The organism is Crenobacter caeni (assembly GCF_010435965.1).
Taxonomy (GTDB): Bacteria; Pseudomonadota; Gammaproteobacteria; order Burkholderiales; family Chromobacteriaceae; genus Craterilacuibacter; species Craterilacuibacter caeni.
Window position 1 is genome coordinate 1 of sequence record NZ_JAAGAA010000006.1, and the last position, 224,690, is coordinate 224,690.

Genomic DNA, 224,690 nt, shown 5'->3' on the forward strand with positions numbered 1-224,690 from the left:
CAGCGGATCACCCAGCTTGGACAGCTTGCTTTCACGTTCTTCGGCGGCAAACAGGCTCTTCATGTCGGTGCGTCTCGGTCAGTGCATGCTCAGATCATGCCAGAACGGGAGGTTTCTGGAAGTTCCCTTGTCTCGCCCTCGCTCGCGAGATCATGAGCACGTTCTAAACGCCGGCGGCGCGTGCCCGGCGCCGGCTCCTGCGGCGCCACGCCCAAGCGGAACTCGCCCGCCACAGCGCGTTGACGCCGAAATAGACCATCGGCGAGACGGTGAATGCGAAGAGCACGAGGCCGACCAGCAGTGGCTTGCCCACGCCGGTCAGGTCGGCGAGCAGGCTCGTGTGGTCCGGCGGGAGTTCCGCAGCACCGCCGAGCAGCCACTGCCCGACCCGGTAGGCGAGCCAGTACACCGGCGCGAAGGTCACCGGATTGGTCACCAGCGTGGAGAGCGCGGCGGCCGCGACGTTGGCGCGCAACAGGATGGACACCGCGACAGCGAACAGGATCTGCGCGAACGGCGTGAGCAGGCCGAAGAACACGCCGACGGCCATGCCCAGCGCGACACCGCGCCGGCTCAGGTACCACAGTTCGTCACGCCCGAGAAAGGGTGCGAGCCACTTCAGCGACCTGTTCTCGCGCACGGTCTTCGCGTCCGGCAACCAGCGGCGCAGCGTCTTTTTCACGTTCGGCCTCGTTAAAGAGAAGTAAGTGCAATCTTAGCTTGCCCGCCGGGGGCAGGCCATCAAAAGCCGGTCAGTGACTAACTTTTGCCGGCCGGCACGGCGAACGCGGCGCAAGGGTCTTCGCGCGGCGCAGCCGGCACGGTCACCGTCACGTCATACAGCGCGTCGTCCCCGGCCGCTTCGACAAAGCCGACCACGCGCGGTTCCGCCCTGCCCCGCCACCAGCGCGGCACGCCCAGGTCTTGCCGAACATGGCCGTTACCGGCGATCAGTACCGCACCGTTCTGCCCGTGCGCCAACAGCGCGTCGGCCATTGCGATGTCGCGGGAAAACTGCATCGGCAACATCGCGTCGACCGCACGCGCGGGCAGCTTGTTACAGTGGCCCTGCTCGATCGCGCGGCGCTGGCCGGCCACCAGGTCCGCCGGCGCGGCATCCGGCCGGTAGCGCGCCAGTGTCGCCGCGTCGAACAGCGCCGGGTAGCCGCCTTGACGCAGCGCACCCATCCCGCTGCGGCCGATGCCTGCGCCAACCATCGGCAGGTCGTTGTCGAGCGCCAGTTGCACCAGCGGCCGGTACAGCGGCCAGTCCCAGCCCCCGCCGCCCGCACGTTCGATCAGGCAGCCGGCGTCACGGCCGCACGCGGAGCGCGCCGCGGCAAGTTCGCCCTGCCGCGCGGCCTCGAACTGCTCGAACACCAGCGCCGGACGCCAACCGGCCGCCACCGCATCGCCAAGCCAGCGCGCGCGCAGCGCGTGGCCGGTGGCGTTGTCGTGCACCTCGCCCAACAGCACCACGGCGTCCCCCTGCATGGCGGCGGCGACGCGCGCCGGCGCGCCGGAACCCTCGGCCGCGGACAGATTTGCCACAAGCGCCAGCGCCAGCGCACCTCTCCTCCACCTTCCTTGTTGCATGCCTGCCATCGCGTCCGCTACGCTCCTTAACGTGTATTGGGCGGCCAGGCCGCCGGAAAGGGTGAACCATGAGTCAGGAATTCAATCCGGCCGATCCCTTCGCGCTGTTCCGCCAGTTCTGGCAGGGCGCGGCGCCGACAACCCCGCAAGCCTTCCTGCCACCCCTGTCGGCCGAGGAGATCGAACGCAAGCTCGCCGAGCTTCGCGTGATCGAGAACTGGATGGCGATGAACATGGGCATGCTCGCCATGCAGATCAAGACCCTCGAGATGCAGAAGGCCGCTCTTGACGCGCTGGCCAAACCCGACAAGTAAGCTCCCCCGAGAACGCCGTCATCGTTCGATTGTAGCCCCCCGCGCGCGCCATTGGTGCGCCACGCGGCAAGCCGCTAGAATGCGCGGATGACTACACCCCGCTTCGTCCACCTCAGGCTGCACTCCGAATTTTCCGTGACCGACGGCATCGTCCGCCTCGACGACGCGATCCGTCGCGCCAAGGCCGACGGCATGCCGGCGCTCGGCATGACCGACCTGATGAACATGTTCGGCCTGGTCAAGTTCTACAAGGGCTGCCGCGACGCGGGGGTCAAACCGCTGATCGGCTGCGACGTGTGGCTGGAGAACCCGGCCGACGCAGACAAGCCGACCCGCCTGCTGTTGCTTGCCAAGAACCGCGACGGCTACGGCCGTCTGTGCGAACTATTGGCCGACGCGTTCACCCACAACCAGGTGCGCGGCCGCGCCGAGCTGCGCCGCGAGTGGCTGGACTCCGGCGACAACAGCGGGCTGATCTGCCTCTCTGGCGCGCACCTGGGCGACGTCGGCGTCTCGCTGGCCAACGGCAACCCGGACGAGGCGATCGCACGCGCGCGGCACTGGGCCGAGCGCTTCCCCGGCGCGTTCTATCTCGAACTGCAACGGCTGGACAACCCGCAAATCGAACAGATCGTCCAGCAAACACTGTGGGTCGCCGGCGAGACCGATCTTCCGGTGGTCGCCACCCACCCGATCCAGTTCATGGACCCGGACGACTTCCAGGCGCACGAAGCGCGAGTGTGCATCGCCGAGGGCTACACCCTCTCCGACAAACGCCGCCAGAAGAAATTTGCCGACTGCCAGTACTTCCTTAACACCGACGCGATGCTCGAGCGCTTCGCCGACGTCCCCGAGGCGCTGGAGAACAGCGTCGAGATCGCGCGGCGCTGCAACCTGACCATTGGCCTCGGCAAGAACTACCTGCCAGACTTCCCGACGCCGGACGGCATGAGCCTCGACGACTTCCTGGTGCTGCGCGCCAAGGAGGGGCTGGAGGAGCGCCTCGTCGACCTCTACCCGGACGCGGCCGAACGCGAGGAGCAGCGGCAGCGCTATGAAGACCGGCTCAAGTTCGAGACCGACACCATCATCCAGATGGGCTTCCCGGGCTACTTCCTGATCGTGGCCGACTTCATCAACTGGGCCAAGCTCAACGGCTGCCCGGTCGGCCCCGGCCGCGGTTCGGGCGCGGGCTCGCTGGTCGCGTACAGCCTGAAGATCACCGACATCGACCCGCTCGAATACGCGCTGCTGTTCGAGCGTTTCCTCAACCCCGAGCGGGTGTCGATGCCTGACTTCGACGTCGACTTCTGCCAGGACAACCGCTACCGGGTGATCGAATACGTGCGCGAGGCGTACGGCCACGAGGCGGTCAGCCAGATCGCGACCTTCGGCACCATGGCCGCCAAGGCGGTAATCCGTGACGTCGGCCGTGTGCTCGACTTGCCGTACACCTTCTGCGACCAGCTCTCCAAGCTGATCCCCGCCGCACCGGGCAAGCAGTACTCGCTCGACGACGCGCTCGAGATGGAGCCGGTGCTCAAGCAGCGCCTGGAGAACGAGGAGGAAGTCGCACAGCTGTGGCAACTCGCCAAGAAACTCGAAGGCCTGACCCGCGGCATCGGCATGCACGCAGGTGGCGTGTTGATCGCGCCGGGCAAGCTCACCGACTTCTGCCCGCTGTACCAGGCCTCCGGCGACGACGCGGTGCCGGTGTCCATGCTCGACAAGGACGACGTCGAGAAGATCGGCCTGGTGAAGTTCGACTTCCTGGGCCTCAGAAACCTCACCATCATCGACTTGGCCGAGCGCTACATCAAGGCGCTCGACCCGAGCTTTAACACCGACCTCAACCTGCTGGAGTTCACCGACCCAGCCGCCTACCGCATCCTGCAGACGGCGAACACCACCGCGGTGTTCCAGCTTGAATCGGACGGCATGAAGCGGCTGCTGGAGAAGCTCAAGCCCGACCGTTTCGAAGACATCATCGCCGTGCTGGCGCTGTACCGTCCGGGCCCGCTGGGTTCGGGCATGGTCGACGACTTCATCCTGCGCAAGGCCGGCAAGCAGGAGGTCGACTACTTCCACCCCGACCTGACCGCGTGTCTTGACCCGACCTACGGCGTGATCGTGTATCAGGAACAGGTGATGCAGATCTCGCAGATCATCGGCGGCTATACGCTCGGCGGTGCCGACATGCTGCGCCGCGCGATGGGCAAGAAAAAAGCCGAGGAGATGGACAAGCACCGCGGCATCTTCACCGAAGGCGCCGAGAAGAAGGGCTACCCGAAGGAGCTAGCTACCCACCTCTTCGACCTGATGGCGAAGTTCGCCGAGTACGGCTTCAACAAGTCGCACACCGCGGCATATGCAGTAGTGTCGTACCAGACGGCCTGGCTGAAGGCACACCACTGCTCGGCGTTCATGGCAGCGACCATGTCGAGCGAACTGGATAACACCGACCAGCTCAAGGTGTTCTACGACGACTCGCTTGCCAATGGCCTCACCTTCCTGCCGCCGGACGTGAACGAGAGTTTCTACCGCTTCGTGCCGACCGACCGCAGCCATATCCGCTACGCGATGGGCGCGATCAAGGGCACCGGCGAGTCGGCGGTCGACCATATCGTCGCGGTGCGCGAGGCCGGCGGCCCGTTCACCGACCTGTTCGACTTCTGCCGGCGCACTGACAAGAAGCTCGTCAACAAGCGCACCATCGAGGCGCTGATCCGCGCCGGTGCCTTCGACGCGATCGAGCGCAACCGCGCGCGACTGCTGGCCAACGTCGGCCTCGCGATGGAGGCGGCAGACCAGGAAGCAGCCAACGAGGGCCAAGGCGGCCTGTTCGACATGTTCGGCGACGAGCTGGCCCCCGCGATCGAGATGACGCAACACAAGCCGTGGACGCCGGCGGTCGAACTGGCCGAAGAGAAGACGGCGATCGGCTACTACCTGTCCGGCCACCCGTTCAAGCCGTACGAACAGGAGGTACGCGGCTTCATCAAGACTTCGCTCGCGCGGCTGACACCGAAGAAGGAGGCGCAGCTGATGGCAGGCTTTGTCACCGGCATCCGCGTCAAGGTCGGCAACCGCGGCAAGATGGCCTTCGTCCAGCTCGACGACGGCAGCGCGAAGCTCGAGGTCTCGCTGTTCGCCGAGGCATTCGAGGCCAACCGCGACAAGCTCAAGGAAGACACGGTGCTGGTGGTCGAGGGCAAGGTCGGCGAAGACCGCTTCAACGGCGGCATCCGCATCCTCGCCGACCACCTGTACGAGCTGGGCGAAGCCCGCAGCCGCTACGCGCGCAGCCTCGCGCTGGCTATCGACGACAACATCGACGTCGGCCGCCTGCGCGCGGCGCTGTTGGGCTACCGGAGCGAAGACGCCGGCTGCCCGGTGCGCATCAGCTACCGCAACGCGAGCGCCGCGGGCGAGATGATGCTGCCGCCGGCGTGGGGCGTCAGGCTGGACGACAGCCTGCTGGAAAGCCTCGCCGAAGTGGTCGGCGAGGGCAAGGTCAGGATCATCTGGTAAGAGCGTGTTCACGATCTCGCGAGCGAGGGCGAGACAAGGCGAAAACGGCTGAGAAAGCGGAATGTACAGGTGGTACATGAGCATTTCGAAGCGGTTTTAAACGCCGTATCGGCGGTGCGCAGTAGATCGTGAACAGGTTCTAAGTCAGATCGGCAAATGGGGCGTCAGCGCGTTGATCGCGCCAATCGCCCGCCTGAAGCGAGCGTGCGCACGGGAGACGGTCGACACCGACAGGTCCATCTGGCGGGCGGCACCGCTGCAAGTCATGCCGTCGATCTCGATCAGCCACACCGCCTCGCGCGAGCGCTTCTTGAGGCCGATCAGGTCGGCGACCTGGTTGAAGATATCAAGACGCATCGGGATGCCCTCCTTGACGGTCGGCGTGCGCCGGCTTTTTTCAGCATAGAGGCTTGCAGTATTTGTGCAAAGGTCGACGCTACCGACCTCAAACCCAAGGGATACGCCCATGATCATCGTCCACCACCCGAGCGAAGGCGAACGTTATATCGCCGCGCTACGCCAGGCACTGCCCGGCCAACCGGTGATCGCCGCCGACAAAGCCCCCGACGGCAGCGACGCTTATTTCGTCTGCTGGCAGCCACCGGCCGGCTTCTTTGCCCGTTTCGCCGCGCCGCGCGCGGTGTTCGTGTTGGGCGCCGGCGTCAACCACCTGCTGGAACGCGACGACCTGCCCGACGATGTCCCGCTGGTCCGCCTGACCGACGCCGGCATGGCCGCCCAGATGCTCGAGTACGCGCGCTACGGCGTGCTCACCTGGCAGCGCGACTTCGACCGCTACCGCGCGCAGCAGGCCGAACGGCGCTGGCAAGTACTGCCGGCGGTGGCGCGCAGCGAGGTACGCGTCGGCGTGCTGGGTTTGGGCGAGATGGGCGGCCATGTCGCCGCACATCTCGCCGCCGACGGCTACCGCGTCAGCGGTTTCTCGCGCACCGCGCGCGACATCCGCGGCGTGCGCTGCCTGTCGGGCCCGGGCGCGCTGCAGGCGCTACTGGAGGGCAGCGACGTCGTCGTCAACCTGCTACCGGCCACCACCGACACCCGCCAACTGCTTAACGCACGCACGCTCGCCCACCTGCCGCAAGGTGCGGCGCTGGTACACGCCGGGCGCGGCAGCCAGCTTGACGAAGACGCGCTACTCGCCGCGCTAGAGAGCGGGCAACTGCGCTTCGCGCTGCTGGACGTGTTCGCCGACGAGCCGCTGCCGGCAGGCCACCCGCTGTGGACGCACCCCGGGGTGACCATCACCCCGCATGTCGCCGCGCAGACCTTGCCCGCCGACGCTGCGGCACAGATCGCCGGCAAGCTGCTGCAACTGGAACAGGGCGAGCCGGTGGCGGGTCTGGTCGAGCGCGCGCGCGGCTACTGAGCGGACAACAAAAAGGCGACGGCACCCGAAGGTGCCGTCGCCTAGATAGATCACCCGCGCTTAGCGGCGGTGCTGCGGCGGCGGGCCGCTGCGCTCTTCCTTGTGACGGAAGCTGATGCGCGCCTTGGTCAGGTCGTACGGCGACATCTCGACGGTCACCTTGTCGCCTTCCAGGATGCGGATGCGGAATTTGCGCATCTTGCCCGACGCGTAAGCGACGACCTCAACGCCGTTCTCCAGACGCACCTTGAAGCGCGTATCCGGCATGACGTCGACGACGACGCCCTGCAGTTCCAACAGTTCTTCTTTAGCCATAAAACCTTCTCCGATTGCCCGCGTCGCGTGGCGGCGGGCGTCTTCTATCGATTGATGCGTGGTCTGCCCCCTCATTGACCGTCCCCCGCAGCCGCAAGGCTGACGGAAGCTGCCGAACGGCAGGGTCGTGGCGGGAAACGAGGCAAAACGAGGCGGGCGGGACCCGGCAAAACCGGTTGCAGACGCGCTCAGCCAACGGGCAGCACAGCTTTTCCTGCGCGGAGTATACCGCAAGTGACGTGAAATGGTTTGCACCATCTCGCCACCGGCCGCGACGAAACGGCAGATTATGCCACAGTTTAGCGCAGCCGTGCGGCGGCCCGGCGCGCATCGGCAAACGCGGCGGTAGCCAGCCCGCCGAGCTCTACGCGTGCGCCGGCCAACACGCCGCCCTCCTCCGCGAGGAATGCCTCCAGGGCAGCCAAGTCCCGCCACTGGCCGAGCAGCCCCTGCAGGCGTCGGCAACGGCGTACCCTGTCCGCGCCCTTGGCCGGCAGGGCGGCAGCGAACAGCTCGCCGTAAAAGCGGTAGCGTTTAAGCGCGATGCGCAGCGCGTGCCAGTGCGCCTCGCCGCCCTTGCGCCGTGCACGGCGCCGCATCGCGAGCACGGCACGCCAGAGCTTTTGGGCATGACGGCGCACGCGTCGCCGGCGCAGGCGCACGGAGGACAGCAGCGCGAACGCCTCAACGGCCGCGGCAAGCGCTGCAAAACGTGCGGCGAGCAAGGCCCGCAAGGCCGCCAGCCTTGGTGCGTGGCGCAGCACAAGCGCTGCACCCTGCCCGCCCAAGTGCCGGCTTGCAAGCGCAAGCATCACTTCGAGTTCGCGCGCGGTGGTACTGTCGTGGTAGGCGCGGCCCAGTTCAACACGCAAGGCACGGGCGCGCTGTGACGGCACGCCCGCGAGCAACACGCGCACGATGCGCAGTACCTCGCGCGCCTCGTGCACCGCGTCCTGGTGCGCCGCGTGCGCCGGGTCCGCGAGCGCGGACAGCGCCGCCGCCCAGCGTGTGCGCAGCGGTTCAACCTTCAGGTACACGAACGCTCCCATGAAAAAAGGGCGGCACGCCCGGCGTGCTGCCCCTGATCCCGATACGCGGGTCGCCTTACTTCCAGGCTTGCGGGTACTTGTAGCCGGCGTACTTCTGCTTCGCCCAGTTCTTGAACTGGTCGGAATTGTAGGCGGCGATCACGTCCTTGGCCCACGGCTTGTTCACGTCGGCGCGCTTCATGGCGCCCCAGTTGACGTAGGCGTAACTCTTCTCCTGGAACAGCGCCTCGGTCAGCTTGATGCCCGAGCTCGTCGCGTAGTTGCCGTTGATCACCGCGAAGTCGACGTCGCCGCGGGCGCGCGGCAGCTGCGCCGCCTCAAGCTGGACGATCTTCACCTGCTTCAGGTTCTGCGCGATGTCGCGCTCGGACGCGGTCAGCGGGTTCACGCCAGGCTTGAGCTTGATCCAGCCCAGGTCAGCCATCATCACCAGCGCGCGGGCAAAGTTGGACGGGTCGTTCGGCGCGGCCAGCGTGCTGCCCGCCTTCACGTCCTTCAACGCCTTGAGCTTGCCCGGATAAACGCCCAAGGGCGCGGTCGGCACCTGGAACGCCGGCGCGAGGTCCAGCTTGTGCTCCTTGGCGAAGGTGTCGAGGTAGGGCTTGTGCTGGAACACGTTCACGTCGAGCGAGCCTTCGGCCAGCGCGAGGTTCGGGCGCACGTAGTCGGTGAATTCGACCAGCTTCACCTGGTAGCCCTGTTTTTCCAGGATGGGCTTGATCGAGAGCTTCACCATGTCGCCGAAGTCGCCGACGGTAGTGCCGATCACGATGGACTTCTTGGCCGGGTCAGCGGCGAACGCGGTGGCGGACAGGGCGACGCCGACCGCGGCAGCAGCGATGGACTTGAGCAGGGTTCTACGCATGGTTTTCTCCTTGTGGGTCTTGCTTCTGGATGAACTGGGTTAACGCTTGTCGAGTTTCTGGGCGATGCGGTTGCCGGCGAACTGGATCAGCTGCACGACGACGACCAGGAGCACCACCATCGCGACCATCACCTCGGTCTGGAAGCGGTAGTAGCCGTAGCGGATCGCCAGGTCCCCGATGCCACCGCCGCCGACCACGCCGGCGACCGCCGAGTAGCTGAGGAAGCTGATGGTGAGGATGGTCAGGCTGGCCACCAGCCCCGAGCGCGCCTCGCGCAGCAGCACCTTGAACACGATCTCGAACGGGCTCGCCCCCATCGCCTCGGCCGCCTCGACCACGCCGCGCGGCACTTCGCGCAGCGTCTGCTCAACCAGACGCGCGAAGTAAGGGATGGCCGCGAACGACAAGGGCACCGCGGCGGCGACCGGGCCGATCGTGCTGCCGACCAGGATGCGGGTGAGCGGCACCAGCGACACCATCAGGATGATGAAGGGGAAGGAGCGCACCAGGTTGACGAGCCAGCCGAGCACCCCGGCGACGAAGCGGTTGGCAAGGATCTGGCCGGGCTGGGCCAGGTACAGCCACACGCCCAGGGGGCCGCCGATCAGGATGGCCGAAGCGAGGCCGATGCCGAGCATCAGCGCGGTCTCCAGCGACGCCTGCCAGATTTCCGGGCCGAGCAGCACCAGGTTTTCCCAGGCTTGGGCAAGGGTGAGTTCTTCCATTTACGCGGCCTCCAATAGTTCGCGCGCGGCGGCGCTGTTCGCCTCGACTTCGCCACCGGCGACGTCCATCACCTCGATCAGGCGCCCGGATTCGAGCAAGGCGGCGCGATGGCAGATCGCGCGCACCACGCCCATCTCGTGGGTGACGATGACGATGGTGACGCCGAAGCGGCGGTTGATGTCGGCCAGGCACTCGAGCACGCTCTGCGTGGTCTTCGGGTCGAGCGCCGAGGTCGGCTCGTCGGCGAGGATCACTTTCGGGCGCGGCGCCAGCGCACGGGCGATGCCGACGCGCTGCTTCTGGCCGCCGGAGAGCTGCGCCGGGTAGTGCTCGGCGCGGTCGGCCAGGCCGACCACCTCCAGGCACTCGGCGACCCGCGCGCGGATCGCGGCCTTGTCCCAGCCGGCGATCTCCAGCGGGAAGGCGACGTTCTCGGCGACCGTGCGGTTGGCGAGCAGGTTGAACTGCTGGAACACCATGCCGATATTCTGGCGGGCGCGGCGCAGCTCGGCGGCGGACAGTGCGGTCAGCTCGCGGCCGTCGACCAGCACGCAGCCCGCGTCGGGGCGCTCGAGCAGGTTGATCAGGCGCAGCAGGGTCGACTTGCCGGCGCCGGAGAAGCCGATCAGGCCGAACACTTCGCCGGCCTTGACCGACAGGGATACATCGTTGATCGCGTCGAACCAGCCACCGTCCGGGTGGCGGAAACGCTTGCTGACGCTGCCTAGTGAAATCATCGGGTTCGCTCCAAAACAAAAAGCCCGCCGGTATTGCTGCGGCGGGCCAGATGCGATGGGAGTTCCCCTGTGACGGAGACGGCACAGACCTTGCGGTCTGCCCCACGCTTTAGCTGTTTTACGCCCGCAAGCTGTGTCAAATCGGCGTTTACTGATGGCAAAATCTACAAGAAGCGCCCGGCTTCGTCAATAGACTGTATACAGAATATTTTCACCCTACGCCGGCAGCAGCTGCGCGGACAGCGGCAGGTGGTCGGACAGGCGCGCCCAAGGCTGGCCGCGGTGCACCTCGCAGGAGACCGGGCGCAGGCCGCGCACGTAGATGCGGTCCAGCGGCAGCATCGGCATGCGCGCCGGGAAACTCTTCGCGCACTCGCCCTGCATCGTGCGGAACACCTCGGACAGCCCGGCCCGCTCGGCGAGGATGCGGCTCGCCTCGTCGCGCCAGTCGTTGAAGTCGCCGGCCAGGATCAGCGGCAGGCCGGGCGGTACATTGTGCTCGAGGTAGCGGGTCACCGCCTCGAACTGCTTGCGCCGGTCGCGCGAGAGCAGGTTCAGGTGCGCGCACAAGGCGAGCACCGGCGTCTTCCAGCCCGCGGGTTGCAGCAGACAGTGCAGGATGCCCCGGCTCTCGAAGCGGTTGACGCTGATGTCGAGGTTGCACCACTCGACCACCGGAAAACGCGACAGCACCGCATTGCCGTGGTGGCCGTGGTCGTACGAGGCATTGAGCCCGTAGGTCGCGCGGCTGCCCAGCTCGCGCGCGAGGAACTGGTGCTGCGGCTGGCGCGGCCAGTTGTCGTGCTTGAGCGCACGCAGCGCGTTGCGCCCCTGCACTTCCTGCAGGAACACCACGTCGGCCGACAAGGCGTCCAGCGCGCGCGCGATCTCTCCCAGCTGCACGCGCCGGTTCAGCGGGGACATCCCCTTGTGGATGTTGTACGTCGCCATGCTCAGCGGTTTCATCGCTCACCTCTGGCTACAGCTTGGCACTTGGGGCGCAGCCTTTCCCTGTCCTGCGTCAAACGCGCTCAATCGCCAAGCTTGCCCGGATCGCCCTGCAGCAGCAAGGTGGTGATGGTGTCCTTGTCCATCGACTCGCCGTTGAGCAGGCGCGCGAGCAGCTGGCTGCCCAGAAGCTGCGGCGCGAGCAGCACGTCGGGCTGGCAGCGGCGCACCTTTTCCAGGTGCCGGCTGTCGTTGAGCAGCGCGACGGTGCGCACGTCGGCGGCGAGGTCCTTCATCGCGAGGATCACGAAGGCGTTCTCGGCGTCGTCGTCGCCCAGCGCGAGCACCGAGTGCGCCATGTCGGCACCGACCCCCTTGAGCACGGTGGTGTCGGAGGTCTCGCCGACCACCACGTCGGCGTCGTCCGGCAGGCTGTGCTGCGCGCGCTCGGGCGGCAACAGCACGGTCACTTTCAGCCCGCGCGCGGAGAGGTCGGCGTACAGGTTTTGCGCGAGCGGCGAAAAACCGGCGATCAGAAAATGCCCGGAGCGTTTCATCCGGCGTCCCTTTCCCTTGATGATGCGTTGCATGCTCGAATTGATCATCGGCCCGGCCAGCGTGCTGAGTGCCGCGGCGAACACGGTGATGCCGAGGATAATGATGGACAGGGTGAACAGCCGCGCGCCGTCGCTCTTGGGAACGATGTCGCCATAGCCGACCGTCGTCATGGTGACCAGGCTGAAATACAGCGCGGTCATCGGGTTGAGGATGGGCGGTGCGAAGTCGCTGCCCAGCGACAGCGAGCCGAACATCGCATAACAGAGCAAGGCGCTGACAACCAGCAGCGTCACCAGCGCGCCGGCGGCGACGCTGGAGCGCTGGAAACTGTCGCGAAAGACCACCAGCAGGATGATGAGTCCCCAGGACAGCGCGAGCGGCGCGCGCTGCCCAAGGCCGGTGTGCCACAGCAGCGGCGTGACCAGCGCGAGCAGCAGCACGGCGAAGAACCAGGCGGCGCGGGCGCGCAATAACAACCCCGCTCCCATCAGCACGAGCCCTGCGACCAGCAACAGCCTGGGCAGCATCACCCAGCTGAATTCGGCGAGGATCACCGCCTCGGCGTGCCAGAAGTTGTGCGGCAACACCCTCGGCAACTCTGTCGCCAGCGGGTAGCCCAGCCACGACGCCTCGACGAGCATCAAGAACGCCAATGGCCACTGCGGCACGAAACGGTGCCACTGCTGCAGTCGTTCGCCGAGCAAGGCGCCCCCTTTGCGGTATGGTCAGGTGGACGCCAGGCGACGCCCCAGTTCGCGGATCGCGGCCGCGTTTGATGGCGAGAACACCCGGCAGGCGGCCTCCTGCCAGTCTAGCCATTCAAACGCGGTATGCTCGCGCGGGTTCAGCAGGGGCGACAGCTCCCCAGGCAGGCAGAAACCGAACACATGTTCGGTGTTGTGGGTGACCCCCGGCGCGTAGCGGTGCCGCCAGTGCGGGTAGATCTCGTAGACGTTGTGTTGCTGCCAGTTGTCCAGCACGCCGGCGCTGGCCGCAAAGCCGGTCTCTTCCATCAGCTCGCGCCGCGCGGTGTCCGGGAGCGCTTCGTCCGCTTCGTGGCTGCCGGTGACCGACTGCCAGAAGCCCTGCCTGTCGGCGCGCTCGATCAGGAGCACGCGCCCCGCCGCGGTATGGATCAGCACCAGCACCGACACCGGCTGCTTGTATCCGGCCATCATGCCCCCTTCAGTGTCTGCAGACGGCCGGCGAGCTCGACCGCCGACTTGACGCCCATCTTGTCGAACACGCGCGCGCGGTGCACCTCGACCGTCTTCATGCTGATGGCCAGCTCGTCGGCGATCTGCTTGTTGAGCTTGCCGCCGAGCACCAGCGCCATCACTTCGCGCTCGCGCTCGGTCAGCGAGCCGAGCGCCTCGCGCACATGGCTGAGCCTCTGGTGTTCGGCACGCGCGCTCGCGTCGCGCGCCATGCAGTCGGCGATCAGCGCGAGCAGGCGCTCGTCGTCGAACGGTTTTTCCAGGAAGTCGGCCGCGCCCAACTTGAGCGCAGCGACCGCGTGCGGCACGTCGCCGTGCGCGGTGAGCATGATCACCGGCGGGCAATACGCCCTCGCCTTCAGCTCTTCAAGCAGCACCAGCCCGCTGACGCCGCCCAGACGCAGGTCGACGATCAGGCAGTTGAAGCGGCCGGCGTCGCCGCTTTCGAGCAGCGCCTCGGCGCTGTCAAAACCGGTGACCGCGTACGGCTGCCCTTCGAGCAGCCAGACCAGCGCGTCGCGGACCGCCGCGTCGTCGTCGATGATGGCCAGCGCCTGCATACTGCCCCCCTAAGCTTATTGGTCGCCGAGCAGGCGCACTTCGCGCTGCGGGAACGGGATCTGGATGCCGTGTTCCTGGAACTTGCGCCAGATCGCCATGTTGATGTCGGACTTCAGACCCAGAAAGCCGTTCTCCGGGTCGCTGACCCACACCCCGAGGGTCAGGTTGACGCTGGAGTCGGCAAACTCGACCACGAAGGCGTTCGGTCCCGGATCCTTCAACACGCGCGGATGGTCGGCCGCTTCCTTGAGCAGACGCAGCGCGAGCTCAAGGTCGGTGCCGTAGGCGACGCCGACCGGCAGGCTGGTCCACACCGCCTTGTCCGAATACGAGGTATTGACCACCGTGCTCGAGATCAGCGCCTCGTTCGGCACCAGCGCCTCCGAACCGTCGGCGCTCTTGAGCACCACGAAACGGCTGGTGATCTTGGTCACCACACCGAGCCGCCCTTCCACTTCCAGCCGGTCGCCGATGCGGATCGAGCGGTCGAGCAGGATGATGAAGCCCGACACGTAGTTGGACGCGATCTTCTGCAAGCCGAAACCGAGACCGACACCGAGCGCACCGCCGAACACCGACAATACGGTCAGGTCGATGCCGACCACCGGCAACGCGATCAGCACTGCGGCGACCAAGAGCACCGTGCGCGCGATCTTGGAGAACACGATGCGCAGCGACAGGTCGAGGTCCTTGACGCGCATCAGGCGCGACTCGATCACGCGGCTGACCCACAGCGCGCCGATCACGATCACCGTCACCCACAGGATCGCGTTGACGATCATCAAAAGGTCGAGGCGGGTCTTGCCGATGGTGAACGAGATCGACGTCATCCACTCGATCACCACGGCGTCGATGCCGACCGCCCACGCCGCGTAAAACAGCCACAGCACGGACGCCATCAGGTGTTCGCTGCCGCGCTCGAAGCGGCCGCGCGGCAGCGCCTGGCGCAGCACCGCCGAGACCACGCGGATCAGCGACAGCCAGAACATCAGTGTCGCACAGGTGCGCAGCACGCTGCCGCCGGTCGCGGTCACCATGTGCCAGCCGATCGCCGCGGCGATCAACAGCACGGTGGCCATCGCCGGCATCGCCAGGCGCAGGCCGAGGTAGGAGAAGAAGCGCTCGGAGCGCTCGGGGTGACTGCGGTAATAATGCCGGTAGACGTAACTGCCGAACAGCCAGCCCAGTGCGACGCATGCAAGCGCGACCGCCAGCTGGGTCAGGCCGGGCACCGTCTGCAGGACGGCGCTCAGCGAGTCAAAAATCAGTTCATTCCGGTTCAGCAAAACAAATACTCCGTACTTCTTAAGATAGGGTTTGAAAATCAGCGCTCGAGCGCACGCAGCCCCTGCGCGTCCAGCAGCAGCGTCCTTTGCGCGCGCGCGGCCAGTTCGTGGTCGTGGGTGACGATCACCAGCGCCGTGCCAAGCTCTTCATTGAGCTCCATCATCTGGCCGAACACCGCGTCGGCGTTCTTGCGGTCGAGGTTGCCGGTCGGCTCGTCGGCGAGCACGCAGGCCGGCCGCGTGACCAGCGCGCGCGCGATCGCGGCCCTCTGCCGCTCGCCGCCGGAGAGCTCGCCCGGCTTGTGCGCGAGCCGTTTGGCCAGCCCCACCTTCTCCAGCATCGCCGCAGCGGCCTCGGCCGCCGCCTCGCGCGGCTGGCGCCGGATCAGAAGCGGCATCATCACGTTTTCCAGCGCGGTGAATTCCGGCAGCAGGTGGTGGAACTGGTAGATGAAACCGAGCTTTTCGTTGCGCAGGCGTCCGCGTTCGGCTTCGCCAAGCGCGGCCAGGTCCTGCCCGGCAACGCTGACGCGCCCGGCGCTTGGCACGTCGAGCCCGCCCAGCAGGTGCATGAGCGTGCTCTTGCCCGAGCCCGACGCGCCAACGATGGCGATGCGCTCGCCCTGCCCGACCGCCAGGTCGATGCCGGACAATACCTCGACGTCCAGATTGCCCTCGTCGTACACCTTGGAGAGGCCGACCGCCTCGATCACCTTACTCATAGCGCAGTGCCTCCGCAGGTTGGGTGCGCGCCGCGCGCCAGCTCGGGTAGAGCGTCGCCAGCAGGGCAAGCACCAGCGACACCAGCGCGATGGTCGACACGTCGGACAACTGCACGTCGGACGGCAGGTAGTCGATCAGGTAGACCTCGCTGGAGAGGATCTTGGTGCCGATCAGCCGCTCGATCGCCGGCACGATCACGTCGAGGTTGAGCGCGACGGCGACGCCGCCCGCGACCCCGCCGAGAGTGCCCAGCACGCCGGCAACCGCCCCCTGGATCATGAAGATCTTCATGATGCTCGCAGGCGACGCGCCCAGCGTGCGCAGGATGGCGATGTCCGACTGCTTGTCGGTGACCACCATCACCAGCGTCGACACCAGGTTGAACGCGGCGACCGCGACGATCAGCGTCAGGATGATGAACATCATCCGCTTCTCGATCTGCACCGCGCGGAAATAGTTGGCGTTCAGGTCGCTCCAGTCGGTCACCCACGCCTCGGGCAGCTTCTGCTGCAGCGCGGCCTTGGTCACTGGCGCGGCAAACAGGTCGGCAAGCTTCAGGCGCACGCCGGAGACGCCGTCACCCATACGGAACAGCGTCTGCGCGTCCTTGAGGTCGACCATCGCGAAGCTCGCGTCGTACTCGTACATGTCGACCTTGAAGAGCCCCTTGACCGTGAACTGCTTGAGCCTGGGCATCATGCCGGCCGGCGTCACGTTGCCCTGCGGGGTGATCAGCGTAACCTTGTCGCCGACGCCGACCCCCAGCTGGCGGGCAAGCTCCGCGCCCAGCAGCACGCCGAACTCGCCGGGCTTCAGGTCGGCGAGCCGCCCCTTGACCATGTGGCGACCGACGTCGACCACGCGGTCTTCCTGCACTGGATCGATGCCGCGCACCATCACGCCGCGCACCGCACCGCCTGCGCTGAGCAGGCCCTGCGCCGACACGAAAGGCGCGGTGGCGACCACGCCCGGCTCCTGCTTGGCGAGCCTGGCCACCGCCGGCCAGTCGTACAGCGGCCCCTGCAGGCCGGACACCTCGACGTGCGAGGCGACGCCAAGCAGGCGGCCGCGGATCTCCTTCTGGAAGCCGTTCATCACCGAGAGCACGATGATCAACGCGGCGACGCCCAGCGCGATGCCGATCACCGACGCCAGCGAGATGAAGGAGATGAAGCCGTTACGGCGCTTGGCGCGCAGGTAGCGCAGGCCGATCATGACCTCGAAGGGCACGCTCATGCGTCCGGCCCCTGGCGGTAGGGGTTGTCGAGCCCGCGCATCAGCTCGACCAGGTAGTCGCGGATCTGCGCCTCGGCGCAGCCCATCAACAGCGCGTCCTCGAACGCGTCCTGCGCGAGCTGGGCGAGCTCTTCGATGTTCTCGCGCATGACCTTGATCTTCTCGACGCAGGCGAGGACGTTGCCGTCCGCGTCGCGCCACACCGGCATTTCTGGCGTCATTGCTAGCTTCCGTTCAAAAAGCCGATGCCCGCCAAGGCGGGCACCGACCGGGTGTATGCTGGCCCTGGGCTTCAAGCCGCCCGGGCCTTCGTCATGTCAATTCGCGCCGCGCTGGACGCGACGGGCTCCATTATAGCGGCCCGCCCAGTAAGACTGCCCCATATTGGCGACCTCGACCGTCTTGCCGGTGCGCGGCGAGTGGATGAACTTGTTGCCGCCCAGATAAATCCCGACGTGCGAATTGCGAAATCCCCGCGTATCGAAGAAGACCAGGTCGCCGGGCACAAGTTCGCCCCGGTCGACCGCGCGGCCGACCTTGGCCATCTCGGCCGAGGTGCGCGGCAGGTTCACCTTCAGCGATTTCTCGAACACATACTTGATGAAGCCGCTGCAATCGAGCCCGGACGTCGGCGAATTGCCGCCAAAACGGTAGGCCACACCCAGCAGGCTCATCGCCTGCAACAGCAAGTCGCCCACGGCCTCCTCGCCCGAACTCTGGGCAAAACGGGCGATCGGGTCGGCCTGCTCGGCCGCCAGCGCGGCCTCGTCGGCGGACACCGGCGCCGCGTACACACTACCCATAAAGAGTGCGAAAATCAGCGCTAGCAAGGACAGGGGCAATTTCATACACTGCACTCTATCGAACGAGGGCTTGAGTGTAAAGCCAAGCCCCGGAACACGGGAGTTTCATGCTCAGAGAGACGCTGGTCGCGATGCGCGACCTTCCCCGCCTGAAGGAAATCACCGGCATCCTGATCCGCCACGGGCTCGGCCGCTTCGCCGAGCGGTTGGGCCTGCCACGCACGGTGGCCCGCGTGGCCGGCTTTTTCGAGGCGCCGCCCCCGGAAGGCGAGAGCGAAATCCCGACCCCGGTACGCCTGCGCCGCGCGCTCGAGGCGCTGGGGCCGACCTTCATCAAGCTCGGCCAGATCCTGTCGACCCGGGTCGACGTGTTCCCGCCCGAGTGGATCGCCGAATTCGAGAAACTGCAAAACAGTGTTCCCGCCCTGCCCGGCGCCGACATCGAGGCGCTGATCGCGCAAAGCCTGGGCCGGCCGCTCACCGAAGTGTTCGCCAGCTTCGAGCGCGCGCCGATCGGCTCGGCGTCGATCGCGCAGGTGCACCGCGCCACCCTGCCCGACGGCACCGCGGTCGCGGTCAAGGTGCGCCGGCCGGGCATCGTCGCCAAGGTCGACGCCGACTTGCGCATCCTCGCGCATCTGGCCTACCTGATCGAGCTGGAATTCCCCGACGCCCGCCATTTCCAGCCGCGCGAGATCGTCAACCAGTTCAGCCGCTCGCTCAAGCGCGAACTCGACCTCGCCGCCGAGGGACGGGCGATGGAACGCTTCGGCCGCGACTTCGCCGACGACGACCACGTGCGCGTGCCGCGCGTCTACTGGGCGTGCAGCAACAGCGAAGTGAACGTACAGGACTTCGTCGACGGCGTGCCAGCCGGCCGCCTCGACCTGCTCGCGGACGCCGGGCTCGACCCCAGGCTACTGGCACGGCGCGGCGCTGATGCAGTGCTCAGGATGATCCTGATCAACGGCTTCTTCCACGCCGACCCGCACCCGGGCAACGTGTTTTACCTCGCGGGCAACCGTATCGCCTTCATCGACTTCGGCATGGTCGGCCGCCTCTCGCATGTGCGCCGCGACGAGATCGTCAACCTCCTGTTCGCACTGGCGCGCCACGACGAGCGCGCGATGACCGACACCCTGCTCGAATGGGTCGGCAGGAACCCGGTCGACGAGCAGCGCTTCGCGCACGACGTTTCCGAACTGATGTTCCAGTACGACCACGTGCCGCTGGGCCAGCTCAACCTGAGCCAGCTGATCGACGACATCATGTCGCTGATCCGCGACCACGGCATCGTGCTGCCGCCGGACCTCGCGATGCTGTTCAAGGCGCTGATCACCCTCGAAGGGTTGGGCCGCCAGCTCGACCCCGACTTCTACCTGCTCGAGCAGGTGACTCCCTTCGTGCGCACGCTGATCCGCGCGCGCTACAAGCCCGCCGCGCTGGCCGCGCGTACCCGCCGCTCGCTGGCCGACTCCGTCGCCATGCTCGCCGGCGTGCCGCACGACGTGGTGCGCATGCTGCGCGACGTGCGCCAGGGCCGTTTCCGGGTCAACCTCGACCTCGCCCGCCTCGACCACTTCGGCCGACAGATCGACAAGAGCAGCAACCGGCTGACCATGGGCATCGTCACCGGCTGCCTGATCATCGGCTCGTCCATCGTGCTGACCGTCGACGCCGGCCCCAAATTGCTCGGCCTGCCGCTGTTGGGGCTGTTCGGCTTTTTGATCGCGCTCGTCAACAGCTGCTGGCTGATCCTGTCGATCTGGCGTGCGTCCAAGGACTACGAATGATGAAACGACGATTCCTGCTCGCCGCGCTCTGCGCGGCCACCCTCTCCCCGCTTGCCGCCGCCCTGCCCGCGCAACTGGTAGTCGAAGTGAATGCCACCCGCAACCAGGGCGGCGCCAGCATCCAGTGGGGTACCCCCAAGGCCGGCGGCTGGTCGCTGTCCAGCGGCAACAGCAGCAGCGGCAGCACGCAGTCGGTGATGGTGCAGGACGGCATGAGCGCGTCGATCTCGTTCGGCGAAGAACGCGCGGTGCCGTGGTGGATAGGCGGGGATGGCGGTGCCGTGCAGCAGGCGGTGCGCGGCTTCTGGGTGACGCCCACGCTCACCGGCGCGAATTCCGTCCGGCTGTCGGTCGCCGTCGACGACAGCCGTTTTGCCGGCGACGGGCAGGTTCAGGGACGGCGCCTCGTCACCGAAATCAGCGCGCCGCTGGGCCAGTGGGTGACCGTCGGCCGCTTTAGCGACCAGGCAGGCGGCGCGCGCGTCTTCGTGTTCGGCGCCGAAGTCGCCTCAAGCGGTGGCGGCAGCGAGATTCGCCTCAGGGTGCTGCGCGCGCTGACTTAACGCTCGCAGATGAAGTCGACCGCCTCGGACAGCCGCTCGACGCCAATCACCTCCAACCCTTCGATCGCCTGGCGCGGCCGGTTCGCCTGCGGCACCAGCGCGCGGGTGAAACCGAGCTTGGCCGCCTCGCGCAGCCGCTCCTGGCCGCGGGTGACCGGGCGCACCTCGCCGGCCAGGCCCAGCTCGCCGAACACCACCAGCTTCTCCGGCAAGGGCTTGTTGCGCAGCGACGAGACCATCGCCAGCACCAGCGCCAAGTCCGCCGCCGGCTCGCCGATCTTCACCCCGCCCACCGCGTTGAGGAACACGTCCTGGTCGAAACAGGCGACCTCGGCGTGACGGTGCATCACCGCCAGCAACAGCGCGAGGCGGTTCTGGTCGAGGCCGACCGCCAGGCGCCTGGGCTGGTAGCCGTGCGCGTCGTCGACCAATGCCTGCACTTCGACCAGCAAGGGGCGCGTGCCCTCCTGGCTGACCGTCACGCACGAGCCGGCGACGTCGTCGCGGTACGAGGACAGGAAGATCGCGGAGGGGTTGGAGACGCCGCGGATGCCGCGCTCGGTCATCGCGAACACGCCCAGCTCGTTGGCGGCGCCGAAGCGGTTCTTGATCGCGCGGATCATGCGGTAGCTCGAGTGGCTGTCACCCTCGAAATAGAGCACGGTGTCGACGATATGCTCGAGCACGCGCGGGCCGGCGATGGCGCCTTCCTTGGTGACGTGGCCGACCAGGATGATGGTGATGCCCGACTGCTTGGCGATGCGGGTGAGCTGCGCTGCGCACTCGCGCACCTGCGACACCGAGCCGGGCGCCGAGCTGACCTGGTCCGAATACAGGGTCTGGATCGAGTCGATCACCGCCACCTTGGGCTGCTCGTGCTTGAGCGCGGCGAGGATGGCCTCGAGGCGGATCTCGGCGAGCAGGCGCACCTGGTTTGCGTCCAGCTGCAAGCGCACCGCGCGCAAGGCGATCTGCTGCGGCGACTCCTCGCCCGACACGTAGAGCACCTTTTCGCGCGCGCCGAGGGTCGCGAGCGCCTGCAGGAGCAGCGTCGACTTGCCGATGCCCGGGTCGCCGCCGAGCAAAATCACACCACCGGCGACCAGCCCCCCGCCGAGCACCCGGTCGAGCTCTTCCATGCCCGAGCTGGTGCGCGGCACCTCCTCGGCCTGCACCGAGGCGAGCGACTCGACCCGGCTGGCGTGACTGGTCCAGCTCTCGAAACGCTGGGTCTGCGGCGTGTCGGCCGCCTCGACGAGGGTGTTCCACGCATTGCAATGCGGACACTGCCCCTGCCACTTGGGGGACGTGCCGCCGCATTCGGTACAACTGTAGATGGTCTTGCTTTTGGCCATAGGCTGGACTCCGGCCCCGCCGGGGCCGCGCGCGTTCAGCGCAACGCCAGCAGGGACAAGACGCGGTGGCGGCTGACGCCGGCCAACGCGGGGATGACTTCGAATAGGACTTGTTCGCCGTCGGGGCGGTTGAGCCTGGCGTTGAAATCGCCGGCAAACGAACGCGCCCAGACTTCCTCGTTCATGCGCGAGAGCGCCTCGATCGAACGGCGCGCCTCGGCAATCGCCGCCTTCACCGACGCGCGCGCCTGCGCGACCTGCTCCATCGCCTGCACCAGGAACTGCAGGCGCTGGCGCACCGACGCGTGGTCGCTGCCCGGCGCCGGCTGCCCGTCGAGCAGGCCGGGCTGCGCGTCAAGGCGCAGCCGCTGCGGCACGCCGGCCGGCAGGCGCACGCCGCCGCCGCTGGCGGCGAAACGTTCGCGCAGCTGCGGCCACGCTGCCTCGCCAACCGAAAACGCGAGCTCGCCCGCGTCGTCGAGTGCCGCCTGCACGCCGGAGGGCATCAGCGCACGATTGAGGTCGCGCAGCAGGGTGTCGAGCGGCCGATTGTCGCCGACCGCGACCTGCGCAGGCGGCTTGCCGGCGCCGTCCGCGTAGAATAACAGGGTTTCCGCCTTGCCCTCACGCAGACTCGCCAGCTCGAAGCCGCGCACGGTGAACGGCTGCCTCGCGTCGCCATTCAGGCGCAGGTGCAGCTGGTTGTCCAGGCTGCCGCCGCTTTTCGCACCGCGTTCGCGCCACGCCTCGCGCACCCTTTCTGCCATCGCCTCCATGTCCGAAGGGTCGATCTCGCGCTCGGAGAGCTGGCGGCCAAGCTCGCCCTTCATCGCCTGCATGCGCAGGTAGAGGTCGTCCAGGTAGTCGAGCGAGCGCTGCGCCGAGGTCAGCTGGTCGTTCAGCTGCGCGCTGTAGCGCCAGGTCGCAGGCTCGCGGTTGCGCGGCGCGGCCAGCGGCGCCTTGGCCGCCTCGGTGTCAAGCGGGCCGATGCCGGCGGCCGGACGCGGCGAGACGGCCTGGTCGGCACGGTAGCGCGCGCTGCCACGGCCCTTGTCGAGGGAAGAAATCGGCAGGCTCATCGCATCACACCACGTCGAACAGCGTCAGGCTGCTGATCTTGCCGTAGGCCTTCTGGCTCGCCTGCAGCGCCATCGTCCAGGTATTGAGCTCGAGGTAGGCGCTCGCGTAGTCGAGGCTGCCCAGTTCGCCGACCACGCCCTGGTTGGCGAGGCTGACGTTCTCGTGATTCTGGTCCATCACCGACAACGTGTTCTGCGCGCCGCCGATGCGCGCCATCTTGCCGGTGATCGCCTCGAGCCCCGCGTCGACCTGCCCCAGCGCGTCGCGCAGCCCCGCGCTCACATCCGCGCCGGGCACCGGGTTCTTGATCGAGTCCACGGCCTTGTCCAGCGCGTTCAGGAGGTCGGCCATTTCGGAGAGCGTAGTATTGGCCGGCTGCTTGACGCCGTCGCCGACCAGCACCTCCTGCAGGTTCTCGTTGCCGCCGAAGCTGTAACGCGTGCCGGGCGCCGCTGTCTCGTCGAACAGCATCGCGGCCGTGCCGGTGGCGGTCCCCGAGAAACGGTAGCGTCCGTCGCCGTCCTTGCTGTTCGCGCTGTAAAGGAGGCTGTCGCGCAGCGACTCGAGGCTGGTCGCCATCGCCGCGAGGTCGTCCAGGCTGTTGTTGCCGTCCGCCGCCCACACCAAAAGGTCGCGCGCGGCCTGCGTATCCGACTTCATGCCGTCCAGCAGCGCCTCGTCGGTCGACAGCCGGGAATTGAGGGTCGAGATGTTCTCGCGGTACTGCGCGAGCGCCGCCTCGTCGCGCTCGAGGCGCAACAGGCGCAGGCTGGCGATCGGGTCGTCCGACGGACGCAGCAGCTTCTTGCCGCTGCCCATCTTGATGATCAAATCGGACATCGTGCCCTGGCTTTGCTGCAGGGTCAGGGCCATCGTGGTCTTGAACTGTGTGCTCGAAATGCGCATATCCGCCTCAGAAGATCGCCAGCGTGCTGTCAAACAGGCTGTTGGCCACGGCGACCACCTTCATGTTCGCCTGGTACATTTTCTGGAATTCCATCAGGTTGATCGCCTCTTCGTCCTGGTTGACGCCGCTGGTGGCCGACCAGTTGTTCTCGGCCTCGGCACGCACCACCTTGGCGGTCTCCAGCCCGGCGTCGTTCTGCTGGCTCTGCGTCGCCAGCCGCGACAACAGCTGCGCGTAACCGTCACCCAGCGTCACCTTGCCCAGCCCGGGCAGGTCGATCTTCTTGTCCTTGAGCGCGATGATCACCTGCAGGTTGCCACTGTCACCGGGTGCGCCAGTCGCCGAAAACGCCAGCTCGTCCGCCTTGATCTTGGCGATCTCGAGCCGCCCCTTGCCCGCGTCGAACACGAACAGCGGCGCGCCCGCTTTGCCGTTGAGGTCGAAGCCCTTGCCCAGCTGCGCGTTGACGTCGTCGGCGAGCGTCTGCATCAGCGTGCGCACGCCGTCCTGCATCGGGCGCAGCACCTGGGTCTCGTATTCGTTGAGGCCGCCCAGGCGGCCGCCGACACGGTCGCTGGCCAGCGGGAACTTCAGCTTGCCGAAGGTGAAGGTCAGCGTCTGGCTGCCGTCGGCGTTGTCCTTGGCCTCGAGCACCGACGCGGTGTTGCCGACCACCAGCGGCTGGCCGTCGGGCAGGGTCACCGTCTTGCTGCCGTCCGGCTGGTTGACCACCCGCACGTCGAGCATGCCGGCGAGCGCGTCGATCTGGCGGTCACGCTCGTCCATCAGGCCCGCGGTATTGAGCCCGGCGGCCTCGCCCGCGGCGATCTCGTCGTTGAGCCTGGCGAGGGTGCCGGTCAGCGTGTTGATCTGACCGACGATCGCGCCGCGCTGCTCGCGCAGCGCCGACATCTGCGCGTCGGTGACGCCCATCAGGTTGTTGGCGCGGTGCGCGAGCGCCTGCGCCGACTCGATCACCTGCTGGCGCAGCGGGATGGAACCCGGCTCGGCGCTGGCCACGTTGAGCGACGCGTAGAACTGGTCGAGGCCGACCGACAGGCTGGTGCCCTCGCTGCCGGCCACCTGCTCGAGCTGGCGGAAGAAGGGCTGGCGCCCCTCGTGGTAGCCCAGCCGGGTGTTGGCCTGCCACATCTGCAGGCTCTTGTATTCGTCGTTGTAGCGGCGCATCGACACCACGGTCACCCCGTTGCCGGCGTCGCCCGCCTGAGCGCTGCGCGGCACGCTGGCCGCGAGCAGCACGCCCTGGCGCGAATAGCCGGGCGTCAGCAGGTTGGAGAGGTTCTGGCTGGTCGCGTGCAAGCCCGCCTGCGCGGCGAGCGCGCCGGAGAGGGCGTTATTGATCATGCGCATCGGTATGGCTTTCCTGCGTGCGGTGGAACGGGGCGCGCAGCGGCGGCGCGAACGCGGCCAGCGCAGCCCCGTCTGCATGGGCTTGCTGATTCAAGGCGACCGCGCCGCCGGCATTCTTAAGCGGCTCGCCGAGCAGGTCGCGCACGATCATGTCGGCAAGGCCGAACTGGCGGGTGCGCGCGAGCGCGTCGGCAACCGCCGTGTCGGCAATATCGAGCATGTCGCGGTTGACCGGGTTGGCGAACAGCCCGTCCGGGCCGGACAGCGTGCGGGTCGCCTGGCGCATCTGGGCGAGCATCTGCCGGATGAACTGCGCTTCGAAGGCCTCGGCGGCCTTGTCGACCTTCGCGCGGTACTCAGCGTCGGCCGCGGGCGCGACCGGTGCGCTGCCTTCCTTATCGGCTGCCGGGACAGTGTTCAGTCGGGTTTCAAGGCGCATCTCAGATCACCACCAGTTCGCCGTAGATCGCGCCGGCCTCGTCGAGCGCCTGCAGGATGGACATCACGTCGTCCGGCGTCGCGCCGGTACGGTTGATGGTGTCGACGATGGTCTGTAACGACACGCTGGCCGGCCAGCGGAACATCCGCCCCCCGCCCTGGTCGACCGACACGTCCGAATTGGGCGTCACCACCGTCTGCCCCTGGCTGAACGCGCCGGGCTGGCTCACGTCGCTGCGTTCGGAAATCACCACGCGCAGCGCGCCGTGCGAGACGGCCGCCGGGCGCACCTTGACGCCCTCGCTGACCACCACGGTGCCGGTACGCGAATTGAACACCACCTTGGGCAGGTTGCCGCCGACCTCGACGTTCAGTTTCTCCAGGCGGGCGACGAAGGCGACGCGCGCGGTCGGGTTGGTCGGCGCCAGCACCTCGATGGTCGTCGCGTTGCGGGTCGACGCGATCGACCCGTGCTGGCGGTTGATCGCGTTCACCACATTGGTCGCCGTCTCGAAGCTCGGCCGGCGCAGGCTCAGGCGCACCGTCGGCCCGTCCTCGAAATCGGACGGGATTTCGCGCTCGACGCTCGCGCCGTTCGGGATGCGCCCGGCGGTCGGCGTATTGACGGTGACCGAGCTGCCGCTCGCCCCCTGCGCCGACAGCCCGCCGATCACCACGCTGCCTTGCGCGAGCGCGTACACCTCGCCGTTGGCCGCCTTGAGCGGCGTCAACAGCAAGGTGCCGCCGCGCAGGCTCTTGGCGTCGCCCAGCGAAGACACCGTCACGTCTATGGTCTGGCCGCGCCCGTAGCCGGGCGGCAGGGCCGCGCTGACCATCACCGCGGCGACGTTCTTGACCTTGGTCTCGCGCCCGTCCTGGTTCAGGCCGAACTGCTTGAGCAGGTTGGCGACCGACTGGCCGGCGAACTTCACCTGCGACTTGTCGCCGGTGCCGTCCAAGCCCACCACGATGCCGTAGCCGATCAGCTGGTTCTCGCGGATGCCCTCGACGTTGACGAGGGTGCGCAAGGGCTGCGCGAAAAGGTGCGCGCCGGGCAGCACGCACAGGAGAAGGGAGAGGACGAGGCGTCGCATGGCAAGGCTATCCGGTGGGTACGCGCCGTCAGAACGGCATCAGCGGGCTGGTGAAGAAACGGGTCAGCCAACCCGCGGAATTGGCGTCGTGCAGCACACCGCGTCCCGAGTACGCGATGCGCGCGTTGGCGATGCGCAGGCTGGAGACGCGGTTGCCGGCGTCGATGTCGTCGGTGCGCACGAGGCCGGCCAGTTTCAGGTACTCCTCGCCCTGGTTGAGCGCGAGCTGCTTCTCGCCCTTGATCAGCAACAGGCCGTTGGGCAGCACCTTGTGCACGACGACGGTCAGCGCGCCGGACAGGCGGTTTTGCTGGGTCGAGCTGGACGAGCCATCGAAACCGCGGTCGGCCTCGATGCCGACGGTGGTGTCGTAGGTCTTGTTGCCGATGACCAGCGGCTTGATCTGGGCCGTCGACTCCTTGCCGAAGCTGGTGCCGGCCTTCTTGCTCGCCTGCGTCGCCTCCTCGAGCAGCACGGTCAGGATGTCGCCCGGACGGAACGCGACGCGGTCGCTGACCAGCGCCGGGCTGCCGTACTCGGAGAACACGCCGCCGCCCTTCGGCTTTTGCACGCGCAGCATCTCGGCGGGCAGGTCGGCGTCGACCTCCGGCAGCGGCGCCGGCACGAACTGCGCGCAGGCGGCCAGCTGCAGGACGGCCAGGGCGGCAAGAAGACGCCTCATCGGACCGAAGCCGCCAGTTGCTGCATCATGTTGTCGGCGGCCGACAGCACCTTGGTGTTCATCTCGTAGGTGCGCTGCGCGGCGATCATGTCGACCATCTCCTCGACCACCTGCACGTTCGAGCCCTCGAGCGCGCCCTGCTTCAGGCGGCCGAGCGCATCCGAACCGGGCGCGCCGGTGGTCGGCGTGCCGCTGGCGGCGGTTTCCTGGAACAGGTTGTCGCCCAGCGCCAACAGGCCGGCCGGGTTGACGAACTGCGCAAGTTCGAGCTGGCCGACTTCGGTCATCGTGACGGAATCGGCCTCGCTGACCGACACCACACCCGTTTCGCTGATCGACACCTTGGTCGCGTTGGCAGGCAGGGTGATCTCGGGCTGGATGGCGAGCCCCTGCGCGTTGACGATCTGGCCGTCGGCGTTGACCTGCAGCTGCCCGGCGCGGGTGTAGCCGGTCTCGCCGTTGCCCATGCGCACCTGCAGGAAGCCCTGGCCGACGATGGCGACGTCGAGCGCCTGCGAGGTGGTCTGGATGCCGCCGGTGGTGAACACCTTCTGGGTGCCGACCACGCGGGTGCCGTTGCCGACCTGCACGCCGAACGGCGCGCTGTTCTCGTCGTCGACCTGCGCGCCGGGCTGGCGCTCGACCTGGTAGAAGAGGTCCTCGAACACCACGCGGTCGCGCTTGAAACCAACCGTGTTGGCGTTGGCGAGGTTGTTGGCGATCGACGACAGGCGCGCGTCCTGCGCGGCCAGACCGGTCTTGCTGATCCACAAAGCGGGGTTCATCTCTTTCTCTCCTGCTCGTTCAGCCGCGGATCAGGCGGTTACCCGCGTCGACCATCTCGCCGGCTGAAGAAAAGACTTTCATCTGCATTTCGAAACTGCGGTTGAGCGCCATGGTGGCGATCATTTCCTCGACCGCCGAGACATTGCTCTGCTCGAGGTAGCCCCCCTTCACGCGTACCGTGTCGTCGGCGGCAAACGGCGCACCGTCGCGCGCGACGAGCAGGCCCTCCTCGCTCTTGACGAGGCTGCCCTCGGGCGGACGCACCAGCTTTAGGCGGTCCACCGGCACGAGTTCGGTCTCGCCGGCGGCGAGCACCGAGATCTCGCCGCTGGCCGACACCGACACCTGCGTCACCGACGGCGGCAGGGTGATCGGGCCGCCGTCGCCGAGTACCGCGCGTCGGCCGACGCGCAGCACGCCGTCCGCGTCGACCTCGAAGTGCCCGGCGCGGGTATAGCCCTCGCCGCCTGCCGCCTCGACCGCCAACAGGCCATCGCCGTCGATCGCGACGTCGAGGTCGCGGCCGGTCTGGCTGAGCGTGCCGGTGGCAAGGTTGACCCGGGAAGGCGCGTGCGTCGCCTGGTGGCGCGCATCAAAGCCGTAGCCGGGCACCGCCTGGCTCGCCGCCGCCTCGATGTCGGCGCGAAAGCCGGTGGTGCCGGCGTTGGCGAGGTTGTTCGCGCGCACTTCCAGCGCCTTGAGCGCCCGGTTCGCCCCGCTCATCGCGGTGTAGATCAGCGCGCTCATCAGATCGCCTGCATCAAGGCCTGCACCACCTGGCTCTGCGTCGAGATCACCTTGGTGTTGGCCTGGTAGTTGCGCTGCGCGGTCATCAGGTTGACCATTTCTGCGGTCAAGTCGACGTTGGAACCCTCGAGCACGCCGGCAGCCAGCTGGCCGACGGTGCCGCTGCCCGGCGTCGAGATCAGCGCGGCGCCGGACGCGGGGGTGTCGGTCCAGCTGGTATCCGACGCGGCAGCCAGGCCCTGCTCGTTCGGGAAGGACGCCAGCGCGACGACGCCGACTGCCATCTTCTGGCCGTTGCTGTACTGCGCGGTGATCTCGCCGTTGCTCTCGATGCGCACGCCGGTCATCGCGCCGGACGCGTAACCGTTGGCCGCGTTGGCCGTCGTGCTGTGCTCGCCGGCGAACATGGTGGTGCCGGTGTAGTCGAGGTTCAGCGTGATGTCCGCCGCGCCGGTCAGGCCGGTCAGCGTCAGCGTCTGGCTGGTGCCGCCGGTGAGCTGGCCTTTCGCGTCGAACGTCAGCGCCGAGGGGGCACCGGCCAGCGGCTTGCCGTTGAGGGCATAGTGCACGCTGACGGTGTTGTCGTCCTTCTTCACGAAGTACTGGGTGACCGTGTGCTTCTCGCCGCGCGAATCGTAGACGGTGGACACCGACGACGCGTTGAAGGTCGACGGGTCGGCCGCGTCAAACGCCTTGGCCGGCACTTCCCAGCCGGCAGACATATTGCCCGCGTACTTCAGCGCGTCGCTGGGCATGGCCGGGATCTGGCCGGTCGGCACCTGGATGTCGCCCAGCGCGCCTTGCGCGCCGGTCGCCGACATATTGAAGCCCTGCACCTTGCGGCCGTAGCTGTCGACCAGGAAGCCGTCCTTGTCGGTGTTGAAGATGCCGACGCGGGTGTACTGGTTGGCACCGTCCGCGCCGCGGGTGATGAAGAAGCCCTTGCCGTCGATCGCCGCGTCGAGCATGCGCCCGGTCGAGGTCAGCGAGCCGCCGCGGCCGATGTCCTGCTGGGTCGAGCCGACCCCGACACCCATCGCCTGCGCGCCGACGTAGACGGCGGAGAAGTTGGTGCGGCCCATCTTGTAGCCGTAGGTGCTGGCGTTGGCGATGTTGTTGCTGATGCCGGAGAGCTGGCTGCTGACGGCGTTGATCCCGGACAGGGCGATTTCGAAACTCATGGTGGACCTCAGGCGGCGCGGGCAGCGGCGGGCTTGCCCAGCAGTTGGGTGACATAGGAAGCAGGGAACTCGCCGATGCCGGCCAGGCGGACCAGCGGTTCGCCGCCGCCGATAGGCAGGCGCACGCTTTCGATCTTCGCCTCGACCTCGAGCATCGCCTTCTTGCCCGAAGCGGTCTTCACTTCGACGCTGTAGCGCCCCTCGGGCAGGCCGAGCGCCTTCGGGTCGACGCTGAAGGCAGACTCGCCCTCGGCACGCTCGCCCAGCGCCACCTCGTGGCGCTGGCCATCCTCGCCGGTGAGCACCAGCGTGACGTCCTTCTCGGCGCCGGTCAGCGTCAGCCGCCCCGAAACCGCGTCCCCGGAGAGGTCCATCGCGTCGACGGTGACCATCGCCTGCGAGCCGACCAACCCGCTGAGCGACAGGCCTTGCAGCTCGCGCAGCAAAAGGCTGTGCGCGCCCAGCTCGGAGAGCATGTTCTGCGTGCTCTGCAGCTGGTTCATCTGCACCAGCTGGTTGACGAACTGAGCCGGGTCGGCCGGCTCGAGCGGGTTCTGGTTCTGGATCTGCGCCAACAGCAGCGTCATGAACATCTTCGACGTCTCATCCTGGCCCGGCTGCGGGGTGACGGGCGCGCCTGCACCCTGCGGCGACTTGGATTGCGCGCCGGCAAAGCGCGCGTCGTTGAGCATCATCAGTTTTCTCCGAGCTTGAGCAGGTCCTGCTGCATCAGCTTCACGCGCGCCATCACCTCGACGTTGGTCTGGAAGGCACGCGAAGCGGACAGCATGTCGGTCATTTCCTCGACCGCATTGACATTCGAGTAAAAGACGTCGCCGTTGGCGTCGGCCAGCGGGTGGTCCGGTTCGTGCGCCTTGCGCATGGCTGCCTGGCTTGGCACCACGTCGAGCACCTGCACACCGGCCCCCTGCCACTGGCCGAACGCCTGCTCGCCCCGGTACACGGTAGCGAACACCGGCTTGCGCGCGCGGTAAGCGGCCGGTTCGCTGCCGGCGGCTGTCTCGGCGTTGGCAAGGTTGCTCGCCACCGCGTTCAGCCTTACCGTCTGCGCGGTCATCGCCGACGCGGCGATGCGGGAAATATCCTTGAAACCCATCGTTATTGCCCCGCGATGGCCTTGGCCAGGCCGCGCATCTTCATGTTGAGGAAGGTCAGGCTGGTCTGGAAATCGCTGACGTTCTGCGCAAACTCCGCCTGCTCGACCGACAACTCGACCGTGTTGCCGTCGCGCGAAGGGTGGAACGGCACGCGGTACATCAATTCGTCCGCGCCGTCGCCGCCGGCCGCACCGAGCGCGCTGGCGAAGTCGATGTCGCGCGCCTGGTAGCCGGGCGTGTCAGCGTTGGCGATGTTGGACGCCAGCACCTCGGTTCTTTGCGCGCGCACGCGCAGCGCGTCGGGATGCACCCCGAGCGCCTTGTCAAAAGCGATGCCCATGATTGCCTGATCTCTCCGTGTCCCCTACCATTTGCCGAAAAGCTATTCAATTCCGGCCACATTTAAAGGCGGATACTAATAATCGACACCCAATGCGTATATGTAAAAATTACCAACTCGCGGGACTGGCGTTCACACTCGCCCTCTGCGGCCTACCTGCGCACGCTGCCTCGCCCGACGCCGCCGAGGCGGTGCGCGCCGAGCTTGTCAGGCTCGCCCAGGCGCGCGGCGCACGGGACGTGCAGGCCGAAGTGACGCTGACCCCGCCGGCCACCCCCTGTGCGGCCGGCTACCGGGTGACGTTGCCCGCGTCGTTCGCGCTGACCCGTTTCGAGGTGGAACTGCACTGCGGCAGCGATACGCGCGGCCACGTCGCCCGCGCCAAAGCCAGCGCGCCGCAGGTCGTGACCCGCACCCCACTTGCCGCCGGTTCGCCTCTGAACCCCGACGCACTGACCCTCGCAAGGCAGGCGCTGATCCGGATCGACGACGCACTGTTCCGCACCGAGGATGCGGCAGGCATGAGCAGCCGCAGCCCGCTGAAGGCGGGAGCGGCCTTGCGGGCTAGGCGCCTGCAGGCAAGCACGCTGGTGAAAAGGGGTGAGGACGTGGAAATCGTCGCCCGCCAGGCTGGCGTCGAGGTCAGGGTCGCGGCTCAGGCGCTGGCCGCCGGCAGCCGCGACGAAGTGATCCGCGTGCGCAACCTGGCCAGCGGCCAGGTCATCGACGCACGGGTAAGCAGCAAGGGAGAAGTGGAGCCGGTCGTACGCTGACGCGCAGCAGGCCGGATCAGTCGCGCCGGGCGAGCAGCGTGTCGACGCGGCTGGCGACCTGCGCGAGCTTGTCGGCGTAGCGCGGGTCGGTCGCGTAACCGCCGCGTGCGAGCGCGTCGGCAAAGCGGCGTGCGTCGCCCCCCGAGCCGAGCGCCTCGCGGTAGCGGGCGCTGCCGGAGAGCAAGGCGGTGTAGTCGTCCATCGCGTCGGCCACGCTGCCGTAGCTGCGGAACTGCTCGACACGCTTCACGTCGCGGCCGTTTTCGTGCTCGGTGGTCATCGCATCGGCCGCGCCGCCCTGCCAGCGGCCGCCGGCCTTGATGCCGAAAAGGTTGAAGCCCGGCTGCCCGTTGGCGCCGGGCAAGGGCGAACGCCCCCAACCGGTTTCCAGCGCGGCGTGCGCGATCACCAGGCCTGGCGACACGCCGAGTACGCGGGCCGCCTTCTGCGCGTGCGGCAGCAAGCCATCGACAAAAGCTTCGGCCGACTCGCCAAGGCCTACGTCCGGTAGCGGCCCCTCGGCGGCCGCGCCTACCTGCCCGGCCAGCGCACGGCTGCGCAACCACGCGCCTTCCGCGCTCAGGCAGGCAGCGGCCGGCGTACCCGCAGCAAGCGGCTGCGCCACCGAGCCGCGCTCGATGAAGTCGATCGCCTCGGCACGGATGCGCGCACCCTCGGCGCTGAAATCGCCCGCTTCGGCCGAACGGGCCACGCCCGCCGGCGCAGACAGCGGCGCAAGCCAGCCGTCAACCTGCCTGGTAAACATCACTCTCCCCGTACAGCACGCGACCGACCGCCTCCTGCTGGCGCATGAAAAACTCTCCGTTGCGCAGGTTGCGCGCCCGGCACGCCTCGACCGCGTCCGCCAGCGCATGCCACGCCTGCCGGCAGCGCGGACCGGCCGGTGCCGGCAGGCCCGAAAGCACCTTGTCGACCGACAGGGACTCGCCCTGCGGCATGAGCGCACGCACCAAGGCCTCGCGCCGGCAGCGCGAGGCCTCCAGATGCTCGCCCTGCGCCAACACCCGGTCAGCTGCCGCCTGCAACTGCGCGGGCGCGCCCGAGAGCGCCGCCTGGAACTGCGCGTCAAGCAAATCGCCCAGCTGCCGGTAAGCAGCCAGGTCGTCGACGATATTGCGGGCCAGCGCGCGCAGCTGCTCGCCTTGCGTCATGTGCGCACGCCGTGGAATTGCTCGATCAGGCCGGCGAGACGCTCGGCGTCAAAACGCACCTCGCCGCGCGCGATCGCCGCGCGCACTGCCTCGACCCGCTCCAGGTCGACTTCGGGCGCCTCGCGCAAGGCCTCGCGCGCTCGCGCCAAGCGGGCACCCTCAGGCGTCTGCGCCGAAGCGGCAGAGACTGCAGCCGGCGTCCCCTGCGCGCTCTTGGCCTGCGCGGGGCGTGTCGCGGTAGTCTGGGCGTGCGTGGCACGCAGTTGCGGGTTGATCTGCATGGTCAATCAGGCCTCGGGGTCGCTCACCTACTGACAAGGCGACCACAAACAGCGGAATCTTAAAAGTTTTCGGGCAAGGGGCGCTCGATGATGATGCGGCGGTTCTCCTGACGGATATAGCCGCCGAACACCAGTTCCTTCAGGATGCGGGCGACCATTTCGCGGGATGCGCCTATCATGTCGGCGATGTCCTGCTGGGTCAGCGGCTTGCGCAGCATGCAAACGCCGCCTTCCTCCACGCTCATCCGCTCGAACAGCAAGCGCACGCGGGTGTAGACGTCCATCAGCGCAAGCTGGCGTGTCTGTTTGGTCAACTGGCGGATGATGCCGACCAGGCGGAACATCAGCTCGCCGCGCACGCGCGGACAACTGGGCAGGCCGTCGACCGATCCGAAGAAGCGGCACAGCATGTCACGCCCGAACTCAAGCAGTAAGGCCGCCTCGTCCGACACGCAGCCGCACTCCTGCGCCATGCAGTCAATATACGAGACCAGCCCTGGCATCGCGCCGGCGCGCGCCACCGCGTTCACCAGCCTGCGACCCTGACCGTCCGTCACGAAAAACTGCACGCTGCCGTCGAGCAGCAAGTAGACCCGATCCGCGTCGTCGCCCTCGACAAACAGCAACTCGCCGCGCGCGAGGGTGCGCCGCGTCGCCTGCGTCGCCAGTTGCGCGAGCAGATCGTCAGCCAGATGGCTGAACAGCGGCGCCTGGCGCAGCAAACCGGCCACCCCGTTGTCAAAGGTGAAGTCAAGCGCGCCGGGCAGGCAGCATGGGTCGGTCAGGGCATTCATCGGCACGGCAGTCGGCAATTAGGGACAACGCCGATTCTAATGCGAGAATAATAATCTATCAAATAGACATTATTTGCACGCATGAATAATTTAAAAAGAAACCACTAGCGCAGATCACCCCGCAACGCCTCGACCTCGCCTGCTGCCGGCAACACCAGCGACTTATCCTGCGCCGGCGTCGGCGACTGCGGGCCGAACATCGCCGAGATGGCACCGGCCTGCTTGCCGGTCAGCACCAGCAATTCGATGCGCCGGTTCAGGGGCGCGGTTGGCCGGGCCGGGTCCAGCGGGGCACGCTCGGCCATGCCGACCACCTGCAGCACCGCCTGCTCAGGCATGCCGCCGGCAAGCAGGTCGGCACGCGCGGCCAGCGCCCGGTTGCCGGACAAGGCCCAGTTACTGAAAGTGGCGCCTTCGCGCGCGCGGTACTGCAGGGCGTCGGTATGGCCGACGATCATCAGCTGGTTGTCGATGCGGGCGAACATGGCCCCCATCTCGCCAAGCAAGGCCTTGAAGCGCGGCGTCGTCTTCGCGCTGCCCAGCTCGAACATCCCCTCGCGCTCGGTGTCGTGCAGCATCACGCGCAGCCCCCAGGGGGTGACCACCGTCTGCAGATGGCCGGCAAGCCCGGCCTCGACACTCATGTCGGACAACTTCTTGGCGAGCGCCTTCATCTGCTCGGGCGTCTCGTACGACACGCGAGCGCCGCTTTGCTGCGGCGTCACCGAAGGATGGCTGTTGTCGCGCACCGCGCTGTTGGCGGTGTTCTCGCTGCCGCGCGGCCCCGGCACCGGATCACGCGGGATCAGGCTGCCTTTCGGGTAGTAGGCGTCGTGCCCCACCGCGCGCGCCGACCCCTCGTTGACCGGAGAGCCGCCGCCGGAGAGCAGCACCTTCTCGATCTCTTCCTTGTCGCGGGCGGCGAGCACCCACAGCAGCATGAAGAGGCACATCAGCGCCAGCACGAAGTCGGCGAACGCCACCTTCCACGCGCCGCCATGGCCGCCTTCTTCTCCGCGCTTGCTGACCTTCTTGATGATGGTCTCGTCGTGACCCTGTTTGCCAATCGCCACGGCAGCTCCTTACGCGGACTCGAGGGCGTTGATCCAGCCCTCCAGCTGCGAGAAGCTGGGCTTGGTGTTGAGCTGCACCAGGCGCCGCCCGGCGTCGATCGCCAGCAAGGGCGGCTTGCCCGCGGCGTGGGTGGCCAGCACCACCTTCACCGACTCGAAATTCGACAGCTCCTGCTTGACCATCTGGTGCAGCATGTTGCTGATCGGGTCGAGCACCGCGTAACACAGGAAGATGCCGATGAAGGTACCGACCATCGCCGCGGCGACCTTGGCGGCGATCTCGGCGGCACCCGCGCCTTCACCCACGCTGTTCATCGCCATCACGATGCCAAGCACCGCTGCCAGGATGCCGAAGCCCGGCATCGCCTCGCCGATCTTGTGCAGCGACTTGGACGGCTGGTTAAGCTCTTCGTGGATCGCGTCGATTTCCTGCTCGAGCACGCTCTCGAGCTCGTGCGAACTGATCTTGCCCATCGCCATCAGGCGGAAATTGTCGACGATGAACGCCATCAGCTTGGGCTCGGCGAGTACCAGCGGGTAGCGCTGGAACAGCGCGCTTTGCTGCGGCGCTTCGACATGCTCGTCCAGCGCCTTCAGGCCCTGGCTCGCGGTGATCAGGAGCTCGTACATCAGGAGCAACATCTGGCGCTGGAACTCGGCGTCGTAGCGCTTGCGCCCGGCTAAGCCTGCCAACTGGCGCCTGAGCTCGGTCAAGACGTGCGCCGGGTTGCCCAGCACCAGCGCCCCCAGGCCCGCCCCGCCGATGATCAGGAGCTCGACCGGCTGCCAGATCACCGAAAAATCGCCGCCGTGCATGGCGAAACCGCCAAACACGCACACGACCACGATCAGGACCCCCATTAACTGCTGCATACTTCCCTTCCCGGCCCGCTTACGCCGCGGCCAAGTGCTGGCGCATCCTGGAGAGCGCCTGCTTGTTGATCTGGCACACCCGCGCCTCGGTCAGCCCGAGCACCAGCGCGATTTCCTTCAGGTTCAGCTCAAACTCGTAATAAAGCTGGACCACCTGCTGCTCCCGCCCGGACAGAACCGACAGCGCATGCACAAGCTCGCTGCGCAATTCGATTTGCCGCTCTGGCGACGCGTCGCCCGCCTGGTCGAACCCGGCGGCGAGCAAGGCGTCGAAACTCGCCATCTCCTCGGCGTTGTCGGCCAACAGCAGCGCCTCGTACTCGTCTTCGTCCATATCAAGCGCCGCGAGCACCTCGGCACGCAGCGGCACGCGCCCCATCTCGCGGGTCAACGCGCGAACCGCGTCGCGTACCCGGTGCGCGTCCTGGCGGACCGAACGCGGCCGCCAGTCAATGCGGCGCATTTCGTCGAGGATGGCGCCACGCACGCGCAGCGTCGCGAAGCCGGCAAAGGCCTCGTCCGGCTCGCCGTAGCGGCGCAAGGCGTCGAGCAGCGCCATCAGGCCGATCTGCTCCATGTCGTCGCGCCCCATCAGCCCCCCGGCCTGCGCACCCAGTTGGCGCACCACCCGCCTGACCAGCGGCGCGTGCTGCTCAAGCAGGATGCCCTCGTCAGCCAGCGTGATCTGCGGGGTGTCGTAGCCGAGTTCCATGCTTACTCGATGATCAGCTTGCCGAACATCACGGCGGAGAAAGGCGCCGGACGCCCCTCCCTCTGGTAGGCGGTAGCGAAGGCCTTACCCAGCCGCACCTGGAAGTCTTCGATACGCATCGCGCGGGCCTCCGTGGCGTCCAGCGCGGACAGGCTCTGCACGGCAATGCTGCGCAACAGCGGCATCTCCGCCTTCAGGCGGGCAAGGTCCGGCTCGCCGGTACGGAACACCAGGTCGGCCGCAAGGTAAGTCGGCGCGACACTGTCCCCGGGACGCAGCATCACGATCAGCTTGTCCAGACCGACGAACTTGTCCTGCGCGACCACCTCGGGTGCTGCTGCGGACGACGCGCCCTGCCGCAGGAACCACCACGCGCCGCCGCCCCCGACCAGCACCGCCAGCAAGACCACGACCACCATCAATTTCTTGTTCATGCCAAACCCTGCTTGCTGCTTGCGTAACCGCGGTCGCCACGCTCGGCCCCCGCCCATGCATCCTCGTCGAGCGCACGGCCCGGCGAGCGCGGGTTGCCCTCCTGGCCCTGCCCCTGCCCCTGGCCCTGCCGCTGCTGGCCGGAGCCTGCCGCGCCCTCGCGCACCTCGACCGTCACCTGCGCGTACTGCCGGTTGCCCAGGTCCTGCCGAAGCAGGTCGCTGAGCACCGAGAGCTGGCGCGCGACCTCGGCGTTGGACGCGGTCAACTGCACGCTGAGCACGCCGGCCTCGTGCCTGAGCGCGATCTCGACGCCACCGAGATTGGGCGGATCGAGCCGGATCAGCGCGCGGTCTATGCCGTGCGCGCTCTGCACGGTCAGGCGCTCGCCCAGCGCGGCGCGTAGCGGGTCCTGCCACGCGGCACTGCGTGCGGGCAGGCTCAGCGGTGCCCATTCGGGCAGGGGCTGCCCCCCCTGCGCGGCGTGCGGCGCCATCACCGCGCCTGCTGCGCCAGCCACCGGCACGGCCGGCAGCAAGAGCGCGCGGCCATCAGCCAGGAGCTCCGGCGCGGCCGCACTCTGCGGAGCAAGCGCCGTGGCAAGGTGTCTTTCCGGGCGCGGGCTGCCGCCCGCCTGCTCTGGCTGCCCCGCCGCTACCGGCGGCAGGCCGGTTGCCGCGGCGTTTGCGGCAAGCTCAGCCAGCGAAGTTGCGGGCAGCGCTGCGGACGCATGGCGCCCCTGCGCCGCCGGCAAAGTCACCGGCGTGGTCACAGGCGCGGCCATTGGCGGCATGTTCGGCATCGCCGCGACAGCTGGCGGCGTCGGGACCAGCATGGCCAGCGGCACACCGGCCAACGCCCCTGTCGCCAGCGACGCATCCGCCTCCGCTCCTTCCGCGTCAACCTGAGCCATCGACTCGCCGGGCGCGACCACCGGCAGCGGTGCAAGCGCCGCGAACAGCACATCGAAGGCGCCTGCCGGTGCCTCTCCCTCGCCGGGGGCGACCTGCGGTACCGTCGGCTGTACATCAGCCGCCTGGCGGCCAGGGACCTGCATCGGGGAGATCATTGTTCTTCCTCCTGAAACGCCGCGTAGGCGCGCTGCACCGTTTGTGCCTGGGCCATGCCGTCCATTTGCGCGCGCAGCACCGAAGCCCGTTCGCGGCAGGCGACAATCGCGTCGCGGTACGCTTCGCACGCCTGCTCCAGCGCTACCTTGTCCGAAATGCCCGGCCCCGCCGACAGGCGGCGCGCAAGCTCGACATCCAGCCGGCCAAGCGCGTCCCAGTCGCAGCGATGGACCGCCTCGCGGACATTCTGGGCAACCCGTTTCAGGTCAAGCGGCGCCTGCATGCTTGTCCCGTACGCCGACCCAGCCGCCGCGGATGGTCTCGAGCAGCGAGACCACCTCGTCGAGGCCCGCCGCGTCCATGTCGACCGACGCCTGGTACAGGCGGTACGCGCAGTAGTCGTAGAGGCGCGCCAGGTTGGTCACCACCTCGCCGCCGTTATCAAAATCGAGTGCGCTGGAGAGGCCGTTCAGGATGTTGATGCACTTCTCGATGCTCTCGCCCTTCTCGGCAAAACGCTTGCTCGTCATGTGGCCGCGCGCGCGCGCCAGCTCCTCGAGCAGGCCGTCGATCAGCACCAGCACCAGCTCGAGCGGGGACGCTGCGTGGGTACGCGCCTCCAGGTCGACGGCGTGGTAACTGCGGTAACCTTCTTCGTAACTCATTGCGTGGTGTCCTTGCGGTCGGCTCAGGCAAAGTAGCCGTTCATCATTTCCAGCGTGCGCGACATCTGCACCTGCATCGCCTGCAACTGGGTGTACTGCTTGAGGTAACGCTGGAAGGCCTGGTCGTACTGGCGGTCGATCGCGTCCTGACGCTTGTCCAGCGTCTTCTGCTGGGCGTCTTCACTGTCCTTGCGCCGTTTGATCAGCCCGTCGGTACTCTTGAGCCAGGTGTCCATGTAGTCGGTCAGTTTGGAGAGCGAGCCGCTCTTGCCGTCGGTGCCGCCGAAGTAGCGGTCGAGCACGGACGGATCCTTGGCCAGCGCCTTCTCCAGCTTGTCCGCGTCCAGCTGCAGGCTGCCGTCCCGGCTGGCGGACAGTCCCAGGTCGGCCAGTTTCACCCCGTCGTACACGCCCCGCGTCAACTCGTTCAGCTTGCTGCGCAGCGCGCGGATCGCCGAGTCGTTGGCGAGCGGCCCGGCCTTCTTGCCGGACTCCGCGTTGCCCGACGCGGTGATCTCGTCGAGTTTCTTCACCAGCGTGTTGAACGCGTCGACGAAGGCCTGCACGTTGCCCTTGGTGTCGTCCTGGTTGCGGGTGACGTCCAGCTGCAGCGTCTCGCCCGGCTTCATCGCCTGGGTGAACGTCATGGTGACGCCCTGGATCGCGGTGAACTTGTTCGAGTCCTGCCTGATCTCGACGCCGGTCGTCTCGCCACCGAGCATCACGATCGCGTCCTGCGCGCGGTTGAGTTCCTTGAAGTTGGCCGCGTCCGCCAGCTTGCCGGCGAGTACCGGGTTGTCGCTGGCCGACAGCGTGACCGCGTGCTTCTCGCCGGTCTTGCCCGACGAGAGCACCAGCTGGTCTTCGCCGCCCACGCTGACGACCATCGCGCTGACCTTGCCCGCGTTGCCCTCCGCGCGGTTGATCGCCAGCGCCATTTCCTGCACCGACAGCACGCCGTCCTTGTCGTTGTCGGCGGCAGAGAGGTCGACGTCGAACGTCTCGCTGCCCTGCCCGACCGTCAGCTTGCCCGCGGCATCGCTGCCGGCGAGCTGGCCGTACGAGACCTGGTGCGCGGTCGCCACCTGCTTGACGAACAGCGAATAGCTGCCCGGCTGCGCCTGGCCGGTCGCGGTCACGCTGCCGACGCCCTCCTTGCTGAACGAGGCGCCCATCGCAACCATGCTCTTCTTGCGGGTCAGATCGCCGAGGCTCGTCTTGAACGCCTGCATCGACTTTTGCAGGTCATTCAGCGCGTCACGCCGCGCCTTCAGTTGGGCACTCTTCATGTCGACCGCCTGCTGCGGCTTCTGCACGAAGATCTGCGCCATCTGGGTCGCCATCATATTGGGGTCGAACATGGTCAGCTCCTTCAAATTCCGAGCGCGCGCACGCGCACCAATACCCGACTCTCAGCGACAAAAAACCGGTTTTTCTTAAACAAAAGGTGAATCTTCACACTCAAGCGCCGCCGCGCAACCAGGCCTGCGTCGCCATCTCGTCGGTACGTTTCTGCTCCTGCCGCTTGAGGTGGGTCGCCAGCAGGTCGGCACTTTGGGCACGCACCTGCGCGAGCGCCTCCTGGCGCAGGCTGGCCGCACGCAGCGCCTCGGCCCCCTGCCTGGCCTCGGCCTCGGCCAGCGCCAGGTCCTGCGCCTGCGAGGCGCGCAGCACCTGCAGGTGGTCCTTGTAACCGGCGACATTGAGGGCGAGCGCCGGATGCGCCTGCGCGCCGCTGGCACCGACCGCGTCGCGCAGCGCGTCCATCCGCGTCAGCGTGTTGCGGTAACGCGCCTTCAACCGCTCCTTGGCCGCCAGTTCCGTCTGCAAGCGGTCGACCTCCTGCTGCCTGAGCCTGAGCATCAGCCCCAGACGGTTCACGTGTTCTGCCGTACTCATGCGCCCACCAACTGGGCCATCGCCTGCCAGCTCGCATCGAGGCTTCCCGCCTCGCCGGCGTCCTGGCACAGCAGGGCGTCGATCGCCGGCATCGCCGAGACCGCGCGGTCGGTCTGCGCGTCGGCGCCGGCCACATAGCCGCCCAGCGGGATCAGCGCGCGCACCTCGTGGTAGCGCGCCCACAAGCCGCGCAGCGCACGCGCGTGTTCGCGCACCGGCCGCGGCGCGACCTGCCCCATGCAGCGGCTGACCGAGCGGCCGATGTCGATCGCCGGGTAGTGGCCGCGCTCGGCCAGTTCCCGGCTGAGCACGATGTGGCCGTCGAGGATGGCGCGCGCGGTGTCGACCACCGGGTCCTGCTGGTCGTCCCCCTCGGCGAGCACCGTGTAGATCGCGCTCATGCTGCCCTCCCCCTCGCCGTTGCCGGCGCTCTCGGCCAGCGCGGGCAACAGGCCGAACACCGACGGCGGGTAGCCGCGCGTCGCGGGCGGCTCGCCCAGCGCCAGCGCGACCTCGCGTCTGGCCATTGCGTAACGGGTCAGCGAGTCGACCAACAGCAGCACGTTCTGCCCCTCGTCGCGGTAATGCGCGGCGATGGCGTGGCACAGTTCGGTTGCCTTCAGGCGCATCAGCGGCGACTCGTCGGCCGGCGCGACCACCAGCACCGCCTTGGCCAGGCCCGCTTCACCCAGCGCATGCTCGACAAACTCGCGCACCTCGCGGCCGCGCTCGCCGATCAGGCCGACCACCACCACGTCGGCCTCGGTGTGGCGGGTGATCATGCCGAGCAGCACGCTCTTGCCGACGCCGGAGCCGGCAAACAGGCCGACCCGCTGGCCACGGCCTATGGTCAGCGTCGCGTTGATCGCGCGCACGCCGACGTCCAGCGGGGTGTCCACCGGGTGCTTGCGCAAGGGGTTGATGCGCGGCGGGTGCTCGGCAAGCGGGTGGCTGCCGCCCAGCCTGCCCTTGCCGTCCAGAGGCTCGCCCAGGCCGTTGACGATGCGCCCGAGCCACGACGGGCCGATCATCAGCTGCCCCTGTTCGGGTGCGGGCTTGACGCGGGCGCCGGTAGCGAGGCCGACCGGCTGCTTGAACGGCATCAGGTACGACACTTCGCGCTTGAAGCCGACCACCTGCGCCTGCAGCCAGCTGCCGCCGGCCGTCTCGATCAGGCAACGCTGTCCGGTCTGCAAGGGGCAGCCCACACTCTCGAGCAGAAGCCCGGACGCGCCAACCAGCCGGCCGGTGACGCTGGCCAGCGGCACGTCGGAGAGTTCAAGACTGCCCAGCGCCTCACGCAGCATCGCCCGCCTCGTCGCTCTTGCGCTTGCGGGTGCGTTTCTTCGGCGCCGCGGGCGGTGCCTCGTCGCCCGCGTCCGCCGCCGTCGTGGATGCCGTATCCGGCGCCGGCGCGTCAGCCGCGGACGCGCCGCACAACTGTTCGCGCAGCCGCGCCAGGCACGCATCCAGCCGCTGGCGGCAACCGGCGTCCGCTTCGCTTTGCGCGGTGCGCACCCGGCACTCGCCGTGTGCGAGCGTCGGGTCGGCCACCAGGCGCCAGCGGGCAGCGCGCTCGGGCGCAAGCTCGAGGATGCGCGCGTACTCCTCGGCGTTGAGCAGCACTTCGACCTTGCCGTCGACCGGCGGCAAGGCCGCCAGCGTCTCCTCGACCAGGTCGAGCACCTGCACCGGCTTGAGCGCGAGCTCGCAGCGGATCACCTGGCGGGCGACCTTGCCGACCAGCTCGACCACGTCCTCGCGCAGCGCGAGCTGGTATTCGTCGAACAGCTTCTCGAAACGGGTCACCGCCTCGTCCAGCGGCGCGGCCGAGAGCGCAAAGCGCTCGAGCAATTCGGCGCGCGCGGCGTCGAAACCGGCCTGCCGGCCCGTCTCCACGCCCGCCTGGTAACCGTCGGCCCGGCCGGCCGCCTCGCCGCCGGCGTAGCCTTCGCTGTAGCCCGCGTCCATGCCCTGGCGGAACGCTTCTGCCGCCTGCGCCTGCAAGTCGGCGCCGAGCGCCGAGGGGTCGGCGATGGCGGAGAGCACCAGCGGCGGGAAACGGTAGGGGCGCCAGGCGGTCACTCGAGTACTTCCTCGGGGAAGAGCTGCAGGTCGATCTCGCCGGCGTCGGCCAGCGCCTTGACCTGCGCCATGATCTCGCCGCGCACCTCCTCGACCCGGCTCTTGGGCACCGGCCCCGAGCGGCGCATCATCTGCTCGAAGTTCTGCGCCTGGCGGCGCGGCATGGTCGCGAGCACCGCGTCGCGCACCGCGGGTTCGGCACCCTTGAGCGCGATCGCCCACTGCTCGAGCGCGACGGTCTCGCAGATACGCATCAGCACCGCCTCGGTCTGCCGCGACAGCACGAAGAAGTCGTACATGCGCGCCTCGATCTCGTCGACGATGGCCGGGTCGTGCGCGCGCAATAGTTCGATCATGCGCGCGCGGTCGCCCGGCAGGCGGTTGATGATGTCGGCGGTGAGCTGGCGGCCCTCGACCTGCGTGCTTTGCGTGTGCAGGTTCTCCAGGCAGCGGTTGACCAGCTCCTCGAGTTCGACCAAGAGTTCGCGGTCGACGTCGGACAGCCGCGCGATATTGACGAGTACGCTGTCGCGCGTCTCTTCCGGCAAGGCCTGCACCACGCGGCCGGCCAGCGCCGGCGGCAGGAAGGCGAGGAACACCGCCTGCATGCGCACATGTTCGGCGCCGATACGCACGGCCAGCCACTGCGGCGACACCCACTGCAATCGGGCCATCTTCGGACGGATCGCGTCGCCGTAGATGGTGTCGAGCACGCTGCTGGCGATGTCGCCGCCCAGCGCCTTGTCCAGCGTGCGCTTGAGGAAGCTGCGGCTCGCCCCGTGCACGCCGCTTTGCTCGCGGTACTCGTCGAAGAAGCGCTGGATCGTCGTCTTCACCTCGTCGACCTTGATGCCGGAGAGGCCCGACATGGTCTGCGTGACCTTCAACAGGTCCTCGCGGTCGAGGCAGCGCAGCACGTTGGCGGCAGGCTCCTCGCCCATGCACAGGAGCAGGATGGCCGCCTGTTCGATGCGGTCAAGCGCGACCGGCGCGCCGCCGACTGCGCCGTTAGGCAGGTTTTCTTCCATCTTTCTGTATCCATTGCTTGACCACTTCGGCGACACGCTCGGGTTCTTTCGCCGCGAGCTCCTTCAGGTGTTCGACCAGCACGTCAACGCTGGAGCCGGCAGGCGGCAGGTCGTAGTCCTCGAGCAGCGGCGAGACGACGTCTTCGCTGGCGTGAACCTGCGAGCGCTCGGCCACGGGCGGCAGTTTTGCCACGGCACCGGCCGGCAACGCCGCCGCCGGCACGCCGTCCTCGCTGACGGTGCGCTCGGGCGAGCGTTCGAAGCGGCGGCTGAACAGGCGGATGAAGGGCCGCACTAGCATGAGGTAGGCCAGCAGCAGGCCGAACAGCCAGGCGAGCGCGCGCGCGCCGTCCAGCCACAAGGCCTGCTCTTCCCACCACGGCGCCGCCGCGGGCACGCCGGCGAACGGCAGCACGCTGACCACCAGCGCGTCGCCGCGCTCGGCGTTTACGCCCAGCCCCTTCTTCAGGGTGTCCTCGATGCGGGCGATCTCGGCCGCCTGCCAGCCGCCCTTGGTCGGCGCGGCCGCCTGGTTGAGCATCACCGCGACGCTCAGCTGCTTGAGCTCGCCGCGAGCCTTCTTCACGTGCACGATATTGCGGTCGTACGCGTACTGGCGGGTCACCGCGTTGCGGCTGTTACCGGCCACCTCGCCTGCGGGTGCGGACGCGTCGGCGGGCATCGGCCGGTTGCTCAGCGAACCGGGCACGCCCAGCGCGGAGCGCTCGCTGCTGTTCTCCTCGCGCCTCGCCTCGTTGGTCACCTTGGGCGCCTCGCCGTATTGCTCGCGGGTTTCCTCGACGCGGTCGTTGTCGAGCGCGACGGTCACGCTCGCCTTGTAGTTGCCGGCCCCCACCACCGGTGCGAGCAGCGCGTCGATATTGGCGAGCGCCTCGTCACGCAGCCGCGCGCCGGACTCGCCGGCGGTGGCGGGCAGCCCGTCCTCGCCCAGGTCGACCCGCGCCGACAAGAGATTGCCGGCCTGGTCGACCAGCGTCACCTGCGAGGGCGAGAGCACCGACACCGAACCTGCGACCAGCTTGACCACCGAGGCGATCTGCTCGCGGCTGAGTGTCTGCCCGGCCTTGAGCGTCACCACCACCGACGCGGACGCCTTATCGGACGGCGCGGTGACGAAAGACGTCGCGCGCGGCAGCGACAGGTGCACCCGCGCGGCCGCCACCGGCTCGAGCGCCATCACGCTTTGCGCAAGCTCCCCTTCCAGGCCGCGCCGGAAGCGCACGTCCTGCACGAACTGGCTGACGCCCAGCGGGTCGTTCTGATCGAGCAGCTCGAGGCCGGCCGGCAGACGGGCGACCACGCCCTTGGCGGCCAGCTCCATGCGCACGCGCCCGAGCGCGTCGGCCGGCACCAGCACCTGGCCGCTTTGCGGGTGGATGCGGTAGGGCACCTTGGACGCGTCGAGCACCGCCATCATGTCGGCGGCGGACACCTGCTCGCTCTGGCCGAACACCGGACGGTAGCTCGCGTCGCTTCGCCACAGCCACAGAGACGAGAGCGCCGTGAGCAAGACCGTCGCGCCGAGTACCAGCATGAGCAGACGGCGCGACGCGTCGGACATCGGCGCGCGGCCCTTGAGCGCGCCGCGGGCCTGCCCCGCCAGCGCCTTGACCTGGGTGAGTGCGTTCATGGCCACCGGCTCAGACCTGCATCTTGATCAGGTCGTCGACCGCGCCGACTACCTTGTTGCGCACCTGCATCAGCATGGAGAACGACAGGCTCGCCTCCTGGCTCATCAGCATGGCGCCGACCAGGTCGTCGCTGCGGCCGCTGTCGACGTCGGCCATCTTCTCGCCGGCGACGCGGCTGTCGGCGTCGACCGAGCGCACCGCGTCCATCATCGCCGCCGAGAAGCTCGCCGCCCCTTCCTGCCCGTCCGAGCCTTCACCCGCGGCGACACGGGCGAGCGCGCCCATGTCGCCGGCCATGCGCGACTGCTCGGCCAGCAAGCCGATCAAATTCATTTCTGCCATTCCCAACCCGCAAACGATGCGCGTCACGCTGGGCGTGCCGCCGCAATTTAAAATTCGATCTATTCAAAAGAAGTGCGAGTTTAAATAAATGCCTTTAGCTTGGCTTTGTGAATTTTCACGCGCTCCGATGGCGCAATCCGGCCGGCGTGCAAGGTAAGATGCGCGTCTTTAAACGTTAAACAGTGAAAAGCGGGGCAAAAACCCGGCGCCTAATTAAAGAATGAGCAAAGCCAAGATCGTCCCGCCCGCGCGCGCGCACGGCATGCAGACGCTGGACCCGACCACGCTGGGCCGCCCCCTGCATCTGCTGCCGCTGTTCCACACCCAGCTGGAACGGGCGCTCAGTGGCGCCGTCAACACCCTGCTCAACCGGCGCTACCGCGCCGGCTTCCACTTTTGCGATGCCCGCGCCGGCACCGCCGCGCGCGACGAGCGCTGGCAGTGGTTCGACGACGGCGCGGGCGGCATGCTCGCGCTCAAGCTCGAACGCCCGCTGTTGCTGGCCATCCTCGACTACCGCTTCGGCGTGCGCAGCGCGCCGAAGCCCGAGGCGCCCCCTGCGCCGGCTGCCGACACCGCCGCCGCAGGCGAGGCGCCGGGCACGCACTCAGACGACGCAGCGCCTGCCAAAGCGCCCTCGCCGGCCGTCGAGACCGCGCAGGCGGTCGAGCGCATGGCGGATCGCGCCGCACAAGCGGTGCCGACCGAGACCGAGCGCCGGCTCGAGCGCCTGCTCGCCCAGCACCTGCTGCCCTCGGCGCACGAGGCGCTCGCCGTCCTCGGCGAGGTCCGCACCGACGCTACCCTCGCGGCCCTGCCGCTGCCGCCGCCGCGACCGGCCGCATATGTCGTCGCGCTGTCGATGCGCGACGAGGTCGGCGGCAGCCGCGGACTGATGCGCATCGCGCTGGATGCCGTCGCCTTCGAGCGCCTGCTCGCGGTACTGGGCGAGCAGCGCGAAAAGCGCCTACCGGCTACCACCGACGCGGCGTTCGCCAGCCGGCTGCGCGTCGAGCTCAACGCGCGGCTGGTCGACAAGCGCCTGCCGCTTAGCGATGTGCTCGCGCTCACCGTCGGCAGCGTGCTGCCGGTGAAACTTGCCGCGCGCGCCGACGTGCAGGTGCGCGAGCGCCGCGTGTTCACCGCCACGGTCGCCGAACACCACGGCCGGCTGTGCCTGACCGCGTTTACCGAAGCCGACGCCCCCGCGTCCACCACAGGATCCTGACATGTCCCAAGCTGACGATTTCGACCTCGAACACCTGTTCGACGAACCCGCCGCCGACGCGGCTGCCCCCGTGCGCGCGCCCGAACGCGACCTGCGCGGCCTGTTGCGCAAGATCCCGGTACGCCTGACGCTGGAAGTCGGCGGCGCCGACGTGTCGCTGGCCGACCTCTTCGCGATCGAGCACGGCTCGGTGATCGAACTGGACAAGCTCGCCGGCGAGCCGCTGGACATCCGCGTCAACGGCACCCTGATCGGCCGCGCCGAAGTGGTGGTCAGCGGCGAGAACTACGGCCTGCGCGTCGTCGAACTCTCCGAAATCGACGTGGACAGCTTCACGCCATGAAACGCGGGATGGTCCTGGGCGGCGTGCTCGCCGGCACCCTGCTGCTCGCCGCCAGCGGCGCCGCCCACGCGGAGAACACGCTGAGCCTGCTCACCGCGACCAACGAAGGCCGGCAGATCGACTTCACGGTGAAGACGCAGATCCTCATCCTGATGACCCTGCTCGGGCTGCTGCCGGTGCTGGTGCTGATGATGACGAGCTTCACCCGCTTCGTGATCGTGCTCGCGCTGCTGCGCCAGGCGCTGGGCCTGCAACAGGGTCTGCCCACCCGCCTGATCACCGGCGTCGCGCTGATCCTCACCTTGCTGGTGATGCGCCCGGTCGGCCTGGAAGTGTGGCAAAAGGCGATGGTGCCGTTCGACCGCGACGAGATCACCATGACCGAGGCGCTCGCGCGCGGCGAGGACCCGGTCAGCCGCTTCATGCTCGCGCAGACGAGCAAGACCGCGCTCGCCCAGGTCGCCCGCCTGTCCGGCGAGGCGCATGTCACCGACCCACAAAAACACGCGTTCCCGGTCAAGCTCGCTGCCTTCGTGCTGTCCGAACTGAAGACCGCGTTCCAGATCGGCTGCATGCTGTTCATCCCCTTCCTGGTCGTCGACATCGTCGTCGCCAGCGTGCTGATGGCGATGGGCATGATGATGCTCTCGCCCCTGGTGATCTCGCTGCCGCTCAAGCTGTTGCTGTTCGTGCTGGTCGACGGCTGGTCGCTGACGGTGAACACGCTGGTCGGCTCGGTCCGCGCGGGCGGAGGCTGACATGCTGACCCCCGATATCGCCGTCGACCTCCTGAACGACACGCTCGACCTCACCGTCGTGCTGGTGGTGCTGTTGATCCTGCCCGGCCTGATCGTCGGCGTAGTGGTCAGCCTGATCCAGGCGGCCACGCAGATCAACGAGCAGACGCTGTCCTTCCTGCCGCGCCTGCTGGTGACCTTTGCGGTGCTGGCGCTCGCCGGCCACTGGATCACCGGTGCACTGATGGACTTTTGCATCGCCATGTTCGAGCGCGCCGCCGCGCTGGTCGGATAAGGCATGACCGGCCCCTACGCGCTGCTCATCGAGACGCTGCCTGCCTTCTGGTGGCCGTTCTGCCGCATCCTCGCCGCGCTGTCGATTGCCCCCTTCCTCGGCGACGCGCTGCTGCCGATGCGCATGCGCATTGCCGCCGCGTTCGCGCTTGCCGTCGCGCTGTTGCCGATGTTCATCGGCAAGCTGCCCGCGATCGACCCCTTCTCGCTCGCCGGTATCGCCGCCACCGCCGAGCAGGCGGTGATCGGCCTGTTGATCGGCCTTGCCTTCTATCTGGTGCTCGCCGTGCTGTCGGTACTGGGCTACCTGATCTCGTCGCAGATGGCGCTGTCGATGGCGGTGATGAACGACCCGGGCAACGGCCAGAGCTCGGACGTGCTCTCCAACCTGCTCTACCTGTTCGCCGCGCTGCTGTTTTTCGCGATGGACGCGCACCTGGTGCTCGCGCAGGTGGTCGTCGACAGCTTCCGCCACTGGCCGGTCGGCGGCGGCCTCCCCGTGGGCGCGCTGCACTCGCTTGCGCTGGGGGGCGGCTGGGTGCTGTCGGCGGCGATCCTGCTCGCGTTGCCGGCGGTGTTCGCGACCTTCGTCGTGCAGGTGGGCTTCGGCCTGATCAACCGGGTCGCCCCCGCGCTCAACCTCTTCTCGCTGGGTTTCCCGCTGGTCACGCTGTTCGGCCTGGTCTCGCTCGGGCTGACCATCCGCTTCATCCCCGACAACTATGTGCGCCTGAGCAGCCAGATCCTCGACTTGCTCGGCCAGCTGATGGGAGGCGCGCGTGGCTGAGCAAACCGGCGACAAGTCTGAAAAGGCCACACCACACAAACTCAGGCGCGCCCGCGAAGAGGGCCAGATCCCGCGCGCGCGCGACTTCGCGTCCGCCGTCGGCCTCTTGCTCGCGTTGAAACTCGCGTTCTGGCTGATGCCCGTCTGGCTTGAGGACTTCCGCCGCCTGTTCACGCTCGCCTACGCGCCGCTGACCGGCACCCACTCGGTCGACAACGCGCTGTCGCTCTTGAGCGCGGCGACCTTTGCGCTGACCGTAAAGATGGTCGCGCCGCTCGCGCTGGTGCCGCTCACCATCATCGCGTTCTCGATGGTGCCCGGCGGCTGGGTGTTCGTCGTCAAGAAGCTGCTGCCCAACTTCAAGGCCTTGAGTCCGCTCAAGCACTTCGGCAAGCTCGCCTCGGCCAGCCACTGGAGCGAGATCGGCAAGGCGATCGCCAAGGCGTTGGTGCTCGGCCTCGTGCTCTACCACACCGCGTTCTCGACCCGAGACGCGATCTTCGCGCAGGCGGGCAGCCCGCTGCCCGAAATGCTCGCGCACGCGGGAAACCTGCTGCTCTCGGCGCTGATGTCGCTCGCCGCGGTGTTCTTCGTGTTCGCGGTGATCGACGTGCCGCTGCAGGTCTACCTGTTCATGCGCCAGCAGAAGATGAGCAAGCAGGAAGTGAAGGACGAGTACAAGAGCACCGAGGGCCGCCCCGAGATCAAGCAGCGCATGCGGCAGATCCAGCGCCAGATGGCGCAGGGCGCGCTGCGCAAGCAGGTGCCCGGCGCCGACGTCGTCGTCGTCAACCCCGAGCACTACGCGGTCGCGCTCAAGTACGACGAGAAGCGCGCCGAGGCGCCGTTCGCCATCGCCAAGGGCGTCGACGAGATGGCCGTCTATATCCGCACGCTGGCGCGCGAACACGGCATCGAGGTGGTCAGCGCGCCGCCTTTGGCGCGCGCGATCTACCACACCACCCAGGTCAACCAGCAGATCCCCGCGCCGCTTTATCGCGCGGTCGCGCAGGTGCTGACCTACGTCCTGCAACTGAAGGCCTTCCGTGACGGGCGCCGCGAACGCGCACCCAGTCTGGGCACGCTGAGTGTCCCGGCACGGATGGCCGACCCGGAAGTCAAAGCATGAAAGCCCTCTCCCGCCTGATCGCAGAACTTGGCCGGCACAAGGTCGCGGCGCCGATCTTCCTGCTCGCCATCCTGGCGATGGTGATCCTGCCCTTGCCGCCCCTGGCGCTCGACCTGCTGTTCACCTTCAACATCGTGCTCGCGATCGTGGTGATCCTGGTCAGCGTCGGCGCGCGCCGGCCGCTGGACTTCTCGGTGTTCCCGACCATCATCCTCGCCACCACGCTGATGCGCCTGACGCTGAACGTCGCGTCGACCCGCGTGGTACTGCTCAACGGCCACGAGGGCACCGGCGCCGCCGGCCGGGTGATCGAGGCGTTCGGCCATGTGGTGATCGGCGGCAACTTCGTGGTCGGCCTGGTGGTGTTCGTGATCCTGATGATCATCAACTTCATCGTGGTCACCAAGGGCGCCGAACGGATCTCGGAAGTGTCGGCCCGCTTCACGCTGGACGCCCTGCCGGGCAAGCAGATGGCCATCGACGCTGATCTCAACGCCGGCGTGATCAACCAGGAAACCGCGCAGAAGCGCCGCCGCGAGATCTCGACCGAGGCAGATTTTTACGGCGCGATGGACGGCGCGTCCAAGTTCGTGCGCGGCGACGCGATCGCCGGCATCCTGATCCTGATCATCAACCTGGTCGGCGGTGTCGCCATCGGCGCACTGATGCACGACATGGCCGCCGGCGACGCCTTCCGCCAGTACGCGCTGATGACCATCGGCGACGGCCTGGTCGCGCAGATCCCGGCGCTGCTCTTGTCCACCGCCGCCGCCATCATCGTCACCCGTATCAGCGACGGCGACGGCGACATGCAGGAAGAAGTCGGCCGCCAGCTATTGGCGCAGCCGGGCGTGCTCTACTCGGCCGCCGCCATGATGGCCATCCTGGCGGCGATCCCCGGCATGCCGTGGCCGCCCTTTTTGGTGTTCGCGCTGGTGCTGGCCTTTGTCGGCTGGCGGCTGTCGCTGCGCGAGGTGAAGCCGGCCACGCCGACACTCGACCCGGCCGTCGTCGACGCCGCGCTCAAGAGCGAAGAGGCGGAGCCCGACTGGAGCGCGCTGCCGGTGGTCTCGCCGCTCTCGCTGACCATGGGCTTCAAGCTGGTTGCGCTGATCGACCCTACCCAAGGCGCGCCCTTGACCCGCCGAGTCAAGGGCGTGCGCCAGAGCCTGAGCGAGAGCATGGGCGTGCTGCTGCCGCCCGTCGCACTGAAGGACGACCTGAAACTCGGCGCCACCCAGTACGCGGTGTTGCTCGGCGGCGCGCGCATCGCCGAGGGCGAGGTCTACCCGGACCGGATGATGGCGATCGAGTCGCCGCAGGTGTACGGCAAGCTCGACGGCGTGCCAGGCATCGACCCGGCGTTCGGCATGACCGTGATGTGGATAGAGCGCGAACAGAAGGCGCACGCGCTGGGGCTGGGCTACCAGGTGGTCGACTGCGCGAGCGTGATCGCCACCCACCTGAACAAGGTGCTGCGCGAGCACCTGTCCGAACTGTTCCGCCACGACGACGTCACCGCGCTGAACGAGCGCCTCGCGCTGATGGCGCCCAAGCTCGCCGCCGCGCTGGCGCAGGCGGTACCGGTGACGCTGCAACTGAAGGTGTTCCGCGCGCTGCTCGCCGAGCAGGTGTCGCTCAAAGACATCGTGCCCATCGCCGGCGCCCTGCTCGAGGGCAGCGAGGTGAGCAAGGACGCGGTGATGCTCGCCGCCGAGGTGCGCGTCGCGCTACGCCGGCAGATCGTCGAGACGCTCGCCGGCGCGCGCGCGCCGCTCAAAGCCTACAACCTGGGCGCCGAGTTGGAGAACCTGCTGTTGGGCGCGCTGGGCCAGGCGCAGCAGACAGGCAAGGCACCGCTGGACGCCTTCCCGGTCGACCCCAATGTGCTCAGCCAACTGCAGACGCATATGCCACTGGTGCGCGAGCGCATGAAACAGGACGGCGGCGCGCCGCTGCTGTTGGTGATGCCGCAGATCCGCCCGCTGCTCGCCCGCTACGCGCGCCTGTTCGCGCCGGGGCTTGCCGTGCTCTCGTACAACGAGGTGCCGGACAACCGCGAAGTCACGCTGACCGGGACGCTGGGCTGAGCCAGAACTTTCAGGAAATAAAGGACACCCATGCCACAACTGCTCACCCCGCACTACTACTCCGCTTTCCGCTGCGTCGGCGCCGACTGCCCCGAGCATTGCTGCCGCGGCTGGACCATTGCGCTGGACAAGACCACCTACAACCGTTACCTCGACCACCCGGCGCCCGAAATCGGCGGTATCACCCGCGCGCACGTGAAGAAGGTCAAGAAAAGCACGCAGCACTGGGCCGAGGCGGCGCTCGACGACACCGGCAACTGCCGCTTCCTCGACGGGCAAGGCCTTTGCAATGTGCACAAGCTGGCCGGCCCTGAAATGCTCAGCACCACCTGCACTACCTACCCCAGAAGCGAAGTGCAGTTCGCCGACCAGATCAAGCGCAGCCTCAAGCTGTCCTGCCCCGAGGCGTGCCGGTTGATCCTGTTCGACCCAAACGCGATGCAGCTCTCGGCCGAGGCGTACACCGGCCGCGCGGCGAGCCAGGTGGTAACCGACAAGCTGCTGACCCTGCAGGGCGCCTTTGTCGAGCTGTTGACCCGGGGCGGCGCAAGCGCCGAGCAGGTGCTGTTTTTCGCTGGGATGATGGTCCACAAGGCGGGTGCCCTCGACGAGGCGGCGCTGTTGCAGTTCTGTGGTCAGACGCTGGCGCTGGCAGCAGAACCCGGCCCCGTCTTCGGGCAGCTACCCTATCTGCCCCGCGTGCACTGGCTGGCACTCGCCCAGCTCATCAAGCCGTTCAACACGATGCGCACGGAACGCTCGCAACGCGGCAGCGCGGTGATCGGCGAATGTGTCGAGTGGCTGCACCAGCTGTTCGACGGCGACTTCGACGAGGCGCGTGTCGACACGCTTTACAACAGCTACTTCACGCATGTGAAACCCTTCTTCGACGCGCATCCGCAGTTGCTTGCGCACTACCTGTTCTACCAGGTATTGGACGACAACTTCCCGGCCGCACAAAAAGCCGACCATATCGGGCGCTACCAACTCTTGGTCGCCGACTTTTTCATGCTGCGCACGCTGCTGACCGCGCGCGCGGCGCTAAAGGGTGGGCTCAGCGAAGCGGACGTGGTCGCCGTGTTCTACAGCTACCACGCGCGGCGCCAGCACAACGCCCGTTTTCGGCAAGCGGTCGCAGGCTTGCTCGGTAACGCAAAGCTCGCACAGGATATCGCGATGTACGCGCTGCTGGTCACCCCGGACTCGCCCGCCGCAGGCCAAGCCGGCGCGCCACAGCCGGCATAAGCCTCGCCAACGACGCATCGACGCGCCCGCGCCGCCCGTGTCCTGGGACGGGTGGCGCGTCCAGGGTTTGCCAGACCATGCGCAACGGCAAGCACGCAAGCGCGGCGGCAAGTAGGGCCAGCCGCCCGCGCAAGGCTTGCAAGACGTCGGCCTCGCCGCTCAAAGTCAACACGCCCGCCCCGCCAGCAGCGGCAAGGGACAGCTGCACCCGCCGTCCGTCCTGGCCGACAAACACGCACCACAACTCCCCCCGCTCTGCATCCGCGCCAGCCTGCCCGGCGATGCCACACACAGGCACCTTCACCCGTCCGGGCACCGGTGCGGGCACAAACGGCCACAAGGGGCCGCCTGCCAGAAGTGTGGGCGCCACTTCACCAGCCTGTCGCAACCACGGCGCCAGCGCCGGCGCGCGCCACGCGGCGGTTTCACCGCTCGCAGCTAGCGTGGCCGGAACAGCCTCCACGGTGGACGTGCTTATCCCTGCTGGCTGGGCGGCGACCAATTGCAGCGGCGCGCGCGCTAGCACCCGCACCGGCAGCGGTGCGCCGTTTTCCGGCCTCGGCACGCCCGGCGGCCATTCGGGCAAGGGCTGGCGACGCCCCGCCGCGTCTACCAGCCACACTTGCGCGTCCAGTTGCAACAGCGTCGCCCACGCGCCGGCGGGAATGGAGGCGGGCGGCAAAGGCGGTAGGCCGGTCAGTAGCATCGCTTATCCATGCAAAAAGGGCCCCGCACGCGGAGCCCCTGTTCGGCTGGAAAAAGCTTAGCCCAGCAGCGACATCGCCATGCTGGACATCGAGCCCGACTGCTTGAGCATGGCGGTACCCGACTGCATCAGCATCTGCTTGGTGGTCATATTGGCCGATTCGGTCGCGAAGTCTGCATCCATGATGCGGCCCTTGGCGGCGGTGGTGTTGGTCACCATGTTCGACAGGTTGTTGTAGATGCTGTCCAGTCGGTTGGCACCAGCACCAAGCACCGAACGAGCGGCCGTAATCGCCTTGAGCATGTCGTCTGCCTTGGTGATTTCACCATTAGCTTTGGCATTATCATCAATGGCAGCTGCACCCACTTTAGCGAGTTCCGTCGTCAGTGCTTTCACTTCCGTCGAAGCATTGAAGGAGTACTTGTCTGCGGCAGTAGCACCAATCTGGAAGTCAATGGCTTTCGCTTCCAGTTTTCCGCCGGTCTTAAACAGTGCAGTGCCACCGAATTGGGTATCGTCAATGATCTTGCCCAGTTGCGTTTTCAGCTCGGTGAATTCACCGTTAATTGCCTTCAAATCTTCGGTCGACATCGTCGCATCGGCCCCCTGAATCGCCAGGTCCTTCATGCGCATGGTGATGTTGGTTGCCTCGTCCAGCGCGCCTTCAGCGGTCTGCAGCATCGAGATCGCGTTCTGCGTGTTGCGCATCGCGACGTTCATGCCGCGGCTCTGGCTGTCCAGACGCGAAGCGATCTGCAGGCCGGCCGCGTCGTCCATGGCCGAGTTGATGCGCAGGCCGGTGCCCAGACGGGTCAGCGAGGTGGTCAGGTCCTTCTGGTTACCGAACAGGTTGGCCTTGGTTTGCAGGGCGGCCAGGTTGGTGTGCAGGCTCAGCATTTGAGTAACTCCTTTGGGGTGAACATGCGGCCTTGTGCCGCCGACACACTCACAAGGCGACCCATCCAGACAAAACTTAAAGCTTAATGGTGGTATTTTTTACATTTTAATTGGCAAAAAAAAACCCGGCGCCTGGCCGGGTCTGCGGGTAACGGGCCATTCAGCTTGGCGGCTGCCCCTGGATTTCCTTGATGACCTCCAGCAGGCGCTGCTGGTCGGCCTCGGTCGCGCTCCCCTTCTGCTCGTTACCGCTGCGTGCGCGCATCGCCGAGAGCACCGCCTTGACCTGCGGGTCGTTGGCGGCCTGTTTTTCGGCCTCTTCATTGGTCAGCGCGCGCGGACCGGCCGGCTGAGTGGGCGGCGCCATCTGCACGGTGGCCGGCGGCTTGGCCACGGCCGGTTTGACGCCACTGGCAGCCTTGGCGTCCTTCTCGGGCGGCGGCGCCATGGTGTCGAGCTTGTTCTTCACCATGTACTCGTTCATCTCGCGCCAGCCGGCGTAGATCGACGCCTGCCCGGCGTCCGGGTTGCGCAGGAAGCACTCCTCCAGCGAACGGCCTGTCTGCCGGCAAGCGGCGCCAATCGCCTTGTTGGCGTTGTCGTTAAGCCCCGTCACGTTGCCGATCCAGTTGCAGCCGGCAAAGAGCGGCAGCGCCAGAATAAGCACGCGCATCCCCGTCCCCTTTATACGGTCTGAACTTGCGGACGCAAGTCCAGCTCGATGATGCGCCCGCTCGCAGGCGCGCTGTCGTCGCCCATCCAGTAGACGAAGTGTTGGGCCAGGTCTTCCAGGCTACCGCGCTCGCTTTTGGCCTCGCCCGGGTGGGTACGCAGGCGCTGCGGCGAGTTGACCGGGCCCGGCGCGATCAGGTTGACGCGGAGATTCGGGTAGATGTCCCACTCGTTGGCGGCGACCTGGGTGAGGTAAGCCACACCGGCCTTGGACGCGCCGAACGCGCCCCAGTAGGGCGCGGGGTGCTGGCCGTGCGTCTCGCCGACGAACAGCACCGACGCGGCGGGAGATGCCTTGAGCAGCGGCAGACAGGCGCGGGTCAGCGCGAACGGCACCACTGTGTTGATGCGGTACTGGTTCAGCCACTCGTCCATGCGCTGGTCGGTCAGGGGCGAGAGCGCGTAGAAGTACGCGGCGCAGTGCACGATGCCGTCGAGGCGGCCGACCGCCTGGTGGATCTGGTAGGCGAGGTTGTTGAAGGTGTCGTCGTTCGCTTCGTTGAGATCCAGCGGGATCGCCAGCGGCTCCGGGCCACCCTCGGCGACGATGCGGTCGTACAGCGCCTCGAGCTTCTTCACGCCGCGCGCGAGCAACACCACCGTCGCGCCTTCCTGCGCGTAACGCAGCGAGACCGCCTCGCCGATGCCCTGGGTCGCGCCGGTGACGAGGATCACGCGGCCGGCAAGCTTTTTGTCGTTCATTTCGGTTTCTGTTTTCGTGGTTTGTGTGTCCAGTCGGCCATCAGCGCGGTGGCGGCGGCGCGGCCGCTTTGTACCGCGCCTTCCAGCGTCGCCGGGTACACCGGATGCACCCAGTCACCGGCGAGGTAGCCGTATTCTACCTGCAAGCGAGTATCCGGTCGCGCAAGAGCGACCGCCGCCTCGAAGGTCGCGCGCCGCTCACGGATCACCCGCATCGCATGCACCGCCACCGGCCGGCCGCACGCACGGGCAAGGTCGCGCGCCAGCCCCTCGCGCAAGGCTTCATCACTCAGTCCTTCGTCGCAACTGAGCACCGCGGCGATCTCGCCGGGCTCGCCGCCCAGGCGCGCGCGGTCGAACAGCCAGTGCACGGCGCCGTGCGCAAGACCCGTCATCACCTGCGGTAGTACCGCGTCGGTTTGCGCGTATAGGGTTGTTATCGGCCGCGTCCGCCATTGCTGAAGGGCGCAGCGCGCGTCTTCGGGCAATAGTGGCGCGGCGTGCCACGGCGCGACCGCCAGCACCACCGCGTCGAAGCGTTCGCCGTCGACCCACACGCCGTCGTCCTGCCAGTGAACCGCCTTCACGCGGTGGCTGGCGACGCAGCGCGCGCCCTGCCCTTGCAGATAGCGCCACGCGGGCTCGGGCAGCACGCTTGAGAGGTCGGTGCGCGGCAGCAACAGCTCGCCGTCTTCGCGCGCGCCGCCGCAACTGTCGCCCAGCACCCGCACGAAGGTCGCCATCGACGCGATCTCGGGCGGGGTGTTGAGTGCCGACAGCAGCAAGGGGCGCCAGAAGCCGTCGATGAGCGCCGGCGTCTGCGCTGATTGCTCCAGCCATTGCCCCACGCTCATGTCGGGCACCACCCGGTAGCCGGCGCGCGCAAGCGAGGCCAGCGCGCGCAAGAAAAGCGCCTTGTCGCGCCAGCTAAGGCGTTTGGCCGCCAAAAGCCCTGCGAGCACGTGCAGCGGGGATGGCAGCGCGGGGGTGGTGAAATTTAGCGCATCCAGCATCGGCCACGACAGCGGCAGGCGCAGCAAGGCCTGCTCCGGGTCGACGCCGACGGTACGCATCAGGTCCAGCGTCGCGCGGTAGGCGCCGACCAGGATGTGCTGGCCGTTGTCGAAGTTGCCTGCCGCGCCCTGCGCGCGCCGCGCCCGCCCGCCCGGCTGGCGGCCTGCCTCGAACACGGTGAGGCTTGCAAAGCCGGACAGAGAGACGGCGGCGGATAGCCCCGCCCAGCCGGCGCCGACCACCGCGACCCGCGGCTTGACGGACATGCTCACGGCCGGTAGCCGAACGCCCAGGTCGACAGCGCGATCAGGCCCTTGCGCGCGGTGCCGAGGCGCAGGTGCTGGTTGAGCACCTTGCCCGCGCCGTCGCGGGCGACTTCCTCGAGCAGGGTGCGGTAGATCGCCGCCATCATTAGCCCGGGCGCCTGCGCCTTGCGGTCGCACACGGGCAGCAGCGCCCACGCGCGGCGGTAGTGTTCGCGCGCGCGTTCGACCTGGAAGTCCATCAGCGCGGTAAAGGCGTCGCTCTCGCGATAGGCGAAAATGTCGGCGGCCGGCATGCCAAAGCGCTCGAGGTCTTCGACGGGCAAATAAAGCCGGCCGCGGCGCGCGTCCTCGCCGACGTCGCGGATGATGTTGGTCAGCTGCAGCGCGAGCCCCAGTTCGTGCGCGTACTTGAGTGTCGCGCGATCCTGGTAGCCGAACACCTGCGCCGAGAGCTGGCCGACCACACCGGCGACGCGGTGGCAATACAGCGACAAATCGGCAAAGCGCGGGTAGCGCGGCACGTCCAAGTCCATCTGCATGCCGTCGATGATTTCTTCGAAGAGACCCTGCGGCAGGTCGAACGCGGCCACATGCGGCTGTAGTGCGCGGGTCACCGGGTGCTGTGGGTCGCCGGCGAACAGGCGGCCGATCTCCTCGCGCCACCACGCGAGCTTGGCGCGGGCGACCGCGTCGTCGTGTACCTCGTCGACCACGTCGTCGACCTCGCGGCAGAACGCGTAAAGCGCGGTCATCGCGTCGCGCTTGGCCGCCGGCAGGAAGCGGAAGGCGACGGTAAAGCTCGACCCGCTGCGGGCGGCCTTGTCCTGGCAATATTGTTGCGGCGTCAAAAGGCGCTCCTGTCAGCGGGCACGCAAGGCGCGCCACAGCATGTATGCCCAGTCGCGGGCGGTCAGTTGCGGGCGGTGCGCGAACACGTCGCCACCGGCGTCGGAGAGTTTCTTCAGGATGCGCTCGCCGCCCAGGATGATCAGGCGCAATTCGAAGCCGAAGCGGCCACCCAGGCGCCGGCCCAGCGGCGCGCCCGCGTCGAGCATATTTCGTGCGCGCCCGATCTGTTTTTTCATCAGCGCGCCCCACAGACCGCCGGCGTCGCCCGCCGCGATCTGCGCCTCGCTCACCCTGAAGTGCGCGAGGTCCGCCTGCGGCAGGTAGACCCGCCCCTTCTGCCAGTCGATCGCGACGTCCTGCAGGAAGTTGATCAGCTGCAAGGCGGTGCAGATGCCGTCCGACATCGCCTGCGCGCGCGCGTCGCGCTCGCCGAACAGCGCGAGCATCAGGCGGCCGACCGGGTTGGCCGAGCGCCGGCAATAGTCGACCAGCTCGCCAAAGTCCGCGTAGCGGGTCTTCACCACGTCCTGGCTGAACGCGGACAAGAGGTCGTAAAACGGCGGCAGCGGCAGCGCGTGCCGCCGAATCTCGACAGCCAGCGCCTGCATCATCGGGCTTGGCGGCGTCTCGCCGCGCGCGATCGCGTCCAGCTCGGCGCGCAGCGCAGCGAGCGCGGCGAGCCTTTCTTCGGCGGACGCGTCACCCTCGTCGGCGATGTCGTCGGCGCTGCGCGCAAAATGGTAGATCGCGTGCACCGCGCGGCGCACGCGTCGCGGCAGGAAGATCGATCCGACCGGGAAATTTTCGTAATGGTCGACGGACATGCAAGGGCGGTCTGGTCGCGGAAGCCGCCATTATACCGGCGCCACGCGTACCGCGCATGACAGGCGGCAGCGTGGTGCGGCGCGAAAACTTGCCGCCCACGCAAAAAACCGTAATTTTTTCCGGAAACACGCTTGACCTAAAAAATACGATTGCGTATAGTGCCGTTCTCGTCAGGACGCAACAGCGGCCCGACGAATCCCGAGTGGGGGTATAGCTCAGTTGGTAGAGCGCTTGCATGGCATGCAAGAGGTCAGCGGTTCGATCCCGCTTACCTCCACCAGAAACAGGACGAGAAGCACGATTTTCCGTCACTGTCCCCATCGTCTAGAGGCCTAGGACACCGCCCTTTCACGGCGACGACCGGGGTTCGACTCCCCGTGGGGACGCCATTGCCGGGGGTATAGCTCAGTTGGTAGAGCGCTTGCATGGCATGCAAGAGGTCAGCGGTTCGATCCCGCTTACCTCCACCAGCAAACAGGACAGGGTACCGCATCGCGGTACCCTGTTTTGCTTTGTGCCGCAGGCATGCCCACGTTCCCGCGTCTAGAATGTCTGCATCCCTTGCCCGCCCCTGCCATGCTCAGCCAACTGATCGCCCACTACGGCTACTTCGCCCTGTTCGTCGGCACCCTTGTCGAAGGTGAGACCGTGCTGATCCTCGCCGGCTTTTCCGCGCACCGCGGCTGGCTGGACTTCCCGCTGGTGGTGGCGGTGGCCGCCGCCGGCGGCAGCCTGGGCGACATTCTCGCCTACACGCTCGGCCGCTGGCAGGGCGAACGCCTGCTCGCCCGCTTCCCTTCGCTGGCCGCACGGCGAGGCCAGGTCGACACCCTGCTCGCACGCTTTTCCGCGCCCATCATCGTCGGCATCCGCTTCATGTACGGCCTGCGCGTCGCCGGACCCGTCCTGCTTGGCGTCGCCCGGCTACCCGCGGCGACCTTCGTCGGCTGGAACCTCGCCGGCGCGCTCGTGTGGGCGTGCGTATTCGGGACGCTGGGCTATCTGTTCGGCGAGGCCGCGCTATTGCTGCTGGGCAGGATCGCGCACCTGGAAGGGCTGCTCTTCGCGCTGCTCGCCGTGCTCGCGCTGCCGCTGCTTGTCTGGCTGCGGCGGCGCGCGCACCGTGCGGCCGCTCAGGGCACGCGCTGAAGGCAGGTACGGTAGCGCCCGTCGACCCTGCCCGCGAACCACTCGGTGGTCAGCTTGCGGGTGATCTTCGGGCTTTTCAGCGCGATCTGCGGCATCGCCTCGCGCGGCGCGCGCAAGCCCTGCGCGTCGGCGAGCGCGTAGACGCGGCGGTAGAGCTCGGTCTGCGCGAAGGCGGCAAACTTCTCCTGGCGCAAATCGCGCGCGATCGCGTCACGCGACAACCCAAGCTTCGAACCCATCGCCTCCAGCGCGAACTGCGTCTCGCTGGGCAGCACCTGCGCACCGCGATAGCTGAGCAAATCGCCGTCGCTACTGAGCGCGCGGCCGCTCAGGCGCGACACCACTTGCTGGAACGCCGCGTTGCGGCTCGAATAGCGGCCGGCGTTGAAATCGGCGAAGCGGTACTTCATCTCGCTGTAGTTCACCGGGTACTGCAGCAGGTTGGCGATACCGAAATAGAGCCCGCCGCGGCGGGTGAACACCTCGGCGCGTACCGACCCGGCGCGCGGGTAAGGGTAATGCGGCCACGCCGAGAGCTGCGCCTCGGCAAACGCCACGCTCACCTGCATCGGCCCGCCGGTGCGCACCGGGTTGCTCATGCCGACGGGCAGACTCAGCCTGCGCGCCTCGCCCGAGAGCTCGTCGAACAACTCGGACACCTCGCGCTCGGTGCGCAGACTGTCGATGCGCGCCTTGTAGCTGCGACCGTCGCGCGAAGGCTTCAGAAGCGCCGCCTTCACCAGCGCCATCGGCACCGGTGATGCCTTCTTCTCGATGCCCGCCCACACCATGCCCGGCAGGCCGGGCACCACCGGGTCGGCCTGCCAGCTCGACTCCTGCTCGATCACCGCAATCGCCGCGCAGAAGTGCTCCTTGCTGTACGGGATCTTCAGCGCGGTAAACGCGGTCACCATCTCGTCGCGCCAGCCCGCCCGGTCCCGGATACCGGCCGGCAGCAGGCGTCCGGCCAGCGAGCGCGCTTCCATCTCGCTGATGCGGGCAGGCACGGCCGGAGATGGCGGTGGCGACACGACCGGCACGCTCGCCGCCGGCGGTGGCGGCAGCATCGGCACTGGGATCTCGACGGCGGGAGACGGTGGCGGCGCGACCACCACCGACGCGGGAGGCTGTACCGACGAGCACGCGGCGAGCAGCACACAGGGGGCGAGCAGGGAAAACTTGGCGCGCACGTTCATTCCATCCAGATACAGGAAAGCGCGAAGCTTAGGCCAAGCCCGACACGCCCACAATCCCGCGCCGGAGCGCAAGCCGCCCTCTCACCGACAAAACCCTGCAAAAACAAGGGCTATGCGCTTGATACAAAACAAAAAACGCTGAAAATGCAGGCGCTTTCTGGCACAATGCGCCCCTTGCGAAAAAACACCAGCGACCATGTCCGAAGTCACCGCCATCCAGACCCTGCGCCCCACCCGTAAGATCCGCCCCGCCCCCTTCCTGCCGATGAGCCGCGCGGAAATGAAACAGCTGGGCTGGCAGGCCTGCGACATCATCCTTGTCACCGGCGACGCGTATATCGACCACCCGAGCTTCGGCATGGCGCTGATCGGCCGCCTACTGGAAGACCAGGGCTTCAAGGTCGGCATCATCAGCCAGCCTGACTGGCAGTCGGCCGACGACTTCAAGCAGCTGGGCAAGCCGCGCCTCTTTTTCGCGGTGACCGCCGGCAATATGGACTCGATGGTCAACCACTACACCGCCGACCGCAAACCGCGCTCGGACGACGCGTACACCGCGGGCGGCACAGCCGGCAAGCGGCCGGACCGCGCGGTGGCGGTGTACGCGCAGCGCTGCCGCGAGGCGTACCCGGGCTGCGACGTGATGGTCGGCGGCATCGAGGCGTCCTTGCGCCGCATCGCGCAGTACGACTACTGGAGCGAGAAGGTGCGCCAGTCGGCGCTGGTCTACTCGAAGGCCGACATGCTGCTGTTCGGCAACGCCGAGCGCGCGCTGATCGAGGTCGCGCACCGCGCGGCCGCCGGCGAGCGCCTCGCCGACATCCGCGACGTGCGCGGCACTGCCTTCCTCGCGCCCTTAGGCTGGCTGCCCGAGGGCTGGACCGAAATGGACTCGAGCACCGTCGACACTCCGGGCCGTATCGACGCACACACCGACCCCTACCTCGACACCACGCAGTCGCAGGCGCCAGCAGGCAGCACGGGCACCGACGGCGCGCAGCCTATCCGCATCGTCAGCCGCGAGGAGCGCCTCGCCGCACGGCGTGAGGCGCGCGCCAAGACGGTGATCCGCATCCCCGCCTTCGAGGCGGTCGCCTACGACCCGGTGCTCTACGCGCACGCCAGCCGCACCCTGCACCTGGAATCGAACCCGGGTAACGCGCGCGCGCTGGTGCAGACGCACGGCGAGCGCGACGTGTGGATCAACCCGCCGCCGGTGCCGCTGAGCACGCCGGAAATGGACTATGTGTACGACCTGCCCTACGCGCGCAACCCGCATCCGGGCTACGGCGAAGAACGCATTCCGGCGTGGGAGATGATCCGCTTTTCGGTCAACATCATGCGCGGCTGCTTCGGCGGCTGCACCTTCTGCTCGATCACCGAGCACGAGGGGCGCATCATCCAGAGCCGGTCCGAATCGAGCATTCTCAAGGAAATCGAGGAGATCCGCGACAAGACCGAGGGCTTCACCGGCCACATCACCGACCTGGGCGGGCCGACCGCCAACATGTACCGGCTCGCCTGCAAGGACCCGAAGATCGAGTCCTCGTGCCGCCGCCTCTCCTGCGTGTACCCGGACGTGTGCGAGAACATGGACACCGACCACGGCCCGCTGATCCAGCTCTACCGCAAGGCGCGCGCGCTGCCCGGCGTCAAGCGGCTGACCATCGGCTCGGGCGTGCGCTACGACCTCGCCGTGCGCTCACCCGAGTACGTGAAGGAGCTGGTGACCCACCATGTCAGCGGCTACCTGAAGATCGCGCCCGAGCACACCGAGGAGAACACCCTCTCCAAGATGATGAAGCCGGGCATCGGCAGCTACTACCGCTTCAAGGAGCTTTTCGAGCGCTACAGCCGGCAGGCGGGCAAGAAGCAGTACCTGATCCCCTACTTCATCGCCGCGCACCCGGGCACCACCGACGAGGACATGCTGAACCTGGCGATCTGGATCAAGAAGAACGGCTTCCGCCCGGACCAGGTGCAGACCTTCACGCCGACGCCGATGGCGCTGGCCACCACCATGTGGCACACCGGCCGCAACCCGCTGAAGAAGCTCGCGCGCAGCTCGGAAAAGGTCGACACCGTGCGCGACCCGGCACGGCGCCGCCTGCACAAGGCCTTCCTGCGCTTTCACGATCCGAAGAACTGGCCGGCGATCCGCCAGGCACTCGAGGCGATGGGCCGCACCGACCTGATCGGCTACGGCGACGAGCACCTGGTGCCGCCGTGGGGCGCCGAGGACAAGCCGCAACGCGGCGCGCCGCCGCGCGGCACCGGCAAGGGCCAGCAGGCGCCCCGCCACCGTGCGCCGCAAGCGCCAGGGCGCGGCGGCCCAGCAACGGGCCCGCGAGGCAAGGGCAAGCGCTGAACGCGTGCGCATAGGCTACCTTGGTGGCATACCCATGCCACCCCAAGGAACCTGCCATGTCCGAACTGACCGAGCGCCTCACTCAGCGTCTGCAAGACATCTTCGTTGCACCCGCCGCGCAGGGCGAGGCGCTGGGCGCCGACGCGCTCGGCGCGCTGATCGCCGGCTTCACCCCGGTGCTGGTCGGCCAGCTCGCCCAGGCAAGCCACAGCCCCGAGGGCATGACCCGGCTGCTCACCCTCTTCAACGACCACGGCCTACCCCACCCCGACGAAGCGTCGACCCTGCTCGACGGCGGGCACCGCGAGCGCCTCGCAGTCCTTGGCGGGCAACTGCTGGACAAGGCGCTGGGCGGACAGGCTGGGCCGCTGGAAACCGGCCTTGCCGCCGCGTCGGCGCTTAACCGCACCGAGATCACCCGCCTGCTGTCGCTGGCCACCCCGTTCGCGCTCGCCCTGCTGCGCAAGGACGCCGGCGGCGGCGAGGTGAGCGCGGCGGCCATCGCCCGGCTATTCGGCCACGAGGCGCCTCCGAGCGCAGCGGCCGCGGCGCTGGCCGGCGCCGAAGGTGTGGACCTGAGAAAGCCTGCTGCGCCGCCACCCGCCCCGGCCGCCGACGCCCCCAAAAGCGGCTGGTCGCGCCTGTTGCCGTGGCTTGCGCTTGCCGCAATCGCGGTGATCGCCCTGCTGCAACTGAAAAGCTGCGACAAGGACGGCGCGTCCACCTCCGAAATGCAGATGCCGGCGGCGACCCCGGCACCCGAACAGCCCGCCCCCCTGCCCGCGTCCGCGCCAGCGGCGTCCGTAACCGCTGCGCCCACCGATGCGTCCGCCCCCGCCGCCGCACGCGAGGCGCCTGCGCCGGTCAGCCTGTACTACGACCGCAGCGTCACCCGCGTGCCCGACGACGCCCCCAGGCTGCTCGCACCCATCGTCGCCTTCCTGAAGGCCCACCCCGACGCGCGCGTCGAGATCCGCGGCTATCACGACCGGGATGGCGCGCAGGCGCTCAACACGGCACTGGCCGCCGGCCGCGCCGAGGCCGCACGCGTGTATCTGGAGAAGGCCGGCGTACCCGCCGCGCAGATCGAGGAAGTCACCCCCGCGTCGACGCTGGGCGACGATGCGGACAACCGCCGCGCCCGCCGCGCCGACCTGACCATAACATTGCCGTAGGCGCAGACCCCAAGGCCGGGCCGCTGACGCCCCCCCACGCGGACACATCCATGCCCAAGCCGTCCTCCCGCCTGACCCTGTCCGAGTTGCGCGGCCTGATCCTGCTGGCCGACGCCGCCATCGCCGGCAGCAGCGACATCGCCGAAGGCGTGCACCGCAAGGTATGGGATACGCTGGGCGCACCGCCGGGCAAGGAAGCCGGGCGAACCCGAGGCGTGACCGGGCTCGCCTACCAAAGCGTGCGCGGCATCAGCCGCTTGCTCGCACAGGGCGCCAACCATGTGCTGCGGGCCCTGGAGGGGCAGCAAGCCGCCAGCGCCGCGCCCCCCCGGCGCACCCGCCTGCTCGCCGCGCTCAACGGTGTCGTCGGTGACCGGCTGGCGGCAGAAGCCAATCCGCTGGCCACCCGGATGGCGCTGTACCGCGCGCCGGACGAGGCGGCCGAAGCGCCGCTGGCCGCGGCCGGCAAGGTCCTGCTGCTGATCCATGGTTTGTGCATGAGCGAATACGCGTGGCAAGGTGCCGGCGAAGAAAGCGTCGACTATGCGGCGCTGCTCGCCGGCATCGGCTATGCCCCGCTCTATCTGCGTTACAACAGCGGCCGCCATATTTCCCACAACGGCCGCGAACTGGCGGCCCTGCTGGAGAAGGCGCTGGCCGACAGGCCCGGCCTTGCGCTAAGCGTCGTCGCGCACAGCATGGGCGGGCTGGTGCTGCGCAGTGCCTGCCACTACGCCCGCCAAGCCGGCATGCGCTGGCCGGAGCGCCTGCAACATATGGTCTTCCTGGGCACGCCCCACCACGGCGCGCCGCTGGAGCAGGCCGGCAATTATCTGGAAGCCGTGCTGGGCAAGGTGCCCCATGCCGCGCCGTGGGCACGGTTGGCCAGGCTGCGCAGCGCCGGCATCACCGACTTGCACGAGGGCCGGCTACTGGACGAAGACTGGCAGGGTTGGGCGCGTTTTCACCACCACCGCGACACGCACGCCGTGTTGCCGCTGCCGGAAGGCGTCGCCTGCTTTGCCGTGGCCGCCGTCGTCACCGCCAAGCCCGGCACCCTCGCCGACCGGCTGCTCGGCGACGGGCTGGTGCCGCTGCAAAGCGCGCTGGGCCAGCACCGCGACCCGCAGCGCTGCTTGCAGTTCGCACCTCAGCGGCAAGCCGTGTACTACGGCATGCACCACATGCAGTTGCTGTTCTCCCCGGAGGTGTGCCGGCAACTGCTCGCCTGGCTGGCGCCGCCCTAGCCTGCTACCCCCAGCCGCCACAGGCTGGTGACTTCGGCTGCGCGCGCCGCGGCCAGCGTGTCGCCGGAAGCCAGCGCCTTCTTGTGCGTGGGTTTGACGTCCAGCCGGCCCAGCACCCTGAGATTGGCCGCCGCGATCCATTCGAGCAGCGTCTCGCGCGAGCGCAGGCCCAGATGCTCGGCCAGGTCGGAGATGATCAGCCAGCCCTCGCCACCGGGCGCCAGGTGCTCGGCGAGGCCGTCCAGAAAACCCCGAAGCATGCGGCTGTCCGGGTCGTACACCGCGTATTCGATCGCCGAGGCCGGCTTGGCCGGCAGCCACGGCGGGTTGCACACGATAAGCGGCGCCTGCCCTGCAGGAAACAGGTCGCCCTCCAGCAGCGTCACCTGCTGCGCCAGGCCCAGCCGCGCCAGGTTTTCCCCGGCGCACGCCAAAGCCCGCGGGTCCTGGTCGGTCGCGACCACCCGCGCCACCCCGCGCCTTGCCAGCACGGCGGCGAGCACGCCGCTGCCGGTGCCGATGTCGAACGCCAGCGTCGTCGCCGGCAGCGGCGCCTCGGCGACCAGGTCCACATACTCGCCGCGAATCGGGGCAAACACCCCGTAGTGCGGATGGATGGCCGCAGAAAGCGCCTTGACCATCACCCCCTTGCTGCGCCACTGATGCGCGCCGATCAGCCCCTGCAACTCCCTGAGCGACACCAGCGACGCGCCGCCGGACGCGCCGTATGCCTCGAAGCAGGCGGCGCTCACGTCGGGCGCGCGACGCAGCGGCACGCGGTAGTCGGCGTCCAGCGGCAACACCAGCTTGGAGAGGATATTCGCACGCCGCCCCTGCGCCTGGCGGTGCAGATGGAACGATTCCAAGGGGGTCGCGCCAGCCCGGGCTCTCTTGCGGTCGACGCGCCGCGCCAGCGCCTGCAACAGCTGGCGGGCATTGTGGTAATCGCCGCGCCACAGCAAGGTGGTGCCCTCGCACGCCAGCTTGTACGCCGCGTCGGCGCTCAGGCTGTCGTCAACGGGCAGCATGCGCGCAGGCGGCATCAAACCGGCCTCGGAGCGCCAGCGTGCACTGCATGGGACGCCGGCTTCTTGCCAATGGGCCATCATCGCGGCGCCGGATGCGCTCGCGTCTACAGCAGAAGTCATCGAAAACAGACCTGGCCGGCTGACAGCGACTGGCGCAGGCGGCAAACGGGGGAATAAAAAGGCTTTGCCTGGCTGGGCGGGAAAAGCGGCGCGTATCGCGCCTGCCAGCATCAAGGCTGCAGGAATGGGTAACCGGGATGGCGGTTACCGCGCGAGGTGGGTGATTCTAAGCGCTAAGCGCGAGGGGGTCATCCCGCGTAACACATCTGCGCGCAAAACGCACCTATTTAAGTACCCGGCACGACAAACAGGCCGAGTTTGAGCAAATGTCATCCCTTGTCGGGCGCGCCGGACCGACGCCGGCACGGCCCACGGCCGCAGGCGCCCGGCCTGGCATGGGCGGATGCGCGGACGGTGACAGCCTGCCCGTGTGAAAGCTGAAACGAAGAAGGGAGTTGAAGGCCGCGGCAGCGCACTCAGCCGCGCAGCTGCAACAGGCGCAGCCAACGCGCCTCCAGTTCGGCGAGGGGAATGAAGCGCGCCTCGCGCAGCACCTCGCAGCCGTCCAGCCACAACGACAGCGCCGGCACGGTCAGCACCTGGCTATGGCCGGCCGCGGCCGGCAAGACGGAGAGGTCCACATAAAGGGCGGCCAGGCCATGCCGCCCGGCCAGCGCGAGCACGGCGGGCGCGAGCGCCGTGCACACCGCACAACCGGGCGCGCCGAACCACAGCAGCGACCGCGCATGGTCCTTCGGCCAGCGCCCGACTTGCTCGAGCGAGGACGCCTGCACCCACTCAGCCATGGTGTAGCGGGCTTACGCCTGCTGGGTCGGCGTCGCGCCGTACTTCACTTCGGTGATGCGGTTGCCCGCGTCGACGAACACCTGCGCCGGCTTGTGCGCGGCGATTTCGGCCGCGCCCATCTGCGCGAAGGTCGCGATGATCAGCAGGTCGCCCGGCGCTGCGCGGCGCGCGGCGGAACCGTTGACCGAGATGATGCCCGAGCCGCGCTCGGCGCGGATCGCGTAGGTCGCGAAACGCTCGCCGTTGGTCACGTTCCAGATCTCGACTTCCTCGTACTCGAGGATGTCGGCAGCCTCGAGCAGGTCTTCGTCGATCGCGCACGAGCCGATGTAGTGCAACTCCGAATGCGTGGTGGTCACCCGGTGCAGCTTGGACTTGAGCATGCTTCTGAGCATGGCGGTACTTCCCCTCTTTTTATCCTGTAAAAAAACCACGCCGCGGCGTGCGGCGTGGCCTTGACCCCGCGTGGTCTCAGCGGTCGACTTCGATATTGTCGATCAGGCGGGTGCGCCCCAGGCGCGCGGCGGCGAGCACGACCAGGTGCTTTTCCCCGGCGTGCGCGACTTCCAGCGTATGCGCGTGGCGCACCTCGACGTAGTCGACTCGCCAGCCGTGCGCGGTGAGGTCTTCCACTGCGCGCGCCTCAAGCGCGGCGTAGTCGCTGTCGCCTGCGATCAGCGCCTCGCGGATCAGCGACAGGTTGCGATAGAGGCGCGGCGCTTCGGCGCGCTCGGCGTCCGACAGGTAGCCGTTACGCGAAGACAGCGCGAGCCCGTCGTCGGCGCGGCCGGTGTCGACGGGCACCACCACCACCGGGCTGTTCAGGTCTTCGACCATGCCGCGGATCACCGCCAGCTGCTGGTAGTCCTTCTTGCCGAAGCACGCGAAGTCGGGCTCGACGATGTTGAAGAGCTTGCTCACCACGGTGGCGACGCCACGGAAGTGCCCCGGGCGGAACGCGCCGCACAGCTCGTTCTGCAGGTTGGGCGGCTCGACGTTGTACGCCTGGCGTACGCGCGGGTAGAGCTCGGCCTCGTCCGGGAAGAACAGCACGTCGACACCGGCGGCCTCAAGCTTCGCGCAGTCTTCGTCGAAGGTACGCGGGTAGGCGTCGAAGTCCTCGCCCTGGCCGAACTGCAGGCGGTTGACGAAGATGCTGACCACCACCTTCTCGGCGTGGCGGTGCGCCTCGGCGACCAGCGCGAGGTGGCCGGCGTGCAGATTGCCCATGGTCGGCACGAAAGCCACCGTACCTGCGTCCTTGCGCCAGCTGCGCAGCGCGGAGATCGAACGGATCACTTGCATGGGAGCGCCCTTCTCAGAAGCAGTGCTCGGCGGCCGGGAAGCTGCCGTCGCGCACCGCGTTGACGTAAGCCTCGACGGCACCCTGGATGCTGCCCGCCTCGGCCATGAAATTCTTGACGAAACGCGCCTTCTTGCCCGGGTAGACCCCCAGCGCGTCGTACAGCACCAGCACCTGGCCGGACACGTCCGGGCCCGCGCCGATGCCGATGGTCGGCACCGTGAGCACCTCGGTGATCTCGCACGCGAGCGGCGCCGGCACGCACTCCATCAGCACCATGCTCGCGCCGGCGTCGGCGAGCGCGCGCGCATCCTCGACGATGCGGCGGGCGTCGTCCTCGCTGCGCCCCTGTACCTTGTAGCCGCCGAAGGCGTTGACGAACTGCGGAGTCAGGCCGATATGCGCGCACACCGGCACACCGCGCTCGACCAGGAAGCGCACGGTATCGGCCATGTACGCGCCGCCCTCGAGCTTGACCATGTGCGCGCCGGCCTGGATCAAGCGGCTGGCGTTGTCGAACGCCTGCTGCGGGCTTTGCTGGTACGCGCCGAAGGTCATGTCGCCCAGCACCAGCGCGTTCTTCGTGCCGCGCGCGACGCAGCGCACGTGGTATTCCATTTCCTGCTGGGTGACCGGCAGCGTCGAGTCGCCCCCCTGGATCACCATGCCCAGCGAATCGCCGACCAGCAGGATGTCGACGCCGGCCGTATCGAGCAGGGTCGCGAAACTGGCGTCGTAGCAGGTCATCATGGTGATCTTGCGGCCTTCGGCCGCCATCTTGTGCAGCGTGCTGACGGTTGTTTTCATCTTTACGGAAGTCTCCATGGATGGACGGGACTGCGCGGCGACGGCTTGTGGCCGCCGCCTCAAGCGCTCTTGTTGAAGTAGCTGCGCTGCCCGCGCATCTCGCTGATGCAGCGCAACAGTAATTCAAAATCTTCCCGGCCCTCAACCAGGTTGAGGTGGTCGGTGTTGACGATCAGAAGCGGTGCGCCTTCGTAGCGGTGGAAGAAGTGCTGGTAGGCCGTGTGGATCCGCTTGAGGTAGCCCTCGGGGAACGGCGTCTCGTACTCGGCACCGCGCTGCGCGACACGCGTGAGCAGCACGTCTTCGGACGCTTCGAGGTAGATCACCAGGTCAGGCGACGGGTACGCCGGCAGCAGGGCCGGTGCCATGCGCTGATAGAGCGCAAGCTCGTCCGCGTCGAGGTTGGCGTGCGCATACAGCGCGTCCTTCTCGAACAGGAAGTCCGACACCACCGGCACCCCGCACAGCTCGCCGCTGATCATCAGCCGCGCGGCAGCCTGGCGCTCGAGCAGGAAGGAGAGCTGGGTCGATAGCGCGTGGTGCGCCATGCTGCGGTAAAAGCGCGGCAGGAAGGGATTACGCTCGGGAACCTCGGCCAGCAGGTCGACCTGCCAGTGTTCGGCCAGCCGTCTGGCCAGCGTCGACTTGCCGGCGCCGATCGGCCCTTCCACCACGACGTAGCGCAAAGGATGCATGCGGGACTCCCTAAAATGACAAGCGGCTTACGATAGCGCCGACAGCCGCTCGATGCCATCCTTATCCAGCGCCGGCGCCAGATCCGCGACACGACCGTGGCCGGGAATGACACAGTCCGGCGCGATCTCGGATAGCGGCACCATCACGAACGCCCGCTCGTGCATGCGCGGGTGCGGCAGCGTCAGCGCCTCGTCCGTGCACTCGGCGCCCTCGTACAGCAAGAGGTCGAGATCGAGCACGCGCGGCGCGTTGCGGAAGCTGCGTACCCGGCCGAATTCGGCCTCCAGCGCCAACAGCGCCGCGAGCAAGGCCTGCGGCGTGAGCGTGGTGTCGACGCAAGCGACCGCGTTGACGAAGTCGGGCTGGTCCGCGTAGCCGACCGGCGCGGTGCGGTACAGGCTGGAGGCGGACATCAGGCGGGTGGACGGCAGCGCAGCGATCCCTTCGAGCGCGCGGCGCACCTGCACGGCGGGCGACTCGAGGTTGCTGCCCAGCGCGATATAGGCGAGGGTCAAGCCGCCTCTCCGTCCGCCTGCGGCTTCTTGCGGCGCGGCCGGCGACGGCGCTTCCTGGCCGGCGCGTCGTCGTCGTGCACGTTGTCGACCAGCGCCTGGCGCGCGTCGGCGTCGGCGCGCTGGAACGCGGTCCACCAGTCGACCAGCGATTGCGGCACTTCGCCGGCGGCGGCCCGAAGCGCCAGGAAGTCGTACCCGGCGCGAAAACGCGGCTGCTCGAGGAAGCGGAACGGGCGCGCGCCGGCGCGCGAAGTGAAGCGCGGCTGCTGCACCCAGATCTCGCGCATCGTCGTGCTGAAGCGGCGCGGAATCGCAAAATCGTTGTCCTGCGTCGACTCGACGTCGGCCATCGCCTGTGCGAGCGCCGGCACCGGCTTCTCGCCCTCGGCCTGCAGTTCGCGCCAGCGCTTCTCGACCTGCGGCCACAACAGGGACGCCAGCAGGAAGCCGACCGACACCGGACGGTCTTCGCGGATGCGCGCGTCGGTGCTATCGAGCGCGCGGCGCACGAAGCTGCCCTCGCCCATTTCGGTCAACACCGCGTCGAGCAGCGGGAAGGCACCCTGCGCCAGCCCCTCGTCGCGCAGCTTGGCGAGGCAGGCGTAGGCGTGGCCGCTGAGCAGCAGCTTGAGCAGCTCGTCGAACAGGCGCGCCGCCGGCTCGTTGCGCAGCAAGGCCGCGTGCTGCGCGATCGGGCGGCGGGTGCCCTCGTCGATCTCGAAGCCGAGCTTGGCCGCCAGGCGCACCGCGCGCAGCATGCGCACCGGGTCTTCCTGGTAGCGGCGCGCCGGCTGGCCGATCATCACCAGCTTTTTGGCCTTGATGTCGCGCATGCCGTTGTGGAAGTCGACGACGCTCTCGTCGGCCGGGTTGTAGAACAGCGCGTTGACGGTGAAGTCGCGGCGGTGCGCGTCCTCTTCCTGCGAGCCGTAGCTGTTGTCGGCCATGATGCGGCCTTCCTCGTTGCGGCGGCCGACTTCGCCGCCGCGGAAGGTGGTCACCTCCAGCGTTTCGGGGCCGACCATCACGTGCACGATCTTGAAGCGGCGGCCGATGATGCGCGAGCGGCGGAACAGATGGTGGACCTGCTCGGGGGTCGCGTTGGTCGCGACGTCGAAGTCCTTGGGCGAGACGCCGAGCATCAGGTCGCGCACCGCGCCGCCGACGACGAAGGCGGAGAAACCCGCCTCCTGCAGCGTGGAAGTCACGCGCAAGGCGCCGCGGCTCAACTGGTCGCGGCGGATGCCGTGCATGGCAAAGGGAATGACTTTGGGCCTGCTGCGGCCACCACCCAGCGCACTGGGCAGGGCGAGCACTCGCCGGATGAACTTGCGGATCATGTGGAAGCGGATAGCGGATTTCGATTTTGGCCGCGGGACGCCGCGGCAGACATTCGGCGGATTATAGCGTGAAACACCGCCTCGCATAGAGCTTGACACGTCCACGCGCCGCAACATACGCTGCCCTTGCTGCCCGGATTTCACCGTCCGGACGGTCCAACGGGGCGCAAGCCCCGGCGCCGATTTAATCGACAACTTGCAGGGCGCCAGAAAAATCCTGCTAAAGCGACGCCTGCGCGTATGCCGGGCGAGCACATTAAGGCGACCCCGCGCGACGACAAGGAATAACCATGTACGACTGCCAGACCGACACTTATACCGAATTCCAGTACGGTCAGACCGACCGCCCAGCCATCAAGCCGGGCGGCCTTCGCGGCCCGCTTGAGGCGATCAGCCCGGAGCCTGCCCAGCAAAGCGCCCTCGTTCGCCTGCTCGCGCACGCCAGCGCCCTGGGGTACGAATGCCGCCACCACGGCGACCGCGTGCGGGTGCTGGACGTCTGTTTGGAGCACGCGCTGCAGCTTGACGCAGCCTTCGGTGCCGAGCTTGCCATCCGCTGCGAGCTGCGCATCGACGGCTTCGTGCCGCTGCCAAGCTAGGACGCGGCGCGGACAAAAGGGAAAGGGCCCGCTACAATAGCGGGCTTTCCCCGTCCCGATTTTCCTCATGCTGTTCGAACTGAACCGCGCACCGCGTGGCGCCATCGCCAGCGAAGCGCGCGCGCTGATCCACCTCGCGCTGCCGATGATGATCGCGCAGGTCGCCCAGGTCGGCACCGGCTTTGTCGACACCGTAATGGCCGGCAACGTCAGCACCGACGACCTGGCCGCCGTCTCGCTGGGCTCCAGCGTGTTCATCACCGTCTACGTCACGCTGATGGGCGTGGTCGCCGCGCTCAACCCTATCCTGTCGCACCTGCTGGGCGCGAAAGAACACGCCCGCGTCGGCGAGACCGGCCGCCAGGGACTGTGGTTCGGCCTCTTCATCGGCGTGATCGGCACCTTGCTGATGTTCGCCAGCATGCCGCTACTTCGCGCCTGGCTCGACCTGCCCGCGCACGTGGAAGACATGACGGTGCTTTACGTCGCCGGTGCAGCCCTGGGCATGCCCGCAGCGATGATGCACAGAAGCCTGCACGCGTACGCGTCCAGCCTCGGCCACCCGCGGCCGATCATGCTGGTCAGCCTCGCCGCGCTCGCGCTGAACGTCCCGCTTAACTACATCCTGATCCATGGCCTGTTCGGCCTGCCCAAACTCGGCGGCGCAGGCTGCGGCTGGGCGACCGCCCTGGTGTTCTGGTTCAACGCGCTGGCGCTGTTCGCGTATATCGCGAAGACGCCTGCGCTACGCAAGTACGCGCTGACCGCGCGCTTCTCGCGCCCCGACTTCGCGCGCTTCGGCGAATTTCTCAAGCTGGGCGTGCCGATCGGCCTGTCGTTCTTCGTCGAGGTGAGCCTGTTCTCGTTCATCGCGCTCTTGGTCGCCCAGCTCGGCACACTGGTGGTCGCCGGCCACCAGGCGGTACTCAACTTCACGACCATCATCTACATGCTGCCGCAGAGCCTGTCGGTCGCGCTGACCGTGCGCGTCGGCCACGCGGTCGGCGCCGGCGACTACCTGAAGGCGCGCTTCGCGTCCGGGGTGGGCCTCGTCACCGGCCTGATCGCTTCCGCCGTCACCATGGTCGCCGTGCTGTTGCTGCGCGAGCCCATCATCCGCATGTACACCAACGACCCGCAGGTCGTCGCGCTGGGGCTGACGCTGCTATGGTTCGCCGCCGCCTACCAGCTGACCGACGCGGTGCAGACGGTCGCCTCCGGCGCGCTGCGCGGCTACAAGCTCACCCGCGTGCCGCTCTTGATCCACCTGTTCTCGTTCTGGGTGCTGGGGCTGGGGCTGGGCTACGTGCTCGCCCTGACCGACTATCTGGTGCCAGCGATGGGCGTGACCGGCTTCTGGGCCGCGCTCGTCATCAGCCTGAGCGCCGCCGCGCTGTTCCTCGTCTACTACCTCGCACGCGAGAGCCGGAAAAGGCTCGCTCGCCAAGCCCCCATGAAGGCCGCCGCATGACCCTGACCGTCCGCCAAGACGTTTCGCTCCGCCCGTTCAACACCTTCGGCCTTGACGCGCATGCCGCGCACTACGCAGAACTGACCGATCTCGCCGACCTGCCCGCGCTCCTGACACACGACACTTATCGTGCAGGGCCGGTGCTGTGGCTGGGCGGCGGCAGCAACATGCTGTTCACCCGAGACTGGCCAGGCCTTGTCGTGCGCGTCGCCACCCGCGGCGTACGCGTAGTCGAAGACGACGGCGACCGTGTCATTATCGAGGCGGCCGCGGGCGAGACCTGGCACGACTTTGTCAGCCACACCCTCGCGATGGGCCTGTCCGGGCTGGAGAACCTCAGCCTGATCCCGGGTACGGTCGGCGCAAGCCCGGTACAGAACATCGGCGCCTACGGGGTCGAAGTGAAGGACTGCATCACCGAAGTTGTCTGCGCGGACCTTGCCGCCGGCGGCGCGCCGCGCGTGCTCTCCAACGCCGAGTGCCGCTTCGGCTACCGCGACAGCGTGTTCAAGCACGAGCTGGCCGGCCGCCTGCTGGTGACCGCGGTGCGCTTCGCGTTTACGCGCGGCGGCGTGGCCAACACCGCCTACGGCGATATCGGCGCCGAGCTCGCCGCTCGCGGCATCAAGGCGCCGACGCCGGCCGAAGTTGGAGAAGCCGTATGCACGATCCGCCGGCGCAAGCTGCCCGACCCGGCCGTGCTCGGCAACGCCGGCAGCTTCTTCAAGAATCCGGTGCTCGACGCGGACGCCGCCGCGCGCCTGATCGAACACCACCCGACGCTGCCGCACTACCCGGCACCTAACGGCCGCGTGAAGCTGGCCGCCGGCTGGCTGATCGACCAGGCAGGACTCAAGGGCTACCGCGCGGGCGACGCCGGCGTGCACGAGAAGCAGGCGCTGGTGCTGGTCAACCACGGCGAGGCGAGCGGCGGCGAACTGCTTGCCCTCGCCCGCCTGGTACAACAGACGGTGCGCGAGCGCTACGGCGTCGAACTCGAGCCCGAGCCGCTGGTGATCTGATCAGGCGCGCAAGAGCGCCGCGCCGTAGAGCAGCATCGCCGACGCGAACGCGGCAAGCCACGCGAGTGAGCGCAGCGTCGGCCGGTCGGCGATGTAAAACACGCCGTGCAGCACGCGGCCGGCGACAAACACTAGCGCTGCCGCGTTCATCAGCGCTGGCGGCACCTGCGTCACCCACGCGGCGAACAGCGCACCCAGCCACACCGGCAGTGCTTCCCAGCTGTTCTGCTGTGCCCAGTTCGCCCGCTGCCGGTAACCAACGGCGCGCGCGAGCACCTCGCGCGGGCGGGCGTTGTCGTACGGCGCCCCCGCCTTCGCGCACACCGTCCACACCAGCGGCAACAAGGCCGCGACCAACAAGCTTGCCAGCGGTAACAGCATCGGCATCCTCCCTTTTCAAGATCCGTTTCAGTCTTCGCGCCCGAGGTAATGCGCGTCGTCGAACGTCGACACCCACTGCGGGCGGTAGACCACCAGCACCGCCGCCAGCAGCCCGGTCATGAACGCCTCGGACCACGACAGCAGGAAATAGAACGGCAGCGCCTCCTCGAGCAACAGCTCGGCCGGGTACGCGCCAGAGAGATAGAGCTGCGCCAGAGCGGCGAGCGACGCGAGAAGCAGGCTGCTGCCACCGCCGACAAAGGCGACCACGAACAGGTAGACGAAGTAGTTAGCCGGCAGACGGCGCCGCGCGAACCGGTACACAGCCCACACCCACGCCACCGGCACGCACGCCATCGCGAGAAAGTTCGGCCCGAAGGCCAAAAGACCGGCCTGCCCGGCCAGGCTCACCGCCGCGATCACCACCGCGAGCGAGACGAGCGCCGCCGCAGGCCCGCCCATCAGCGTGAGCAGCGCCGCACCCAGCAGGTGGAACGACAGCCCCTCGCGCACCCCGCCCGCCAGCAGCCACGCGGCGAGCACGCAGACGGTCGCGCCCGCGAGCGCGCCGGCCAACGGCGGTGCGGGCGGCCGCGTTCTCAGCCACGCCAAGGCGAGTGACAGCACGCAGCACGAGAGCACGACGCTCGCGATCAGCCAGCCCTCGGGAAATGGTGCGGCGAACAGGTTCATGGCAATCGGGTTTTATTTGTCATCGCCGGATGATAGCAGAGCGGCACGACACCCGGCCCCGCCGCACGGTAGAATCCTCCTTTTGCCGTCACGGAGCCGTCCATGCCCACGCTTCCCGCCGCCCACCTGATCGCCGCCGACGTCAGCCGCGCCCTCGCCGAGGATATCGGCGCGCGCGACTGGACCGCCGAACTCGTCGCCGACAACGCCGACGGCCGCGCCCGCGTCGTCGCGCGCGAAGCCGGCGTGATCGCCGGGCAAGCCTGGTTCGACGAGGCGTTCCGCCAGGTCGACACGCGCTGCCGCGTGCTGTGGCTGATCAAGGAAGGCGAAACCGTCGAGGCCGGGCGCACGCTGTGCGAGATCGAAGGGCCGGCGCGCGCGCTGTTGACCGCCGAGCGCACCGCGCTGAACTTCCTGCAACTGCTTTCCGCCGTCGCCAGCGAGGCGCGCCGCTACGTCGACGCCGTCGCCGGCACCCGCGCGCGCGTGCTCGACACCCGCAAGACGCTGCCCGGCTTGCGCTTCGCGCAGAAGTACGCGGTGACCGCCGGCGGCGGCTGCAACCAGCGCGTCGGCCTGTTCGACGGCATCCTGATCAAGGAAAACCATATCGCGGCGGCCGGGTCGATCCGCCAGGCGCTCGCGGCCGCGTTTGCGCTGGCGCCAGAGGGCGTCAGCGTGCAGGTGGAAGTGGAGACGCTTGATGAGCTTGACGAGGCGCTGGACGCCGGCGCGAAGCTGGTGCTACTCGACAATATGTCGCTTGATCAGATGCGCGAGGCGGTCGCGCGCAGCGCGGGCCGCGCCGAACTGGAAGCATCGGGCGGGGTGGACCTTGAGAGCATCCGCGAGATCGCCAAGACCGGCGTCGACCGCATCTCGGTCGGCAAGCTGACCAAGGACGTGCGCGCGCTCGACCTGTCGATGCGCTTCGCCTGAGACCCCGCTCTAAGCTGGATCGGCCAGACAGGCGGCCAACTGGTAGAGCATGCCGGCGGTCGCCCCCCAGATGAAGCGCCCCTGGTAATCGAGCGCGCGGAACTGGCCGCGCAGGCCGCCGCGCTCGAACGGGTGGGTCTGGTAAAGCCCCGTGTCCAGCGCAAGCTCTAGCGGCAGCTCGAACACCTCGGCGACTTCGCCCGGGTCGGCCGCGAGCACCAGCGGCGGCTCGGCCACCGCTACCACCGGGTGGATGCGGAAACCCGACAGCGTCGGGTAGGCTTCCATCACGCCGGCCACCCTCACCCGCGCGGTATCCAGCCCGACCTCCTCGTTCGCCTCGCGCAGCGCGGCCGCCACTACGCCCTCATCGCTCGCCTCGACCTTGCCGCCGGGAAAGCTGATCTGCCCGGCGTGGCTGTTGAGTTGCTCGGAGCGCCGGGTCAGCAGCACCGCGGGCGCGCCCTGGTGCCAGACCAGCACGATCAGCACCGCCGCCTCGCGCAGCGCCACATGCGCAGGAAAGGCCTGAGACAGCTCGGGCGACGGCGGCCGCGGCGCATGACGCAGGCGCGCGCACAGCACCTCGTGCGCAGCACGCGGATCATCCAGCCGCCACAGCGGCGTCTCGGGGGGCAGACTGTTCATGCCCCTATCTTGATCGTCAACCAAAAAAAACGCCAGCCGGATTGGCTGGCGTTGCTGTTCACGTTCTGTCAGCGCCCCATCGGCAGCGCGTCGCCCTGCAACAAGGCACGCAACCACGGCGGCAGATCGGGGACGCGCGCCGCGCACAACACGATGCCGCCCATGATCGCGGCAAAACCGGCCAGATGGAAGAGAGCCAGCGTCTCGCCGAGAAAGGCGAACGACAGCAGGCTGGACGCTGCCGGCAGCAGGTTCATGAAGTTGCCGGTACGCTCCGACCCCAGCTGGACGACGGCGCGGTTGTAGAACACGTAGGCGAGCACCGACGGAAAAACCGCCAGGTAGACGACGGCGGCAGCGGTCTCGCCGCTCCACAGCGCGGGCGTCAGCGTGGCCGGCTCGAACACCAGCGCGAGCGGCAGCAACATGGCGGTGCCCAGCGCCGTCTGCACCAGCAGCAAGACGCTGCCGTCCAGTCCGCGCGGCAAGGTGGAAACGATCAGCGTGTAGATCGCCCAGCACAGGCTCGCGCCCAACAGCCACATTTCGCCCGCCCCCATCCCCTGCTCGATGAGCGCCTGCGGCCGCCCGCCGGTCGCGATCAGTAAGGCCCCGGCCACCGCGCAGGCGACGCCGGCCCACGCGCGGGCCGGCAGGCGCCGCCCGAGCAGGGTCGCGCCCAACAGCAGGATCCACACCGGTGTGAAGGTCTGCAGTGCGGCCGCGCTGGTCGCGCTGGCGCTGGCGACGCCCAGGTAGATCAGCGCGTTGTTGCCGACGATACCGAACAGCGCGAGCCACACCAGGCGGTGGCGTACCGCCCACAGGGCGGCGCGCTCGCGCACCAGCGTGCGGCAGACAAAGGGGAACAGCACGACGGTCGCCCCGCCCCAGCGCCAGAAGGCGAGCCACAGCGGGGTCAGTTCGGCGCGGAACGCGCGGGCGATCACGACATTGCTCGCCCAGAACAAGATGGCAAAAACGACAAGCAGCACCGGACGGGCGGTGCTGCTGGGAGCGGGGGACGACATGGCAGCGCAGGGCAATGAAAACGGAAGAAGCGCGGATACTAAGCCCGGCCCCTTCCTGTCACCTTGATCTCGCGCAATATTGTATACAATCTACAAACAAAGCAACAAAACGCCCTGCGCAAAGCGATCAGTCGCGGAAATTATTGAACTGCAACGGAAAATCGGTCACTTCCTTGCGCATCAGCGCGATCACTTCCTGCAGGATGTCGCGCTTGGCGCCGGTGACGCGCACCGACTCGCCCTGGATGCTCGCCTGCACCTTGAGCTTGGAGTCCTTGATCATGCGGGTCAGCTTCTTGGCAAGTTCGGTCTCGATGCCTTCCTTGACCGTGATCACCTGCTTGGCCTTGTTGCCGCCGATCGTTTCGAGCTTGCCGTGGTCGAGGCAACGCACGTCGATGCCGCGCTTGGAGAGCTTGCCCAGCAGGATGTCCTTAACCTGGTCGATCTGGAATTCGGAGTCGGCGTAGATGGTCAGCACCTTGTCGGCCTGCTCGATCTTGGCGGACGAGCCCTTGAAGTCGTAACGGGTACCGACTTCCTTGACCGACTGCTCGACGGCGTTGCGCACTTCGACGAGATTTACTTCGGAGACGATGTCAAAAGACGGCATGTTGAGGTTCCTTGGGAAGTTGAGCCGCACATTCTAGCGCCACGCAAGCCCCGCAGCAAAAAGGGCCGCAGCAAGCGGCCCTTCCCTCCCGTCAACAAAAAGGACCGCCTAGGCGGTCCTCCATGTCCATTTCCCTGTCCCAACGGCGGGACTCGATCTCGCGCAGCGCGTCGTTACGCGCCCTGTCCTGCTGTGAACACTTCTGCGGTCCGCCGACGGCACGGTTGCGGATCGCCTTCATGGTCAGCGCACGGTCGCGCTCCATCAGAAACACGCTTCGATTCATACAGCCTCCGATCGCAAGAAGACAGGGAAAGGCAGCGTCAAACCTCCTGATTGCGGCGCTTGTGGCACCGCAACACAGCCACCTTATGCGCAAAGGCCGGCAAAATCAATCCTACTTACAGGCTGCGCCGCTCGTATACCGCCTGCGCGAGCGTGCCCGGGTCGACGTGTTCGAGCTCGCCGCCCAAGGGCATGCCGCGCGCGATGCGGGAAAGACTGAGCCCCCGCCCCTTCAGAAGCTCGGCGATCAGGTGCGCGGTCACCTCGCCCTCGGCGGTAAAGTTGGTCGCAACGACCACCTCGCGGGTCACTCCGTCCAGCGCGCGCGCGGCGAGCTTGTCGAGGTTCGCCTCGCGCGGGCCGAGCCCGTCCATCGGCGACACCCGCCCCATCAGCACGAAGTAGAGACCGTCGAAACAGCGCGCCTGCTCGAGCATCACGAGGTCGGCCGGCATCTCGACCACGCACAGCAGATCCTGCCGGCGGGTCGAGTCCGCGCACAGCGCGCACACCGGCGTCTCGCTGAAGGTGTTGCAGCGCTCGCAGTGGGTCAGGCGTGTCAGCGCATTGTCGAGCGCGCGCGCCAGACGCTCGGCGCCGGCCTGGTCGCGTTGCAGCAGATGGTAGGCCATGCGCTGCGCGGACTTGGGGCCGACCCCGGGCAACACCTTGAGCGCGGACACCAGCGAGTCGAGTGAGGGGGGATTCTTCATGCGGCAGGACAGCGAGAGAATGCCGGCGCGGCCAGAGCCGCGCCGGGGATACGGGTCAGAACGGCAGCTTCATGCCCGCCGGCAGATTGAGCCCGGCGGTAAAGCCGGCCATCTTTTCCTGCGAGGTCGCCTCGGCCTTGCGCACGGCGTCGTTGAATGCGGCGGCGATCAGGTCCTCGAGCATTTCCTTGTCCTCGGCGTCAGCGAGCAGGGAGTCGTCGATCGACACCCGCTTGACGTCGTGCGAGCAGGTCATCACGACCTTGACGAGGCCGGCGCCGGACTGGCCCTCGACCTCGACGCGGGCGAGCTCTTCCTGCGCCTTCTTCATATTGTCCTGCATTTGCTGGGCCTGCTTCATCAGGCCCGCGATCCCGGCTTTGCCGAACATGGGAACTCCTCAAACAACGGGTTGAATGGTATCGGCCAGCAGCGTCGCACCGAATTCGCGCATCAGCTGCTGGACCTTGGGATCTTCCTCGAGGCAGCGCCTGGCCGCCTCGCGCGCTTCGCCGCGCTCGCGCGCGCCGCGCATCGCCGGCGTCTCGGCGCCGGTCTCCTCGACGACGACTTCGACGGCGAACGGCCGCCCGAAATGCTCGGACAGCACCGCCTTCAGTTTTTCCTGGTAGTCGCGCCCGGAGAGATGCCTGAACGCCTCCGGCACCGCAAGCCTGAGCGCGCCGTCCTGCCAGGCCTTGAGCACCGCGTTCTGCGCGAGCATGCGCGCGCTGCCCATGCGCGGGCCGACGCCGGCAACCAGTTGCGGCCAGTCGCCGTCGAACACCGGCTTTTCGCGCTCTTCTGCCAGCAATTCGGCCGGCACGTAGCTGTCGGCGTCCTCGTCTACCGGCGGCGCCTCGTCGGGCAGCACGTCGCCCTCCCGCTCGTCGTCGGTCTCAGGTGCGCCGTCCCGCACCGAGGCCAACCCTTCCGGCTCGGCCTCGGCGTAAGCGGGCAGCGACGGCTCGGCCACCGGAGCCGGCACAGCCGCTACGGGCACCGGCGCGGGTTCGGGCTCGCTGTCCGCCTCGGCCGGCGACTCGGCGGCTGACGCCGCCTCAGGTTCGGCCGGGCGGGGTGCGGGGCGTGCGGGCTTGGCGTCGTGTCTCGCCAGCAGCGCGCGCGCCTCGTCCATGCCGCTGCGCGCGACATGCGCGGCGGCAGCCGACGGCTGCGGTGCGGGCGACGCTTGCGCGCGCGGCGCGCGCTCGGCCAGCTCCGCCTGGTGCACCGGGTGGAAGGCGAGCATGCGGATCAGCGCCATCGTGAAGCCGGCGTGCTCGTCCGGCGCGAGCGCAAGGTCGCGCCGGCCGTGCACCGCGATCTGGTAGTACAGCTGCACGTCGGCCGGCGCCATCGCGTCGGCAAGCGCAAACAAGGTGTCGCGCTCCGGGTCGTCGTCCGCAATCGCCGCAGGGACGGCCTGCGCGAGCGCGACCTGCTGCAACAGCACGGTCAGCTCGGTCAGCGCGGCGTCGAAACCGACACCGCGGTCGGCCAAGCATTCTGCTTCGCGCATCAGGCGCACGCCGTCGCCGGCGGCAAGCGCCAAGAGCAGGGAGAACAGGTAGCTGCGGTCGACCGCGCCCAGCATCGCGCGTACGCCGTCCTCGCGCACCTCGCCGATGCCGTAGGCGATCGCCTGGTCCAGCAGCGACAGTGCGTCACGCATCGACCCCTGCGCCGCGCGGCCCAGCAGCGCGAGCGCCGGCGCCTCGAAGGCGACGCCCTCGACGTCCAGCACATGCGCGAGGTGGCCCGACACCTGCTGCGGCGTCATGTTGCGCAGGGAAAATTGCAGGCAGCGCGAGAGCACCGTCACCGGCACCTTCTGCGGGTCGGTGGTCGCCAGGATGAACTTCACGTGCGAGGGCGGCTCCTCCAGCGTCTTCAGCATCGCGTTGAACGCGCTCTTCGAGAGCATGTGCACTTCGTCGATGATGTAGACCTTGAAGCGGCCGAAGGTCGGCGCGTACTGGGCGTTCTCCAGCACCTCGCGGATATTGTCGATGCCGGTATTCGACGCGGCGTCGATTTCCAGGAGGTCGACGAAGCGCCCGGCGTCGATCTGCCGGCAGGCGTCGCATACGCCGCACGGCTCGGCGCCTATCCCCGTCTCGCAGTTGAGGCTCTTGGCGAGGATGCGCGCGATGGTGGTCTTGCCCACCCCGCGCGTGCCGGTCAGGAGGTAGGCGTGGTGCAGGCGCTCGCCGGTCAGCGCGTTGCTCAGCGCACGCACAACGTGCTCCTGGCCGACCAGGTCGGCGAAGCGCTTGGGACGCCACTTGCGGGCGAGGACTTGATAGCTCATAGGAGGCGATTCTAGCAGGAAGACAGCGGCACGAGGATGGCCGCGTGCCGCCGCAGCGTCAGTCGGTGACCGTGCCGGCCATCGTCCGGGCGAGGTAGCGCTCGCGGATCTGCTCGGCGAGTTCCTCGGCCGCCTTCGCGTACAGCGTGCTGCGGTTGTAGCGGATGATCGCGTAGAAATTGTTCAGCCCGAGCCAGTACTCGGTGACGCCGGGCGCGACCTCGAGCGGGAACAGCACCGCCGGCACGTTGTCGGCGACCTCGCCCTGCGGGACGACACCCATTTTCTTGAGTTCGCCCACCGTGTAGTGCAGGTTGAACTTGTCCGAGACCAGCGCGTCGATCTTCGGCCCCGGCGTCACCACCGCCGGGATCACCACGTCGTCGCCCTTTTGCCAGCCGTGCACCTTGAAGTAGTTGGCGACGCTGCCGATCGCGTCGGCCGGGTTGTCCCAGATGTCGCGGTGGCCGTCGCCGTCGAAGTCGACCGCCCACTTGCGGTAGCTCGACGGCATGAATTGCGGCCAGCCCATCGCGCCGGCGTAGCTGCCCTTGAGCAAGAGCGGGTTCTTGCCCTCCTCGCGCGCCAGGCGCAGGAACTCGGTCAGCTCGCTGCGGAAGAACTGCGCGCGGCGCGGGTAATCGAAGGCGACGGTCGACAGCGCGTCGGCGACGCGGAAGCTGCCGGTATTGCCGCCGTAGCGTGTCTCGATGCCGATGATGGCGACGATCATCTCGGGCGGCACGCCGTAGCGCCGCTCGGCCGCGGCGAGCACCGGCGCGTGCTGTTGCCAGAACGCGACGCCGCCGTCGACGGTCTTTTCGTTGAGAAAGCCCGGGCGGAACTGGTACCACGGACGCGAGGTCGACGGCTTGTCGAGCGCGCGTATGATCGCGGGCTTGGTTTCCACATTGGCGAACACCGACTCGAGGTAGGGCCGGTCGAAGCTGCCGGTAGCCACCTGCTCGTCGATATAGCGCTGCACGTCGGCGCGGTTAAGGAAGTTGGCGTCGGCGACGGCGCTCAGGGGCAGCAGGGCGAGCAGCGCGGCAAGGGTGCGGCGGGTAGTCAGTCTGGTCATTCCGGTCGGGACATCCGTATCAATGGCTGTAGGAAAGCGCGCTGGAAACCAGGCGCGAAGTGATGTCTACGATCGGAATCACATGCTCGTAGTTCATTCTGGTCGGCCCGATCACGCCGAGCGAGCCGACGACCTGCCCGTTGATGCGGTAGGGCGCGCTGACCACCGAGCATTCGCCAAGCGGCGTCACGCCGGACTCCTCGCCGATATACAGGCTCACCCCCTGCGCGTGGCGGCTCTGTTCGAGCAGGTTCAGAAGCTCGGTCTTGCGCTCGAAAGCGGCGAACAGCTCGCGCAGTCGGGTCAGGTCTTCCGACAGGTCGCGCACGTTCAAGAGGTTGTTGCCGCCGGAGATCACCATGGCGCCGGTCTGCTCGGCCAGCGCCTGCCGGCCGAGATTGATCGCCAGCGCCATCAGCGAACTGATGTCCGACTGCAAGGTACGCAGTTCGGTCTCGACCCGCTCGGACGCGCTGGAGAGCCCCTGCCCCGCGTAATGTTGGTTGATGAAGTTGGCCGCCTCGGTCAGCTCGGCGGGGCCGTAGTCGCGCTCGGTGGTCAGGATGTGGTTCTGTACGTCGCCGTCCATCGTCACCAGGATCAGCAGCACCCGTTTTTCCGAGAGGCGCAGGAACTCCATCTGGCGAAAGGCGATGTCGGCACGCTGCGGGGTGACCACCACGCCGGCAAAGTGGGTGAGCTCGGAGAGCACCTGCGAGGCGGCCTGCGCCAGCCTTTGCGGGCTGTCCGGGTGCAGGTTGTCCTCGAGTTCGCGCACCAGCGCACCCTCGAGCGGGCCCAGCGTCAGCAGGCGGTCGACGAACACGCGGTAGCCGCGCGCGGTCGGCACCCGCCCGGCCGAGGTGTGCGGCGAGGCGACCAGCCCCATCGCTTCCATGTCGGCCAGCGCGTTGCGGATCGACGCCGGCGAGAGTTCGAGCCCCGCCAGCTGCCCGAGCGTGCGTGAAGGCACGGGGGTACCGTCGACGATATAGCGTTCGACCAGGGTCTTGAGCAGGCGTTGGGCGCGTTCGTTCAGCATGGTTTCATTTTGCCGCATGGGCGTGTCCGAATCAAAGTGGGCGCAAACGCTCGTAAAACAAGGCGTCGCGGCCGAAGTCGAAACGGCGGCGCCAGTTATGCGATAATCGTCCGGTTAATGACCCCAGCCGTATTTGGAGACTTGCATGGCCGACGACAACAAACGCGCCGATGAGAAAAGCAAAGCCCTGAGCGCCGCGCTCGCACAGATCGAAAAGCAGTTCGGCAAGGGCTCGATCATGCGCATGAGCGACAACCAGATCCAGGAGAACCTGCAGGTCATCTCCACCGGTTCGCTCGGCCTCGACCTCGCGCTCGGCGTCGGCGGCCTGCCGCGCGGCCGCGTCGTCGAAATCTACGGCCCGGAATCGTCGGGCAAGACCACGCTGTGTCTGCAGGTGGTCGCCGAGGCGCAGAAACTGGGCGGCACCTGCGCGTACATCGACGCGGAAAACGCGCTCGACCCGGTCTACGCGCAAAAGCTCGGCGTCAACGTCGAAGACCTGCTGATCTCGCAGCCGGACACCGGCGAGCAGGCACTCGAGATCTGCGACATGCTGGTGCGCTCCGGCGGTCTTGACGTGATCGTGATCGACTCGGTCGCGGCGCTGGTGCCCAAGGCCGAAATCGAAGGCGAGATGGGCGACAGCCACGTCGGCCTGCAGGCGCGACTGATGAGCCAGGCGCTCAGGAAGCTGACCGGCAACATCAAGCGCACCAACACGCTGGTGATCTTCATCAACCAGATCCGCATGAAGATCGGCGTGATGTTCGGCAACCCGGAAACCACCACCGGCGGCAACGCGCTGAAGTTCTACGCGTCGGTGCGTCTCGACATCCGCCGCGTCGGCGCCATCAAGAAGGGCGACGAGGTGCTGGGCAACGAGACCCGCGTCAAGGTCGTCAAGAACAAGGTCGCCCCGCCGTTCAAGCAGGCAAGCTTCGACATCCTGTACGGCGAAGGCATCAGCCGCGAGGGCGAGATCGTCGAGATGGGCGTCGAGCAGGGCTTCATCGAGAAGTCGGGCGCCTGGTACAGCTACAACGGCCAGAAGATCGGCCAGGGCAAGGACAACACCCGCGTGTGGCTGAAGGATAACCCGGCCATCGCCAGCGAAGTCGAAGCCAAGATCCGCGACAAGGTCGGCGTGAGCACCGCCGTGGTGGCCAGCGAAGGCGACGACGAAGCACTCGCCGACGACATGTTCTGAGCGTGGCCGAGAAAAGCCTGATGGCGCGGGCGGTCGAACTGCTCTCGCGGCGCGAGTACTCGCGCCGCGAACTGTTCACCCGCCTCAAGCCGCACGCGGCAGACCCGGACGAAATCGAGGCGGTGCTCGCCGAACTTGCCGAACGCCACTGGCAGTCGGACGAGCGCTACGCGCAGGCGCTCGCGCAAAGCAAGCAGGGGCGCTGGGGCAGCACCCGCCTCGCGCAGGCCCTGCGCAGCAAGGGGGTGGACCGTGACACCATCGCCCAGGCACTGGACGGGGTCGACGACCTGGACGCCTGCCGCGGACTATGGCAGAAAAAGTTCGGCGAGCCGCCTGCCGACGCGCAAGAGAAGGCCAAGCAGATGCGTTTTCTCGCCGCACGCGGCTTCCCGGCCGACGTGGTGCGCAAGGTGCTCGCCGAAGCCGGCCACAGTCGCGACGACTAAACCGGCTGCAAACACGGCAAACGCTTGCGTCCGCCCCCCTGCCCTTGCCACAATCCGGACAAGGCTGCCCGCCCCGCGCACCTCAGGGGCCAACCACACAATTTGTATCGCGATAGCACACAATGAAAACCTCCGAAATCCGCCAGAAATACCTGGACTTCTTCGCGTCCAAGGGGCACGAAGTGGTCGCTTCGAGCTCGCTGGTCCCGTGGGAAGACCCGACGCTCCTGTTCACCAACGCCGGCATGAACCAGTTCAAGGACGTGTTCCTCGGCTTTGACAAGCGTCCGTACAGCCGCGCGACCACCTCGCAAAAGTGCGTGCGCGCAGGCGGCAAGCACAACGACCTGGAAAACGTCGGCTACACCGCGCGCCACCACACCTTCTTCGAGATGCTGGGCAACTTCAGCTTCGGCGACTACTTCAAGCACGACGCGATCCGTTACGCGTGGGAATTCCTGACCAGCCCAGAATGGCTCGGCCTGCCCAAGGAAAAGCTGATGGTCACCGTCTACGCGTCGGACGACGAGGCGTACGAGATCTGGAACAAGGAAATCGGCGTGCCGGCCGACAAGATCGTCCGCATCGGCGACAACAAGGGCGCGCCGTACGCGTCCGACAACTTCTGGCAGATGGGCGACACCGGCCCGTGCGGCCCGTGCACCGAGATCTTCTACGACCACGGCGACCACATCTGGGGCGGCCCGCCGGGAAGCCCGGAAGAGGACGGCGACCGCTTCATCGAGATCTGGAACAACGTCTTCATGCAGTTCAACCGCACCGAAGACGGCACCATGAACCCGCTGCCCAAGCCTTCGGTCGACACCGGCATGGGGCTTGAGCGTATCTCGGCCGTGCTGCAGGGCGTGCACGCGAACTACGAGATCGACCTGTTCCAGTCGCTGATCCGCGCCGCCGCGCGCGAGACCGGCGTACCGTTCAGCCTCGAAGTGCCGAGCCTGAAGGTGATCGCCGACCATATCCGCGCGTGCGCCTTCCTGATCGCCGACGGCGTGGTGCCGTCGAACGACGGCCGCGGCTACGTGCTGCGCCGCATCATCCGCCGCGCGATCCGCCACGGCTACAAGCTCGGCCAGAAGGGCCTGTTCTTCCACAAGCTGGTCGCCGACCTCGCATCCGAGATGGGCGACGCCTACCCAGAGCTGCGCATCCGTCAGGCGCAGATCGAAGACGCGCTCAAGGCCGAAGAAATCAAGTTCGCCGAGACGCTGGACAAGGGCATGGGCCTGTTGGAGTCCGCGCTGAAGGACAGCCCGAAGGTGCTGGGCGGCGAGACCGTGTTCAAGCTCTACGACACCTACGGCTTCCCGGTCGACTTGACCGCCGACATCTGCCGCGAACGCGAGATCGGCGTCGACATGGAAGGCTTCGAGCGCGAGATGAACGCGCAGCGCGAGCGCGCGCGCGCCGCGTCGACCTTCAAGATGGCCGGCAACGTCGAGTACAGCGGCGCGGACACCTGCTTCGAAGGCTACGCCGAACACAGCACCGAAGCGCGCGTGCTGGCGCTCTACAAGGACGGCCAGTCGGTCGAGGCGCTGGCCGCCGGCGACGAAGGCATCGTCGTGCTCGACAACACCCCGTTCTACGCGGAAGGCGGCGGCCAGGTCGGCGACGTCGGCGAGATTTCGGTCACCGGCGGTGTGGGTGCGCTGTTCGACGTCACCGACACCCAGAAGATCCAGGCCGCGGTATTCGGCCACAAGGGCGTGCTCGCCCGCGGCGCGCTGAAAGTCGGCGACGAAGTGGTCGCCACCATCGACCTGCACAACCGTCTGGCCACCGCGCGCAACCACTCGGCGACCCACCTGTTGCACACCGCGCTGCGCCACGTGCTGGGCGAGCATGTCGCGCAGAAGGGTTCGCTGGTGACCCGCGAGCGCACCCGCTTCGACTTCTCGCACGGTGCGGCGGTGACCGCAGACGAACTCGCCGAGATCGAGCGTGTGGTCAACCGCATCGTCGCGCATAACGTTGACGTCAGCGCGACCGTGATGCCGTACGACGACGCGATGAAAGCCGGCGCCACCGGCCTGTTCGGCGAGAAGTACGGTGACGAAGTGCGCGTGCTGAAGATGGGCGAACACTCGATGGAACTGTGCGGCGGCACCCACGTGAACCGCACCGGCGACATCGGCTTCTTCAAGATCGTCTCCGAAGGCGGCATCGCCGCCGGCGTGCGCCGCATCGAGGCGGTGACCGGCGAAGGCGCGGTGCTGTGGGCACAGGCGCAGGACGCGATGCTGAAAGACGCGGCTGCCGCGCTGAAGGCGCAAGGGGTCGGCGAAGTCGTCACCAAGATCGGCGCGCTGCAGTCCGACCTCAAGGCGCTCGAGAAGGAAATGGCCAAGCTGAAGGTCAAGCTCGCCGCCGCCGCCAGCGCTGAGCTGGCCGAGAACGCGACGCGCATCGGCGACGCAAAGCTGATCGTCAGCGAGCTGGAAGGCCTCGACAACGCGGGCCTGAAAGAAACCGCCGAGAAGCTGAAGGACCGTATCGGCAGCGGCGCGCTGGTGCTCGCCACCCAGCTTGACGGCAAGGTCGCGCTGGTCGCCGCAGTGACCGCCGACCTCACCGGCAAGCTCAAGGCTGGCGAACTCGTCAACTTTGTCGCCCAGCAACTGGGTGGCAAGGGCGGCGGCCGCCCGGACTTCGCACAGGCTGGCGCCACCGACGCGAGCGGCCTTGCCGAGGCGCTGGCCAGCGTCGAGGCGTTTGTCGGCGGCAAGCTGTAAGCGGCTTCCGGCAAAACGACAGGCCACCCTGCGGGGTGGCCTTTTTCATGCGTGTAAAAAAACAGCCCGGCGCGCACGCGGCCGGGCTGCTTGACGGAAGCGGCGGGCTCAGCCCTCGGCCGGCGGCGTGTCCGCGCCGGCGTGCGATTGCGGCACGCACGCGCGGATCGCGTGGATCAGCTTGCGGTAGACGCCGTGCGGGCCGAGCTTCTCGGCGATGCCCGAGTGCACCAGTTCGAGGCGCACCTCGGCGCTCGCGTCGCACAGCACCACGCGCACGCCGCGCTCGGCGAGCTTGTCGCACACCTCTTCCAGCGTGGACAGCCCGGTGCCGTCGATGAAGGGCACGCGCTTGAGGCGCAGGATCAGCACCCTCGGCTCGGTATGGGTCTCGCCCAGCGCACGCGCGAAGGTCTCGACCGCACCGTAGAAGAACGGCCCCTCCACCGAGTAGACCAGTACGTCGTCGGGCAAGGCGTCGACGCCGTGGTGGCGCAGTTCCATCGCCAGGTCGTCGCCCTCGACGCGCTGCACGTCGACCGACAGCGCCATCTTGCGCAAGAAGTGCAGCGTCGCCAGGATCACGCCGATATTCACCGCCACCACGAGGTCGGTGAAAACGGTCAGGAAGAAGGTGATCAGCAGGATGGCGACGTCGGCACGCGGCGCGTGGGTGAGCATGTGCTTGAAGTGGCGCAGTTCGCTCATGTTGTACGCGACAACGAACAGGATCGCCGAGAGCGCGGCCAGCGGAATGTTCGCCGCCGCTGGCGCCAGCACCAGCACGATCAAGAGCAGCAGCACGCAATGGGTGATGCCGGCCAGGGGCGACGAGCCACCGTTACGGATATTGGTCGCCGTGCGCGCGATCGCGCCGGTCGCGGCGAAGCCGCCGAACAGCGGGGTCACGATATTGGCGACGCCCTGCCCGATCAGCTCCTGGTTCGAGTTGTGGCGGGTGCCGGCCATGCCGTCGGCGACCACCGCCGAGAGCAGCGACTCGATCGCACCCAACATGGCGATGGTGAACGCGGGGCCGATCAGCTCGACCAGCAACGCCGGCGTCACCTGCGGCATCTCGAAACTGGGCAGGCCCTGCGGGATGCCGCCGAACGCGCTGCCGATGGTCGCGACGCCGTCAAACACGAACACCGACTGCAAAAGGGTAGCGACCACCATCGCGACCAAGGGCCCGGGCAAGCGCTTGAGGTAAGGGATTTTCGGCGTGAAGACCACCAGCGCGAGGCTGAGTAGCGCAAGCGCGGTGGTTGCCGGGTGCAGGTCGGGCAAGGCCTGCACCAGGTGCCAGAACTTCTCGTGGAAGTGCTCGCCGGTGACGGCGGGCAGGCCGAAGAAGTCCTTCCACTGGCCGACCCAGATGATCACGCCGATACCGGCGGTGAAGCCCACAATCACCGGTGCCGGTATGAACTTGATCACCGCGCCCATGCGGGCCAGCCCCATCCCCAGCAGGATCACCCCCGCCATCATCGTCGCGATCTGCAGGCCGGCGATGCCGTACTTGGCGGTGATCGCGGCGAGGATCACGATAAAGGCACCGGTCGGCCCGGCGATCTGCACGCGGCTGCCGCCGAATACCGAGATCAGCAGGCCAGCGACGATCGAGGTGTACAGGCCCTGCTCGGGCTTGGCGCCGGACGCGATGGCGAACGCCATCCCCAGCGGCAGGGCTACGACGCCGACGATCAGGCCGGCGACGATATTGTTCAGCCACTGCGCGCGCGTATTGAAAAGGCCGGCGCGCTTGGCTTCCAGCAAGGCAATCATCGGTTTACCTTCAAAGATTCAAAATGAAAGCGGATGATTATAGTCTTATCAATAAACCCGTAAGCCACCACAAGACAGACAGCCATTGGAATGGCACTTTATCGACATTGGGCGACGCAAAAGACCAAGCCATCCTTTGCATTCAGCATATACAAGTTGACGCACCTCGCCCACCTTTGCCGATGACGCCCAGGCCTTTGAACCCGCACCAATAAAAACGGAGCCCCATCAGGGGCTCCGGTACAAGGCGCCGCCATCGCGGCGACGCAGGGAGGATCAAACCGCCGGCGGGTCGTTGCGCGTCTTGTACAGCGAGTAGACGACGCCGGCGAACAGCAGGCCGAAGGTCACCCCCAGCGACAGCGGCGTCGGCACCTTCAGCGCGACCATGCCGATATCGTTCAGATAGACCAGCGCGACCTTCACGCCAATGAACACCAGCACCAGCGACAGCGCGTACTTCAGGTAGTGGAAGCGGTGCACCATCGCAGCCAGCGCGAAGTAGAGCGCGCGCAGGCCGAGGATCGCGAAGATGTTCGACGTGTACACGATGAACGGGTCCTGCGTGATCGCGAAGATCGCCGGGATGCTGTCGACCGCGAAGATCAGGTCCGCGCTCTCGACCAGCACCAGCGCGAGCAACAGCGGGGTTGCCCACCAGCCACGGCTAAGGCCGTGCGCCTCGCCGCGCACCCAGAACTTCTCGCCGTGCAGCGTCGGCGTGAAGCGCAGGTGTGTGCGCAGCCAGCGGTACAGCTTGTTGTGCTCGATGTCCGGGTGCTCGTCGTCGGCGACCAGCATCTTGACGCCGGTGAACACCAGGAAGGCACCGAACACCAGCAGCACCCACTGGTACTGCGCGACCAGCACCGCACCCAGGCCGATCATCACCGCACGCATCAGGATCACGCCCAGGATGCCCCAGAACAGCACGCGGTGCTGGTAGATGCGCGGCACGGCGAGACTCGAAAAGATCAGCGCGATCACGAACACGTTGTCCATCGACAGCGACTTCTCGACCACGTAGCCGGTCAGGTAGGCCATGCCGGCGTCCGCCCCCTTGTACCACCAGATCCAGCCGCCGAAGGCCAGACCCAGCGCAATGTAGAACGCCGACAGCTTCAGGCTTTCGCTGACGGTGATCTCTCGCTGCTCCTTGTGCAGCACACCCAGGTCGAACGCGAGCAGCGCGACCACGATCAGGAAGAACATCAGCCACACCCACAGCGGGTAGCCGACAAACGGGACAGTCATCAATTCCATGGCTCACTCTTTCAATTGGCTGCACCGCGCAGACGCGTCGGTACAAGGCAAGTGTATATCCATTTTAACTAACGATTAATGCGGATTAATACTATAAATCATCCGTATTTTTCGAATGATCAGGCAAAAAAACGGGGCGCCAAGGCGCCCCGGGAGCAAATACCACCAAGGGTGGAGAGAGGGAATCCGTTTAGCGGGCAGCCAGGCGCGCGAGGCGCTCCTCGATGCTCGGGTGCGAAGCGAACAGCGCCATCAGGCCGCCACCGCCGGCGATGCCCGAGGCAGCCATGTTCTGCGGCAAGGCGCCCGGAGTCAGCCCGCCCAGGCGCTGCAGCGCGTGCGCCATCGGCACCGGCGAGCCCATCAGGGTCGCGGCACCCGCGTCGGCGCGGAATTCGCGCTGGCGCGAGAAGTACATCACGATCATCGACGCGAGGATGCCGAACAGGATTTCGCAGATGATCACCGTCACGAAGTAGCCGATGCCGGTACCGGACGACTCCTCGTCGTTGCGGCGCAGGAAGCTGTCGACCAGGTAGCCAACCACGCGGGCCAGGAAGAACACGAAGGTGTTGACCACGCCCTGGATCAGCGTCAGCGTCACCATGTCGCCGTTGGCGATGTGCGCGACCTCGTGCGCGAGCACCGCTTCGACTTCCTCGTGCGTCATACTTGTAAGCAACCCGGTCGACACCGCGACCAGCGAGCTGGACTTACTCGCGCCGGTCGCGAAAGCGTTGGGCGCGCCCTCGTAGATCGCCACCTCGGGCATCGGCAAGTTGGCGCGGGTGGCGAGCTTGTGCACGGTCTGCATCAGCCACGCCTCGGTCTCGTTGCGCGGGGTTTCGATCACCTGCGCGCCGGTCGACCATTTGGCGATGGTCTTGGACATCGCCAGCGAGATGAAGGCACCGCCGAAGCCGAGCACGGCGGAGAACACCAGCAGCATGCCGAGGTTGAGGCCGTTGGCGGTCAGGAAGCGGTTGACGCCCAGCACCTGCACCACCACGCTGAGCACCAGCATCACCGCGATATTGGTCGCGATCAGCAGAATCACGCGTTTCACTTTGTCTTTCCTTTCAGGTTCATGGGCCGGTAGACCGAGCCCACTGACATAAGTTCATGTTAGCGAAGATGATTGAATGATAAAATCGGATAATTTCTGAGAATAATTCCGAGTTTTTCAGATGATAGAGACCCTGAACTACCACCACCTGCGTTACTTCTGGGCAGTCGCGCGCGAAGGCAGCGTCACCCGGGCCGCCGAACGGCTGGGCATGAGCGCGCAGACGGTCAGCGGCCAGGTGTCGCGGCTGGAAGCCGCGCTCGGGCAGGCACTGTTCACGCAGGTCGGCCGCACGCTGGAGCTGACCGAGGCCGGCCGCGCCGCGCTCAGCTACGCCGACCAGATCTTCCTCTTGGGCGAGCAGCTGACCGACGCGCTGCGCGACGCGTCGCTCGAGCGCACGCTGCGCCTGAGCGCCGGCGTCGCCGACGTCGTCCCCAAGACGGTCAGCTACCACCTGCTCGAACCGGCGCTCAGCGCAACCGACGCGCTCAGGCTGACCTGCCGCGAGGGGAGCTTCGACGAGCTGCTGAACGAGCTGGCGCTGCACCGGCTGGACATCGTGCTCTCCGACCGCCCGGCGCTGGCCGGCCAGGCGCAGTTCGAGTCGCGCCTGCTCGCGCGCTGCCCGGTCGGCGTCTACGGCACGCCGGAATTGGCCGGCCGCTACCGGCAAGGTTTTCCCGCTTCGCTATCCGGCGCGCCGCTGTTGATGCCGACCCGCGACAACGTGCTGCGCGGGCAGGTCGAGGCGTGGCTCTCCGAGATCGGCGTGCGCGTGCGGGTGGTCGGCGAATTCGAGGACGGCGCGCTGATGAAGACCTTCGGCGGCCGGGGCTTCGGGCTGTTCCCTGCCCCGTCGTTTGCCAGCGCCGACATCACCGGCCACTTCGGCGTCGAGAAGGTCGGCGATATCGGCAGCGTGTTCGAGCAGTACTGGGCGATCGCCAACCGCAAGAAGATCCGCCACAAGGCGGTCGCCGCGATCTGGGCAGCCGGCAGCGACGAGGCGCGCTGATTTCGCGCACGCGCGCGATCGGCTACAGTGCGCGCATGCTGAACATTCTCCATCTGGATTCGCGGCTGGCCGTCATCGACAAACCCTCCGGCCTGATCGTCCACCGTTCCGTGCTCGACTGGCACGAGACGCGCTTCGCGCTGCAACTGTTGCGCGACCAGTTAGGGCAAAGGGTGTACGCGGTGCACCGTCTCGACAAGGGCACCTCCGGCGTGCTCGCCTTCGCGCTCGACAAGGACGCGGCGCGCGCGCTCGGCCAAGCCTTCGAGGCGCAGCAGGTCGACAAGACCTACCTCGCCGTGGTGCGCGGCTGGCCTGACGACGAGGGCGTGATCGATTACGCGCTCAGCCGCCGCTACGACGACGTCGAACAGGTGCCGCCCGACAAGCGCGGCGAGGCGCAGGACGCGCGCACCCGCTACCGCACGCTCGCGCGCGCCGAGCTGCCGGTGCTGATCGAACGCTACCCGCAAAGCCGCTACGCGCTGGTCGAACTCTCGCCCGAGACCGGCCGCCGCCACCAGTTGCGCCGCCACCTCAAGCATATCGCCCACCCCATCATCGGCGACTCGACCTTCGGCCGCGGTGCGCACAACCGCTACTTCGCGTCCGCCTTCGGCGCCGACCGCATGCTGCTGCATTGCGCAAGGCTCACCTTCCCGCACCCGGACGGCGGCATGCTGACCGTCAACGCGCCAATCGGCGGCCGTTTCGCGCGCGTGGTCAGCGAACTTGGCTGGCAGGACGCGCTGGCGGCGGCCTTGCTACAATCCGCCCCCTGAATTCAAGGGATACGCCATGCTCAGCTACCGACACGGCTTTCACGCCGGCAACCACGCCGACGTGCTCAAGCACCTGACCGAACTTGCGCTGATCGACTACCTGTCGCTCAAGGGCAAACCGTTCTGGTATATCGACACCCACGCCGGCGCCGGCGTCTACGCGCTGACCGAGGGCTTCGCCGCCAAGAACGCCGAGTACGCGGGCGGCATCGCGCGCCTGTGGGACGAGACCGACGCGCCCGAGGCGGTGACGCGCTACGTCGAGCTGGTGCGCCGGCTGAACACGGACGGCGTGCTGCGCCACTACCCGGGCTCGCCCTGGGTCGCCGCCGAGGCGATGGCCGGCACCGACAAGCTGCGCCTCTTCGAGCTGCACCCGAGCGACGCGCCGCTGCTTGCCGGCAACTTCGACGAGCAGAAGCGGCGGGTACAGGTGCAGCAGGCCGACGGCTTCGAGGCGATCAAGAGCCTGTTGCCGCCGCCGCCGCGCCGTGCGCTGACGCTGATCGACCCGCCGTACGAGGACAAGCGCGACTACCAGCGCGTCGTCACGGCACTGAAAGACGCGCTGCGCCGTTTCGCCACCGGCGTCTACGCGGTGTGGTACCCCTGCCTCGCCCGCCGCGAAGTCGGGGACATGGTCGACGCGCTGAAGAAGCTGCCGGCGAAGAACTGGCTGAACGTGCGCCTGGATGTTGCAACGCCCGCCGCCGACGGCTTCGGCATGTACGGCAGCGGAATGTTCATCCTCAACGCGCCGTGGACGCTGCCTGCGACCATGCGCGAGGTGCTGCCCTACCTCGCCGAACGGCTCGCGCTCGACAAGGGCGCGCGTTACGTCATCGAACAGGGCGGCGACCTCTAAGAACCTGTTCACGATCTGCTGCGCATCGCCGATACGGCGTTGAAAACAGCTTCGAAATGCTCATGTGCCACCTGTACATTCCGCTTTCTCAGCCGTTTTGACCTTGACTCTCCCTCGCTCGCGAGAGCGTGAATACGCTCTAGGGCCGGCTGGGTTCGACCGGCGCGAAGAGCTCGCCCTGAAAGCGCCGGCAGCCCGCCTCGCTGAGCAGCGCGTGCTGCGCGGTAGTCTCGACGCCGCGCGCGACCATCTCGACGCGCATCGACTCGGCAAGCGTGAGGAAGGCGCGGCACAGCGTCGGCGCGCTTTCGCCGTCCATCGCCTCGAACAGCACCCGGCAGTCGACCTTGAACGCGACAAAGGGCTGGTGGCGCAGCGCGAAGAGCGCGGTCAGCCCGCTGCCGAAGTCGTCGAGCACCAGACCTACGCCGATCTTGGAAAGCGCGCACAGTCGCTCGCCGACCGCCTCGGGCCGCCGGGCCAATAGCGGCTCACCGATTTCCAGCTGCAAGCGCGCGGGCGGCACCCCGTGGCGGGAGAGCACGGCGGCAAGCTCGCCAGGGTAATCGGGGTGGTAGAGCTGAGCCTCGCTCAGGTTGACCGCCAGCGTCCACTGCCGGCGGGCGGCGTCCTGCTGCCAGCGGGAGAGCTCGGCGCACGCCGCCTCGAGCACCCAGCGCCCGAGTTGCGCGGCGAGCGCGCTCTCCTGCACCAGCGCCATGATCTCGCGTCCGCGCAGCCAGCCATGTTCAGGGTGCTGCCAGCGCAGCAGCGCCTCGGCGCCGGTCACCTCGCCTGCCGCGCCGAACTGCCTTTGCACATGCAGTTGCAGCGCGCCGTCTTCCATCGCGTCGGCCAGCGCGGCGGCCAGGCGGGCGCGGGCCTCGACCTCGGCCTGCATCTGAGGGTCGAAGAAGCGGATCGCGTGCCGTCCGGCGCGCTTGGCGTGATACATCGCCAGGTCCGCCCGCTGCAACAGGCTCTCCGGCGCCGTCTCGTCGCCGCCAAACAGCGCGACGCCTAGGCTGCCGCCCAGCAGGTGCGTGTGGCCGGACACCTCGAACGGCCGGCACAGCCCGGCGAGGATCTTGCGCGCGACCGCTTCGGCCTGCAGCCCCGCCCCGTGTACGTCGGTGGCGAGCGCCTCGACCATCACCACGAATTCGTCTCCGCCGATGCGCGCGACGGTGTCGGCGGTACGCACGCAGTCGATCAGCCGCCGCCCCGTCTCGCACAGCACCTTATCGCCCGCGTCGTGCCCCAGCGTGTCGTTCAGCTGCTTGAAGTAGTCGAGGTCGATATAGATCAGCGCGCCCAGGCGCCGGTTGCGCTGGAAACTGGCCTGCGCAAGCGCCAGCCGGTCGAGCAGCAAGCGCCGGTTCGGCAGTCCGGTCAGCGCGTCGTAGTACGCGAGGCGGGACGCGCGCTGCTCGGAGCGCTTGCGCTCGGTGATGTCGGCCAGCGCGCCGACCAGCAGCAGCGGTGCGCCGTCCGGTGTGCGCGCACCGACGCTGCCGCGCGCCACCAGCCATAGCCACTGCCCGTCGCGGTGGCGGATGCGGAATTCGGCCTCGAATCGGCCGCTCAGGCACAACTGTTCGGCCACCTCGGCGCCGAGCAGGCCGACGTCCTCCGGGTGTACCCGCGCCAGCATGTCGTCGACCCCCAACTCGAACGCGTACGCCGCGTAGCCGAACATCCGCCAGCACTGCGCGTCCGCGCGCACCCGCCGGTGCACGAGGTCGACCTCCCAGCCGCCAACCCCCGCGGCTTGCTGCACCCTGAGGCAAGTGGAAAGCCGCGCGCGCAGCCGATTAAGCGGCGCCCCCGTTCCCGGTAGAGCCCCCACGCCGCTCACGCGCGCTCCGGGTAGAGTCCGGCGCACACAGCCGTGCGCGTGGCCGCGTCGGCGTCCAGCGCGCCAAACAGCGCGCCACCTTCCCCGAAGCGGCTCGCGACGAACAGGTCGGCGCGCGCGTCCGGCGCGCCGCGCCGCATCAAGACGCCCTGCACCAGCAGAGCGAGCGTGGTGGCGACGGCGCGCGCGCGCGCCTGAAGCAGCTCGGCGTCCAGCGCGAACAGCCGCTGCAACTCGCCCAGCGCGTGGCGCATCGGCTTGTCGGCGGCGACGCCGGCGGCTAGGTCGGCAAGCAGCACTTCGGCCAATTCCGGCGACTGGCGCACGGCACGCAGCACGTCCAGGCACATCACGTTGCCCGAGCCCTCCCAGATCGAATTGACCGGCGCCTCGCGAAAATACCGCGCGAGTGGCCCCGTCTCGACGTAACCGTTGCCGCCGCACACCTCCATCGCTTCGGCGCAGACGGCCTCGGCGCGCTTGCACACCCAGAACTTGGCGGCCGGCGTCACGATGCGCCGCCACGCGAGCGACAAGGCATCCGCCCGCCCGAACGCGGCGGCAAGCGCGAGCGCCAGCCGGGTCGCCGCCTCGGTTTCCAGCGCGAGGTCGGCGAGCACCGCCTGCATCAGCGGCTGCGCCGCGAGCGTACGGCCGAACGCGTGCCGGCAGCGCGCGTGGTGGACGGCCTGCGCGGTCGCGCCGCGCATCAGCGCCGCGCTGCCCAGCACGCAATCGAGCCGGGTGTAGGTCGCCATCTCGATCAGGGTGCGGATGCCCCGCCCGGCCTCGCCGCACGGCCAGGCTTCGGCGTCGTCGAACACCACCTCGGCGCTGGCATTCGAGCGGTTGCCGACCTTGTCCTTCAGGCGGGTGATCGCCACGCCGTTGCGCGTGCTGTCGCGCCGCCAGCGCGGCAGCAAGAAGCACGACAGCGCGTCGTGGGCGTCCGCCTGGCGGGAGAGCACCAGATGGCCGTCCGCCATCGGTGCCGAATAGAACCACTTGTGGCCAGACAAGCGGTAGCTGCCGTCGTCCGAGGCCACCGCGCGCGCTTCGTTGCCGCGCAGATCCGAGCCACCCTGCCGCTCGGTCAGCCCCATGCCCAGCACCAGCGCGTGCTTGTCGCGCCATGGGACGTCGCGCGAGTCGTAGCCGTCTGCCGCGGCTCCCGGCAACCAGGCGATGCCGTAGGCGGACGACGCGAGCAAGGGCTGCGCGGCGAAGGTCATGGTGGTCGGGCACAAGGCGCCGGACTCGAGCTGGCCGGCCATGAAGAAGGCTGCACCGCGCGCAAGGAAGCCGTCGGCGTTGCCGCGCTCGGGCATCCGGTGCAGCCCCTCCCTCCGCCACAGCGCCATCAGTGCGTGCCAAGCCGGATGAAAGCGCACCGTGTCGATGCGTTCGCCTCGCGCGTCGTGGCTGACCAGCTGCGGCGCGCAGGCGTTCGCGTCGCGCGCCCAGCCCGCCGCCTCCTCGCCGGCGAGCAACTGACCGAACGCGGCAAGGCGGCTTCGCTGTGTATGGTCGCAGCCGGCGAGCGTCTGCTGCAGCAAAGGGTCGTCGGCCCAAGGGTCGGGCAGGCAGTCCGGGACCTGGTTGTTCGGCAAGGAAACGGGCATGGCGGCATCCACAGACAGAAGCGTCCGCCGGCATTCGGCGGTATTGCTCTAAAAATAGCCCTGCCAACAATAATGACAAGGCGCTAAAGGGAGCGCTCAGCCACCACGCGCCGTGTCGCCGGGCGCGCCGCGGAACAGGCGGTCTTCCAGCTCGCCGACGCTGGCGGCGAGCCCGTTGGCGCTCTCGTCGATCTTCTCTGCGAGCCGTGCGAAGCCCTGCTGTTGCGCGTCGGCCTGCTCGGCGAGCGACGCGCTCAGCTGGTGCTTGAGCTCGGAAAAGCGCGAAGCCTCGGCCTGCTCGGCCAGCGCGCGCGCGTCGGCGAGCGCGCGCGAATTGCGGCGGGCCTCGAGCAGCACGCCGCCTTGCAGCCAGACGATATAGACGAGGAACAGTGCCGCCTCGATCACGGCGACCCCGAGCAGGATCAGCCCCAGCGGCGCCTGGAAGTGGAAGAAGCCGAACGAGAGGTCGCTGACGGTGACGATCGCCGGCCAGTTCAGCGCGACGAAAGCGACCGCCAGCACGGCGAACAACAACAGGGCAAACAACGGCATCGGGCGCTCCGGTCGGACAGTGGGATGATGACATTCACTTTAGCCGCCCTCCGCGCAGGATGCCCGAGCACACATGGAACTAATCCCGTGGAAAATATACAATCATTGTATTCCAAAAGACTTATGGATAGACTCTATCTATCAAGGCAATCCAATCAATTAATTGGATTGAAGTATCTGCACTGCGTAAGATGCACGCATCGAAAGCCAACCGAACCACCCAAAAGGAGAAAACAGCATGATCTCGATCAATTCCGAAGTGAAGCCGTTCACCGCCCAGGCCTTCCACGGCGGCAAGTTCATCACCGTGTCCGACGCTGACCTGAAGGGCAAGTGGTCGGTGGTGTTCTTCTACCCGGCCGACTTCACCTTCGTCTGCCCGACCGAACTGGGCGACCTGGCCGACAACTACGCCGAATTCCAGAAGCTCGGCGTCGAAATCTACGCCGTGTCGACCGACACCCACTTCACCCACAAGGCGTGGCACGACACCTCCGACACCATCGGCAAGATCCAGTACCCGATGATCGGCGACCCGACCGGCACCATCACCCGCAACTTCGGCGTGATGATCGAAGAGGCCGGCCTGGCAGACCGCGGTACCTTCGTGATCGACCCGGAAGGCAAGGTACAGATCATCGAAGTGAACGCAGGCGGCATCGGCCGTGACGCGCTGGAACTGCTGCGCAAGGTCAAGGCGGCCCAGTACGTCGCCAGCCACCCGGGCGAAGTGTGCCCGGCTAAGTGGAAGGAAGGCGACGCCACCCTGGCACCGTCGCTCGACCTGGTCGGCAAGATCTAAGGCTGCCCGAAATAAATCCCGCCGCCCGCACTGGGCGGCCGGGGTTTTCACCGCAAAGCGGCCTCGCCGAGGCCGCTTTTCAATGAATGCCCACAGAGGAAAACCGTGATGCTCGACGCACAGATCAAAACCCAGCTTGCCGCCTACCTCGAAAAACTGCAGCGCCCGATCGAACTTGTCGCCAGCCTTGACGACAGCGCGAAGGCGCAGGAAATGCGCACGCTTTTGGGCGAAATCGCCGCGCTGTCGGACAAGGTCAGCCTCCGCGACGACGGCCAGCACGCGCTGCGCCCGTCGTTCGGCGTCGCTAGCGAAGGCGAAGCGCCGCGCATCCACTTTGCCGGCATACCGATGGGGCACGAGTTCACCTCGCTGGTGCTCGCGCTGTTGCAGACCGGCGGCCACCCGCCCAAGGTCTCGGCCGATACCATCGCCGCGATCCGCGCGCTGCCAGGCCCGCTCAATTTCGAGACCTTCGTCTCGCTGTCCTGCCATAACTGCCCGGACGTGGTGCAGGCGCTCAACCTGATCGCCGTGCTCAACCCGGGGGCGACCAGCACCATGATCGACGGCGCGCTGTTCCAGGGCGAAGTCGACCGTCGCCAGGTGATGGCGGTGCCGACCGTGTTCGTCAACGGCGAACACTTCGGCCAGGGCCGGATGGGCATCGAGGAAATCGTCGCCCGCCTCGACACCGGCGCCGCCGGCCGCGACGCGGAAAAACTTAATGCGAAAGACGCGTTCGACGTGCTGGTGGTCGGCGGCGGCCCGGCCGGCGCTTCCGCCGCGATCTACGCCGCACGCAAGGGCATCCGCACCGGCGTCGCCGCCGAGCGTTTCGGCGGTCAGGTGATGGACACGCTCGCCATCGAGAACTTCATCTCGGTGAAGGAAACCGAAGGTCCGAAGCTCGCGATGGCGCTCGAAGAACACGTGAAGCAGTACGACGTCGACGTGATGAACCTGCAAAAGGCGACCAAGCTCACGGCGGGTGACCTGATCGAGGTGACGCTGGAAAACGGCGCGGTGCTGAAGAGCAAGTCGGTGATCATCGCCACCGGCGCGCGCTGGCGCGAGATGAACGTGCCGGGCGAGAAGGAATACCGCGGCCGCGGCGTCGCCTACTGCCCGCACTGCGACGGCCCGCTGTTCAAGGGCAAGCGCGTCGCGGTGATCGGCGGCGGCAACTCCGGCGTCGAGGCGGCGATCGATCTGGCCGGCGTCGTCAGCCATGTCACGCTGCTCGAATTCGACAGCGCGCTCAGAGCCGACGCGGTGCTGCAGCAGAAGCTCGCGAGCCTGCCCAACGTGACCGTCGTCAAGAGCGCGCAGACCACCGAAGTGACCGGCGACGGCAACAAGGTGAACGGCCTCGCCTACCTCGACCGTGTCAGCGGCGAAGCGCGCCATGTCGAACTGGAGGGCGTGTTCGTGCAGATCGGCCTGTTGCCGAACACCGACTGGCTCAAGGGCACGCTGGAATTGAGCAACCGCGGCGAGATCGTGATCGACGCCCGTGGCCAGACCTCGCTGCCGGGCGTATTCGCCGCCGGCGACTGCACGACGGTGCCGTACAAACAGATCATCGTCGCCATGGGCGAAGGCGCGAAGGCTTCGCTTGGCGCGTTCGACCACCTGATCCGCAGTTCGGCCGGCAAGTAAGCCCCGGCCTTCCCCGCCAGACCGCCCGCCTTAAGCGGGCGGTTTGCATTTCCCCCGCCCCCCCGCCCGGATCCACCCTCACCCCCGCGCAGCGCACGTTCATGGCCGCCGGCTGTGAAATAGTTCACAGCGCCTGTCGACCGTGCCGGCCGCGTGCCAACATGCCGCCCTCCTCATCAGGAACATTCGCGAGGGTCGCCACCGCGACGGCACGCCAGGCTGATGGCGCGCGTAAGGCATGGCAGCGCATCCATGCGCGTACCCACCGCATGAACTCAAGCACTCCCCAAAAGGGCTGAACATGAAAAAACTGATCATTCCGCTGTTTGTGGCGGCCGTCTCGACTTTTCCGGCTACGAGCCACGCGGGCTCCGTCGACGGAAAGCTGACCAAGATCCGCGCTTACGAACAAGGCGGCAAGATCGAATTCAAGTCCCGCATCCCCAACGTCAGCTTCTCGCTGCGCAAGGGCGACATACTCAAGGCCATGACCCGCCGCGGCAAGACCCGCGCGGTGGCGGACCTGGAGAAGAACGGCCTGATCATCGACACCGAACGCAAGGCCATGGTGACGCTCGACCGAGTCGGCGACGGCCTGTACATCCGCGGCAGGACGATGACCATGTTTGTCACCGAACGCGAACTGGAAAACGTCCGCGGCTAAGGCACGCAAAGCAGACAAAGGCGCAGCAAGTTTTCACTTGCTGCGCCTTTGTGTTTGCCGGGGCCCGGCTCAGTAATTGCTCGCCGCCGCGCTGGCCAGTTGCCAGCCGGCCTCGCCGCAGCCGACGGCCAAGGGCCAGCCGTAAACGCGCGAGAGCCTTGGCGCGTCAAGCACGCTCACGGCGCTGCCGCAGGCGACCAACTGGCCGCCGTCCATCAGCGCAAGGCAGCTCGCGTGGTTGGCGGCCAACGTCAGGTCGTGCAGCACCTCGACGATGGTGTGCCCCGCGGCGGCCAGCCTTTGCAGCAGCCGCTGCAGCCGGTACTGCTGGCGCAGGTCGAGGTGGTTGGTCGGCTCGTCGAGCAGCAGCACGGGCGCCTGTTGCGCGAGTGCGCGCGCGATGGCCGCGCGCTGGCGCTCGCCGCCGGAGAGCGCGTCGAGCCGCTTGTCCGCCATCGCCTGCAGCTCGCACTGTTCGAGCACTTCACCGACCGCGGCACGGTCGGCCGGCTTGGGCCGGGAAAACGGGCCCAGGTGCGGAATGCGCCCCAGCATCACGAATTCGGCGACGGTCAGTGGCAGGCCGGCGGGCACATGCTGCGGCACGTAGGCGATGCGCCGCGCGCGCTCGGCGCCGGTCATCCCGTGCACAGGCTCGCCAAACAGCCTGACGTCCCCCGCCGCAGGCGAAAGCAGCCCCGCGAGCAGGCGCAGCAGCGTGGTCTTGCCGGCTCCGTTCGGCCCCAACAGCGCGCACAGCTGCCCGGCGGGCAGCGCCAGGCTGACGCTTGAGAGCACCTCACGCGCGCCCAGGCGCACGCTCGCCGCGTGTACTTCGAAAGCGGTGTCAGCCATCGATCAGGCTCCTTTGCTGGCGGGCGAACAGCCAGACGAAGAACGGCGGGCCGGCAAACGCGGCGACCAGCCCGACCGGCAGGTCGACCGGCCACACCAGCGTGCGCGCCAGCGTATCGGCCGCGAGCAGGAACAGCGCGCCCGCCCACGCCGAGAGCAGGATCAGCCGGCGGCGGCAGCCGCCGACCAGCACCGCGACCAGGTTGGGCACCATCATGCCGACAAAGCCGATCACGCCGGAGAGCGCGACCGCACCGCCGGTCGCCAGCGCCGCGCCGACGGCGGCCAGGCGCCGCGTTCGGCGCACGTCGACGCCGAGCGAGCGCGCGGCGTCCTCGCCCAGCAGCAGGCAGTCGAGGTCGCGCGCGATCCAAAGCAACAGCAGCAGCCCCGCCAGCGCGGCCGCCGCGCACGCGACAAGGCGCTCGCCGGTCGCCGACGCCAGGTTGCCGGCGAGCCACGCGCTGGCCGAGCGCAGCGTCAGATCGTCGGACATGAAGAGGATCAGGCTGATCAGCGCGCCGCAGAAGGCGCCGACCACCAGCCCCATCAGCAGCAAGCCGGCAAGCCCGCCGCGCACCAGGCGCGACAGCGCGAGGATCAGCCAGGTCGCCGCGAGGCCGCCGCCGAAGGCGGCCAAGGGCAAGGACAGGCTGCCCGCGCCCAGCGCGAGCACGCACACTACCGCGAGCGCGGCGCCGCTGGACGTGCCGACCAGCCCGGGGTCGGCCAGCGGGTTGCGGAACAGCGCCTGCAAGGCGGCGCCGCTGGCCGCGAGCGCCGCGCCGACCGTCAGCGCGGTCAGGATGCGCGGCACGCGCAGCGCCTGTGTCAGCGGGTCGGCCAGGTCCGGCCAGGCAAGGCTGCCGCCCTGGCTTGAGAGCGCGAGTAGCGGCAGCAGCAACGTCGCGGCAGCCAGGGCCGCGCACAGCATGGCCATCGGCGTAGGCCGGGCACGCGTAGCCGGGCGCACAAGCGTCAGCGCCATGTCACAGCCTCCGCAGGCGGTCGACGACGGCCGGGCTATCCAGCGTGACCATCATCGCGTCGCGCGCGCTCATCTCGACGACCTTGCCGCTGCGCCCCGCCGCCGTCGCGGCGATTTCCGGGCGCCTGGCGAACGCTGCGGCGCCGCCGTGCACCGGCGCGTTGTGCGCGGCCAGCACGATCACGTCCGGCGCGAGCGTGCGCCACGCCTCGCGCGACAATACCTTGTAGCCCTGGATGCCGGCGGCCGCGTTGACGCCGCCGGCGGCTGCGATCAGCGTGTCGGCCGGCGTGCCGCGCCCGGCGACCATCGCGCCGTCGTAGCTGACGAGATAGCGGCGGGCGGTCGGTTTGCGGGGCGCCATCTTCGCCTGCCAGTCGCGCGCGAGCGCGTCGGCCGCGGCGCGTTTGTCGATCAGCGTGCCGACCCGGCGGATTGCCTGCGCGAAATCGCTGCCGTCCTCGGCGAGCGCCACCTGCTCGGCACGCACGCCGACCGCGCGCAGTTGCGGCCACAGCGTCGGCGGCTGCGCCGCGCTGCTGCCGATCGCCAGCGTCGGCCGGCTGCCCGCGATGGTCTCGGCCGACAGCGAGCGCATGAAGCCGATCTCGCTGGCGTGCGCCAACTCTCGCATGCGGCTGGCACGGTCGCGGGCGACCACCTCGTTCGCGGCGCCGAGCGCGACGACGATCTCGGCAACATCGCTGGTGAGCACCGCGATGCGCTCGGCCGCGTGCGCGCCGGAGCCGAGCACGCCCATCGAGAGCGCGAGGGCAAGCAGGGGCTTACGCATCTTCGCCCTCCAGCACCGAAAGTTCGCACAGGAGCTTGCGCCACTCGGGCCGCTCGCTGTGGCCGCCCTTGCGCTCGCCGAACAGTGTGAGCAGGGACACGCCGGCGGCGTCGAACAGCTCGAGCGAGGTGACCACACCGTTATCGCCCGGCTTGTGGGCGACCCATGCCTCGGTCACCTTGGGCATGTCAAGGTGCAGGCTGAAGGCGGGGTCGAGAATGTTCAGCCAGTTGCCGCGCACCTCGACCCGGTCGATGGTGCCGGTGTGGATCTGGATCACCCCGCTGTTGCCGGCGAACGCCATCATCGGCACCCGGGTCGCCGCCACGCGGCGCAGCAGCGTCTCGACCGCGTCGGTGCGCACCCGCCACGCCTGGCCGGGCGGCGCCAGACGGAAGGCCTGGCGTCGCGTGAGCCGGTGGCGCCGCAGCAGCGGATGGAAGCCGTGCACGTCGCGCAGTGCCAGCCATTCGGACTGGAATGCCGCCGCGTCGATTTCGCTGTCGGCAAGTTCGGCCGGCGCCGGCGCCACCGGTTCGGGAGAGGGCTCGTCGCGCTGGGTGGCAAAGCGCCTGACCAGCGCGTCGAACGCGGCGACGTCACTGTCCGGGCGCAGGAACACCTTCTGGATCGCGGTGCCGTGCTTGTCGAAGAACTGCAGCGAACGGCGCTCGCCGCGGGCGTCGTTTGTCACCAGCGCGTACGCGTACGCCCAGCCGTAGAGGAAGAAACGCAGGTCGATCACCTCGTTGATCGCGAGACCGACCTTGCCCTCGAACTGGACGTTGCCGTAGTACCCGACCAGTTCGTGCACGCAGGCGTCGTTGCGCGCGAGCGCCATCACTTCACCCAAGGGCTCGATTGCCGAGAGCAGCGCCGGCAGATCCGCCGTATCCAGCGCACTCGCCCCAGGGTCGGCGTGCACGAGTTCGCACTCGGTAACGCCCAAGTGACGCGCGGCGTCGCGCGGGTAGACGCCGGGCACCTCTTCGCGCAGGCGGGCGAGTTGTTCGATCAGGCTCAGGTTCGCCATGTCCATGGTGGTTCTCCTTGTTGCAGGGGAGCCGCTGTGCGGCTTCAGAAGTTGTACGAGTAGCTCGCGCTGAAGTTCCTGCCGGGCTGGGTGTAGCGCTCCAGCACCGCGTCGCCTGCGGCAAGGCCGCGCACGTCGGCGCTGTTCCAGTACTTGCGGTCGGTCAGGTTGAATACGCCGACGCGCAGCGTGCTGTGGCGGTCGGGTTGCCAGTACGCGGTCAGGTCGAGCGTCGCGTAGCCGGGCGCCTTGAATTGCCCTTCTTCCGCCACGCGGCGCTTTTGCGCGACGGCTTTGACGAAGGCTTCGGCGCCCCAGCTTTCGCTGTCGTAGCGCAGGCCGGCCACCGCGGTCAGCGGCGCGACCGAATCAAGCGGACGGTCGTCACTCTGGTTGCTGCCTTGCGCCCAGGCGACGCTGCCGGCGAGGCGCCAGCCCGGGGCGAAGCGCCAGCCGGCCTTGGCTTCGGCACCGTGGATGCTGACGCGGCCGATGTTCTGGTACTGCGATTCGAACGAGCCGGGGCGCGCCGCGCCGCCGATGCCGTTGCCGTTGCTGTCGCCCGACAGCGTCACCAGTTCGATGAAGTCGCGGTAGCGGTTGGCGTAGGCGGTCAGCCCGAAGTCGACGCTTTCCCACTGTCCCTTGAGGCCGAGCTCGACGCCGCGGCTGGTTTCCGACTTGAGGTTCGGGTTGGCGACCACCTCGTAGCCGTGCGTCTGGTTCGCGTACACCATGTTCGCGTCGTCGAACGGCGGTGCCCTGAACCCGGTCGAGAGCTGCACGAAACCTGTGTAGTGGTCCGCGAACGGCACGGACAGGCCGAACTTGGGCGAGAGCGCCTGGTCGCTGAACGCAGGCACCGCGCCCGCCGGGTTGGCGTTGAGGTAAGCCTTATCGGTGTGGGCACGCATGCGGTAGTAGTCCCAGCGCAGGCTGGGCGAGGCGAGCATGCCGCCGGGCAACGCGATCTCGTCCTGCACGAAGACGCCGACCCGGTCGGACGTGCTGTCCGGGAAGGTCTTGCTCGGGAAGGTCTCGCCGGCGACGACATTGCTGGTGCTGCCGTTGGCCTTGACTTCGACCTTGTCGCGCGGGCGGCTGGTCTCGGTGCGGCTCGCGTCCAGCCCCCACACCAAGCTGTGTTCGAGGCCCGCCCAATTGAAACGCTGACGGGCGTCGAGGCTCAGGCCGCGGCTGGTTTGCTCGAAGCCGTAATCGGAGACGCGCCGCGCGCCGTCGCTGCGCCACTCGACGCTGTCGTCGCTGTTGTCGAGTTTCTGCGCGTACAGTTTGACGTCCAGCTGTTCGAGCGTGCCCAGTTCCCTGCCCTGCCACGTAAGCGAGACGCGGTCACGGCGGACGGTGTCGGTGGCGTCCAGCCGGTCGACGCCGGCAACGCTGACAGCCCCCATCTTGCGCGGCGCGGTACGCGCGCTGACGACGTCGGTGTCGGTGCGGCGGCGGTAGTGTTCGAGCGCAAGCTCCAGCCGCTGGCCGGCCAGCGGCTGCCAACCGAACTTGGCGAGCACGCTGTCGCTCGTCCAGTCCTGCGGGTTGGGGGCGGTGCGCGTCTTGGCGCTTGCGGGCGTGCTCGCGTCGTTATCGCCCTGGTTGCGGGTTTCGTGGCCGCGCCGGTGCGTCGCGAGCAGCATCGCCTCGGTGCGCTCGCCCTTGAGCGCGAGCCTAGCCGACAGGCCGCTTGACGCGTCGGCCGAGGCGCCGAGAACCTTCACGCCGCCACCGACAGCCTCGCCCGGCGCCAGCAGGTCTTCCGCCTGCAAGGTCCGGTAACCGACCACCCCGCCGATCGCGTCCGAGCCGTACAGGCTGGAGAACGGCCCCTTGACGATGTCGATCGCACGCAGCGTTTCCAGGTCGATGTACTCGCGGCCGGAGACGAAGCCGTTGGCGTTGCCGCCGCCGGCGTAGGCGTCGGGCAGGCGGATGCCGTCGACCAGCATCAGGATGCGGTTGCCGTCGATGCCGCGGATGGTATAGCCGGCGTTGCCGCGCCTGGCCGGGTCGCTGGCGACCTCGACCCCCGGCTCGTACTTGACGGCTTCGGCCATGTCTTGGGCGAGCGTCGCGTCGAGCTTGTGGCGCGATACCACCACGGTGTTGGGGGCCGTCTCGGCGAGCGATTTCTCGGTGCGGTGCGCGGTCACCTCGACCGTTTCCAGCCTGTCCAGCTGGACCGAGGTTTCGGCAAAGGCCGGCCACGCCGAGGCGAGGCCGATGAAGAGCGGGGTCAGACGAAAGCGGGCCATGCAAACTTCCTTGTCGGGTTGTTGGCTGGCTCGCGCTGGGCGCTGGCTGGCTGGGGCGGGTCGGGGCCCGGATTTACTTGATCAGGATCAGCTTGTTGTTGCTGGTCAGGCGCAGCCGGTAGATTTCGCCGGCGTGTTCGATGGTCACTTCGCGTGCGCGGCCGAACAGCCGCGTGCTTTGCAGGTGCGGGCCCTCTACCGGCTTGGGCGCCGCGGGTGGGGTTGTGTGGTTCATGCTGTCCCTCGATGATTTTTTCAAATGATAACGATTATCATTCGTTATGACAACAGCGGAAATGCTGCTGTTGCAATTGCGATACATTCTCGTTTAGCCTGAAAAAAGCCAGCCGCCGCCAGCCATCCTCACCCCTGAATCGCTGGAGACGAAATGTACGACACCCTGCCCGAGCCCCTGCCCTTCAAGCAGCGCCGCGCGCTGATGCCGATGTGGGGACAGGCCCCGCTGCCGGAAGTGCGCTGGCCGGCAACCTGGCAATCCCTGCAAGAGCAGCCGCTGCCTCATGGCAGCCTCGCCTACGTGCATATCCCGTTCTGCGCGAACCACTGCGTGTTCTGCGGCTTCTACCGCAACGGCTGGAAAGCCGAGACCGCGTCGCGCTACGTAGACCGGCTGATTGCAGAGATCGAGCACGACGCAGCCACCCGCCAAAAAAGCGGCTCGGTCAGCGCGCTCTACCTGGGCGGCGGCACGCCGACCCTGCTCTCTGCCCGCGACCTTGGCCGCTTGCTTCAGGCACTCAGGGCCAACCTGCCCTTGAGCGACGACTGCGAGATCACCGTCGAGGGACGCATCTCGCACTTCGGCGAAGATAAGGTCGACGCCTGCATCAAAGCCGGCGCCAACCGCTTCTCGATCGGCGTACAGACCTTCGCCACGCATATCCGCCGTCGGCTCGGCCGCAAGCACCCGGGCGACGAAGCCGCCCGTTACCTGGAATGGCTGGCTGCACACAGCGGCCAGGTCGTCGTCGCCGACCTGATGTTCGGCCTGCCCGGCCAGGACGACAGCGTCTGGCGACAGGACCTCGCCACCGCCCTGTCGCTGGGGCTCTCCGGCGTCGACGTGTACGCGTTCAACCTGATGCCGCAACTGCCCATCGTGCGCATGATCGAAAAGGGCGCGCTGCCGAGCGCCGGCTCGCTCGCCGAGCAACTTGCGCAGTACCGCACCGCCTGCCGCGCGTTTGACGAGGCGGGCTGGGCACAACTGTCGAACAGCCATTTCGGCGCGCCGTGCGCGCGCGAACGCAACCGCTACAACCTGGCCATCAAGGCCGGCGCCGACTGCCTCGCTTTCGGTTCCGGCGCAGGCGGCAAGCGCGGTGCCTTCAGCTACGCGGTCGAACCCGACCTCGAACGCTACCTGGCCTGCCCCGTCAGCCAAAAACCGATCGCCCGCCTGGGCCGCGGCGACGCCGCAGGCCAGCTGGCCGCCCTGCAAGGCGCGGTCGAAACCGGCCGCATCGCGCTCGCGTCGCTGCCCGAACCCGCGCAGACCCGGCCACTCATCGAACGCTGGGCGGCGCTTGGCCTGCTCACCCTCGGCCATGACCACGCCGAGCTGACCGTCGACGGCCGCTTCTGGGGGCCGACGATGATCCGCGAGATGGCCGAACGCATCGCCCCGGCCGGCGCGGGCCACGCCCACCCGCTCACCCTTCACCATCCGCTCAAGGAGACCGCATGAACACCCCGCAAATCGCACAGATGAAGGATCGCCTCGCCAGGAACCCCGGCGTGGTGCTGGAGAAACTCGCCGACGGCAGCGGCCTCACCATGGCCCAACTGATCGAGTGCCTGCCAGAGGCGATGTGGCGCAAGGTGGACGGCCGCCATTGCGTGGCGGTCCTCGAAGCGCTGCCTGCGCTGGGGGACGTCACCGTGATCGTGCACACCGCCGACGGCATCTTCGAGATCGGCGGTGCCTTCCCCGCGGGGGAGACCGGGCACGGCTTTTACAACCTGCACGGCAAACAGGGCCTGCACGGCCACCTGCGCGCCGAACGCTGCCAGGCGATCTACCTGGTCGAGCGGCCGTTCATGGGCCGCGACAGCGCAAGCCTTCTATTCGCCAACGGCGACGGCGGGGTGATGTTCAAGGTGTTCGCCGGCCGCGAAGCCGACGGTTCTTTGAAACAGCCGCAGCTCGCCGCGCTGCGCGCGCTGATGGAGGCGCACGCATGAGCGACCTGCTGGTGTTCGGTGCCAGCGGCAACAGCGGCCTGCTGCTCGCCCTGGCCGCCCGCCAAGCTGGGCTGGACGTCGCGGCACTGGCCAGGCCCGGGCGCGGCGATGCGCTTGAGGCGGCCGGCGTGGCGGTTGTCACTGGAGATGCGTTCAAGCCGGAGGACTGCGCACGCGCGCTCGAGGTGGCCAGGCCGCGCCAGGTGGTCAGCCTGCTCGGCGGCAAGTCGGCGGACGGGCGGCGGGTGGACGAAACCGGCAACGTCAACGTGATCGCCGCCTGCGAGGCTGCCCGCGTTGAGCACGCGCTTCTGGTGACCAGTTTCGGTTGCGGCGAGCTCTACCCGCTGCTCTCGGTGCAGGCACAGGCCATGCTGGGCGAGGCAATCTGCGCGAAGACGCGGGCCGAGGCGCGCTGGCGGGCCGGTCCGCTGACCACCACCTTGCTGCGCCCCGGCGGCCTGAGCAACTCGGCGGGCTGCGGGCGCTGGCAGTTGCACGACGGCGCAAACGGCAGCGGCGCACCACTGCCGCGCGCCGACCTTGCGCTGGCCATCCTCGCCCTGCTGACCGACCCGGCCCAGCACGGGCGCACGTTGTGCGTCAGCGGGGCGCAGACAGACGCTGGCTGAGCGCCGCGTGGATCAGGGCAAACCACGGCGTGAAATGCGCGGGGTGCGCGAAGAGCGCCTCGCTAAGTTCATCCGGCGCCACCCAGCGCCAGGCGTCGACTTCGTCGGGGTTGGGATGGGGGTCGCCGTCGAAGCGGCCGACAAACACATGGTCGAACTCGTGCTCGACCAGATCCCCCGGCGGGATCACCGCCCGGTAGACAAAGCTGTATTCGAAGCCGAGCGGACAATCGAAGCCCATCTCGAAGCCAAGGCGCGCGTGCGCGGCCGAAAGGGTGTCCTCCCCCGCGAGCGGATGGCTGCAGCAGGTGTTCGACCACAGGCCGCCGCCGTGGTACTTGGCGGCGGCGCGCCGCTGCAACAGCCAGCGCCCCGCGCGATCGAACACCTGCACCGAGAACGCGCGGTGCAACAGCCCGGCCTCGTGCACCGCCAGCTTCTCGCCCGTTCCTAGCGGCCGGTCGTCCCCGTCGACCAGGATCAGTGCCATGGCTCCTCCAGCATGAATGTCATTAACAAGCCTTGGCAGGCCCCATATTTGTCTTACCATCAAGCCCGCCCTGCTTCATGGAAAAACACTGGGCGGTAGGGCCGTAGCGCCTGTACCCGTTCGAAGCCAGCGCCGCTCAGGTGCAGTTCGTGAGCACCTGCCGGCCGGGCCGGGCGTGCGCACGCTGGAGACGATTGCCAACGGCTCCGTCGCGCCCGTCGGCAGACTCGCTACCGTGGTCGGCGCCGGTAACCCCCCTGCGCAAATGAAAAAAGCCCGCCGGACAGGCGGGCTTTTTGCTGGCAAGACGGCGCCTTAGCCGCGCTTGAGCCTGGCGTTGGCGGCGATGCGCATCCGCAGCGCGTTCAGGCGGATGAAGCCTGCGGCGTCGGCGTGGTTGTACGCGCCGCCGTCCTCGTCGAAGGTCGCGATGTTCGGGTCGAACAGCGAGTCGGTCTTCGATTCGCGGCCGACGACGATCACGTTGCCCTTGTACAGCTTGACGCGCACCCAGCCGTTCACCGTCTGCTGGCTCTCGTCGATCATGGTCTGCAGCATGTGGCGCTCCGGGCTCCACCAGTAGCCGGTGTAGATCAGCTTGGCGTACTTGGGCATCAACTCGTCCTTCAGGTGCGCGACTTCGCGGTCGAGCGTGATCGACTCGATCGCGCGGTGCGCCTTGAGCATGATGGTGCCGCCCGGGGTCTCGTAGCAGCCGCGCGACTTCATGCCGACGTAGCGGTTCTCGACGATGTCCAGACGCCCGATGCCGTGCTTGCCGCCCAGCTGGTTGAGCTTGGTCAGTACCTGAGCCGGGCTCATCGCGACGCCGTTGATGGCGACGATGTCGCCCTTGCTGTACTCGAGTTCGACATACTCGGCCGCATCCGGCGCGCTCTCCGGCGAGTTGCTCCACAGCCACATGTCTTCTTCGGGCTCGGCCGCCGGGTTCTCCAGCGCCAGGCCCTCGTAGGAGATGTGCAGCAGGTTGGCGTCCATCGAGTACGGGCTCGCGCCGCTCTTGCGCTTGCTGATGTCGATGCCGTGGGTCTCGGCGTAGGCGAGCAGCTTCTCGCGGCTCAAGAGATCCCACTCGCGCCACGGCGCGATCACGTGGATGTTCGGCTGCAGCGCGTAGTAGCCGAGCTCGAAACGCACCTGGTCGTTGCCCTTGCCGGTCGCGCCGTGGCTGACCGCGTCGGCGCCGACCTGGCGGGCGATCTCGATCTGCCGCTTGGCGATCAGCGGGCGCGCGATCGACGTGCCCAGCAGGTACTCGCCTTCATAAATGGTGTTGGCGCGGAACATCGGGAACACGAAGTCGCGCACGAATTCTTCGCGCAAGTCGTCGATGAAGATGTTCTCGGGCTTGATGCCCAGCGCGATCGCCTTCTGGCGCGCGGGTTCGACTTCCTCGCCCTGGCCGATGTCGGCGGTGAAGGTCACCACTTCGCACTGGTAAGTGTCCTGCAGCCACTTGAGGATGACGGAGGTATCGAGGCCGCCCGAGTAGGCGAGGACGACTTTCTTGATGTCAGACATAGTGCTTCTTTCTTCCGGTTTTTCCTGTTGCCGCCGGCCGTGGTACGGCTAGGTGGCGGCAGACTCATGCTTGTTCGGTTCGCCCGGCGCAACAGGCCGGACGGCGGGCAAACTTCAGTCGAGCGCCGCGGGCAGACCCGGCAGCGGACGACAACATTCGCCCGCGGTGCTTCGTCGCACCTGACGCCGTGCGCGTACGCACGGCGTCGCCGCCGCCGGGGCCGGGGTGCCGATAAGCTGGGTTTGCCAGACAGGTTTCATCAGGTTTCCAGAAAAACACCGCGTCAGCGCGCTACGCGTCCCGACGGTGAGCATCTATTTGAACGGGTGTCGCCAGCAAAACCAATGTCATGTTTTACATTTTTGCGACGCCAATATATGTATACTAAATCCACCGGCGTCGCAAGCCTTTATGACGTATTTATCTTGGCCTAACCCGTTCGAGCTCGGCCCCGCTCAGCACGCGAACTGCCTCCTCGCCTTGTGCGCTGGCCATTCCGTGGATCTCGATCCCCTTCTGTCGCTTGATCAGCCGCGCGAGGTACACCAGCACCGCCTCGTCTATCAGTTGGCCGGGCACCAGCACAGGAATGCCCGGCGGATAGGGAACGATCTGGTCGCACGACACCCGCCCGATCAGCGCCTGGTTCGGCCGCCCGTCGTCGTCGAGCAGCGTGAGGCGCTCGCCCGCCTCGTAGAACGCGTCGCGCGGCAGGCAGGCAAGCGCCGTGAACGCGGGCATCTCGGGCAGCCGGGCCACTTCAAGCGGCGGCCGCGCCTCGCGCGCGAGGCGGCCGAACGCATCGCACAGCCGCGTGACCTTGCTCTTGGTCGTGCCTATGGTCAACAGCAGGGTCAGCGTGTTGAAGGTGGTCTTCTCGACCTGGATGTTGAAGCGCTCGAATAGCGCGCGCTGCAATTCGTCGGCGCGCCAGCCGCAGCGCGAGATGTCGACCGTCAGCTTGGTCGGGTCGAGCCGTACACCGTCGCCGCGGATCTCGTCGGGCAGCAATTCGTCCATCTCGAGCACGCGAAAGACGCCGGTGCCGTCGATCTTGCGCTTGAGTTCGGCGGCAAGCTTCAGCGCCCGCGACAGCAGCCGGTAGCCCTCCATCACCGCTTGGCGGCGGGCGACGTCGAGGCTGGCGATCAGGCCGTACTGCGGGCTGGTCGACGCGTGCATGTTGAAGCACTCCCGGAACAGGTGCGCATCGAAGTCGGGGTCCTGGACATGGATCATGCTCGCCTGCGAGAACGCCGAGAGCACCTTGTGCGTGCTCTGCGTCGCGTAGTCGGCACCGGCTTCCATCGCGGTCGGGCGCAGTTGCGGGTGAAAACGCGCGTGGCCGAACCATGCCTCGTCGATCACGACCTTGATGCCGGCCACGTGCGCGGCCTCGATCAGCGGTGCCAGATCGTAGCGCAGCCCGTCGTAGGTGCACGAAGTGAGGATCAGCGCCTTCGCCTCGGGGTGCGCCTCGATCGCCGCCAGGATGCGCGCCTTGGGCACCGGGCCGAAAATGCCGTAGCGGCGGTTCAGCGAGGCGTCCAGATAGACCGGCCGTGCGCCGGAGAGGATCACCGCGTGATGCACCGACTTGTGGCAGTTGCGGTCGAGCAGCAGCACGTCGCCCGGCGAGAGCAGCGATTGCAGGATCACCTTGTTGGCGGTGGACGAGCCGTTGGTCGCGAAGAAGGTCTCGCGCGCGCCGAACGCCTTGGCCGCGCGCGCCTGCGCGTCCAGGATCACGCCGGTCGGGTGCAGCAGCGAATCGAGTTCCGGCACCGATACCGACAGGTCGGCGCGCAGCATGTTCTCGCCGACAAAGTCGTGGAAGTCCTCGACCCACGGGCTGCCCAACAACGACTCGCCGCCGGAGTGGCCGGGCGTGTGCCATGCGTCCTTCGCCATCGCCACGTACTCGCGCAGCGCGTCGTAAAACGGCGTCGCCGAACGCTCGGCCATCTCGGCGCTCAAGATACGGAACCAGCCGGCAAAATCGGCCTCGTCCCGATAGAAGCAGCCGGAGAGCTCGACCGGCGACATCAGCTCGGCCTCGCCCTCCTCCTCGTCGCCGGCGAGCACCAGGTAGAACGACAACTCCGGGCGCAGTGCCCACAGCGACTCGATCAGGGCCATGGCGGGGTCGGCGCCATCGCCGGCCAAGGCGTGGTCGACCAGCACGCCCTGTACCTCGCCGTCGGTCTCGATCAGCGACAGCACCTCGGCGCGGCTGCTACACGCGGCAAAACAAAGCCCGAAGGGGTTGGCCAGCCTGGCACCGGCCTTTTGCAGCGCCTCGCACGCGGCGGCGGCCCACGCCGCGTCCTGGCTGACGATCGCGATCCGGCAATTGATGGACGACATGGTTTGCGCTCCCCTGCGGCACACTCGGCACCGCATCTTATTGTCATGAACAGCTACTGTAACCGCATGCCCGCGGCGCGTCATTTTGCAGCCGCACATCGCACGTGCTGGGCTACAATCGCGCCATGCTTTCCGACGCCGAAAAGGCCGCCATCCGCGACCGCTACAAGACCCTCACCGACAACCTGCCGGGCTTCCGCCCACGCGCCGCACAGCGGCAGATGCTCGCCGAGATCGCCAACGCCTTCTCGCGCAGCCTGCCGGTGGTCGACGGCGAACTGCCCGAGCGCGAGGGCGAGAGCATCGTGGTGGTCGAAGGGCCGACCGGCGTCGGCAAGAGTCTCGCCTACCTGATCGCCGGTGGCGTGATGGCGACCATGCGCGGCAAGAAGCTGGTGGTCACCAGCGCGACCGTCGCGCTGCAGGAGCAGCTGGTCGACCGTGACCTGCCCTTCGTCGTCGAGAAGAGCGGCCTGCCGCTGACCTTCGCGCTGGCCAAGGGCCGCGGCCGCTACCTATGCCCGTACCGCCTGTTCGGGCTGACCGCCGGCCACGCGCAGGGCGAACTGCTCGCACCGGACCCGGTGCTCGCGCTGTGGGACAGGAAACCCGAGCAGGCCGAACTCGACACCCTGCGCGAATTCGCCGACGCCTTTTACGCGCGCAGCTGGAACGGCGACCGCGACAGCTGGCCGGCCATCGTCGACGACAGCCTGTGGCTGCGCGTGACCAACGACCGCCACGGCTGCCTGAAGACTGCCTGCCCCAACCGCGCCGAATGCCCGTTCTACCTCGCGCGCGACGTACTGGAGACGGTCGACGTCGTCGTCGCCAACCACGACCTGCTGCTTGCCGACGTGGCGATGGGCGGCGGCGTGATCCTGCCCGCGCCCGACGACAGCTTCTACTGCATCGACGAGGCGCACCACCTGGCCAAGAAGGCGGTCAACCAGTTCGCCGCCGAACACAGCCTCGCGCAGGCGATGGGGTGGCTGGAGAAGATGCCGCAGCTCGCCAGCCGCGTCGAGGCGCTGATCGACAAGCCCGAATTGACCGCCGGCGCCGCCGACGCGGCGGCCGCCTGCGCCGAGACACTGACCGAATGGCTGTGGCTGCTCGGCGGCGAGGAAGCGCTCTCGCCCGCCGAAGGGGGGGACCCGACCTGGCTGATCGACGACGGGCGCCTGCCCGAACACCTGAAGCAGCCGACCGCCAATATGGCGGTCAGCGCGCGCTCGCTGTACAAGCACATCGCCGGCATGGCCGACGCGGTGGCCGAGGCGCGCCGCGACAAGCCCGCCGACGCGCCCCTGCTCGACAAGGCGCAGACGGATCTCGGCTTCATCGTCGGCCGCGCCGAGCAGCTCACCGCGGTGTGGGACCTGTTCGAGCGCGAGGCCGACGACAAGGCGCCGCCGATCGCCAAGTGGATCACCCGCAAGCTCGACGGCAAGGGCGACTACCTGTTTTCGGCCTCTCCGGTCAGCGCGGCGGCCAGCCTCGAACACGGGTTGTGGCGGCGCGCCGCGGCAGCGCTGCTCACCTCGGCAACGCTGCGCTCGCTGGGCGAATTCGACCTGCTGTTGACGCAGACCGGCCTCAAGTGGCTGCCCGGCGTCAGCTGCGTCGCGCTCGACTCGCCATTCGACTTCCCGACACAAGGCGAACTCTACCTGCCGCCCTTGAACGCCAGCCCGAAAGACCCGGGCGCGCACACCCGCGAGATCGTCGAGTGGCTGCCCAAGCTGATCGATGAGACCGAACCGGTCGGCACCCTGGTGCTGTTCTCCTCGCGCAAACAGATGCAGGAGGTCGCCGAGGCGCTGCCGGAGAGCTTCAAGCAGCACCTGCTGGTGCAGGGCGCACTACCCAAGAGCGTGCTCTTGGAGACGCACTACCGGCGCCTGGGCGAGGGGCAGCCCAGCGTGATCTTCGGCCTCGACTCCTTCTCCGAGGGACTGGACTTGCCGGGCGAAGCCTGCGTGCACGTGATCATCGCCAAGCTGCCGTTCGCGATGCCGGACGACCCGGTCGGCAAGACGCTCTCGCGCTGGATCGAAAAGCGCGGCGGCAACCCGTTTATCGAAGTGACGGTGCCCGAGGCGTCGATCAAGCTGATACAGGCGGTCGGCCGGCTGATCCGCACCGAGCGCGACTGGGGCCGGGTGACCATCCTCGACAACCGGATCACCCGCCAGCGCTACGGCAAGAAACTGCTCGCGTCGCTGCCGCCGTTCAAGCGCATCTGAAATTCGGATAGAATGACGAAAAACTAAAAGGGCACCCGCTCGCGGCGTGCCCGGCGCCACAACCGAGACACCCGACCTGCAAGGCCATCGCCGTCACCATGATCTGCAACCCCTACGAAATCGTCATCCAGGGCATCACCGAGGAAGGCCGCACCTTCCGTCCGAGCGACTGGGCCGAGCGCCTCTCAGGCGTGATGTCCTCGTTCGGCGAGAACCAGAAGCTCGCCTACCACCAGTTCGTGCGACCCATGCTGCTCGAGGGCGTGCGCTGCGTCGCCATCGACAAGAAGCTGGAAAAAGCCCACCCGGACATCTTCAGTTACCTGATCGACTTCGCGCGCGACAACCACCTGCGCGTGGTCGACTGCCGCACGCTGATCGACGAAGTCTACCCGAACAAGTTTTTAGCATAAAAACAACAATAGGGTTTTCCCTAGCCGATTCTTTAGCTATTTTGCAACACGTTTGACGCGTGCGTTGTTAAATTGGCACACGATTGTCATGCATTCGTCACAATGTGCGACGGTCGAAAACAAGACCAAGACCACCCGAAACAACGGAGCAACGCAAACATGCAAAAGAAAACCCTGGCTGTCGCCCTGGCCGCCCTGTTCGCCCTGCCGGCCGTCGCGCAGGCTGAAGTGTCCATCTACGGCTTCATGGCTGCCAGCGTGGATTCAGCAAAAGCCACTGGCAATGGCGATGAGGCCAAGAACTACAAGCGCACCACCCGCGTCAACTCGGACAACTCGCGCATCGGCTTCAAGGGCAGCGAAGACCTGGGCAACGGTCTGAAAGCAGTGTGGCAGATCGAAAACTCGCTGGCTAAATACGACAACGCCGGCGGTGACACCTGGGCCGGCCGCAACAGCTTCGTCGGCCTGTCCGACGCCACCTTCGGAACCCTTCTGCTTGGCCGCTACGATTCCGCGTACAAGCGCCTGACCGACACCGGCCAGGACCTGATGGTCAACACCACCGCCGGCAACCAAGGTGCCACCCAGATCTTCAGCCGTGGCGAAGCCCGCTACACCAACAGCATCAGCTACACCACCCAAAGCTGGGCCGGTCTAGTTGCTGGCGTATCGTTCGCTGCAGATGAAGATGGCTCTGCCAGCAAAGACCGCTGGTCGGTCGCTGCCCAATACACGCTGGAAGGTCTGAAACTTGGTCTGGGCTACGACCAGCAGAAAGACTCGTATACCTACGCAGCACCTAAGCCGCAAGAAGTTGCCGCTCGTAACTCTTTTGGCACCACGGAAAACCTTGAAAAGTCGAAGTTCTACAAGCTCAGCGCTTCGTACAAGATTGCTGACACCCTGCTGATCGCGGGCTACGAGTGGGCGCAGGGCGACACCAAAGTCGGTAGCGACCTGAAGCAGGACGACTGGACGATCGGCGTGCAGCAGAACTTCGGCAAGGGTTCGGTTCGCCTGTCCTACGGCAAGCTCGGCAAGCTCGACGGTGTCGACAATGCCGACGACTACAAGGCCTCGCAGTGGATCCTGGGCGGCACCTACAACCTGAGCAAGATGACTCAGGTTTACGCCTACGCCACCAAAATCAACAACAACGCAAGCCAGAACGTGAACTTCCAGAACAATCAGATCACGAGCCAAAAAGTCACGATCAAGGGTGAAAGCGTATCTGTGTTGACCCGCGGCAACGACCCGCAGGCCATCGGCGCCGGCCTGCGCGTGAACTTCTAAGCCTTCTCTGGCTGAAAAAACGGGCGCTGCAGCGCCCGTTTTTTTGCGTTGATCCAACAGTGTTGCAGTTAACCAAACCGTCACCCGCCGGCAATGCCTATGTAATGGCGGGTGCGGATACTGGCGCCGACCGGAAAATCCGGCGCCACACAAACACAACGGAGCAACGCATGTACAAGCACACCCTGGCGGCCGCGCTGGCCGCGATCTTCACCCTGCCCGCACACGCCGACGTCAACATCTACGGCTTCATCAGCGCCGGCGTCGAGTCGGCCAAGGCCGACGGCGCGGCCAAGCCGGCCGACAACTACAAGCGCACCACCCGCGTCACCGACGAGAACTCGCGCATCGGCTTCAAGGGCAGCGAAGACCTGGGCGGCGGCCTGAAGGCGGTGTGGCAGCTCGAGCAGAGCCTGCGCAACTTCGAAAACGGCGGCGTCAACGACAAGGGCGAATCCGCAACCTTCGCGACCCGTAACAGCTTCGTCGGCCTGTCCGACGCCGCTGCCGGCACCTTCGTGCTAGGTAACTACGACTCCGCGTACAAGCGCCTGACCGACGTCGGCCTCAACGTGATGAGCAACACCACCGCCGATACCCACGGCAGTTCGTCCACCTACAGCCGCGGTGAAACCCGCCTGAAGAACAGCGTCAGCTGGACCAGCCCGAACTGGGCCGGTTTCATCGCTGGCTTCTCCTACGGCTTCGACGAAGACCGCTACGTGTCGACCGCAGCCACCGGCGAGCAGCGCCAGAACAACGACCGCTGGTCGCTGGCCGGCCAGTACAGCAACGGCGGCCTGAAGGTCGGTGCCGGTTACGACCGCGCGGGCGATAAATTCTCGTCCAAAGAAATCAAGGACAAGAATGGCGTTGTGACCGGCATCGATTACACCCCCAACATTGACAAGACCCAGTTCTACAAGTTGGCCGCCGCGTACTCCTTCACCACCGGCACCACCATCGGCGCCGGCTACGAATGGGGCCGCGTCGATTACGTCGGCAGCAAGCCCGACACCAAACAGAACGACTGGCACCTCGCCGTGGTGCAGAAGTTCGGCGCCGCGTCGGTACGCGCGTCCTACGGCAAGCTCGGCAAGCTCGACGGCGACGCCAACGCCGACGACTTCAAGGCGAGCCAGTGGGTGCTCGGTGCGACCTACGACCTGACCAAGCAGACCCAGGTCTTTGCTTACGCGACCAAGATCAAGAACAGCAGCGCGCAGAACGCCAACTTCTCGGTCAACCCGATCTACACCAGTGGCCAGGGCTCCAGCAAGGCATCGCTCGCCAAGGGCACCGACCCGCAAGCCTTCGGCGCCGGCCTGCGCGTGAACTTCTAAGGCCTGAACGCTTCTTCCTTTCGTTGACGGGCGCCGCGGCGCCCGTTTTTTGTTAACATGGCGCGTTCCACCTTCCCGAACCGAACCGCCATGAGCATCGTCATCAAGAACGAGCAGGACATCGAGAAAATGCGCGTCGCCGGCCGACTGGCGGCGGAAGTGCTCGATTACATCACCCCCTTCGTCAAGCCGGGTGTCACCACCGAAGAAATCGACCGCCTGTGCCACGAGTACATGGTCAACGTGCAAGGCACCATCCCGGCGCCGCTGAACTACGCGCCGGACGGCGGCACACCCTACCCCAAGTCGGTGTGCACCTCGGTCGGCCCGGTGATCTGCCACGGCATCCCGAACGACAAGCCGCTGAAGAACGGCGAGATCGTCAACATCGACGTCACCGTGATCAAGGACGGCTACCACGGCGACAGCAGCCGCATGTACTACGTCGGCGAAGTCGGCGAGCACGCCCGCCGCCTGTGCCGCATCACCTACGAGTGCATGTGGAAGGGCATCGAGAAGGTGAAGCCGGGTGCGCGCCTGGGCGACATCGGCTACGCGATCCAGCAGCACGCCGAGAAGGCCGGCTACAGCGTGGTTCACGAATTCTGCGGCCACGGCATCGGCCAGAAGTTCCACGAGGAGCCGCAGGTACTGCACTACGGCCGCCCGGGCACCGGCGTCGAGATCCAGGCCGGCATGATCTTCACCATCGAGCCGATGATCAATCAGGGCAAGCGCCACCTGCGCATGCTCGCCGACGGCTGGACGGTGGTCACCAAGGACCGCAGCCTGTCCGCGCAGTGGGAGCACACCATCCTCGTCACCGACACCGGCTACGAGATCCTGACCACCTCCGAGGGCACGCCGCCCAAGCCGGTGTTCAAGTAAGAAGCTGCACTCCCCACAAAGACAAGGGCGCCCACGGGCGCCCTTGTTGCGTTCCGGCTGCCCCTACCAGAGGCGGCGGATCTGCTCGGCCAGCTGCACCAGCCGGCCGTGGAAGAAGTGGCCAGCGCCGGGCAGCACCAGCACCGGCAGCGACTGCGGCCGCGCCCAGTCGAACACGGCAGTAAGCGGGATCACCTCGTCCTCTTCGCCGTGGATCACCAGCGTGTCGGCCGGCACCGGCGGCGTAGCTATCGCGTACTTGCCCACCGCCACGCCGATCAGCAGCAGCCGCTCGGCCTCACAGCGCTCACGCACCCGCGCGGCGACAAAGCCGCCGAACGAGAAGCCGGCCAGCGCGAGCGGCAGGCTGCCGTGCGCGGCGCGCGCGTGCTCGACGACCGCGAGCACGTCGTCGACCTCGCCGACGCCATAGTCGTGCACGCCGCCGCTCTCCCCGACCCCGCGCAAATTGGGCAGGTAGCACACATAGCCCAGCTGCGACAGCGCGCGCGCAGCGGTCTGCACCACCTTGTTGCCGTTGGTGCCGCCCTGCAGCGGGTTCGGGTGGCAGATCACGGCGATGCCGGTGACCGCGCCCTTGGGCTCGACGATGAGCGTCTCCAGTTCACCCACCGGCCCCGCCAGCATGCGGGCATTGTGCGGCTTGAGCATCAGCGCGCCAGCCTCTGAACCACCTCACCGCCGAGCAGGTGCTTGTCGACGATCTCGTCGATGTCCTCGCGGTCGACGAAGGTGTACCAGATCTCCTGCGGGTAGACGACCATCAGCGGGCCGTCGTCGCAGCGGCCGAGGCAGCCGGCCTTGTTGACGCGAACCCGGCCCTCGCCGGCGAGCCCCAGCGCCTTCACGCGGTCCTTCATGTAGCCCATCAGCTCGCTGGCGCCGTGGTTGTTGCAGCAGTCCTCGCCGGGCGCGCGCTGGTTGCAGCAGACGAACACATGGTGCTGGTAAAAAGACATGGTTTTCCCCTGATAATGCGGTTCAGCCGTCGTTGTCGGCCCAGCCGCTGGCGCCGTGCAAGGCGGCGTTCTCGAATTTGGCGTACTTGCCGACGAAGGCGAGGCGGACGGTGCCGGTCGGGCCGTTACGGTGCTTGGCGATGATCGCCTCGGCCAGGCCCTTGTCCGGCGAATCCGGGTTGTAGTACTCGTCGCGGTACATGAAGACGATGATGTCCGCGTCCTGCTCGATGGCGCCCGATTCGCGCAAGTCCGACATCATCGGCCGCTTGTTCGGGCGTTGTTCAACTGCACGAGACAACTGCGACAGCGCGATGATCGGCACTTCCAGTTCGCGGGCAAGCCCCTTGATACCGCGCGAAATCTCGCCAAGCTCGGCAGTGCGGTTGTCGCTGCGACCCGACCCCGACATCAGCTGCAGGTAGTCGATCACGATCAGGCCGAGCTTGCCGCCGTGCTGGCGCGCGAGGCGCCGCGAACGCGCGCGCACTTCCAGCGCGGTCAGCGCCGGCGTCTCGTCGATATACATCGGTGCGTCGGACAGCTTGCCGATTGCGAAGGTGAGCTTGCTCCAGTCCTCGTCCTCCAGCTTGCCGGTGCGCAGCACGTGCTGGTCGAGCCGGCCGACCGACCCCAGCATACGCATCACCAGCTGGGTGCCACCCATCTCCATCGAGAACACCGCGACCGGCAGGTGCGTCTCGACCGCGACATGCTCGGCGATGTTCATCGAGAACGCGGTCTTGCCCATGGACGGACGGCCGGCGACGATCACCAGGTCGCCCGGCTGCAGGCCGGAGGTCTTGGCGTCCAGATCGGTGAAGCCGGTCGGGATGCCGGTCACCTCGTCCGGGTTCTCGCGGCTGTACAGCATGTCGATGCGCTCGACGACCTCCTTGAGCAGGCCCGGCATCTCGAGGAAGCCCTTCTTGCCCTTGGCGGTCGACTCGGCGATCTGGAACACCTTGCCCTCGGCCTCGTCCAACAGCTGCGACGCGTCGCGCCCCTGCGGGTTGTACGCCGACTCGACGATCTCGGTGCCAACCTGCGCGAGCTGGCGCATCACCGAGCGCTCGCGCACGATCTCGGCGTAGCGGCGGATGTTGGCCGCCGACGGCGTGCTCTGCGCGAGCTGCGCGAGGTAGGCGAGCCCGCCGACGTTGCCGAGCTCGCCGTTCTTGTCGAGCTGCTCGGAGACGGTCACCACGTCGGCCGCGCGCGCAAGTTCCACCAGCTGCGAGATATGCCGGAAGATCAGCCGGTGGTCGTGCCGGTAGAAGTCGGCCTCGGACAAGACGTCGGCGATCTTGTCGAACGCGCTGTTGTCGAGCAGCAGGCCGCCCAGCACCGATTGTTCAGCTTCGACCGAGTTGGGCGGCGTGCGCACGGCGGCGACGTCGCCGGCGTAGGATTCTTCGTGTTCGTTCATTGGGCGGGGGGCCGGCTGTCGCCGGCTGGACGCGGGAGCAAAGCGCGATTCTAGCAGTTTTTGCCGGCGACAAAGCCGCTCGACCACGCCCACTGGAAGTTGTAGCCGCCCAGGTGCCCGGTCACGTCGACCACCTCGCCGACAAAAAAGAGCCCCGGCACCCCGCGCGCCTCCATGGTCTTGGACGACAGCGCGCGGGTCGACACTCCGCCACGGGTGACCTCGGCCTTGCGGTAGCCCTGCGTGCCGTTGGGCAGCACCCGCCAGTGGTGCACGGCGTCGCTAAACTTCTGCACGCGCCGGCCGGTCACTTCGCTCACCTTCCAGTCCATCTGCTGCTGGGCAAGCCAGGCGTCGGCAAAGCGTTTGGGCCAGTACTCGCCCAGCAAGTTGGCCAGGCGCTGCGCACTGCCGGCGTTGCCAGCTAGCAGCGCCTCAACGTCCACGCCCGGCAACAGGTCGACCGTCAACGCATCGCCCGGCTGCCAGTACGAGGAAATCTGCAGGATGGCAGGCCCCGACAGGCCCTTGTGGGTGAACAGCAGACTCTCGCGGAAGCTCGCCTTGCCGCACGACACCTCGGCGTCCAGCGACACGCCGGCAAGCGGCGCGAACCGTTCGGCGTCGTCCGCGTGGAAGGTCAAGGGCACCAGCGCGGGCGCGAGCGGTGTCACCTCCAGGCCGAACTGCTCGGCCAGCCGGTAGCCGAAGGGCGTCGCGCCGATCTGCGGGATGGACAGGCCGCCGGTGGCGACCACCAGCGACCCGGCCGCGAAGCCGCCCTCGCTCGTCGCCACCGTGAATAACCCGTCCTCGCCGCGCGCTACCTCGCCCACCTCGACGCCCATGCGCCGATCGACGCCCGCGGCGCTGCATTCGGCGTCCAGTAGTGCGATCACCTGCTCGCTCGAGTCGTCACAAAAGAGCTGGCCGAGCTTTTTCTCGTGCCAGGCGACGCCGTGGCGGGCCATTAGCGCAAGGAAGTCCTGCGGCGTGTATTGGCTGAGCGCGGAGCGGCAGAAATGCGGATTTTCGGAGAGATAGCAGTCGGCGCGCGCGCCGCTGTTGGTGAAGTTGCAGCGGCCACCGCCGGAGATGCGGATCTTCTCGGCAAGCTTCACCGCATGGTCAAGCAGCAGCACGCTACGTCCCCGTGCGCCGGCGGTCGCCGCGCACATCATGCCGGCGGCGCCGGCTCCGATCACGATCACGTCAAAACGTTGCATTGTTTACCCTAGTTGTACGGTCAACCATTGGCCGCGCACTGGCAATTCCAGTAAACTTGGCTGGCAAGCAGAATTATGCAAAAACCTTTGCCCCAGGAGACCCGCATGGAACACAAACTGCCCGAACTGCCGTACGCCCTCGACGCGCTGGCGCCGACCATCTCCAAGGAAACGCTCGAGTACCACTACGGCAAGCACCACCAGACCTACATCACCAACCTGAACAACCTGATTAAGGGTACCGAGTTCGAGAACGCCTCGCTCGAAGAGATCGTCAAGAAGTCTTCCGGCGGCGTCTTCAACAACGCGGCGCAGGTGTGGAACCACACCTTCTACTGGTTCGGCCTGACCCCGAACGGCAAGGGCGCACCGGAAGGCGCGCTCGCCGACGCGATCAACGCCAAGTGGGGCTCGTTCGACGAGTTCAAGAAGGCATTCAACGCGGTTGCCGCCGGCACCTTCGGCTCCGGCTGGGCTTGGCTGGTGAAGAACGCCGACGGCTCGCTCGACCTGATGTCGACCAGCAACGCGGCCACCCCGCTGACCACCGACAAGAAGGCGCTGCTCACCTGTGACGTATGGGAACACGCCTACTACATCGACTACCGCAACAGCCGCCCGAACTACCTCGAGGGCTTCTGGAAGCTGGTGAACTGGGACTTCGTCGCGGCGAACTTCGCCTGATCGGCTAGCCCCAGCACAAAGCGGCGCCTTCTGGCGCCGCTTTTTTTTGTCTGCGCGGCACGCCTGACGGCGCGCCACACATCCCGATTACTCGGTCGGCTGCTGGCTAAGCATCACCGGATACTTCTGGCGCAGACCCTGCAGGTAGCCGGAAACCAGCGCGTTGGAAGACAGCTCGCTGACCACCGCCGAGAGTTGCGCGACTTCCTGCGGGCTGGTCGCCACCGCAGGCTCGACCTTGTCGACACGGTAGAGCACATAGTCGCCGCCCTCACGCTCGAGGCCCGCGTACGACGGCAGCGTCTTGGCCGGCGCGGCGAAGATCGCGCGCACGTCGGCCATCGGCAACCCCTGCGGCGACTTGCGCGACACCGGCACCATCTGCCCCCACGCCGCGGCGACGTCGCCCTTGCCGGCCTTGAGTTCGGCGAGCAGGGCTTCACCCTTGGCGCGGGCCAGCTTGACCGCTTCCTTCTGCGCGAGTTCGGCGCGGATCGCGTCGCTCACTTCGGACAGCGGCTGCGTCGCGGCCGGCTTGTGCGCGTTCACGCGCACCACCACCAGCGTGTTGTCGCCGACGTCGACAGGCTCGCTATTGTGCTTGCCCTTGAGCACGTCGTCGCTAAACGCGGCGTCGAGCAGCTTCGAGTTGGCCAGCACGCCCTGCCCCGGCGCCTCGCGCGACACCCAGCCGGACTGCTCGATCGTCAGGCCGAGTGCCTTGCTCGCCGGCTCGAGCGAGCTGCCTTGCTGGTAGGCAAGTTCGCCCAGCTTGTCGGCTTCGGCGCGGAACGCGGCGGTCGACTGCTGGCGTGCCAGTTGCGCCTCGATCTCTGGCTTCAGCGCGTCGAACGAAGGCGCCTTCACGTCTTCCAGCTTGAGGATGTGGTAGCCGAACTCGGTCTGCACGATGCCGCTGACCTGCCCTTTGTCCAGCGCGAACGCGGCGTCCTCGAACGGCTTGACCATCGCGCCGCGGCCGAAGTAGCCGAGGTCGCCGCCGTTGGCAGCCGAACCCGGGTCCTGCGAGCGCGCCTTGGCAAGCTCCGCGAAGCGCGCCGGGTTGGCCTGGACTTCCTTGAGCAGGGCTTCGGCTTGCGCCTTCACCTTGGCCTTCGCGTCGGCGCCGGCGGCCGCGTCGACCGTCAGCAGGATATGCGCGACACGGCGCTCCTCGCCGCCGAGTTCGGCCTTGTGCGCCTCGTAGTACTTGCGCACGGCCGCCTCGTCGACCTTCTGCTTGCCGGCCATCGCCTGCTGCGAGAGGACGACGTAGTCGAGCTTCACCTGCTCCGGCGTACGGAAGCGCGCCTTGTTCGCCTCGTAGAACGCCTTGACCGCCGCGTCGCCGACTTTGACCTCGGCGAGGAAAGCCTGCGGACGGATCACCAGCGCCTGCACGTCGCGGGTTTCGCCAAGCAGCGCCGCCATGCGCTGGGCGACGGTCTTGGCGACGAAGTGGCTGCCGGTAAACGGCAACAGCTGGCTTTGCAACATCACGTCCTGGCGCACCTGCGCCTCGAACGCTTCGGGGCTCATGTAGCGGTTGGCCAGGAATTCTTTGTAACGATCCGGGCTGAACTTGCCGTCCTGCTGGAAGGCGGGAATCGACGCGATCACGCGGCGCAGTTCGGCGCCGCCCACCGCGAGGTCAGCCGCCTCGGCGTCAGCCAGCACCAGGTTCTGGCGGATCAGCGACTCGAGCGCCGCCTGGCGGGTCGCCGCGTTGGCGTTCTGCCCCTCAAGCACGCGGTCCAGATCGGCCTTGACGACCTTGCGCTCGCCGACCTTGGCAAGGTAGGGGTCGTCGGTCACGGTGGAGTAGCTGCCGACGCCGAAACCTACAAAGGTCAGCGCGACGGCACCGAGGATGATCTTGATGGCGAACTTGTTGTTGTGGACGAAATCGAACATTTGTATGGGCTTGCGCGAAAAGAAAAGGTGAACGGATGCCCGTTCACCTTGCATTCTGGCGGAGCGGACGGGGCTCGAACCCGCGACCCCCGGCGTGACAGGCCGGTATTCTGACCAACTGAACTACCGCTCCGTGATGGGCAGGCAAAGGCTCACCTGCGACGGTGCCGGCAAGCCGGCACCGGAGCGACTTACAGCGCGTCCTTCAGCGCCTTGCCGGCGCGGAACTTGGGCGCACGGGCAGCGGGGATGGTGATCGACTCGCCGGTCTTCGGGTTACGGCCGGTACGCTCGGCGCGCTCGCCGACGTAGAAGGTACCGAAGCCCACCAGCGTGACGTCGCCGCCGTTTTTCAGGGTCTCGGTCACGGCGGCGATCATGCCGTCCAGCGCCTTGCCGGCAGCAGCCTTGGAAATGTCGGCGTTGGCAGCGATCGCGTCGATCAGTTCAGACTTGTTCACGTAAGTCCCCTTTCTTCATTCTGTCGGTCAGAGTCTAGATTGTGCGGAATTTGAAACCGCGAGTGTTATAACAAGGCTGAAATCCTTGTGTCAAGCGGCTTCCAGCCTTGCCGGACCCGGCTGCAAGACAGCCGGAGCCCCCCTTTTTTAGCAGGCGCGGCCAAGGAGCCGCCCCCTCAGTGCTTGACGACCGACGACGCCTGCGCGCCCTCTGCCGGTTGGGTGATATTGGCAGAGCTTTCATCCTCTGACAACGGCTGCGGTTGCGACTGCAGCGCCAAAGACAACACCTGGTCTATCCACTTGACCGGGTGGATTTCCAGCTTGTTCTTGATATTCGCTGGAATTTCAACGAGATCCTTGACGTTGCCGTGCGGGATCAGCACGCGCTTGATGCCGCCGCGCTGCGCCGCCAGCAGCTTTTCCTTGAGGCCGCCGATCGGCAACACCTCGCCGCGCAGCGTGATCTCGCCGGTCATTGCCACGTCCGCACGCACCGGAATGCCGGTGAGCACCGACACGATCGCGGTGGTCATCGCGATGCCTGCCGACGGGCCGTCTTTCGGGGTCGCCCCTTCCGGAACATGAATGTGCATGTCGCGTTTTTCGTAGAAATCCGGACGGATACCGAGCGACGCGGCGCGGCTCCGGACCACGCTCAAGGCTGCGGTGATCGACTCCTGCATCACCTCCCCCAGCTGGCCGGTGCGAATGATGTTGCCCTTGCCCGGCAGCGCGACCGCCTCGATGGTCAACAGCTCGCCGCCGACCTCGGTCCACGCGAGGCCAGTGACCTGGCCCAGGCGATTCTCGGACTCGGCGACACCGTAGTCGAAGCGGCGCACGCCCAGATACTTGTCCAGCGTCTTCGCGCTGACGGTGACCTTGCCGCCCTTGCCCTGCCGCTTGGAGTGCCCCATCACCACCTTGCGGCAGATCTTGGCGATCTCGCGGTCCAGGCTGCGCACGCCAGCCTCGCGCGTGTAGTAGCGGACGATGTCGCGGATCGCCGACTCCTGGATCACCGCCTCATCGTCGCCCACGCCGTTGTTCTTCATCTGCTTGGGCACCAGGTACTTCAGCGCGATATGCACCTTTTCGTCCTCGGTGTAACCGGACAGGCGGATGATCTCCATGCGGTCGAGCAGCGCCGGCGGGATGTTCAGCGAGTTGGCGGTCGCGACGAACATCACGTCAGAGAGGTCGTACTCGACCTCGGCGTAGTGGTCGATGAAGGCGTGGTTCTGCTCGGGGTCGAGCACTTCGAGCAGCGCGGCCGACGGGTCGCCGCGCATGTCGGCGCCCAGCTTGTCGACTTCGTCGAGCAGGAACAGCGGGTTCTTCACGCCGACCTTGCTCATGTTCTGCAGCACCTTGCCCGGCATCGAACCGATATAGGTACGGCGGTGGCCGCGGATCTCGGCCTCGTCACGCACGCCACCCAGCGCCATGCGCACGAACTTGCGGCCGGTGGCACGCGCGATCGATTGGCCGAGCGAGGTCTTGCCGACCCCCGGCGGACCGACCAGGCACAGGATGGGCGCCTTCAGACGGTCGACGCGCTGCTGCACGGACAGGTACTCGAGGATGCGCTCCTTGACCTTCTCCAGCCCGTAGTGGTCCTCGTCGAGCACCTCTTCGGCCTGGTCGATGTCCTTGAGCACCTTGGACTTCTTCTTCCACGGCAGCTCGAGCAGCGTCTCGATATAGCTGCGCACCACCGTCGCCTCGGCCGACATCGGCGACATCATCGCCAGCTTCTTGAGCTCGGCATTCGCCTTCTCGCGCGCCTCCTTGCTCATGCCGGAGGCCTTGATGCGTTTTTGCAGCTCTTCCTGCTCGTTGGTCTCGTCCGACTCGCCCAGTTCCTTCTGGATCGCCTTGACCTGCTCGTTCAGGTAGTACTCGCGCTGGCTCTTCTCCATCTGCCGCTTCACGCGGCCGCGGATGCGCTTCTCGACCTGCAGGATGTCGATTTCACCCTCGAGCTGCGAGAGCAGGTGTTCGAGCCTCGGTTGCACGTCGATCAGCTCGAGCACTTCCTGCTTCTGCTCCAGGCGCAGCGGCAGGTGGGCGACGATGGTGTCGGCCAGCCGGCCGGACGCCTCGATGCCGGAGAGCGACGCCATCACCTCGGGCGGGATCTTCTTGTTGAGCTTGACGTACTGCTCGAACTGGCCGAGCAGCGCGCGGCGCATCGCCTCGCTCTCGGTGGTCTCGGCAGGCTCGGCGCCGACCGGCAGCACGGTCGCGACAAAGCAGTCGGCTTCCTCGCTGATGTCGCGCACGTAAGCGCGGTGACGCCCCTCGACCAGCACCTTGACGGTACCGTCGGGCAGCTTGAGCATCTGCAGCACCTGCGCGACGGTGCCGACCTGGTAGAGGTCCTCGGCACCCGGCTCGTCCTTGGACGCCGAACGCTGGGCGACCAGCAGGATTTCCTTGCCCTCGTCCATCGCCATTTCCAGCGCACGGATCGACTTGGCCCGCCCGACGAACAGCGGGATGACCATGTGGGGGAAGACGACGACATCGCGCAGCGGCAGCAGCGGCAAGGTGGTCGCTTCAATGTGTTCGGTGCTCTGCGACATGATGTATGACCATTTCCGAAATGGATTTCAATAAGCTTTCAGATGGGGAAGCGCCGACGCATTTCAAGCGAGCCCCGACAAACAAAAACCGCCCCGAGGGGCGGTTTCCGGACGGAGGCATCACCGTCAGGCGGAGCGTTCGTCCGCGTTCTCGCGGTAGACGAACACCGGCTTGTCCCCCTTGTCGATCACCTTCTCGTCGACGACCACCTTCTGCACGTCCTGCATCGACGGCAGTTCGTACATGGTGTCGAGCAAGGCGCGCTCGAGGATGGAACGCAGGCCGCGCGCACCCGTCTTGCGGATCATCGCCTGCTTGGCGATCAGGCGCAAGGCGGAAGGCTTGAGTTCGAGTTCGACGTCTTCCATCGAGAACAGCTTCTGGTACTGCTTGACCAGCGCGTTCTTCGGCTGGGTCAGGATCGAGACCAGCGCCTCCTCGTCCAGTTCTTCCAGCGTCGCGACCACCGGCAGGCGGCCAATCAGCTCGGGGATCAGGCCGAACTTGATCAGGTCTTCCGGCTCGACTTCCTTGAACAGCGTCGACACGCTCTTGCCTTCGTCCTTGGACGAGACTTCGGCGCCGAAGCCGATGCCGCCCTTCTCGGAGCGGCGGCGGATGATCTTCTCCAGCCCGTCGAAGGCGCCGCCGCAAATGAACAGGATGTTGGTCGTATCGACCTGGATGAACTCCTGGTTCGGGTGCTTGCGGCCACCCTGCGGCGGGATGGACGCGACGGTGCCCTCGATCAACTTGAGCAGTGCCTGCTGCACGCCCTCGCCGGACACGTCGCGCGTAATCGACGGGTTTTCCGACTTGCGCGAGATCTTGTCGATCTCGTCGAGGTAGACGATGCCGCGCTGCGCCTTCTCGGTGTCGTAGTCGCACTTTTGCAGCAGCTTCTGGATGATGTGCTCGACGTCCTCGCCGACGTAGCCCGCCTCAGTCAGCGTCGTCGCGTCGGCAATCACGAAGGGCACGTCCAGCAGGCGCGCCAGCGTCTGCGCGAGCAAAGTCTTGCCAGAGCCGGTCGGCCCGATCAGCAGGATGTTGCTCTTGGAGAGCTCGACCTCGTCCTGCGCGGCAGACGGCGTATAGAGGCGCTTGTAGTGGTTGTACACCGCCACCGCCAGCGACTTCTTCGCGGTCTCCTGCCCAATCACGTGCTGGTCGAGCGCGTCGCGGATCGCCTGCGGCGTCGGCAGCTTGCGCGCGGCCTCGCCCTCGATGGCGGCCGGCACGGCCTTGTCCATCTCCTCGAGGATGATGTCGTCGCACAGCTTGACGCACTCGTTGCAGATATAGACCTGGGGGCCGGCGATCAGCCGCTGCACTTCATGCTGGCTCTTGCCGCAGAAGGAACAGTAGAGGAGTTTGTCGCCACTCTTTTTTTCAGACATGCATCAATCCGTCAGCTTAGGCCGTCACGTCCCGGCGGGAGGACAGCACCTTGTCGATCAGGCCGTAGGCTTGCGCCTCGTCTGCCGACATGAAATTGTCGCGCTCGGTGTCGCGCTCGACCTGCTCGATGGTCTTGCCGGTATGCAAGGCCATCAGTTCGTTCATGCGCGCCTTGATCTTCAAAAGCTCGCGCGCATGGATCTCGATATCGGTCGCCTGGCCAGACAGGCCGCCGATCAGCGGCTGGTGGATCATGACCCGGCTGTTGGTCAGCGCAAAGCGCTTGCCCTTGGCGCCCGCGGACAGCAGGAACGCGCCCATGCTGGCCGCCTGGCCGATACACAGGGTGGAAACGTCGGGCTTGATGAAGTTCATCGTGTCGTAGATCGACATGCCCGCCGTGATCGAACCACCCGGCGAATTGATGTAGAAATAGATGTCCTTGTCGGGGTTTTCCGACTCGAGGAACAACAACTGAGCGACGACCAGATTGGCCGACTCGTCGGTGACGGGCCCCACCAGGAACACGATGCGTTCCTTGAGGAGACGCGAGTAAATATCGTAGGCGCGTTCGCCGCGCCCGCTCTGTTCCACCACCATCGGCACCAGGCCCAGGGCCTTGGGATCCATCATCGACATAGTTCGGCCACTCCGGTCATCAATATCAGGCGTTGCTACCCATCAGGGCGTCGAACGCGACGTCCTTTTCTACCACTTTTGCCTGCGACAGCACAAACTCGACGACGTTGTCTTCGAGAACCATCGAGGTCGGGCCCTCGAGGCGGTCAGCGCTCTCGTAGTACCACTTCTCGACGTCTTCCGGCTGCTCGTAGCTCTCGGCGAACTCGCCGATCAGCGCCTTGACCTGCTCGGGCTTGGCTTCCAGCTTGTTCGCCTCGACCACGGCCGACAGGATCAGGCCCAGCGCGACGCGGCGTTCTGCCTGTGCGGTGAACATTTCCGGCGGGAACGGCAGGTCCTTGACCTTCATGCCGCGCTGTTCCAGGTCACGGCGGGCCTGGTCCATCAGGCGGCCGATTTCCATCTCGACCAGCGCCTTCGGCAGTTCGATCTTGGTGCTGTCGATCAGCGCCTGCATCACGTTTTCCTTGGTGCGGGCAGCCAGGCGACGCTTCACTTCGCGCTCGACGTTCTTCTTCACTTCGGCGCGCATCTTCTCGACGTCACCGTCGGCCACGCCCAGCGCCTTGGCAAACTCGGCGTCCACTTCCGGCACCAGCGGCTCGGAAACGTTCTTCAGGGTGATCTCGAACACGGCGGTCTTGCCGGCCACTTCCTGGCCGTGGTAGTCAGCCGGGAAAGCCACTTCGACAGACTTGCTCTCGCCTTCCTTCAGGCCGGTCACGCCGGTCTCGAAGTCGGCCAGCATCTGGCCCTGGCCCAGCACGAACGGGAAGTTCTCGGACGAACCGCCGGCGAACGGCTCGCCGTCGATGGTGCCCTTGAAGTCGATGATCACGCGGTCGCCAGCCTGGGCGGCACGCTCGACATAGTTGAAACGGGTGCGCTGCTTGCGCAGGATATCGATGGTCTTCTCGATTTCCGCGTCGGTCACCGGGGTCACCGGCTTCTCGACTTCGGCGGCGGTCAGGTCACCGACCACCACTTCCGGAAACACTTCGAACACGGCCGCGAAGCGGAAGTTTTCCTTGTCTTCCTCGCCGGTCGCCGGCTCGAAACGCGGGTAGCCCGCGACGCGCAGTTTCTGCTCGGCTGCGGCGCGGTAGAAGCTCTGCTGGACGGTGTCCCCGATGATTTCTTCACGGATCTGCGGGCCGTAGTTGGCCTCGACGATCTTGAGCGGCGCCTTGCCCGGGCGGAAGCCCTGGATCTTGGCGGTGCGGGCGGCCTGCTTCAGGCGCTCGGCGGCCTTGGCGTCGATTTCCGCCATCGGGACGGCGATGCTGAGGCGACGCTCGAGGTTGCTCAACGTTTCCAGCTGAACTTGCATGTTGAATCCTTGAACTTTGTAGGTACAGGTTGGAGTGAACGGGGGAGCGCGCACCGGACCGCGACAGGCCGGAAGCACCCACGGGCTACCGGCCAAAGCGGCCTCGGCCGTCGAATCCGGCCGCAAAAGGTTCGCAGTATATCACGCGACGGGCAAGCGTTCATTTGGCGACGCTCGCCGGTTTTTCCAAGGGGTTTGGCACATAAAAGACGGGCAGACGTCGCAAGCGGCTCTCAGCCGACCTCGCCGTCGACGTAATACCAGCGGCCGTCCTCGCTCAAGAAGCGGCTATCCTCGGCGAGGCGCCCCGCTCGCCCACCGGCCTTGTAGCGCGCGACAAAGCATACCCGCCCCTCAGCATCGCCCGCCTGACCGCCCGTACACGACTCGACGGACAACCCCACCCACTTGACCGGATCAGCCGCAAGGTCAAGCCCGTCCGGCCGGGTCGACGGGTGCCAAGTCGCCAACAAGTAGGCCTCGTCACCAAGCGCGTACGCGGTGTAGCGCGAGCGCATCAGCGCCTCGGCGGTTTCGGCCGGACGCTCGCCGGCCAGCCTGGGCCCGCAGCAGGCAGACAGCAGCAAGCCGCTGCCGCACGGGCAGTCGGCCGACTTCACGCGTTTTTTCATTGCAAGGGAGGCAGTCCGTAGACTTTCATCAGGAAGTTGGTGAACGCGGGATTGGCCGGACGCGCGGACAGCGGCAACTGCACCCAGCGTCGCTGCCAGCGCTTGAGCGCGTCGTCCATCTTGCGTTGCGACTCGGCCTGGCTGATCTGGCCGGTATCCCGTTCGACCGAGATTTGCCGGTAGAGGCGGAAGGTCTCGTCATCGACCGGGTTGCGGCCGACCCAGGCGATGCGCGCACGGCCGAGCTGATCGGCCGCCTGCGTACGGGTCAGACGACCCGCCTTGACCTCTTCGGCGAGCCGGTTCGCCTCGAACAACAGCCGCTCGCTCAGGTCAGCCGGCGCTGGCGCTACTTGCGCCGGCTTGGCCGGCACCACCGGTGCCGGCGTAACCGGCTTGAGGCCCAACTGGGCGCAACCGGTCAGCGAAAAGGCGATGAGCATAAATGTCAGATGTCGTTTCATGCTCCACATTCTAGCCCTTTTAAGCAAAACGGTACGACGTCATGCCAGGTCCTGGTAAAGCGGCGTCGACAGGTAGCGCTCGCCGAACGACGGCACCACCGCCACGATCAGCTTGCCGGCGTTTTCCGGCCGGCGCGCAAGCTCGAGCGCGGACCATACCGCGGCACCGGAGGAGATGCCGACCAGCAAGCCCTCCTGTGCAGCGAGCGCGCGTGCGGTCGCGAACGCGTCGTCGCTCTTCACGCGGACGATCTCGTCGTACACGCCGGTGTCGAGGATGGGCGGCACAAACCCCGCACCAATACCCTGGATCGGATGAGGCCCCTTGGCGCCGCCTGAGAGCACCGGCGATGCGTCCGGCTCGACGGCGACCACCTGCACGCCCGGCTTCTTCTCCTTGAGAAAACCGCCGACGCCGGTGATAGTGCCACCGGTACCGACCCCGGCGACGAAGATGTCGACCTGGCCGTCCGTGTCGCGCCACACTTCCTCTGCCGTCGTCGCGCGGTGGATCGCCGGGTTGGCCGGATTCTCGAACTGTTGCGGCATGAAGTGGGTATCCGGATTGGCCTCGACCAGTTCGCGCGCCTTGGCGATCGCCCCGCCCATGCCTTCTGGCCCCGGCGTCAGCACCAGTTCCGCGCCGTAAGCCTTGAGCAGCATGCGCCGCTCGCGGCTCATCGTCTCCGGCATGGTGATCACCAGCCGGTAACCGCGCGCCGCGCACACCATCGCGAGGCCAATGCCGGTATTGCCCGAGGTCGGCTCGACGATCACCGTATCCGGACCGATCTTGCCTGCGCGCTCTCCCGCGTCGATCATCGCGACCGCGATGCGGTCCTTCACCGAATGCGCGGGATTGAAGAATTCGAGCTTGACCACGACCTCGGCCACGCAGCCCTCCGTCACGCGGTTGAGTTTGACCAGCGGGGTGTTACCGATCAGTTCGGTGACCGAATTGGCGATGCGCATGGGAGTCTCCTTGTCAGATGGGCTGTCTTGCCGTCAACACAATCTTAATCGGAATAAAATCCGGAAACAAAATACCTTTAAAGAATAAACAAAGCGACAAGCCCGCGCCAACCGCTCAGGGCAGACGCTCGAGCAACGCGTAGTTTTCATCCTTGTCGCGCGGCCGGCTACCGCTCCACAACACCTGCCAGCCCGGCTCGGCAACCCCCTCGTCCCGGTGCCGCACCACCAGCTCGAGTTCGCACGGCACGGCCTGCCCCTCGGCGTACGGCGTCAGTGCCGGCGAGCCAAAGTACGGCCACGCAAGGCGGGCCGACCACGCCTGCTCGGTGACGGCGACGCATCCATGCCCCGCCGGCAAGGCGGCGACCATCCGTTCGACGACCGGGCGGTAGCTCTTGGCAGCGTCCAGCCATGGCAGCCACAGCGTCATCCCCAGCCACCAGAACAGCGTGATGCCGGCCGCCCAGTTGGTGACCGCCTGCCGCCCGCGCAGGTGGCGGCGCGTCACCGCCCACACCCAGCCCAGGGTCGCCAGCATGGCGAACAAGGCTGCCCACCACGACACCTCGGGCGTGTAGTAAGGACTGAAGTAGCGCGCGCGCCCCGCCAGCCTTTCGGGCCAGCCGTAGTTCATCGCGAGCCAGCCCGCCCACACCAAGAGGCCGAAAAAGCCGAAGGTCATCACGCCGAACCAGTTAAGGAAGGCGGCCGCACCACGGCGCAGCGAGTCGAGCTCGACCGCCGCCAGCAGGGCCAGTGGCAACAAGAGCGGCATCGCCGACTCGGTCGACTGCCGGTCAGACAGGGTGAGCACGACCAGCATCACGGCAAAGGCGAGCGCCGGCAACTGGAACCTCGGCAGTTCAAGCCGGCTTCGCGAGCGCCACAACGACCACAAGGCCAACGGCCACGCCGGGAACGCGTACCACAGCACGGTCTTCGGGTAGTACCCCGCCTCGTGGAAGAACGCCACCCGGTGAAAGCCGTTGAACGGGCCGAGCGCAAACTCGCTCCACCAGCGCGCGAACGCGGCCGGCTCTGCGCGCATGAACTCGACCGGCCAGATCGACCCTAGCGGGACGGCGACCAGCAGCGCCATCGCCAAGGTGATCAGGTGGCGGCGCGTGCGCCACGCCGAGAACGCAGGCAGCATCAGCGCCAGCAGGGCCACCAGGAACACTTCGAACAGGCTGCCCGACAGCAGCAGCCATACGCAGGAAACGCCGAGCACGGCGCCACCCAGCGCCGGCGCGCGCAGCGCGAGCGCGAAGCCGTAGAAGGCACCGCACAGGCCGGCAAACACGGCGACCGCCGGGTTCATCTCGTGGCCGGTGACAATCAGGCCGAAGCAGCCGATCAGCACCAGCACGACCGAACGCCCGTGACGTCGGCCGACCAGCTCGCGGCCGGCCCCGCCGGCGAGCGCAAGCCCCAGCGCCATGCAGAAGGGCGTCGCCAGCCGCGCGGCGTCGTGCAGCGGCAACAGCCAGGGCGAAAACAGCCGCGCGAAGGCGGCGGCGATCCAGTAGTAGAGCGGCGCATCGCGCAACAGCGGCTCGCCGGCGATGGTCGGCACCAGCCACTGGCCGCGCGCGAGCATCTCCTGCACGGCCGCGGTCACCCACGGCTCGTCCGGCCGCCACGGGTCGTGGCCGATGATGCCCGGCCACAGCCAGGCGAAGGTCAAAAGGAGTAGCAGCCACGGCCTTTCGGACGGTGCGGGGGCGGTATTGTCAGGGTTCGGGGAATAGGTCAGCATCTGCGCGCCGTACCGTCAGGAATTCGGCCAAAGACCGAAGCTTATCAGAAAGCGCCGCGCCGCCGCGCGGCGGCCGGCCACAAAAAAGGCAGCCCTGAGGCTGCCTTGATCGGTACAAACGCTGAGCTTAGCGCTTGTAGAAACCAGAGAATTTCTGGTTGAAACGATCCACGCGACCGGCGGTGTCGACGATCTTCTGCTTGCCGGTGTAGAACGGGTGGCATTCGGAGCACACTTCAACGCCGAAGGTGTCTTTGGCCATGGTGGACTTGGTGGTGAACTGGTTGCCGCAGGAGCAGGTCACAGCCACGTCGTGGTAGTTCGGGTGGATTTCCGGTTTCATCGCTATTTCCTTGGGTACGGGTGCAGGGGTTTTGCCTGCACTGCTTGGGAGAATTCGGCATTATCGGCGCTTTGCCCGTCCGTGGCAAGCCGTGGACGGGCAAGGCTCATGCGCGCCGCCAGCTGGTGACGCCGCCCTTGTCTTCCAGCTGCACACCCTGGCTCGCCAGCAAATCGCGGATGCGGTCGGATTCGGCCCAGTCCTTGGCCGCGCGCGCCGCACGGCGCGCCTCGATCAGCGCCTCGACCTCTTCCGCCGACACCTCCCCCTCGACGCTGCCGCCCTTGAGGAAGGCGTCCGGCTCGCGCTGCAGCAAGCCCAATACGCCGCCCAGCGCCTTCAAAAGAGACGCCGCCTCGGCCGAACCCTTGTTCGCCTCGCCGGCCAACTCGAACAGCACCGCCATCGCCTCGACCGTATTGAAGTCGTCGTCCATCGCGGCCTTGAAGCGGCGCGCGGCGTCACTGCCTGACCAGTCGACCTCGACCTCGGCAGCAGCGGTGGTGTTGAGCGCCGTGTAGAGGCGGGTCAGCGCGCCACGGGCGTCGTCCAGGTGCGCGTCCGAGTAATTGAGCGGGCTGCGGTAGTGCGCGCGCAGGATGAAGAAGCGCACCACTTCGGCATCGTACTTCTGCAGTACTTCGCGGATGGTGAAGAAGTTGCCCAGGCTTTTCGACATCTTCTCGTTGTCGACGCGGATGAAGCCGTTGTGCAGCCAGTAGTTGACGAAGGCGTGGTTGTGCGCCCCCTCGGACTGCGCAATCTCGTTCTCGTGGTGCGGGAACTGCAGGTCGGCGCCGCCACCGTGGATATCGAAGTGCTCGCCCAGCAGCTTCTCGCTCATCACCGAGCACTCGATATGCCAGCCCGGACGCCCCTGTCCCCACGGGCTGTCCCACGACGGCTCGCCCGGCTTGGCGGCCTTCCACAGCACGAAGTCCATCGGGTCGCGCTTGTTCGGGTCGACGTCGACGCGCTCGCCCGCGCGCATGTCGTCGAGGCTCTTGCCCGAGAGCTTGCCGTAGCCGGCGAACTCGCGCACCGCATAATAGACGTCGCCGTTGGCCGCCGGGTACGCCTTGCCGTTGGCGATCAGGCGCTCGATCATCGCGATCATGCCCGGCACGTATTCGGTCGCGCGCGGCTCGAAGTCGGGACGGATCACGCCCAGTGCGTCGCTGTCCTCGTTCATCGCCGCGATGAAGCGCGCGGTCAGCTCGCCGATGGTCTCGCCGTTCTCGGCGGCACGCTTGATGATCTTGTCGTCGATGTCGGTGATATTGCGCACATAGGTCAGCTCGAGGCCGGACGCGCGCAACCAGCGGGCAACCATGTCGAACACCACCATCACCCGCGCGTGCCCGAGGTGACAGTAGTCGTAAACCGTCATCCCGCACACGTACATGCGCGCCTTGCCAGGTTCGATCGGTTGGAAGACTTCCTTCTGTCGGGTCAGGGTGTTGTAAAGGTTCAACATGGTAGGGACCTGTCTTTGATACTCGGGAAAAACAGGCGGGGCACCGCCCCGCCCTCTTGCGCCGCGCGCATTCAACGCGGCCTTGCCAGGCTTACTTGGCCCAGCTGTCCTTCAGGCCGACGGTGCGGTTGAACACCGGGCGGCCGCCGGCCACGTGGTCGTGGCGGTCGGTGACGAAATAGCCGACGCGCTCGAACTGGTAGCGCGTCTCCGGCGCGGCATCCCGCACCACCGGTTCGACGTAGGCGGTGAGGGTCCTGAGCGAGTTGTCGCTCAGGAAGTTGCGGAAGTCGACGTACTCGCCGTCCTCGCCGCGCACCGCGTCCGGGCGCGCCTCGGTGAACAGCCGGTCGTACCAGCGCACCTCGGCCTCGACCGCGTGGGCGGCACCGACCCAGTGGATCACGCCTTTGACCTTGCGGCCCTCCGGGTTCTTGCCGAGGGTGTCGTGGTCGATCGAGCACTTGAGCTCGACCACCTCGCCCGTCTCGTCCTTCACCACCTCGTCGCAGCGGATCACGTAGCTGTAGCGCAGGCGGACCTCGCCACCGGCGGTCAGGCGCTGCCATTTCGGCGGCGGCACTTCGGCAAAGTCGTCGCGCTCGATCCAGATCTCGCGCGACAGCGGCACGTCACGCTCGCCGAATTCGGGATGCTGCGGATGGAACGGCGCCGAACGGAACGCGGTCAGCGCGTCGTCGTAGTTGGTCAGCGTGACCTTCAGCGGGTTGACCACCGCCATCACGCGCGGCGCCTCGCCTTCGAGCGCGTCACGCACCGCGCCTTCGAGTACGCTCATGTCGACCACGTTCTCGCTGCGCGACACGCCGATGCGCTGCGCGAACAGGCGGATGCCGGCCGGGCTCATGCCGCGGCGGCGCATGCCGGCGATGGTCGGCATGCGCGGGTCGTCCCAGCCGGACACCACGCCGTCGACCACCAGCTGGTTGAGCTTGCGCTTGGACGTCAGCGCGTACATCAGCTCGAGGCGCGAGAACTCGTACTGGCGCGGGTGGCAGCCGATCGAGATGTTGTCGAGCACCCAGTCGTACAGCGGGCGATGATCCTCGAACTCGAGCGTGCACAGGCTGTGCGTAATGCCCTCGATCGCGTCCGAGATGCAGTGGGTGTAGTCGTACATCGGGTAGATGCACCACTTGTCGCCGGTACGGTGGTGGTGCGCGCGGCGGATGCGGTAGATCACCGGGTCGCGCAGGTTGATGTTGGGCGAAGCCATGTCGATCTTCAGGCGCAGCGTCTTGCTGCCGTCGGCGAACTCGCCATCGCGCATGCGCATGAAGAGGTCGAGGTTCTCCTCGACCGTGCGGCTGCGGTACGGGCTCTCGCGGCCCGGCTCGGTCAGGCTGCCGCGGTAGGCGCGCATCTCTTCAGCCGACAGGTCGTCGACAAACGCCTTGCCGGCCTTGATCAACTCGACCGCGTAGCCGAACAGCGCGTCGAAGTAGTCGGACGCGAAGCGCACCTGGCCGTCCCACTTGAAGCCCAGCCACTCGACCCCCTCCTTGATCGCCTGCACGTACTCGTCAGACTCCTTCTCGGGGTTGGTGTCGTCCATGCGCAGGTTGCACTTGCCCTGGTAGTCGTCGGCCAGGCCGAAGTTCAGGCAGATCGACTTGGCGTGGCCGACGTGCAGGTAGCCGTTGGGCTCCGGCGGGAAGCGGGTGACAATCCCCTGGTGCTTGCCGGAGGCCAGGTCCTCGTCAATGATGCTGCGAATGAAGTTGCTGACCGCTGGCGCGCTGTTGTCCGTACTCATGTCCGTGTATCTGTTGCAAACGTCGAATTTTCGGATTGTAACCGAACGGGACGCGCTTTCCGAGTAGCGCACCCGAGACTCGCTTGCGACACGTCCGCCGCGCTAGAATGTAGTCATAAAATGAAAGCGACCGCAACGAGGTGAAGCCATGCAAAAGCACAAGGATGCCATAGACGAAACCCTCCCTGCCGAGGCACTCCCGCAACCCGAAGTCCACGCCGAAAACGACGCGGCACCGGCGAAGCCCGCGCCGCGCAAGCGCGGCGCCCGCACTCCGCTCGCAGACGCGACCCGCAAGGCGCACGAGCAGACCGTGCACGAAATAGAGGCAGCCAGCGCGGGGCCGGTCGCGACCCTGGTGTCGCAGGCACCGCACGGCAGCGACGAGGACAGTGCGAGCGCTCCGCTGCCGGACACCTACCCGTACCGCAGCCGCATGCGGCGCAACGACTACGAAAAACAGAAGGCCGAGCTGCAGATCGAGCTTCTGAAGGTGCAGAACTGGGTGCGCGAGAGCGGGCAGAAGATCGTCATCCTGTTCGAGGGGCGCGACGCCGCCGGCAAGGGCGGCACCATCAAGCGCTACATGGAACACCTGAACCCGCGCGGCGCGCGCGTGGTCGCGCTGGAGAAGCCGTCCGACGTCGAGCGCGGCCAGTGGTATTTCCAGCGCTACGTGGGCCACTTGCCGACCGCAGGCGAGATCGTGTTCTTCGACCGCTCGTGGTACAACCGCGCCGGCGTCGAACGGGTGATGGGGTTCTGCCGCCCGAACGAGTACCTAGAGTTCCTGCGCCAGACGCCGCAACTCGAGCGCATGCTGGTGAACAGCGGCATCCGCCTGTTCAAGTTCTGGTTCTCGGTCAGCCGCGAGGAACAGCTGCGCCGCTTCATCTCCCGCCGCGACGACCCGCTCAAGCACTGGAAACTGTCGCCGATTGACATCCAGTCGCTCGACCGCTGGGACGACTACACCGCGGCCAAGCAGGCGATGTTCTTCCACACCGACACCGCCGACGCACCGTGGACGGTGGTCAAGTCCGACGACAAGAAGCGCGCCCGCCTCAACTGCCTGCGCCACTTCCTGGCCGCGCTCGACTACCCAGACAAGAACCCCAGGATCGCCAGCGCACCTGACCCGCTGATCGTCGGCCCGACCAGCCTGTTGGGCGACGCCGAAAAGCTGATCGAATCGTTCTGAAGCACGACTGCACACGCAACCAGGGCGCCCTTGCCGGCGCCCTTTTTTCTCGAGTTTACAGCCGGTACTGCAGCTGCAGGCCGAACAGGTGGCCGCTCAGGCGGCCGTATTCGCCGGTGAGGCGGCTCACCGTACTATTCGGTTTCGGGCTGGTCACCACATGATCGATGCCGCGCGAGCCGACGCCGCGCAAATAGGTGTAGCCGGCGTCGAGGCTGAGCGCGCGGCTGACCCGGTAGCTCGCGCCCAGACTCAGCCAGATGCGGTCGGTGTCGGGAATCAGCGCGTTGCGGTGCGCGTCGTCCGGCACCGGCGTCGTCTCGTAAGCGACGCCGCCGCGCAGGGTCAGCTTGTCGCTGTAGGCGTAATCGGCGCCGAGCGACGCGAACCAGCTGTCGCGCCAGTGGTTGCGGATCAGGGTCGGCCCGTTGCCATAGATGTGATCGGTCGGGCTGCCGTGCACGCTCAGGGTGTCGAAGCGGCTCCAGTTGCTCCAGCGCAGCGAGCCGCTCAGCGCCCATTGCGGCGAGACGCGTTGCCAGCCGGACAACAACAGGGTCTCCGGCGTGGTGACCACTGCGTGACCGGGGTAGCGTCCGTTCAATCCAGCAAAACCACCGGAAAATCCTGCATTGGTGTAGTCACCCTCGGCCTTGTGGCGGACCTTGGAGCGGAACGACAGGCCGACCCGGCGTTCTGCATCCGGCTGGTAGAGCACGCCCGCGTTGTAGCCGAAGCCCCAGCTGTCGGCCTTGAGCTGGCCGTACGCCTCGCCGTGCACCGGGTCGAAACCGCCCTGCTTGAGCTTGGCGTCGGCGTACTGCGCCGACACGCCGCCGCCGATGCTCCAGCGCTCGTTGACGCGGTAGGCGAGTGACGGATTGATGTCCAGCGTCTTGATCGAGCTGGAAATGCCGTGGTCGCGGCCGAACCAGTTGTCGCCATAACGCGCACCCAGCCCGAACGGCACGGTCAGGCCCAGACCCGCGACCAAGCGCTCGTCCAGCCGGCGTACGTAGAAGAACGACGGCACCAGTTCGCCCGGTGCGCGGCCGTTGTCAGCACCTGCCTGCGTCTGCGGACCTCCTTGGGCAACTGGCCAGTAGGTTGTGTTCTGCCCGGCAAACGGCGCGTCGAGTTCGGCGTAGGTCGCGCCAAACTGCAGCGCTTCGCCTTCGACCAGCACCATGCCGGCCGGGTTGTAGAACACGCTGGAGAGGTCGTCCCCCGCCACGCCGGCACCGGCGTGCGCGCGGCCAAGGCCAACCACGCTCTGCTCGGAGAGCTGGAAGCCCGCCGCCTGCGCAGCGGCGGACAACAGGGACAGGGACAGGACAGAAACAAAGGGGAAGACAGGCCGCATCGCTCGCAAGACTCCGTGAAAAGCCCGTCCACCCAGTGGCCGGTCATCCCGGCCACTGGGTGGACACACTTGTTTAAAAGGGAACGGAGTCTATCTTTTACGCATGATGCTTCGCAAGGTGCGAGTGCTCACGCATGAAAAACGCCGCCCGGATGGGCGGCGTTCTGGAAGGGGCTCAAGCGGCTCAGAAACGGTACTGCAGACCGACGCCGAGCAGGTGGCCGGTGATCGAGTCGTACTTGCCCTTGAGGCCGGACTTCGAGTTGATCTCGTCGTCGCCAGTACCGATCAGGTAGGTGTAGCCAACGTCGAGCGTCATGTTCTTCTCAAGCGCGTAGCTGCCGCCGACGCTCAGCCACACGCGGTCGCGGTCGGGGATCAGCGGGTTGCGATACTCGGCGCTCGGGACCGGGCTGGTTTCGTAGGCGACGCCGCCGCGCAGGGTCAGCCTGTCGCTGTACGCGTAATCGGCGCCGACCGACGCGAACCAGCTTTCTTTCCAGCTGTTGTCAATCGTCGAAGCCGGAAGCTTGCCACTGTCGTTCTCGATCACCAACTGGTCGAAACGTTTCCAGTTGCTCCAGCGCAGGCTGCCGGTCAGCGCCAGTTTCGGATCCACACGGTGGTAGGCGGACAGCAGCACCGACTCGGGCACGGTCACGTCGGCAGAGCCGCCATAGACGCCGTTCAACTTACCCATAACGGCCTCCACTTGAGGAGGAACTCCTTCAACCGTGTAATCCCCATCCGCCTTATGCTCGACCTTGGAGCGGTAAGACAGGCCGACACGGGTATCGGCACTCGCCTGATACATCACGCCAAGGTTGTAGCCGAACGCCCAGCTATCGGCGTCGATCTCTCCGCTCGCCACACCAAAAGCCCCCTTCTTCAGGCTGGCCTTCGCATACTGCGCGGACACGCCACCGCCAACGCTCCACTTGTCGTCCAGTTGGTAGGCGAGCGAGGGGTTGAAGTCGACGGTCATGATGTGCGCTTCGATACCGTCGCCGCGACCGATCCAGTTCTCGTCGTGGCTGGAGCCGAGACCGAACGGCACGGTCACGCCGAAGCCGAAGCGGGTGCGCTCGTTGATTTCCTTGACGAAGAAGCCCTGCGGGATCACCTCGCCCGCGGCGCGGCTGTTTTCCTTCTGGCCGCCTTCCGCGGTGAACGGCGCGTCGATCTCTGCGTAGGTGATGCCGCCCTGGATCTGCGTGCCGCGGTGCAGCACCATGCCAGCCGGGTTGTAGAACACGCTGGAGAGGTCGTCCCCCGCCACACCGGCACCGGCGTGCGCGCGGCCGAGGCCGACGATGCTCTGCTCGGAGAGCTGGAAGCCGGCGGCGTGCGCGGCGGGCGCCAGGGCGGCGGCGATCAGGGCAGGCAACGCGAGACGCGCGCCGAAACGGTTCTTCTTGTTCACTCGAATCTTTCCGGCGGCATGCGCCGCCAATGGCAGGACAGGGGCAATATTAAAAATCATCGCTCGCTTTTTAGAGCGCAGAGTCTAGAGCCAAGATTCGAATCAGGCAAGCAATCACACGCCAATTAGTCTATTTGCATTCAATTGCCAGTGAAAATTTAGCTGCGGAACATGAAATAGACCGCGCCGACCATGCACAGCGCCGCCCACAGGTAGTCCCACTTGAACGGTTGCTGCATATAGAGCACCGCGAACGGCACGAACACGGTCAGCGAGATCACCTCCTGCAGGATCTTCAGCTGGGCGAGGCTGAGCGCGGTAAAGCCGATGCGGTTGGCCGGCACCTGCAGCAGGTACTCGAACAGCGCGATGCCCCAGCTGATCAGCGCGGCGACGTACCACGGGCGCAGCGCGAGATCCTTCAGGTGCGCGTACCACGCGAAGGACATGAAGATGTTGGAGAGGATGAGCAGGCCGACGGCACTGGCGACGGGGTGGCTGGCAAACATGCTGTGCTAGAATCCGCAAACTGGAAAACCCGCCATTCTAAGAGAAAGACGCCGATGAAACGCCTGCTTGCCGCTTGTGCCGTCGCCGCCCTGCCACTGGGGGCGCTCGCCGCACCGGTGGTCGACTTCGTCACCAACAAGGGGACCATCGAGGTCACGCTGGACGCGCAGAAGGCGCCGAAGACGGTCGCCAACTTCCTCGCCTACGCACGCGCCGGCCATTACGACGGCACGCTGTTCCACCGGGTGATCGACGGTTTCATGGTGCAAGGCGGCGGCTTCGCGCTGCAAAAGGGCGAGCTCGTGCAAAAGCCGACCCGCGCGCCCATCGCCAACGAAGCCGACAACGGCCTGAAGAACAGCACCGGCACCCTTGCGATGGCGCGCACCAGCAACCCCGACTCGGCGACCAGCCAGTTCTTCATCAACGTCGCCGACAACGACTTCCTCGACCACCGCACGAAGACCCCGCAAGGCTGGGGTTACGCGGTGTTCGGCAAGGTCACGCGCGGCATGGACGTCGTGCAGCGCATCGCCAAGAGCCGCACCGGCTACGTGGGCGGCATGGACGACGTGCCGCTCTCGCCCGTCGTCGTGCAAAAAGTCATCATCAAGTCCGACAAGTAAAGGAGACCCCATGATCAAACTGACGACCAACTTCGGCACCATCGAAATCGAACTGGACCACGAGAAGGCGCCGCTATCCGCCGCCAACTTCGAGCAGTACGTGAAGGAAGGCCACTACGACGGCACCATCTTCCACCGCGTGATCAACGGCTTCATGATCCAGGGCGGTGGCTTCGACGCCAAGATGAAGCAGAAGAAGACCCGCGACCCGATCAAGAACGAGGCGAACAACGGCTTGAAGAACGCGCGCTACACGCTGGCGATGGCACGTACCCCGGACCCGCACTCGGCGTCCGCGCAGTTCTTCATCAACGTCGCCGACAACGACTTCCTGAACTTCCAGTCCGAGACGCCGAACGGCTGGGGCTACGCGGTGTTCGGCAAGGTGGTCGCCGGCGAAGACGTGGTCGACCGCATCAAGACCGTCGCCACCGGCCGCAGCGGCATGCACCAGGACGTGCCGGTCGAGCCGGTTGTCATCGAGAAGGCCGAAGTCATCTAAGCCCTACCCGCCCCACCGCCGCGCGGCCACCCCGCGCGGCATTTTTACGCAGACCATGGCCATCCATTTCATTTCCGACCTGCACCTGTCCGAAGAACACCCCGAGCTTGCCGAACTCTTCGAGCGCACGCTTGACGCCTGGGGCGGACAGATCGACGCGCTGTACATCCTCGGCGACCTGTTCGAATACTGGGTCGGCGACGACGACGCGCTCTCGCCGTTTAACGCGCGCATGCTGGACGCACTCGCACGCTTCTCGGCACAGACGCCGCTTTACGTGATGCACGGCAACCGCGACTTCCTGCTGGGCGAGGGCTTCGAGCACGCCAGCGGCGCCCGCCTGCTAGCCGACCCTACGCTGATTGAGGCGTACGGCCGGCGTCTCTTGCTCAGCCACGGCGATGTCGCGTGTACCGCCGACACCGCCTACCAGACGTTCCGAGCGCTGCGCAGCCAAGCCCAGTGGCAGGCAGCGCTGCTAGCGCGGCCGCTCGCCGAGCGGCACGCGATCGCGCGCGCGGCGCGCACACAAAGCGAAGGCCAGAAGGCCGCGCAGGGGTATACCGAGGAAGGCGACGTCACCGCCGAAGGCCTGGCGGCGCTGCTTGAGCCGTACGGCTGGCCTACGTTGGTGCACGGGCACACCCACCGCCCGGGCTGCTACCCGGTGGCGGACGGCAAGATGCGGCGCTGGGTGATCGCCGACTGGCACGATGGCGCCGGCGGTTACCTGAGGCTGGATGAAAACGGCTTGGCCGCGCTGGGACTTGGCGCGGCCCGCTAAGAGCGTGTTCACGATCTCGCCGAGGGCGAGACAAGGCGAAAACGGCTGAGAAAGCGGAATGTACAGCTTGTACATGAGCATTTCGAAGCTGTTGAGGGCGCCGTATCGCTGATGCGCAGCAGATCGTGAACAGGTTCTAAGTCAGAACAGGTGGCCGAGCTTGGCCGCCTTGGTGTTCAGGTAGGCATCGTTGTGGCTGTTGCGGCCGACCTTGAGCGGTACCCGCTCGGCGACCTCGATGCCAACCTTCTGCAGGGTCGCAACCTTGCGCGGGTTGTTGGTCATCACCCGCACCCGCGCGATGCCGAGCGAAGCGAGCATGTCGCGCGCGACGGTGAAGTCGCGCATGTCGGCCGGAAAACCCAGCCGCTCGTTCGCCTCGACGGTGTCGGCACCCGCGTCCTGCAGCTTGTACGCGCGGATCTTGTTGATCAGGCCGATGCCACGCCCTTCCTGCCGGAGATACAGCAAGGCGCCGCGGCCGGCCTCGGCGATCGCGTCGAGCGCCGCCTCCAGTTGGAAGCCGCAGTCGCAACGCAGGGAAAACAGCGCGTCACCGGTCAGACATTCCGAGTGCAGGCGCACCAGCACCGGCGCGTCACCGGAGACGTCCCCGAAGGTCAGCGCGACATGCTCCTGACCCGAAGCTTCCTCGAAGCCGTGCATCGTGAACTCCCCCCACGGGGTCGGCAGCTTGCAGCTGGCGATATGACGCAGGGACGGCGGAACGGACATGAAGACTCCACAAACGCATAATGAGCGGCGATGTTAACGACTCCCTCGCCGCCGGAAAAGTAGAAAATGGCCGGAGCTGACCGCAGCGCACGGCCGACACGAGACAGATGGGGACGAGTCTCCCAAAATCGAGCCCCATCCGGAAAAGCCGGATGGGATGTTCCATAACGAAGGCGTATGCAGCACCCGCACGCATTATGCTATTCGTTTAATATTATCCGTACCCGAGGCCGTCCATCCCTAGACCGATCATGCCCGCGATCCACCTGCCCTACCCGGTACTGAGCCTGCGCGCAGGCCACACCGCCCGCGCCCACCTCGCCCGATCCGGCCTCGCCGCCGGCGACGTGTCCACGTTGCCCGGCGCGGCGGGCGGCCCCAAGGCGCTCGGGCTCAACGGGCTGGACAAGGCTGTGTTCGGCTGGCTCTCGGGCGAGCCGCGCGATCGCGATCTCATCGGCGCTTCGATCGGCGGCTGGCGCTTCGCCTGCGCGATGCAGGCGGATGCGGCGTCCGCGTTCGACCGCCTCGCCGAGTTCTACACCGACACCGGCTGGGGGGAACCGCCAAGCCGCGCATCGGTGACCGCGACCATGCGCGCGCTGCTCGAACACGCGCTGGGGCCGGCCGACACTTGGGACACGCTGGTCCAGCACCCGCATTACCGGCTGACCCTGCTGCTCGCACGCGCGCGCCACCTTGGCCGCAGCGAGGCGCGCGTCCCCCTGTTCGCGTCGCTCGCGCTGGCGGCGACGCTCAACGGCGTTCAGCGGCGGCTCATCGGCACCTGCTACGAGCGCGTGCTCTGCCACGACGCGAGAAGCGCGCTCGCGTTCGCGCCAAACGACGCGCTGCCGACCCGGCGCGTCGCGCTGGGCACCCATAACATCGCCGCCGCGCTGATGGGGACGGTAGCCATCCCCGGCCTGATCGAAGCGGTCTCGCTGCCGGGCGATACGCGGCGCGGCGTCTACCGCGACGGCGGGCTGACCGATTACCATCTGGACTTCCCCTTCGCCCACACAGGCGGCATCACCCTCTACCCGCACTTTGGCGAACGCATCGTGCCCGGCTGGTTCGACAAGGCGCTGCCGTGGCGGCGCGCCGCGGCAGATGGCCACGCACGCACCCTGTTGGTCGCGCCGTCGCGCGAGTACCTGGCGAGCCTGAGCCTAGGGGGGCTGCCGGACCGGCGCGACTTCAAGCGTTTCGCAGGGCAGGACGCGACGCGCAAGCGGCTGTGGCGGCAAGCCATCGCCGAGAGCGCACGGCTGGGCGATGCGTGGCTCGAACACCTGCACCGGCAGGACTGGGCCCGGCACGTCGAGCCGCTGGAGCTGGGCCGATAATGCCGACGCTCCCCGCGCACAGCACGCGCTGCCCGCAATGCGACCTCAAAGTCGCGCTGCCCGGCCTCGCCGAAGGGCAGAAGGCCGACTGCCCGCGCTGCGGCGAGACGCTGTGCGCGCTGCCGGTGCACGTCTACGACAGCGTGGCGGCGTGGGCGCTGTGCGCGCTGTTTTTCCTCACGCTCAGCCTGAACTTCCCGCTGATGGCGCTCAACGTCGAAGGCGTACACCAGCAGATCACCCTGCTGGGCAGCGCCGACGCGCTGCTGAAGGAAGACTTCACGCTGCTCTCCGACGTGCTGGTGCTGGCGGTACTCTTGATCCCGGCGCTGTTCCTCACCGCCACGCTCTACGTGTACGGCGGCCTGCGCCGCGACCGCTATCTCATCGGGATGCGCTCGGCCGCACAGGTGGCACTCGCCTGCCGGCCGTGGATGATGGCCGACGTGTTCCTGCTCGCCATCCTGGTCAGCGTGATCAAGCTCGCCTCGCTGGCCGACGTGTCGCTGGGCAAGGCGTTCTGGGCGATGCTGCTGTTCTCGCTCGCGCTCACCCGCACCGTGTCGCTGGTCGACGGCCACTGGCTGCTGATGGAACTCGCGCGCGTCGATACGCGCACCATCAACGCCGAGGACGCACACGGCTTCTGCCCGCACTGCGGCGCGCCGCACGACAAGGGGCAGCGCCGCTGCACGCGCTGCTTCTCGACGCTGGCCCGCCGCCGCGCGCACAGCGTGCAGCTGACGCTGGCCTTCCTCGTGACCGCCATCGTGCTGTACGTGCCGGCCAACCTCTACCCGATCATGGTCACCGAATACCTGGGCAGGAGCGACCCGTCGACCATCCTGCAAGGCGTGCTGCTGCTGTGGCAGCTGGGCTCCTACCCGGTCGCGCTGGTGATCCTGGTCGCCAGCGTGCTGATCCCGATCGCCAAGTTCCTCGCGCTGATTTTGCTCTTGATCGCGAGCCGGCACCCCTTCCACGACGCGCGCCGCCACACCCAGCTCTACCGCGTCGTCGAATTCATCGGCCGCTGGTCGATGGTCGACGTGTTCGTGGTCTCGCTGATGGTCGCGCTGGTGCAGATGGGCCAGCTGATGTCGATCTACCCGGGCGTCGCCGCCCTCTCCTTCGCCGGCATGGTGGTGTTCACCATGCTCGCCGCCATGTGTTTCGACGTGCGTCTGGTGTGGGACGCCGAACAGGAAAGAACTCGCCATGACTGAACAATCGCCCCCTAGCGCCCGCCTGGGCCGTCTGCGCCAGCTCTCGCTGGTCTGGCTGATCCCGCTTTTGGCCATCGGCGTCGGCCTGTGGATGGTGTACGACACCTGGCGCAACCAGGGGCCGGAAATCACGCTGACCATGCCGAGCGCCGAGGGCATCGAGGCGGGCAAGACGCCGATCAAGGTGCGCGACGTCGCCATCGGCCGGGTGACGTCGGTCAGCCTGTCGGACAAGGGCGACACCGTGATCGCCACCGCCCAGCTCGACAAGAGCGCCGCGCCGCTGCTCTTTAGCGACAGCCAGTTCTGGGTGGTGCGCCCGCGGGTCGACTCCGGCGGCGTCAGCGGCCTCTCCACCCTGCTCTCCGGCGCGTATATCCAGTTCCAGCCGGGCAAGAGCGGGCAGAAACAGCACAGCTTCAACATCCTGTCCGCGCCGCCGGTCACCGCGCCGGACGTGCCCGGCCTCAGGCTGACGCTGGACGCGCGCGACGTGCCGACCGTCGGCGTCGGCTCGCCGGTGCTGTTCCAGCACTACGAGGTCGGCCGCGTCGAGAAGGCGCAGTTCGACACCGAGGCGCGGCAGATGCGCTACCAGATCTTCATCCACCGTCCGTACGACCGCCTCGTCACCAGCAACTCGCGCTTCTGGGTCTCCAGCGGCGTCAACCTCGCGCTGACCGCCGCCGGCCTGCAGCTGAACGTCGGTTCGGTGCAGACCCTGCTCTCGGGCGGCATCGCCTTCGACGTGCCGCCCGGCCACTCGCTGGGCGACGCGGTCGGCAACCAGTCGCGCTTCATGCTGTACGCGAGCGAGGAGAACGCACGCAACCTCTACTACGAACAGCAACTGCCCTACGTCGTGCTGTTCAACGAATCGGTGCGCGGGCTGACCGTCGGCGCGCCGGTCGAGTACCGCGGCATCCGCGTCGGTTCGGTCGCCGCCGTGCCGCTGACCTCGCTCGACATCGGCCCGAAGAAGACCGGCGGCAACGTCGGCATCCCGGTGCTGATCAACCTGGAGGTCGGCCGCTTCGACCCGGACGCGAGCAAGCGCCCGGCCGGCTACTGGCAGGCGCGCGTCGCCGACAGCATCAAGAACGGCATGGTCGCCCGCCTGAAGACCGGCAACCTGCTCTCGGGCGCGCTGTTCGTCGACCTCGACTTCAGCGGCAAGAAGGCCCGCGCGCTGCCCAAGCCCTTCCGCACCTACCCGGTGCTGCCGGCCAGCGACAGCGGCGGCCTGTCGCAAATCGAGAACAAGGTGATCGCGCTCTTGGACAAGCTCAACGCGCTCAAGCTCGAGGACACGCTGAACAACGCCGATGAAGCCCTTGCCAGCACCCGTGACGCGGCCGAGCGCACCCGCGTGCTGATGGGCGAAATCGACAAGCTCGTCGCCAACCCGCAGACGCAGGCGCTGCCGGGGGACGCTCGCAAGACCCTCGAGCAGCTGCGCCAGAGCGCGGCCGCCTTCTCGGCCGACTCGGCGGCGTACCAGGAACTCACGCAGACGCTGTCGACGCTCAACCAGCTGCTGCAAAACGCGCGCCCGCTGGTGCGCACGCTCGATGCGCAACCGAACGCCCTCTTGTTCGACCGCAACGACACCGACCCGACCCCGAAAGGAGCCCGCCCGTGACCCGCCTCCTCGCCCTGTGCCTGCCGCTCATGCTTGCCGCGTGCGCGGGCACGCCCGACGTCCGCTACTACCTGTTGCCGCCGGCTGCGGACACACCGGCCACCGTGAGCGAAGGTGCCGCCGGCGTCGACGTCAGGCTTGCCGGCTACCTCGCCTCGCCGAGCATCGCGTACCGGCAAGGGCCGGTGCGGGTCAGCCTCGCGCAGTTTCACCAGTGGGCCGAAGCACCGCAGCCGATGCTGCGCCGTGCGCTGGCCGAGCGGCTCGCCAAGCGCACCGGCCGCGCGTGGCTTGCGGACGACGGGCGCGCCGCGCCGCGCGTGCTGGTCGAGGTGTCCGAGTTTGGCGGCAGCGACGACGGCACCGCCCGCGTCGGCGGCCATTACCGTTTCATCACCAGCGACGGCAAGGCGCAGGAGCGCTGGCCGTTCGACATCCGCGTGCCTCAGCAGGGAGACGGTTACGCGGCGCTCGCCGAGGCGCTGGGCGAAGGCGTCGACCGCCTCGCCGGCGAAATCGCGGCGCGTCCGCTGCCGCGCTGAAGCAAAAAGACCCGGCCGAGGCCGGGTCTTTGTTTAGGGACTGCAAGCGAGAAACTTATGCCTTGCCGCAGCAGGCCTTGTACTTCTTGCCGCTGCCGCACGGACAGGGGTCGTTGCGGCCGACCTTGTCGCCTTCGCGGCGCAGGGTCACCGGCGCATTTTGCTTAGCGCGCCAGTAGCCGTAGACGGCCAGCACCGCCTCTTCCAGTTCGTCCTTGAAGCCCTCGATCTCGGCGTCGGTGAAGGTGACCAGGTCCTCGCCGTCTTCCTGCTCGAAGATGCCGCCCAGCGCCATCACCGGGTAGAGCAGATCCTCGAAGCCCTCGTCGTCGGCGGTCTCGAACCAGTCGGTCGGCACCACGTCCAGCGCATACAGGTAGGCATTGCACCACGGCCAGTAGTCGGCTTCGCCGTCGTCGTCCTCGTAGAGGAGCATCTCGGGCAACTGGCCGGCCGCCAGTTGCTGTTCGACGTGGAAATACATGCGGGTCAACAGTTCGCGCGCCTCGGCCGCCTCGGCGTCCCCGGCAAAGCCCGGCGCGTCGCCCAGCACCTCGGCCAGCACCTCGTCGAACGGCAAGGCGTCCGGGCCGCTGGCCACCGCGCAGAAGAAGCCCTGCACCTCGTCGGCGCGCATGGTCGAGCCGTCCGCCGAGAGCGGCGTCAGCAACGCCTCGAGACGGGCGAGATCGGCGTCGGTAAAAGCCTGTACGGTCATGGTCGGAATCCTCGGGTAGGTATCTTCTGGCATTGTAACGCCTCAAACGCGCGCCGGCGACGACGCAAGCAATCCATTTCGGGTAAGATGAAGCCGCACGACTTGCAAAGCCCTGGTGCTTCATGAAATCAACGGTAAGCACACACGCCCGCCACACCTGGCCCGCTTTCGACGAAGCGGCGCTGTTCGCGCTGCTCGACTGCATTCCGGGCACCGCAATCCAGGCCTACACCCCCGACGGCACCCTCGTGTTCTGGGGCGCCCAGAGCGAAACCCTTTACGGCTGGCCGCGCAGCGAGGCCGTCGGCCGCAAGCTTGGCGAACTCTTCATGCCCCCCGAGCAGGCCGCAGCCTTCATGGGCGACGTCATCCGTGCACTAGCGCAAGGCGGCGACATCGAGCCGGGTGTTTTCAGCCTGCAGGCACGCGACGGCCGCACGGTGTCGGTCTACTCGAGCCATACCTGGCTGCGCAAGCCGGATGGCCAAGTCTTGCTCTTTTGCATGGATACCGACCTCACCACGCTGGAGGCCGCCCGTCAGGACGCCCAGCGCGCGCGCCGCCGCCTCGACTTCCTGCTGCAGACCAGCGGCGAGAGCGTGTGGGAGTGGTACACCGCAGACGACGCGCTCGTGCACGGCCCGCAAGCCGCCAGCCTGTTCGGCCTGCCGGCTGACCAGCTTCCCGTATCCATGCACGAACAGCTCGAGCTGATCGCCGAAGCCGACCGCGAGCGTGTGCGCGGGGTGCAGGCGGCCTGCCTAGCCGGCGAAGAACGCCCCCTGCGCGTCGAATACCGGCTGGGTCGCGGCGAATACGCCGGGCGCTGGTTCGAGGAACGCGCGCACGTGATCGAGCGCGACGCGGCGGGGCAGCCCTCGCTGGTGATGGGCATCGTCGCCGACGTCGACGAACGCCACCGCGCCGACGACGCGATCCGCACGCTCGCCTACTACGACCCGCTGACCAAACTGCCCAACCGCCGCCTGTTGCTCGAGCGCCTGCAGCACGCTCAGGCGCTCGGCGAGCGCAGCGGACTGCGGGGCGCCGTGCTGTTCCTCGACCTGGACGGCTTCAAGGCGGTCAACGACGGCTACGGCCACGCGACCGGCGATTTGCTCTTGCAGGCGGTCGCCACAAGGCTGGTCGCGTGCGTACGCGCCAGCGACACGGTCGCCCGGCTGGGCGGCGACGAATTCGTGATCCTGCTCGAACAGGTCGCCGAGGGCGAGGCGAAGACCTGCGAGCGCATCGTCGCCCTGGCAGACAAGCTGTGCCAGGCGCTGGCCTCTGCGTTCCAGCTCGGGGAACACAGCCACCAGATCAGCACCAGCATCGGCATCAGCCTGTTCCTTGGCAGTCACGAGGACGCCAACGCCCTGCTCGAGCAGGCCGACCGCGCGCTCTACCGCGCCAAGCACGCCGGGCGCAATACCTGGCGCTTCCACTGCGAGCGCCTGCAACGGCGCTTCTCGCGGTCCTTGCTGCAGGCCGGTTCGCTCACGGCACGGCCGGACGGCGTGGTGCCGGACCTGGCGTTCTACCCGCGTGCCAACGCCCGGCTCGAGGTGGTCGGCGCGACGGCCGCCGCCGCGCTGCCGGGCATCCGCGGTGGCGCGACCGGCTTCGGGCAGGGTGCGCAGCCCCCCGGGCTCGAACGGCAGACGCTGCAACTCGCATGCGACATCCTCGCGCGCTGGCAGGCGGACCCCGTGCTGGCGCGCCTGGTGCTGAGCGTGGAAGTCGGCGCAGCCTTGCTCAGCGACGCCGGCTTCGCCCGCGACGTCACGGCGATGCTGGGCGAACGGGATCTGGCGGCCACCAATCTGGAGCTGGTCGTGGACGCGGACCTGACGGACGATGCGCGGCTGCAGGCGGCGCGCACGCAGGTGCGCCGGCTTGCCGACGACGGCGTGCGCGTCGCGCTGACCGGCTTTGGCGCCACCCCGCTGACGGTGCTCGATCGCTTACCCGCGCATGCGCTGTATCTGGATGAAACGCTGACGGGCTGCCTTGGCGCCAGCTCGCCGGCACTGCGCGCGGCCATCGCCTGTGCACGCGCGCTCGGCGTCGACGCGGTCGCCCGCAACGTGCAAAGCGCCCGGCAGTTCCAGCGGCTTCGCGACGCGGGCGGCCCGCTCGCCGAGGGACCGCTATTCGGCCAGGGCCGCACCCTTGACGCGTTCGAGCACTGGGTACTGGCCAGAAGCGGGCGGCACCGCGACGAAGCCGCCTGAAACGGCACCCGGCACCGGACGGGCAGGCAGGAAAAAGGCCGGACACAAGGTGCCTGGCCTGTTCGGGCGGTGCCGGAAGGTGGGCGCGGCACATGCGCGCCGCAGAAGGACCGTCTAGAGCGGGTAGCCGATCTGCCGCGAGACTTCCTGAGCGGCCAACTTGAGCGCCTGCGACAGCGGGCTGTCCCAGCCGTTGTCGAAGGTTGCGGCCGGGCCCAGCGCCGTCAAGGTCAGCACCAGGCGGCCGCTACTGTCGAATACCGGCGCGGCCATGCCGTTGACGCCGGGTTGAGGGCTGCCGCTGGCACGCGCCATGCCGCGCGCACGCACTTCATCAAGCCGCGCGCCAAGGTCGGCAGGCACCTCGGACTCGCCCCACAACAGCGCCTCGCGCTTGAGCGCGTCGTCGACCAGCGGGCCTGGCTGGTACGCGCTGAACACGAGGCCGGTCGCCGAGGCGAGCAGCGGCAGCACGGTCCCCACCCGCATATTGACCTGCACCACGCAGTTGGCGTCCTCGATGCGCACGACGGTCGGGCCGTGGCTGCCCCACACCACCACCGCGAAGGTCTGCCCCATCGCCTGCGACAGCCGGACGACCTCGTCGCCGGCGACACGCAAGGCATCGACTTCGCGCAAGGCGGCGAGCCCCATCTGCAGCGCGAACGGGCCGAGCGCGTAGCGGCCGCTGGCGAAGTCCTGGCGGACGAGCCCCAGCTTGCAGTAGCTGACCAGGTAAGGGTGCGCCTTGGCCGGCACCATGCCCGCCGCCGCCGCGAGGTCCTTGAGCATCATCGGCGAGCCCGCGTCGGCGAGCACCTTGAGCAGGCTGCCGCCCACCTCGATCGACTGGATCCCTCTGCGCTGTTCCATCTTGCTGTTGACTCCGTTATCCATCGCCGCATTCTACCACCGCCGGCGTTTGGCATCATTGCCTAACAATCAAATTGACAAAGGCATTAAATGGCCACCACCGGCCGCGCAAGCACGCTATGCTGGACAGAAAACGACAAGGAGACCACCCGATGCTGATTCGCAGGATCCACCACGTCGCGTACCGTTGCCGCGACGCCAGGGAAACCGTCCGCTGGTACGAGCAACACTTGGGCATGCGCTTCATGCTCGCCTTCTCGGAAGACCACGTCCCGTCGACCGGCGAGCTCGACCCCTACATGCATGTATTCCTCGACGCCGGCGGCGGCAACGTGCTCGCCTTCTTCGAGCTGCCCGGGCAGCCGCCGATGGGACGCGACCCGAACACGCCGCCCTGGGTGCAGCACCTCGCGCTCGAAGTCGACTCGGTCGACACCCTCATCGCGACGCGCGAGCGGCTCGTCGCAGCCGGCATCGAGGTGGTCGGCCCGACCGACCATACCCTGTTCCAGTCGATCTACTTCTTCGATCCGAACGGCCTCCGGCTGGAGCTGGCCGCCAACACCGCCACGCCCGACATGCTGGATGCGCTGGGCAAGGTCAAGGACGCGATGCTCGAGGAGTGGGCGCTCACCCGCCGCGCACCGCAGCATGCGCGCTGGCTGCACGAGACAAACCGCGAGGAGGACCGGCCATGAAGCTTGCGACCCTGAAAAAAGGCGGCCGTGACGGCACGCTGGTGGTCGTCTCGCGCGACCTTACCCTCGCGCTCGAAGTGCCGCGCATCGCAGCCACCCTGCAGGCCGCGCTCGACGACTGGCCGCACGCAGCCCCCTTGCTCGCCGAACAGTACCGCGCGCTCAACGGCGGGCTCGCCGAGGGTGCCTTCGCGTTCGACCCCGCCGTGTGCGCGTCGCCCCTGCCGCGCGCCTACCAGTGGGCCGACGGCTCGGCCTACCTCAACCACGTCGAGCTGGTGCGCCGCGCGCGCGGCGCCGAGGTGCCGGCAACCTTCTACCACGACCCGCTGATGTACCAGGGCGGCAGCGACGCCTTCATCGGCCCGCGAGACGACATCCGTGCACGCGAAGTATGGGGGGTCGACTTCGAGGCCGAGGTGGCGGTGATCACCGGCGACGTCGCGCAAGGCAGCCCGGCGCCCGCGTGCGCCGGCGCGATCCGCCTGGTGCTCTTGGTCAACGACGTCTCGCTGCGCGCGCTGATCCCGGAAGAACTGGCCAAGGGCTTCGGCTTCTTCCAGTCCAAGCCAGCCTCCAGCTTCTCGCCGGTCGCGGTCACCCCGGACGAGCTGGGTGAGGCGTGGCGGGACAACAAGTTGCACCTGCCGCTGACGGTTTCCTTGGGCGGCGAACCGTTCGGCTGCCCGAACGCCGGCGTCGACATGGCGTTCGACTTCTCGCAGCTGATCGCGCATATCGCGAAGACGCGCGACGTTGCCGCCGGCTCCATCGTCGGCAGCGGCACCGTCTCCAACCGACAGGGCGGCCTGAACGGCGCGCCGGTACACAAGGGCGGCGTCGGCTTCGCGTGCATCGCCGAGCTGCGCATGCTCGAAACGATAGAGACCGGCAACGCGCGCACCCGCTTCATGCACGACGGTGACACCGTGCGCATCGAGGCGTTCGGCGCCGACGGGCAAAGCGTGTTCGGCGCGATCGAAAACCGGCTAAGCGCCCTGCCATGAAGCTGTTCGGCTACTGGAGAAGTTCGGCTGCGTACCGCGTGCGCATCGCGCTTGCGCTCAAGGGCATCGCCTACCAGGCGGTGCCGGTTTCGCTCCCCGCGCACGAACAGGCCTCGCCCGGCTACGCCGCGCTCAACCCAGAGCAACTGGTGCCACTGCTGGTCGACGACGCGGGCAACCGCATCAGCCAGTCGCTCGCGATCATCGAGTACCTCGACGAGACGCATCCCGCGGTGCCGCTGCTGCCGGCAGACGCGGCGGGCCGCGCCCGGGTGCGCGCGTTCGCGCTCGCCATCGCCTGCGACACGCACCCACTCAATAATCTGCGCGTGCTCGAGTACCTGCAAGGGAAGCTTACCGTCAGCGACGAAGCGCGCCTAGCGTGGATCCGCCACTGGCTGGGCAAGGGCCTGGCCGCGCTTGAGGCGACGCTTGCCGAGGCTCCCCACCCGCACGCGTTCGCCTTCGGCGATGCGCCCACGCTTGCCGAGTGTTGCCTGATCCCGCAGCTATACAACGCACGCCGCTTCGGCGCCGACCTTGCGCCCTACCCCCGCCTGCTGGCGATCGAAGCAGCGGCGCTTGCCTTGCCGGCCTTCGACGCCGCGCGCCCGGAGCGGCAGCTTGATGCCCCGCCCGACGTCAGGATGACACCATGACCGACACCCCGCTGTGGACCCCGCGCGCCGAGCGTGCCGACGCGAGCCATCTGGCCGCCTTTACCCGCCTCGTGCGCGCGAAAAGCGGCCAGCCGCTGCCCGACTACGTGAGCTTGTGGCGGCTGTCGGTTGACGCGCCCGCGCTGTTCTGGCCCGCGGTGTGGGACTACACCGGCCTGATTGGCGACAGACGGGGCCCGGCGCTGGCCGGCAGCGGACGTTTTCTCGAGACACGCTTCTTCCCCGGGGCCACGCTCAACTACGCGGAAAACCTGCTCGCCGCGCCGGATGGACGGCTGGCGATCCGTTTCCTGCAGGAGACCGGGGACGAAACCACGCTGACCCGTGCCGGACTCTCCGCACTGGTGTCCCGCCTGCAACAGGCGATGCGCGAGGCGGGCGTCAAGACGGGCGACCGCATCGCCGGCTTCGTCGCCAACCAGCCGGAGACCATCGCGGCAATGCTCGCCACGGCGAGCCTGGGCGCGGTGTGGACCAGTTGCTCGACCGACTTTGGCGTCGACGGCTGCGTCGAGCGCTTCGGCCAGACCGCCCCCAAGCTGCTCTTTTGCAGCGACTCGGTCGTCTACGGCGGCAAGCGCATCGAGCTTGCCGCGCGCGCGGCCGAAATCGCCGCGCGCCTGCCCTCGCTCGCCCGCGTTATCGTGCTGCCGTGCGCGGGGGACGCGACCGAGGCGGCCGCGCGCATCGAGGGCGCGCTGCCGCTTGACGCCTTCATCGCCCCCTTCGCGGCGGCCGCGCCCACCTTCACGCGGGTGCCGTTCGACCATCCGCTGTTCATCCTGTATTCCAGCGGTACCACCGGCGCACCCAAGTGCATCGTGCACGGCCACGGCGGCACCTTGCTGCAGCACCTGAAGGAACACCAGCTGCACGCGGATATGCACGCGGGCGATACGCTGCTCTACTACTCGACCTGCGGCTGGATGATGTGGAACTGGCTCGCCAGCGCGCTCGCCAGCGGCGTCACCCTGATGTGCTACGAGGGCTCGCCGTTTGCCGAGGACGGCCGGCGGCTGTGGCGCTGGGCCGAACAAGCCGGCTGCACGCACTTCGGCACCTCGGCGCGCTACCTCGACGCACTCGCGCAAAGCGGCCTCGCACCCTGCGAGCACTGGCCGCTTGCGCGCCTGCGCGTGCTGCTCTCCACCGGCTCGCCGCTGTCGGCCGAGCGTTTCCAGTGGGTGTACCGCCACATCAAGCGCGAGCTCAACCTCGCGTCGATCTCCGGCGGCACCGACATCGTCTCCTGCTTCGCGCTGGGCAACCCGACGCTGCCGGTGTGGGCGGGCGAGCTGCAGTGCGCGGGCCTTGGCATGGCGATTGATGTCGTCGACGACGCCGGCCACAGTGTCAGCGAGGCCAAGGGCGAACTCGTATGCCGGCGGCCGTTCCCGTCGATGCCGGTCGGCTTCTGGAACGACCCGGGGCAGGCACGCTACCGCAAGGCGTATTTCTCGCGCTTTGCCGGGCTGTGGGCGCACGGCGACTACGCCGAACAGACCCGCCACGGCGGGCTGGTCATCCACGGCCGCTCGGATGCGGTGCTCAACCCCGGCGGCGTACGCATCGGCACCGCCGAGATCTACCGCCAGCTAGAAGGCATTAGCGAGGTACTGGAGAGCATCGCCATCGGCCAGAAGTGGCACGGCGACGAACGCGTCGTGCTGTTCGTGCGCCTGCGCGCAGGCGCGAAACTCGACGACCCCCTGGTGCACAGGATACGCACGCAGATCCGCGACGGCGCGAGCCCGCGCCATGTGCCCGCGCGCATCGTCGCCGTCGACGACTTGCCGCGCACGCTGTCGGGCAAGCTGGTCGAGCTGGCGGTAAGGAACGTGGTGCACGGCGAAGCGGTCGCCAACGTCGGCGCGCTGGCCAACCCCGAGGCGCTAGCGCTGTTCCGCGACCTGCCCGAGCTGTCGATCTGACATGCTCTGGCGCTTGGCGGCCGACGCGGTACTGGTGCTGCACCTGGCGTTCATCCTGTTTGCCGCGCTGGGCGCGCTCTTGGCGTGGCGCTGGCCGCGCGTGCCCTGGCTGCAACTGCCCGCCGCCCTGTGGGGCTTCCTGGTGGAAGCCGCCGGCTGGCCCTGCCCGCTCACCTCAATAGAAAACCGCCTGCGCTTTGCTGCCGGCGACGCGGGCTACGCCGGCGGCTTCATCGAGCACTACCTGCTGCCCCTGATCTACCCGCCGGGGCTTGACCGCCCGCTGCAAGGCGCACTCGCACTGCTGCTGATCGCCGTCAACGCCGCGCTCTACCTGTGGCTGTGGCGCAGCAAAAAGCCGGCCTGACGGCCGGCTGACGGTTTTACGGGAAACGCCCTGCCCGGCTCAGAACGGATACGCCGGCATGCCCGCGCTCAGCGACACCCACTTCCCGCTCGCGAGCTGGTTGCCGCGACCGGGCGCCAGCGCGAAGAACATCGGGGATTGCAGCGGCAGGTTCAGGTCCGCGACCGAACCGACCGCCGTCGCCGACAGCGGGATGCCGTACAGCTCGAACAGCTGGCGCAGGTCGCGCCCGATGATCTTGCTCGAGAGCACGTACAGCAGCTCGTGGTTGGCGATGCTGTTGCCCGCATAGCGCCCCATCGCGTACTTGCCCTTGTCGGCCGTATCCCACGCCTTCGCCACCAGGCGGTCGCCCTTGGAGAGCAGCGTGAAGAACTCGAGCGCTTGCAGCGCTTCGGGCTGGAGGGTGCCGTAGCGCGCCAGCGTGTACAGGTAGGCAAGCTGGAAATGCACCGCGCGCATCGCGTTGTGGTTCTGTGAGGCGCCAACCCAGAAGCGCGCGTACACGTCCTGCTGCAACGCGGCACCCGTCTTGCCCTGGTCGACCGCCAGCTTGGCCGCGTTGTAGAGGCCCTTGTGGTCGATGCGGTCGCCGTTGACGTCACTGCCGTTCAGCGCGTACTGGCGCAAGGCGCTGGCGTTGGCGAGGATGTTGTTGTCACACTCGGTCACGCAGCCCTTGCCCTCGAACACCAGCTTCTGCGAACGCGGCACCGTGTTGTGGCCAAGTTCGTGCCACCAGCCCCAGCCCGGCGCGAGCCCGGCAAAGCCGTCGGACGGGTTGCCCGAACACAGGAAGCCGCAGGCGGCGATCCAGCCGACAAAGTGCTGGACCGACGGCGCGCGGTGCATGTCCCCCGCGCACGTCCAGCCAAACTCCCTGCACAGCTCGGCGACCTTGGGCTGCAAGGGCATGTTGGCGTAGCCGTTGACCAGGTGGTTGCTGTCGAAAATCCGCACCTTCAGGCCGTCCAGCACATACTGCTCCGGACTCTGGCTGCCGATCACGCTTTTCGCCTTGGCGATGGTCTGCTGCACCTCGCCACCCTCGAACTTGGCGGTTTGCCAGCCGTAGTCGCCACGCGACAGCGCGCCGACGGCCTGCGCCATCTCGTCGGCGGACATCGGCTGGGTGAAGTCGAAGTGCGCGTAGCGGGTGACGCCCTTGAGCCTGAGCGTCACCTTGCGCCCGGCGGCGAGGCCCTGGTAGTCGAGGAACAGCGGGCCGCCCCACGGGTAGACCAGCGTCAGCGCACGCCCCTTGGGCAGTGTCACCTGATGGCCGTCCGGGTAGCGCGGCCGGTCATAGTTGTCGGCAAGCGGGTTGCCGCGCGCACGGATATGGCCGATGCGCAGCGCCAGCGACGACGCGCCCGCGTCGTCGACCACCTCGACTTCGACCGGCGCGCCGGGCAAGGCACCGCGGCCGATCGCGGTGCGCCCGCCGCCTTGCGCGATGGTGACCACCACCTCTTCCGGGGCGGCGGACGGCGCGAGGTTGCGCACCGCCGGCGGCATCCAGTCACCGAAGGTTTGCGGGGTCGTCGTCGAGCCGCGTACCGCGTAGCTCCAGCTATCCGACGCGAGCGCGCGCAGGAAGCCGGCGGCGTTGCCGGTCCGGCTGACCGGGCCGTAGTCGACGCTGCGGCGTGCGACGTCGGCCCACAGCACCAGATAGCGCAGGTAGTTGCTGCCCTCGGCGCCGAACAGCGGCTGGCCCTGCGCCTCGGAGACAGACTTCTCCTGTGCGATGCGGTCGACGGCCGCCGTCAGCCCGCCCGTGTTCCACTGGGCGAGCGCGTCGTTGGCGAGCGCGTCGGCCAAGGCGATGCGACCAGCCAGCGCCCCCCACTCGTCGGCCTTCTGCAAGGAAGCGTCGACCGTGCGCTCGGGCGCGACGCTGCCCTTGCTCCAGTACTGGCCGCCGTAGGCGCCGCTCAAGGTCAGCCCCATCGCCGACACCAGCCGCTCCGGGCCGTAATTCCAGTTCGATTGCAGGTAAAGCACCGCCTTGCCGGCGGCCAGGTAGCGGCGCACCTGCGCGGCGGTCGCCTCGCTGTTGCTGCTGCCCTGGCCGAACACGAACAGGTCGACCCCCTGCCAGCAGCTGTTCTCCTGCTCGATTGCACAGCTGACCGCCTTCGCCTGCGCGCCGGCACGGGTCAGGAAACCGCTGACGTCCGCGCCTGGGTACGCGTGCGTCGCGTAGCGGACCGTGGCCGGGAACGCGCTGCCGCTGCCGCCGAGCAGCCAGCCGATGCTGTTCTTGAAGAAGGGGAAGTAACCCTGCTGCGCACGGCTCGCGTTCGCCATGTTCCACAGCACGTTGCCGCCCCACGCCTGCGCGCGCCCGCCACCGTCGGCCTCGGCCGCCGCCGCCAGCACCGCGCCGTTGTCGGCGATCACCAGCGGCGCGCCGCTCTCGAAGGAAGCCGGCCACACCTGCCGGCTGTTGCTGCCAAAGTCGTAGCCCTGCGACACGCCGGCGGGCAGCAAGGCCGTAAGCTGCGTCAACTGCCGGAAACGGGCCGCCTCGGCCAGTTGCCGTGCGCCGGCGAGCAGGGCCGGTGCCGCCTCGGCCGGCAACTCGGAGGCGTCGCCGCTTTGCAGTGCCGCACCGATAGGCTCGTAGGGGTAGATCGCTTCGACGGCCTGCGTCTCGGCGACGGCAGGCGCTTCGGCCTGTGCCAGCTGCTGCGGCACTTGTCGCTGCGCGCTGTCCTGCCCGCTGCCTCCCCCGCCCAGACAGCCTGCCAGCAGGGCTGGCATGGCCAGTAGCCATAGCTTGTTCATGACTTCTCCCTTGTCAATTATTCAAAATTTGCACTTAATGCAATGCGCATTTTATGACAGGGATTTAATAAATAGTTTTTTATTAAAAAGAAGCGTGGCAATCGAGTTGTCAATGATAACTAGCAGCTAGGGTATGGGGCCGCCCCCGGAGAGCCCGCGCCGGGCAGGCGCGAACGCTTCGGGCAGCGATAGGCAAGCCGGGCAAACGGCCGGCCTGCCGTGTTCAGGTGCGGCAGGCCGGCGCGAGGCGCAGCCGCGCGACCTGTTCGGCCGCGAACTCAAGCGTCTCGGCCGCCTGCCCGATCGCGTCCTCCAGCGACACCGGGCCGTGACACGCCGAGAAGCAGCCGTCGAACGCGGCGGCAAGTTCGGCCGACATCTCGACGCGGCCGGAGAGCAGCGTCACCGGCACACCGGCGGTGCGGGCGTACCTTGCGACGCAGAACGGCGCCTTGCCGCGCAGGGTCTGCGCGTCGCTCGCCCCTTCGCCGGTGAGTACATGGCCGGCGCCGGCGATCGCGGCCGCCAGGCCGATCGCCGACGCAACCGCCGACGCGCCGCCGGCGCGGCGCGCCCCCAACAACCCGAGCGCCCAGCCGATGCCGCCGGCCGCGCCTGCACCGGGCGCTTGCACATCGCCACCGGCCAGCAAAGAAAGCCGACCGAGCGCCACGTCGAGCGCGCCGCGCTCGGCGGCCGTCAGCCCCTTTTGCGCGCCGAACACCGCGCACGCGCCATGCTCACCCAGCAGGGGGTTGTCGACGTCGCTCCACAGCGCAAGCGGCACCGGCAGCCGCGCCAATGCCGCCAGCTCGACCCGCGCGAGCCGCAGCAAGTCGTGCGGCGCAGCGGACAGAAGCCGGCCTTCTGCGTCGACAAAACGTGCACCCAGCGCGGCGAGCACGCCGGCGCCGCCGTCCGAGGTCGAGCTGCCGCCCAGCGCGACGGCGACGCGGCACGCGCCGTCCGCCACCGCCCTGAGGATCAATTCGCCGACGCCGAAACTGGTGCGCGCCATCGGCGGCGCCTCGCTCATGCCCAGCCCGACCACCCGCGCGACCTCGATCAGCGCGCCGCCGTCGGGCAACGCCAGATAGGCCGCATCCAGCGGTTCACCACCCGCCCCGTGCACGCGGTGTGTCCGCCAGTGCCCGCCCACCGCCGCGTGGACGGCGGCGAGCGTCCCCTCGCCGCCGTCGGCCATCGGCCGCACACACAGCTCGGCGTCAGGGTCGGCACGGCGTACCCCGGCGGCCATCGCCGCCGCCGCGGCTTCGGCGCTCAAGGCACCCTTGAACGAATCCGGTGCGATCACCCAACGCATGCTGCCTCCTTGTGGCCAAAGCGCCATCTTATGCCATACAGTAAACGGGCGGCGGCATCTGCCGCCGCGCTTGCCACGGAACAGCCGACCATGCAACTTGCCTGCCCTGCCTGCCTGACCCGCAACCGCTTTCCCGACGAACGCCTCGCCGAACACCCGCGCTGCGGAAAGTGCAAGGCGCCGCTGGCGCCGGACAGCCCGGTGGCACTGAGCGATGCGACACTCCCGTCCTACCTGGCCGGCTGCGACGCGCCGGTGCTGGTCGACTTCTGGGCCGCGTGGTGCGGCCCCTGCCAGGCGATGGCACCGCAGTTTGCCGCCGCCGCGCGTGCGCTACCCGGGGTACGCTTCGTCAAGGTCGACAGCGACGCCGCGCCGCAATCGTCCGCCCGCTACGCGATCCGCAGCATCCCGACCCTGCTGCTGTTCAAGGATGGCCGCGAGCTGGCGCGGCACAGCGGCGTGCTGCCCGCCGCCCAGCTCACCCGGTGGGTCGAAGCCACATTGGCCAAGGAGAAGCCATGAACACCCGACTCAGACACACGCTGGCCGCCTGCGCATTCGCGCTTGCGGCCGTTCCGCTGGCGCAGGCGTCGGCTGACGAGATCCGCAGCCAGGACTTGGTCTTCGCCAAGGGCGCACAGGGCGCGAAACTTTCCGGCGAGATCAAGGGCTACCAAATCGTCGACTACAAGCTGCGCGCCAAGGCAGGGCAGACGCTGACGGTAGACTTCAAATCCGGCAACCGCTCCGCCTACTTCAACCTGCTGCCACCTGGCTCGAACGACGTCGCGATCTTCGTCGGCTCGAGTTCGGGCGACCGCTTCCAAGGGGTACTGCCCACGGACGGCGTCTACACGATCCGGGTCTACCAGATGCGCAACAGCGCGCGGCGCGGGGAACTGGCACGCTATACGCTCGCCATCGCGCTGCCCCCCGCCGCCGCACACACGCAAGGCTTCCGGCAGTCGCTGGACTTGCAGGGCACCCGCTTCGAGGTGACGGCGACCGACCATGGCTCACTCAACCAGTTGTCCGTGCACGCACAGGCGGCCAAGGGCAAGCCGGTGGCCTTCAACCAGGAAATAGACGGCAAGGTGACGGGCGCCGAAGTGGCGGACCTGAATGTGGACGGGCAGCCCGAGCTTTACGTCTACACGCAGTCGGCCGGCAGCGGCTCGTACGCGAACCTCGTCGCGCTCACCGCGCAAAAGGACGGCAGGCTGGTGCCAATCCGCCTGCCCGATCTCGCGAAGGACGCCAAGGCAAGCCGCGGCTATATGGGACACGACGCGTTCGCCGTCATCGAGAACCGTCTGGTACGCCGCTTCCCGGTGTACCGCGACGGCGACAGCAACGCGAAGCCGACCGGCGGCACGCGCCAGGTCCAGTACCGGCTGACGCAGGGCGGACAAGGCTGGGCACTGGTATCAGACCGGGTGGTCGAGTATTGAGGAGGGTCGGCGCGGCAGAAGCGCTTGCCCGGACGTCCGGGCAAGGCAAGTAAACAGCGCGCATGCGGGCCTATGCTGGCCCGCATGCGCGGGTAAAGCGGCTCAGTAGATGAAACGCTCACGCAGCCCATCCAGCATGAAGCCCTCCAGCAGCGCCTCGGCGCGTTCGCGCGCGCCGCCGCGGCGCTGGCCCTTCTTGGCGACGATCAGCTCGTTCTTCATCGAGTGCTCCCAGCCGACCAGCTCGGTCACCGTCAACTGGTAGCCGTGCGCCTCCAGCAACAGGCAGCGCAGCACGTTGGTGAGCTGGCTGCCGAATTCGCGGGTATGGATGCCGTGGCGCACGATCTCGCCCAGGGGCGTGCCCGCCAGCAGCTTCGCCTTCACCCGGCGCAACTCGGCGGCGACTTCGGCCTGGCAGCACGGCACCAGCACGATGAAGCGGGCGTCTTTTTGCAGCGCGAAGCGGATCGCGTCGTCGGTCGCGGTATTGCACGCGTGCAAGGCGGTGACGATGTCGACCTGCTTGCCGATCGCGTCGTTCGAGATCGACTCGGCGACCGTCTCGTTGATGAAGCGCATGCGCGTGAAGCCCAGCCCTTCGGCGAGCGCGGCGGTGGTGGCTACCAACTCCTCGCGCGTCTCGATGCCGATCACCTCGCCGACCTCCAGCGCCTTGAGCACCAAATCGTACAGGATGAAGCCGAGGTAGGACTTACCGGCGCCGTGGTCGACCACCGTCACGTCGCCCTTGTCCGCCACCACTTCGCGGATCAAGGGTTCGATGAACTGCACCAGGTGGTAGACCTGCTTGAGCTTCCTGCGGCTGTCCTGGTTGAGCTTGCCGTCACGGGTCAGGATGTGCAGCTCTTTCAGAAGCTCGACCGACTGTTCGGGGCGGATTTCGTAATCCTTGGCCATGATCTTTCCTTTCACAACGCGCGCGCGGCAAAGCGGCGCGACGGCGTCTCGTATTCCTGTTGCGCGGCGACCACCGCCAGCTCGTAACGGCCAAGTTGATGGGTCGTCTCCAGCACACCGTAGACCGCGGACGCCGCGTGTTCGAGCGCCTCGCGCACGCCCTTGCCGGCGAGCAGGCCGACCAGGAACAGCCCCGAAGTCATGTCGCCGACGCCGACCGGCTCGCGCGCGAACTCGAACATCGGCCGGCCGACCAGCCACGCGCCGTCCTTGTCGACCGCCAGCATCTGGAATTCGTCTTCCGGGCGCGCGTCGTAGTGCAGGTGTTTGACCAGCACCACGCGCGGCCCGCGCGCAAGCACCCCGCGTGCCGCCGCGACGATGTCGGCCAGCGTGGGCAGCGTGCGCCCGCTGATGATCTCCAGCTCAAGCTGGTTGGGCGAGACGATGTCGGCCACCGGCAGCGCCTCGTTCACCAGAAACTCCGCCACGCCCGGCGCGACGATGCAGCCCTTGGCCGGGTGCCCCATCACCGGGTCGCAGTGGTAGAGGGCCTGCGGGTTGGCCGCCTTCACTTGGCGCACCGCGTCCAGGATCTGGCCGCCCTGCTCGGCGCTGCCGATATAGCCGGACAGTACCGCGTTGCATTCATCGAGCGCGTCGATGGCGGCGATGCCGGCGGAGAGCGCGCTGATTTGCTCGGGCGGGATCACCATGCCGGCCCAGCGCCCGTACTGGGTGTGGTTGGAAAACTGCACGGTGTGCAAGGGCCACACGTTGGCACCCATGCGCTGCATCGGGAACACCGCCGCGCTGTTGCCGGCGTGGCCGTAGACCACGTGCGACTGGATGGACAGGATATTCATGTAAAACTCCGGCGGCACTGCGCCGCCTGAAAATCAAAGACCCGCCACCTGGGCGGGCCCGGGATGCTCGGGGGCAGGCCCCCGGCACTGGCGTTTAGCGGGTCACCGGCTTGTAGCGGATGCGCTTGGGCTTGGCGCCCTCCTCGCCCAGACGCTTCTTCTTGTCGGCTTCGTACTCCTGGTAGTTGCCGTCGAAGAAGGTCCACTGCGACTCGCCCTCGGCGGCGAGGATGTGCGTCGCGATACGGTCGAGGAACCAGCGGTCGTGCGAGATCACGAACACGGTGCCGGCGTACTCCAACAGCGCGTCTTCCAGCGCGCGCAGGGTTTCCACGTCGAGGTCGTTCGACGGTTCGTCAAGCAGGAGCACGTTGCCGCCCTTGAGCAGGGTCTTGGCCAGATGCAAACGGCCGCGCTCGCCGCCGGAGAGCATGCCGACCTTCTTCTGCTGGTCCGCGCCCTTGAAGTTGAAGCGGCCAAGGTAGGCGCGGCTCGACATCTCGAACTTGCCGACGGTGATCAGGTCGTTGCCGTCGGCCACGTCCTGGAACACGGTCTTGTCGCCGTCCAGCCCCTCGCGGCTCTGCGCGACGTACGCCATCTGCACGGTCTGGCCGATCTTCACCTCGCCGCTGTCCGGCGTCTCCTGCCCGGCGATCATCTTGAACAGTGTCGACTTACCGGCGCCGTTCGGGCCGATGATGCCGACGATGGCGCCGGCCGGCGCCTTGAAGCTCAGGTTGTCGATCAGCAGGCGGTCGCCGAAGCCCTTGGAGACGCCGTCGAACTCGATCACCTCGTTGCCCAGGCGCTCGGCGACCGGGATGAAGATTTCCTGCGTCTCGTTGCGCTTCTGGTGCTCGTACGACGACATTTCCTCGAAGCGGGCGATACGCGCCTTGCTCTTGGCCTGGCGGCCCTTCGGGTTCTGGCGCACCCATTCGAGTTCCTGCTTCATCGCCTTCATGCGCGCGCCTTCGCTCTTGGCTTCCTGCTCGAGGCGCGCTTCTTTTTGTTCCAGCCAGCTCGAGTAGTTGCCCTTCCACGGGATGCCCTCGCCGCGGTCAAGTTCGAGGATCCACTCGGCCGCGTTGTCGAGGAAGTAGCGGTCGTGGGTGACGGCGACCACGGTGCCCGGGAAGCGCACCAGGAACTGTTCCAGCCACTCGACCGATTCGGCGTCCAGGTGGTTGGTCGGCTCGTCGAGCAGCAGCATGTCGGGCTTGGACAGCAACAGCTTGCACAGCGCGACGCGGCGCTTCTCGCCACCGGAGAGCGGGCCGATCTTGGCGTCCCACGGCGGCAGGCGTAGCGCGTCGGCGGCCAGTTCCAGCTGCAGCTCGATATTGTCGCCGGCGCCGGCGGAGATGATCGCCTCGAGCTTGGCCTGTTCTTCAGCCAGCGCGTCGAAGTCGGCGTCCGGGTCCGCGTAGGCCGCGTACACCTCTTCCAGGCGCTTTTGCGCGCCCATCACCTCGCCCATGCCGCTCTCGACTTCCTCGCGCACGGTCTTGTCGGCGTCCAGTTGCGGCTCCTGCGGCAAGTAGCCGATGTTGACGCCCGGCATGTGCTGCACTTCGCCTTCGTATTCCTTGTCGACGCCGGCCATGATGCGCAGCACGGTCGACTTGCCCGCGCCGTTCAGGCCCAACAGGCCGATCTTGGCGCCCGGGAAGAACGACAGGGAAATATCCTTGATGATCTGCCGCTTGGGCGGCACCACTTTGCTCACGCGGAGCATCGACATCACGTACTGGGCCATGGCGTGTGACAGGTTCCGGAAAATTCTGAAGAAGCGGCGATTCTAGCAAATCCGCCGCGCCCCAACAAAAACGGCGCCCCGCGGGGCGCCGTTTGCTTGCAGAAAAGCGTACTTAGTGGTCGTTCGCCGCGGCGGCACCGATACCGGTCTGCGCACGCACGAACTGGTCGTCGAATGCTGCGCGCTCGCGCTTGGCGGCCGCGCTCTGGTCGAGCAGCGACACCACGATGGACACCAGGAAGGCCAGCGGCATCGAGAACAGCGCCGGGTGCTCGTACGGGAAGATCGCGGTCTCGTGGCCGAGCACGGTCACCCACACCGACGGCGAGAGCACCACCATCAGCACCGCCGAGATCAGGCCGGTGAAGCCGCCCAGCAACGCGCCACGGGTGGTCAGGTCCTTCCAGTACATCGACAGGATCAGGATCGGGAAGTTGGCCGAAGCCGCGATGCCGAAGGTCAGGCCGACCAGGAAGGCGACGTTCATCTTCTCGAACAGGATGCCGAGGATGATCGCCAGCACGCCCAGCACGATGGCGGAGATCTTGGAAACCTTGATCTCGGTCTTCTCGTCTGCCTTGCCGCCGCAGATCACGTTGGCGTAGATGTCGTGCGAGATCGACGAAGCACCGGCCAGCGCGAGGCCCGACACCACCGCCAGGATGGTCGCGAACGCCACCGCCGACAGGAAGCCCAGGAACAGGTTGCCGCCCACCGCGTGTGCCAGGTGCATGGCGACCATGTTGCCGCCGCCTGCAATCTTGCCGGCGAGGTCGCCGTCGACGAAGTACTGCGGGTTGGTGCCGACGATCACCATGGCGGCGAAGCCCATGGTGCACACCACGATGAAGAAGAAGCCGATGAAGCCGGTCGCGACGAACACCGACTTGCGCGCCTCGCGGGCGTTCGGCACGGTGAAGAAGCGCATCAGGATGTGCGGCAGGCCGGCGATACCGAATACCAGGCCCAGCGACATCGACGCGGCGTTGACCGGGTCGGCCAGCATGGAGCCCGGCGCCATGATGCCCTGGCCGCCCTTGTGCACTTCGATCGCGCGCTGCGCCAGCGTCTCGTAGCTGAAGCCGAACTGGCTCATCGCCAGGATCGCCAGCGTGGTACCACCGGCCAGCAGCAGCACGGCCTTGATGATCTGCACCCAGGTAGTCGCGATCATGCCGCCGAAGGTGACGTACAGCATCATCACCACGCCGACCACCATCACCGCCACCGGGTAGTCGAGACCGAACAAGAGCTTGATCAGCTGGCCGGCACCGACCATCTGCACGATCAGGTAGAAGCAGACCACGGTCAGCGAGCCGAAGGCCGCGAAGGTGCGGATCTTCTTCTGGTCAAGGCGGTAGGACGCGATGTCGGCGAAGGTGTACTTGCCGAGGTTGCGCAGGCGCTCCGCGATCAGGAAGGTGACCACCGGCCAGCCGACGAAGAAGCCGACGGTGTAGACGAGGCCGTCGTAGCCCTTGGCAAATACCATCGACGACAGGCCGAGCAGGGTCGCCGCGGACATGTAGTCACCGGCGATCGCGAGACCGTTCTGGAAGCCGGTGATGCCGCCGCCGGCGGTGTAGAAGTCGGACGCCGACTTGGTGCGGCGGGCGGCCCACCAGGTGATCATCAGCGTGCCGGCGACGAACACGAAGAACATCGCGATCGCGGTCAGGTTCAGCGGCTGCTTCTCGGCCGCCTCGACGGCGGGGCCGGCCAGCGCGAAGGCTGGCGCGAGCATCAGCGTTGCAAGCAGTTTGTTCATTTGCCGGCCTCCTCGACGATTTCAGCGTTCAGGCGGTCGAACTCGGAGTTGGCGCGACGCACGTACAGCCCGGTGCACGCCCAGGCGAAGAAGATGATGAAGGCACCGACCGGTACGCCCAGCGACAGCGTACCGCCTTCGCTCAGGGGCTGCGCGAGCCATTCCGGTGCCATGCCGACGAGCAGCATGTAGCCGTAGTAGACGCCGAGGACCAGCGCGGTCAGCCCCCACGCGGTGCGTGAGCGCTTTTGCGCGAGTTCCCGGAACTTCGGGTTGGCGCGGATGCGGTCATTGTTTTTGTTGGACATGGTTTCTCCTGAGGTTGCCAAACGACGGACGGCGCCAAGATGGCCACCGCCGGCTCCGGGTGCAGCATGTCCTCGTGTGCGTTTCGGCCCGTTTACGGACTCGAGGCGGCGCGTGGCCACCCGCAAGTCGCCGGCCCCCTCAGGCCGAGCGCTTGCTCTATTATTGCACCGCAATATGCCATACAAATTAGGCGAAGGCAAATGCGATTAACCGCAAGCCGGCAAGGGGGTCCGATGCCCCGCGGCACGGCGCCCGGAATGAAAGAAGCCCGCTCAAGGCGGGCTTCTTTGCATCGCAGCAGATGCCTAGTTCAACTGGAAATGCGACACCGACTGCCTGAGCGCGCCGGAGAGATCGCGCATCGCGGCGGTCGCGTGCGCGGCCTCGCGCGCGGCGGCCGCATTGTCGCCGGCGGAAGCGGCGATCTGCTCGACATGCGTCGCGATCTCGGAGCTGGCCGTGCTCTGCTCGTGCAGCGAACCGGCGATGTCCTTCACCGCGCCCTGCACGATGCCCGAGCTCTCCTCAATGCGGTCGATCGCCTCGCGCCCCTTGTCCGCCAGTTCGACCCCGGTCGCCACCTTGCCGACCGCCTCGAGCATCGCCTCGCGCGTACTGTCGGAGAGTTGCTGGATATGGCCGATCTTGACGACGATCTCGCTCGTCGCGCCCGAGGTACGCTCGGCAAGCTTCCTCACCTCGTCGGCGACCACCGCGAAGCCGCGGCCGGTCTCGCCCGCGCGCGCGGCCTCGATCGCCGCGTTGAGCGCCAACAGGTTGGTCTGGTCGGCGATCTCGCGGATCACGGCGACGATGGACGAGATGCCGGCCACGTCGTTGACCAGGCTGGACAGCGAGCCTGCGGCCGCGTCGACCGTCTTGTTGATTTCGCGCATCTCGTCGACCGCGCCGCGCACCACCGCGCCGCCCTCGCGCGAGAACTCGCCCGAACGAACGCCCAGCGCCTGCGCCTGTTCGGCGTTGCCGGAAATCTGTGCGATGCCCTGCGTCATCTCCTCGATCGCCGCGGCCATCGAAGTCGCCGCCGAGCTCTGCTCGCCCGAACGCTCGGCGACCCGGCTGACGCTGACGTCGAGCGCCTCCGCGCGTTCGCTCAACACCCGCGCGTGGCCGGCCACCTCGCCAACCGTATCGCGCAGCCTCGCCTGCATCTGCGCGATGCCGGCGAGCAGACTGTCGCGGTCGCCCGGCTGCAGTTTCACCTCGGTATACAGGCGGCCGGCAGCCACCTCGCCGACCACGTCGCGCGCGTAGGCGGGCTCGCCACCCAGCACGCGCAGGATGTTGCGCGAGATCATCACCCCGAGCGCGCCCAGCAGCAGCGCCAGCACGGCCAGTACGCCGCCCTGCTCGAGCGCATGGCCCAGCACGTCGCTACTGATCTCGTCGGTGTAGATGCCGGTGCCGACCACCCAGCCCCAGTCGCCGGACTTGAGGTTCATGCTCATCTTGCCGACCGGTGCGTCGGCACCGGGCTTGGGCCAGTCGTAGCGCGCGACGTCGTTCGCGGCCATCGCCGCGGCGAAGATCTCGCCGAGGCTCTTGCCGTCCGGCGTCTTCAGCGCGTACATGCTGCTACCCGCGAGCTTGGGCTTGACCGGATGTGCGATGAAGTTGAGCTTGTCGTCGAGCAGGTAGAAGTAGCCGTCCTCACCGTAACGCGCGGCCATCAGCGCCGCCTTGGCGCGCGCCTGCGCCTCGGCAAGCGGCAGCGTGCCGCTGCGCGCCGCATCCTCGTACGCGCGGATGATGGAAACCGCGCCCTGCGTCTGCTCGCTCACCGCCTCGCGGTGAGCCTCGACCAGCGAGGTATACAGGTTGAACAAGCCCCAGCCGGCCATCAATACGACGCCGAGCAGCATTGCGGCAAGCTGCGCGAGCAGCTGTTTCTTGACTGTCATGGCATTACCCCACGGGTGAAGACTATGTTGTTGTACTGGTCATTATTCCACGGGAAAATATGCCTTAGAAATAAATATTGATATTGGCGTTTTACCTGACGAGGAACTTACATGAGCCTGGAATCCGTCCGCCGCTTCTTCGCCGAACGTGCCCCGCACATGGCCATCATCGAACTTGAAACCAGCACCGCGACCGTCGAACTTGCCGCACGTGCGCACGGGGTCGAACCCGGGCGCATCGCCAAGACGCTCGCCTTTCGCACCGTGGCGGGCGAGGTGCTGATCCTGGTCACCCGCGGCGACGCGCGCATCGACAACGCGCGCTTCAAGGCGCGTTTCGGCAAGGGCAAGATGCTGGGCGCGGAGGAAGTCGAAGGCGTGACCGGCCACCCGGTCGGCGGCGTCTGCCCGTTCGGGCTCGCCACGCCGCTGCCGGTCTATCTGGATACTTCGCTTACGGCATTCGACGAGGTGCTGCCGGCGGCGGGTGCCGTGCACAGCGCGGTGCGCGTCTCGCCCACGCTGCTCGCCGAGTTGGCCGGCGGCGAGTGGGTCGACGTGTGCAAGTTTGCTAGCGAGATGCCGGCAGCCTGATTACGCGGTCGGCGAGGCGTCCGGCCTCGGCCGCGTCGTGGGTGACCAGGATGGCCGGGATGCCGGCGCCCAGCACCAGGCGCCGGCTCTCGTCGCCCAGCCGCAGCCGCAAGTCGGCGTCCAGCGCGGAAAACGGCTCGTCCAGCAACAAGGCGCGCGGCGACACCGCCAACGCACGCGCCAACGCGACGCGCTGCTGCTCGCCGCCGGACAGCGTCCACACCCGCCGCGTCTCAAAGCCAGCTAGCCCCACCCGGCTGAGCCAGTCCCGCGCGGTCTCGCGTGCCTGCGCCTTGGGCATGCGCCGCTCGATCAGCCCGAACATCACGTTGCCCAGCACGTTCAGGTGCGGGAACAGCGCGAAGTCCTGGAACATCAGCGAGAAGCCGCGCCGCTCGGGCGGTGTCGCCGTGATGTCTTCCCCTGCGAACATCACCCTGCCCGCCGCCGGCGCCGCCAGGCCGGCGACGACGCGCAAGAGCGAACTCTTGCCGCAGCCGGACGGCCCCAACAGCGCGACTGTCTCGCCCGCGCCGACGCTCAGCGAAAAATGCTCGATCAGGGTGCGCGCGCCGTGGCGCACGGTCAGGTCAGTGAGTTGCAGCATGGGCATCCTTGCGCTCGATCACCATGAAGGCTGCCAGCGCGAACAGCATCAGCAGCGCAGACAGGATCAGCGCGGCGTCGAGGTTGGCCGCGCCGGGGCGGCCGAGTTTCTGGTAGATCAGCGTGGTCAGCGTCGTCCATTCCGGGCGCGACAAGAACAGCGTGACCGCGAATTCGCCGACGCAAGTCGCCGCCGCGAACGATAGCGCGCGTGCGAACGCGCCCGACAATAAGGGCCAGGTCAGCCGGCGGAAGGTACGCCACGGCGTCGCGCCCAGCGTGCGCGCGGCGTCGGTGAGGTTGCCGGGGATCGCGTCGAGCGCCGAGGCGAGCCCGCGCGCGATGAAGGGGTAGGCAAACAGCGCGTAGCACGCCACCAGCACGCCCTGCGACGCCGTCCACTCGGGGTAGAGCAGCAGGATGCCGAAGGCCATGCACACCGGCGACACGATGAAAGGCAGGAAGGCCGCCGCGCGCATCAGGCTGCCGCCCTTGGCGGCGAGCGCGTGCAGTACGCCCAGTGGCACCGCCAGCAGGAGCGCCTGGAGCGAAAAACGCAGGGTGTTGGCGAGCGCAGACAGCGTTTCTTCATCGACAAGCAGCGACGCCTGGCCCGGTAGCACGACGAGCGCGCGCAGCAAAAGCGCAAGCAGCGGCGCCGCGCAGAAAAACGCGAGCGCGAAAAGCGCCGCTGCCAGGCGCAGGCGCGCACCGCAACTTCGCGCCGTGACGCGCGCGACCGGCTGGATGCGCGTCGGCACCGCCAGGCGCCGCTCAAGCACCGCGTAGGCAAGCGCGCACAGCGCGGTCACCGCCAGCGCGGCGAGCGCGAGCACGCCGGCGTCGGCGAGGTTCAATTCGTACGCGATCAGCGTGTAGATCTCGACTTCGACCGTCGCCCAGCGCTGGCCGCCGAGCAACAGCGCGAGGCCGAAGCCGGAGAAGCAGTAGAGGAACACCAGGCACAGGGCGGCAGCCAGGTGCGGCAGCACCGACGGCAACTCGACGCGCCAGAACGCGCGCCACGGGCTCGCGCCCAGCGAGCGCGCGGCGTCGAGCCGGGCGGCGGGCAAGGCGGCGAAGCCATCGACACCGGCGCGCACCAAGAGCGGCAGGTTGAAGAACAGGTTGCCGTACAACAAGAGCGCCGGGGTGCCGGCGAGGTCGACGCCGGTGTAGCCGGTGGAGCCGAACAGCGCGAGCACCCCCATCGCCGCGACCAGCGTCGGCATCACGAAGGGCAGCAACAACAGGCGCAGCAGCAAGCCGCGCCCGGCAAACTCGGTACGCGCGAATACCCAGGCGATGGGCACGCCGATGAGCACGCATAGCACGCAGGTGATCGCCGCCTGCGCGAGCGACCAGGCAATGCGCGACTGGAAATAACCGTCGGCCAATAGCGCGAGCGAGCCTGCGTCCCAGCCGTAGGCGACAAGGCGCGCAAGCGGCAGCAAGCTCAAGGCAGTGAGCATCGCCAGCGGCGGCGCTGCCAATAGCGCGCGTGCAGAAAGGGAAGACAAGGCGCGCATCAGCGCAGCATGGTCTGCGTCCAGCGGCGCACCCAGCCCTGCTGTTTGGCGGCGACCAGCTTGCCGTCCGTCTCGGCCACCGCGGCGGGTTCGACCGCGTGCGCGAACACCGGCGCGCGGGCGCTGCCCTCGACCACCGGGTACATCCACATCGACGTCTGCAGTTCGGCCTGCACCTCGGGCGAGCGCATGAACTCGACAAAGCGGCGGGCCGCGGCGACTTCGCGACCGCCCTTCACCAGCGCGACGCCCTCGACCTGGCGGAATACGCCGCCCTTGAGGAACAGGTTGCCGGTCGGCGATGCCTTGGGCGGCTCCTTCGCGTAGAACACCTCGGCCGCCGGGCTGGTCGCGTAGCTGACCACCAGCGGACGGTCGCCGCCGGCGCGCGTGAAGTCCGTGTAGTACGCCTCGCTCCAGCCCTTGGCGACCTTCACCCCGCCCGCGCGCAGCTTGGCCCACCAGTCGAACGCCTTCGCTTCGCCCATGCCGGTCACCGTTGCCAGCATGAAGGCGAGACCCGGGCTGGAGGTGGCCGGGTTCTGCACCACCAGGCGGCGCGCGTACTCGGGCTTGGCAAGGTCGGCGAGCGACGCGGGCAGCGGCAAGGCATTCTTCTCGAACCACGCCTTGTCGTAGTTGAGCGTCACGTAGCCGTAGTCGACGCTGACGAGGCTGCCGCCCAATTGGTGTTTGGCCTTTTTGGCAAGTGCCGGGCCCTGGTAGGGTGCGAGCACGCCGGCGCTCTCGGCCTTGGCCGCGAGCGTGTTGTCGATGCCGTAGACGACGTCGGCGATCGGGTTGGCGCGGGTCAGGATCAGCTTGTTGAGCATCTCCCCCGCGTCACCGCCCTTGACCAGCACCAGCTTGACGCCGGCGCCCTGCTCGAACGCGGCGAGCCTGGCCTTGGGCAGATCAAAGGAAGAATGGGTAAGCACGCGCAGTTCGGCGGCGGACACGGCGGCGCCGGCCATGGCGAAGGCCAGCGCGCAGAGGCGCAAGGACGGACGGGACATCGGGACACTCCGTGGCAAGGGACGGACGACGAAGGGCGGACGCCTGCCACGGCAGGTCACGCTCCCTACGCCGGCACGACCCGGATCAGGTATTGGGGTTTCTCTCAGCCCGGCAAGGGCACCCCCGGTGACGGCTTGCATGATAAAGGCAAATGCTTCACGACAAAAGCCGCACCCCATTTCACCTGCCCTAAATAATCGCGGCACAAACGCTACCCGTGCTCCATAAAGTAGGAACGGGAGGCCGGCGCGTGCGCCGGCCGTGGTTCACCCGCCGCGGCAAAGCCGCGGCACTAGCCGGAGTTAGCTCCATGTACATCATCAATACGGGCGATACCGCCTTCATCATCCTGTGCACGGCACTGGTCTGCCTGATGACGCCGGGGCTCGCGCTGTTTTACGGCGGCCTGGTGCGCAGCCGCAGCATGCTGTCGATCATGATGCAGAACTTCATCTGCATGGGCGTCGTCACCGTCGTCTGGATCTTCGGCGGCTTCAGCCTCGCCTTCGGCCCCGACGTCGGCGGCCTGATCGGCGACATGTCGTTCTTCGCGCTGAACAACGTCAGCGTGATCCCGCACCCGGGCTACGCGCCGTCGATCCCCTTCATCATGTTCTTCGCCTACCAGATGATGTTCGCCATCATCACGCCGGCGCTGATCACCGGCGCGTTCGCCGAACGCTTCAGCTTCAAGGCCTTCCTCGCCTTCATCGTGCTGTGGATCCTGCTGATCTACGTGCCGGTCGCGCACTGGATCTGGGGCGGCGGCTTCATGCAGAAGCTCGGCGTGATCGACTTCGCAGGCGGCATCGTGGTGCACACCACCGCGGGCTTCGCCGCGCTCGCCACCGTGCTGTTCCTGGGCAAGCGTGACCTCAAGCCGGGCGAGGAGACCCCGCCGTCCAACCTGCCTATCGTCGCCGTCGGCACCGGCCTGTTGTGGTTCGGCTGGTTCGGCTTCAACGCCGGGGGCGCGTACGCGGCCAACGGCCTGGCAGCCTACGCTTTCGTCAACACCGCGATCGCCGGCGCGGTCGCCATGTGCGTGTGGCTGGCCATCGCCTGGCGCGTCGAGAAGAAACCCTCCTTTGCCGGCGTGATGGTCGGCGGTGTCGCGGGGCTGGCGACGATCACGCCGACCGCGGGCTACGTCGAGCCGGCGTCCGCCGTGCTGATCGGCGCGATCGGCGCGACGGTGTGCTACTTCGCCAAGGCCGTCCAGCAACGCTACCGCTTCGACGACGCACTCGAGGTATTCCGCGCGCACGGCGTCGGCGGCGTGACCGGCTCGCTGCTGGTCGGCCTGCTCGCCAACCGCGCAGTCGACGACGTGACGGGCGGCCTGCACCAGTTCGCGATCCAGCTGCTCGCAGTGGTGGTGGTCGCCGTGTACTCCTTCGTCGTCACCTGGATCATCATGAAGCTCGTCCACAAGCCGCGCGTGAGCCCGGCCGTCGAGGACGAGGGGCTGGACCAGGGCGAATTCGGCGAGAGCGCCTATCATTTCGACAAGCAGGGCTGAGCCTCTGTGCACCTGACGGTGCGCGGCATACTGCCGCGCACCGTTTTTTCGTCCGTCGTATCCCTCTGAAAAAGGAGCAATCATGGGCTGGATCATCACCCTGATCGTCGGCGCGCTGATCGGCTGGCTGGCCAGCAAGGTCATGGGCACCGACGCGCAGCAAGGCGCGATCGCCAACATCCTGGTCGGCATCGTCGGCTCGGCGCTCGGGCGCTGGGTATTCGGCGACCTGCTGGGCTTCTCCTCGGCCGACGCCGCCGGCAGCTTCTCGCTGTCGGGCCTCGCCTTCGGCATCCTGGGCGCCGTCATCCTGATCTTCGTGCTCAAGCTGGTCGGCGTGTTCAAGTAAATGACCGGCAAGCCCCCGAAACAAGCCGACGGGCATCCGCCCGCCGGCACTTTGGCTAGGCTCTTCCTTGCAACTTACGCAGGCTCGGGCGTGCCGACCTTCTCCGGCGCGCCGGCGCCTTGCGGATGCGCGCGCTCGATCTCCTCGACCAGCCTTTCGGTCGCCTGCGAGCGCATGCCGTAGCGCGGCAGGGTCAGCATGAAGGGCGGGAAATAGTCGAGCGCGGGCATGTTGAGGCAGCGCAGGCGGCCCGCCTCGACCCACGGCCGCGCGTAGTGTTCGGGCAGGTAGCCGATCAGCTCGCCCGACAGCAGCAGCACGGCGGTGCCTTCCATATGCGCGCTGGAGGCGCGCACCGTGAACCCCTCGGCCGCATCCACCGGCGTCACTCCCGGCTTGCCGCGCCCGGCGATCGCGAACGGCATCAGGTCCTTCTTGCGCGTCGGCCGCTCGGCAAGCCGGAACAGTGGGTGGTCGGCCGCTGCATAGAGGCGCTGGCGCTCGCAAAACAGCGTGCGGTAGCTCAGGCCCGGCATCTCGTGCTCGCTCGAAGTCAGCCCGATATGGAGCTTGCCCTGCAGCAGCAGCGCCTCGATCTCGTTGCTGTCCATCACGTCGAGGGTGACGCCGACTTCGGGGTACTGCCGGTTGAATGCCGCAATGGCGGCCGATAGCCGGCACGACGGGTTCATCGCGACGGTGTCGACCAGACCGATGCGCACATGGCCGAAGATCTTGTCGCGGATCTGTCCAAGCCTGCCCTCGTAGTCGCCGACCTCGCGAAGCAGCGACAGCGTCTCCTCGTAGACCTGCTCGCCTTCCTGCGTCAGACGAAAGCCGCTGCGCCCGCGCTGGCACAGCCGCATGCCCAGCCGGGTCTCCAGGTCGTTCATCTTGCAGCTGATCGCCGACTGGCTCATCCCCAGACGCGCCTGCGCCGCCGAAAAACCGCCGCTCTCGACGATCACCATGAAAATGCGCAACAGGCGCAAGTCGAAATTATCGAGCCGCATGACCCCTACCCTCCTCCGTGAAGGCCGCGCCGCTGTCCCGGGCGCTGGCCTGATGCGGGGCAAGGCTAGCAGGCGCCATCCAGACCTGTGTTGACTGCCATCAAGCGCACAAAAAAAGGCCCCCGCACGGGCGGGGGCAAACTGAGTACATCACGGAGAAAAACGGGTGGATCAGATGGTCAGCGCACCGGTCGCGAGCTGCCAGGCGGCAATCAGGCCGAGCAGGACGGCGATGCCAGCCAGCACCATCTCGTTGCGGGTGAACACCGCGAGCTTCTGCTCGGTACGGGCCTTCACGTAGAACAGGATGCCCGGTGCGTACAGCACCATCGACAGCAGCAGGTACTTGGGGCCTGCCGCGTACAGGAGCCAGCAGCCGTACACCGAGGCGAGCACACCGATGGCCAGGTCCTTGCCGGCGGCGCCGTCCGCACCCTGGTAGCCGTCCTTGCGCACGGCGATCATCACCGCGTACAGCGCGCACAACAGGTACGGGATCAGGATCATCGACGTAGCCAGTAACAGCAGGTCGAGGTAGGCCGAACCGTTGAACAGGGTGATGATCAGGAACAGCTGCACCAGGCCGTTGGTCAGGAGTAACGCGTTGACCGGGGCGCCCTTGGCGTTGGTCTTGCCGAGGAAAGCCGGCATGGTGCCGTCCTTGCCTGCCAGATACGGCACTTCGGCGGCGAGCAGGGTCCAGGCGAGCAGCGCGCCGCCCACCGAGATGATCAGGCCCGCGTTCATCAGCGTCGCGCCCCAATCCCCCACGGCAGCCTTGAGCACGCCAGCGGTCGACGGGTTCTTCAGCGCGGCCAGTTCCGGCTGCGAGAGCACGCCCAGCGACAGCAGCGACACCGCGACGAACATCATGATGGACAGCGCGAAGCCGATCATCGTCGCCTTGCCCACGTCGGCCATCTTTTCGGCGCGGCTGGAGAAGATCGACGCGCCCTCGATGCCGATGAACACCCAGGTGGTCACCAGCATGGTGCTCTTGACCTGGTCGAGGATGGAGCCGAGTTCCGGACGGCCCCAGAAGTCGAGCTGGAAGGTCTCGATCTTGAAGGCGACGAACACCAGCACCAGGAAGAGGCCCAGCGGGATCAGCTTGGCGATGGTGGTGACGATGTTGATCATCGCGGCGCCCTGGATGCCGCGGCAGATCAGGAAGTGGTAGGCCCACAGCAGGATGGACGAGCAGAGGATCGCCGGCAGGGTGTTGCCCTCGCCGAAGAACTCGAGCCCGGCGAACGAGCTGAACGCGGAGAAGATCACCACGTAGTAAGACACGTTGCCGATCCACGCCGAGATCCAGTAACCCCACGCCGAGTTGAAGCCCATGTACGGGCCGAAACCGGCACGGGCGTAGCCGTACACGCCGCCTTCGACGTCGGGCTTGCGGTTGGCCAGCGTCTGGAACACGAAGGCGAGCATCAGCATGCCGACGAAGGTGATCGCCCAGCCAATGATGATCGCGCCGGCGCCGGCCGACGCCGCCATGTTCTGCGGCAGCGAGAAGATGCCGGCGGCGATCAGCGCGCTGACCACCAGCGCGGTCAGCGCGCCGAGCTTGAGCTTGGGCTCGGCCGAGCCGGTGGCGGCCGGGGCGCCGTCTTGAACGAGTTCAGTCATAAAGAGACTCCTTGCGAGGGTTCCAAATCAAATGCACCGGTTTCAGTGCAGGTATTCCTTGCGCACGTACTCGGAAGTCATGCATTGCAGCGCGCCGCCGTAGCTCAGCGCGAAGTAGACGGTGTCGCCGACCTGGTAGTTGAGGTCGGAATCGGTCACGTCGAGGATCAGGTGGTCGGAGCTGCCGCCGATGATGCGCACCGCCTTGTCCTGCGGGATCAGGTCGTCGAAGTTGACGTCCTGCTTGCCGATCGCGCAGATCGCGCGCTTGCGGATGCCGAAGTCCTCGAACACCGGCTTGTTGCCGAAGGCATCCAGCGCGGTCGAATTGACCGGCACCGAAGGCTTTTCCTTCAGTTCGACGATCTCGACGCCCAGACGCATGGTGTCCTGGCTGGTGCCCGGGATCGGGTCGTCGTTAAGACCGATGCCCATCAGCAAGGACGCGCCCAGGCGCAGCTGGTTGACGCCCTCGGGCATGCCGCCGCGCAACAGCAGGGGCAGCGCGGCCGAGCTCGCGCCGGAGACCACGTGCAGCTTCACGCCTAGTTCGCGCTCGATGCGGTGCGCGATGTCGACCAGTTGCTGCTGGTTGTCGGTGGTCGGCTCGACGCCGCCGTAGCAGGCGAGGTTGGTGCCCAGTCCTTCGAGTACGAGGCCAGGCAGTTCGGTCACCAGACGTGCCAGCGCGACGGTGTCGTCCGCGCTGAAGCAGCCCTCGCGCAAGTCGCCCAGGTCGTGCATCACGATCACCTTGTGGCTGCGGCCCAGCGCGACGGCGGCGGCGGACAGCGCCCGCACGGTATGCGGTTCGGAGTTCAGCGAGACGTCTGCGTAGCGCACGGTGTCCAGCGCGTTGCTGACCGACGGGATGCGCAGCAGCAGCTTTTCGACCGGCAGGTCCTTGAATTTGGCGAGGTTGTTGACGCGGGAGTCGCCGACGACGCGGATGCCGCCTTCAACGAAAGCTTCGGCGACTTCCGGCGCGCCGCAGGCGAGCTTGGTGATGCCGACCGGGTGGATGCCCGAGGCTTCGCACAACTCGACCATCGCCTGGGCGTTGGCACGCACGACCGGCAGGTCGACAAAAAGACAGGGCAGCGTCTGAGACATGATGATCCTCCGATTACCTTGGGTGGGGCCCGGATACCCGGACCCGGCTCTCTGGCGCGGGCTGCCGGCCGCCCGCTGCGATGTCGGAGAATTTACGCCGCGGCGTTACATCAATAAATCATCATGTATTCAAGTTAACATCAGAAAAACGTGAAGTAACGAACCAGGCCTGCACCCGCCACGGCCGCGCTGCGTCCTCCAAGTCGGCACCACCCTGAGCACATGCGGCGTGGCCCCCGCCAAACGAAACGGGCCCGGCTGCCTGTCGCAACCGGGCCCGTCTACCCACCCCGCCGCCCTATCGGCTGGTAGCGAACACCCGCAACAGAAACTTGCGCGCCTCTTCCAGCAACAGCGTGCTCGAGGCAACCCCCGCCGCGAGCGCCCACTGGCTACCGGTGAGGTCGACGGTGTCGAACACCGCCTGCGCCGGCGCCCAGTGCACGACCAGCACCTGCAGCGCGACCACCCCGACGATCGCCAGCCACAGCTTGCCGTTGCTGAAGAACTGTCGGTTGAACGCCGAGCCGTACTCGGCGCGCGCGTTGAAGATATTGAAGAACTGGAATAGCACGAAGGTGGTGAACGCCAACGTGCTTGCCGACACGGCGTCACTTTCCGCCAGCGCCCACAGGTAGACGCCGAGCGTGCCGGCCGCCATCGTCGCGCCGTAGAGCAGGATGCGCCACAACCGTTGCCAAGACAGGATGGCCGCGTCCGCCTCGCGCGGCGCCTCCAGCATCACGCCCTCGCGCGGGGGTTCGACGCCGAGCGTCATCGCCGGCGGCCCGTCCATGATGATGTTGACCCACAACAGCTGGATCGCGGTGAACGGCGTGGCAAGCCCCAACAGCGGCGCGGCGAGCACGGTGAGGATGGCGCCGACGTTGGTCGAGAGCTGGAAGCGGACGAACTTGACGATATTGTCGTAGATGGTGCGCCCCTCCTCGATGGCGCGCACGATGGTCGCGAAGTTGTCGTCGGTGAGCACCAGCGTCGCCGCCTCCTTGCTCACCTCGGTGCCGGTGATGCCCATCGCCACCCCGATGTCGGCGCGCTTGAGCGCCGGCGCGTCGTTGACGCCGTCGCCGGTCATCGCGACCACATGGCCGCGCGCCTGCAGCGCCTCGACGATGCGCAGCTTGTGCTCGGGCGCGACGCGCGCGAACACCGCGCTCCTGTCGACCACGTCTGAGAGCGCCTCGTCGGACAACGCGTCGAGCGCGCGCCCCTCGTGCACCTCGCCCTCGAGACCCAGTTCTCGCGCGATCGCCGCGGCGGTCACCCGGTGGTCGCCGGTGATCATCTTCACGTCTATCCCCGCCGCCTGACAGAGCGCGATCGCCGCGCGCGCCTCCGGGCGCGGCGGGTCGATGATGCCGACCAGCGCGACGAGCGTCAGCTCGTCGACCCACGCGAGCAGCTCGCCACCCGGGTCGAATTGGTCGGCGGGGATCCAGCGCTCTGCCAGCGCGAGCACGCGCATCGCCTCCCCCGCCAGCGCGTCGTTCTCGGCGACAAAACGCGCGCGCGCAGCAGCATCCAAGGGCAAGGGGCCGTCTGCGCCGCGCCACGCGGCAGCGCGCCCGAGCAGCACGTCCGGCGCGCCCTTCACGCACAGGCGCACATGGCTGCCCTCGTGGTGGAAGGTCGCCATGAACTTGACCGCCGAATCGAACGGGATCTCGGCGATGCGCGGGCGGTGCGCCTGCGCATCATTAGCGTCCAGCCCCGCCTTGGCCGCGAGCGCGAGCAGGGCGCCCTCGGTCGGGTCGCCGATCAGCTCACCGTCGCGAATGCGCGCGTCGACACACAGCGCGGCCGGTAGCAACACTTCCGCCAAGGCGGCAGCAGGCAAGGGACCCGCGATCCCGCCCTCCCCGCCGTAGCCCTCGCCGCTGACCGCGTGGCGGACCCCCGCCGTGTAGAGCACGCGCGCGGTCATCTGGTTGAGCGTCAGCGTGCCGGTCTTGTCCGAGCAGATCACCGTGGTAGAGCCCAGCGTCTCGACGGCGGCGAGGCGCTTGACGATCGCCTGGTGCTTCGCCATGCGGTGCATGCCCAAGGCCAGCGTCACCGTCACCACTGCGGGCAGGCCCTCGGGGATCGCGGCGACCGCCAGCGCGATGGCGACCATCGCGGTCTCGACCAGCGGCTCGCCGCGCGCGATGCCGAGCACGAACATCAGCGCGACCACCGCGCAGGCGATCAGCCCGAGCCGCTTGCCCAGCACGTCGAGCTGGCGCTGCAGGGGTGTCGCGCCCTCCGCGGTCGCGGCGAGCAGGCCGGCCAGCTGCCCCATCTCGGTACGCATGCCGGTTGCGGTGACCATCGCCTCGATGCGGCCTCGGGTGAGCACCGTGTTCATGAACACCATATTGCTGCGCTCGGCCAAAGGCGTATCCGCCGCCAGCGTGTCGGAGAGCTTGGCCACCGGGTGCGCCTCGCCGGTCAGCGCTGCCTCGGCCACTTCGGCGCCGTGCGCCGACAACACCCGCGCGTCGGCACCGACCCTGTCCCCCGCTTCCAAGAGCAGCACGTCGCCCGGCACCAGCGCCGCCGCGTCGACCTGGCACACCTCGGCGCCGCGCCTCACGCGCGCCACCGGCGCGAGCATGCCCTTGAGCGCGGCAAGTGCCGCCTCGGCGCGGTGCTCCTGCACGAAACCGAGCGTCGCGTTGAGGATCACCACCACCACGATCACCACCGCGTCCTTCAACTCGCCAACTACGCCGGCGAGCACCGCCGCGCCGAGCAGGATCAGCACCAGCAGGCCCTTGAACTGGTCGGCAAACTTGAGCCAGGCGCTGCGCGGCGGCGCCTCGGCCAGGCGGTTTTCACCGATGCCAGTCAGGCGGCGCCCCGCTTCGTCGGCGGACAGGCCGGCGAAGGCATCGCTCGACAGGCAGGCTTCGACGTCGGCCGGCTCGATGGCGTGCCAGGGTTCGGTTGCGGGTCGGGCCCGGCTGCCCGCGGTTTCATTCATTGCAAGGTTCCCCAAACAAAGCCTGCATAGAGCAGGAGCAAAAGCACGCCGCGGCCGCGACCGATCAGCCCGTCAGCATTGGGGCGCAGCAGCAGCAGGGCCACAACGCCGCAGGCGAGCGTCAGCGCCACCTCGGCGCGCGGCACGGCGATCGGGTGGATCAGGCCGGCGACGCCGACGATGGCCAGCCCGTTAAAGAGGTTGCTGCCGATCAGGGTGCCGACGCCGATATCGTCGTGGCCGCGCAGCCGCGACAACAGCACCGTCACCAGTTCGGGCAGCGAGGTACCGAAGGCGACCAGCAGCACGCCGACCACGTAGCCGCCGACGCCGAACGACGCGGCGACGCCGCTTGCCCCCAGCACAAACAGGCGGCCGGCCAGCATGAGGCAGGCCAAGCCGAACAGCCCGAAGAGGACAATACGGCCGACCGGAAGGGTCGATGCGCTGGTTTCGCGTGCGCCGGAACGCGAGGCGTGCGCCGCACGCACCGTCCAGATGAGCCACCCGGCAAACACCGCCAACAGCAGCAGCGCCTCGGCCCGCGAGAGGACGCCATCCATCAGGAACAGGAAAGTGAGCAACGGCGCGGCTAGCGCGAGCGTGTAGTCGGCACCCAGCCCGCCCGCAGCGGCGCGTACCGGCGCGAACAGCAGGGCCAGGCCGAAGATCAGCGCGATATTGGCGACGTTGCTGCCCAGCGCGTCACCCAGGCCGATCTGCGGTGCGCCGGACAGCGCGGCGACCGTCGAGACGACCATCTCCGGGCTGGAGGTCGCGCACGCCGCCAGCGTAGTCGCGACCACGGCCTTAGGCACCCTGAACGCGCCTGCCGCGCCAACGATCGCGCGCAGGAACGCTTCGCCGCCGAGCGCGGCGAGCACCACCGCCCCGGCCAGCAAACCGGTATCGGCAAGCGCAACCGCCATGCCCCTCCCCTTTGCTCCGACCAGGCCTGCTTTACGTCAGCACACCAGCACGTCGCACGGCGCGTAGTACGCCAAAAAACGCGGCACGCTGCCCATGATCGCCTCCTCGACGCGGGTGCCGCCGTGCTTGCCGACGGCGATCAAGCCCGCGCCCTGTTCGCGCACAGCTTCGGGCAACGCCGGGTTGGGATCACCGTACACCACGCGACCGTCGACCGCGCCACCGTACGGCTCGACCAGCGCGTCCATACTGGCTTTCGCCGTATCGGCTTCGTCGGAGATGTAACGCAGGATGTCCTGCTCCGGGAAGTGCTTGTAGCGCATCGCCGCCTCGAAGGGCGCGGTGTACGCGTGCACGGCTAAGAGGGGCGCCGCGCCGCCGACCGTCCGCGCCGTGTCGATCACGGCGCCCGAGCGCGGGCCCAGGTCGACCGCGGCGATCAGCTGCGTGTAGTCGCCCCGCGCCGCTTCGCGCACCACCAGCACCGGACAGCGTGACTGCGACAGGATGCGCGCGGCGCTGCCGCCCAGGAAAAACTGCTGGAGCAGACCCTTGCCGTGGGCGCCGATCACCACCAGATCGGGCAGGAAGCTCTCGGCCGCGTCGGCGACCACCCGGTGCGTGCGCCCCTCGCCCACCTCGAAGCTGACCTGGCCAACGCCCATCGCGTCGACCTCGGCCAAAAGTTCGCCGGCAATGGCCTCGGCCGCCGAGCGCATCTGCTGGTCGACCTGCGTGTGCTCGCCGAACGCAGACTGCAAAGTGGCAAAGCGCGGCAAAGCGTGGACCAGCAGGAGCTGGGCGCCGTCGCGCGCGGCAAGCAGGGCTGCGCGGCGGACCGCGGCGTTGCCCAACGGGGAAAAATCGGTCGCGACCAGGATGCGTTCGAGTGCGGGCATGTCGTCCTCCATAACGACTTTGTCATACCCGTTCGTCCGGGCACGTGCCGATTAGTTCCCCTTTTTCATTCAAGGATTTGCGGCGGACACTCAGGACGCGTCGAACGGCAGGCCGCGCGCGGCGTGTTCGGCGGCAAGACGCGCGCGCAGGCAGTCCGGGCACAGGCAATCGGCGACGCCGGGCGTCGGCGGCAGCACGTTGGGCAGGTCGTTGCACCAGCAACTGCCGTCCTTGCCGCCGCTGCCGCAGCCGAACGCCGCCCCGCAGGCGTCGCAACGCTTCTGGCGCACCCGCGGCTTGAGCGACAACAGCCGCGCCCACACCGCGCGCTTTTGCATGTCGTCCATCGCCGACCAAGCGGCGATCTCGTCGAGCGTCCGCTGGCAGCCGGTACAGGTCTGGGTGGCGGCGTCCAGCGCACATGCGCCGACGCAAGGCGACACCACGCTCATGCGGCCGCCCTCCACGCCGCGAGTTCGGCGTCGATTTGGGCGACGTAGCGCGCCTTCTCGCTATCGGACAGCCAGCTCGCCTCGAAGCCGTTCTTCACCAGTTGCACGATGTCGTCCGCGCCGAGGTCCAGCGCCTGCTGGCAAGCGACGTAGTTGTCGCCGACGTAGCCGCCGAAGTAGGACGGGTCGTCCGAGTTGACCGTCGCGCACAGCCCCTGCACCAGCATTTTCTTCAGCGGATGGTGAGCGAGCGTGTCGACCACGCACAGCTTCAGGTTGGAGAGCGGGCACACCGTCAGCGGCATGCGGCTGGCGGCAAGCTTCGCCACCAGCGCGTCGTCTTCCAGCGCGCGCACGCCGTGGTCGACCCGGCACACGCCAAGCGCGAGCGCCTGCCACACGTACTCGGGTGGCCCCTCCTCGCCCGCGTGCGCGACCACCGGCTTGCCAAGCGTGCGGCAGCGCTCGAACAGCTGCGCGAATTTCTCCGGCGGGTGGCCGACCTCGCTCGAATCGAGGCCGAAGCCGTCGATCGCGTCCAGCCACGGCAAGGCCTCTTCCAGCGCCGCCATGCCGTCCTCTTCGCTCAAGTGGCGCAGGAAGGAGAGGATCAGCCTGGACGTCATGCCCCACTTGGTGCGCGCCTGCGCCAGCGCGCGGCGGATGCCGGCGAGCACCACGGCAAAGGGCACGCCGCGCGCGGTATGCGTCTGCGGGTCGAAGAAGATCTCTGTGTGCACCACCTTGTCCCGGTGCGCGCGCTCAAGGTAGGCGAAGGTCAGCCGGTAGAAGTCGTCCTCGTCCTGCAGCACGCCGGCGCCGGCGTAGTAAAGGTCGAGAAAGGATTGCAGGTCGGAAAAATCGTACGCGGCGCGCAGCGCAGAGACGTCGGCGTACGGCAGGGTCACGCCGTTCTTCCGGGCAAGCTCGAACATCAGTTCGGGTTCGAGCGTGCCCTCGATATGCAGGTGCAACTCGGTCTTGGGCAGGCGCGCGATCAGCGCGGCAACGGCGGGCTCGGTCATGGCGGTTCCTCGTGAAAACTCGCACGCATGATAACACCGCCCGTACCTGCGCGATTTTTGGGCAACCACGCCACACGCCTTGCGTAGCGGGGCTTGCCATGCCGCACCCACAGCCAGTCCACAGGCTTGTCCGCTCCGGCGGTGGACAAACCCGCACTTTTCGCCCGTTTTTTAGGCAAACCGCCATTTCCACTTTCTGGTCAAAGACTTGCGACAACCATCCACAGCCGCTCCACACCCTTGTGCGCAGCGGCTGTGCAAAGCGGCAACCCGCTTGCCCCGGACTTTCCAACGCCAGGCCCGCACAAGGAGATTGCCGTGATCAAGCGCATCCTGCTGCCCCTCACCGACACTCCTGCAGGCTACGGGGCACGAGAACATGCGCTGCTGCGCGCCCGTGAACGCGGCGCCCGCCTGATCGCGCTCGCGCTCATCAAGCGCTGGCTATGGGCGCACTCGGCCACAACAGCTGGCGTGAACGGTTGTTCGGCCCGGCGACCCGCACCTTGTTTGCCAAAGCGGACTGTCCTTTGCTGCTCGCCCATTGAATGGGATGCCGCAGGCGGGCGGTGCGTCCGCCGGTTCACGCCGCCCATCAATGACATAAATATTGACATTTGCATTATTTCCATCCAAAAATAAATAGCACTCTCTTTTGTAATTATTACTTGCAGCTCAGATCACTTTCCATGAACAGCAAAACCTCTTCGATGCTGCTGCTCTCGATGGGGGCGACCCTCTCGCCACTGGCCGAAGCCGGGCTCGGTCAGGTCAAGATCCTGTCGAGCCAACAGGATAACTTCCGCGCCCAGGTGCTGGTCGACACCATCGACAGCGTGTTCCCGCCGTTGGTCGGCCTAGCCAACCCGGCCGACTACAACGGACTTGGCCGCAACAGCCCCGCCGCCAACGGGCTCAAGTTCAAGGTGAGTCCACAGGCGGACGGGCGCTGGCTGATCAGCATCGAAGGCCCGCCGCTGGCAGCGGACGAACAGCTGCGCTTCGCGCTCGAGCTTGCGTGGGCCGGAGGGCGCTGGATCCGCGAATATGCGGTTAACGGCTACCAGCAGCCCCGGGCAACAGGGAAGCCACCGGCTGCGGCAACAACCATGGATGCGCCCACTGCGACCGGGCAAGCACCCGCGGCGAACGCGCCGCGGCCAACGCCGGCCCGCGGGCTGGGCGCGTTGCTAAGCGTGACGCCCGGGCAGCAGCCACTGCGGCTGGAATTCTCGCTCGCCCCCGCCCTGGCCGAGTTGGCCGGCAAGGGGCAGGCCTACTTCACCGCACGCGGCAACACGCCCGCGCTGCGCAAGGCGCTAGAACATTCGACGATCGAAATAGTCCGGGGTGCCGAGCCCAAGGTTGTACTGCGCACCTACACCCCGCGCGACTACCCGCTCGAAGAAGCGGAAGTGACCTTGGCCGCGCACCTGAAAGACCGCACGCTGCGCAAGCATTACGCGCTGGCCAGCCACAGCGCGGCACCTTCCGACTTGCTGCGCCTGAAGCACACGCCCCCCGCCAGGCAGGCGGCCGCGCCGGAACGGCGCTGGTCCGATCAGGCCCGGCCTCAAAAGGCTGCAAAACATGTGGTGCAAACCGGCGACACACTCTCGCATCTGGCAAGACACTACTTTCCTGCCGAGCCCGCGCTCGCCGAACAGATCCTGTTCCAGCAGAACCCGCATGCGTTCAGCAAGAACAACCGCAACCTGCTGCTGACCGGCAAGCCATTGATGATCCCGCCGACGCTCGCCAAGGTCGGGCTTGCGCAGCAAAAAGCGCCGCCGGCAAGGGCAATCAAGGTTGCCCAGGCCAAGGACCAGCCTTTTGCTCCGGCCCCGGCAGCAGATGCCCGCCCGCAGTCCGATGCCGGACAAGCCATAGCGGCCGTTGAGACAACGGCACCGTTGCAGGCCGCGGCTCCGGCCACGGTTCCCGCGCCCGCGATCGGGCAAACCTCCGCCCTGACAGCCTCGGGCGACAGCGCTGCGACCAACCCCGCCGCGTCCGAAGCCCCGCAGGCCAGCGTCCCCGCTGCCGCCTTGCAAACGCAGGATGCGCAGGTGCGCAGGCAGCAGCTGCTACAGGAGGCCAAACAGCGGTTGGCCGCACTGGAAGCGGAGGTTGCCCGGGTACAGGCGCGCGCGCAGGCTGCCGAACGGACAAGCCTGCCGACAACGACAGACGAGGCGGTCTTGGATAACGCGATCATCCGCTACATCACCACCGGCATGGGCGGGCTGGCCGTGCTCTCGCTGCTCGCCTGGCAACTTGCGCGCCGCCGCGCGGCGCGCCAGCGCGAAGAGCTTGAGCAAATGCTGCACCAGGCGCAGGCGCCAAGGCTTGAAGGCGCACCTGCCATGCTTGCACCCTCGTAGCAGCCGCTTCCCGCTTACTTATCCTCCGGTTGCAGTTCCACCTGCGACGGATTCGGCATGCCCAAGCAAGGCGAATAGGTATTAACTAATCAGCGTTTTGCTGCTGGCAAAGCTTTCGCCTCCAGCACCCAAGCCCCAAGGCAGCGAAGAAGCGGATACCGGCTCTTCGCAGCTGGGTATTTTTGTCATCCGCATGCGTTGCACAAAGATTTTTAAAAATAATCTTTCAGAAGACCACAAAGGAATAAAAACCATGAGCGGAATAAAAAAGATCTTGTTATTGGCATTAGCAATTACCCTGACAGGCTGTCTGGGCAGCGGAAGTGGCACGGATAGCAACAGCGGGTCATCTCCTCCTCCGATAGGTGGCTTGCCCGAAAATGACCAGGTAGAACCCCCTGTCGAAACACTCCCCCCTGATCAGCATCCTGTAACACCATCCGGCAGCTTGCGCCTGCTCGATACTGCGCAAACCCTGGCTGCCGCTGATTTTGGCCTGGAAGACTGGGCGCCGCGCGCGGTCGCCTTGCACGGCAACACGGTTTATATCGCCAATGATCGCAATCCCGGCAGTGTGCTGCGTTACAACCAGGCGACGGAACAAGTCCTCGACAAGATAGACGGCATCAGCGCAAGTGAAGGCTTTAACAAGCTACCGGACCTGACCGTCCATGGTGATCGCCTCTACACGAGTTCGCTCTCTTCGAACCGTGTCGACATCTTCGATTTAAGCGGCGCATCGCCGGCATTCATCATGTCCTTGGGCACCGGCAGTTGGGCCGGTGCGTCGGACAAGGTGCTGGTCCACCCGATGGCAGTCGCTGCCAACGACAAATATGTCTTCGCGGCGGATACCCACCAGCGGATTTCAGTCTGGCAACAAGGCGACGTCCTCCCCGAGAAGCATAAGCAGGCGGTCAAGCATGCCTACCTTGAGCTGACCGATTGCTCGAGCATCTGGTGCTCCGTAAAACTTGAAGCGACGCCGACCAGGCTTTACGCCAGCTTCGACAATGGAAAAACGCTGGTGTACGACGTCGCGGAGCTGGCTCGCTCGACTACGCTGATCAAGCCGATCCAACAGCAGGCCTCTGTTGCCAATGCTTACGTCGCCGGCGGCAACGCCTCCCTGTACGCCGCGCGTACGTCCGGCACCATCGACGGGTTTGCAACAAGCGAAATCCTGGCAGAGCCGAACAGCATCCTGGGCCGTCCGCACGAACAGTTCGTCCATTACTTCAAGCGGGGAGATCCGGCCGAGCAAAAACTGGGCAAATCGCGGGACTTCGCAGTCGGCACAAACCTTCTGGCAAGTATTCAGGGGGACAATCGCGTAGTCGTCGCCCCCCTTCGCGAAATCAGCGAAGAAAGCGGCAGCGGTGCCCAACCGGCTGTCCGGCAGTACCGCCTTGACGCCATCGCAACCCACCAGCAAGCCACCATGCTGCGCGACGGCGAGCCTTGGGAGACCTTGACCGACCCTGCCCTGCGCTCATTCCGCATCGACCGCATCCTCAGCGGCAAGGCCAGCAAGACGGGCATCGAGCTGAGCAGCTACAGCGCGGTCCCCGTGACTGACCTGGAGATTCAAGCCCGTTTCAAGGGCTCGCAGAATTGGTTCTTGCTTGGCCATCTGGACAGGCTGCCGGCGTTCAGCACAATACGGCTGCAGGCCGACATCAGGGACGGTGAAGCGTTTGCGCGCGTGGACGGCCAGGGGTTCGTCCGCCTGAGTGGGCTTGAACACCTCGAATACTATCCCTCGGATCTGCTGGATGTACGTCTTGCCTCAAAGACGGACAAGCATGTGCAGAAACTCTCGGAAATCAAACCGACCTGGAAGATCCTGTTCGGCAAATACTCGCGTGCCGATGGTGCTTGGGAAAAGATCACCCCCGTCTACGCGCGCGAATGGGTGATCATGATCACAAATTTCGCCTGGATACTGAGTAGCCCCGAATTTGAACACCTGTGGTTCAACCACCAGAAGGTCATGGGACACGAGTTCTTCGGCAATGCGGGGCGGGTCGAAGGGCCAGGCGGCTTCTTCAAGCCGGAAGACTACCCGCGTTACTTCCGGGCAATCATGAACCGTGCACAACTACGCCTTGGCGTGACGACCATTGGCGGCGGGCTGGGCGGCGGCGACGTACTGGGCATTGATACCTGGTTCTTCTACTCGCATTACTTCAATGCCGATATCGGCGTGATCGGCCACGAATTTGGCCACCATTGGGGCAGCCACGGCAGCGCGTGGGCCAACGCCGGCTGGGGCCTGCAATTGGCGAACCTGCAATTGCACCAGTACTTCCAGCGCAAAAAGCAGCTCCCGTACATGGACCCGGACGTCAACAAGTTCCATCTGACCCCGCGCGAAGAGCTGTACAACGGCATCGCCGAATCCATGCGCAAGCCGCGTCCTGACAGCCATGTCAACCCGCTCGAACGCTATTTCGCAGCGAACCCGCTGTAGGTCAGCCTGAAGGTGCGGCAATAAGAAATGCCGCCGGCGCTACGCGCCGGCGGCATTTTGACTGTGCGTCCCGCTTACTGCGCAGCGGATGCCGCCACCGCCGGGGCGGCGCCGCCGCCCACGGTTTCCAGCACGACCCAGTCGCCGTTCTTCACCTGGTAGACGGTGATGCCGCCATCCTTGAGGTCACCCTTGTCGTCGTACGCCCAGTTGCTGGTCGTCACGCCGTCGGTGTAAGCGTTGCTCGCCAGCGCCGGCAGGTACTTGGCGGGGTCGGTCGAGTCGGCCTTCTTCATCGCAGCGATCATCGCGCGCGCGGCGTCGTAGCCGTACGGCGAGTAGGTCGCGACGTCGGTGTTGAAGCGCGTCTTGTAGCGGGTCTCGTAGTCCTTGCCCTTGGGCATCTGCGCGAGCGGCAAGCCGGCCAGCGACGCGATGGTGCCTTCGGCTTCCTTGCCGGCCAGCTTGACGAAGTTCGGCGTCTTGGTCATTTCACCGGACACCAGCGGCGCCTTGATGCCCAGACGCTTCATCTGCTTGGCCATCGGCGCGGACTGCGCGTCGGCGCCGCCGAAGAAGATGATGTCAGGGTTCTGCGCCTTGATGCTGGTCAGGATCGCAGCGAAGTCGGTCGCCTTGTCGTTGGTGAACTCGCGCTTGCTGACGGTACCGCCGGCGGCCTTGACCGCCTTCTCGAACTCGTCGGCCAGGCCCTGGCCGTACGCGGTGCGGTCGTCGACGATCACGATGTTCTTCGCGCCGAGCTTCTCGACCACGAACTTGCCCATCACCGAGCCTTGCTGGGTGTCGGAGGTCATCGAGCGGAAGGTGTTCTTGAAGCCCTGCTGGGTGAACGCCGGAGCGGTCGCCATCGCGACCATCGGGATGCCGCCATCCGAGTAGATCTTGGACGCCGGGATCGAGGTGCCCGAGTTGAAGTGGCCGACCACGCCATTGACCTTGTCGTCGACGAACTTCTGCGCGATCTGGGTCGCGGCCTTCGGGTCGGCCTGGTCGTCCTCGGCCACCAGTTCGAAAGTCACCGCCAGCCCGCCGATCACCGGCTTCTCGGCGTTGGCGTCTTCGATCGCCAGCGTCACGCCGTTCTTGTACTCCTCGCCGTAGTGCGCCTGCGGGCCGGTCAGCGGTGCGGCGAAGCCGATCTTCACCACGTTGCCGCTCGCGGCTGCGGCAGAAGCCTCGGCGCCCGGTGCAGCCGCCTCTTCCTTCTTGCCGCAGGCGGCGAGGGTCAGGGCAGCGGCGACAGCCAGGGTCAGGGTCGAGCGTCGGGTCAGTTGCATGTGTTTCCTCATCGATCAGGGGGTTGCCGATCCGCCATCCAGGGGTGATGGCAGCTCACACCTCTAAAAACCGTCGGCATATTGCGCCGCTTGCAGACAAAATACAAGAGGCCATCGCTGGCTTTTTCAAACGCGTTAAACGCCATAAGAATATCGGCAGATACCTGCGCGAAGCCTTGTCTCGGCCAGGCTGCCGGCAAACAAAAAGGCGCCCGCTAGGGGCGCCTGCAGAAGGAACGGCTGACAGCTTATTCAGCCAGCGTCATCAGGCTGGCGTTGCCGCCGGCGGCGGTGGTGTTGACCGACAGCGCGCGCTCGGCGACCAGCCGCAGCAGGGTCGAGCGTTCGACGCGCGCCTCGACGAGCGGCACCAGCGCGCCGTCGCGTGCGGCCAGCCGCGTGCGCAGCGCGGCATCGTCCGCCGCCGCAAGCACCATCTCGACCTCGGCCGCGGCCACGTCGTCGCTAAGCGTCACCCACTCGCCCAGTACGCGTGCGATGTCGTCCGCACCGTCGCCGCGGGCCAGCACCGCGCAGTTGCCGCAGGCAAAGGCGAGCATCAGCTGCTCGAGCACCGCCTCGCGGTCGCCGCCGGCGCAGCCGACCGCCCCGCGCGAACGGAAGCTCAGCTCGTTGCGCTCGCCGGTCGGCCCGGGCAGCACCACTTCGACACCCAGCGGCGTCTGCTCGCGCAGCCACGCGGCGCGGGCGCGCAGCGCCCCCAGCGCCTCGGCCGGCGCAAGCGTGGGCAACGCGGCTTCCAGCGTGTCGAGTGCCGGCAACTCGGCCTTCGCAGCAGGCAGGGCCGGCGTCCAGTCGCCGCGGGTCAGGCGGAACAGGTAGAGCGGGCCGCCGGCCTTGGGGCCGGTGCCGGACTTGCCTTCGCCGCCGAAGGGCTGCACGCCGACCACCGCGCCGACGATGTTGCGGTTCACATAGACGTTGCCCGCGCGCACCGCGCCGGTCACCTCGGCGATGGTCTCGTCGATCCGCGTGTGCAGGCCGTGGGTGAGCGCGTAGCCGGTCGCGTTGATTTCCTCGAGCACACGGCCCAAGTCGGCCGCGTCGTAGCGCAGCACGTGCAGCACCGGGCCGAACACCTCGCGCGTCAACAGCGACAGGGTGTCGATCTCGAACATCACCGGCGCGACGAAGGAACCATTCGCGCACGCGTCGGGCAGCGCGAGCGTGTGGCTGTCCCGCGCCCTCGCCTGCATCACGTCGATGTGGCGCATAAGGTTCGCGCGCGCCTCCTCGTCGATCACCGGGCCGACGTCGGTTTCGAGGTGTGCCGGGTCGCCGATGACCATCTCGTCCATCGCGCCCTTGAGCATGGTGACCACCTTGTCGGCGATCTCGTTCTGCAGGTAGAGCACGCGCAGCGCCGAGCAGCGCTGGCCGGCCGAGTCGAACGCCGAGGCGAGCACGTCGTTCACCACCTGCTCGGGCAGCGCCGAGCTGTCGACGACCATCGCGTTCTGGCCGCCGGTCTCGGCGATCAGCACCGGTGCGTCCGGGCGCGCGGCGAGCGTGCGGTTGATCAGCTGGGCGACTTCGGTCGAGCCGGTGAAGATCACGCCCTGGATGCGCGCGTCGCGCACCAGCGCGGCGCCGACGGTCGCGCCGTCGCCCGGCAGCAACTGGAGCACGTCGCGCGGCACGCCGGCCTCGTGCAGCAGGCGTACCGCGTACGCGGCGATCAGGCTGGTCTGCTCGGCCGGCTTGGCCAGCACGGTATTGCCGGCTACCAAGGCGGCCGCCACCTCGCCGACGAAGATCGCCAGCGGGAAGTTCCACGGGCTGATGCACACCACCGGCCCCAGCGCCGGGTGGTGCGCGTTGTCCAGCCGCGCGGCGGCTTCGGCCGCATAGTAGCGGCAGAAGTCGACCGCCTCGCGCACCTCGGCGATCGCGTTGGGCAGCGTCTTGCCCGCCTCGCGCACCGCCAGCATCATCAGCGCAGGCGTATGCGCTTCCATCAGCTCGGCCATCGCGGTAAGGCAGGCGGCGCGCGCCTCGGGTGCCGTCGCCGCCCAGCCAGGCGCCGCAGCGAGCGCCGCGACGAGCGCCTGCTCGACCTCGGCCTCGCCCGCGTCGTGCACCACGCCGACTACGTCGTCCTGCCGCGCCGGGTTGCGCACGAAGCGGGTGGACCCGGTTTCGACGTCGCCATCGGCGAGCATGGGCAGCGCGCGCCACGCCTGCGCCTCGGCGGCCGTAAGGCCCGCGCCCAGCGCGCCCAGCGCGTGTTCGTTGGCAAGGTCGAGCCCGCGCGAATTGACGCGCGGCAGGTAGAGGTCCAGCGGCAAGGCGATGCCGCCGTGCGGGGTGCCGGCCAGTTCGGCCGCCGCAGCGACCGGGTCGGCGACCAGTTCGGCCACCGGCACCGCCTCGTCGACGATGCGGTTGACGAACGACGAGTTCGCGCCGTTCTCGAGCAGGCGGCGCACCAGGTAGGCCAGCAGCGTCTCGTGCGAGCCAACCGGCGCGTAGATGCGGCAGGGCTTGTCAAGCTGCCCCTGGCCGACCACCTGGTCGTACAGCGTCTCGCCCATACCGTGCAGGCACTGGAATTCGTAGTCCTTGCCTGCAGCCAGGTGGTAGACCGCCGACAGCGTGTACGCGTTGTGCGTGGCGAACTGCGGGTAGATCGCGTCCTGCGCCCCGAGCAGCTTCTTCGCGCACGCAAGGTAGGACACGTCGGTGTACACCTTGCGCGTGTACACCGGGAAGCCGCTCGCGCCGTCGACCTGCGCGCGCTTGATCTCGGCGTCCCAGTACGCGCCCTTCACCAGGCGCACCATGAAGCGGTGGCCGGTGCGCCGCGCCAGATCCACCAGGTAATCGATCACGAACGGGCAGCGCTTCTGGTACGCCTGCACGACGATGCCGATACCCTTGAAGCCGGCCAGATCCGGGTCATTCGCCAGCGCCTCAATGAGGTCCAGCGACAACTCGAGGCGGTCGGCCTCTTCCGCGTCGATATTGAGGCCGATGTCGTAGTCGCGCGCCAGCAGGAACAGCCCCTTCAGACGCGGCAGCAATTCGGCCATCACCCGTTCGCGCTGCGCGCGGCTGTAGCGCGGGTGGATCGCCGACAGTTTGACCGAGATGCCCGGCCCCTCGTACACGCCGCGGCCGGCGGACGCCTTGCCGATCGCGTGGATCGCGCCGACGTAGTCGGCGAGGTAACGCTGCGCGTCGGCTTCGGTCAGCGCCGCCTCGCCCAGCATGTCGTAGGAGAAGCGGTAGCCGCGCGCCTCGCGCTCGCGGCCGTTTTCCAGCGCCTCGTCTATGGTCTCACCGGTGACGAACTGGCGGCCCAGCATGCGCATCGCCATGTCGACGCCCTTGCGGATCAGGGGCTCGCCGCCCTTGGCGATCAGCCGCGTCATCGCGGCGCCCAGCCCGCCCGCCGAGTGCGAAGTCACCAGCTTGCCAGTGACCACCAGCCCCCACGCCGCCGCGTTGACGAACAGCGACGACGAGTTACCCAAGTGGCTCTTCCAGTCGCCACGGCCGATCTTGTCGCGGATCAGGCGGTCGGCGGTCGCGCGGTCCGGGATGCGCAGCAGCGCCTCGGCCAGGCACATCAGCGCGATGCCCTCGTCGCTGGAGAGCGAAAACTCGTGCATCAGCGCGTCGACGCCGCTGGCGCGCGTGCGCTCGCGGCGCACTTCGCCGACCAGCCGCGCGGCCATTTGCTGTACCGACTCGACCATCGCCGGCGCCATCGAAGCCTGGGCGAAGAGTCCTTGCACGCATTCGCGTTCGTCGCGGCGCCAGGCGCTGGTGATCGCGTCGCGCAGCGGCGACTGTTCGCGGGCGTAGCTCGGGAAGGGCATGGTGGTTTCCTGTTGAGTGTGTGCAATGCGCTCGTAATTGTATCCAATCGACAATCGCTCGCAATTACTTTGACATATCACGTCGCATTTACCCGTGCAGCTGTCGCGCACCGGCAACATCAGCCTCAGCATAGAATGCCAGCCAAGGAGGAAACGACGATGGAACACCTACGCTGCCCCTGGTGCGGGAGCGATCCGCTGTACACCGCCTACCACGACCATGAGTGGGGCCGCCCCGTGCACGACGACACCCGCCTCTTCGAGATGCTGCTGCTCGAGGGCGCGCAGGCCGGCCTTGCTTGGATCACCGTCCTCAGGAAGCGCGACGCCTACCGGCAGGCCTTTCATGGCTTTGACCCGGCGCGCGTCGCGGCGATGGACGACGCGGAGCTGGAAGCCCTGCGGCAAAACCCGGGCATCGTGCGCAACCGGCTGAAGATCGCAAGCGCACGGCGCAACGCGCGCGTCTTCGTGCAGATGCAGGCCGAACACAGCAGCTTCGCGCGCTGGCTGTGGGCGCACGTCGACGGCCAGCCCATCGTCAACCGCCCGCTCACCATGGACGACGTGCCCGCGAGCACGCCGCTCTCCGATACGGTCAGCCGGGAACTCAAGAAGGCCGGCATGAATTTCGTCGGCAGCACCATCGTCTACGCCTACCTGCAGGCGGTCGGCGTGGTCAATGACCACCTGGCAAGCTGCCCGTGCGCCGACCTTGCCTGAGCAGTGACAGCCGCTAGCCTGAGAGCCAGGAGGTGGTGTCATGCAATGGAAGGATCGTCGCGCCAGCGACAACGTGGAAGACCGCCGGGGGCTTGGCCGAGCGCCGAGGCTGGGCGGCAGGATAGGCATCGGCACCATCGTGATCGCGCTTGTCGCGTGGTGGCTGTTCGACGTCAACCCGCTGGCCGTGCTGGACCTCGCCGGCAGCGGCGCGCCGGCGACGGAACAGCAGGTGCCGGCACAGGCGCCGCCAGCGAAAGATGAGCAGGCGCGCTTCGCGTCGGTGATCCTCGCCGACACCGAAGACATCTGGCAAAAACAGTTTGCCGACGCCGGGCAGACTTACCGCGCGCCGCTGCTGGTGCTGTTTGCCGGCAGCACACCGACCGCCTGTGGCGAAGGCCAGTCGGCGATGGGCCCGTTCTATTGCCCGCTCGATGGCAAGGTCTACCTCGATCTCGACTTCTTCCGCACCCTGCACGAGGAACTGGGCGCACCGGGCGACTTCGCGCAGGCCTACGTGATCGCGCACGAGGTCGGCCACCATGTGCAGAACCTGCTCGGCGTGTCGGAAAAGGTGCGCGCGCTGCGCTCGCGGATGGACGAGGCCGGCGCCAACGCGCTGTCGGTTCGCCAGGAGTTGCAGGCCGACTGCCTGGCCGGCGTGTGGGCGCACCACGCAGGCGGCGCACGCAGCATGCTGGAGACGGGCGACCTCGAGGAAGGCCTGAACGCGGCCGCGCGCATCGGCGACGACACCCTGCAGCGCTCGGCCGGCCGCGCGGTGGTACCCGACAGCTTCACCCACGGCACAAGCGAACAGCGGGTGCGCTGGTTTAGCCGCGGTTTTGACAGCGGCGACATGCGCGGCTGCGACACCTTCGCCGCCAAGACGCTGTAGGCCAAACGCAAAAAACCCCGCGACGCTTCGCGGGGTTTCTTTTGGGGGAGTCTGCGCTTAGCCGCAGGCGCCGACGTGGCCGCAGGCGGTGCAGAACTCGCAGCCGTCCTTCTTGATCAGCGCGTGGTTGCCGCACTCCGGGCACTTCTTGCCGGCCAGGGGCTGCACCGACACGTTGGACTCCCCCTCGAACAGGTCGGCCTGCTCGGGAACCATCACGCCCATCTCCTCGACCGGCACGCCCTCTTCGGTGAGGATACCGAGCATCGCGTAGCGGTGGATCAGCAGGCGTGCGATATACGCGACGGTCGACGGCCAGCTCTGCGACTTGTCGAGGCCCGGGATGCGCGCGAAGAAGTCGCCCTGCGGCTCGGCGTAGGTCAAGAGCTTACGCAGCTTCATGCCGATCCACGCCGGGTCGATCACGCGCATGTCGAGGCTGAGCATCTTGCACAGGCCGTCGAGCTCGCTCGGGTAGCTGCCCGCCAGCCACATCGAGAACGGGCGGCGCTGGCCGTTGGGTAGCACCAGCTCCTTCACGAACAGCACGAAGTCGTCTTCGGTCTGCGGGTTCACCACGTCGACCGACCAGCTCATGGTGCCGTCGGTGCCCGACTTGGGCTCCTTCTTGGCAAACAGCGCGTCGACCACCGGGGTCGTCTCGCCCGCTTCCACTTCCAGCGCGCCCAGCTGGCTCACGCGGTGCATCACCACCTGCCCAAGCGCGGCGGCGGCGCTGGTCGCGTAGACGGTCTTCTCGCCCAGCTCGAAGGCGTAGCGCTTGTCGCCGCCGGTCTTGGCCAGCGCCTCGAGCTTGCTCTTGAGCCACGCGCGGTCACGGCAGCGCATGTCCATCGACAGCGTCTTGGCGATCGCAGAGAGGCCGCGCTGCTCTTCGGTGGCGTTGACCCAGCACTCGAACGGCGTGCTGCGGCCGTTCTCGACGTGGCCGACCACCACCGCGAAGTCGCCGGCGTCGCCCTCGACCATATAGGTCCACGACGGGTTGCCTTCCTTCATCTTCGGGCGGTTCGGCCACTTGAGCGAGGCGAGCGCCGGGCTCGGCGCGGTGTTCAGCGTGATGCGGCGGTCCGGGTCGCCGTCCTGGCTGCCCGACAGGTCTTGCGGTGCGGCCGAGGTCGGCTCGACCGACAGCACCGAACCGATCACGCTGTTCGGGCGGTAGGTGGTGATGCCCTTCAGGCCGGCGCGCCACGCTTCGAGGTACAGGCTCTCGAAGTCGGCGAACGGGTAGTCGACCGGCACGTTGACGGTCTTGGAGATCGCGGTGTCGATGAAGGGCGCGACTGCAGCGACCATGTTCATGTGGTCGAGCGCGCTCATGCTCATCGCCGAGACGAAGTACTCGGGCAGCTTGTCGGTGTCGCCACCCATCATCCGCCACACGCGGTAGGCATGGTCCTCGACCAGGTACTCCTGCGTGCCGCCGTCGGCCATGCGCTTCTTGCGGGTATAGAACCACGAGAACGGCGGCTCGATGCCGTTGGACGCGTTGTCGGCGAACGCGAGCGAAATGGTGCCGGTCGGCGCGATCGACAACAGGTGCGAGTTGCGGATGCCGTGCTTCTTGATGCGCGCCTTGATCGCCTCGGGCAGGCGGCTCGCGCAGTGCGGCTCGGCCAGGTACTTGTCGGCGTCAAACAGCGGGAACGCCCCCTTCTCGATCGCGAGGTCGACCGACGCGTCGTACGCGGCGTCGCGCATCGCCTCGGAAATCTTGGCCGCGAAACGGCGGCCTTCCTCGCTGTCGTAGCGCAGCTTCAGCATGATCAGCGCATCCCCCAGGCCGGTGAAGCCCAAGCCGACGCGGCGCTTGTTCTGCGCCTCGCGCTCCTGCTCCTTGAGCGGCCACACGGTCAGGTCGAGCACGTTGTCGAGCATGCGCACCGACATGCGCACCACCTTCTCGAAGGCCTTGAAGTCGAACGAGGGCTTGTCGCCGAAGGGCTGGCGCACGTACTTGCACAGGTTGACCGAACCCAGATCACAGCAGCCGTAGTCGGGCAGCGGCTGCTCGCCGCACGGGTTGGTCGACTCGATCACCTCGCAGTAAGAGAGGTTGTTGTCGCGGTTGATCTTCGACATGAAGAGCACGCCCGGCTCGGCGTGGTCGTAGGTCGAGACCATGATCTGGTGCCACAAGTCGCGCGCACGCACGGTGCGGTACACCCAGCGGCCGTCGTCGCGGCGGTAGCTGTCCGGGAAGGCATCGGACGCCGGCTCGACCTCGTGGGTCAACACCCACTCGCCGTCGGCTTCGACCGCCTGCATGAATTCGTCGGAGACGCCGACCGAGATGTTGAAATTGCGCAGGTCGCCCTGGTCCTTGGCGTGGATGAAGTCCTCCACGTCCGGATGGCTGACGTCGAGCACACCCATCTGCGCGCCGCGGCGCGCGCCGGCGGACTCGACGGTCTCGCAGCTGCGGTCGAACACACGCATGTACGACACCGGGCCGGACGCGCGGCTGTTGGTGCCCTTGACGCGGGCACCCTTCGGACGGATGCGGCTGAAGTTGTAGCCGACGCCGCCACCGCGTCGCATGGTCTCGGCCGCCTGCAACAGCGCCTCGTAGATGCCGACCTTGCCGCCTTGCGGCTCGGACACCGAGTCGGCGACCGGCTGCACGAAGCAGTTAATCAGCGTCGCCTTGAGGTCGGTACCGGCGGCGGAGTTGATGCGGCCGCCCGGGATGAAGCCGTTGTCGAGGGCCTCGAAGAACAGCGGTTCGAAACGGGACGGGTCCTTTTCCAGCTGGGCCAGCGCGCGCGCGACGCGGTGGCGCACCTCGGCGACCGATTGCTCGCCCGCCTTGGCGTACTTCTCGAGCAGCACTTCACGCGAGATGTCCTGTTCAGCCATCAAGGCCACGTTTTCCTGTTTCACGCTGTCATCTCCCTGTTTGTTACAAAACCAATATATATGCGAGGCAAGCGCGCATGGTACACAAAATGTAGTCGACCCACCACATTGACACGCGCGCCTTTTTGCGCCTTTCCAGCGCGGGCCGTCCAAGGCCGCCGCAACGCTTGAAGGGCGCGCAGTCTCGCGCAGCACGGCGCAACTGGCAAGGGAAAACCCGGTGGAAATCTTGTGGAAAAAAAGCCAGCCCGCCTCTGGAAGGACTGGGGCGTTGCGTGCACGCATCAACTGGCAGCCGCTCCCCGCCTCCCCGTCCCCGCCTGCGCCCAAAACAATTGGAACCTACCGGATCACGCTCATCCACAAGTCGAATACTAATACCTGTTTTGTTTATGACAAACGGCTTATTTTATATATTTCTGAATGTAGAATAGGTACACTACAGTATCTTTTATTGCATGATTGCTCTTGCTGAACATCACTTTTGCCCCCGCCAATGGGTTGCCCTCCGGGCTTGAACATGGAACCGGAGACGCGGTTGAAAACCATAAAAAAAGGAAATCAAATGAAAACTTCGAGAATACCTGTGTTGTTTTTGGTCTCTTGGGCACTCGCAGGCTGCCTGGGCAGCGGCGGCGGCGGCGGCGAAGCAGGGAACACGCAAACCAACCCAACCACGCCTGACTCCCGGCCTGAAAACGGCGGGGAAATCCCTCCCCTTCCATATGACCCCACGCCCATTGAACAGGCCTTGCACACGGGTGACGCGTCCGCGCTGACAGACGCGGATGCCCGCGACTTGCTGGAAGCCGCCCAAGCCGTTGCCATCGCCAGCAAGGCGTCGGCTCCCAGGATCGCTGACATTGTCCCTGACCTGCCGCCACAACCATTCAATGTCACCGGAAGCAGCCACACGCTGAAGCTGAACAGCATCCGTAGCAGCGTCCCGCTGCTGCTCACCGCTGACAACAGAACACTGGTCGCGGCCTCCGTCATCGGCAAAGGCCGTGCCATCAGCTATGGCCCCGACCTGATCCCCCGGATCAATGGCGACACCAGCCACCCTGCCTACAACTTCGCCAAGAGCACGACCGCCTGGCTGCTGACCGGCAATAAAAACACCTTCCCCTCCACCGTCAGATACGCCGTGGGCGGCAAGGCCAACGCCAAGAACAACCCCAATGCGCTTCCCGCGCTGCTGCAGGCCGCCGGCGCCACGCCAACGCTCATCAATTGCGACATCCTGGTCGAAAACAGCTGCTGGCAGGATGCCGACCTGATGGTGGTCTACCAGACTTCAACCGACGATGCAGCGGCAGGCACGCAAACCGCGAAATATCTCGCGGCAGGCAAACCGGTGCTGTACATCAGCGACCTCGTCAGGCACAGCGGCTTCAATTACAACGTCAACGCCGCACTCAACCTGACCGCAGGGGGACGCCTGCCGGGAACGGACGAAAAGCCGGTCGGGCTGTTGACGCCCGCACAGATCGCGGCCGCACACGATGAAACCAACAAGATCAGCAAACGCATCGAGCTGGTGGAAACCCTGCTGAACAAGGAAGACCTGGCCGCGCCGGCCGACTGGACCGAACACATCGACCTGATCGATTTCATTGCACGCGAATACAAGGGCGAGCAGTTCGGGCAACCTTGGACCAATATGAACCGCCAGAAGGATGCCTACCAAAACCTGTTCACGATGGGCAGCGACTACGACTTCCACAAATATCTGGTGCTGTGGGCCGACCTGTACCGGCGCGACCACGCCGTCTACGACAACTCCGTGTCGTACAACAAGGGCAAGCCGATCAGCTTCCTGCGACAGATGGCCTCGGATACCTGGACCCACGCGGTCCGTTCGGTCGCCCTGGCGCCCAGGACGTTGGGCCAGTGGATGCCGGCTGCTTCGAAAGATCTGCCCGTCTCGAACACACCGGAAGAAATCACCGTCACCATCCCGAACCAGGCCATGGGCAGCACCCTGATCGGCCGGATGGCCGTGCCGGGCAAGGCACTGACGATCGAGGTCGTCGACGACGACGGAGTTGGCGAACTACTGTTGCGTACCGGTTTTATCCGGCGCTATCCGGAACCCATGCCGGGAAAAGGCACAGAAATGGGTGTTTACCATGCCCCGCGCCTGCCGGGCGACCACCACACGCTGTTGGATAAAACCCAGCCCAATGTGCGCAATTATTCGATGGGCGGTCCGCTTGTACTGATGTTCCGCGGCAACCCGCAGGGCGACCGCGTGGTCAAGCTCAGAATCACCGGCACGGCCAAGTATGGCCACTGGGACTATACCCAGCCCATGAGCGAGGCGGAAAAACAGCTCGCAATGGAGGCCGTCAAATCAGGTATGGGCGGTTGGCTCACCACCAAGTTCGTCGCCGGCGAACTGCAGCAGGCACCGATGCGGGTGGGCAAGGTGGAATCGGTGGAAGAAGTCGACCAGTGGGCCTACGAAATGCGCAAGTGGGTTTTCCAGTTTAACCATGAGGTACACGGTTACCACAACACCCCTCTGACGCCCAAGCAGGCGGAACTGTGCACGCAGTTTGGCTGGGACTGCACCAGTCGCGCATATCATGGGGCGCCGGGCGTACAGCATTTCGTCGGCTGGTGGGCACTGTGTGGCTATGCCTGCTCCGGCAACCCGTCCGACGTGAATGGCAAGACCAAGCCCGAATGGGCATCCCTGCACGAGCTGGGCCACAACACCGTGACCGCCATGGAAACCATGTACACCTGCGGCACCGAGTGCAACAACAACCTGGTTGCCTCCCTCAGTTGGATGGGAGCGTATGCCGACTCCGGCGGCAGAGTCGGCAGTAAAAACGAACGCCTCAGGCACTGGAAGCTTTATGAGTACTTGGCCGGCGCGCGTGCAACAGGCAAAACGGATGAGGCGCTGCGTGCGGATGTCTATGACCGCATCTGGGCTCAGGGCGACACGTCTGTAAAACTGGCGGTCTCCGTGCAGATAGCAACCCTCTACACCAAGGAGCGGCTGGGCATGACGCATCCAAGTGCTGACAAGCTCAGAGAATTCATGGGTCTGGTCAATAAGGGCTGGCGCCTCAAGGAAAAGACCTGGGACGGTACCAACAAGCAGTTGTTCGCCATGGGCGCTTATGCAAACAAGAACGACATCAGCAATGAAGACGGCTTCTACGTGCTGTCGTCCAAGGTGATCGGCAAGGATTTGCGCAAGGTGTTCCAGATGTATGGCTTCAAGCTCGACCAGCGGGCGCTCGACTCTGTAGCTGCACTGGGCTTGCCTGTTCAGGACGAAGTGTTCTACGCGCTGCCGCAGGAAGGGTGCAACCGCCTGCACGAAGGCAAATGGCTAGACCTCAACGGCAAGACCCCCGCCTACCCGACCTGGCACTGTGTAGACAATCCGCAAGTCAGCTGTACGCTAACACCATAAGCTGCACATAAGTCCCCCTGCAGGGCCAGACCTGTTCACCGGCCTGGCCCTGCATCCCAGCGACGCCCCAATGACCGGCCAACATCCAGCGATCGCAACGATTCAAATCCTCGTAAGCATCGCCCCCCTCCACGTGCCGGCATGACAGGCTTACAGCAGCGAGACGCAGACAAGTCCAATGAACTTGCCGGGCGACAACAATCGTCTGCGATCTGGATGCCGAACACTTCAAACAACCCGATCATTTGAAAAAACTGACAAACCAGCCACTGCCCTCGCCGTCAGGCTTTCGGGCGGCAGCAGCCTTGTTGCGCACGCGTCAGCCGGCCGCTGGCGCGCTCGCCTCTGGGGCAGGCGACGCCACGCGGCCGGCCGTAAGCACCAGCGGCACGCCGTCCGCGTCGGCGCTGACACCCTTGGCAGGGGCGAGCGTCACCCGGCTCGCCAGCGACGGGTCGGCCTCCAGCAGCGCGGCGCGGGCGGCGCGCGCGCGCGCGTCGGCCAGCGCCGTGAGCGAGGCGTCGTCGACGCGCTCGGCGGCGACCATCTCGTCAAGCAAGGTGCGGTAGCGCGCGTCGTCGTCCGGCAGCTCGACGATGCGCCTTAACAGCGCGACGCGGCCTATCTTGTCCGCGTACACCGACTTGATCGCCGCGCGCTGCGCCGCATCGGACAGGTCCGGCACCGGCAAGGGCTCGCCCGCGGGCGGCGCGAAACCCGCCGCGGTGAGCACCGCGCGGTCGACACGCGCACGCGCAAGCGCCACGCGGTCGGCCTTGGCGTCGAAGCCGCCGCCGATGGCCACCGTCAACTGGCTGCGCCGCTCAAGCAGCTTCGCCAGCGTCGCGAGCTTCTCGCGCTCGGGCGGCGTCAGCGCCGCCTCGCCGGGCACCACATACACCTCGTCGAAACCCTCGCCGCCCATCAGCGCAGCGAGCGCCCTAAACGGCGCGGTCGCCACCTTGACGATCACGTTGCGCACCGCCTGCCACACCAAGTGTCCGTAGCTGAACTTGGGGTCGTCCAGGCTGCCGGTCACCGGCAGGTCGAGGTCGATCACGCCATCGGCGTCCTCGAGCAGGGCTACCGCCAGCTTCAACGGCAAGCGGGTACCCTGGTAGTCCGGGATCTCCTTGCCGAGCTTCAGGGACTTGATGACCACCCGGTTGTCGGCGGTGAGCTTGCGCTTGTCGATCCGGTAGCCCAGGTCGACCGACAAGCGCCCGTCGTCGACCCGCCAGCCGGCGAAGTTCATCGAGTAGGGGTTGAGGCTGCCGACCGGGATATTGCGGAACGCGAGCTGCATGTCGAGGTCGTCGGTCACGGCGAAGGGCTGCAGGCGGCCGCGGATGCGCACGTCGCCGTATTCGTCGACGTCGCCGTCAAACGACACGGTCGCGCGCCGCCCGGGCGTGCTCGACAGGCCGAGCACGCTGCCGGAGAGATCATGGATGCGGGTGCCGAACACCGGCTGCATGCCCAGGTCGGCGAACTCGAGCGCGCCGCCGCTCACCTGCAGCGTGCGCAGGTTGAAGCGGTAGGCGTCTCCCTTGCCCGCCGGCGGCCTTGCTGCGCTATCCGGGCGGCCGGCGAAAAGCTTCTCGACATTGCTGCGGCGCTCCTTGTCGAGGATGAAGCGCGCGGTGGGCCGCGTGAGCCGCGCGCGCACAATGCTGACGCCTTGCGCGTCGGCACTGACCCCCTGCACGCCAAGGCGCTGCCACGCCAACAGCGGCTGGCGCTGGCCCGCTTCGAGCACCCGCAGGGTGTCGATACTGCCCGCGCCGCTCACCTGCCAGCGCGCGCCGTTTAGCCGCGCGTCGAGGTCGGCCGACACGCTGCCCGCGGCGAGCGTCAGCGGCGTGCCCGCGAGCGCGTACGGCGCGAAGGGCGGCAGCGGCAGCGCGTCGCCGCGCACGCGGGCCTGCATTGCCTCGCCGGCCAGGCGGCCGTCGACCGACAGCCGCCCTCGCCCTGCGCGCGCGTCGATGCGCGCGGCGACGCCGTCACCGTCGGGCGCCGCCTGTCCCGCGATATCGGTCAGCTCGAACACCACCGGCCGCGCGACGCTGTCGTCCTGCCAGCGCACCCGGCTGTCCTGTAGCGTGACGGACGGATAGCCAAGCTGCCACGCCGGCCCCGTCGCCTTACCGGATTTCGGGGCCGGGCTGGCCGTCTCGAACACCCGTCCGGCCTCAAGCTGGCCACCACGCAGACGGCGTACGCGCGCGTCCAGCCCGGAAAGCTCGAGCGTCGAGAGCGAGGCGCGCGCCTTGGCACCGTCGACCCGCCCGCCGGCAAGGTTCGCCTCGGTGATCGTCAGCACCGGCTCGGCGCCCTCGCTGCCTATGCTTAACGCGCGAATTTGCCCGCCCGCCTCGTCGAGCGTGAAGTCGCCGCCCCTGTCCAGCCGGAAGCGGGCCGTGAGTTCCGGCGCGCTCGCGTTCACCTGCAAGGGCTGCACGAAACTGCGGTCGGTCAGCGCGTAATGGGTGTCGGCGAGCCGGATTTTCTGCAGCGCTACTTGCCAGCCGTTTTTGGCCTGCGGCTTGCCGGCCTCGGCCGCCTCGCGTGCGGGAAGGGCCGCGAGCCAGTCGATCAGCCCGTCCTGCCTTCGCATGCCCGCCAGGCGCAGCCCGTCGCCGCTGATCGTCGCGAAGCTGAGCGTACGCGCGGCCAGGTCCAGCGTGCCGCCCGTGAGCGCGAGCCGGCCAAGCGCCAGTTCACTGCGGGTTTCGGGTGCCGAGAGTTGCCAGTTGTCGAACGACACCGCCAGCGCCGAGAGCATAAGCTCAGGCGCGTCCTTCTCCAGCGAAAAGCGGTAAGCGGTGCTCGCCGACACGCTGCCCGCCGGGGGCGCGGCCAGGCGCAGGTGCGGCGCAAGCCACGGCCAGAACGACGCGGCCTTGAGCGCCGTGAGCGACAACGTGCCTTGCAGCTTGAGCGGAGAGAGCCCGCCACCGCCTTGCCAGGCAAGACGCGCGCCGTCCGGCAGCCGCGCGGCGAGCGAAACGCGGCCGTCGGCGCTTTCGGTCGACAAGTCACGTACGGCAAGGCTCAACCCTTGCGCGTCGAATTCGCGCAGGCTGCCCTGACGGTCGATCAGGCGCACCCGCCCGTCCGCTACCGAAGCGTCGTCAACCGTCAGCCGCAAGGGCTCTTTAGCCGCATCAGGCGGCGCTGCCGGGCTCGCCACCTGGGCGAACCGCGCCCAGTTCCATTGCCCGTCAGCCGCGCGCTCGAGCGTGAGCGTAGGCGAAGCCAGCGTGAGTTCGGCCAGATCGACACGGCCGGTGACAAGCGGCCAGAACGCGACGCGCACCCGCGCCCGCTCGCCGGCGACAAGTTCCGCGCCGCCCGCGTCGGCGAGCCGGTAGGGACCTATGGACGCCGCGAGCGCCCACGGTTCGATTTCAACCTCGCCTAAGGCGAGCGTATAGCCGCGCGCCTGCGCCCACTGGCCCGCCTCGCGCGCGGCCCAGCCTGGCGCGAGCCAGCGCGCGGCGGCCGCGAACAACAGCAGCACCAGCAACAAGGCCAGTGCGCCCTGCCCCAGACGGCGCCAGGGACGGCGGGAGGAAGATGGCGCGTGCTGCGGGTCGGGTGCGGTCATCGCGGAGGCTCCGGCGAGTGGTTCATGACAAAGTTACAACAACGGCACACAAAGAAGTACGATGGACTTGCGGTGCGGCGACAATCGCATACGATGTGGGTGCCGAAAATTTTAAACGGCCCGATCATTTTAACAGGACAAACACCATGCCCCTGCTGGTTCCCTGGCCCGCCCCGCGCGAGACGCCCGGCAAAAGCCATGCCTTGAACGACGTGCTCAACGACCGCCGCGCCTTCCTTGCGCTGGCGAGCCGCCGCTACGCCCTGCTCAGCCCTGCCCGACGCGACACCAGCTCGGGCGCACATCCTTGATAGATAGTCCTTCCGGAGCAACCATGAACGCAGAAGAACAAGCCCGCGCGATCAACGCGTGGCTGGACCAGAACCAGATCACCGAAATCGAATGCCTGATCCCGGACATGACCGGGCTCGCCCGCGGCAAGATCGTGCCGCGCCACAAGTACAACCCCGCCGAAGGGCTGCGCCTGCCCGAAGCCGTCCTCTCGATGACGGTCACCGGCGACTACCCCGAACAGGATTTCACCGCGGTCTCCGACCCCGACATGCGCCTGGTGCCCGACTTCGCGACGCTGCGCCCGGTGCCGTGGGAAAAAGAGCCGACCGCGCAGATCATCCACGACTGCTACAACTTCGACGGCACGCCGGCCGAGCTTGCGCCGCGCAACGTGCTCAAGCGCATCCTCAAGCTATACGAAGACGAAGGCCTGAAGGCCGTCGTCGCGCCCGAGATGGAGTTCTACCTGGTAGAGGTGCAGGCCGACGAGGACATCCCGCTCACCCCGCCGGTAGGACGCACCCGCCGCACCGAAGCCGGCCGCCAGAGCTTCTCGATCGACGCCGTCAACGAATACGAAGGCATCTTCGACGTGATGTACGACTGGTGCGAGGCGCAAGGCATCCAGCTTGACACGCTGATCCACGAGATGGGCACCGCGCAGATGGAGATCAACCTCGACCACGGCGACCCGCTCGAACTGGCCGACCAGGCCTTCCTGTTCAAGCGCACCGTGCGCGAGGTGGCGATCCGCCACAATATGTACGCGACCTTCATGGCCAAGCCGATGCAGGGCCAGCCGGGCAGCGCGATGCACCTGCACCAGAGCGTGGTCGACCTGGAAACCGGCCGCAACATCTTCTCGAACGAGGACGGCGGCCCATCCGACGCGTTCTTCCACTTCATCGGCGGCCTGCAGACCTTCCTGCCGCCGGCGATGCCGTTCTTCGCGCCGTATGTAAACTCGTACCGCCGCCTGTCGCGCTACACCTCGGCGCCGATCAACCTGAGCTGGGGCTTTGACAACCGCACCTGCGGCCTCAGGGTACCGCACTCGGTGCCGCAAGCGCGCCGCGTCGAGAACCGGCTGGCCGGCGTCGACGTCAACCCCTACCTCGCAATTGCCGCCAGCCTCGCCTGCGGCTATCTGGGGATGAAGCAGCGCGTACGACCGAGCGAGCCCCTCACCGGCAGCGCGTACGAGCAGCCGCACCAGTTGCCGCGCCACCTCGACGATGCGGTCGACCTGTTGCGCGGCTGCGAGCCACTCGCTGACGTGTTCGGCCGCCACTTCATCGAGACCTACGGCGCGATCAAGGAAGCCGAGTACCGCGAGTACTTCGACGTGATCAGCCCGTGGGAGCGCCGCTTCCTGCTGTTGCACGTGTAAGCGGGGCCGTCCCGCCCGCAACTGCGGGCGGGACGCTTCAGAAGAAACGGCGGGCGAGCCCCAGTTCGATCAGGTCCAACCCGTCGTTCGGCTCGCTCATGTCCGCCTGCGAGTAATGCAGGTAGCGCAGGCTCAGCCGCCAGTCGTCGAAGTCGACGCCGACGCCCAGCCTGTCCACGAACTGGAAGTGCTGGCCGAGGCCGACCGGCCCCAGATGGTCGCGGCTGAACAGCGCACCGCCCACCCCTGCCTCGACAAACGGCGTCGCCGACGCCCCCGGAAAGCGCCACTGCAACAGGGGCGAGAGCGTGGCGAACCACGCCTGGTCGCTGTCCTGCCACACCCGACCGACCGACCCTTCAGCCAGCAGCACGAGCTCGCTGCCGCCGGCAAACGCATGCCGCCACGGCAACTCGGTCGACAGCGCGACACGCACGCTGCCCGCACCATGGCTATCGGAAAACGCGCCGGCACCGGGCGCGACCTCGAAAAAGGACGCGGCGCCGGCTGCGCCGCACAACAGCGTGGTGAGCCAGGCCACGGCACAGGCTTTCATGCTTGCTCCTCCGGATTCAAGACTATTCCTTCGCCGCGAACGGCGGCCGTGCGAACCACACCAGCACGATCAGCAGCAGGAACAGGATGCTGAACAGCCAGAATATATCGCCCGCCGACATGAAGTAGGCCAGTTGTGTGGCCTGCTGGTTGACCTCGGCCAAAGCCTGCGGCGAAGTCGCGCCGCCCAGCGCCGCGCCCTGCTCCCGCCACAGCGCGTCGTACCGGCTGACCTTGTCGGTAAGGTCGCTGTGGTGGACCGTCGCCAGGTTGTCCCACCAGGTCGTTAACAGCGACACGCCGACCGAACCTGACATGGTGCGCAGGAAGTTGCTCATGCTGGCGGCCGACGCCATGCGCTCGGGCGGCACCCGCGACAGGGTGATGGTGGTCAGCGGGATCAGGAAGCACGCGAGGCCCACCCCCTGCACGAACTGCGGCCAGGCGAGCCAGCCGAAGCTGATCGCCGGCGTGTAGTGCGTGCGCCAGTAAAAGCACACCGCGAACACCGCGAAGGCGAACGTCACCAGATAGCGCAGGTCGACGCGGTTCGCATAGCGGCCGATCAAGGGCGCGAGCAGCACCGGCATCAGGCCGATCGGCGCGGTGGCCAGCCCGGCCAGCGTGGCCGTGTAGCCCAGGTTCTCCTGCATCAGAAGCGGCAGCAACAGCACCGAGCCGAAATACATCAAAAAGCCCAGGCTGGTACACAGCACGCCGACGGTGAAGTTGCGGTCGCGAAAGAGGTCGAGGTCGAGCACCGGGTAAGGCTCGTCGCGCTCCCAGATCAAGAGGGCGACACCGCACACCGCCGCCACCAGCGCGAGCGCGATGATCTCGCCCGAATTGAACCAGTCTTTCTGGTTACCCAGATCGAGCATCACCTGCAGCGCGGAGACTGCCAGCACCAGCAAGGCGAGGCCGACCCGGTCGACCGGCAACTGCTCGGTCGGCGTCTCGCGCCCCTTCAGCTGCCAGGCGGACAGGCCGATCACCAGCGCGCCGATCGGCACGTTGATGAAGAAGATGCCACCCCACACCCAGTTGTCGGTGATCCAGCCGCCGAAGATCGGCCCGCAGATCGGCGCGATCACCACCATCATCGCCCACAGGGCGAGCGCCAGCCCCTGCTTTTCCTTCGGGTAGGTGGCCAAGAGCAGGCTTTGCGAGAGCGGGATCAGCGGGCCGGCCAGCGCGCCTTGCAGCACGCGGCAGAAGATCAGGATGTCGAGCGTCGGTGAGATGCCCGACAAGAAAGAGGTGGTCACGAAGCCGATGGTGGCGACCATGAACACGCGCACCTCGCCGAAGCGGCGCGCCACCCAGCCGGCGAGCAACACCGAAATCGCGTTGGAGACGCCGAACGAGGTGATCACCCAGGTGCCCTCGGTCACCGAAGCGCCGAGGTCACCGGCGATGCTCGGCACCGCGACGTTGGTGATGGTGGTGTCGAGCACCTGCATGAAAGTCGCCAGCGCCAGCGCGATGGTCGCCCATACCCGGTTCATGCCCGCCAGCGGCGCGATGCGGCTCACTGCGCCCGGCCCTTCTGCTGCAGGGCGTCGGCGATGATCGCCTCGATGCGCGCGTCGGCGCCGGCGAGCTGCGCCGCGTACACGCCGGTCTGCGACACCGCCTGGCGCGGCGAGGCGGCCAACGGCGCGAGCCGTGCGCCGCCGCGCTCGCGGGTGTCGACCGTCGCGTAAATCGACAGGCCGACCTGCAGCGGGTGCTTTTCCAGGTCGGCGCGCTCGAGCACCACGCGTACCGGCAGGCGCTGCACCACCTTGATCCAGTTGCCGTTGGCGTTTTCCGGCGGCAACAGCGAAAACACGCTGCCGGTGCCCGCCGCGAGGCCGGCGACGCGGCCGTGGTAGCTGACGCCGCTGCCGTAGGCGTCCGCCGTCAGCGACACCGGCTGGCCGACGCGCAGGTTGGCAAGCTGGGTCTCCTTGAAGTTGGCGTTCACCCATACCGAGCCAAGCGGCACGATCGCCATCAGCGGCGTGCCCGGCGCGACCTCGGTACCGGCGGTGACCGAACGCTTGGCGATCAGCCCGGCGATAGGCGCGCGGATCTCGGTACGCGCGCGGTTCAGCCACGCCTCGCGCACGGCGTCGGCCGCCTCGCGCACCGCCGGGTAGTCGCGTACCGCGCCGGCCGCCGCCTGCGAGCGGGCCGAGGCGAGCGCCGCGCGCGCTGCCGCCAGCTCGGCGTCGGCGACCTGCACGCCCTGCTCGGCGTGCGCGACGGCCTCGGCCGGCACCGCGTCGCCACCGGCGGCGACGCGCCGGCGCGCAAGATCCGACTTGGCAAGCGCCAGCTGCGCCTCGCGGGCACGCACGTTGGCCACGGCCTGCTCGACGTCGGCGCGGCTGCTGCCGGCGCCCTGCACCGCGCGTGCCAGTGCCGACTCGGCCTTGCCAAGCGCGATGCGCGCGTCGCTGTCGTCCAGACGCGCGAGCAGCTCGCCCGCGACGACCCGGTCGGTATCGTTGACGTAGACGGCGGTCACCACGCCGGGGATGCGGCTGTTGACCTGACTGACGAAGCCGTCGACGTAGGCGTCGTCGGTGCTCGCCTCGTAGCGCAGCACCAGCGCCCACCACGCGAGCACGCCGGCGCCGGCCAGGAGCAACAACAGGACAAACAGCCACAGGGTACGGCGCCGGCGCACCGGGTTGACCGCGCGCGCGGGCGTGGCGGGGGTATCGGACATCAGGGTTTCTCCGCAGGGGATTCGGGGACTTCGCCCAGCGCGCGCACCAGCGCAAGCTGGGCTTGCAATCGTTCGCCACGCACGGACAACCATTTCTGGCGGGCGGACAGCGCGCCTTCGGCGGCGGCGAGCGCGTCGTCGCGCGCGGCAAGGCCGGCGGCGAACAGGGTCTGGGCCGCACGCGCCTGCCGCACGGTGGCAAGCGCGGCGCTCTCGGCAGCGGTGTCGGCGCGCACGGCGGCCTGTGTCTTGGCCAGCGCGCTCGCGCTCTGTCCGGCGACGTCGAGCAGGGTCTGGTTGTACTGGGCCACGGCCGCCGCGTAGGCCGCCTGTTCGGCATCCAGCCGTCCCTGCAGGCCACCGGCACGGTACAAGGGCAAGGACAGCGCCGGGGCCACGCCCAGCTCGCGCGAGGCAGCGTCAAACAGCGTCGCCGGGTTGAGCGAGGTCAACCCCAGCAGCAGCGACAGGGAAAGGTCGGGGTAAAAATCGGCCCGTGCGGCGCGCACCCGGTGCGCGGCGGCCTCGACACCCTGCCGCGCAGCAGCCAGCTCCGGCCGGCGGCTGATCGCTGAGAGCGACAGGCCCGCCGTATCGAGCGTCCACTCGGGCCACGCGGTGGGCGTGTCGGCGGGGATGGCCGAGAGCGGCTGCACGGTCAGCGCGGCAAGCGCCGCGCGGGCGGCCGTCACCGCGCCGTCCCATGGCGCGTACGCCGCTTCGGCCGCAGCCAGCGACGCGCGTGCGCCAGCCAGAGACGCCGCGTCGGACAGCCCGGCCTTCACGCGCCACTGCGCCTGCTTGTCGCGCGCGCGGGCCAGCGTCACCGCCTCGGCGGCGAGCGCCTGCTGCGCCAGGGCGACGCGCAACGCGAGGTACTGTGCAGTCACCTCGGCGCACAGCCACTGGCGGGCAAGCTCGGCGTCAAAACGGGCGGCGGCCACCTGGCCTGCCTCGGCGGCCACCCGTTCGCTGACCTGCCCCCACAAGTCGAGCCGCCAATCGAGCGTCAGCCCGATCTCCTGCAGCGTCTGCCAGCTGCCGCCGATCGGCGGCGGGTAGATGCTGTCGGCCGAATAGCGCTGGCGGTTGTACGAGTACGCGAAGCCGACATTGGGCCCCCCGCCGGCCGCCGCGACCGCCTGCCCGGCCTCGGCGGCGCGTACCTTGGCTTCGGCCAGCGTCAAGCGGGGGTTGGCCGCAAGCGCCTGCGCGACCAGCCTGTCCAGCGCCGGGTCGCCCAGCGCCCGCCACCAGGCGCCGGCGGCGAACGTGGGCGCACGCGCTTCGGTCAGGCCCAGCGCCTGTGGCGAGAGCGTGACCGGCGGCGCAGACAGCTCTGCACAGCCGGCCAGCAACACGGCGATCAACGGCGAGAGCCGCAGCATGTAATGCATATGGCAATTCCAGTTTGGTTTTGCATTCCTACATGGTAGAAAAAGGATGTGTGTTTGCCACGATGGCCCCCTTGCAGCGGAAGGCCGGCGCCGCCATCTAGGAGCAGAACACGCAAGAAAAGGACGGCAAGATGGGACTGAGCTGGATCACCGTACTGAAGGCGGTGCCGTGGACCGAGGTGGTACGCAACGCGCCGGCGGTCGCCGAGGGCGCGCGCAAGCTGTGGGAGAGCGCGCGCAAGAAGGCGCCACCGCCCGCAGCCCCCGAACCTGCGGCGGCGCCCACGCCTGCCGCCGGCGAAGAAAACCCGCTCGCGCCGCGCGTCGCCGCCTTGCAGGCACAGAACGACGAATTGCGGCGGCAGATGGCCGAGTCGGGCGAGCTGATCAACGCGCTGGCGAGCCAGAACACCGAGCTGATCCGCCGTGTCGACGCGCTGCAAAAACGCCAGCGCCAGCTCGCCCTCGCGCTGGCGGTGCTCGCGCTGATCATCATCGGCGTCGCCGCCCGCCTGTAACGAGCCGGCAAGTAGCCATGCAAAAGCCGCCCATCCAGGGCGGCTTCTTGTTGCAGGGGAGTAACGCCGGCGCCTACACGCGGCCGCGCACCATCTCCATCACGCGGGTGGCGTCCAGATGCTTCGCCTCGTCCTGAATCTGCGGCAGGTACTGCGTTTGCAGGGACTTGGCCTCGCCCAGCAGGCCCTGGAAACTCTGCTTCAACACCCCCGCGCTCATCTGGCGGCCGCCCGCGTAATAGCGGCGCGCGACCTGGCCGAGCGCCCAGGTGCTGGCGAACGAGAACGCCATGCCGGTACCGGCGCCGCCCAGCGCCTTGCCCCACTTGCCGGCGGCCTTGCCCAGCAGCCCGCCGACCAGCTTGCGGCCAAACTGTTCGAGGTACTGCGAAGTCAGGCCGACGCCGACCGTCGACAGGAATTCGCGGATATGGCCCTGGTCGAGCTCGTAGCCGTAGCGCTTGCCGATGCTGTACACCAGCCGGATCTGCAGCGGGATGATCGCGACCGACGCCCACGACTGCGGCAGCAATTCGAGCGCGCCGTTGATCACCGCCGCGCGCACGATGCTGCGGTCAAGCTCGGCCTCGTCGATGGCGGATTTCTCGTGCGGCCGCGCCGCCTGCGGCGGCAGCTCGACGTTCAAGGGCGCCGCCTCCACGCCGGCCGCGGCAATCGCGTCCGCCTGCGCGGCAAGCCCGGCACTGCCTTGTGCATCCAGCCCGAGCAGGCCGGCAAGACGCGCAAGGAAAGCCTTTTCACGCGTGTCGGTCACGCCGTCGGCGTCGCACACGCACACCGCCATCTCGTACGCGAAGCTCTTCGCCTCGGCACTGTTAAGCCTCGCGCACACTTCCTCCAGCGTCACCCGCCTGAACAGCACGTCCTGGTAGAGCCGCGCGATGTCGCCGCTGTCGGCGCCGCCCAGCGAAGACGCGAGCGCCTTCAGGTGGTCGCGCTCGCGTTCGTCGTTGCGCCCGTCGGCAAACGCGGCCATCAGCGCGACGGTCAGTACGGCTTCCTGTGTTGCAAAGTCCATATGTTATCCCCGCCATCGTTTATATATGACATAGGCAGCATCATTCTCCTTTGGTTCCCGCAAGTCAAAGAGCAGGCACTAGCAAATTTCCTTTTTTGGGGAGTCTGCCCGGCGCGTAAAAAAACCGCCCTTTGAAGGGCGGTTTTGTTCGCAAGGCTCAGCCGGTCATTCAGGAAGCCGCCGGCACGGCCGCCGGCACCGGCGCACGGCGGGCCAGCCACAGCTTCAGAAGCGGCAGCGCCAGCGCGAACCACAGCGCGCACACCGCAAGCCCCGCCCACACCGACAGGGTGGCCCCCAGCGCGAGGTAGCCCGCGAACGAACCGCTCGCCACCAACAGCGCGTACGGCAGCTGGGTCAGCACATGGTCGATGTGGTGGCAGCCCGCGCCGGTCGACGACAGGATGGTGGTGTCCGAGATCGGCGAGCAATGGTCGCCGAACACCGAACCGGCCAACACGGCGGAGAGCGACGGCAACAAGAGCGTGGGCTCGGCCGCCATCACCAGATCCGCGCCCAGCGGCAGCATGATGCCGAAGGTGCCCCAGCTGGTGCCGGTCGAGAACGCCATCGCGCCGGCCAGCACAAAGAGCACCGCGGGCAGCAGCCACACCGGCATCGCCAGTTGCGCCATCGACGCCAGGTACTTGCCGGTCTCCACGTCGCGGATCACCGCAGCGATCAGCCACGCCAACAGCAGGATGCGCAGCGCCGGCCACATGGCGGATACGCCGTGGCGCGCCACCGACAGCCACTCGCGCGCGGGCAGACGCAACTGCACGGCGAGCACGCCGGCCACCGCCAGCGCCGAGAGCGCACCGCCGACCAGCGACAGCCCGACGTTGGTATTCTCGAACGCGCCCAGCACGCTGAAGGCCGCGCCGCTGCCGGCCAGCGCCTCGGCGCCGGTGGCGATCATGAAGTAGACGGTCGAGAGCACCAGCGTCGCGATCGGCAGCACCAGGTCGCGCACCCGGCCTTTGCAAACCGGCGCGAGCGACTCGGTCGCCCCCGGCGGCGTCCCCTTGGCCGTGTCGTAGAGTTCGCCCGCGGCGGCAGCGGCCTCGTGGCGCGCCATCGGCCCGAAGTCGAGCTCCCACGCGATCACCGCGACCACCATCGCCAGCGTGAAGAGCGCGTAGAAGTTCATCGGCACCATCGCGACGAAGGCGGACAAGGGGCTCACGTCGTCCACGCCGTGCGCGACCAGGATGCCGCCGATCACCGCGACGATATACGCGCCCCACGACGAGACCGGCATCATCACGCATACCGGCGCGGCGGTCGAATCCAGCAGGTAGGCAAGCTTGGCGCGCGAGATGCGGTAGCGGTCGGTCACCGGGCGGCAGATGGTGCCGGCGGCGAGGCTGTGGAAGTAGTCGTCGATGAAGAACAGGAACACCAACAGGCCGGTCGCCCACTTGGCCTGGCGGCGGCTGCGGATGCGCGCCGCGGCCCACTGCGCGAAGGCGCGGCTGCCGCCGGTGAGCGCCATCAGCGCGATCAGCGCGCCCAGCAGCACCAGGAACAGCAGGATGTTGACGCTGCCCCAGTTGGGCGCACCGTCGCTCCACACGATCGCGAGCGCGGTCTGCCCGAGGTAACGCAACGCGAAGGGGATGTCGCCGCCGGTCAGCAGCAGTGCGCCGGCAATGATGCCCAGGCCCAGCGACAG

The 224,690-nt window shown here is 67.4% G+C and carries 210 protein-coding genes, 4 tRNA genes and 1 riboswitch (1 of these 215 running past the window's edge); of the genes, 71 read left to right on the forward strand and 143 right to left on the reverse strand.

Features of this window, described 5'->3' with window-relative positions; all coding sequences use genetic code 11:
• Positions 1–163 precede the first annotated feature (163 nt).
• Positions 164–682 (reverse strand): DUF2062 domain-containing protein, encoded by a 519-nt coding sequence (locus tag GZH52_RS08010; protein ID WP_203525679.1) that lies wholly within the window; start codon positions 680–682, stop codon positions 164–166.
• Positions 683–759: 77 nt separating this feature from the next.
• Positions 760–1,551: a ChaN family lipoprotein gene (locus GZH52_RS08015; RefSeq protein ID WP_163315971.1), complete on the reverse strand. Its 792-nt coding sequence runs from the start codon at positions 1,549–1,551 to the stop codon at positions 760–762.
• A gap of 113 nt (positions 1,552–1,664) precedes the next feature.
• On the opposite strand from GZH52_RS08015, the gene GZH52_RS08020 reads away from it, so the two are divergent.
• Together GZH52_RS08020 and dnaE are read left to right on the forward strand one after the other, a co-directional pair.
• Positions 1,665–1,910, forward strand: coding sequence for a PhaM family polyhydroxyalkanoate granule multifunctional regulatory protein (locus GZH52_RS08020; RefSeq protein ID WP_163315972.1), 246 nt, complete (start codon positions 1,665–1,667; stop codon positions 1,908–1,910).
• 87 nt (positions 1,911–1,997) lie between these two features.
• Positions 1,998–5,441, forward strand: a complete 3,444-nt coding sequence (gene dnaE / locus GZH52_RS08025; protein WP_163315973.1) for a DNA polymerase III subunit alpha — start codon at positions 1,998–2,000, stop codon at positions 5,439–5,441.
• 144 nt (positions 5,442–5,585) lie between these two features.
• Here dnaE and GZH52_RS08030 read toward each other — a convergent pair whose 3' ends face one another.
• A complete protein-coding gene (locus GZH52_RS08030; protein ID WP_136552114.1) occupies positions 5,586–5,798 on the reverse strand; it encodes a sigma factor-like helix-turn-helix DNA-binding protein in 213 nt (70 codons plus the stop codon).
• Between the two features lie 109 nt (positions 5,799–5,907).
• Here GZH52_RS08030 and GZH52_RS08035 point away from each other — a divergent pair, with 109 nt between their 5' ends.
• Positions 5,908–6,828: a 2-hydroxyacid dehydrogenase gene (locus tag GZH52_RS08035; RefSeq protein ID WP_163315974.1), complete on the forward strand. Its 921-nt coding sequence runs from the start codon at positions 5,908–5,910 to the stop codon at positions 6,826–6,828.
• Positions 6,829–6,888: 60 nt separating this feature from the next.
• Here GZH52_RS08035 and infA read toward each other — a convergent pair whose 3' ends face one another.
• From infA to GZH52_RS08105, 14 genes are all read right to left on the reverse strand, one after another.
• Positions 6,889–7,143: a translation initiation factor IF-1 gene (gene infA, locus GZH52_RS08040; protein ID WP_136552118.1), complete on the reverse strand. Its 255-nt coding sequence runs from the start codon at positions 7,141–7,143 to the stop codon at positions 6,889–6,891.
• A 299-nt stretch (positions 7,144–7,442) separates the two neighbouring features.
• On the reverse strand, positions 7,443–8,192 hold the full coding sequence (locus GZH52_RS08045) for a CHAD domain-containing protein (RefSeq protein ID WP_163315975.1): 750 nt from the start codon (positions 8,190–8,192) through the stop codon (positions 7,443–7,445).
• 55 nt (positions 8,193–8,247) lie between these two features.
• Complete coding sequence (locus tag GZH52_RS08050) at positions 8,248–9,057, reverse strand: MetQ/NlpA family ABC transporter substrate-binding protein (RefSeq protein ID WP_163315976.1); 810 nt, start codon at positions 9,055–9,057, stop codon at positions 8,248–8,250.
• A 39-nt stretch (positions 9,058–9,096) separates the two neighbouring features.
• The gene (locus GZH52_RS08055) at positions 9,097–9,783 is read right to left on the reverse strand and encodes a methionine ABC transporter permease (RefSeq protein WP_163315977.1); all 687 of its coding nucleotides are present in this window, start codon (positions 9,781–9,783) and stop codon (positions 9,097–9,099) included.
• On the reverse strand, positions 9,784–10,521 hold the full coding sequence (locus GZH52_RS08060; RefSeq protein WP_136552126.1) for a methionine ABC transporter ATP-binding protein: 738 nt from the start codon (positions 10,519–10,521) through the stop codon (positions 9,784–9,786).
• A gap of 216 nt (positions 10,522–10,737) precedes the next feature.
• The gene (locus tag GZH52_RS08065) at positions 10,738–11,487 is read right to left on the reverse strand and encodes an endonuclease/exonuclease/phosphatase family protein (RefSeq protein WP_163315978.1); all 750 of its coding nucleotides are present in this window, start codon (positions 11,485–11,487) and stop codon (positions 10,738–10,740) included.
• Between the two features lie 65 nt (positions 11,488–11,552).
• Positions 11,553–12,731, reverse strand: a complete 1,179-nt coding sequence (locus tag GZH52_RS08070; protein WP_163315979.1) for an ion channel — start codon at positions 12,729–12,731, stop codon at positions 11,553–11,555.
• Positions 12,732–12,752: 21 nt separating this feature from the next.
• The gene (nudB, locus tag GZH52_RS08075) at positions 12,753–13,205 is read right to left on the reverse strand and encodes a dihydroneopterin triphosphate diphosphatase (RefSeq protein ID WP_163315980.1); all 453 of its coding nucleotides are present in this window, start codon (positions 13,203–13,205) and stop codon (positions 12,753–12,755) included.
• Complete coding sequence (locus GZH52_RS08080) at positions 13,202–13,804, reverse strand: response regulator transcription factor (RefSeq protein ID WP_163315981.1); 603 nt, start codon at positions 13,802–13,804, stop codon at positions 13,202–13,204. Before GZH52_RS08080 ends, nudB begins: the two co-directional genes overlap by 4 nt.
• Before the next feature lie 15 nt (positions 13,805–13,819).
• Positions 13,820–15,091: a mechanosensitive ion channel family protein gene (locus GZH52_RS08085; protein ID WP_239058061.1), complete on the reverse strand. Its 1,272-nt coding sequence runs from the start codon at positions 15,089–15,091 to the stop codon at positions 13,820–13,822.
• A 38-nt stretch (positions 15,092–15,129) separates the two neighbouring features.
• Positions 15,130–15,813: a lipoprotein-releasing ABC transporter ATP-binding protein LolD gene (gene lolD, locus GZH52_RS08090; RefSeq protein ID WP_163315982.1), complete on the reverse strand. Its 684-nt coding sequence runs from the start codon at positions 15,811–15,813 to the stop codon at positions 15,130–15,132.
• Positions 15,806–17,050, reverse strand: a complete 1,245-nt coding sequence (locus tag GZH52_RS08095; RefSeq protein WP_163315983.1) for a lipoprotein-releasing ABC transporter permease subunit — start codon at positions 17,048–17,050, stop codon at positions 15,806–15,808. Before GZH52_RS08095 ends, lolD begins: the two co-directional genes overlap by 8 nt.
• The gene (locus GZH52_RS08100) at positions 17,047–17,271 is read right to left on the reverse strand and encodes a hypothetical protein (RefSeq protein WP_163315984.1); all 225 of its coding nucleotides are present in this window, start codon (positions 17,269–17,271) and stop codon (positions 17,047–17,049) included. The genes GZH52_RS08095 and GZH52_RS08100 overlap by 4 nt, the downstream gene beginning before the upstream one ends.
• A 96-nt stretch (positions 17,272–17,367) precedes the next feature.
• Complete coding sequence (locus GZH52_RS08105) at positions 17,368–17,898, reverse strand: C40 family peptidase (RefSeq protein ID WP_163315985.1); 531 nt, start codon at positions 17,896–17,898, stop codon at positions 17,368–17,370.
• Between the two features lie 62 nt (positions 17,899–17,960).
• Here GZH52_RS08105 and GZH52_RS08110 point away from each other — a divergent pair, with 62 nt between their 5' ends.
• Together GZH52_RS08110 and GZH52_RS08115 are read left to right on the forward strand one after the other, a co-directional pair.
• Positions 17,961–19,646 (forward strand): ABC1 kinase family protein, encoded by a 1,686-nt coding sequence (locus GZH52_RS08110; protein WP_163315986.1) that lies wholly within the window; start codon positions 17,961–17,963, stop codon positions 19,644–19,646.
• Positions 19,643–20,209 (forward strand): type II and III secretion system protein, encoded by a 567-nt coding sequence (locus GZH52_RS08115; RefSeq protein WP_163315987.1) that lies wholly within the window; start codon positions 19,643–19,645, stop codon positions 20,207–20,209. Before GZH52_RS08110 ends, GZH52_RS08115 begins: the two co-directional genes overlap by 4 nt.
• On the opposite strand, the gene radA is transcribed toward GZH52_RS08115, so the two are convergent.
• Genes radA through flgB form a run of 13 tightly spaced genes read right to left on the reverse strand, consistent with a single transcriptional unit; the run spans position 20,206 to position 31,308 of the window.
• Positions 20,206–21,564 carry a DNA repair protein RadA gene (radA, locus tag GZH52_RS08120; protein ID WP_163315988.1) on the reverse strand — a complete coding sequence of 453 codons (1,359 nt, stop codon included), beginning with the start codon at positions 21,562–21,564 and terminating at the stop codon, positions 20,206–20,208. The genes GZH52_RS08115 and radA overlap by 4 nt on opposite strands.
• A 35-nt stretch (positions 21,565–21,599) precedes the next feature.
• Positions 21,600–22,643: a hypothetical protein gene (locus tag GZH52_RS08125; protein WP_163315989.1), complete on the reverse strand. Its 1,044-nt coding sequence runs from the start codon at positions 22,641–22,643 to the stop codon at positions 21,600–21,602.
• 4 nt (positions 22,644–22,647) lie between these two features.
• Complete coding sequence (gene flgL, locus GZH52_RS08130; protein ID WP_163315990.1) at positions 22,648–23,550, reverse strand: flagellar hook-associated protein FlgL; 903 nt, start codon at positions 23,548–23,550, stop codon at positions 22,648–22,650.
• A gap of 7 nt (positions 23,551–23,557) precedes the next feature.
• The gene (flgK, locus tag GZH52_RS08135; protein WP_163315991.1) at positions 23,558–24,922 is read right to left on the reverse strand and encodes a flagellar hook-associated protein FlgK; all 1,365 of its coding nucleotides are present in this window, start codon (positions 24,920–24,922) and stop codon (positions 23,558–23,560) included.
• Positions 24,906–25,361 (reverse strand): rod-binding protein, encoded by a 456-nt coding sequence (locus GZH52_RS08140; protein ID WP_163315992.1) that lies wholly within the window; start codon positions 25,359–25,361, stop codon positions 24,906–24,908. Before GZH52_RS08140 ends, flgK begins: the two co-directional genes overlap by 17 nt.
• A gap of 1 nt (position 25,362) precedes the next feature.
• The gene (locus GZH52_RS08145) at positions 25,363–26,454 is read right to left on the reverse strand and encodes a flagellar basal body P-ring protein FlgI (RefSeq protein WP_163315993.1); all 1,092 of its coding nucleotides are present in this window, start codon (positions 26,452–26,454) and stop codon (positions 25,363–25,365) included.
• A 28-nt stretch (positions 26,455–26,482) separates the two neighbouring features.
• Entirely contained in the window at positions 26,483–27,136 is a 654-nt protein-coding gene (gene flgH, locus GZH52_RS08150) for a flagellar basal body L-ring protein FlgH (protein WP_163315994.1), read from the reverse strand.
• Positions 27,133–27,921, reverse strand: coding sequence for a flagellar basal-body rod protein FlgG (flgG, locus tag GZH52_RS08155; RefSeq protein WP_163315995.1), 789 nt, complete (start codon positions 27,919–27,921; stop codon positions 27,133–27,135). Before flgG ends, flgH begins: the two co-directional genes overlap by 4 nt.
• 19 nt (positions 27,922–27,940) lie before the next feature.
• Positions 27,941–28,669, reverse strand: a complete 729-nt coding sequence (locus GZH52_RS08160; RefSeq protein WP_163315996.1) for a flagellar basal body rod protein FlgF — start codon at positions 28,667–28,669, stop codon at positions 27,941–27,943.
• Positions 28,669–29,850, reverse strand: coding sequence for a flagellar hook protein FlgE (locus GZH52_RS08165; protein ID WP_163315997.1), 1,182 nt, complete (start codon positions 29,848–29,850; stop codon positions 28,669–28,671). The genes GZH52_RS08160 and GZH52_RS08165 overlap by 1 nt, the downstream gene beginning before the upstream one ends.
• An 8-nt stretch (positions 29,851–29,858) precedes the next feature.
• Positions 29,859–30,545 (reverse strand): flagellar hook capping FlgD N-terminal domain-containing protein, encoded by a 687-nt coding sequence (locus tag GZH52_RS08170; protein ID WP_163315998.1) that lies wholly within the window; start codon positions 30,543–30,545, stop codon positions 29,859–29,861.
• On the reverse strand, positions 30,545–30,967 hold the full coding sequence (gene flgC, locus GZH52_RS08175) for a flagellar basal body rod protein FlgC (protein ID WP_163315999.1): 423 nt from the start codon (positions 30,965–30,967) through the stop codon (positions 30,545–30,547). The genes GZH52_RS08170 and flgC overlap by 1 nt, the downstream gene beginning before the upstream one ends.
• 2 nt (positions 30,968–30,969) lie before the next feature.
• Positions 30,970–31,308, reverse strand: a complete 339-nt coding sequence (gene flgB, locus GZH52_RS08180; RefSeq protein WP_163316000.1) for a flagellar basal body rod protein FlgB — start codon at positions 31,306–31,308, stop codon at positions 30,970–30,972.
• A gap of 92 nt (positions 31,309–31,400) precedes the next feature.
• Between flgB and flgA the strand changes: the two genes are divergently transcribed.
• Positions 31,401–32,081, forward strand: a complete 681-nt coding sequence (gene flgA / locus GZH52_RS08185; RefSeq protein ID WP_163316001.1) for a flagellar basal body P-ring formation chaperone FlgA — start codon at positions 31,401–31,403, stop codon at positions 32,079–32,081.
• A gap of 16 nt (positions 32,082–32,097) precedes the next feature.
• Here the strand turns inward: flgA and GZH52_RS08190 are convergent, their stop codons facing one another.
• From GZH52_RS08190 to fliE, 18 genes are all read right to left on the reverse strand, one after another.
• Positions 32,098–32,847: a glucosaminidase domain-containing protein gene (locus GZH52_RS08190; RefSeq protein WP_163316002.1), complete on the reverse strand. Its 750-nt coding sequence runs from the start codon at positions 32,845–32,847 to the stop codon at positions 32,098–32,100.
• Positions 32,828–33,253: a flagellar protein FlgN gene (locus GZH52_RS08195; RefSeq protein WP_163316003.1), complete on the reverse strand. Its 426-nt coding sequence runs from the start codon at positions 33,251–33,253 to the stop codon at positions 32,828–32,830. Before GZH52_RS08195 ends, GZH52_RS08190 begins: the two co-directional genes overlap by 20 nt.
• Positions 33,250–33,534 (reverse strand): flagellar biosynthesis anti-sigma factor FlgM, encoded by a 285-nt coding sequence (gene flgM, locus GZH52_RS08200; protein WP_163316004.1) that lies wholly within the window; start codon positions 33,532–33,534, stop codon positions 33,250–33,252. The genes GZH52_RS08195 and flgM overlap by 4 nt, the downstream gene beginning before the upstream one ends.
• Before the next feature lie 59 nt (positions 33,535–33,593).
• Positions 33,594–34,328: a Crp/Fnr family transcriptional regulator gene (locus GZH52_RS08205; protein WP_163316005.1), complete on the reverse strand. Its 735-nt coding sequence runs from the start codon at positions 34,326–34,328 to the stop codon at positions 33,594–33,596.
• A gap of 104 nt (positions 34,329–34,432) precedes the next feature.
• Positions 34,433–35,401, reverse strand: coding sequence for a flagellar motor protein MotB (locus GZH52_RS17045; RefSeq protein WP_163316006.1), 969 nt, complete (start codon positions 35,399–35,401; stop codon positions 34,433–34,435).
• 9 nt (positions 35,402–35,410) lie between these two features.
• Positions 35,411–36,262, reverse strand: coding sequence for a flagellar motor stator protein MotA (motA, locus tag GZH52_RS08215; protein ID WP_239058063.1), 852 nt, complete (start codon positions 36,260–36,262; stop codon positions 35,411–35,413).
• Positions 36,263–36,293: 31 nt separating this feature from the next.
• Positions 36,294–36,986 (reverse strand): FliA/WhiG family RNA polymerase sigma factor, encoded by a 693-nt coding sequence (locus GZH52_RS08220; RefSeq protein ID WP_163316008.1) that lies wholly within the window; start codon positions 36,984–36,986, stop codon positions 36,294–36,296.
• 2 nt (positions 36,987–36,988) lie between these two features.
• Complete coding sequence (locus GZH52_RS08225; protein ID WP_163316009.1) at positions 36,989–37,420, reverse strand: flagellar basal body-associated FliL family protein; 432 nt, start codon at positions 37,418–37,420, stop codon at positions 36,989–36,991.
• Positions 37,417–38,487, reverse strand: coding sequence for a flagellar hook-length control protein FliK (locus GZH52_RS08230; protein ID WP_239058064.1), 1,071 nt, complete (start codon positions 38,485–38,487; stop codon positions 37,417–37,419). The genes GZH52_RS08225 and GZH52_RS08230 overlap by 4 nt, the downstream gene beginning before the upstream one ends.
• Positions 38,484–38,771: a hypothetical protein gene (locus GZH52_RS08235; protein ID WP_163316010.1), complete on the reverse strand. Its 288-nt coding sequence runs from the start codon at positions 38,769–38,771 to the stop codon at positions 38,484–38,486. Before GZH52_RS08235 ends, GZH52_RS08230 begins: the two co-directional genes overlap by 4 nt.
• Complete coding sequence (gene fliS, locus GZH52_RS08240; protein ID WP_163316011.1) at positions 38,755–39,153, reverse strand: flagellar export chaperone FliS; 399 nt, start codon at positions 39,151–39,153, stop codon at positions 38,755–38,757. Before fliS ends, GZH52_RS08235 begins: the two co-directional genes overlap by 17 nt.
• A 23-nt stretch (positions 39,154–39,176) precedes the next feature.
• The gene (fliD, locus tag GZH52_RS08245) at positions 39,177–40,514 is read right to left on the reverse strand and encodes a flagellar filament capping protein FliD (protein WP_239058065.1); all 1,338 of its coding nucleotides are present in this window, start codon (positions 40,512–40,514) and stop codon (positions 39,177–39,179) included.
• 100 nt (positions 40,515–40,614) lie between these two features.
• The gene (gene fliJ, locus GZH52_RS08250; protein ID WP_163316012.1) at positions 40,615–41,052 is read right to left on the reverse strand and encodes a flagellar export protein FliJ; all 438 of its coding nucleotides are present in this window, start codon (positions 41,050–41,052) and stop codon (positions 40,615–40,617) included.
• Complete coding sequence (fliI, locus tag GZH52_RS08255) at positions 41,049–42,359, reverse strand: flagellar protein export ATPase FliI (protein WP_163316013.1); 1,311 nt, start codon at positions 42,357–42,359, stop codon at positions 41,049–41,051. The genes fliJ and fliI overlap by 4 nt, the downstream gene beginning before the upstream one ends.
• On the reverse strand, positions 42,349–43,137 hold the full coding sequence (gene fliH / locus GZH52_RS08260; RefSeq protein ID WP_163316014.1) for a flagellar assembly protein FliH: 789 nt from the start codon (positions 43,135–43,137) through the stop codon (positions 42,349–42,351). Before fliH ends, fliI begins: the two co-directional genes overlap by 11 nt.
• Positions 43,134–44,165, reverse strand: a complete 1,032-nt coding sequence (locus GZH52_RS08265; RefSeq protein WP_163316015.1) for a flagellar motor switch protein FliG — start codon at positions 44,163–44,165, stop codon at positions 43,134–43,136. Before GZH52_RS08265 ends, fliH begins: the two co-directional genes overlap by 4 nt.
• The gene (gene fliF / locus GZH52_RS08270; protein ID WP_203525680.1) at positions 44,146–45,816 is read right to left on the reverse strand and encodes a flagellar basal-body MS-ring/collar protein FliF; all 1,671 of its coding nucleotides are present in this window, start codon (positions 45,814–45,816) and stop codon (positions 44,146–44,148) included. The genes GZH52_RS08265 and fliF overlap by 20 nt, the downstream gene beginning before the upstream one ends.
• Before the next feature lie 10 nt (positions 45,817–45,826).
• The gene (gene fliE, locus GZH52_RS08275; protein WP_239058066.1) at positions 45,827–46,150 is read right to left on the reverse strand and encodes a flagellar hook-basal body complex protein FliE; all 324 of its coding nucleotides are present in this window, start codon (positions 46,148–46,150) and stop codon (positions 45,827–45,829) included.
• A 229-nt stretch (positions 46,151–46,379) separates the two neighbouring features.
• Between fliE and GZH52_RS08280 the strand changes: the two genes are divergently transcribed.
• The 8 genes from GZH52_RS08280 to fliB are packed head-to-tail and all read left to right on the forward strand — an operon-like array spanning position 46,380 to position 54,012.
• On the forward strand, positions 46,380–47,387 hold the full coding sequence (locus tag GZH52_RS08280) for a FliM/FliN family flagellar motor switch protein (protein WP_163316017.1): 1,008 nt from the start codon (positions 46,380–46,382) through the stop codon (positions 47,385–47,387).
• A 1-nt stretch (position 47,388) separates the two neighbouring features.
• Complete coding sequence (gene fliN, locus GZH52_RS08285) at positions 47,389–47,730, forward strand: flagellar motor switch protein FliN (RefSeq protein ID WP_163316018.1); 342 nt, start codon at positions 47,389–47,391, stop codon at positions 47,728–47,730.
• Complete coding sequence (gene fliP, locus GZH52_RS08290; protein WP_163316019.1) at positions 47,727–48,488, forward strand: flagellar type III secretion system pore protein FliP; 762 nt, start codon at positions 47,727–47,729, stop codon at positions 48,486–48,488. The genes fliN and fliP overlap by 4 nt, the downstream gene beginning before the upstream one ends.
• Before the next feature lies 1 nt (position 48,489).
• Positions 48,490–48,762, forward strand: a complete 273-nt coding sequence (locus GZH52_RS08295; protein WP_163316020.1) for a flagellar biosynthetic protein FliQ — start codon at positions 48,490–48,492, stop codon at positions 48,760–48,762.
• Positions 48,763–48,765: 3 nt separating this feature from the next.
• Positions 48,766–49,548 carry a flagellar biosynthetic protein FliR gene (fliR, locus tag GZH52_RS08300; RefSeq protein ID WP_163316021.1) on the forward strand — a complete coding sequence of 261 codons (783 nt, stop codon included), beginning with the start codon at positions 48,766–48,768 and terminating at the stop codon, positions 49,546–49,548.
• Positions 49,541–50,677, forward strand: coding sequence for an EscU/YscU/HrcU family type III secretion system export apparatus switch protein (flhB, locus tag GZH52_RS08305; protein ID WP_163316022.1), 1,137 nt, complete (start codon positions 49,541–49,543; stop codon positions 50,675–50,677). Before fliR ends, flhB begins: the two co-directional genes overlap by 8 nt.
• Complete coding sequence (locus tag GZH52_RS08310) at positions 50,674–52,767, forward strand: flagellar biosynthesis protein FlhA (protein ID WP_163316023.1); 2,094 nt, start codon at positions 50,674–50,676, stop codon at positions 52,765–52,767. The genes flhB and GZH52_RS08310 overlap by 4 nt, the downstream gene beginning before the upstream one ends.
• Before the next feature lie 30 nt (positions 52,768–52,797).
• Positions 52,798–54,012: a flagellin lysine-N-methylase gene (gene fliB / locus GZH52_RS08315; RefSeq protein ID WP_163316024.1), complete on the forward strand. Its 1,215-nt coding sequence runs from the start codon at positions 52,798–52,800 to the stop codon at positions 54,010–54,012.
• Here the strand turns inward: fliB and GZH52_RS08320 are convergent.
• The 7 genes from GZH52_RS08320 to hpnC all read right to left on the reverse strand — a co-directional run bounded on the left by GZH52_RS08320 (position 53,960) and on the right by hpnC (position 60,002).
• Positions 53,960–54,718, reverse strand: a complete 759-nt coding sequence (locus tag GZH52_RS08320) for a hypothetical protein (RefSeq protein ID WP_163316025.1) — start codon at positions 54,716–54,718, stop codon at positions 53,960–53,962. The two genes, fliB and GZH52_RS08320, sit on opposite strands and share 53 nt — an antisense overlap.
• 57 nt (positions 54,719–54,775) lie before the next feature.
• On the reverse strand, positions 54,776–55,615 hold the full coding sequence (locus GZH52_RS08325) for a flagellin N-terminal helical domain-containing protein (RefSeq protein ID WP_163316026.1): 840 nt from the start codon (positions 55,613–55,615) through the stop codon (positions 54,776–54,778).
• Positions 55,616–55,775: 160 nt separating this feature from the next.
• The gene (locus tag GZH52_RS08330) at positions 55,776–56,288 is read right to left on the reverse strand and encodes a dihydrolipoyllysine-residue succinyltransferase component of 2-oxoglutarate dehydrogenase complex (RefSeq protein ID WP_163316027.1); all 513 of its coding nucleotides are present in this window, start codon (positions 56,286–56,288) and stop codon (positions 55,776–55,778) included.
• Between the two features lie 11 nt (positions 56,289–56,299).
• Positions 56,300–57,049, reverse strand: coding sequence for an SDR family oxidoreductase (locus GZH52_RS08335; RefSeq protein ID WP_163316028.1), 750 nt, complete (start codon positions 57,047–57,049; stop codon positions 56,300–56,302).
• Positions 57,046–58,329, reverse strand: a complete 1,284-nt coding sequence (gene hpnE / locus GZH52_RS08340) for a hydroxysqualene dehydroxylase HpnE (protein ID WP_163316029.1) — start codon at positions 58,327–58,329, stop codon at positions 57,046–57,048. The genes GZH52_RS08335 and hpnE overlap by 4 nt, the downstream gene beginning before the upstream one ends.
• A 2-nt stretch (positions 58,330–58,331) precedes the next feature.
• Positions 58,332–59,177: a presqualene diphosphate synthase HpnD gene (hpnD, locus tag GZH52_RS08345; RefSeq protein ID WP_163316030.1), complete on the reverse strand. Its 846-nt coding sequence runs from the start codon at positions 59,175–59,177 to the stop codon at positions 58,332–58,334.
• Positions 59,178–59,189: 12 nt separating this feature from the next.
• Positions 59,190–60,002: a squalene synthase HpnC gene (hpnC, locus tag GZH52_RS08350; protein ID WP_163316031.1), complete on the reverse strand. Its 813-nt coding sequence runs from the start codon at positions 60,000–60,002 to the stop codon at positions 59,190–59,192.
• Between the two features lie 205 nt (positions 60,003–60,207).
• Here hpnC and GZH52_RS08355 point away from each other — a divergent pair.
• From GZH52_RS08355 to GZH52_RS08370, 4 genes are all read left to right on the forward strand, one after another.
• Positions 60,208–60,283 (forward strand) — tRNA-Ala (locus GZH52_RS08355).
• Positions 60,284–60,316: 33 nt separating this feature from the next.
• Positions 60,317–60,392, forward strand: a tRNA-Glu gene (locus tag GZH52_RS08360).
• Positions 60,393–60,397: 5 nt separating this feature from the next.
• Positions 60,398–60,473, forward strand: a tRNA-Ala gene (locus GZH52_RS08365).
• Between the two features lie 106 nt (positions 60,474–60,579).
• A complete protein-coding gene (locus GZH52_RS08370) occupies positions 60,580–61,152 on the forward strand; it encodes a DedA family protein (protein WP_163316032.1) in 573 nt (190 codons plus the stop codon).
• Here GZH52_RS08370 and GZH52_RS08375 read toward each other — a convergent pair.
• Positions 61,137–62,348 carry a DUF1615 domain-containing protein gene (locus GZH52_RS08375; protein ID WP_163316033.1) on the reverse strand — a complete coding sequence of 404 codons (1,212 nt, stop codon included), beginning with the start codon at positions 62,346–62,348 and terminating at the stop codon, positions 61,137–61,139. The genes GZH52_RS08370 and GZH52_RS08375 overlap by 16 nt on opposite strands.
• A gap of 196 nt (positions 62,349–62,544) precedes the next feature.
• Here GZH52_RS08375 and GZH52_RS08380 point away from each other — a divergent pair, with 196 nt between their 5' ends.
• Genes GZH52_RS08380 through GZH52_RS08390 form a run of 3 tightly spaced genes read left to right on the forward strand, consistent with a single transcriptional unit; the run spans position 62,545 to position 67,138 of the window.
• Positions 62,545–64,716 (forward strand): YgiQ family radical SAM protein, encoded by a 2,172-nt coding sequence (locus GZH52_RS08380; RefSeq protein WP_163316034.1) that lies wholly within the window; start codon positions 62,545–62,547, stop codon positions 64,714–64,716.
• 56 nt (positions 64,717–64,772) lie between these two features.
• The gene (locus GZH52_RS08385; protein ID WP_163316035.1) at positions 64,773–65,891 is read left to right on the forward strand and encodes an OmpA family protein; all 1,119 of its coding nucleotides are present in this window, start codon (positions 64,773–64,775) and stop codon (positions 65,889–65,891) included.
• Positions 65,892–65,941: 50 nt separating this feature from the next.
• On the forward strand, positions 65,942–67,138 hold the full coding sequence (locus tag GZH52_RS08390; RefSeq protein ID WP_163316036.1) for an esterase/lipase family protein: 1,197 nt from the start codon (positions 65,942–65,944) through the stop codon (positions 67,136–67,138).
• On the opposite strand, the gene GZH52_RS08395 is transcribed toward GZH52_RS08390, so the two are convergent.
• The 8 genes from GZH52_RS08395 to pcnB all read right to left on the reverse strand — a co-directional run bounded on the left by GZH52_RS08395 (position 67,135) and on the right by pcnB (position 73,694).
• Positions 67,135–68,286, reverse strand: coding sequence for a 50S ribosomal protein L11 methyltransferase (locus GZH52_RS08395; protein WP_203525681.1), 1,152 nt, complete (start codon positions 68,284–68,286; stop codon positions 67,135–67,137). The genes GZH52_RS08390 and GZH52_RS08395 overlap by 4 nt on opposite strands.
• A 416-nt stretch (positions 68,287–68,702) precedes the next feature.
• On the reverse strand, positions 68,703–69,032 hold the full coding sequence (locus GZH52_RS08400) for a thioredoxin domain-containing protein (RefSeq protein WP_163316037.1): 330 nt from the start codon (positions 69,030–69,032) through the stop codon (positions 68,703–68,705).
• A gap of 12 nt (positions 69,033–69,044) precedes the next feature.
• Positions 69,045–69,428, reverse strand: coding sequence for an aspartate 1-decarboxylase (gene panD, locus GZH52_RS08405; RefSeq protein ID WP_163316038.1), 384 nt, complete (start codon positions 69,426–69,428; stop codon positions 69,045–69,047).
• 76 nt (positions 69,429–69,504) lie between these two features.
• Positions 69,505–70,338, reverse strand: a complete 834-nt coding sequence (panC, locus tag GZH52_RS08410) for a pantoate--beta-alanine ligase (protein WP_163316039.1) — start codon at positions 70,336–70,338, stop codon at positions 69,505–69,507.
• Positions 70,339–70,351: 13 nt separating this feature from the next.
• Entirely contained in the window at positions 70,352–71,143 is a 792-nt protein-coding gene (gene panB, locus GZH52_RS08415) for a 3-methyl-2-oxobutanoate hydroxymethyltransferase (RefSeq protein WP_163316040.1), read from the reverse strand.
• Between the two features lie 59 nt (positions 71,144–71,202).
• On the reverse strand, positions 71,203–71,838 hold the full coding sequence (locus tag GZH52_RS08420) for a deoxynucleoside kinase (RefSeq protein ID WP_163316041.1): 636 nt from the start codon (positions 71,836–71,838) through the stop codon (positions 71,203–71,205).
• Between the two features lie 27 nt (positions 71,839–71,865).
• Complete coding sequence (gene folK / locus GZH52_RS08425) at positions 71,866–72,354, reverse strand: 2-amino-4-hydroxy-6-hydroxymethyldihydropteridine diphosphokinase (RefSeq protein ID WP_163316042.1); 489 nt, start codon at positions 72,352–72,354, stop codon at positions 71,866–71,868.
• Positions 72,351–73,694, reverse strand: coding sequence for a polynucleotide adenylyltransferase PcnB (gene pcnB, locus GZH52_RS08430; protein ID WP_163316043.1), 1,344 nt, complete (start codon positions 73,692–73,694; stop codon positions 72,351–72,353). Before pcnB ends, folK begins: the two co-directional genes overlap by 4 nt.
• A gap of 290 nt (positions 73,695–73,984) precedes the next feature.
• Here pcnB and GZH52_RS08435 point away from each other — a divergent pair, with 290 nt between their 5' ends.
• From GZH52_RS08435 to murB, 3 genes are all read left to right on the forward strand, one after another.
• A complete protein-coding gene (locus GZH52_RS08435; RefSeq protein WP_163316044.1) occupies positions 73,985–74,293 on the forward strand; it encodes a hypothetical protein in 309 nt (102 codons plus the stop codon).
• Positions 74,294–74,360: 67 nt separating this feature from the next.
• Complete coding sequence (locus tag GZH52_RS08440) at positions 74,361–75,764, forward strand: MATE family efflux transporter (RefSeq protein WP_163316045.1); 1,404 nt, start codon at positions 74,361–74,363, stop codon at positions 75,762–75,764.
• A complete protein-coding gene (gene murB, locus GZH52_RS08445) occupies positions 75,761–76,786 on the forward strand; it encodes a UDP-N-acetylmuramate dehydrogenase (protein WP_163316046.1) in 1,026 nt (341 codons plus the stop codon). The genes GZH52_RS08440 and murB overlap by 4 nt, the downstream gene beginning before the upstream one ends.
• Here the strand turns inward: murB and GZH52_RS08450 are convergent, their stop codons facing one another.
• On the reverse strand, positions 76,787–77,167 hold the full coding sequence (locus tag GZH52_RS08450; protein ID WP_239058067.1) for an MAPEG family protein: 381 nt from the start codon (positions 77,165–77,167) through the stop codon (positions 76,787–76,789).
• 27 nt (positions 77,168–77,194) lie between these two features.
• Positions 77,195–77,860: an energy-coupling factor ABC transporter permease gene (locus tag GZH52_RS08455; RefSeq protein WP_163316048.1), complete on the reverse strand. Its 666-nt coding sequence runs from the start codon at positions 77,858–77,860 to the stop codon at positions 77,195–77,197.
• Positions 77,861–77,962: 102 nt separating this feature from the next.
• On the opposite strand from GZH52_RS08455, the gene nadC reads away from it, so the two are divergent.
• On the forward strand, positions 77,963–78,802 hold the full coding sequence (gene nadC, locus GZH52_RS08460; RefSeq protein ID WP_163316049.1) for a carboxylating nicotinate-nucleotide diphosphorylase: 840 nt from the start codon (positions 77,963–77,965) through the stop codon (positions 78,800–78,802).
• 9 nt (positions 78,803–78,811) lie between these two features.
• Here the strand turns inward: nadC and GZH52_RS08465 are convergent, their stop codons facing one another.
• The 9 genes from GZH52_RS08465 to hrcA form a co-directional block, all read right to left on the reverse strand.
• Positions 78,812–79,450, reverse strand: a complete 639-nt coding sequence (locus GZH52_RS08465) for a CoA pyrophosphatase (protein WP_163316050.1) — start codon at positions 79,448–79,450, stop codon at positions 78,812–78,814.
• 68 nt (positions 79,451–79,518) lie between these two features.
• Positions 79,519–80,481 carry a DMT family transporter gene (locus GZH52_RS08470; protein WP_163316051.1) on the reverse strand — a complete coding sequence of 321 codons (963 nt, stop codon included), beginning with the start codon at positions 80,479–80,481 and terminating at the stop codon, positions 79,519–79,521.
• A gap of 127 nt (positions 80,482–80,608) precedes the next feature.
• Positions 80,609–81,094, reverse strand: coding sequence for a YajQ family cyclic di-GMP-binding protein (locus tag GZH52_RS08475; protein ID WP_163316052.1), 486 nt, complete (start codon positions 81,092–81,094; stop codon positions 80,609–80,611).
• Positions 81,095–81,185: 91 nt separating this feature from the next.
• The gene (locus GZH52_RS08480; protein WP_163316053.1) at positions 81,186–81,380 is read right to left on the reverse strand and encodes a hypothetical protein; all 195 of its coding nucleotides are present in this window, start codon (positions 81,378–81,380) and stop codon (positions 81,186–81,188) included.
• Between the two features lie 115 nt (positions 81,381–81,495).
• Positions 81,496–82,092, reverse strand: coding sequence for a recombination mediator RecR (gene recR / locus GZH52_RS08485; RefSeq protein ID WP_163316054.1), 597 nt, complete (start codon positions 82,090–82,092; stop codon positions 81,496–81,498).
• 55 nt (positions 82,093–82,147) lie between these two features.
• On the reverse strand, positions 82,148–82,483 hold the full coding sequence (locus GZH52_RS08490; protein ID WP_163316055.1) for a YbaB/EbfC family nucleoid-associated protein: 336 nt from the start codon (positions 82,481–82,483) through the stop codon (positions 82,148–82,150).
• 9 nt (positions 82,484–82,492) lie between these two features.
• A complete protein-coding gene (dnaX, locus tag GZH52_RS08495) occupies positions 82,493–84,406 on the reverse strand; it encodes a DNA polymerase III subunit gamma/tau (protein ID WP_163316056.1) in 1,914 nt (637 codons plus the stop codon).
• Between the two features lie 58 nt (positions 84,407–84,464).
• A complete protein-coding gene (gene mltB / locus GZH52_RS08500; RefSeq protein ID WP_163316057.1) occupies positions 84,465–85,487 on the reverse strand; it encodes a lytic murein transglycosylase B in 1,023 nt (340 codons plus the stop codon).
• 19 nt (positions 85,488–85,506) lie between these two features.
• Positions 85,507–86,547 carry a heat-inducible transcriptional repressor HrcA gene (gene hrcA, locus GZH52_RS08505; RefSeq protein WP_239058068.1) on the reverse strand — a complete coding sequence of 347 codons (1,041 nt, stop codon included), beginning with the start codon at positions 86,545–86,547 and terminating at the stop codon, positions 85,507–85,509.
• A gap of 127 nt (positions 86,548–86,674) precedes the next feature.
• Between hrcA and recA the strand changes: the two genes are divergently transcribed.
• From recA to alaS, 3 genes are all read left to right on the forward strand, one after another.
• Entirely contained in the window at positions 86,675–87,739 is a 1,065-nt protein-coding gene (recA, locus tag GZH52_RS08510; RefSeq protein ID WP_163316058.1) for a recombinase RecA, read from the forward strand.
• Positions 87,740–87,741: 2 nt separating this feature from the next.
• Positions 87,742–88,188 carry a recombination regulator RecX gene (recX, locus tag GZH52_RS08515; RefSeq protein ID WP_349290646.1) on the forward strand — a complete coding sequence of 149 codons (447 nt, stop codon included), beginning with the start codon at positions 87,742–87,744 and terminating at the stop codon, positions 88,186–88,188.
• Between the two features lie 122 nt (positions 88,189–88,310).
• Positions 88,311–90,944 carry an alanine--tRNA ligase gene (gene alaS, locus GZH52_RS08520; RefSeq protein WP_163316059.1) on the forward strand — a complete coding sequence of 878 codons (2,634 nt, stop codon included), beginning with the start codon at positions 88,311–88,313 and terminating at the stop codon, positions 90,942–90,944.
• Between the two features lie 108 nt (positions 90,945–91,052).
• Here the strand turns inward: alaS and GZH52_RS08525 are convergent, their stop codons facing one another.
• From GZH52_RS08525 to htpX, 3 genes are all read right to left on the reverse strand, one after another.
• Positions 91,053–92,732: a SulP family inorganic anion transporter gene (locus tag GZH52_RS08525; protein WP_163316060.1), complete on the reverse strand. Its 1,680-nt coding sequence runs from the start codon at positions 92,730–92,732 to the stop codon at positions 91,053–91,055.
• Between the two features lie 276 nt (positions 92,733–93,008).
• Positions 93,009–93,986 carry a TerC family protein gene (locus GZH52_RS08530; RefSeq protein ID WP_432417433.1) on the reverse strand — a complete coding sequence of 326 codons (978 nt, stop codon included), beginning with the start codon at positions 93,984–93,986 and terminating at the stop codon, positions 93,009–93,011.
• Positions 93,987–94,185: 199 nt separating this feature from the next.
• Positions 94,186–95,061: a protease HtpX gene (gene htpX / locus GZH52_RS08535; protein ID WP_163316062.1), complete on the reverse strand. Its 876-nt coding sequence runs from the start codon at positions 95,059–95,061 to the stop codon at positions 94,186–94,188.
• Between the two features lie 121 nt (positions 95,062–95,182).
• On the opposite strand from htpX, the gene GZH52_RS08540 reads away from it, so the two are divergent.
• From GZH52_RS08540 to GZH52_RS08550, 3 genes are read left to right on the forward strand one after another with little or no spacing between them, the layout of a single operon-like run.
• Entirely contained in the window at positions 95,183–96,079 is an 897-nt protein-coding gene (locus GZH52_RS08540) for a LysR family transcriptional regulator (RefSeq protein WP_163316063.1), read from the forward strand.
• Between the two features lie 35 nt (positions 96,080–96,114).
• Positions 96,115–96,861: a pseudouridine synthase gene (locus GZH52_RS08545; protein ID WP_163316064.1), complete on the forward strand. Its 747-nt coding sequence runs from the start codon at positions 96,115–96,117 to the stop codon at positions 96,859–96,861.
• A 16-nt stretch (positions 96,862–96,877) separates the two neighbouring features.
• Positions 96,878–97,726 (forward strand): 23S rRNA (adenine(2030)-N(6))-methyltransferase RlmJ, encoded by an 849-nt coding sequence (locus GZH52_RS08550; protein ID WP_163316065.1) that lies wholly within the window; start codon positions 96,878–96,880, stop codon positions 97,724–97,726.
• A gap of 139 nt (positions 97,727–97,865) precedes the next feature.
• On the opposite strand, the gene GZH52_RS08555 is transcribed toward GZH52_RS08550, so the two are convergent.
• The 3 genes from GZH52_RS08555 to GZH52_RS08565 form a co-directional block, all read right to left on the reverse strand.
• Positions 97,866–99,506 carry an EAL domain-containing protein gene (locus GZH52_RS08555; RefSeq protein WP_163316066.1) on the reverse strand — a complete coding sequence of 547 codons (1,641 nt, stop codon included), beginning with the start codon at positions 99,504–99,506 and terminating at the stop codon, positions 97,866–97,868.
• Positions 99,507–99,580: 74 nt separating this feature from the next.
• The gene (locus tag GZH52_RS08560) at positions 99,581–101,206 is read right to left on the reverse strand and encodes an acyl-CoA dehydrogenase family protein (protein WP_163316067.1); all 1,626 of its coding nucleotides are present in this window, start codon (positions 101,204–101,206) and stop codon (positions 99,581–99,583) included.
• Between the two features lie 96 nt (positions 101,207–101,302).
• Complete coding sequence (locus GZH52_RS08565; protein ID WP_163316068.1) at positions 101,303–101,761, reverse strand: LapA family protein; 459 nt, start codon at positions 101,759–101,761, stop codon at positions 101,303–101,305.
• Between the two features lie 238 nt (positions 101,762–101,999).
• On the opposite strand from GZH52_RS08565, the gene ahpC reads away from it, so the two are divergent.
• The 3 genes from ahpC (at position 102,000) to GZH52_RS08580 (ending at position 104,889) form a co-directional block, all read left to right on the forward strand.
• Positions 102,000–102,563: an alkyl hydroperoxide reductase subunit C gene (ahpC, locus tag GZH52_RS08570; RefSeq protein WP_136552252.1), complete on the forward strand. Its 564-nt coding sequence runs from the start codon at positions 102,000–102,002 to the stop codon at positions 102,561–102,563.
• Positions 102,564–102,671: 108 nt separating this feature from the next.
• Positions 102,672–104,225 (forward strand): alkyl hydroperoxide reductase subunit F, encoded by a 1,554-nt coding sequence (gene ahpF / locus GZH52_RS08575; RefSeq protein WP_163316069.1) that lies wholly within the window; start codon positions 102,672–102,674, stop codon positions 104,223–104,225.
• 301 nt (positions 104,226–104,526) lie between these two features.
• The gene (locus GZH52_RS08580) at positions 104,527–104,889 is read left to right on the forward strand and encodes a hypothetical protein (protein ID WP_163316070.1); all 363 of its coding nucleotides are present in this window, start codon (positions 104,527–104,529) and stop codon (positions 104,887–104,889) included.
• A 69-nt stretch (positions 104,890–104,958) separates the two neighbouring features.
• Here the strand turns inward: GZH52_RS08580 and GZH52_RS08585 are convergent, their stop codons facing one another.
• From GZH52_RS08585 to hemP, 6 genes are all read right to left on the reverse strand, one after another.
• On the reverse strand, positions 104,959–105,744 hold the full coding sequence (locus GZH52_RS08585) for an ABC transporter ATP-binding protein (protein WP_163316071.1): 786 nt from the start codon (positions 105,742–105,744) through the stop codon (positions 104,959–104,961).
• Positions 105,737–106,684: a FecCD family ABC transporter permease gene (locus tag GZH52_RS08590; RefSeq protein ID WP_163316185.1), complete on the reverse strand. Its 948-nt coding sequence runs from the start codon at positions 106,682–106,684 to the stop codon at positions 105,737–105,739. The genes GZH52_RS08585 and GZH52_RS08590 overlap by 8 nt, the downstream gene beginning before the upstream one ends.
• A gap of 49 nt (positions 106,685–106,733) precedes the next feature.
• Positions 106,734–107,525, reverse strand: coding sequence for a heme/hemin ABC transporter substrate-binding protein (locus GZH52_RS08595; protein ID WP_163316072.1), 792 nt, complete (start codon positions 107,523–107,525; stop codon positions 106,734–106,736).
• Entirely contained in the window at positions 107,518–108,564 is a 1,047-nt protein-coding gene (locus tag GZH52_RS08600; RefSeq protein ID WP_163316073.1) for a hemin-degrading factor, read from the reverse strand. The genes GZH52_RS08595 and GZH52_RS08600 overlap by 8 nt, the downstream gene beginning before the upstream one ends.
• Before the next feature lie 38 nt (positions 108,565–108,602).
• Positions 108,603–110,828 (reverse strand): TonB-dependent hemoglobin/transferrin/lactoferrin family receptor, encoded by a 2,226-nt coding sequence (locus GZH52_RS08605; protein ID WP_163316074.1) that lies wholly within the window; start codon positions 110,826–110,828, stop codon positions 108,603–108,605.
• Between the two features lie 73 nt (positions 110,829–110,901).
• On the reverse strand, positions 110,902–111,063 hold the full coding sequence (gene hemP / locus GZH52_RS08610; RefSeq protein WP_163316075.1) for a hemin uptake protein HemP: 162 nt from the start codon (positions 111,061–111,063) through the stop codon (positions 110,902–110,904).
• A 153-nt stretch (positions 111,064–111,216) separates the two neighbouring features.
• Here hemP and hutW point away from each other — a divergent pair, with 153 nt between their 5' ends.
• The 3 genes from hutW to GZH52_RS08620 are packed head-to-tail and all read left to right on the forward strand — an operon-like array spanning position 111,217 to position 113,665.
• Entirely contained in the window at positions 111,217–112,536 is a 1,320-nt protein-coding gene (gene hutW / locus GZH52_RS08615) for a heme anaerobic degradation radical SAM methyltransferase ChuW/HutW (RefSeq protein ID WP_239058070.1), read from the forward strand.
• The gene (gene hutX / locus GZH52_RS16805; RefSeq protein WP_239058071.1) at positions 112,533–113,033 is read left to right on the forward strand and encodes a heme utilization cystosolic carrier protein HutX; all 501 of its coding nucleotides are present in this window, start codon (positions 112,533–112,535) and stop codon (positions 113,031–113,033) included. Before hutW ends, hutX begins: the two co-directional genes overlap by 4 nt.
• Complete coding sequence (locus GZH52_RS08620; RefSeq protein WP_163316076.1) at positions 113,030–113,665, forward strand: NAD(P)H-binding protein; 636 nt, start codon at positions 113,030–113,032, stop codon at positions 113,663–113,665. Before hutX ends, GZH52_RS08620 begins: the two co-directional genes overlap by 4 nt.
• Here GZH52_RS08620 and idi read toward each other — a convergent pair.
• From idi to GZH52_RS08635, 3 genes are all read right to left on the reverse strand, one after another.
• Complete coding sequence (idi, locus tag GZH52_RS08625; RefSeq protein WP_163316077.1) at positions 113,637–114,155, reverse strand: isopentenyl-diphosphate Delta-isomerase; 519 nt, start codon at positions 114,153–114,155, stop codon at positions 113,637–113,639. The two genes, GZH52_RS08620 and idi, sit on opposite strands and share 29 nt — an antisense overlap.
• Before the next feature lie 315 nt (positions 114,156–114,470).
• On the reverse strand, positions 114,471–115,697 hold the full coding sequence (locus tag GZH52_RS08630) for an argininosuccinate synthase (RefSeq protein ID WP_163316078.1): 1,227 nt from the start codon (positions 115,695–115,697) through the stop codon (positions 114,471–114,473).
• A gap of 421 nt (positions 115,698–116,118) precedes the next feature.
• A complete protein-coding gene (locus GZH52_RS08635; RefSeq protein ID WP_163316079.1) occupies positions 116,119–118,065 on the reverse strand; it encodes an aminotransferase class I/II-fold pyridoxal phosphate-dependent enzyme in 1,947 nt (648 codons plus the stop codon).
• 125 nt (positions 118,066–118,190) lie between these two features.
• Here GZH52_RS08635 and dinG point away from each other — a divergent pair, with 125 nt between their 5' ends.
• The 5 genes from dinG to map all read left to right on the forward strand — a co-directional run bounded on the left by dinG (position 118,191) and on the right by map (position 124,254).
• Positions 118,191–120,314, forward strand: a complete 2,124-nt coding sequence (dinG, locus tag GZH52_RS08640; RefSeq protein ID WP_163316080.1) for an ATP-dependent DNA helicase DinG — start codon at positions 118,191–118,193, stop codon at positions 120,312–120,314.
• A 98-nt stretch (positions 120,315–120,412) separates the two neighbouring features.
• Positions 120,413–120,727: a DUF3579 domain-containing protein gene (locus GZH52_RS08645; RefSeq protein ID WP_163316081.1), complete on the forward strand. Its 315-nt coding sequence runs from the start codon at positions 120,413–120,415 to the stop codon at positions 120,725–120,727.
• Positions 120,728–120,886: 159 nt separating this feature from the next.
• Positions 120,887–122,023, forward strand: coding sequence for a porin (locus tag GZH52_RS08650; RefSeq protein WP_163316082.1), 1,137 nt, complete (start codon positions 120,887–120,889; stop codon positions 122,021–122,023).
• A 170-nt stretch (positions 122,024–122,193) separates the two neighbouring features.
• Complete coding sequence (locus tag GZH52_RS08655; RefSeq protein ID WP_163316083.1) at positions 122,194–123,366, forward strand: porin; 1,173 nt, start codon at positions 122,194–122,196, stop codon at positions 123,364–123,366.
• A gap of 90 nt (positions 123,367–123,456) precedes the next feature.
• On the forward strand, positions 123,457–124,254 hold the full coding sequence (gene map, locus GZH52_RS08660; RefSeq protein WP_163316084.1) for a type I methionyl aminopeptidase: 798 nt from the start codon (positions 123,457–123,459) through the stop codon (positions 124,252–124,254).
• Positions 124,255–124,317: 63 nt separating this feature from the next.
• Here map and GZH52_RS08665 read toward each other — a convergent pair whose 3' ends face one another.
• From GZH52_RS08665 to GZH52_RS08680, 4 genes are read right to left on the reverse strand one after another with little or no spacing between them, the layout of a single operon-like run.
• On the reverse strand, positions 124,318–124,926 hold the full coding sequence (locus GZH52_RS08665) for an alpha/beta hydrolase (RefSeq protein ID WP_163316085.1): 609 nt from the start codon (positions 124,924–124,926) through the stop codon (positions 124,318–124,320).
• The gene (locus GZH52_RS08670) at positions 124,926–125,234 is read right to left on the reverse strand and encodes a (2Fe-2S) ferredoxin domain-containing protein (RefSeq protein WP_163316086.1); all 309 of its coding nucleotides are present in this window, start codon (positions 125,232–125,234) and stop codon (positions 124,926–124,928) included. The genes GZH52_RS08665 and GZH52_RS08670 overlap by 1 nt, the downstream gene beginning before the upstream one ends.
• A gap of 22 nt (positions 125,235–125,256) precedes the next feature.
• The gene (gene dnaB / locus GZH52_RS08675) at positions 125,257–126,663 is read right to left on the reverse strand and encodes a replicative DNA helicase (protein ID WP_163316087.1); all 1,407 of its coding nucleotides are present in this window, start codon (positions 126,661–126,663) and stop codon (positions 125,257–125,259) included.
• Positions 126,664–126,713: 50 nt separating this feature from the next.
• Positions 126,714–127,889 carry a BaiN/RdsA family NAD(P)/FAD-dependent oxidoreductase gene (locus tag GZH52_RS08680; RefSeq protein WP_163316088.1) on the reverse strand — a complete coding sequence of 392 codons (1,176 nt, stop codon included), beginning with the start codon at positions 127,887–127,889 and terminating at the stop codon, positions 126,714–126,716.
• 105 nt (positions 127,890–127,994) lie between these two features.
• On the opposite strand from GZH52_RS08680, the gene sodB reads away from it, so the two are divergent.
• Positions 127,995–128,573: a superoxide dismutase [Fe] gene (sodB, locus tag GZH52_RS08685; RefSeq protein ID WP_136552298.1), complete on the forward strand. Its 579-nt coding sequence runs from the start codon at positions 127,995–127,997 to the stop codon at positions 128,571–128,573.
• 87 nt (positions 128,574–128,660) lie between these two features.
• Here sodB and GZH52_RS08690 read toward each other — a convergent pair whose 3' ends face one another.
• The 14 genes from GZH52_RS08690 to GZH52_RS08755 form a co-directional block, all read right to left on the reverse strand.
• The gene (locus GZH52_RS08690) at positions 128,661–130,487 is read right to left on the reverse strand and encodes a SurA N-terminal domain-containing protein (protein ID WP_163316089.1); all 1,827 of its coding nucleotides are present in this window, start codon (positions 130,485–130,487) and stop codon (positions 128,661–128,663) included.
• A 56-nt stretch (positions 130,488–130,543) separates the two neighbouring features.
• A tRNA-Asp gene (locus tag GZH52_RS08695) sits at positions 130,544–130,620 on the reverse strand.
• A gap of 58 nt (positions 130,621–130,678) precedes the next feature.
• Positions 130,679–130,948, reverse strand: coding sequence for an HU family DNA-binding protein (locus GZH52_RS08700; RefSeq protein ID WP_136552303.1), 270 nt, complete (start codon positions 130,946–130,948; stop codon positions 130,679–130,681).
• Between the two features lie 176 nt (positions 130,949–131,124).
• The gene (lon, locus tag GZH52_RS08705; protein WP_163316090.1) at positions 131,125–133,539 is read right to left on the reverse strand and encodes an endopeptidase La; all 2,415 of its coding nucleotides are present in this window, start codon (positions 133,537–133,539) and stop codon (positions 131,125–131,127) included.
• Positions 133,540–133,665: 126 nt separating this feature from the next.
• The gene (gene clpX / locus GZH52_RS08710) at positions 133,666–134,940 is read right to left on the reverse strand and encodes an ATP-dependent Clp protease ATP-binding subunit ClpX (protein ID WP_163316091.1); all 1,275 of its coding nucleotides are present in this window, start codon (positions 134,938–134,940) and stop codon (positions 133,666–133,668) included.
• Between the two features lie 16 nt (positions 134,941–134,956).
• The gene (gene clpP / locus GZH52_RS08715) at positions 134,957–135,580 is read right to left on the reverse strand and encodes an ATP-dependent Clp endopeptidase proteolytic subunit ClpP (RefSeq protein WP_163316092.1); all 624 of its coding nucleotides are present in this window, start codon (positions 135,578–135,580) and stop codon (positions 134,957–134,959) included.
• A gap of 25 nt (positions 135,581–135,605) precedes the next feature.
• Complete coding sequence (gene tig / locus GZH52_RS08720; RefSeq protein WP_163316093.1) at positions 135,606–136,913, reverse strand: trigger factor; 1,308 nt, start codon at positions 136,911–136,913, stop codon at positions 135,606–135,608.
• Positions 136,914–137,146: 233 nt separating this feature from the next.
• Complete coding sequence (locus GZH52_RS08725; RefSeq protein ID WP_163316094.1) at positions 137,147–137,545, reverse strand: YchJ family protein; 399 nt, start codon at positions 137,543–137,545, stop codon at positions 137,147–137,149.
• Positions 137,542–138,009: a hypothetical protein gene (locus GZH52_RS08730; RefSeq protein WP_163316095.1), complete on the reverse strand. Its 468-nt coding sequence runs from the start codon at positions 138,007–138,009 to the stop codon at positions 137,542–137,544. Before GZH52_RS08730 ends, GZH52_RS08725 begins: the two co-directional genes overlap by 4 nt.
• A gap of 39 nt (positions 138,010–138,048) precedes the next feature.
• Positions 138,049–138,981: a cysteine synthase A gene (gene cysK, locus GZH52_RS08735; protein WP_163316096.1), complete on the reverse strand. Its 933-nt coding sequence runs from the start codon at positions 138,979–138,981 to the stop codon at positions 138,049–138,051.
• A 115-nt stretch (positions 138,982–139,096) separates the two neighbouring features.
• The gene (locus tag GZH52_RS08740; protein ID WP_163316097.1) at positions 139,097–140,743 is read right to left on the reverse strand and encodes an ArnT family glycosyltransferase; all 1,647 of its coding nucleotides are present in this window, start codon (positions 140,741–140,743) and stop codon (positions 139,097–139,099) included.
• Positions 140,744–140,870: 127 nt separating this feature from the next.
• Entirely contained in the window at positions 140,871–141,086 is a 216-nt protein-coding gene (rpmE, locus tag GZH52_RS08745) for a 50S ribosomal protein L31 (RefSeq protein ID WP_136552322.1), read from the reverse strand.
• Between the two features lie 106 nt (positions 141,087–141,192).
• Positions 141,193–142,563, reverse strand: coding sequence for a cysteine--tRNA ligase (gene cysS / locus GZH52_RS08750; protein WP_163316098.1), 1,371 nt, complete (start codon positions 142,561–142,563; stop codon positions 141,193–141,195).
• Between the two features lie 91 nt (positions 142,564–142,654).
• Positions 142,655–144,340, reverse strand: a complete 1,686-nt coding sequence (locus tag GZH52_RS08755) for a glutamine--tRNA ligase/YqeY domain fusion protein (protein WP_163316099.1) — start codon at positions 144,338–144,340, stop codon at positions 142,655–142,657.
• A gap of 148 nt (positions 144,341–144,488) precedes the next feature.
• Between GZH52_RS08755 and ppk2 the strand changes: the two genes are divergently transcribed.
• Complete coding sequence (ppk2, locus tag GZH52_RS08760) at positions 144,489–145,541, forward strand: polyphosphate kinase 2 (RefSeq protein ID WP_163316100.1); 1,053 nt, start codon at positions 144,489–144,491, stop codon at positions 145,539–145,541.
• Positions 145,542–145,596: 55 nt separating this feature from the next.
• Here ppk2 and GZH52_RS08765 read toward each other — a convergent pair whose 3' ends face one another.
• From GZH52_RS08765 to GZH52_RS08775, 3 genes are all read right to left on the reverse strand, one after another.
• Entirely contained in the window at positions 145,597–146,904 is a 1,308-nt protein-coding gene (locus GZH52_RS08765; protein WP_163316101.1) for an OmpP1/FadL family transporter, read from the reverse strand.
• A gap of 184 nt (positions 146,905–147,088) precedes the next feature.
• On the reverse strand, positions 147,089–148,327 hold the full coding sequence (locus GZH52_RS08770; protein WP_163316102.1) for an outer membrane protein transport protein: 1,239 nt from the start codon (positions 148,325–148,327) through the stop codon (positions 147,089–147,091).
• A gap of 158 nt (positions 148,328–148,485) precedes the next feature.
• Positions 148,486–148,836, reverse strand: coding sequence for a DMT family protein (locus GZH52_RS08775; RefSeq protein ID WP_163316103.1), 351 nt, complete (start codon positions 148,834–148,836; stop codon positions 148,486–148,488).
• A gap of 54 nt (positions 148,837–148,890) precedes the next feature.
• On the opposite strand from GZH52_RS08775, the gene GZH52_RS08780 reads away from it, so the two are divergent.
• Genes GZH52_RS08780 through GZH52_RS08790 form a run of 3 tightly spaced genes read left to right on the forward strand, consistent with a single transcriptional unit; the run spans position 148,891 to position 150,749 of the window.
• Positions 148,891–149,463, forward strand: coding sequence for a peptidylprolyl isomerase (locus GZH52_RS08780; RefSeq protein ID WP_163316104.1), 573 nt, complete (start codon positions 148,891–148,893; stop codon positions 149,461–149,463).
• A gap of 10 nt (positions 149,464–149,473) precedes the next feature.
• Positions 149,474–149,965 (forward strand): peptidylprolyl isomerase, encoded by a 492-nt coding sequence (locus GZH52_RS08785; RefSeq protein ID WP_163316105.1) that lies wholly within the window; start codon positions 149,474–149,476, stop codon positions 149,963–149,965.
• Positions 149,966–150,020: 55 nt separating this feature from the next.
• On the forward strand, positions 150,021–150,749 hold the full coding sequence (locus GZH52_RS08790) for a UDP-2,3-diacylglucosamine diphosphatase (protein ID WP_163316106.1): 729 nt from the start codon (positions 150,021–150,023) through the stop codon (positions 150,747–150,749).
• Positions 150,750–150,890: 141 nt separating this feature from the next.
• On the opposite strand, the gene ribA is transcribed toward GZH52_RS08790, so the two are convergent.
• Positions 150,891–151,484, reverse strand: coding sequence for a GTP cyclohydrolase II (gene ribA / locus GZH52_RS08795; RefSeq protein ID WP_163316107.1), 594 nt, complete (start codon positions 151,482–151,484; stop codon positions 150,891–150,893).
• 251 nt (positions 151,485–151,735) lie between these two features.
• On the opposite strand from ribA, the gene GZH52_RS08800 reads away from it, so the two are divergent.
• The 4 genes from GZH52_RS08800 to GZH52_RS08815 are packed head-to-tail and all read left to right on the forward strand — an operon-like array spanning position 151,736 to position 156,243.
• Positions 151,736–152,833: a hypothetical protein gene (locus GZH52_RS08800; RefSeq protein ID WP_163316108.1), complete on the forward strand. Its 1,098-nt coding sequence runs from the start codon at positions 151,736–151,738 to the stop codon at positions 152,831–152,833.
• Entirely contained in the window at positions 152,833–154,059 is a 1,227-nt protein-coding gene (locus GZH52_RS08805; protein WP_163316109.1) for a paraquat-inducible protein A, read from the forward strand. Before GZH52_RS08800 ends, GZH52_RS08805 begins: the two co-directional genes overlap by 1 nt.
• Positions 154,052–155,701: an intermembrane transport protein PqiB gene (pqiB, locus tag GZH52_RS08810; protein ID WP_163316110.1), complete on the forward strand. Its 1,650-nt coding sequence runs from the start codon at positions 154,052–154,054 to the stop codon at positions 155,699–155,701. Before GZH52_RS08805 ends, pqiB begins: the two co-directional genes overlap by 8 nt.
• Positions 155,698–156,243: an ABC-type transport auxiliary lipoprotein family protein gene (locus tag GZH52_RS08815; RefSeq protein ID WP_163316111.1), complete on the forward strand. Its 546-nt coding sequence runs from the start codon at positions 155,698–155,700 to the stop codon at positions 156,241–156,243. Before pqiB ends, GZH52_RS08815 begins: the two co-directional genes overlap by 4 nt.
• A 55-nt stretch (positions 156,244–156,298) precedes the next feature.
• Here GZH52_RS08815 and GZH52_RS08820 read toward each other — a convergent pair whose 3' ends face one another.
• The gene (locus GZH52_RS08820; RefSeq protein ID WP_163316112.1) at positions 156,299–156,961 is read right to left on the reverse strand and encodes a YecA family protein; all 663 of its coding nucleotides are present in this window, start codon (positions 156,959–156,961) and stop codon (positions 156,299–156,301) included.
• A 122-nt stretch (positions 156,962–157,083) separates the two neighbouring features.
• Here GZH52_RS08820 and GZH52_RS08825 point away from each other — a divergent pair, with 122 nt between their 5' ends.
• A complete protein-coding gene (locus GZH52_RS08825) occupies positions 157,084–159,198 on the forward strand; it encodes a diguanylate cyclase domain-containing protein (protein WP_163316113.1) in 2,115 nt (704 codons plus the stop codon).
• Positions 159,199–159,312: 114 nt separating this feature from the next.
• Here the strand turns inward: GZH52_RS08825 and GZH52_RS08830 are convergent, their stop codons facing one another.
• Positions 159,313–160,071 (reverse strand): IclR family transcriptional regulator, encoded by a 759-nt coding sequence (locus tag GZH52_RS08830; RefSeq protein WP_203525682.1) that lies wholly within the window; start codon positions 160,069–160,071, stop codon positions 159,313–159,315.
• Between the two features lie 152 nt (positions 160,072–160,223).
• Here GZH52_RS08830 and GZH52_RS08835 point away from each other — a divergent pair, with 152 nt between their 5' ends.
• The 5 genes from GZH52_RS08835 to GZH52_RS08855 are packed head-to-tail and all read left to right on the forward strand — an operon-like array spanning position 160,224 to position 164,754.
• Complete coding sequence (locus tag GZH52_RS08835) at positions 160,224–160,769, forward strand: VOC family protein (RefSeq protein ID WP_163316115.1); 546 nt, start codon at positions 160,224–160,226, stop codon at positions 160,767–160,769.
• Positions 160,766–161,776 (forward strand): fumarylacetoacetate hydrolase family protein, encoded by a 1,011-nt coding sequence (locus tag GZH52_RS08840; protein ID WP_163316116.1) that lies wholly within the window; start codon positions 160,766–160,768, stop codon positions 161,774–161,776. Before GZH52_RS08835 ends, GZH52_RS08840 begins: the two co-directional genes overlap by 4 nt.
• Positions 161,773–162,435: a maleylacetoacetate isomerase gene (gene maiA / locus GZH52_RS08845; protein ID WP_163316117.1), complete on the forward strand. Its 663-nt coding sequence runs from the start codon at positions 161,773–161,775 to the stop codon at positions 162,433–162,435. The genes GZH52_RS08840 and maiA overlap by 4 nt, the downstream gene beginning before the upstream one ends.
• Positions 162,432–164,387: an acetoacetate--CoA ligase gene (locus GZH52_RS08850; RefSeq protein WP_163316118.1), complete on the forward strand. Its 1,956-nt coding sequence runs from the start codon at positions 162,432–162,434 to the stop codon at positions 164,385–164,387. The genes maiA and GZH52_RS08850 overlap by 4 nt, the downstream gene beginning before the upstream one ends.
• A 1-nt stretch (position 164,388) precedes the next feature.
• On the forward strand, positions 164,389–164,754 hold the full coding sequence (locus tag GZH52_RS08855; protein WP_163316119.1) for a DUF2784 domain-containing protein: 366 nt from the start codon (positions 164,389–164,391) through the stop codon (positions 164,752–164,754).
• 39 nt (positions 164,755–164,793) lie between these two features.
• On the opposite strand, the gene GZH52_RS08860 is transcribed toward GZH52_RS08855, so the two are convergent.
• Both GZH52_RS08860 and GZH52_RS08865 read right to left on the reverse strand, forming a co-directional pair.
• On the reverse strand, positions 164,794–167,547 hold the full coding sequence (locus GZH52_RS08860) for an ImpA family metalloprotease (protein WP_163316120.1): 2,754 nt from the start codon (positions 167,545–167,547) through the stop codon (positions 164,794–164,796).
• 223 nt (positions 167,548–167,770) lie between these two features.
• Positions 167,771–168,871, reverse strand: coding sequence for a glycerate kinase (locus tag GZH52_RS08865; RefSeq protein WP_163316121.1), 1,101 nt, complete (start codon positions 168,869–168,871; stop codon positions 167,771–167,773).
• Positions 168,872–168,961: 90 nt separating this feature from the next.
• Between GZH52_RS08865 and trxC the strand changes: the two genes are divergently transcribed.
• Together trxC and GZH52_RS08875 are read left to right on the forward strand one after the other, a co-directional pair.
• Positions 168,962–169,396 (forward strand): thioredoxin TrxC, encoded by a 435-nt coding sequence (gene trxC, locus GZH52_RS08870; RefSeq protein ID WP_163316122.1) that lies wholly within the window; start codon positions 168,962–168,964, stop codon positions 169,394–169,396.
• Positions 169,393–170,325 carry a PliI family lysozyme inhibitor of I-type lysozyme gene (locus GZH52_RS08875; protein ID WP_163316123.1) on the forward strand — a complete coding sequence of 311 codons (933 nt, stop codon included), beginning with the start codon at positions 169,393–169,395 and terminating at the stop codon, positions 170,323–170,325. Before trxC ends, GZH52_RS08875 begins: the two co-directional genes overlap by 4 nt.
• A gap of 102 nt (positions 170,326–170,427) precedes the next feature.
• On the opposite strand, the gene GZH52_RS08880 is transcribed toward GZH52_RS08875, so the two are convergent.
• The 6 genes from GZH52_RS08880 to GZH52_RS08905 form a co-directional block, all read right to left on the reverse strand.
• Entirely contained in the window at positions 170,428–171,246 is an 819-nt protein-coding gene (locus GZH52_RS08880; RefSeq protein ID WP_163316124.1) for a class I SAM-dependent methyltransferase, read from the reverse strand.
• Positions 171,247–171,257: 11 nt separating this feature from the next.
• Positions 171,258–172,112: a pyridoxal kinase PdxY gene (pdxY, locus tag GZH52_RS08885; RefSeq protein ID WP_163316125.1), complete on the reverse strand. Its 855-nt coding sequence runs from the start codon at positions 172,110–172,112 to the stop codon at positions 171,258–171,260.
• A 94-nt stretch (positions 172,113–172,206) separates the two neighbouring features.
• Positions 172,207–173,874: an energy-dependent translational throttle protein EttA gene (ettA, locus tag GZH52_RS08890; RefSeq protein ID WP_136552383.1), complete on the reverse strand. Its 1,668-nt coding sequence runs from the start codon at positions 173,872–173,874 to the stop codon at positions 172,207–172,209.
• A 112-nt stretch (positions 173,875–173,986) separates the two neighbouring features.
• A complete protein-coding gene (locus tag GZH52_RS08895) occupies positions 173,987–175,642 on the reverse strand; it encodes a cation acetate symporter (RefSeq protein ID WP_163316126.1) in 1,656 nt (551 codons plus the stop codon).
• A complete protein-coding gene (locus GZH52_RS08900) occupies positions 175,639–175,950 on the reverse strand; it encodes a DUF485 domain-containing protein (protein WP_163316127.1) in 312 nt (103 codons plus the stop codon). Before GZH52_RS08900 ends, GZH52_RS08895 begins: the two co-directional genes overlap by 4 nt.
• Before the next feature lie 306 nt (positions 175,951–176,256).
• Positions 176,257–177,873: a methyl-accepting chemotaxis protein gene (locus tag GZH52_RS08905; RefSeq protein WP_163316128.1), complete on the reverse strand. Its 1,617-nt coding sequence runs from the start codon at positions 177,871–177,873 to the stop codon at positions 176,257–176,259.
• Between the two features lie 111 nt (positions 177,874–177,984).
• Between GZH52_RS08905 and GZH52_RS08910 the strand changes: the two genes are divergently transcribed.
• A complete protein-coding gene (locus GZH52_RS08910; protein ID WP_163316129.1) occupies positions 177,985–178,467 on the forward strand; it encodes a YbaK/EbsC family protein in 483 nt (160 codons plus the stop codon).
• Here the strand turns inward: GZH52_RS08910 and GZH52_RS08915 are convergent.
• The 3 genes from GZH52_RS08915 to GZH52_RS08925 are packed head-to-tail and all read right to left on the reverse strand — an operon-like array spanning position 178,445 to position 181,618.
• Positions 178,445–179,074, reverse strand: coding sequence for an ABC transporter ATP-binding protein (locus tag GZH52_RS08915; RefSeq protein WP_163316130.1), 630 nt, complete (start codon positions 179,072–179,074; stop codon positions 178,445–178,447). The two genes, GZH52_RS08910 and GZH52_RS08915, sit on opposite strands and share 23 nt — an antisense overlap.
• Positions 179,058–180,602 carry an ABC transporter permease gene (locus GZH52_RS08920; protein WP_163316131.1) on the reverse strand — a complete coding sequence of 515 codons (1,545 nt, stop codon included), beginning with the start codon at positions 180,600–180,602 and terminating at the stop codon, positions 179,058–179,060. The genes GZH52_RS08915 and GZH52_RS08920 overlap by 17 nt, the downstream gene beginning before the upstream one ends.
• Positions 180,602–181,618 carry a thiamine ABC transporter substrate-binding protein gene (locus GZH52_RS08925; protein WP_163316132.1) on the reverse strand — a complete coding sequence of 339 codons (1,017 nt, stop codon included), beginning with the start codon at positions 181,616–181,618 and terminating at the stop codon, positions 180,602–180,604. Before GZH52_RS08925 ends, GZH52_RS08920 begins: the two co-directional genes overlap by 1 nt.
• 44 nt (positions 181,619–181,662) lie before the next feature.
• Positions 181,663–181,754, reverse strand: a riboswitch (TPP riboswitch).
• Positions 181,755–181,929: 175 nt separating this feature from the next.
• On the opposite strand from GZH52_RS08925, the gene GZH52_RS08930 reads away from it, so the two are divergent.
• Together GZH52_RS08930 and GZH52_RS08935 are read left to right on the forward strand one after the other, a co-directional pair.
• Entirely contained in the window at positions 181,930–183,141 is a 1,212-nt protein-coding gene (locus GZH52_RS08930) for an ammonium transporter (RefSeq protein WP_163316133.1), read from the forward strand.
• Between the two features lie 82 nt (positions 183,142–183,223).
• Positions 183,224–183,490 carry a GlsB/YeaQ/YmgE family stress response membrane protein gene (locus GZH52_RS08935; RefSeq protein WP_163316134.1) on the forward strand — a complete coding sequence of 89 codons (267 nt, stop codon included), beginning with the start codon at positions 183,224–183,226 and terminating at the stop codon, positions 183,488–183,490.
• 74 nt (positions 183,491–183,564) lie between these two features.
• On the opposite strand, the gene GZH52_RS08940 is transcribed toward GZH52_RS08935, so the two are convergent.
• The 8 genes from GZH52_RS08940 to GZH52_RS08975 all read right to left on the reverse strand — a co-directional run bounded on the left by GZH52_RS08940 (position 183,565) and on the right by GZH52_RS08975 (position 193,544).
• Positions 183,565–184,503, reverse strand: coding sequence for a LysR family transcriptional regulator (locus tag GZH52_RS08940; protein ID WP_163316135.1), 939 nt, complete (start codon positions 184,501–184,503; stop codon positions 183,565–183,567).
• A gap of 171 nt (positions 184,504–184,674) precedes the next feature.
• Positions 184,675–186,138 (reverse strand): arginine-ornithine antiporter, encoded by a 1,464-nt coding sequence (gene arcD / locus GZH52_RS08945; protein WP_163316136.1) that lies wholly within the window; start codon positions 186,136–186,138, stop codon positions 184,675–184,677.
• 42 nt (positions 186,139–186,180) lie between these two features.
• The gene (locus GZH52_RS08950; RefSeq protein ID WP_163316137.1) at positions 186,181–187,251 is read right to left on the reverse strand and encodes an alanine/ornithine racemase family PLP-dependent enzyme; all 1,071 of its coding nucleotides are present in this window, start codon (positions 187,249–187,251) and stop codon (positions 186,181–186,183) included.
• Between the two features lie 298 nt (positions 187,252–187,549).
• Entirely contained in the window at positions 187,550–190,237 is a 2,688-nt protein-coding gene (locus GZH52_RS08955) for a cation-translocating P-type ATPase (RefSeq protein ID WP_163316138.1), read from the reverse strand.
• The gene (locus GZH52_RS08960; protein ID WP_163316139.1) at positions 190,234–191,166 is read right to left on the reverse strand and encodes a sodium:calcium antiporter; all 933 of its coding nucleotides are present in this window, start codon (positions 191,164–191,166) and stop codon (positions 190,234–190,236) included. The genes GZH52_RS08955 and GZH52_RS08960 overlap by 4 nt, the downstream gene beginning before the upstream one ends.
• Before the next feature lie 36 nt (positions 191,167–191,202).
• Positions 191,203–192,066, reverse strand: a complete 864-nt coding sequence (locus GZH52_RS08965; protein ID WP_163316140.1) for a universal stress protein — start codon at positions 192,064–192,066, stop codon at positions 191,203–191,205.
• A 90-nt stretch (positions 192,067–192,156) separates the two neighbouring features.
• Positions 192,157–192,519, reverse strand: a complete 363-nt coding sequence (locus GZH52_RS08970; RefSeq protein WP_163316141.1) for a DUF1289 domain-containing protein — start codon at positions 192,517–192,519, stop codon at positions 192,157–192,159.
• The gene (locus GZH52_RS08975) at positions 192,516–193,544 is read right to left on the reverse strand and encodes an adenosine deaminase (RefSeq protein ID WP_163316142.1); all 1,029 of its coding nucleotides are present in this window, start codon (positions 193,542–193,544) and stop codon (positions 192,516–192,518) included. Before GZH52_RS08975 ends, GZH52_RS08970 begins: the two co-directional genes overlap by 4 nt.
• A 318-nt stretch (positions 193,545–193,862) precedes the next feature.
• Between GZH52_RS08975 and GZH52_RS08980 the strand changes: the two genes are divergently transcribed.
• From GZH52_RS08980 to GZH52_RS08990, 3 genes are all read left to right on the forward strand, one after another.
• Complete coding sequence (locus GZH52_RS08980; RefSeq protein ID WP_163316143.1) at positions 193,863–194,186, forward strand: hypothetical protein; 324 nt, start codon at positions 193,863–193,865, stop codon at positions 194,184–194,186.
• Between the two features lie 47 nt (positions 194,187–194,233).
• Positions 194,234–195,928 carry a FimV/HubP-related protein gene (locus GZH52_RS08985; protein ID WP_163316144.1) on the forward strand — a complete coding sequence of 565 codons (1,695 nt, stop codon included), beginning with the start codon at positions 194,234–194,236 and terminating at the stop codon, positions 195,926–195,928.
• Between the two features lie 97 nt (positions 195,929–196,025).
• Positions 196,026–198,401 (forward strand): YncE family protein, encoded by a 2,376-nt coding sequence (locus GZH52_RS08990; protein ID WP_163316145.1) that lies wholly within the window; start codon positions 196,026–196,028, stop codon positions 198,399–198,401.
• A 74-nt stretch (positions 198,402–198,475) separates the two neighbouring features.
• Here the strand turns inward: GZH52_RS08990 and GZH52_RS08995 are convergent, their stop codons facing one another.
• Entirely contained in the window at positions 198,476–199,702 is a 1,227-nt protein-coding gene (locus GZH52_RS08995) for a branched-chain amino acid ABC transporter substrate-binding protein (RefSeq protein ID WP_163316146.1), read from the reverse strand.
• 248 nt (positions 199,703–199,950) lie between these two features.
• Positions 199,951–203,547 carry a trifunctional transcriptional regulator/proline dehydrogenase/L-glutamate gamma-semialdehyde dehydrogenase gene (gene putA / locus GZH52_RS09000; RefSeq protein WP_239058073.1) on the reverse strand — a complete coding sequence of 1,199 codons (3,597 nt, stop codon included), beginning with the start codon at positions 203,545–203,547 and terminating at the stop codon, positions 199,951–199,953.
• Positions 203,548–203,706: 159 nt separating this feature from the next.
• Between putA and GZH52_RS09005 the strand changes: the two genes are divergently transcribed.
• Positions 203,707–204,270, forward strand: coding sequence for a DNA-3-methyladenine glycosylase I (locus tag GZH52_RS09005; RefSeq protein WP_163316147.1), 564 nt, complete (start codon positions 203,707–203,709; stop codon positions 204,268–204,270).
• A 40-nt stretch (positions 204,271–204,310) separates the two neighbouring features.
• Complete coding sequence (gene ypfJ / locus GZH52_RS09010) at positions 204,311–205,171, forward strand: KPN_02809 family neutral zinc metallopeptidase (protein WP_163316148.1); 861 nt, start codon at positions 204,311–204,313, stop codon at positions 205,169–205,171.
• A 57-nt stretch (positions 205,172–205,228) separates the two neighbouring features.
• Here ypfJ and GZH52_RS09015 read toward each other — a convergent pair whose 3' ends face one another.
• Positions 205,229–208,078, reverse strand: a complete 2,850-nt coding sequence (locus tag GZH52_RS09015; RefSeq protein ID WP_163316149.1) for an adenosylcobalamin-dependent ribonucleoside-diphosphate reductase — start codon at positions 208,076–208,078, stop codon at positions 205,229–205,231.
• Positions 208,079–208,574: 496 nt separating this feature from the next.
• Between GZH52_RS09015 and GZH52_RS09020 the strand changes: the two genes are divergently transcribed.
• The gene (locus tag GZH52_RS09020) at positions 208,575–211,490 is read left to right on the forward strand and encodes an ImpA family metalloprotease (protein ID WP_163316150.1); all 2,916 of its coding nucleotides are present in this window, start codon (positions 208,575–208,577) and stop codon (positions 211,488–211,490) included.
• A 319-nt stretch (positions 211,491–211,809) separates the two neighbouring features.
• Here GZH52_RS09020 and GZH52_RS09025 read toward each other — a convergent pair whose 3' ends face one another.
• On the reverse strand, positions 211,810–215,103 hold the full coding sequence (locus GZH52_RS09025; protein WP_163316151.1) for a DUF748 domain-containing protein: 3,294 nt from the start codon (positions 215,101–215,103) through the stop codon (positions 211,810–211,812).
• 146 nt (positions 215,104–215,249) lie between these two features.
• On the opposite strand from GZH52_RS09025, the gene GZH52_RS09030 reads away from it, so the two are divergent.
• Together GZH52_RS09030 and GZH52_RS09035 are read left to right on the forward strand one after the other, a co-directional pair.
• Positions 215,250–215,414 carry a hypothetical protein gene (locus GZH52_RS09030; RefSeq protein WP_163316152.1) on the forward strand — a complete coding sequence of 55 codons (165 nt, stop codon included), beginning with the start codon at positions 215,250–215,252 and terminating at the stop codon, positions 215,412–215,414.
• 23 nt (positions 215,415–215,437) lie between these two features.
• Positions 215,438–216,787 (forward strand): glutamine synthetase family protein, encoded by a 1,350-nt coding sequence (locus GZH52_RS09035; RefSeq protein ID WP_163316153.1) that lies wholly within the window; start codon positions 215,438–215,440, stop codon positions 216,785–216,787.
• 37 nt (positions 216,788–216,824) lie between these two features.
• Here GZH52_RS09035 and GZH52_RS09040 read toward each other — a convergent pair whose 3' ends face one another.
• The 4 genes from GZH52_RS09040 to GZH52_RS09055 are packed head-to-tail and all read right to left on the reverse strand — an operon-like array spanning position 216,825 to position 221,458.
• Positions 216,825–217,343, reverse strand: coding sequence for an acyloxyacyl hydrolase (locus GZH52_RS09040; protein WP_163316154.1), 519 nt, complete (start codon positions 217,341–217,343; stop codon positions 216,825–216,827).
• Between the two features lie 22 nt (positions 217,344–217,365).
• A complete protein-coding gene (locus GZH52_RS09045; RefSeq protein WP_163316187.1) occupies positions 217,366–218,850 on the reverse strand; it encodes a DHA2 family efflux MFS transporter permease subunit in 1,485 nt (494 codons plus the stop codon).
• A gap of 23 nt (positions 218,851–218,873) precedes the next feature.
• Complete coding sequence (locus tag GZH52_RS09050; protein ID WP_163316155.1) at positions 218,874–220,061, reverse strand: HlyD/EmrA/EmrK family protein; 1,188 nt, start codon at positions 220,059–220,061, stop codon at positions 218,874–218,876.
• Positions 220,061–221,458 carry an efflux transporter outer membrane subunit gene (locus GZH52_RS09055; RefSeq protein WP_163316156.1) on the reverse strand — a complete coding sequence of 466 codons (1,398 nt, stop codon included), beginning with the start codon at positions 221,456–221,458 and terminating at the stop codon, positions 220,061–220,063. The genes GZH52_RS09050 and GZH52_RS09055 overlap by 1 nt, the downstream gene beginning before the upstream one ends.
• 131 nt (positions 221,459–221,589) lie before the next feature.
• Between GZH52_RS09055 and GZH52_RS09060 the strand changes: the two genes are divergently transcribed.
• Complete coding sequence (locus GZH52_RS09060; RefSeq protein WP_163316157.1) at positions 221,590–221,976, forward strand: hypothetical protein; 387 nt, start codon at positions 221,590–221,592, stop codon at positions 221,974–221,976.
• 73 nt (positions 221,977–222,049) lie between these two features.
• Here GZH52_RS09060 and GZH52_RS09065 read toward each other — a convergent pair whose 3' ends face one another.
• Entirely contained in the window at positions 222,050–223,015 is a 966-nt protein-coding gene (locus GZH52_RS09065; protein WP_163316158.1) for a DUF533 domain-containing protein, read from the reverse strand.
• Between the two features lie 169 nt (positions 223,016–223,184).
• Positions 223,185–224,690, reverse strand: partial view of a Na+/H+ antiporter NhaC family protein gene (locus GZH52_RS09070; protein ID WP_163316159.1) — the 3' portion only. The gene runs 90 nt beyond the window's last position; only the last 1,506 of its 1,596 coding nucleotides appear in the window; the start codon falls outside the window, past its right edge; the stop codon is at positions 223,185–223,187.

Coding starts and splice junctions, on each gene's coding strand:
- GZH52_RS08370 (WP_163316032.1), top strand. CDS start 60,580: ATGCTCAGCCAACTGATCGCCCACTACGGCTACTTCGCCCTGTTCGTC.
- panC (WP_163316039.1), bottom strand. CDS start 70,338: ATGCAAGTGATCCGTTCGATCTCCGCGCTGCGCAGCTGGCGCAAGGAC.
- infA (WP_136552118.1), bottom strand. CDS start 7,143: ATGGCTAAAGAAGAACTGTTGGAACTGCAGGGCGTCGTCGTCGACGTC.
- flgB (WP_163316000.1), bottom strand. CDS start 31,308: ATGGGCATCGCTTTTGACAAGGCGCTCGGGGTGCATCCCGACGCGCTG.
- fliN (WP_163316018.1), top strand. CDS start 47,389: ATGTCCCAAGCTGACGATTTCGACCTCGAACACCTGTTCGACGAACCC.
- GZH52_RS08930 (WP_163316133.1), top strand. CDS start 181,930: ATGTACATCATCAATACGGGCGATACCGCCTTCATCATCCTGTGCACG.
- GZH52_RS08910 (WP_163316129.1), top strand. CDS start 177,985: ATGAGCCTGGAATCCGTCCGCCGCTTCTTCGCCGAACGTGCCCCGCAC.
- GZH52_RS08595 (WP_163316072.1), bottom strand. CDS start 107,525: ATGCGTAAGCCCCTGCTTGCCCTCGCGCTCTCGATGGGCGTGCTCGGC.
- GZH52_RS08560 (WP_163316067.1), bottom strand. CDS start 101,206: ATGCCCGTTTCCTTGCCGAACAACCAGGTCCCGGACTGCCTGCCCGAC.
- hpnE (WP_163316029.1), bottom strand. CDS start 58,329: ATGTCCGTCAAGCCGCGGGTCGCGGTGGTCGGCGCCGGCTGGGCGGGG.
- GZH52_RS08295 (WP_163316020.1), top strand. CDS start 48,490: ATGCTGACCCCCGATATCGCCGTCGACCTCCTGAACGACACGCTCGAC.
- dnaX (WP_163316056.1), bottom strand. CDS start 84,406: ATGAGCTATCAAGTCCTCGCCCGCAAGTGGCGTCCCAAGCGCTTCGCC.
- GZH52_RS08080 (WP_163315981.1), bottom strand. CDS start 13,804: ATGCAGGCGCTGGCCATCATCGACGACGACGCGGCGGTCCGCGACGCG.
- GZH52_RS08220 (WP_163316008.1), bottom strand. CDS start 36,986: ATGGAACTCGGCTACGACACCCCGCAGATCACGCTGGCTGACGAGGGC.
- ribA (WP_163316107.1), bottom strand. CDS start 151,484: ATGTCCGTTCCGCCGTCCCTGCGTCATATCGCCAGCTGCAAGCTGCCG.
- GZH52_RS08765 (WP_163316101.1), bottom strand. CDS start 146,904: ATGCGGCCTGTCTTCCCCTTTGTTTCTGTCCTGTCCCTGTCCCTGTTG.
- hrcA (WP_239058068.1), bottom strand. CDS start 86,547: ATGCGGCAAAATGAAACCATGCTGAACGAACGCGCCCAACGCCTGCTC.
- pcnB (WP_163316043.1), bottom strand. CDS start 73,694: ATGATCCGCAAGTTCATCCGGCGAGTGCTCGCCCTGCCCAGTGCGCTG.
- GZH52_RS08565 (WP_163316068.1), bottom strand. CDS start 101,761: ATGCCGTTGTTTGCCCTGTTGTTGTTCGCCGTGCTGGCGGTCGCTTTC.
- recA (WP_163316058.1), top strand. CDS start 86,675: ATGGCCGACGACAACAAACGCGCCGATGAGAAAAGCAAAGCCCTGAGC.
- GZH52_RS08935 (WP_163316134.1), top strand. CDS start 183,224: ATGGGCTGGATCATCACCCTGATCGTCGGCGCGCTGATCGGCTGGCTG.
- GZH52_RS08390 (WP_163316036.1), top strand. CDS start 65,942: ATGCCCAAGCCGTCCTCCCGCCTGACCCTGTCCGAGTTGCGCGGCCTG.
- GZH52_RS08830 (WP_203525682.1), bottom strand. CDS start 160,071: ATGGAACAGCGCAGAGGGATCCAGTCGATCGAGGTGGGCGGCAGCCTG.
- ahpF (WP_163316069.1), top strand. CDS start 102,672: ATGCTCGACGCACAGATCAAAACCCAGCTTGCCGCCTACCTCGAAAAA.
- GZH52_RS08335 (WP_163316028.1), bottom strand. CDS start 57,049: ATGAACGACAAAAAGCTTGCCGGCCGCGTGATCCTCGTCACCGGCGCG.
- GZH52_RS08955 (WP_163316138.1), bottom strand. CDS start 190,237: ATGAATGAAACCGCGGGCAGCCGGGCCCGACCCGCAACCGAACCCTGG.
- GZH52_RS08860 (WP_163316120.1), bottom strand. CDS start 167,547: ATGAACAAGCTATGGCTACTGGCCATGCCAGCCCTGCTGGCAGGCTGT.
- GZH52_RS08635 (WP_163316079.1), bottom strand. CDS start 118,065: ATGTCGTCCATCAATTGCCGGATCGCGATCGTCAGCCAGGACGCGGCG.
- GZH52_RS08985 (WP_163316144.1), top strand. CDS start 194,234: ATGAACAGCAAAACCTCTTCGATGCTGCTGCTCTCGATGGGGGCGACC.
- GZH52_RS08020 (WP_163315972.1), top strand. CDS start 1,665: ATGAGTCAGGAATTCAATCCGGCCGATCCCTTCGCGCTGTTCCGCCAG.
- GZH52_RS09050 (WP_163316155.1), bottom strand. CDS start 220,061: ATGTCCGATACCCCCGCCACGCCCGCGCGCGCGGTCAACCCGGTGCGC.
- GZH52_RS08960 (WP_163316139.1), bottom strand. CDS start 191,166: ATGGCGGTTGCGCTTGCCGATACCGGTTTGCTGGCCGGGGCGGTGGTG.
- murB (WP_163316046.1), top strand. CDS start 75,761: ATGACCCTGACCGTCCGCCAAGACGTTTCGCTCCGCCCGTTCAACACC.
- GZH52_RS08585 (WP_163316071.1), bottom strand. CDS start 105,744: ATGGCTGACACCGCTTTCGAAGTACACGCGGCGAGCGTGCGCCTGGGC.
- arcD (WP_163316136.1), bottom strand. CDS start 186,138: ATGACTGAACTCGTTCAAGACGGCGCCCCGGCCGCCACCGGCTCGGCC.
- GZH52_RS08680 (WP_163316088.1), bottom strand. CDS start 127,889: ATGCAACGTTTTGACGTGATCGTGATCGGAGCCGGCGCCGCCGGCATG.
- GZH52_RS08940 (WP_163316135.1), bottom strand. CDS start 184,503: ATGCGGCTCGATAATTTCGACTTGCGCCTGTTGCGCATTTTCATGGTG.
- GZH52_RS08280 (WP_163316017.1), top strand. CDS start 46,380: ATGAGCAAAGCCAAGATCGTCCCGCCCGCGCGCGCGCACGGCATGCAG.
- idi (WP_163316077.1), bottom strand. CDS start 114,155: ATGGCACTGATCCTGGTCGACGGGGACGACCGGCCGCTAGGAACGGGC.
- GZH52_RS08975 (WP_163316142.1), bottom strand. CDS start 193,544: ATGACCGAGCCCGCCGTTGCCGCGCTGATCGCGCGCCTGCCCAAGACC.
- GZH52_RS08310 (WP_163316023.1), top strand. CDS start 50,674: ATGAAAGCCCTCTCCCGCCTGATCGCAGAACTTGGCCGGCACAAGGTC.
- GZH52_RS08525 (WP_163316060.1), bottom strand. CDS start 92,732: ATGATTGCCTTGCTGGAAGCCAAGCGCGCCGGCCTTTTCAATACGCGC.
- GZH52_RS08790 (WP_163316106.1), top strand. CDS start 150,021: ATGGCCATCCATTTCATTTCCGACCTGCACCTGTCCGAAGAACACCCC.
- hutX (WP_239058071.1), top strand. CDS start 112,533: ATGAACACCCCGCAAATCGCACAGATGAAGGATCGCCTCGCCAGGAAC.
- GZH52_RS09060 (WP_163316157.1), top strand. CDS start 221,590: ATGGGACTGAGCTGGATCACCGTACTGAAGGCGGTGCCGTGGACCGAG.
- dnaE (WP_163315973.1), top strand. CDS start 1,998: ATGACTACACCCCGCTTCGTCCACCTCAGGCTGCACTCCGAATTTTCC.
- GZH52_RS08060 (WP_136552126.1), bottom strand. CDS start 10,521: ATGATTTCACTAGGCAGCGTCAGCAAGCGTTTCCGCCACCCGGACGGT.
- map (WP_163316084.1), top strand. CDS start 123,457: ATGAGCATCGTCATCAAGAACGAGCAGGACATCGAGAAAATGCGCGTC.
- GZH52_RS08320 (WP_163316025.1), bottom strand. CDS start 54,718: ATGCTACTGACCGGCCTACCGCCTTTGCCGCCCGCCTCCATTCCCGCC.
- GZH52_RS08045 (WP_163315975.1), bottom strand. CDS start 8,192: ATGGGAGCGTTCGTGTACCTGAAGGTTGAACCGCTGCGCACACGCTGG.
- fliR (WP_163316021.1), top strand. CDS start 48,766: ATGACCGGCCCCTACGCGCTGCTCATCGAGACGCTGCCTGCCTTCTGG.
- GZH52_RS08435 (WP_163316044.1), top strand. CDS start 73,985: ATGTACGACTGCCAGACCGACACTTATACCGAATTCCAGTACGGTCAG.
- GZH52_RS08065 (WP_163315978.1), bottom strand. CDS start 11,487: ATGAAACCGCTGAGCATGGCGACGTACAACATCCACAAGGGGATGTCC.
- GZH52_RS08620 (WP_163316076.1), top strand. CDS start 113,030: ATGAGCGACCTGCTGGTGTTCGGTGCCAGCGGCAACAGCGGCCTGCTG.
- motA (WP_239058063.1), bottom strand. CDS start 36,262: ATGGGGGTCCTGATCGTGGTCGTGTGCGTGTTTGGCGGTTTCGCCATG.
- GZH52_RS09045 (WP_163316187.1), bottom strand. CDS start 218,850: ATGAACCGGGTATGGGCGACCATCGCGCTGGCGCTGGCGACTTTCATG.
- GZH52_RS08655 (WP_163316083.1), top strand. CDS start 122,194: ATGTACAAGCACACCCTGGCGGCCGCGCTGGCCGCGATCTTCACCCTG.
- radA (WP_163315988.1), bottom strand. CDS start 21,564: ATGGCCAAAAGCAAGACCATCTACAGTTGTACCGAATGCGGCGGCACG.
- GZH52_RS09055 (WP_163316156.1), bottom strand. CDS start 221,458: ATGCATTACATGCTGCGGCTCTCGCCGTTGATCGCCGTGTTGCTGGCC.
- GZH52_RS09035 (WP_163316153.1), top strand. CDS start 215,438: ATGAACGCAGAAGAACAAGCCCGCGCGATCAACGCGTGGCTGGACCAG.
- dinG (WP_163316080.1), top strand. CDS start 118,191: ATGCTTTCCGACGCCGAAAAGGCCGCCATCCGCGACCGCTACAAGACC.
- GZH52_RS08190 (WP_163316002.1), bottom strand. CDS start 32,847: ATGTTTACCAGGCAGGTTGACGGCTGGCTTGCGCCGCTGTCTGCGCCG.
- GZH52_RS09020 (WP_163316150.1), top strand. CDS start 208,575: ATGGAACCGGAGACGCGGTTGAAAACCATAAAAAAAGGAAATCAAATG.
- GZH52_RS08725 (WP_163316094.1), bottom strand. CDS start 137,545: ATGAAAAAACGCGTGAAGTCGGCCGACTGCCCGTGCGGCAGCGGCTTG.
- rpmE (WP_136552322.1), bottom strand. CDS start 141,086: ATGAAACCGGAAATCCACCCGAACTACCACGACGTGGCTGTGACCTGC.
- GZH52_RS08235 (WP_163316010.1), bottom strand. CDS start 38,771: ATGCAGGCGCCGCTTGACCTGAAACGGGTTGCCCAGAATGTCCGCGAG.
- GZH52_RS08450 (WP_239058067.1), bottom strand. CDS start 77,167: ATGCTGTTACCGCTGGCAAGCTTGTTGGTCGCGGCCTTGTTGCCGCTG.
- GZH52_RS08800 (WP_163316108.1), top strand. CDS start 151,736: ATGCCCGCGATCCACCTGCCCTACCCGGTACTGAGCCTGCGCGCAGGC.
- GZH52_RS09065 (WP_163316158.1), bottom strand. CDS start 223,015: ATGGACTTTGCAACACAGGAAGCCGTACTGACCGTCGCGCTGATGGCC.
- alaS (WP_163316059.1), top strand. CDS start 88,311: ATGAAAACCTCCGAAATCCGCCAGAAATACCTGGACTTCTTCGCGTCC.
- GZH52_RS08195 (WP_163316003.1), bottom strand. CDS start 33,253: ATGACGCAAGGCGAGCAGCTGCGCGCGCTGGCCCGCAATATCGTCGAC.
- hemP (WP_163316075.1), bottom strand. CDS start 111,063: ATGAACCACACAACCCCACCCGCGGCGCCCAAGCCGGTAGAGGGCCCG.
- fliP (WP_163316019.1), top strand. CDS start 47,727: ATGAAACGCGGGATGGTCCTGGGCGGCGTGCTCGCCGGCACCCTGCTG.
- flgH (WP_163315994.1), bottom strand. CDS start 27,136: ATGAGGCGTCTTCTTGCCGCCCTGGCCGTCCTGCAGCTGGCCGCCTGC.
- hutW (WP_239058070.1), top strand. CDS start 111,217: ATGTACGACACCCTGCCCGAGCCCCTGCCCTTCAAGCAGCGCCGCGCG.
- GZH52_RS08030 (WP_136552114.1), bottom strand. CDS start 5,798: ATGCGTCTTGATATCTTCAACCAGGTCGCCGACCTGATCGGCCTCAAG.
- GZH52_RS08900 (WP_163316127.1), bottom strand. CDS start 175,950: ATGTCCAACAAAAACAATGACCGCATCCGCGCCAACCCGAAGTTCCGG.
- GZH52_RS08690 (WP_163316089.1), bottom strand. CDS start 130,487: ATGTTCGATTTCGTCCACAACAACAAGTTCGCCATCAAGATCATCCTC.
- GZH52_RS08380 (WP_163316034.1), top strand. CDS start 62,545: ATGTCCGAAGTCACCGCCATCCAGACCCTGCGCCCCACCCGTAAGATC.
- fliF (WP_203525680.1), bottom strand. CDS start 45,816: ATGAACGCACTCACCCAGGTCAAGGCGCTGGCGGGGCAGGCCCGCGGC.
- GZH52_RS09040 (WP_163316154.1), bottom strand. CDS start 217,343: ATGAAAGCCTGTGCCGTGGCCTGGCTCACCACGCTGTTGTGCGGCGCA.
- nadC (WP_163316049.1), top strand. CDS start 77,963: ATGCCCACGCTTCCCGCCGCCCACCTGATCGCCGCCGACGTCAGCCGC.
- GZH52_RS08420 (WP_163316041.1), bottom strand. CDS start 71,838: ATGCATCCTTTGCGCTACGTCGTGGTGGAAGGGCCGATCGGCGCCGGC.
- GZH52_RS08105 (WP_163315985.1), bottom strand. CDS start 17,898: ATGAAATTGCCCCTGTCCTTGCTAGCGCTGATTTTCGCACTCTTTATG.
- GZH52_RS08820 (WP_163316112.1), bottom strand. CDS start 156,961: ATGACCGTACAGGCTTTTACCGACGCCGATCTCGCCCGTCTCGAGGCG.
- tig (WP_163316093.1), bottom strand. CDS start 136,913: ATGCAAGTTCAGCTGGAAACGTTGAGCAACCTCGAGCGTCGCCTCAGC.
- fliJ (WP_163316012.1), bottom strand. CDS start 41,052: ATGAGTACGGCAGAACACGTGAACCGTCTGGGGCTGATGCTCAGGCTC.
- GZH52_RS08775 (WP_163316103.1), bottom strand. CDS start 148,836: ATGTTTGCCAGCCACCCCGTCGCCAGTGCCGTCGGCCTGCTCATCCTC.
- GZH52_RS08475 (WP_163316052.1), bottom strand. CDS start 81,094: ATGCCGTCTTTTGACATCGTCTCCGAAGTAAATCTCGTCGAAGTGCGC.
- ppk2 (WP_163316100.1), top strand. CDS start 144,489: ATGCAAAAGCACAAGGATGCCATAGACGAAACCCTCCCTGCCGAGGCA.
- GZH52_RS09025 (WP_163316151.1), bottom strand. CDS start 215,103: ATGACCGCACCCGACCCGCAGCACGCGCCATCTTCCTCCCGCCGTCCC.
- GZH52_RS08480 (WP_163316053.1), bottom strand. CDS start 81,380: ATGAATCGAAGCGTGTTTCTGATGGAGCGCGACCGTGCGCTGACCATG.
- lolD (WP_163315982.1), bottom strand. CDS start 15,813: ATGAGTAAGGTGATCGAGGCGGTCGGCCTCTCCAAGGTGTACGACGAG.
- sodB (WP_136552298.1), top strand. CDS start 127,995: ATGGAACACAAACTGCCCGAACTGCCGTACGCCCTCGACGCGCTGGCG.
- fliE (WP_239058066.1), bottom strand. CDS start 46,150: ATGAATTTGATCGGCTTGCTGGCCGAGCAGTCGCGCATGGCCGGCGAC.
- GZH52_RS09005 (WP_163316147.1), top strand. CDS start 203,707: ATGGAACACCTACGCTGCCCCTGGTGCGGGAGCGATCCGCTGTACACC.
- GZH52_RS08170 (WP_163315998.1), bottom strand. CDS start 30,545: ATGATGCTCAACGACGCGCGCTTTGCCGGCGCGCAATCCAAGTCGCCG.
- GZH52_RS08840 (WP_163316116.1), top strand. CDS start 160,766: ATGAAGCTTGCGACCCTGAAAAAAGGCGGCCGTGACGGCACGCTGGTG.
- GZH52_RS08875 (WP_163316123.1), top strand. CDS start 169,393: ATGAACACCCGACTCAGACACACGCTGGCCGCCTGCGCATTCGCGCTT.
- GZH52_RS08755 (WP_163316099.1), bottom strand. CDS start 144,340: ATGAGTACGGACAACAGCGCGCCAGCGGTCAGCAACTTCATTCGCAGC.
- GZH52_RS08965 (WP_163316140.1), bottom strand. CDS start 192,066: ATGCCCGCACTCGAACGCATCCTGGTCGCGACCGATTTTTCCCCGTTG.
- GZH52_RS08665 (WP_163316085.1), bottom strand. CDS start 124,926: ATGCTCAAGCCGCACAATGCCCGCATGCTGGCGGGGCCGGTGGGTGAA.
- GZH52_RS08670 (WP_163316086.1), bottom strand. CDS start 125,234: ATGTCTTTTTACCAGCACCATGTGTTCGTCTGCTGCAACCAGCGCGCG.
- GZH52_RS09030 (WP_163316152.1), top strand. CDS start 215,250: ATGCCCCTGCTGGTTCCCTGGCCCGCCCCGCGCGAGACGCCCGGCAAA.
- cysK (WP_163316096.1), bottom strand. CDS start 138,981: ATGCGCATCGCCAATTCGGTCACCGAACTGATCGGTAACACCCCGCTG.
- GZH52_RS08230 (WP_239058064.1), bottom strand. CDS start 38,487: ATGATCTCCCCGATGCAGGTCCCTGGCCGCCAGGCGGCTGATGTACAG.
- hpnC (WP_163316031.1), bottom strand. CDS start 60,002: ATGTCCGTCGACCATTACGAAAATTTCCCGGTCGGATCGATCTTCCTG.
- GZH52_RS08895 (WP_163316126.1), bottom strand. CDS start 175,642: ATGAACAAACTGCTTGCAACGCTGATGCTCGCGCCAGCCTTCGCGCTG.
- panB (WP_163316040.1), bottom strand. CDS start 71,143: ATGAAAACAACCGTCAGCACGCTGCACAAGATGGCGGCCGAAGGCCGC.
- flgC (WP_163315999.1), bottom strand. CDS start 30,967: ATGGGTTTCAAGGATATTTCCCGCATCGCCGCGTCGGCGATGACCGCG.
- clpP (WP_163316092.1), bottom strand. CDS start 135,580: ATGTCGATGATGGATCCCAAGGCCCTGGGCCTGGTGCCGATGGTGGTG.
- cysS (WP_163316098.1), bottom strand. CDS start 142,563: ATGTTGAACCTTTACAACACCCTGACCCGACAGAAGGAAGTCTTCCAA.
- GZH52_RS08145 (WP_163315993.1), bottom strand. CDS start 26,454: ATGCGACGCCTCGTCCTCTCCCTTCTCCTGTGCGTGCTGCCCGGCGCG.
- GZH52_RS08865 (WP_163316121.1), bottom strand. CDS start 168,871: ATGCGTTGGGTGATCGCACCGGATTCGTTCAAGGGTGCCTTGAGCGCC.
- ypfJ (WP_163316148.1), top strand. CDS start 204,311: ATGCAATGGAAGGATCGTCGCGCCAGCGACAACGTGGAAGACCGCCGG.
- GZH52_RS08850 (WP_163316118.1), top strand. CDS start 162,432: ATGACCGACACCCCGCTGTGGACCCCGCGCGCCGAGCGTGCCGACGCG.
- GZH52_RS08225 (WP_163316009.1), bottom strand. CDS start 37,420: ATGAACAAGAAATTGATGGTGGTCGTGGTCTTGCTGGCGGTGCTGGTC.
- GZH52_RS08730 (WP_163316095.1), bottom strand. CDS start 138,009: ATGAAACGACATCTGACATTTATGCTCATCGCCTTTTCGCTGACCGGT.
- trxC (WP_163316122.1), top strand. CDS start 168,962: ATGCAACTTGCCTGCCCTGCCTGCCTGACCCGCAACCGCTTTCCCGAC.
- lon (WP_163316090.1), bottom strand. CDS start 133,539: ATGTCGCAGAGCACCGAACACATTGAAGCGACCACCTTGCCGCTGCTG.
- GZH52_RS08050 (WP_163315976.1), bottom strand. CDS start 9,057: ATGCGTAGAACCCTGCTCAAGTCCATCGCTGCTGCCGCGGTCGGCGTC.
- GZH52_RS08590 (WP_163316185.1), bottom strand. CDS start 106,684: ATGGCCATGCTGTGCGCGGCCCTGGCTGCCGCGACGTTGCTGCTGCCG.
- GZH52_RS08165 (WP_163315997.1), bottom strand. CDS start 29,850: ATGAGTTTCGAAATCGCCCTGTCCGGGATCAACGCCGTCAGCAGCCAG.
- ettA (WP_136552383.1), bottom strand. CDS start 173,874: ATGGCCCAGTACGTGATGTCGATGCTCCGCGTGAGCAAAGTGGTGCCG.
- GZH52_RS08100 (WP_163315984.1), bottom strand. CDS start 17,271: ATGACGCCAGAAATGCCGGTGTGGCGCGACGCGGACGGCAACGTCCTC.
- GZH52_RS08855 (WP_163316119.1), top strand. CDS start 164,389: ATGCTCTGGCGCTTGGCGGCCGACGCGGTACTGGTGCTGCACCTGGCG.
- GZH52_RS08330 (WP_163316027.1), bottom strand. CDS start 56,288: ATGCGCGTGCTTATTCTGGCGCTGCCGCTCTTTGCCGGCTGCAACTGG.
- pdxY (WP_163316125.1), bottom strand. CDS start 172,112: ATGAATATCCTGTCCATCCAGTCGCACGTGGTCTACGGCCACGCCGGC.
- GZH52_RS08375 (WP_163316033.1), bottom strand. CDS start 62,348: ATGAACGTGCGCGCCAAGTTTTCCCTGCTCGCCCCCTGTGTGCTGCTC.
- GZH52_RS08950 (WP_163316137.1), bottom strand. CDS start 187,251: ATGTCTCAGACGCTGCCCTGTCTTTTTGTCGACCTGCCGGTCGTGCGT.
- GZH52_RS08605 (WP_163316074.1), bottom strand. CDS start 110,828: ATGGCCCGCTTTCGTCTGACCCCGCTCTTCATCGGCCTCGCCTCGGCG.
- GZH52_RS08530 (WP_432417433.1), bottom strand. CDS start 93,986: ATGACTGTCCCGTTTGTCGGCTACCCGCTGTGGGTGTGGCTGATGTTC.
- maiA (WP_163316117.1), top strand. CDS start 161,773: ATGAAGCTGTTCGGCTACTGGAGAAGTTCGGCTGCGTACCGCGTGCGC.
- flgG (WP_163315995.1), bottom strand. CDS start 27,921: ATGAACCCCGCTTTGTGGATCAGCAAGACCGGTCTGGCCGCGCAGGAC.
- GZH52_RS08115 (WP_163315987.1), top strand. CDS start 19,643: ATGATGAAACGACGATTCCTGCTCGCCGCGCTCTGCGCGGCCACCCTC.
- GZH52_RS08600 (WP_163316073.1), bottom strand. CDS start 108,564: ATGGACATGGCGAACCTGAGCCTGATCGAACAACTCGCCCGCCTGCGC.
- dnaB (WP_163316087.1), bottom strand. CDS start 126,663: ATGAACGAACACGAAGAATCCTACGCCGGCGACGTCGCCGCCGTGCGC.
- GZH52_RS08880 (WP_163316124.1), bottom strand. CDS start 171,246: ATGGCCAAGGATTACGAAATCCGCCCCGAACAGTCGGTCGAGCTTCTG.
- GZH52_RS08385 (WP_163316035.1), top strand. CDS start 64,773: ATGTCCGAACTGACCGAGCGCCTCACTCAGCGTCTGCAAGACATCTTC.
- flgK (WP_163315991.1), bottom strand. CDS start 24,922: ATGCGCATGATCAATAACGCCCTCTCCGGCGCGCTCGCCGCGCAGGCG.
- putA (WP_239058073.1), bottom strand. CDS start 203,547: ATGCCCTTCCCGAGCTACGCCCGCGAACAGTCGCCGCTGCGCGACGCG.
- GZH52_RS08540 (WP_163316063.1), top strand. CDS start 95,183: ATGATAGAGACCCTGAACTACCACCACCTGCGTTACTTCTGGGCAGTC.
- GZH52_RS08140 (WP_163315992.1), bottom strand. CDS start 25,361: ATGCGCCTTGAAACCCGACTGAACACTGTCCCGGCAGCCGATAAGGAA.
- GZH52_RS08805 (WP_163316109.1), top strand. CDS start 152,833: ATGCCGACGCTCCCCGCGCACAGCACGCGCTGCCCGCAATGCGACCTC.
- GZH52_RS08470 (WP_163316051.1), bottom strand. CDS start 80,481: ATGTCGTCCCCCGCTCCCAGCAGCACCGCCCGTCCGGTGCTGCTTGTC.
- GZH52_RS08265 (WP_163316015.1), bottom strand. CDS start 44,165: ATGGAAGAAAACCTGCCTAACGGCGCAGTCGGCGGCGCGCCGGTCGCG.
- fliI (WP_163316013.1), bottom strand. CDS start 42,359: ATGCTGCGTGAGGCGCTGGGCAGTCTTGAACTCTCCGACGTGCCGCTG.
- GZH52_RS08925 (WP_163316132.1), bottom strand. CDS start 181,618: ATGTCCCGTCCGTCCTTGCGCCTCTGCGCGCTGGCCTTCGCCATGGCC.
- pqiB (WP_163316110.1), top strand. CDS start 154,052: ATGACTGAACAATCGCCCCCTAGCGCCCGCCTGGGCCGTCTGCGCCAG.
- GZH52_RS08920 (WP_163316131.1), bottom strand. CDS start 180,602: ATGCGCGCCTTGTCTTCCCTTTCTGCACGCGCGCTATTGGCAGCGCCG.
- mltB (WP_163316057.1), bottom strand. CDS start 85,487: ATGACCAGACTGACTACCCGCCGCACCCTTGCCGCGCTGCTCGCCCTG.
- fliS (WP_163316011.1), bottom strand. CDS start 39,153: ATGAGTTACGAAGAAGGTTACCGCAGTTACCACGCCGTCGACCTGGAG.
- GZH52_RS08205 (WP_163316005.1), bottom strand. CDS start 34,328: ATGAATGCCCTGACCGACCCATGCTGCCTGCCCGGCGCGCTTGACTTC.
- GZH52_RS08995 (WP_163316146.1), bottom strand. CDS start 199,702: ATGCAACTGACCCGACGCTCGACCCTGACCCTGGCTGTCGCCGCTGCC.
- GZH52_RS08780 (WP_163316104.1), top strand. CDS start 148,891: ATGAAACGCCTGCTTGCCGCTTGTGCCGTCGCCGCCCTGCCACTGGGG.
- GZH52_RS08645 (WP_163316081.1), top strand. CDS start 120,413: ATGATCTGCAACCCCTACGAAATCGTCATCCAGGGCATCACCGAGGAA.
- recR (WP_163316054.1), bottom strand. CDS start 82,092: ATGAAGAATCCCCCCTCACTCGACTCGCTGGTGTCCGCGCTCAAGGTG.
- GZH52_RS08545 (WP_163316064.1), top strand. CDS start 96,115: ATGCTGAACATTCTCCATCTGGATTCGCGGCTGGCCGTCATCGACAAA.
- GZH52_RS08035 (WP_163315974.1), top strand. CDS start 5,908: ATGATCATCGTCCACCACCCGAGCGAAGGCGAACGTTATATCGCCGCG.
- GZH52_RS08550 (WP_163316065.1), top strand. CDS start 96,878: ATGCTCAGCTACCGACACGGCTTTCACGCCGGCAACCACGCCGACGTG.
- panD (WP_163316038.1), bottom strand. CDS start 69,428: ATGCTCAGAAGCATGCTCAAGTCCAAGCTGCACCGGGTGACCACCACG.
- GZH52_RS08055 (WP_163315977.1), bottom strand. CDS start 9,783: ATGGAAGAACTCACCCTTGCCCAAGCCTGGGAAAACCTGGTGCTGCTC.
- flgM (WP_163316004.1), bottom strand. CDS start 33,534: ATGCAGATCAACCCGCAACTGCGTGCCACGCACGCCCAGACTACCGCG.
- GZH52_RS08835 (WP_163316115.1), top strand. CDS start 160,224: ATGCTGATTCGCAGGATCCACCACGTCGCGTACCGTTGCCGCGACGCC.
- flgL (WP_163315990.1), bottom strand. CDS start 23,550: ATGCGCATTTCGAGCACACAGTTCAAGACCACGATGGCCCTGACCCTG.
- GZH52_RS08395 (WP_203525681.1), bottom strand. CDS start 68,286: ATGACTTCTGCTGTAGACGCGAGCGCATCCGGCGCCGCGATGATGGCC.
- GZH52_RS08740 (WP_163316097.1), bottom strand. CDS start 140,743: ATGCTGACCTATTCCCCGAACCCTGACAATACCGCCCCCGCACCGTCC.
- GZH52_RS08825 (WP_163316113.1), top strand. CDS start 157,084: ATGAAATCAACGGTAAGCACACACGCCCGCCACACCTGGCCCGCTTTC.
- GZH52_RS08465 (WP_163316050.1), bottom strand. CDS start 79,450: ATGAACAGTCTGCCCCCCGAGACGCCGCTGTGGCGGCTGGATGATCCG.
- GZH52_RS08785 (WP_163316105.1), top strand. CDS start 149,474: ATGATCAAACTGACGACCAACTTCGGCACCATCGAAATCGAACTGGAC.
- GZH52_RS08325 (WP_163316026.1), bottom strand. CDS start 55,615: ATGCTGAGCCTGCACACCAACCTGGCCGCCCTGCAAACCAAGGCCAAC.
- fliB (WP_163316024.1), top strand. CDS start 52,798: ATGCCACAACTGCTCACCCCGCACTACTACTCCGCTTTCCGCTGCGTC.
- fliD (WP_239058065.1), bottom strand. CDS start 40,514: ATGTTCGACCCCAATATGATGGCGACCCAGATGGCGCAGATCTTCGTG.
- GZH52_RS08095 (WP_163315983.1), bottom strand. CDS start 17,050: ATGAGCGTGCCCTTCGAGGTCATGATCGGCCTGCGCTACCTGCGCGCC.
- GZH52_RS08580 (WP_163316070.1), top strand. CDS start 104,527: ATGAAAAAACTGATCATTCCGCTGTTTGTGGCGGCCGTCTCGACTTTT.
- GZH52_RS08905 (WP_163316128.1), bottom strand. CDS start 177,873: ATGACAGTCAAGAAACAGCTGCTCGCGCAGCTTGCCGCAATGCTGCTC.
- GZH52_RS08490 (WP_163316055.1), bottom strand. CDS start 82,483: ATGTTCGGCAAAGCCGGGATCGCGGGCCTGATGAAGCAGGCCCAGCAA.
- GZH52_RS08455 (WP_163316048.1), bottom strand. CDS start 77,860: ATGAACCTGTTCGCCGCACCATTTCCCGAGGGCTGGCTGATCGCGAGC.
- GZH52_RS08630 (WP_163316078.1), bottom strand. CDS start 115,697: ATGTCTGACATCAAGAAAGTCGTCCTCGCCTACTCGGGCGGCCTCGAT.
- GZH52_RS08125 (WP_163315989.1), bottom strand. CDS start 22,643: ATGAGCCTGCCGATTTCTTCCCTCGACAAGGGCCGTGGCAGCGCGCGC.
- GZH52_RS08110 (WP_163315986.1), top strand. CDS start 17,961: ATGCTCAGAGAGACGCTGGTCGCGATGCGCGACCTTCCCCGCCTGAAG.
- nudB (WP_163315980.1), bottom strand. CDS start 13,205: ATGATGGCCGGATACAAGCAGCCGGTGTCGGTGCTGGTGCTGATCCAT.
- GZH52_RS08400 (WP_163316037.1), bottom strand. CDS start 69,032: ATGGCTGAGTGGGTGCAGGCGTCCTCGCTCGAGCAAGTCGGGCGCTGG.
- ahpC (WP_136552252.1), top strand. CDS start 102,000: ATGATCTCGATCAATTCCGAAGTGAAGCCGTTCACCGCCCAGGCCTTC.
- GZH52_RS08650 (WP_163316082.1), top strand. CDS start 120,887: ATGCAAAAGAAAACCCTGGCTGTCGCCCTGGCCGCCCTGTTCGCCCTG.
- clpX (WP_163316091.1), bottom strand. CDS start 134,940: ATGTCTGAAAAAAAGAGTGGCGACAAACTCCTCTACTGTTCCTTCTGC.
- GZH52_RS08440 (WP_163316045.1), top strand. CDS start 74,361: ATGCTGTTCGAACTGAACCGCGCACCGCGTGGCGCCATCGCCAGCGAA.
- flgA (WP_163316001.1), top strand. CDS start 31,401: ATGCGTATATGTAAAAATTACCAACTCGCGGGACTGGCGTTCACACTC.
- GZH52_RS08160 (WP_163315996.1), bottom strand. CDS start 28,669: ATGAGCGCGCTGATCTACACCGCGATGAGCGGGGCGAACCGGGCGCTC.
- GZH52_RS08915 (WP_163316130.1), bottom strand. CDS start 179,074: ATGCTGCAACTCACTGACCTGACCGTGCGCCACGGCGCGCGCACCCTG.
- GZH52_RS08970 (WP_163316141.1), bottom strand. CDS start 192,519: ATGAGCGTGGTGTCGCCTTGCGTCGGCGCATGTGCGCTGGACGCCGCC.